The sequence below is a fragment of the Piscinibacter gummiphilus genome, from assembly GCF_032681285.1.
GTDB lineage: Bacteria > Pseudomonadota > Gammaproteobacteria > Burkholderiales > Burkholderiaceae_C > Rhizobacter > Rhizobacter gummiphilus_A.
Window position 1 is genome coordinate 115,343 of the sequence record NZ_CP136336.1, and the last position, 220,211, is coordinate 335,553.

Below are 220,211 nucleotides of genomic sequence, written 5' to 3' on the forward strand. Positions count from 1 at the left end.
CGGCCAGCCCGACGTCTGCTGGGGGCTGGTGAGCTACCGCGACCGGGGTGATGCCTACATCACGCGCACGCACGACTTCACCGACGACCTCGGTGCCTTTCAACAACAGCTCGCGGGCGTGCAGGCGCACGGGGGTGGCGACACGCCCGAGGCGCTCAACGAAGCGCTGCACGAAGTCGTGCACCGCCTGAGCTGGCGCCAGCAGGCGGCGCGCATGGTGGTGCTGGTGGCCGACGCGCCGCCGCACCTCGACTATGGCGGCCCGCAGTACGACCGCGACATGCAGGCCGCACTCGCCAAGGGCATCAAGCTCTTCGCCGTGGGGGCGAGCGGGCTCGATCCGGTCGGCGAATACATCTACCGCCAGATGGCGCAATACACCGCAGGCCGCTTCGTCTTTCTCACCTACCGCGACGCGCACAACCCGGGCAGCGGCCCAGGCACGCAGACGACGCACGACGTGAAGCAGTATTCGGTGCAGACGCTCGACCGCCTGGTCGTGCGCCTGGTGAGCGACGAACTCGCGCGCCTGAAGCGCAGTTGAAGCTCAGTTCAGGTACGGCTGCAGCACCTGCATCTGCGGCCGGTCGACACCGTTGACCGGCTGCAGGCTGAACGGGTCGTGGCTGGCCCAGGCACCGGCCAGCCAGTAGCTCCAGCCCACCCACACGTCGCTGTTGGTCTGCATGAACGCCAGCATGCCGTTGAGCGCCTGCTTGCAGGTGTCGGTGTTCGCCGCGGCGAACTCGCCCAGCAACCCGCGCTTGCCATTGGCGCGCAGCCAGTCGGTGAAGACCTGCAGGCGCTGCGCGCCGATGGTGGCGCTGACGCAGCCGGTGGTGGTGCCCGAGCTGTCGGTGTCGAGGTACTGGTGCACTTCGAACACCAGGTTGTTGCGGCTGTCGGCGATCTGCAGCATGGCTTGCGCGTTGGGCGTGCCGTAGAAGTTGGCCGTCCAGCTGTAGGCGCCCGACCAGGCGTTGCCCGGCACGGCGATGGTGTTGGTGGCGCCCGCGAGGCGGATGCGGCGAATGGCTTCGTTGGCCGCGCCGACCCAGTTCTCGGTCGTCATGCCGTAGGGCTCGTTCATCAAACCGAAGAGCACCTTGGGATTGGACTTGAACGTGGCCGCGAGGCGGTACCAGAGGTCGCCGAAGGCGGTGTGCGGCACGCCCGGGCTGCCGATGACCTGCTGGCGGTAGCGGCCGTAGTTGTGCGGGTCGATCAGCACCGTGATGCCCTTGGCAGTGGTGCTGTTCACGAAGCCGACGAGCCGCTGCAGCTCGGTCTGGTCCAGCGCACCGTAGAGCGTGGGCTGCACCCGTTCCCACAGGAATGGGAGCCGAATGAGGTTCATGCCCTTGGACTGGAAGTAGTCGACCGAGGTCTGGTTCGGATAGAAGTATTCGAAGCCGTAGCGGCCCGGCAGCAAGGTGCTGTTGTATTCGGCGCCGGAGAGGTTGACGCCTCGCCAGCGCAGGCCGGGGGTGGTGAGCTCCGCGCTTTCCGTGACGGCAGAAGCTGAAGCGGTAGGTGACGCTGCGGTGTTGTCGCTCGCGGTGGGCTCGCCCCCACCGCCGCCACCACAGGCACTGATCAAGGATGTGAAGGCGCAAAGCGCCAGGATGGAAACAAGGCTGGCGCGCATGTCGTGTACTGCTTTGGACATGAGGAAATTGTCGGAACGCGAGACCGGGACTTCAGTGAGGTCTCGTAAAGCTTTGTGCGTGATGCAGTTCTCGCCGCGGGTGGTGCGCCCCGCATTTGCGCGGGCTCGTCACGCGGTCGCTGTTGCGCGCGGTGACACCTTCAGGCGGCCGGCACGAAGGCTGCCGCTCAGAACTCGACCATCAGGTGCAGCACGTGCGACCCGATCTTCTTTTCCACGCGAGGGATGTAGGCGATGCGCGGCGTGACGCCGTACCAGGTGCCGAGTGACACCGACGGCACCAGCAACGGCTGCACCTTGTGGAAGTAGCCGCTCACGCCTGCGGTCGTGATGTCGAGGATGCCGTACTTCCACGTGTAGCCGACGTAGATGCTGTCGCGGCGGAGCGAGTTGCGGTAGAAGCCGGCAGTCCAACCGTCGGGGTGGCGGTAGTACAGGCCGGGGTTGGTGTTGTTGTAGGTCTTCTCCGGTGCGTGGTAGCTCGCCAGGTGCAGGCCGAAGGTGTGGGTCTGCGTCTGCGCGTGGGCACATGGCACCGCAGCCAGGGCAACTGCAAGCAAGGCAAGGCGGGCGGGGCAGAACATGGAGGGTCTCGCGGTGTAGCTGTGTCTCCTTGTTTTCGAACCCGCGCGTCTTCGGCTGTAGCGCCTGTTGCAACGCACACCCTTTAGAGGGGCATAAATCACGGCACTAGTTGGCGCGTTCCTACTCAGTTACGAGGGTGTCAAAAGAGACCCGATCCGTATACTTCCGCACACTTCTCAAGCAGTAGAAAGCGCCAGGTTTCAGGGATGGCTCGCAGACGCGACAAGAGTGAACAAACCCTCGCGGCGATCGTCGCGGCGGGCATGGACATCGCAGTCCACAAAGGCTTGCAGAGCGTGACGCTCAACGCGATCGCGCAGAAGCTCGACATCAGCAAGAGCGGCGTGTTTGTCCGCGTAGGCTCGCTGGAAGCGCTGCAGGTGCTGATCCTCGACGAGTACGAACGCATCTTCGCGCTCACCGTCTTCATGCCCACGCTGTCGGAGCCCGCGGGCCTGCCGCGGCTCAATGCGATCGTGCACCGCTGGGTGCACCACGGCAATGAGCTCACCGCGCTCATCGCTTCGCACTACGCCGTCAACACCTTCGACGACGACCCCGACGCGCACCCCGATGCGCTGCGCACGCGCCTGGTCAACGGCATGATGGCTTGGCGCCAGACGCTCGAGCGCACGGTGCAGCAGGCCATCGAGCGCGGCCACCTGCGCGCCGACTCCGACCCCGAGCAGATGGTGTTCGAGGTCTTCTCGCTGCTCTCGGGCTTTCTGTACGACGCGCACGTGAAGCGCGACCCGAAGTGCTTCGAGCGCGTGATGTCCGCCTACGGGCGGCTCTTGTCGACCTACCGGGCGTTCGACCAGAACACGAAAGGCTGAGCGCCCTTCGCCGGGGTCAGTCGGCCTCGATGACCAGGATCGGCACCAGCCAGATCAGATGGCGTGGCAGCGTGATGAGCCACAGCCCTCCGAGGCGCACACCGTTCGCGTTGAAGCTCACCACGCCCTGCGTGCCGATCGTGGCCGACCAGTCACCCAGCCAGCCGCTGTAGCCCATCGTGAGCGTGCCCTGGTGCGAGCTCCCGGTGACGACGCCGTTGGTCGTGGTCTGCGTGTGGATGAGATCCACCTGGGTGAGGCTCAGGCGCGTGATGCGATTGCCGTGCGTGCTCGTGATGCCGACCGAGGGTGACTGCCAACGGTCGGTCGTGACCTGCGTCGACCCGCTGGCCTGCACCGTGTGGCTCAGGGTCGAGCTACCGTCGAACTGCAGTGTGCGGTCCTGCTGGAGCACCGACAGGTGCGACTCGGTGCTGACCGACAGGTTGTCTCCGATGGCGCTGTTGACCGTCAGCGTGAGCGCGCCATTGACCACTGAGTTGTCGGTGGTGCTGCGGCAACTGCTGAACTGGATGGTGTAGGTCTCGCCGGTGTCCGGCGCGCCGTTGAACAGGTTGCCGCTGGGGCCGGCCGTGGCGATGAAGCTCACAGAGCCTCCGCCGGCACAGCTGCTGGAACCACTTGCGCCGTGGATGGCGAACACCAGGCGGGCGCTGGAAAGCACCGTGGCCTGGGCCCGCGCGCTTTCGTCGACCACCACGACGCCGCGGGTCGATTGCGCCGTCTCCTGGCTGGAGGACGAGGAAGCATCGTCACCACCGCCGCCGCACGCGGTGACCAGGGCGGCGAGCAGGGTGGCTGCGAGCGTGGGGCGTGTGAACGTCATGGCGAGGCTCCGGTTGGCCCAGTGGATGCAGTGTGCCGCGCTCGCCGCTCGGCCGCCAGCCGGGCTCTGTCAGGCCGTGTCGAGCACCCGCAGGATCTCGCGCCCATAGGCTTCGAGCTTCTTCTCGCCCACGCCGCTGATCAGCGACAGGTCGTCGAGCGACGAGGGCTGCGAGCGTGCCATCTCTGCGAGCGTCGCGTCGTGGAAGATCACGTAGGCCGGCAGGCCATGCTCCTTGGCCACCTCGGCGCGCCAGGCCTTGAGCGCGGCGAAACGCTCGGTGCCGTGCGCGTCGAGCGGCACGGGCGGCGGCTTGTCCTTCGCGGCGCGGGTGGACTTGACGCCCTTGCCGCGCTTGGGTGTGTCGCTTGGCTGGCGCAGCAGCAGCGTGACTTCGCCGCGCAGCACCGCGCGGGCGCTCGGCGTGAGTTCGAGCGTGTTGTATTCCCCTTCGGTGCGCAGGTGGCCGAGCGCGATCAGCTGGCGCAGCACGGCGCGCCATTGCGCCTCGCTCACGTCGGCGCCGATGCCAAAGGTGGAGAGCTCCTGGTGCCGGTACTGCTGCACCTTGTCGGTCGGCTTGCCACGCAGCACGTCCATCAGATGCACGGCGCCGAAGCGCTGGCCGCCCTGCTGGTGGAAGCGGTAGATGCACGAGAGCGCCTTGCGGGCGGCCTCGGTCGCGTCCCACGTGGCGGGCGGCAAAAGACAGTTGTCGCAATTGCCGCAGGGCGAGCTTTCTTCGCCGAAGTAGTTCAGCAGGCGCACGCGGCGGCAGTCGTGGGCTTCGGCGAGCGCCAGCAGCGCGTCGAGCTTGCCGAGCTGGTTGCGCTTGAACTCTTCGCCGGCCGGGCTGTCGTCGATCATGCGGCGCTGGTTCACCACGTCGGCGAGGCCGTAGGTCATCCACGCATCGGCCGGCAGCCCGTCGCGGCCGGCGCGGCCGGTCTCCTGGTAATAGCTCTCGATGTTCTTCGGCAGGTCGAGGTGGGCGACGAAGCGCACGTCGGGCTTGTCGATGCCCATGCCGAAGGCGATGGTCGCGACCATCACCACGCTTTCTTCGCGCAGGAACTTGTCTTGATGGCGGCGGCGCACGTCGGCATCGAGCCCGGCGTGGTAGGGCAAGGCGTGGATGCCTTCGGCCTTCAGCCAGTCGGCGGTCTCTTCGACCTTCTTGCGCGACTGGCAGTACACGACACCGGCGTCGCCTTCGTGCTCGTCCTGGATGAAGCGCAGGAGTTGGGCGCGTGCGTTGTCCTTCTCGACGATCTGGTAGCGGATGTTGGGCCGGTCGAAACTGCTGATGAAGACCTGCGCCTCGTGGAGCGCGAGGCGCTCGATGATGTCGGCGCGCGTGAGGTCGTCGGCCGTCGCGGTGAGGGCGATCCGCGGCACGCTCGGATAGCGCTCGTGCAGCAGGCTCAACTGCAGGTAGTCTTCGCGGAAGTCGTGGCCCCACTGGCTCACGCAGTGCGCCTCGTCGATCGCGAAGAGGCTCAGCAGGCCACGCTCGTGCAGCGAATCGAGCTGCGCCTGGAAGCGCGGCGTGGTCACGCGCTCGGGTGCGGCGTAGAGCAGCACGAGGCGGCCACTCATCATCTCGCGCTCGATCTTCTGCGTGTCTTCGAGCGTGAGCGTGGAATTGAGGAAGGCGGCGTGCACGCCGGCCTCTTCGAGCGCGCCGACCTGGTCGTGCATGAGCGCGATCAGCGGGCTCACCACCACGGTGACCCCGCGGCCGGCGCGGTGGCGTGCGATCGCCGGCACCTGGTAGCACAGGCTCTTGCCGCCGCCGGTGGGCATGAGCACCAGCGCGTCGCCGCCCTGGCCCACGTGTTCGATGATGGCCTGCTGCTGGCCGCGGAACGCGGGGTAGCCGAACACCTCTTGCAGGATGCGCAGAGGGGCGGTGGGCGAAGCGGTGGAGGAAGCGGTCGAAGACATGGCGGCAGGCGAGCCGGCATGGTACGCGAGGGGCTGGTGCGCGAGCTTCCCCCAAACGGCGTGTGGACCGGAAAGCTTGGGGGTGTGAGCGCACGAGTCTGCGTGCTAACTTCGTTCGCATGAAACACCTGCTGGCCTGTTCTGCCCTCGTCTTTGCCACCGTCGCGGCCCATGCACAGACCGCGCCGCCGCCGGCCGCGGTGCGCACGGTGAGCGACACCTTCTACGGCGTGCGGGTCGACGACCCCTACCGCTACTTCGAGAACAAGCACAACCCCGAGGTCGCGAAGTGGATGAAGGCGCAAAGCGACTATGCGTTTGCCACGCTCAGGCGCATCCCCGGCCGCGATGCCTTGCTGGAGGAGATCTCGCGCTACGACTCGGCGGCGTCGGAGCGGGTGGCGCAGATCACCCGCGTGCCGGGCGATCTGTATTTCATCGAGCGCCGTGGTGCCACCGAGAACCAGTACAAGCTCTCGTTGCGTCGCGGCGTGAAGGGCGCCGACCGGCTGCTGGTGGACCCGGAGGCCGTCGAGAAGAAGACCGGCCAGCCGCATGCCATCAACTGGTACATGCCGTCGCCCGACGGGGCGCGGCTCGCCTACGGCCTGTCGGCCCAGGGCTCCGAAGCGGCGGTGCTGCACCTGCTCGACACGCGCACGGGCAAGCCGCTCGGGCGGCCGATCACGCGCGCCGAGTTCGGCGGTGTCGACTGGTCTCCCGAGGGTTCGCATGTGGTGGTCAACCGCCTGCGTGCGCCACGCAAGGGCGCGAAGGCCACCGACAAGTACCAGCACAGCCAGGTGTGGCTGCTGCGCGCGGGCCGCCCCGTCGCCGAGGCGAAGCCCGTGTTCGGCACCGCGACGAAGGGCGTGGACATTGAGCCTGCCGAGATCCCCATCGTCAGCTTCACGCATGACGGCAAATGGGCGCTCGGCATGGTCATCAACGGCACGCAGCGCGAGCTGGGCCTCTTCGTCGCGCCCCAGGCCGGCGTGCTGGCCGGCAAGCCGGCATGGAAGCGGGTGCTCAGGCCCTCCGACGAGGTCACGGGCATCGCCTATTTCGACGACACGCTCTACCTCGTGTCCCACCAGGGTGCGCCACGCTCGAAGGTGCTGGCGATGCGCCTCGCCACGCCCGACCTGCAACAGGCCGAGCTCGTGATGCCGCCGTCGGAGCGCGTGGTGGTCAACGTGGTGGCCGCCGCCGATGCGCTCTACATCGAAGCGCGCGACGGCAACATCAAGCGCCTCTACAAACGCCCGCACGGCACGAGCGGCGCGCCGGTGGAAGTGAGGCTACCGCTCGAAGGCTCGTTCGGCCTCGTCAACGACGAAGGCGGTGGCAGCGCGGCCAACCCGCGCCTGCCGGGTCTCCTGATCGACCTGCAGAGCTGGAACGCTGCGCGCCAGGTCTACGAGGTGGCCGCCGACGGAAGCGTGCGCAACACCGGCCTGCAACCGGCCGGGCCCTTCGACCAGCCGGCCGGCATCGTGGCGACCGAGGTGAAGGTGAAGAGCCACGATGGGGCACTGGTGCCCCTGTCCATCATCCACCGCGCCGACGTGGCGCTGGACGGCCGCAACCCGACCATCCTCTACGGCTACGCGAGCTACGGCTCGACCGAAGAGCCCTTCTACAGCGTGAGCCGCCTGGCCTGGCTCGACGCGGGCGGCGTGTACGCGATCGCCAACCCGCGGGGCAGCAGCGTCTACGGCGAGGAGTGGTACCGAGCCGGCTTCCAGGCCAGCAAGCCCAACACCTGGAAGGACTTCATCGCCTGCGCCGAGTACCTCATCGCGCAGAAGTACACCTCCCCGCCCAGGCTCGGCATCCTGGGTGGCAGCGCGGGCGGCATCCTGGTGGGCATGGCGATGGTCGAGCGGCCCGACCTCTTCGCCGCGGTGATCCCGGCCGTGGGCGCGCTCGACATGGTGCGCATGGAAACCACCGCCAACGGCGTGCCCAACATCCCCGAGTTCGGGAGCGTCAAGACCGAAGCCGGCTTTAAGTCGCTGCTGGCCATGAGCACTTACGCTCACATCAAGCCCGGCACCGCCTACCCCGCCGTGCTGCTGACCCACGGTGTCAACGACCCGCGGGTGGACGTGTGGAACAGCACCAAGACCGCCGCCAGGCTCATGGCGGCCTCCACCAGCGGCAAGCCGGTGCTGCTGCGCCTGGAATACGACGCTGGGCACGGCATCGGCAGCACCAAGAAGCAGCAGCTGGAGGAGCGAGCGGACATGCTGGCGTTCTTCCTCTGGCAGATGGGGGTGGCCGGGTATCAACCCTAGGTGGGCACCTGTAGGAGGGCGAGACCCTGTCGGCGTCGCGCCCCATAATTCGCCTATCCCCGATCTACCCCTTCTTGGAGCGCCCCATGGCCTCGATCAACAAAGTCATCATCATCGGCAACCTGGGCAAGGACCCGGAAGTCCGCTACACGCCCAACGGCTCGGCGGTGTGCAACATCACCGTGGCCACCTCCCGTCAGTGGAAAGACAAGAACTCCGGCGAAAAGCAGGAAGAGACCGAATGGCACCGCATCGTGTTCTTCGACCGCATGGCCGAGATCGCGGGTGAGTACCTGAAGAAGGGCCGCCCCGTCTACGTGGAAGGCCGCCTGAAGACCCGCAAGTGGACCGACAAGGACGGCGTCGAGAAGTACACGACCGAAATCATGGCCGAGAACATGCAACTGCTGGGTGGCCGTGAAGGCGGCGGCGGTGGTGGTGGCGACGAAGGCGGCGGCGGTGGCTACAGCCGCGGCTCGCAAGGCGGTGGCGAGCGCAGCGCGCCGGCCTCGCGCCCGGCAGCCAAGCAGGCCCCGAAGTCGTCGACCGGCTTCGACGACATGGACGACGACATCCCGTTCTGATCGCATCCAACGTTTGTGACGCCCGACGCGCCGTGCTCCCGCACGGCGTTGTCGTTTCTGGCTCCAGGTGACATGACACCGCCATGACCACACCGTCTTCCACCCCCTCGCCCGTCACCCGCGCCGACGCCTTCCGCTTCTGGCTCAAGCTCGGTTTCATCAGCTTCGGCGGCCCCGCCGGGCAGATCGCGGTGATGCATGAAGAGCTGGTCGAGCGGCGCCGCTGGATTTCCGAAGGCCGCTTCTTGCACGCCCTCAACTACTGCATGCTGCTGCCCGGCCCCGAGGCGCAGCAGCTGGCCACCTACATCGGCTGGCTGATGCACCGCACCTGGGGTGGCCTCGTGGCGGGCGGCCTCTTCGTGCTGCCCTCGCTCTTCATCCTGATCGCGCTGTCATGGGTCTACATGGCCTTCGGCCATGTGCCGGTGATCGCGGGGCTCTTCTACGGCATCAAGCCGGCGGTGACGGCGCTGGTGGTGCACGCCGCCTGGCGCGTCGGCTCGCGCACGCTGAAGAACGGCTGGCTCTGGGGCATCGCCGTGGCCGCCTTCGTGGCGATCTTTGCGTTGCAGCTGCCTTTCCCGCTGATCGTGCTGGCGGCCGGACTGATCGGCTACGTGGGCGGGCGTGTGGTGCCCGCCAGGTTCAGCGCGGGCGGTGGCCACGGCAAGGCAGCGCCAAGCCACGGGCCGGCCCTCATCGGCGACGACACCCCCACGCCCGAACACGCCCGCTTCAGCTGGGCGCGCTTTCGGGCGGTGCTGGTGGTCTTTCTCGGCCTGTGGGCGCTGGCGCTCGGCGGCCTCACGGCAGCCTTCGGCTGGCAGGCCGTGCTCACGCAGATGGCCTGGTTCTTCACCAAGGCCGCGCTGCTCACGTTCGGCGGTGCCTATGCGGTGCTGCCCTACGTCTACCAGGGTGCGGTCGACCATCACCACTGGCTCACCGGCCCGCAAATGATCGACGGCCTCGCGCTCGGCGAGACCACGCCCGGCCCGCTGATCATGGTCGTGTCGTTCGTGGGCTTCGTCGGCGGCTGGACGAAGGCCCTCTTCGGCCCCGATGCGCTGGTGCTGGCCGGTGCGGCGGCGGCCACCGTCGTCACCTTCTTCACCTTCCTGCCCTCGTTCTTCTTCATCTTCCTCGGCGCGCCGTTCATCGAGACGACGCACGGCAAGCTGCAGTTCACCGCGCCGCTCACCGGCATCACGGCGGCGGTGGTGGGCGTGATCGTGAACCTGGCGGTGTTCTTCGCGTACCACGTGCTGTGGCCCAAGGGGCTCGGCGGCCCGTTCGAATGGGCCTCGGCCGCGATCGGGGTAGCGGCGGGCGTGGCGCTCTTCCGCTTCAAGCTCGGCGTGATTCCGGTGATCGCCGGCAGCGCGCTGGCGGGCCTCGCCCTCCAGATGCTGCGTTAGCCATCCTGCACAGCTTGCGCACCCCTTTCCCACCGGCGTTCCACTGTTTGCCCACAGGGTTTGCGGCAGTTGTCCACAGGCCTGGCGGCGCGAGTGCGCAGCTTGGGCAACAATTTGCCGATCCATCCCAAGACGCCCAGGAGGCCGACATGACCCAGATTCATTCCCACGAAGACGACAAGCCCGTCATCAACGTCGAAAAGACCGACCGCCTCGAAGACCAGCTCGCCTTCAAGTCGCGCTATGTGCTCGTCTTCGGCGCCATCGACGACAAGCTCGCGCATGCCACCTGCCGCCGCCTGCTGGCCCTGTCTGAAGAATCCGATGCGCCAATCACCATGCTGATCTCGTCGCCCGGCGGCCATGTGGAGTCGGGCGATGCCATCCACGACCTGATCCGTTTCGTGCGGGCGCCGGTCACGGTGGTGGGCACCGGCTGGGTGGCGAGTGCCGGCGCGCACATCTTCCTGGCCGCGCCGAAGGAGCGCCGCCTGTGCCTGCCCAACACGCGTTTCATGATCCACCAGCCGGCCGGTGGCGCGGGCGGCCAGGCGACCGACATCGCCATCCAGGCCAAGGAGATCCTGCGCACCCGCGAGCGCATCGCCCGCGTGATCTCCAAGCAGACCGGCAAGCCCTACGACACGGTGAAGACCGACATGGAGCGCGACTTCTGGCTGAGCGCCCAGGAGGCCATCGACTACGGCATCGTCTCGCGCATCGTCGAGACGCAAAACGACATCGCTTGACCGAGGTCAGGCCGGGGTGGCAAATAAAAACCCTGGCCTTCCACAAGCGTGCCGGGCACGCTAGGCTGCACGCGTCCGTCCCCTCCCGATGCAAGGAGCGACCCGATGCCGCACTACGTCGATGGCTTCCTCTTGGCCGTCCCGAAAGACAAGGTCGAGGCCTACCGCAAGCTCGCGCAGGACGCGTCGGTGGTCTGGAAGGAGCATGGCGCGGTCGCCTATTTCGAGGGCCTGGCCGACGACGTGCAGCCGGGCAAGCTCACCTCCTTTCCGCAGGCGGTGCAGCTGAAGGACGACGAGGTCGTCATCTTTTCCTGGATCGTCTACAACTCGCGCGAGCAGCGCGACGAGGTCAACGCGAAGGTGATGGCCGACCCGCGCATCGCCAATCTGGATCCGAAGACCATGCCCTTCGACGGCGAGCGAATGATCTACGGTGGCTTCAGCAGCCTCGTTGAAGCGTAACCAGCGGTTGCGCGTGTAGGACGGAACCTACAAGCGCGAAAGCCTTTGCCCGGTTGTGGCCTTGCCCGGCCGGTTTCGAGAATGGGTGTCCATCGACCCCGGCACACAGGAGCAAACGCCATGTCTCAAAGCGCACGCATCACCGGCCCCGTGGTCTACCGCGAAGGTGACGGCCCGAACATCACCATCCCCGAAGGTCCGATCGAATTCCAGGAATCGGAGTTCGACGTGACCCTCAGCTGGTCAGAGGGCAACACGCGCGGGGTGACGGCCATTCCGCTGAGCGAATTCCACCGCTACCTCGCGTCCCGCGCGATCCAGGTCGAGGGCCAGCCCGGCTGAGGCCTCTTCAGCGGCCCTTCACCGCGTACTTCACCGCGGTTCTTTACCGCATGAGGGCCCGCCGCGTGAGGAACGACAGCCCGTCCACCGCCAGCACCAGGGCCATCATGGCCAGCAGCACGGTACAGCTCTCGTGCATCTGGAAGAGGCTCAGGTGGTAGCCGAGCGTCTGGCCCAGCCCCCCTGCGCCCACCACGCCCAGCACGGCGGCGGCGCGGATGTTGTTCTCCCAGCGGTAGAGCGCATACGAGAGCAACTGCGGCAGCACCTGCGGCAGCGTGGCCCAGAGGAACACCTTCGGGCTTGAGACGCCGCGCACGCGCAGCGCCAGCGCCGGCTCGGGCGCGGCGTTTTCGATCGCCTCGGCGAAGAGCCGGCCCAGCACGCCGGTGGTGTGCAGCGCCAGCGCCAGCGTGCCCGGGAAGGGCCCCAGGCCCGCGGCCACGAGCAGCAGCGAGGCCCACACCAGCTCGGGCACCGAGCGCAGCACGTTGAGCAGAAGGCGCGCGGCGCTGCGGGCGACCACATGGCCGCGGGCACTCGCCGGCAGTGCGATCGCGAGCCCGGCCACGCCGGCGAGCAGGGTGCCAAGCAGCGACATCGCCAAGGTCTCGCCCGCGCCCTGCACGGTCTTGCGCAGGAAGTTGGCCGAGGTTTCCGGCGGGAAGAAGCTCGCACCGAACGCGCCCATCTTCTGCAGCGCATCCGGCGAAAGGAACTCGGCCCAGCGCAGATCCAGCGTCGCAAAGCTCGCGAGCACGAGCGCGGCGATGCCCAGCAGCACCAGGAGGGCGCGGCGACGGCTCGTCATGCGATCTCCCGTCGCAGCCACGCGCTGAGCCGGTCGCTCAACGCGACGAGCGCCACGAACACCAGCAGGATGGCGCCCACCTCGGCGCCGGCAAACATCTTGGTCGCGGTGTCGAGCTGCTGCCCGAGGCCACCCGCGCCCACGAAGCCCAGCACCACCGATGAGCGGATCGCACATTCCCAGCGGTAGAGCGTGTAGCTCGTGAGCTCGGGTGCGCACTGCGGCAGCGCGCCGAAGAAGAGGGCCTGCAGCCGCCCGCTGCCGTTGCGCAGCAGGGCCAGCGTGGGCGTGGCGTCGCTGCTGTCGAGGATCTCGGCGTAGACCTTGCCAAGCATGCCGCCGTAGGCGATGGCGATGGCCAGCACGCCCGCGGTGGGCCCCAGGCCGACCACGCGCACGAAGACGAGCGCCCACACGAGTTCCGGGATGGAGCGCAGCACCACCAGCAGCCAGCGTGCGGCCTGGCGCAGCGCCTGCGGGCCGCGGGCCATGGGCGTGCCGAGCGCGCTCGTCGAAAGCCGGGTGCTGGCCATGAGCGCGAGCGGCACGGCGATGAGCCAGGCCAGCGTGAGCCCGGCTGTCGCGATGGCCACCGTGCGCCAGGTCTCGCGCGCCAGCATCGCGAGGAACTCGGCGTCGTGCCGAGGCGGTGCGAAGTCGCGCACGAAGTGCCAGGTCGATGCGAGGCTGCGTGCATCGGCCAATGTCAGCGGGTTGAACTCGGTCCAGACCACGAGTGGCCACAGCAGCACCGCGCCCACGAGCAGGGCCGTCCAGCGGCGCAGCCAGGCAGGGTCGTGCGAGGGCGAGACGCTCAGCGGCACATCGCCTCGGGCAAGCCGGGGTTGTGCATCGGCGCGGGGTGCGAGCTGTCGCCAGCCTCGCGCCCGGCGTAGAGCGCCTGCAGCGCGTCGTCGCTCAGGCCGCTCGACGGGCCGTCGTACACGCACTCGCCATCACGCAGCGCCACGATGCGCGGAAAACGCTCACGCGCCACCGCCACCTGGTGCAGGCTGACCACCAGCGTGCGCTGCTCGCGCCGCGCGCGCTCGGTGAGCGTGGTGATGACCTGCTGCGCGCGCGTCGGGTCGAGGGCCGACAGCGGCTCGTCGATCAACCACAGCTCGGCCTGCGACACGAGCGCACGTGCCAGCCCGACGCGCTGTCGCTCGCCACCCGAGAGGCGGTCGACCCGCTCCCACAGCTTGTCGGCGAGGTCCAGCGTGGTCAGCGCCTCGTGGGCCAGCGAAGCATCGCGCGGGTGCCACAGCGTGCGCAGGCTCGTCCACAGGCTCATGGCCGGCAGGCGGCCGGCGAGCACCGAGGCCACCACGCGCTGGCGCGGCGGCAGCGGCGGCACCTGCGGCGCGAGAAAGAGCCGCGCGCGCAGCCGCTGGCGCTGCGCTGAACTCAGCTGCCAGGGCGATACCTCGAAGAGCTTCAGCTCGCCCAACAGCGGCTGCAGCGCACAGGCCAGTGCCATCAACAGCGTGGTCTTGCCGGCGCCCGAAGCACCGATCACCGCCACCTGCTCGCCCGGCGCGATGCGCAGGCTCACGCCCCTGAGCGCGGCACCGCGCGCGCCGGGGGCGGCCGCGACCGACAGGTGCTGCAGCTCGATCACTTACTTCAGCAGCCCGGCGTTTTCGGCCGCGGCGCGGATGCCGGCGTAGTTCTCGGCCTTGGTGGGCACGAAGCGCGTCGCACGTTGCAGCGCGAGGATCTCCTTGCCCTGCGGCGTGTTGGGGTCGAGCGTGAGGAAGGCCTGCCTGATCTTCTCGCGCAGCTCGGCCGGCATGTCGGCATGCACCGTCCAGTTGTAGTCGTAGTAGGGCGGCGTCGTGTAGAACACTCTCACCTGCGTGGTGTCGACCTTCTTGTCGGCGACGAACTTCTCCCACACCGAGATGTTGAGCGCGCCGGCGTCGACCTTGCCGCTGGCCACCGCGGCGATGGTCGCGTCGTGCGCGCCGGAGAAACTCACGCGCTTCAGGTCCACATCGGGGTTGATCTTCGAGGCCAGCAGGAAGCTGCGCGGCATCAGGTGCCCCGAGGTGCTGGAGGCCGAGCCGAAGCTCAGGGTCTTGCCCTTCAGGTCGTCGAGCTTGGCGATGCCGCTCTTCGCGTCGGTGATGAAGACCGAGCGGAAGCGCTCGTCTTCCTCGCGCTGCACCAGCGGCACCGTCTTGCCGCCCGAGCGCACGTGGGCCTGCACGAAGGTGAAGCCGCCGAACCAGGCGAGGTCGATCTTGCGGTGCACCAGCGTCTCGACCGCCGCGGCGTAGTCGGTGACCGGCGTCCACTCGACCTTCATGCCGAGCTTCGATTCGAGGTAGGCCCCGAGCGGCGCGAACTTGCGCGCGAGTTCGGTGGGCGACTCGTCGGGGATGGCCGTGACGCGCAGCACCGGCGTCTGGGCGAGGGCCCAGGGGCTGGCGGCGAGCGCGGCGAGGCTGAGCAGGTGTCGGCGGAAGGTGTTCATGAGGTGGTCAGGGAAGTGAAGCGATCTGTCGGGCCAGCGCGGCGATGCCGTCGGGTGTGAGGTCGTCGGTCTCGACGCGCCGTGCCTGCGTGAGCCGCTGCAGGTGGCGGCCCTGCGAGCGGGCGTACTGCGGGTCGTAGTGCTCGGCCATCAGCGCGGCGAACAGCGGTGGCAGCTCGCGGGCCAGCGCCCAAGCCTGCCATTGTGCGAGGGTCTCGTTGGGCAGCAGGCCCTTCAGTGCGCCGAGCTTGTCGGCCAGGGCCTGCGGCTCATCGCCGAGCCAGGCGTAGTCGCGCAGCAGATAGGCCAGGCGCGCCGCGGCCGTGGCGGCAATCTCGACGACGGGGCTCTCACGCAGGCGCAGCAGCAGTGCGTCGGGTACGGTGATGCGGCCGATGCGGCGGCTCTCGGCTTCGACCCACACGCGGCGCGTGGGGTCGAGCAGTTCCAGCGCGCTCATGAGTTGCGTCTCGAAGCCCTTCTGCGACGGCTGCTCGCGCCCCGGCACGGCGCCCAGCACCGAGCCGCGGTGCGCGGCCAGCGCTTCGAGGTCGAGCACCTGCTCGCCCTGCTCGCGCAAGGCTTGCAGCACGCGGGTCTTGGCGCTGCCCGTTGGGCCGCACAGCACGTGCAACTGCAAGCGGGGGCACAGCATCGACAGCCGCTGCATGACGTGGTGGCGGAAAGCCTTGTAGCCACCCTTCAGCTGCTGCGCGTCCCAGCCCACCAGGCGCAGCCAGGTGACGAAGCTGCCGCTTCTCATGCCGCCGCGCCAGCAGTAGACGAGCGGGCGCCAGTCGCGCGGCTTGTCGGCGAAGCGTTCGTCGAGGTGGCGGGCGATGTTGCGCGCGACCATGGCGCCGCCGATCTTGCGGGCCTCGAAGGCCGAGACCTGCACGTAGGTCGTGCCGGTGATGCGGCGCTCCTCGTCGTCGAGCACCGGGCAGTTGATGGCGCCGGGGATGTGGTCGAGCGCGTACTCCGCGGGCGAGCGGGCGTCGATGATGACGCTGAACTCGGCAAGATCGTCGACCGTGTACAGCCGGTGGCTCACTTTTGTTTCACACTCACGAGATGGACCCGATCAAACTCACTTCGTTTTCCCATGGCGGCGGCTGCGGCTGCAAGATCGCGCCGGGCGTGCTCGCCGACATCCTTTCGCGCGCGCCGCAGGGGTTGATCCCGCCGGAGCTGATGGTGGGCACCGAGACCGCCGACGATGCCGCGGTGTACCGCCTCAACGACCAGCAGGCGCTCGTGGCCACCACCGATTTCTTCACGCCGATTGTCGACGACCCGCGCGACTTCGGCCGCATCGCCGCCACCAATGCGATTTCCGACATCTACGCAATGGGCGGCACGCCGATCATGGCCCTCGCGCTCGTGGGCATGCCGCTCGACAAGCTGCCGCTCGAGGTGATCGGCGCCATCCTCGAAGGCGGCGCCAGCGTGTGCCGCGAGGCCGGCATCCCGATCGCCGGCGGCCACTCGATCGACGTGCTGGAGCCGATCTACGGCCTGGTGGCGCTCGGCCTCGTGCACCCGCAGCGCGTGCGCCGCAATGCCGATGCGCAGGCCGGTGACGTGCTGGTGCTCGGCAAGCCGCTGGGCGTCGGCATCCTCTCGGCCGCGCTGAAGAAAGGCCGGCTCGATGCGAAGGGCTATGCCGAGATGCTGCGCCACACCACGCAGCTCAACCGCGTGGGCAGCGTGCTGGCCGAGATCGATGGCGTGCATGCGATGACCGACGTCACGGGCTTCGGCCTCTTGGGCCATCTGCTGGAGGTGTGCCGCGGCTCCAAGCTGGCGGCCGAGGTCGAGATGGCGAAGGTGCCCCTCATCGGCACGGCCACCGCGTTTGCGCGCGAAGGCGTGGCCACCGGCGCGTCGGCGCGCAACTGGGCCGGCTATGGCCCGGCGGTCTCGCTCGATGGTGCGCTCGCGCCGTGGCAGCAGGCGCTGCTCACCGACCCGCAGACGAGCGGCGGCCTGCTGGTCTCGTGCGCAGCCGATGCGGCTGGCGCGGTGCTCGCGCGCTTCGAGGCCGCTGGCTTCGACGACGCGGCGGTGATCGGCCGGCTGCTGCCCGGCGAGCCGCACATCCGCGTCGCCTGAGGGTTCAGCCCGCGGGTGCGACCCGCACCATGCGCGCGATCAGTTTCTCGAGCGCAAGGTCGAGATCCTCGCAACGGCCGGTGTGCACCGGCGAGGTCTGGATCACCGTGCTGCGCGGCGCCACCAGCCAGTCGAAACGCTCGCGCGCCGACAGGTGGCGCAACGCCCCGGCCGCGTCACCACCGGCGCAGATGTCGGGGATGGCGCGCAGCGTCGCGCGCACCGGCACGAGGTCGAGCCCGGGCGCCAGCGCCAGCACCCGCGCTTCGTCGAGTTCGATCTGCGCCTTCAGGAAGTTCGCGCGCTTGCACGACACGATGGCGCCAACGTTGACGAACTCGCCGCGCTCCACGCGCGGCACCACGCGCACGATGGCGTAGTCATACGTGTGCAGCGTGGGCACGGGCGGCCTCCTCCATGAAGGCGCGCGGTGCCTGCAGCCGGCGATTGAAGTAGTCGACATAGGCGCGGCGCTGGGCGTCGGGGCCCGAGAAGAACGGGTCGGGCAGCAACCAGGGCTCGGGGATCAGCGCCACGATCTCGGCGATGCGCTCGGGTGTGAGGGCTGCCGTCATCGCGGCATCGACCTCGTGCAAGCGATTGGCGAAGGGCAGCAGCACGTGGTCCTTGATCGGCACGAAGGGCTTCACCGCGCGTTGCAGGAAGTCGTCCCAGCTGTGGTGGAAGTAGAGCGCCGCGCCGTGGTCGATGAGCCAGAGGCCGCGGTGCCACAGCAGCAGGTTGGCGTTGCGCGGCGTGCGATCGATGTTGGTGATGAGGGCATCGAACCACACGATGCGCGAGGCCAGCTCGCCATCGGGCCGCTCGGCCAGCGGGTCGAAGGTCATCGAGCCAGGCAGGTAGTCGAGCGCGAGGTTGAGACCGCCGCTCGCGCGGATCAGGTCCTGGATCTCCGGGTCGGGCTCGGTGCGGGCCAGTTCGGCATCGAGCTCCATCAGCACGATCTCGGGTACCGGCAGGCCGAGCGTGCGGGCCAGCTCGCCGGCCACGAGTTCGGCAATCAGTGCCTTCGGCCCCTGCCCCGCGCCGCGGAACTTGAGCACGTAGAGCCCGTCGTCGTCGGCCTCGACGATGGCCGGCAGCGAGCCGCCTTCGCGCAGTGGCGTGAGGTAGCGGGTGGCGTGGACGGTGCGCAATGCGGCCATGCGCGGCATTGTCCCCTGAAGGGCTGGGGCTTCGCAGCGTGCGCGGAGTCGTGGCAACCTTGCGGCATGCCCGACGCTTCCGACCTCGATTCCCTCTTCGTCAAAGTCTCCGAACTGCTGGTCGCCACCGCCGACACCGCCGATGCCGACATCGACCGCGCGGTGCCCGAGGTGCTGCACTCGCTGCGCGAGAAGCTGGGCATGGACGTGGTCTTCGTCTCCGAGTTCGTCGACGGCGAGCGGGTGATGCGCTTCGTCGACAAGGCGGCGGTGGCGCCGCCGGTGCACGTGGGCGACAGCGGCGAGCTGGAGTCGAGCTACTGCCAGCGTGTGGTCGACGGGCGCCTGCCCGAGCTGGTGCATGACGCGACCAGGTGGCCCGACCTGCCGCCCACACCCTTCCGCGTGGGTGCGCACCTGAGCACGCCCATCGTGCTGCCCGACGGCAAGACCTACGGCACGCTGTGCTGCTTCAGCAGTGCGGCCAACGAGCACCTGCGCCGCAAGGACGTCGACACCCTGCGCATGTGCGCCCAGCTCGTGGCCCGCAAGATCGACAGCGCCGACCGGCGCCGTGTGCCCGAGTGGACGCTCGCGCCGGTGGAGTCGCCGAAGAAGCGTTAAGGCGCGAGCCGCAGCAGCGCTTCTTCGCGCCAGTAGTCGACCGCGGCGTACCAGCCCTCCCACACGCAGCCGTTGCAGCCGCGCCCGCAGCAGGTGGTGGGCTCGGGCGGCGGGGCGCGCAGCACCACGCCGACGGCAAGTGCGCGTTGCTGCAAATCGCTGAACAAGGCCCTTGCGTCGGCCACGCTGGTGATCGGGGTCCACATGAAGGCCGCGAGGATAGCCGGCCCGTGACAAGATCGCAGCCCCGGAGGTGAGCACGATGGCATGGTTCGACGGATTCGAGGCGAAGCGGTACGAGGTCAACGGCCAGCAGATCTTTGCCCGCACTGGCGGCCGTGCCGACGGGCCGCCGCTGCTGCTCCTGCACGGCTTCCCGCAGACGCACGTGATCTGGCACCGCGTGGCGCTGCAGCTGCGTGAGCGCTTCTTCCTCGTGATGCCCGATCTGCGCGGCTATGGCGACTCGTCCAAGCCGCCCGGCGACCCGGAGCATCTCACCTACAGCAAGCGTGCGATGGCGGCCGACATGGTGGCGCTGATGCGCGCCTTCGGCCACGAACGCTTCGGCCTCGTTGGCCACGACCGGGGGGGCCGTGTGGCGCATCGCCTCGCACTCGACCACCGCGACGCGGTGACGAAACTGAGCGTGCTCGACATCGCCCCCACGCTCGACATGTACGACGCGACCGACATGCGCTTCGCGTCGGCGTACTACCACTGGTTCCACCTGATCCAGCCCGCGCCGCTGCCCGAACGCATGATCGGCGGCGATCCGCTCTTCTACCTGCGCTGGAAGCTCGGCGGCTGGGGCAGCGCCGGCATGGGCTACCTGGAGCCCGAGGCGATTGCTGAATACGAACGCTGCTTTGTCGTGCCCGAGAGCATCCACGCGATCTGCGAGGACTACCGCGCCTCGGCCGGCATCGACCTCGAACACGACCGCGCCTCACGCGCGGCCGGCGAGCGCATCGCCTGCGACACGCAGGTGCTGTGGGGCACGCGCGGCGTGGTGCACCGCATGTTCAAGCCCATCGAGCTGTGGCAGGCGCAGTGCAGCGGCCGCGTGAGCGGCGAGGCGCTGCCCAGCGGGCACTTCGTGCCGGAAGAAGCGCCCGCTGAGACGGCGAAGGCGCTGCTCGCGTTCTTTTAGGACCGCAAGGGTCAGGAACGAAGAATGCCGTCCGGCCCGAAGACGCCCAGCTTCACCGCCGTCGTGCCCACGTAGGGCGCGGCGTTGGTGAAGTTGATCGCCACCTCGCCCACCTCGAAATTGCGCAGCCCGGCCAGCGCATTGCGCAGCTTCTCTCGCGTCACATCGCGGCCGGCGCGGCGCAGCGCTTCGGCGATCACCTGCGCGTTGATCCAGCTCTCGAGGCCGAGGCCCGTCGTGGTGAGGCCGGCGGCCTCCATCGACGCATGGAAGTTGCGCACCACGGCGAACTTCATCACCTGCGCGCTCGGGAACACCGAGGCCATCGCCAGGCCCTGCAGGTGCTTGCCCAGCCGCTTGGTGTCGGTGAAGGTGACCGACAAGCCGATCACCGGCAGCCCGGCCGCCTTCTCGCGCAGCGAGAGGATGAGATCGGTGGTGCCGGTGCCGGTGGTGCCGAGGAACACCGCACCGGCCTTGCTGTCGACGATCTGCTGCGCCGCCTCGGCGTGGTTCTTGCCGTCCACCGCGAGGGCGATCGAGGCCACGGCCTTGAGCTTCTGCTCGGCCAGCACACGCTGCGTGTTGGCGAGCACCTCCTTGCCGAAGGGGTTGTCGAGGTAGACGACCGCGATGTCCTGCAGGCCCATCTGCACCAGCTGCTGCACCATGCGGGTGACTTCGTCGGTGTAGCTCGGGCGGATGTGGAAGGTGTTCTTGTACTCGGGCTTGCGCAGCGAGGCCGCGCCGGTGATGGGGCCCAGCACCGGGATGCCGGCCTTCTCGGTCATCGGCAGGATGGCGCCGTTGTTGGGCGTGCCGATCAGCGACATGAACGCGAGCGCGCTGCCGTCGTCGATCATCTTCTTGACGTTCTCGACCGTGCGCGGAGCCTGGTAGCCATCGTCCTTGCTGACGATCTTGAGCTCGCGGCCGTTCACGCCGCCCGCCTTGTTGATCTGCGCGAAGGCGGCCTGGATGGCCTTGATGTGGTCCTGCCCGGCGTTGCCCAGCGGGCCGCTGAGTGCCGTGGAGTTGCCGATGGTGATCGACTTCGCGGTCACGCCGTCTTCGGCGGCCCAGCTCGGCACGACCCAGCCGGCAGCGCCCAGTGCGGCGGCTCCGTGGCTGGCACGGGTTAGGAAATGGCGTCGGTTCAGACGGTTCATGAAGGCTGTCTCCTGGTATGTAGTTGTGGATCGATGTTCACAGACGCACCCAAACCGACGGTATCCGTTCAAACGTGATCAGTTCAAACGCGGAGCGTCAGGTCGGGGCCCATCACGCCCAGCTTCACCGGCAGGGTGCCCACGTAGGGCGCGGCGGCGCTGAAGTTGATGACGAGTTCGCCCACCTCGAAGCCGCGGATGCCGGCCAGCGAGGCACGCAGCTTGTCGCGGTTGAGGTCGCGCCCGGCGCGCCTCACACCTTCGATCAGCACGCGGGCGTTGATCCAGCTTTCCACGGCCGAGCCGGTGGGCGCTTCGAACTTCATCGCGTCCATGTCGGCCTGGTGTTCGCGGATGAGCGCGAATTTCTTGCTCTTGAAGCTCGGGAACACCGAGGCCATCGCCAGGCCGAGGGCGCGGTCCTTGCCGAGGCGCGGCAGGTCGGTGTAAGTGACCGACAGGCCCACGATCGGGATCGAGCCCATCGCACCGCGCAGCGCGATCACGAAATCGGTCACGCCCGCGCCGGTGGTGGCGAGGAACACGGCACCGGCACGCGAATCTTCCACGCGCTGCGCCACCTCGGCGGCGTTCTTGCCGTCGAAGGCCAGGGCGAATTCGCCCGAGGCGGTGAGCTTGGCGGCGGCGAGCGCGGCCTTGCCCTGCGCCAGCACTTCCTTGCCGAAGGGGTTGTCGAGGTAGACGAAGGCGATGTTCGACAGGCCCATCTTCACCAGCTGCTCGACCATGCGCGTCACTTCCTCGCCGTAGCTCGGCCGGATGTGGAACACGTTGCGCAGCTGCGGGTTGCGCAGCGCGCCGGAGCCGGTGATCGGGCCCACGAGCGGCAGGCCGGCCTTCTCGATGATGGGCAGCAGCGCGGCGGTGTTGGGCGTGCCCACTTGCGAGACGAGCGCCATCACCGAGTTCTCGGCCACCATCTGCTTCACGTTCTCGGCCGACTTCGCCGGCACGTAGGCATCGTCCATCGTGATCAGGCGCAGCTCGCGGCCATGCACACCGCCGGCGCGGTTGACGGCAGCGAAGGCGGCCTGGATGCCCATCACGTGCTCCTTGCCCGAAGCGCCCAGCGGGCCGGTCAGCGGCAGCGAGCTACCGAAGGTGATGTGCTTGGAAGACATGGCTTCCACCGCGGCCTGTGAATTCGGCAGCCAGGCGGCCACGCCGAGGGCGGTGGCGGTCTGGGCGGAGCGGCTGAGGAAGAGGCGGCGATTCATCGTCATGGCGTACATCGGAGAAGTTGGAAAGGAACCGGGGCGTGTGTCGGGCCGTGCTCAGACTTGAGGAGCGTTACGACCCATTACGCTTTTGCTGGTCGGCAGGCTAGTGAGCGAGGCTTCCCAAGCCCCGTCACCTGCGTGACACCGCGCGAATTCCATGGCGAGAGTGCGTCTCCGTTCACGGTCGTTTGGCACGACTTGCTAAGCACGACCGTGCGAAAACAACGCTTGGCGTGCCGAAACGGGTGCGGTGTCGTTCGCATCAGCGGGTGGGCGAAGCGAGGAAGGTGAGCTTGACCACGTCGCCCTGCAGAAGGCTCAGCTGTCGGCCTTCGATGCGGTAGCTGTCGATGCTGGCGAGCGTCTGCAGGAAGCGCGCTTCCTGTTGCATGAGCTCGGGCTCGCAGGCCATGCGGGTGGTGGCCAGGGGCTTGAGCGCGAGCGAGGTGCCGCGCTGGATGTAGCGGCCCTGCAGCGTGTTGCAGCCGGCGAAGCCGCTCAAGTGCTGCGAGGCCGCGCGCAGCGACAGCTGCACCTTGCCCCGCTTGCTGCTGACGGCGGCGGGTGTGCCGTCGATGGTCTGCAAGGCCCAGCGGGTGTCGCGCAGCGGCGTGTTGGTGGACGGGGCCGAGGCCGGCGCCGCCCACAGCAGCGGCGTGAGACAGGTGGCGCCGCACAGCAGTGCGAGGCGAGAGAGCAGGAAAGCAGGCATGCAGGTTCGCTGGTCGAGGGACCGGGCGAGCATACGGAGGCAGAAGGGCAGTGTCCATGCCGCTTTTCGCGCAACCCTGCACGCGCGGGCGCGCATACCATCGCGCGACGACGCGCCCGCCGACGAGGGCCGCGAGGGAAACGAGGGAACCATGCACGCCTGGCTGGACAAGCTCAACCTGTACTTCCCGGTCCGCTACAGCGCCTGGCTGCTGTGTGCGATGGGCCTCCTGCTCAGCGCCTTCACCTGGGTGGGCTTCGGCACCAGCGGCGTGCTGGTGCTCGTGTTCGCGCTCTTGCTGGGCCTCGGCCTGCGCGACGTGCTGCAGACACGCCACTCGGTGCTGCGCAACTACCCGGTGATCGGGCATCTGCGCTTCCTGCTGGAATTCATCCGCCCCGAGATGCGCCAGTACTTCATCGAGAGCGACAACGAGGCCGCGCCCTTCTCGCGCCAGCAGCGCTCGCTCGTCTACCAGCGCTCCAAGGGCGAGCAGGACAAGCGCCCCTTCGGCACGCAGATGGACGTGGGCGCCACCGGCTACGAGTGGATCAACCACTCCCTCGTGCCGAGCGAACTCGCCACCCACGATTTCCGCGTGACCATCGGCGCCGCGCGCGCGCAGCCGTATTCGGCCAGCGTCTTCAACATCTCGGCGATGAGCTTCGGCGCACTGTCGGCCAACGCCATCCTCGCGCTCAACGCCGGCGCGAAGCGCGGCGGTTTCGCGCACGACACCGGCGAGGGCTCGATCAGCGTGCACCACCAGCAGCATGGCGGTGACCTGATCTGGGAGATCGGCTCCGGCTACTTCGGCTGCCGCGACGCGCAGGGTCGCTTCGACCCCGAGCGCTTCCGTGCCAACGCGACGCTGCCGCAGGTGAAGATGATCGAACTCAAGCTGAGCCAGGGTGCCAAGCCCGGCCACGGCGGCGTGCTGCCGGGCCCGAAGGTCACGCTCGAGATCGCGGCCGCACGTGGCGTCACGCCGTGGGTCGATTGCATCTCGCCCGCGAAGCACAGCGCCTTCGACACGCCGATCGAGATGATGCAGTTCATCGACCAGCTGCGCGAGCTGTCGGGCGGCAAGCCCACCGGCTTCAAGCTCTGCATCGGCCACCCCTGGGAATGGTTCGGTCTCGCCAAGGCCATGCTCGAGACCGGCATCACGCCCGACTTCATCGTGATCGACGGGGCCGAGGGCGGCACCGGCGCCGCACCGCTCGAATTCACCGACCACGTGGGCGCGCCGCTGCAGGAAGGGCTCCTGCTCGTGCACAACACGCTCGTGGGCTTGAACCTGCGCGACAAGGTCAAGCTGGGTTGCGCCGGCAAGGTCATCAGCGCCTTCGACATCGCCCGCATGATGGCGCTCGGTGCCGACTGGTGCAATTCGGCGCGCGGCTTCATGTTTGCGCTCGGGTGCATTCAGGCGCAGGCCTGCCACACCGGCCAGTGCCCCACGGGCGTGAGCACGCAAGACCCGCAGCGCCAGCGTGCGCTCGTCGTGCCGCCAAAGGCGGAGCGGGTATTCCAGTACCACCAGAGCACGCTCAAGGCACTGAAGGAACTGGTGCAGGCGGCCGGCCTCGACCACCCTGGTGGCATCACGGCCTCGCACATCGTGCGCCGCTGCAGCGATCACCAGGTGAAGCTGCTCGCCAACCTGCTGTCGTTCGTGCAGCCGGACCAGCTCTTGCATGGCGAGATGCCGCACAACGTCTTCAAGCTCTACTGGCCGATGGCCAGTGCCCACAGTTTTCAAGCGTCGCCATAGGGCCGGGTTCAAGACGCAAACCACCTCCGTAGCAGCTCGCTACAACGCCCCCCCGAACACGGGGATGAACGCGGGTTTGAGGGGATGCACCATGGGTTGGCTGTCACAACAATGCCCTCCACCCTCCTCCTTGCATCCACCCGTTCATGCCGTCCGTCGTCCTGCTCCAGCGTGATCACGAAGCCAGTCCGCGGCTGCGTGCGCTGATCGATGCGACCGAGACGTTCAGGGTGCGCGACGAGGTCCACACGGTCGAGCAGGCCCGGCGTGTGATGCGCCAGGGCAGCCCCGACATCCTCGTCACCGACCTGCGCGTGCAAGACGGCGAGGTCGAGCCGCTGCTCGGTGAACTGCGCCGGCATGCCCACACGCAAGGCCCGCACGTGCTCGTGACCATGGTCTCGCACGACGACGCGCTGCTGCTCGAAGCGCTGCGCGCCGGGGCCGACGGCTACTGGGTGCACACCAAGACGCACGAGGCGCTGATCGGCGCGCTCGAGCAGCTGTGGCGCGGCGAGTCGCCCATCTCGCCGACCATCGCGCGCCAGCTGCTGTCGCACTTCCGCAGGCCCGACACGCGCCGCTACGACACGATGACCGAAGCCCTCGACCCGCTGGTGCTCACCGGTCTGGAGCAGGAGATCCTGCAATGGGTGGCGCAGGGCTATCTCGTTGACGAGATCGCGCAGCAATGGCACGCAAGCGTGCACAGCGTGGCCTGTGGCATCCGCCGCGTGTACAACAAGCTGCAGTTCGAGCAGCGCGCGAGCACCCTGTCGCTTCACGCCGCGTGATTCGCCGGCGCTGAAACGGCAAACGGGCCTCGCGGCCCGTTTCCATTGGTGCTTCCGGTTGCGCTTGCGGTTCAGCCAGCAGGGTGCTTCGTGTCGATGAAGCTCTGGCGCTGCACCAGCTTCGCGTCAAGCTTTTCCAGGTTGGGGTACTGGCTGCGCCAGTCGATGTGTGCAAAGCGGAAGTCGAGGTAGCCAAGCGCGCATCCGACCGCGATGTCGGCCAGGGAAAAATGCGTGCCGCTGCAAAACGCCTTGTCGCCCAGGCCCTGGCTCATCGCGGCCACCGAGGCGTGCACCTTGTCCATCTGCCGACTCACCCACGCGGCGCTGCGTTGCGCTTCGCTGCGGCCGGCCCAGGTCTGCTCCAGCCGGGCCAGGACGGCGGCTTCCATCACGCCGTCGGCCAGCGCTTCCCAGGTGCGCACCTCGGTGCGCTCGCGGCCACGGTCGGGGATCAGCTTGCCCACGGGTGACAGCGTGTCGACGTATTCCACGATCACGCGCGAGTCGAACACCGCTTCGCCACCCTCCATCACCAGACACGGCACCTTGCCGAGCGGGTTGGCCTTCATGATGGTGTCGCGGTTCCAGACGTCTTCGAGTTCGAACTGGTAGTCGAGCCGCTTCTCGGCCATCACGATGCGCACTTTTCGAACGAATGGGCTGTTGAGCGCGCCGATGAGTTTCATTGGTGAGACTTCCCTGTTGTCGAAGGATTCTAGGGGGAGTCTCAACGCGTCAGCGTCCAGTCCACGCTCGCTGGTCGGCCCGCCAACGAGAGGGTCGCGGTGGCGGGCGGCGTCTGCGCGATCACTTGCCCGCGCCGCACCACCGCGAGCCGAGTGGCGCGCACGCGGATGGCTTCGACGGGGCTGCGGGCTTGCAGCAGCACGAAGTCGGCGTGGCAGCCGGGTGCGAGGCCGTAGCCCTCGAGGCCCAGCATGCGTGCGGGATTCACCGTCACCGCATCGAAGCACTGCTTCATCTGCGCTTGCGAGGTCATCTGCGCCACGTGCAGGCCCATGTGTGCCACTTCGAGCATGTCGCCGCTGCCGAGCATGTACCACGGGTCCATCACGCTGTCGTGACCGAAGGCCACGTTGACACCGGCCGCAATCAGCTCGGGCACGCGCATCATTCCGCGGCGCTTGGGGTAGGTGTCATGCCGGCCCTGCAGCACGATGTTGGCGAGCGGGTTGGCGATCGCCTGGATCTGCGCTTCGGCCATCAGCGGGATCAGCTTGCTCGCGTAGTAGTTGTCCATCGAGTGCATCGACGTGAGGTGCGAGCCGGCCACGCGGCCGTGCAGACCGAGTCGCTGCGTGTGGAAGGCGAGTGTCTCGATGTGGCGCGACATCGGGTCGTCGGTCTCGTCGCAGTGCATGTCGACGCGCAGGCCCCGTTCGGCGGCGATCTCGCACAGCAGCCGCACGCTCTCGGCGCCATCGGCCATGGTGCGCTCGAAGTGCGGGATGCCACCCACCACCTCCACGCCCTTGTCGAGCGCACGCTTGAGGTTGTCGACCGCATGCTTCGCGCGCAGCACGCCGTCTTGCGGGAAGGCCACGAGCTGCAGGTCGAGGTAGGGCTTCACCCGCTCCTTCACATGCAGCAGGGCCTCCACGGCGAGCAGCCGGTCGTCGCACACGTCCACATGCGAGCGCACCGCGAGCAGGCCTTTGGCCACCGCCCAGTCGCAGTACTGCAACGCACGCTCGACCAGCGCCTCCTGCGTGAGCAGCGGCTTGAGCTCGCCCCACAACGCAATGCCTTCGAGCAGCGTGCCGCTCTGGTTGATGCGCGGCAGCCCGTGGCTGAGCGTCGCATCCATGTGGAAGTGCGCGTCGACGAAGGGTGGGCTCAGGAGAAAGCCCTGCGCATCGAGCACTTGCGTGCCGGCGGGGACGTTCAACTGCGGGCCGATGGCATCGATGCGGCCCTTGAGCGCCAGCACGTCGACTCCGGTGCGCCCGTCGGGCAGCGTGGCATTGCGAACGAGCAGATCCATGGGGTGGCTCCTGAGAGAGACGAAAACGATTCTGGCTTAGGCTCGGTTCTTCCTCATGCAAGACACGTACCCCATGATCTCGAAGCGACACCTCCTGGCCGCCGCCGCGGCCGCCGCTCTTGCAGCACTCCTCCCGCTCACCCCTGCCATGGCCCAGACCGCCGCCTGGCCGACCAAGCCGGTGCGGCTGGTGGTGGGCTTCCCCGGAGGCTCGTCGCCCGACGTGATGGCGCGCACGCTGTCCGACGCGCTGTCCAAGGCGCTCGGCCAGCCGGTGGTGGTCGACAACCGGCCCGGCGCCTCGGGCAACATCGCCGCCGACCAGGTCGCGAAGGCCACCGACGAGCACACGCTGGGCATCGTGATCAACGGCAACCTCACCGTCGCCAGGCTCATCAACCCCGCCACCCCGTTCGACCCGGCCCGCGACTTCGCGCCGATCTCGCTGCTCGGCACCGCCCCGCTGGTGCTCACCGCCGCGGGCGACGCGAAGGGCAGCACGCCGGCCGAGCTGATCGCGTGGGCCAAATCGCTCGGCGACAAGGGCAACTACGGCACGCCGGGCAACGGTACCGTGGGTCACCTCGGCATGGAGCTGCTCAAGAGCAAGACCGGCATCGGTGCGATGCACGTGCCCTTCCCCGGCAACCCGCAGGTGGTGACGGCCCTGATCGCCGGGCAGGTGCAGCTCTCGCTGCTGCCACCGGGCATCGCGATGCCGCAGGTCAAGGCCGGCAAGCTGAAGGCGGTGGCGGTGACCTCCCCCACGCGCAGCGCACTCGTGCCCGATGTGCCCACGCTGCGCGAGGCGGGCGTGAACGGTACCGACCTCGAGGTCTGGACGGCGCTCGTCGGCCCCGCCTCGCTGCCCAAGCCCGTGGTCGCGCGTGTGGCCGCGGCCGTGGCCGAGGTGATGAAGCAGCCCGACACGCAGGCCCGCCTGCTCACGGCCGGCTGGCAGGCCGTGGGCAGCGCACCCGAAGGCCTGGCCCAGCGCATGAAGGCAGACACGGCCCAGCTCTCCGACATCATCACGAGCCGGAACATCAAGTCTGACTGAAACGTGCGCAGGCCGCCATGACCTCGCAGGTCATGGACGCCACGCACCTTGCGGCGAGACCATCTCCTTGAATTCAACGACGCAAGGAGAAACGACATGGAAGGCATCAACCTCCTCCCCCTCGCCGTGGGCCACATGATCGGCCTCGGCGCCATCGGCTCGTGCCTGGGCGTGGGCGTGATGGCAAGCAAGTACCTCGAAGCCTCGGCACGCCAGCCCGAAATGATGGAGCCGCTGCAAGGCAAGGTCTTCCTGCTGGTGGGTGTGCTCGATGGCGCATTCATCATCGCGACCGGCATCGGCCTCTGGTTCGCCACGGCCAACCCGTTCAAATAAGGCGGCTTCCTACGCCGACCCACGCCATGCGCTGATGCGCCTCACCGGCGAGCCGTCCTAGGCTCGCTCGCATGGGATTGCACCGCCTCATCGGGCGCCTCGCGATGGCGCCGTTTTCCAAGGCCCTGCCCGCGATGGGCGAGACCGAACGCGCGGCCCTCGACGCCGGCACCGTCGGCTTCGAGGGGGACCTCTTTTCGGGCCGGCCCGACTTCGATGCGCTGATGCGCCGCGGCCGGCCGCGCCTCTCCGAGGTCGAGCGCCACTTCATCGAGCACGAGGTGCGCGCCCTCACCGCCATGCTCGACGACCACGCCATCGACGAGGCACGCGACCTGCCCCCCGAGGTGTGGCATTTCCTGCGCAAGCACCGCTTCTTCGGGATGATCATCCCGCGCGAGCACGGTGGCCTCGGTTTCAGCCACACCGCGCACGCCGAGGTGGTGGCAAAGATCGCCACCGTCAACGTGGCCTGCGCGGTGACGGTGATGGTGCCCAACTCGCTCGGCCCCGCCGAGCTGCTGCTGCGCTACGGCACCGACGCGCAGAAGCACCACTACCTGCCGCGCCTGGCCGATGGCCGCGAGCTGCCCTGCTTCGCGCTCACCTCGCCTTACGCGGGGTCGGACGCCGCCTCCATCCCCGACCGCGGCGTGCTCACCGAGCGCGTGATCGACGGCCGCCCGGTGCGCGGTTTCCTCGTGCGCTTCGACAAGCGCTACATCACGCTCGCGCCGGTAGCCACCGTGGTCGGCCTCGCCTTCCAGGCCGTCGACGAGACGCGGCCCGAGGGCGAGCAGGACCTCGGCATCACCTGCGCGCTGCTGCCCGTGCCCACCCCGGGCCTGCAGATTGGCCGCCGCCACCGCCCGATGGACTCGGCCTTCATGAACGGCCCGGTGCGCGGCGAAGACGTCTTCGTACCGATGGACTGGGTGATCGGAGGCGAGGCGCAGGTGGGCCAGGGCTGGCGCATGCTCATGGAGTGCCTGGCCGCAGGCCGGGCGATCTCGCTGCCGGCGCTCGGCGCGGCGATGCAGCAGACCTCGCTCTTCGTCGTCAACGGCTACGGCCAGGTGCGTGAGCAGTTCGGCCTGCCGATCGGGAAGTTCCACGCCATCGCCGGCATCACCGCGGGCATGGCCGCGCGCCTCTATGCCACCGATGCCGCGCGCCGCTACACCGCCGCCGCGCTCGACGCGGGCGAGCGCCCGAGCGTGGCCAGCGCCATCCTGAAGGTGCAGCTCACCGAGGCCGGCCGCCGCGCCGTCACCGACGGCATGGACGTGCTGGGCGGCAAGGGCATCATCGCCGGCCCGAAGAACCTGCTCGGGGTGTCGTACCGCCATGCGCCGATCGCGATCACCGTCGAAGGGGCCAACCTGCTGTCGCGTGCGCTCATCATCTTCGGCCAGGGTGCCACCCGCTGCCACCCGCAGGTGCTGCACGAGATGGCCGCCGTCGAGCGGCACGACGAGGCCGCGCTCGGCCGCGCGCTGCTCGGCCATGCGGGCCACGTGCTGCGCAACCTGTGGCGCAGCGTGGGGCGTGCCCCCTTGCAGGGGCGCGTGCCCGATGCGCTGAAGCCCGAAGCGCGCCGCATCGCGAAGCTCTCCGCGCAGTACGCGCTGAGCGCCGACCTGGCCATGGGCCTGCTCGGTGGCAAGTTGAAGCGCATGGAGCTGCTGTCGGCGCGGCTGGGCGACGTGCTCTCGCACCTCTACCTCGCCGCCGCCTGCGTCTGGCGCTTCGAGACCGAGGCCGACCCGGCGATGCTGCCGCTCGCGCGCGCGGCGATCCGCGAGCAGCTGCACGAAGCGGGCACGCTGTTGCGTGAGCTCTACGCCAACCTGCCCTCGGGCGTGCTGCGGGCGCTGTCGCCGTTGTGGCTGCGCGGCCTCGGGCAGCTCACGCCTCTGCGCGACAAGGAGGCGCTGGCCCTCGCCGAGGCCCTGCGCACGCAACGTGCATTGGTGCGGCGCCTGTGCCCCGACGTGTCGCGCCCCAAGAGCGGTGGCCTGCTCGACCTGATGGACGCGCTCGACGCCGCGCAGGCCGTGGGCGACGAGGTCGACGACCTCAACCGCGCCTTGCGCCGCACCGACTCACTGGAATCGGTCGCACGCCGCTCGAAGCGCCCGGCCGCGTCGCTGGCCTATCTGCGTGCCGCCGAGCGGGTGATCGCGGTCGACGACGTGGAAGGCACAGCGAGCGCGGCACGGCCGCGGCTGCTGCGCTGGATCCTCGGGCGCGGCGGCTGAAGCGTCGGCGCCCGGCTCAGCGCACCGGCGCGTGCCACGGGTCCACGTGCGTCATCACGTTGAGCACGCGGTGGTGCTGCTGCATCACCCGCTCGCGGGCGGCCAGCGCGATGTCGTGGCCGGCCTCCACGCTGAGCGTTGCGTCGACCTCGATGTGCGCATCGACCAGCACCATGTCGCCCATCTTGCGGGTGCGCACGTCGTGCACACCGGCCACCCCGGGCGTCGACACGAGCGTGCTGCGGATGGCGTTGACCTCTTCTTCGTCGACCGCGTGGTCCATCAGGTCATTGAGCGAGCTGAAGCCGTAGCGCCAGCCCATGCGCACGATCATCAGGCCGACGATGAGCGCGGCCACCGCATCGAGAAAGGTGTAGCCCGCGAGGCTGCCGGCGATGCCGAGTGCCACCACGAGCGAGCTGGCCGCGTCGGACCGCGCATGCCACGCATTGGCGACGAGCATGCTCGACTTCAGCCGCTCGGCCACGCGCAGCAGGTAGCGAAAGAGCAGCTCCTTGGCCGCGAGCGTGACGAGCGCCATCCACAGGGCCGCGGCCTGCACGCCGCCACCCGACGACGGCGTGGCGATCTGGTTCACTGCCGACCACAGCATGCCTGCGCCCACGCTCATCAAGAGCGCGCCCAGCAGCAGCGTGGCCGCGTTCTCGAAGCGCTGGTGGCCGTACGGGTGCTCCGCATCGGCGCCCTTGTGGCTGTGCCGGTTGACGAAGAGCACCACGAAATCGGAGACCAGGTCCGACAGCGAATGCAGCCCATCGGCCACCAGCGCCTGCGAGCGTGCGGCCAGGCCGATCGCGATCTGCGCCGCGGTGAGCACGAGGTTGACCCACACGCTGACCCAGGTGCTGCGCGAGGCGGCACGGGCCCGTTCGGCGGGGGTGGCGGTGGGGTGGTCGTCGGAAGGGGGCGGGTGCAGGATCACGGCGCCAAGCCTACGCGATGCAAACCTCCCCTAGAACAAGTGATCGCCGATCGTGCGGGCACTTTCTACGATGTCCTCCTTGCCGAAGGAGGCCGCCATGAAGACTCTCGCCACCACCTTGGCCCTGCTGCTCGCCGCCTGTGCCGCTCCGGTTCCGCCCGGGCCGCCCGTGGCGCCGCTACGCGAGCAGGCACGGGCCCTTTTCGGGGTGGTGAAGCCGGTCGACCCGGCCGAGGTGCAGGCGCCGGCCGCAACCCTCGGCCGCGCGCTCTTCTGGGACACCCGCCTCTCGCTCGACGGCAAGACCGCCTGCGCCAGCTGCCACTCGCGCGACGACCACAGCGCCGACCGCCGCCGGGTCTCGATCAACGCCAAAGGCGAGCCCACGACGTTGCACTCGCAACCGATGTTCATGGCGCAGGACCAGGCCGTGCTGCGCTGGTACGGCGACCGCCGCGACGGCGCGCACCAGGCTGAGCGGTCGATCAGCGGCTCGATGGGCTTCGCCGCGGCCGATGCCATCGGCAGCACTTTGAAGCAGCACGGCTACGAGCCGGCGTTTCGCGCCGCCTTCCCCGACGTGGCCGAGCCGGTGGGTGCGGCCACCTACGCGCGGGCCTTGCAGGCCTACCAGCGCACGCTGCGCACGCCGTCGCGCTTCGATGCCTTCCTGCAAGGCGACGACCAGGCCCTGAGCGCACGCGAACGCACCGGCCTGCAGACCTTCATCGCCACCGGCTGCGCGGGCTGCCACAACGGCGCATTGCTGGGCGGCAACGCCATGCAGAAGTTCGGCCTGGTGAAGGACTACTGGCTCGCCACCGGCTCACCCAAACCCGACCTCGGGCGTTTCAACGCCACGAAGCAGGAGGGCGACAAGTACGTCTTCCGCGTGGCCATGCTGCGCAATATCGCCAAGACCGCACCGTACTTTCACGACGGCTCGGTCGAGCGTCTCGAAGACGCGGTGCGCATCATGGGCGAGGTGCAGCTCGGCCGCACGCTCGCTGCGCAGGAGATCGACGACATCGTCGCCTTCCTGCGCTCGCTCACCGGCGAGCTGCCGGGGCATTACGGGCCGCCGGCGCGTTTCAATTGATCGATCAGATCTGCACCCGGGTGCCCAGCTCGATGACGGCGTTGTCGGGCAGGCGGAAAAACTCCGACACCCGCCCCGCATTGCGGCTCATCGCCGCGAAGAGCTTCTCGCGCCAGCGCGCCATGCCGATGCCGGCCGTCGGCACCACCGTTTCGCGGCTCAGGAAGTAGCTGGTCTCGAAGGCCGGCACCTCCAGGCCGTGGGCGGCGCAGGCGGCGAGCGCGCGCGGCACGTCGGGCGTCTGCATGAAGCCGAAGTGCAGCGTGACCTGCCAGAAGCCGTGGCCGAGATCGCGCAGCTGCAGGCGCTCGTCGTCGGCGACCCACGGCACGTCGGCGAAGGCCACCGTGAGCACCACGTTGCGCGCGTGCAGCACCTGGTTGTGCTTGAGGTTGTGCAGGAGCGCCTGCGGCACGGTGCTCGGGTCGGCCACCGGGTAGACCGCGGTGCGCGGGATGCGCGGCAACGTCTCCTGCGGCAGCCGGTCGACGAACGCCTGCAGCGCGAGCCCATCGTGGCGGATGCCCTCGACGAGCAGGCGCCGCCCGCGCGCCCAGGTGCTCATGAGCGCGAAGAGCACGAGGCCCGTGGCCAGCGTGAACCAGCCGCCCTCGAAGAACTTCACCGAGCAGCTCACCACCAGCAGCAGGTCGATCGCGAGGAAGAAGCCGGTGGCGCCAAGCGCGACCGGCAGCGGCAGCCCCCAGCCGTGGCGCACCACCACGTAGGTGAGCAGCGTGGTGATGAGCATGGTCACCGTCACCGCGATGCCGTAGGCGCCGGCCAGTGCCGCGCTGCTGCCGAAGCCGAGCACGACCGCCGCCACGCCGAGCGCGAGCGCCCAGTTCACGCCCGGCAGGTAGATCTGCCCCGCTTCGCGCGCCGAGGTGTAGTGCACCTCCATGCGGGGCAGGAAGCCGAGCCGGATGGCCTGCTGCGTCATCGAGTACGCGCCCGAGATCACCGCCTGCGAGGCGATGATGGCGGCGAGCGTGGCCAGCACGATGGCCGGCACCAGCCACGCGCCGGGGAAGAGGCGGAAGAACGGGTTCTCGATCGCCCCCGGGTCGCGCATCAGCAGCGCGCCCTGCCCGAGGTAGTTGAGCGCGAGCGAGGGCAGCACCAGGGCCGTCCACGCGAGCCGGATCGGTGCACGGCCGAAGTGGCCCATGTCCGCATAGAGCGCCTCGGCCCCGGTGACGGCGAGCACGATGGCGCCGATAGCGGCGAGCACCATCCAGCCGCGACCCTGCAGGAACTGCCACGCATGCAGCGGGTTGAGCGCCGCGAGGATGCGCGGCTCCTGTGCGATCTGCGCGAGGCCGCTCACCGCGAGCGCGGCGAACCACAGCACGATCACCGGGCCGAAGGCACGGCCGACGGTGCCGGTGCCCAGGCGCTGCATCGCAAAGAGCGCCGCCAGCACCACGAGCGAGGCCGGCACCACGTAGGGCTTGAGGGCGGGCGTGGCGACTTCCAGGCCTTCCATCGCGCCGAGCACCGAGATCGCGGGCGTGATGACGCCGTCGCCATAGAAGAGCGTGGCCCCGAAGAGCCCGACGACGAGCAGCACCCGGCGCAGGCGCGGCCGGTGGCGCGCCGCTTCGGCGGCGAGCGCGGTGAGGGCGAGTGCGCCGCCTTCGCCGCGGTTGTCGGCGCGCAGGATGAGGATCACGTACTTGAAGGTCACGATCAGCATCAGCGCCCAGAAGACCGCCGAGCAGGCGCCCAGCAGGTGCGCCGCATCGAGCGGCACGCCGGTGGCCGGCTCGAATATCGCCTTCATCGTGTAGAGCGGGCTGGTGCCGATGTCGCCGTAGACGACGCCGACGGCGCCGAGCGTGAGGGCGGCGAGGCCCTGGCGGGTGGGAGTGGGTGATGACATGCGCAGATGCGGGAAACGAGAAGGCGCCCAGCGTGCGCCCGGCCGCATCAGGAACGCATAAGCGCCGTCGTCAGTCGTCGGCGGGCTCGGCCAGCCGGTAGCCCACGCCGGGCTCGGTGAGCAGCAGCTGCGGGTCGGCCGGCTCGTGCTCGAGCTTGGCGCGCAGCTGGCCCATGTAGAGCCGCAGGTAGTGGGTGTGCTCGCTGAAGTCGGCGCCCCACACGTCGGTGAGCAGCTGCCGGTGCGTGACCACCTGGCCGGCCTGGCGCACAAGGCGCGCGAGCAGGTTGAACTCGGTGGGCGTGAGGTGCACCGCCTTGCCGTCGAGCATCACCTCGCGTGCGGCGAGGTCGACGAACAAGGCCTCGCGCCGGTAGTGCGTGATCGACGGCTGCACCTGCGTGCCGCGGTGGCGCAGCGCGACGCGCATGCGTGCAAGCAGCTCCGGCACGCCGAAGGGCTTGACGAGGTAGTCGTCGGCCCCGGCGTCGAGCAGGCGCACCTTCTGGCCTTCGCCTTCGCGTGCCGAGATCACGATGAGCGGCGTGGCCTGTCGGCGGCGCAAGGTGGCGAGCAGGGCGTCGCCGTCGCCGTCGGGCAGGCTGAGGTCGAGCAGGACGAGGTCGACCGGCGTGTGCTGCAGCAGCGCCAGCCCTTCGCTGAGGCTCGCCGCGGTGACGAGCTCATAGCCTTCGACCACGAGCGCATCGCGCAAGGTGTTGCGCAGCTCGCGGTCGTCTTCGACGAGCAGCACCTTGAGGCTCATGCAGGCGCCTCGGCGATCGACGGCGGCGTGCCCTCCGGCAGCCAGCACTCGAAGCTCGTGCCGCCATGGCCGCGCGGCCTGAGCTTCAGCTCGCCGCCGTGCGCGCGTGCGATGGCGCGGCACACGGCGAGGCCCACGCCGGCGCCGCGCCGCTGCCCGCCGTGCGGCGCGAATTCCCCGCGCTGGAACACCTCGAACACCCGCTCGCGCCAGCCCGGCGCGATGCCGGGGCCGCGGTCGCGCACCGCGAAGACGACGTGCGCGCCCTGGCGCCGCACGAGCACTTCCACCGGCGCTTCGGCGGGGCTGTACTTGAGCGCGTTGTCGACCAGGTTGTCGAGCAGCTGCGTGAGCAGGATGGCGTCGCAGCGCACCAGCGGCAACCCGGGCTCGAGCCGCGCGCGCGCGCGGCGCGTGGGGTCGTGGCGGCGCGCGCGACGCAGCACGTTGCCGACGATCTCTTCCGCCGATTCCCAGTCGAGCTGCAAGGGCACGCCGGGGGTGTCGAGCCGGGCCAGCTGCAGCGTGTTGTCGGTGAGGCGGCTCAACTGCGCGGTCTCGTCGACGATGGACTGCGCGAGGCGCTCGCGCTGGGCCGCCGACAGCCGCGCGCCCTGCTCGTGCAACGACGAGGCGGCGCCCATGATGGCCGCCAGCGGCGTGCGGTAGTCGTGCGAGATCGCGGCGAGCATCGCGTTGCGCACGCCTTGCAGCTGGGCGTGCCGTTGCGCCTCGGTGGCTTCGCGGCGCGCCTGGGCGCGCTGCAGCGCCAGGCCCATCTGGTCGCACAGGGCCTGGGCCTGCACGCGCAGGGGTTCGTCTGGCGGCGCCAGCGCCTCGAAGCCGATGCGCACCGCCCCGAAGGCCGCCTGCCGGCCGCGCAAGGGCAGGTACCACTCGGGCAGGTCGGCATGGCGGCCGGTGCCGGGGCCGAAGGCCTGCGCCTGCCGCGTGCAGTGCCACAGGCCCGACAGCACGTGCGCATCGGGCTCGCCCAGCACGAGGGTGGCCTGCACATCGTCTTGAGCCGGCAGGGCGCCGCGCAGCACCAGCAGGGCGGGTGGGGTGCCCAGCAGCTGCGTGAGCGCATCGCGCAGCGTGCCGGCCTGCGCGGCCGGGTCGTCGGCGTCGCGCAGCGCGTCGCCCAGCTGGCGCAGCTGCTCGGCCTGCAGCGCATGCGCACGCGATTGCGCCGCGACCTGCCGCTGGCGCGCCACCACCGCGGCCACCACCCAGCTCACCGCCAGCATGCCGGCGAGCAGCAGCGCGTCTTGCCGCAGGTCGATGGCGAAGGTGTGGCGCGGCGGCACGAAACACCAGTTGAAGGCGGTTACGGCCGCGGCAGTGGCGAGCAGCGAGGCGCCGATGGGCAGCCACAGCGTGGCGAGTGCGGAGGCGAGCACGAGCAGCATCGCGAGACCCGACAGCGCCACCTGGCCGTCGAGCGCCGCCATCGCGGCCCAGGCCAGCGCCCACACGCCGACGGCCGGGGCGACACGGCGCAGGGCATCGGGCATCCACAAGAAGAAGGGCCTGCTCATCGTGCCGAACACGGTAGCAGGCCCTGCATCAGGAATCCGTCAGGATGTGCCGCGCCGCCCCTGCGGGCGCGGTGGCGGGGTCAGTCGAACAGGATCACGCCGCGCGCGTTGCGGCCTTCGGCCAGGTCGGCAAACGCCTGCGGTGCCTCGTCGACCGAGTAGGTCTTGGTAATGAGCTCGTCGAGCTTCAACTGGCCGGTGCGGTACATCTTGATGAGTCGCGGGAAGTCTTCGCGCGGGCGGGCCGAGCCGAAATAGCTGCCCTTGAGCGAGCGTTCCATCGCGGTCATCGCGAGCGTGCGCACCGGGGCGCTGTCGGTGGGGGCCGACACGCCCACCGTGACCGCCATGCCGCCGCGGGCGAGCACGTTGACGGCCTGCGCGACGACCGCGCCCACGCCCACGCATTCGATCGCGTAGTCGGCGCCGCCGCCGGTCAGTTTCATGATCGCCTTGACCACGTCTTCCACGCTCTTGGCGTTGACGGTGTGCGTGGCGCCGAAATCCTTCGCCATCTGCAGCTTGAGGTCGGAGGTGTCGACCGCGACGATCATCGAGGCGCCCGCGATGCGGCAACCCTGGATCGCCGACAGGCCCACGCCGCCGCAACCGAACACGACGCAGATCGAGCCGGCCTGCACCTGCGCGGTGTTGAGCGCGGCGCCCACGCCCGTCATGACGCCGCAGCTCACGAGGCAGGCCTTGTCGAGGGGCATGTCCTTGTCGATCTTCACCACGCTGTCGACCGCCAGCGTGGCGTATTCGGCCATCACGCCACAGGCGCCGAATACGTTGAAGCCCTCGCCCTTGTCGGAGGTGAAGCGCGGCACCGCGCCGGGTGCCGCGAGGGCGGCGCGCACCGGCTGGTCGCACAGCTGCGGGCGGCCGGTCGAGCAGTAGCGGCAGCGGCCGCACATGGCGACGAAGCTGCTCAGCACCGTGTCACCCACCTTGAACTCGGTGACCGCCGAGCCGACCGCCTGCACGATGCCGGCACCCTCGTGGCCGAGCACGAGCGGCAGCGCCATCTGGATGGTGCCGTTGGCGGCCGAGAGGTCGCTGTGGCACACGCCGCAGGCGGCCATCTTCACGAGCACTTCGTTGGGGCCCGGGTCCTTGACCTGCAGCGTCTCGACGGTGATGGGGCCGTTGACTTCGCGGACGACGACGGCACGTGCGGTGGTGGGCATGGGAGTCCTTCTTTCTCGATGGAATACAGCTGAAGCGACGAGGGTACGCACTCCGCCGGCCGCCTTCAAGAGCGGCAGCCCGCACGCCCCTGTCACATGAGCGACGCCGCTGGAGTGACGTCGTGCACACAACGTTCCGCCAGATGGGGACGATGCTCAAAATCCATCGCCGAAACGGTGCGGTTCTAAGGCAGATACCTTACAGTTGAAAGCTTTCACCGAATTTGTACTGCTGATATATGAGCACCGACACCCTCGCCGCGCCGGCACCCGCACCGGCCTCGGGCCTTTCAGACGAACAGATGGCCGAACTCCAGGCCTTGCGCGAGCGTTATCGCGTCGAGCGCGACAAGCGCCTGCGGGAAGACGGCAACGAGCAATACGTCGAGATCAAGGGCGACTACGCGCGCTACGCCGTCGACCCCTACGTGCCGCCGGGCTTCACGCGGGCGCCGCTCGCCGACCAGGTCGAGATCCTCGTCATCGGCGGTGGCTTCGGCGGCCTGCAGGCCGGCGCGCACCTGCGCATGGCCGGTGAGGAGAGCATCCGCTTCATCGAGGCCGGCGGCGACTTCGGCGGCACCTGGTACTGGAACCGCTACCCCGGCGCCGCCTGCGACATGGAGGCCTCGGTCTACCTGCCCATGCTCGAAGAGCTGCGCGTGAAGCCCACGATGCGCTTTGCGATGGGCGCCGACATCCTGGCCCATGCGCAGCACATCGCCCGCCACTTCGACCTGTATCGCGATGCGCTCTTCCAGACCCGCGTGACGAAGCTCGAGTGGGTCGAGGCCGATGCGGTGTGGCTCGTGCACACCGACCGCGACGACCGCATCCGCGCCCGCTTCGTCGTGATGAGCAACGGCCCGCTCAACCGGCCCAAGCTGCCCGGCATTCCCGGCATCGAGGGCTACCGGGGCCACACCTTCCACACCAGCCGCTGGGACTACGCCTACACCGGCGGCGGCCCGCTCGGTGGGCTCGACAAGATCGGCGACAAGCGCATCGCCATCATCGGCACCGGCGCCACCGCGGTGCAGTGCGTGCCGCACCTGGCCGAGGGCGCGAAGCACCTCTACGTCTTCCAGCGCACGCCCTCGTCGGTCGACGTCCGCAACGACCGCCCGGTGCCGCCCGAGTGGTACGACGAGCAGAAGCCCGGCTGGCAGCGCGAGCGCATCGAGAACTTCACCACGCTCGTCGCCGGCGGTTATGCCGACCGCGACCTGGTGCGCGACGGCTGGACCGAAGCCGCGCGCAATTTCCGCCAGCTCGCGATGGCCGACCGCTCGGTGCTGTCGTCGATGGAAAAGATCATGCTGACGATGGAGCTGGCCGACGCGAAGAAGATGACGGCGGTGCGCGCGCGTGTCGACGAGGTGGTGAAAGATCCGAAGGTGGCCGAGTCGCTCAAGCCCTGGTACCGCCAGTTCTGCAAGCGCCCGTGTTTCCACGACGAGTACCTGCAGACCTTCAACCGCGACAACGTGACGCTGGTCGACACGCAGGGCGCGGGTGTCGAGCGCATCACCGAGAACGGCATCGTCGCCAACGGCCAGCACTTCGAGGTGGATGCGATCGTCTTCGCCACCGGCTTCGAGGTCGGCACGGGCTATACCCGCCGCGCGGGCTACGACCTCATCGGCCGCAGCGGCGAGACGCTCTCGCAGAAATGGGCCCACGGCATGCGCACGCTGCACGGCATGCTGACGAACGGCTTCCCGAACCTCTTCATCTTCGGCCCGCCGCAATCGGGCCAGACCGCCAACTACACCCACTCGCTGGGCGAGCAGGCGCGCCACGCCACCTTCCTCATCAGCCAGGCGCATGCGCGCAAGGTGCGCACGATGGAGCCCACCGTGGCCGAGGAAGACGCCTGGGTGCAGACCATCATCGACGGCCAGCGCCGCAACCAGGAGTTCCTCGCCTCGTGCACGCCGGGCTACTACAACAACGAAGGCAAGCCCGAAGCACGCGGGGTGCAGAACTCGCCCTACGGGCAAGGGCCGATTCCCTACTTCAAGATGCTGGCGCAGTGGCGCGAGAGCGATCGCTTCAGCGGGCTACAGCTGACTAGCCTTTGAACTCGCGGGCGTGCAGGAAGTCTGCGTGCTTCGGCGCGCGCTTCGTGCGGCTCCATTCTTCGAGCATGTCCCACTTCACCGCGTCCAGCTTCTGGATCGTCGCTTCTTCTTCGGGGTCGGGGCAGGCGAGTTCGACGCGGTGCCCGTTGGGGTCGAAGAAGTAGATCGAGTGGAAAGCGCCGTGGTCGGTGACGCCGAGCACGCTCACGCCCTGCGCTTCGAGGTGGGCCTTGTAGGCGAGCAGCGTCGCGCGGTCTTTCACCCGGAAGGCGATGTGCTGCACCCACTCGGGCGTGTTGGGGTCGCGGCCCATCGGCGGCTTGGTGGGCAGCTCGAAGAAGGCGAGCACGTTGCCGCCACCCGCATCCAGAAAGATGTGCATGTACGGGTCGGGCTCCTTCGTCGAGGGCACGCGGTCTTCGGCGATGGCGAGCTGGAACTTGAAGTTGAGCATCTTCTCGTACCAGAGCACCGTCTCCTTCGCATCTTTGCAGCGGTAGGCGACGTGGTGGATGCGTTCGGTTTTCAGTTCCATGGTCACACCTCCACTTTCAACGCGCCACGGCGGATCTGGTCGCGCTCCAGCGATTCGAACAGCGCCTTGAAGTTGCCCTCGCCGAAGCCTTCATCGGCCTTGCGCTGGATGAACTCGAAGAACACCGGCCCCAGCAGATTCGCCGAGAAGATCTGCAGCAGCAGCCGCTTCTCGCCGTTCGCCGTGCTGCCGTCGAGCAGGATGCCGCGAGTCTGCAGCTCCTTCACCGGCTCGCCGTGGCCGGGCAGGCGCTCGGCCAGCATCTCGTAGTAGATGTCGTTCGGGGCCGTCTGCAACTTCACGCCTGCGAGCTGCAGCGCGTCGACGCTCGCGATCAGGTCGTCGGTGAGCAGCGCGATGTGCTGGATGCCTTCGCCGTTGAACTTCATCAGGAACTCTTCGATCTGCCCCGAGCCCTTGCCCGCCTCTTCGTTGAGCGGAATGCGGATGAGGCCATCGGGCGCCGTCATCGCGCGGCTGGTGAGGCCGGTGTATTCGCCCTTGATGTCGAAGTAGCGGATCTCGCGGAAGTTGAAGAGCTTCTCGTAGAAGCCGCCCCAGAAGGCCATGCGCCCGCGGTACACGTTGTGCGTGAGGTGGTCGATGATTTTGAAGCCGTGGCCTCGCGGGTGGCGCGCCGCAGGGTCCTGATACGCGGGCAGGAACTCGAAGTCGATGTCGTAGATGCTCTTGCCGTCTTCATAGCGGTCGATCAGGTACAGCGGCGCCCCGCCAATGCCCTTGATCGCGGGCAGCTTCAGCTCCATCGGCCCGGTGGGCACGTCGACCGGCTGTGCGCCGAGCTCGATCGCGCGGTAGTAGGCCTTGTGCGAGTCCTTCACGCGGAAGGCCATCGCACACGCGCTCGGGCCGTGCTCGGCGGCGAAGTAACCGGCCAGGCTCTTGGGTTCGCGGTTGACGATGAAGTTGATGTCGCCCTGGCGGTAGAGCAGCACGTCCTTGCTGCGGTGGCGGGCGACGAGGCTGAAGCCCATCTGCTCGAAGAGCGGCTCCAGGGTGTTGGGCGTGGGCGAGGCGAATTCGACGAACTCGAACCCCATCAGTCCCATGGGGTTGTCGAAGAGATCGGGCATGGTGTGCTCCTGTGCGTGGGGGGTCGAGGGAGCGGCTCATCACAAGGAGAACCGCGTGGCGCTCAACGACCCGGCGGTGCGCAGGGCAGGCCGCGCACGGAGGCGGCCAAATGCTCTCCGAACGTCATGGCCAGCGGGGCCAGACGGGCATGTGAGGCGATGGAGGCGGTGTCCACGGGCCCCAGCATAGCGCCGGGGCCCATTCCCGGCGAGCCCGCTTGGCATTGCCGGCGTGGCGGTCTCTTCCTTGCAGACCGCCCTATGCTCTGGCCATGCTTCGCCAGCACCAGACCACCCTGCACGTCGACACCCGCGGCCGCGGCCTCGCCGAGATCACACGCCCGGTGAGCGAGTGGGTCGCACAGAGCGGCCTGCGCGAAGGCCTGCTGACGCTCTTCGTGCGCCACACCTCGGCCAGCCTCGTGATCCAGGAGAACGCCGACCCCGATGTTCGCGGTGACCTCGACCGCTTCTTCGCGCGCCTCGTGCCCGATGGCGACCCACTCTTTCGCCACCAGGACGAAGGCCCCGACGACATGCCCGCGCATGTGCGGGCGGCGCTCACCGCGGTGCAGTTGTCGATTCCGCTCACCCATGGACGGCTGGCCCTCGGCACCTGGCAAGGCATCTACCTGTGGGAGCACCGCACCCGCCCCCATCGCCGCGAGGTGGTGGCGCATCTCTTGGGCGAGCCCGGCCCCGCGTGAGCCACGATCGGCGAACATCCCGTCATGCCCAGTACCTTGAGATCCATCGATTGGAAAGTCGTCGCCTTTGCCCTCGTCGCCGCCTACCTGGTGCCGGGCATCGTGCTTGCCGGCCTGCTCGCCATGGTCAACCACAGCCTGACGCTCGACGCGCTCACGCTCATGACGGCGCTGCTCTCCATCGTGAGCTTCCTCGTGCCGCCCGTGGCCGGCGGCTACCTCGCGGCCCGCTTTGCGCGCAGCCAAGCATGGCGCCATGTCGCCGTGGTCGGTGTGCTCGGGGCCTTGCTGTCGCTGCTGGCGTTTCATGCCTCGCCGCGCGCGATGCTGCTGTACGTGCTGGCGTCGATCGCACTGGCGGCGTTCGGTGGCTACATCCGGCTGCAGGGGCGGCCGAAGGCCTGAGCGGCTCTGGTAAAACCGCGGTCTCACCGCGTCTCCCACCGAGGCGCGATTTTGTTTTCAACACCAGGAGATCCACATGAGTGCAGACAAGGACCGCGGCATCCGCCGCATCAAGCAGAAGCGTGCCAAGGACGCCAAGCGCGCCGCCAAGCAGGCCAAGTCGACGAAGCCGGCACCGGCCAAGTCCTGAGGTTCCGATGCGCGCCGCCATCGTCGTCCTGGCGATGGTCGCCGCCTGGCTTTCGCCAGCGGCGAGGGCTTTCGAGCCCGTGACCGCCGACCTCGAGCAACGCCTGAAGCGCACGGGCGTCGAGGCGGTGAACGATCACCTGAGCGCCAATGCCTTCGACCTGGCGCTGCTCCACCGCGACACCGAAGGCTGCGCCGCACGCGCGGTGGGCCTCACCGTCGAGCTGAGCCGCGGTGCCCGCTCAGGGACGACCGAGGCGCACACCGAGGCGCTGCGCACGGCGCTCGGCCGCTGCACCGGGCTCGTGCTGTCGCTCGTGTCGGTGGCCGAGGTGCCGAAGGTGTGCGCCTCGGTCCCGTCGTGGACGGTGATGCAGACGGTGCGCGAACTGCGCCGCCGCATGCGCATCATCGAGGCCGACGAGGCGCTGCGCAATAGTGCCAAGGGCAAGGCCTGCAGCGCTGCCTGCCTGCACGAACTCAAGACGACACGTGCGGGGCTGCAAGCCTCGCCGCGGGGCCAGCGGGCCCGATAGCCGCCTTATTTCGTCCCGAAGATCCGGTCCCCCGCATCGCCGAGCCCCGGCACGATGTAGCCGTGCTCGTTGAGCTCGCGGTCGACCGCCGCCACGTAGACCGGCACGTCGGGGTGCGATTCGGTGAAGTTCTTCAGGCCTTCCGGCGCGGCCAGCAGGCACACGAAGCGGATCGACTTCGGGTTCGTCTCCTTGAGCCGGTCGACCGCCGCCACCGCCGAGTTGCCGGTGGCGAGCATCGGGTCGAGCACGATGGCATCGCGCTCGTGCATGTCTTGCGGCATCTTGAAGTAGTACTCCACGGCGACGAGCGTCTTCGGGTCGCGGTACAGGCCGATGTGGCCGATGCGCGCACCGGGGATCACGTTGAGCATGCCGTCGAGAAAGCCCGCGCCGGCCCGCATGATCGAGACGAACACCGTCTTCTTGCCATCGATCACCGGGCTTTGCATCTTCTCGAGCGGCGTCTCGATGTCGATCAGCTGCGTGGGCATGTCGCGTGTGACTTCATACGCCATCAGCATGCTGATCTCGCCCAGCAGGCGGCGGAAGCTGTTGGTGCTGCGGTCTTTCTCGCGCATCAGCGTGAGCTTGTGCTGGATGAGCGGGTGGGTGATGTGATGGATCTGTGCGGTCAATCGGGTCTCCCTCAGAACACGGTGCCGTCGCTCTCGATCTTGAGCGGCGGGCTGCCACCTTCGCGCAGCGACTTGGCAATTTCGCGCCCGGCGGCCCAGGTGCCGCCTTCGAGGATGCATGCGAGCGGCATCTCCTCGGGCTTCTTATGCAGGCGCTCGCGCACGAGCGGTGCCAGCTCGTCGACCAGCGCGACGGTGAGCGCGCGCCACTCCACGATGGCCTCGTCGGCCGCGGTGTGCGTGCGCGAGGCGAAGCTCGTGTCACGCGGCACGATCACGCGCGAGTCGAGCAGCAGGCCGCCGTTGCGGTATTCGGGCAGGCCGGTCAGGCCATCGAGATCGGTGAGCGTGACACCGGCCCACTCGAAGGGCTCCAGCAGCGAATAGGTCAGCCACTGGCTGAGCTTGTGGAAGGGCACCCAGCCGGCGGTGAGGCCGCTGCCGCCGGCAAACGGGTGGGGCCAGCAGTCGCCGAGCGGCGTGCCCTGCAGCTGGCTGCCGGTGAGCCAGATCGGGCCCAGGTGGTCGAGCACGGCCTGCAGCACGGCGGGCGCGGGCAGGCGGTCGAGCTGGCCGCGCTGGGTGAGCGTGTCGTAGAGGCCGCCGGGCCGGCCGTCCGCGCCGAAGACCCCGGGTTGCGAGGCGAGCGTGTCGCCCAGGCGGCGCATCAGCGTGGCGCGGCCGGTGAGGCCGACGAGCGGGTTGTCGTCGCGCACCTGGAAGACCTGCGCGAGCAGCGCGTCGTCCACACGCTGCAGCGCGGGTGCGTCCACGCGCAGCGGGTCCAGCGGGTCGCTCGAGAAACAGCCGGCGACGAAGGCGCGGAAGGTCGCCACCCCCAGCCCTTCCGAGCGTGTGAACTCCGCGCCTTTCTCATCGAAGCGCCAGCTCGGCCCCGCGCCCGCATCGAGCAGCACGCTCATCACCGTGAGGTCGATGTGGGCCTGCGCCTGCTCGGCCGCGTCGCGCCCTTCGAGCAGCAATGCCAGCTCGCCGCGCCGGTCCACGCCGCCCGTTTCGAAATGCCGCCAGCGCGAGTGATACGGAATGCGCAGGTCGGGGTATTGCCGGCGTGTCACCTGCTCCACCCGGCGCGCCACCTCGTCGAGCTGGCTGCGGTGGATCGTGAAGTATTTGGACTGGCCGGCCTCCACGGCCGCGAGGATGTGGCGGCAGCGCTCGCGGATGGTGGCAGGAGAGCGGAGCAGGGCGGCGGGGTCAGACAAGATCCCGCCCCTTCGTGGAAGCGAGTGCCGCCGCATCGGGCACCACACCGTCGGTGAAATACCCCGCTGCGATCTTCGCCTCGATCTCGACCTTCGCATCGGCCGGCACCAGTTCATCCGGGATCTTCACGCGCTCGCCCACCTCGATGCCGCTGCCGGTGATCGCGTCGTACTTGTCGTTGCTCATGCTCACCAGGCGGTGGATCTTCTTCACGCCCAGCCAGTGCAGCACGTCGGGCATCAGCTCCTGGAAGCGCATGTCCTGCACGCCGGCCACGCACTCGGTGCGCAGGAAGTACTTGTCGGCGCTGTCGCCGCCCACCTGTCGCTTGCGCGCGTTGTAGACGAGAAACTTGGTCACCTCGCCAAGCGCGCGCCCTTCCTTGCGGCTGTAGGCGATGAGCCCCACGCCGCCCGCCTGCGCGCCCTTGATGCACTCTTCGATCGCATGCGTGAGGTAGGGCCGGCAGGTGCAGATGTCGGAGCCGAACACGTCGGAGCCGTTGCATTCGTCGTGCACCCGCGCGGTGAGCGTGACCTCGGGGTTCGCCAGGTCGCGCGGGTTGCCGAAGATGTAAAGCGTCTGCCCGCCGATGGGTGGCAGGAAGATGCCGATGTCGCTGCGCGTCACGAGCTCGGGGTACATACCGCCCGTCTCTTCGAACATCACGCGGCGCAGGTCGGCCTCGCTCACGTTGAAGCGCTTGGCGACACCCTCGATCCACCACACCGGCTCCACCGCGATCTTGGTGACGGTGGCCGAGGCGTCGTCGAGCAGGATCTTCCCGTCGATCTGCAAACGCTGGAAGGCGATCGCCTGCTTGATCTCGGGCAGGTGCACATGTGCCTGCGTCACCGCGATGGTCGGGCGGATGTCGTAGCCCTGCGCGAGTTGCTCCGCGAAGACCTCGCCCACTGCCGCGCCCCAGGGGTCGAGCGACACGATCTTGTGCGCGTCGCTCCATTGCGGGTAGGGGCCGATCGGCGTGGTGGGGGCGGTGTTGGTGAGGTCGGCGCGGTGGCCTTTCACCAGGTTGCCGGCGGCGACCGCCAGCGCGCGGTACACGCCGTAGCTCCCGCTGTGCGTGCCGACCACGTTGCGGTGCTGGCGGTGCGTGGTGGTGCCGATCACCGGCCCACGCTCGGCGGCGGTGGCCGCGCCCCAGCGGATCACGGGGGTGGCGTTGGGACCGGGGTGCGATGTGAGGCGGATGTGCTTGGAAGTACGGGCCTCGCCGACCTTGTCGCTGCTCATGGGTGCGTCGCTCCTTTGCTGGTGACGACGCGAGTGAGCATACGCCGTCAACTGGCGCGCTGGCGCGCCTTCGGAGGGTGCAGCAAGGCCTGGGCCACCCGTGTGGCCGAGCAGTGCTTCACGGTCGTGCGGCTTGTTGCACGGCGGCCGCGGGCGAGGAGGCGCCGGTGGCCCACCAGTCGTGCAGCTCGGCCACCGTCTCGTCGAGCGGGCCGCTGTTGTCGATCACGAGGTCGGCGGCGCTGTCGGGTGCGCTGCGCGAGATGCGTGCGGCCAGCTCGTGCGCCGTCTCGCGCCCTCGGCCGTGCAGGCGCTCGAGCCGCAGCGCCTCGGGCAGCACGATCTCGACCACCCGCGCCTGCGGTGCGTGCTCGCGCAAGAGCGGCAAGTGCTGTCGCGAGCCGTTGACCACCACGCAGCGGCCGTCGTCCAAGGCGCCCAGCTCCGACCAGCGCACGCCGTAGTGCAGGCCATGCGCCTGCCAGTGAAACGCGAGCTGGCGCTCGGCCACGAGCCGGTGGAAGGCGGTGACCGACACCGGCTCGTGGTCTTCGCTTGGGTGGCGCTCGCGCGTGATCACGCGGCGGGCGAGGTGCGGGCGGTGGCCGGCCGCGAAGAGGCGCAGCCAGGCAGTGATCACCGCGTCTTTGCCGACCCCGGAGCGGCCCACCACCACCAGCAAGTGCCGGCTGTGGAGCTGCAAACGGGTGGACAGGGGCAAGCGCGGAGGGGAGGTCGGAAGGTCGTCGTGCAGCATGAAATCACAAGCGGCGGATGTTGCGGCAATTCGGTGCCCGTGCCGGCAACGCGGCTACTGCGCGAGCGGGAATCGCTGCACCAGCTGGAAGGGCCGGCCCGGCGCCGGCTCCATGAAAAGGCAGACCGCATCGCACACCAGCGGCTGCGCAAGCGCGGGGGCGAAGTGCCGCTCGGTCTCGCGTTGCATGGTGGCGCGCAGGCCCATGTCGTGCGGTAACGAATCGGTGAGCGTCATGTGGAAGCGCCAGCGTGCCAGCACGTGCGGGTAGCCGTAGCGTTGCAGCAGGCCCTGCTGCTCGTCGTCGAGCCGCAGCTTCAGGCGGCGCAGGGTTTCGTCGGGCGTGGGCGGCGCGCGCCAGGGGTCGAGCTGCACCACGCAGTCGTCGGCCAGGCGGTGCAGCGGGTGGCTGCGCGAGAGCGGCTCCACCGGCCGCAGCGCCAGGAAGCCGCTCAACCATTGCACCGACAGGGCGGGCATGGTGAACGAGGGCGTGCGTTGCGCGAGCCGCGCCAGGGCGTCGTGCAGGCTGGTTTCGTCGCGCCCTTCGGCCAGGCGGATGGGCGGCTTCAGCGTGGCGTGGAAGCCGTAGCGCCAGGGTTCCCGCACGTGTTCGCGCCGCGGCGCGGGCGCGTCGGGCGCCGAGGGGTCGCGTTGCAGCCACTCGCAGCCGGCACGCCACAGCGGGTGCGTGGGCGGCGGGGCGTAATAAATGGCATGGCGCACGGTGCTCATGTCTCCAAGGCATCCGGCTCGACGGTGAGCTGTACCGCATCTGCGGCAAACAGCGTGCGACCCGCCTCCACCGGCATGCCCTGGCCGTCAACGTTCACATAACGCACCACCAGCACCGGCTGCGTGACGGGGCGGGCCAGCGCATCCGCCTCTTCCACCGTGGGCAGGCGGCACGAGACCACGCTGCGCTTGCGGGTGTAGTCGGGCACCCCCAGCGCGTGCAGGGCGGCGGTGACGCTGCGGTGCTTCGCGAGCGCCTCCACCATGCCGTCGAGCCGCGGCAGTGGGTAGGCCGAGGTGGCGAGGTTGATCGGCCGGCCGCGCACCGTGGCGCGGGTGTACAGCAACTGCACCTTGGCGGTGGCGGCCACGCCGAGGTCGCGCGCCCATTCGCCGGCGCGCACCACCTCGTGGGCCATCAGCTCGCGGTCGGCCGTCTCGCCCGCGGCGGCCAGGTTCTGCGAGAGGCGGGTGCGGCGCTGGAGCGCGTAGTCGAGCACCAGCTCTCGCACGTAGGTGCCGCTGCCGTGCGCCACCCGCACGAAGCCTTCCTGTGCCAGCGCCTGCACCGCCTGGCGCAGCGTGTGGCGGTTCACGCCGAAACGCGCGGCCAGCGTGGCCTCGTTGGGCAGCTTCTCGCCAGGGGTGAGGCGGCCTTGCACGATGTCGTGCCGCAGCTCGGCGGCGATGGCTTCCCAGCGGCGCACGGCGGTCGGTGTGTCGGGGCTGTCGGCGGGAAGGGACGAGGCGTTCAGGGTCATGTCAAAAAGCTGTCACGGGTGGAGCGCTACAGTCGGGCCATTCTAAAGTCATCTAGATGACATCGACATGACCTCAACACCTGATTCTCGACGCCAAGCCTGGCTCGCCGTGCTGGCCCTGGCCCCGCGCGATGCGCTGGCCCGGCACGCCGCGGCACGCGTCGCCGAGCACCGCTTCGAGTGGCTGCGCGAGCCCGAGACGGGCCTGGCGATGGTGCGCGGGCGCATCGCCAACCGCGGCGACCGCTTCAACGTCGGCGAAGCCACGCTCACGCGCTGCATCGCCCGCATCACGCTCGGCGGCCACACCACGGCCGGTGTCGGCCACGTGCTCGGGCGCGACGACGAGCGAGCCCGCTGGATCGCGCAGCTCGACGCGCTGCTGCAGCAGCCGTCGTTGCAAAACTCGCTGCAGCGCGACGTCATCGAGCCCTTGAGGGCAGCGCGCGAGCAGGTGCTGGCGGCAGAGCGCGCCCGGCATGCGGCAAGTCGGGTGTCTTTCTACACGCTCGCGCCGGAGGTGGCCGCACCATGAACGCCAGGGCCGAACTTCTCGCCAACATGCCGCGCGGCTTTGCCGACGCCACGCACGATGCGCAGGCCGTCTTCCGCGCCGTGCTGGACGCCCTCTCACGCCCCGGCCGCCTGCAGACGCTCGCGGCGAGCGATGGCCTGCAAGCGCCCGCGCCCTTGTCGCGTGGCCTGACCGCGTTGCTGCTCACGCTGCTCGACGCCGAGACGTCGCTGCACCTCGACGGTCCGCTCGCGAGCGATGCCGCCTGGCTCTACGCGCGTTTCCACACCGGCGTGCAGCCGGCCGCACGCGAGGTGGCCGATTTCGTCGCGGCGCGGGCGGCCGATGCGAGCCTCGAAGGTTTGCGCCTCGGCACCGACGAAGCCCCGCAGCACGGCGCCACGCTGATCGTCGATGCCCCCACGCTCGCGGGCCAGTCGCTGGTGCTGAGCGGGCCAGGCATCGAGCACACCCAGCGCATCGGCCTGTGCGGCCTGTCGGCCGAGTTCTGGCAACAGCGCATCGCGCAGGAAAAGCACTTCCCACGCGGTGTTGATCTGCTCATCGTCTGCGGCTCGCAGCTGATCGCGGTCCCGCGCTCCACCCACATCGAGATGGAGGCGCACTGATGTACATCGCCGTCAAAGGCGGTGAAGCCGCCATCGAAGCCTCGCGCAGCCTGCTCGCCGCCGCCCGCCGCGGCGACCCGGCGGTGCGTGAACTGGAAGTCGCGCAGATCCGCGAGCAGCTCGGCCTCATGGTCGACCGGGTGATGGCCGAGGCCTCGCTCTACGACCCCGAACTCGCCGCGCTCGCGCTCAAGCAGGCGCGCGGCGATGCGGTCGAAGCGATCTTCCTGCTGCGCGCCTACCGCACCACGCTGCCGCTCGTGGCCGCCACCGAGCCGGTCGACACCGCGCGGATGCAGGTGCGCCGCCGTGTCTCGGCGATCTTCAAGGACCTGCCCGGCGGCCAGCTGCTCGGCCCCACCTACGACTACACCCAGCGCCTGCTCGACTTCACGCTGCTCGACGGCAGCCGAAGCTCTCCGCTTCCGCCGACGTCGGCCACCGAGGCGCCGTCCAACATGCCGCACGCGCTCGATGCGCTGAGGGCCGAGGGCCTGGTCGAAGCCAGCGCGCCCAGCGAGGGTGACCCCCCGCCGCCCGACATCACCCGCGAGCCGCCCGTCTACCCGCTGCCGCGCAGTGCCCGCCTGCAGATGCTCGCGCGCGCCGACGAAGGCTGGGTGCTCGGCATGGCCTACGCCACGCAGCGTGGCTATGCGCACAGCCACCCCTTCGGCGGCGACATCCGGTACGGCACGGTGGCCGTGGAGATCGTGCCCGACGAGCTGGGCTTCCCGGTCGCGGTCGGCGAGATCGACGTCACCGAGTGCCAGATGATCAACCAGTTCGAAGGCTCGGCGAGCGTGCCGCCGCAGTTCACCTGCGGCTACGGCCTCGTCTACGGTCACGGCGAGCGCAAGGCGATGGCGATGTCGCTGGTCGACCGCGCCTTGCGGGCCGACGAGTTCGGCGAAGACATCACCGCGCCGGTGCAGCAACAGGAGTTCGTGCTGCCGCAGGGCGACAGCATCGAGGCCTCGGGTTTCGTGCAGCACTTGAAGCTGCCGCACTACGTGACCTTCGAGTCCGAGCTTCAACTCATTCGCAAGCTGCGTGAGGAGTTCGACCAATGATGCAGGGCTACAACTTCGCGTACCTCGACGAGCGCAGCAAGCGCATGATCCGGCGCGCGATCCTCAAGGCCGTCGCGGTTCCCGGACATCAGGTCCCCTTCGGCTCGCGCGAGATGCCGCTCGCCTACGGCTGGGGCACCGGCGGCATCCAGGTGACGGCCGCCATCCTCGGCCAGCACGACGTGCTCAAGGTCATCGACCAGGGCAGCGACGACACCACCAACGCCGTCAACATCCGCCAGTTCTTCGCCCGCACGGCCGGCGTGCAGACGACCGAGCGCACACGCGAGGCGACCGTGATCCAGACACGCCACCGCATCCCCGAAGCGCCGCTCGGCGAGCATCAGGTGCTGGTCTACCAGGTGCCCCAGCCCGAGCCGCTCTACAAGCTCGAAGCCCGCCGCAGCGAAACGCTCAAGCTTCACGCCTGCGAGGAATACGGCCTCGTCAACGTGAAGCTCTACGAAGACCTCGCGCACTGGGGCCGCGTGGAAACCACCTACGACTACCCGGTGCTGGTGAACCGGCGCTACGTGATGTCGCCCTCGCCCATCCCGAGCTTCGACAACCCGAAGATGCACCGCATGCCGGCGCTGCAGCTCTTCGGTGCCGGCCGCGAGAAGCGCATCTACGCCGTGCCGCCCTACACCGAGGTGAAGAGCCTCGACTTCGAAGACCACCCTTTCCAGGTCGAACACTCCGGCCACGCCTGCGCGCTGTGCGGCTGCACCACGAGCTACCTCGACGAAGTGCTGCAGGCCGGGGGCGAGCGCCTGTGGACCTGCTCCGACACCGACTGGTGCCGCGAACAACAAGAAGCGAAGGAGGCAGCGAATGCCCGCTGAACTCGAGGTGCGCGAAGCCAAGCGCACCGACATCCGCACCTTGATCGACCTCTACACCGCCGCCGGGCTCGACACCCGCGGCGCGCACGACGAGGCCGTGATGCGCATGAACTGGGACCGCATGCGCACCGCCGCGCCCGGCGTGCGCGTGTTCATCTTCTCGCTCGCCGGCCTGCCGGTGGGCACCTACACGCTCTTCATCCTGCCGCTGCTGGCGCACAACGGCGCGCCCGAAGCGATCGTCGAAGACGTGGCCGTGCACCCCGAGGCGCAGGGCCAGGGCATCGGCCGCCGCATGATGGAACACGCCCGCGAGCTGGCGCGCGAAGCCGGCTGCTACAAGCTCGCGCTCTCGTCGAACCAGAAGCGCGTCGAGGCGCATGCCTTTTATGAACGCCTCGGCTTCGAGCGGCACGGGTTCAGCTTCGTGGTGACGCCATGACAAGACCTCTCCTGAAGGTGCAGGGCCTGCACCACCAGTTCCCCCTCGCCCGCCGCTTCGCGGTGGAAGACGCGAGCCTCGAGCTGCACCCCGGCGAGGTGATCGCCCTCGTCGGCGAATCGGGCTCGGGCAAGAGCACGCTGCTCAACTGCATCGCCGGGCGCCTGCAACCCACGCGCGGCCAGGTGATCTACACCGCGGCCAGCGGCGAGGTGCTCGACGTGCACCGCCTCACCGAGCGCGAGCGCCGCCGGCTCGAGCGCACCGAGTGGGGCCACGTGCAGCAGGACGCGAGCCTCGGCCTGCGCATGAACGTGAGTGCCGGCGCCAACATCGGGGAGCGCCTGATGGGCCAGGGCCAGCGCCACTACGGCGAGCTGCGCAGCACCGCCACCGAGTGGATGCAACGCGTGGAGCTGCAACCCGAGCGCATCGACGACTCGCCGCGCGCCTTCTCGGGTGGCATGCGCCAGCGCCTGCAGATCGCACGCAACCTCGTCACCCGCCCGCGCCTGGTGCTGATGGACGAGCCCACCTCCGGCCTCGACGTCTCGGTGCAGGCGCGGCTGCTCGACCTCATCCGCCTGCTGGTGGCGCGCCTGCACCTCTCGGCCATCATCGTCACGCACGACCTCGGCGTGGCACGCCTGCTCGCGCACCGCACGCTCGTGATGCGCGAGGGTCGCATCGTCGAGCAGGGCCTCACCGACCGTGTGCTCGACGACCCGCAGCACGCCTATACCCAGCTGCTCGTGTCCTCGGTTGTCGCCCCATGACCATGCTGCAGATCGACTCCCTCTCCAAACACTTCACCCTGCACCTGCGCGGCGGCCTGGAGCTGCCGGTGCTCAAGCAGGTGTCGCTCGAGGTCCAGGCCGGCGAATGTGTCGCGCTGCTCGGCGCCTCGGGACAGGGCAAGAGCACGCTGATGAAGTGCCTCTACGGCAGCTATGGTGCCGACAGCGGTGCCATCTGGTTCGACGCCAGTGCCGGCCGCATCGACATCGCCCAGGCCACGCCGCAGCAGATGCTCGCGCTGCGCCGCAAGGACATCGCCTACGTGAGCCAGTTCCTGCGCGCCGTGCCGCGCGTGCCCGCGCTCGACGTGGTGGCCGAGCGCTGGTTGCAAGCCCGCCCCGAGCTCGACGCCGACGAAGCGCAGGACGAGGCGAGAGAAGAAGTGCGCCGCCTTTTCGCACGCCTTCACCTGCCCGAGAGCCTCTGGGACCTGCCGCCCGCCACCTTCTCCGGTGGTGAGCAGCAGCGCGTCAACATCGCCCGCGGTTTCATCGAGCCCGCGCGCCTGCTGCTGCTCGACGAGCCCACCGCCTCGCTCGACGCGGCCAACCGCCGTGTCGTGATCGAACTCATCCACCAGGCGCGCGCCGCCGGCACCGCGATCGTCGGCATCTTCCACGACGAGGAAGTGCGCGACGCCGTGGCGAGCCGCTGCGTTCCCGTCCACTGAAAGCACCCATGAGCACCGACCTCATCCTCAGCAACGCCCGCATCGTGCTCGCCGACGCGGTGGTGCATGGCCACGTGCGCATGCAGGGCGGCCAGATCACCGAGATCGCCGCCGGCCACACCGCGGTGCCCCACGCGCACGACCTCGATGGCGACTACCTCCTGCCCGGCTTGGTGGAAGTGCACACCGACAACCTCGAGCGCCATGTGACACCGCGCCCCAAGGTCCACTTCCCCACGCTCGGCGCCGTGCAGGCGCACGACGCCGAGGTGGCCTCGGCCGGCATCACGACCGTGCTCGACGCCATCGGCGTGGGTGACCCGTATGACGAGGGGTTCCGCTCCAAGGACCAGAGCGAGCTCCTGCACGCGCTCGACAAGCTGGATGACGCCGGCCTGCTGCGCGCCGATCACCTGATCCACGTGCGCTGCGAGCTGCCCGCGCACAACGCCCGTGCGCTCTTCGAGCCCTTCGCCCGCCACCCGCGCCTGCGCCTCCTCTCGCTGATGGACCACACGCCCGGCCAGCGACAGTGGAGCGAGATCGAGCACGCGCGGGTCTACTACACCGGCAAGAAGGGCTGGACCGACGCGCAGTTCGAGGCCGAGGTGCGCATCGCGCCCGAGCGCCAACTGAAATACGCGAAGCCCAACCGCGCCTGGTTCACCGACTTCGCGCACACCCACGGTGTGGCGCTCGCCACGCACGACGACACCACCGTCGAGCACGTCGACGAAGCGCATGCGCTGGGTGCCAGCATGAGCGAGTTCCCCACCACGCTGGCCGCCGCGCAGCGCGCCAAGGCGCTGGGCCTCAGCACGGTGATGGGCGCGCCCAACGTGATCCGCGGCGGCTCGCATTCGGGCAACGTGGCCGCGATGACGCTGGCGCGCGAGGGCGTGCTGGATGCGCTGTCGTCCGACTACGTGCCGTCGAGCCTATTGCGCGCTGCATGGCAGCTGTCGGACGACGCGGGCTTCAGCCTGCCCGATGCGGTGAAGGTCGTGACCCGCAACGCCGCCCGCGCGGTGGGCCTGCACGACCGTGGCGAGATCGCGGTCGGCCTGCGCGGCGACCTCCTGCGCGTGCGCGTGCTCGGCAGCCAGCCGCTGGTGCGCGAAACCTGGGTGCAGGGTCGTCGCGTGGCGTGACGTGAAAGGTGCGCGCCCTCAGTCCGCGGGCAGTTTGGTCGAGACCGGCGGCGTGACCTCGGCTGCTGTGGCAGCCGCCTCTTTGGCCGCCGCCTGCGCCGCCCGCTGCGCCTCACGCTCCAGCGCGGCGCGCTGCCGCCGCCGCTCGTAGCGCAACAGGGCCGAGCGGGCCCATGCGGTGAGGTCGCGGTTCGAGAACGCGAGCACCTTGAGCCGCAGCGCGATCGACATGGTCACGATGGCGGGCAACACGATGGGCCCGGCGATCACGCCCATCCACTGCCGCATGTTGTGGAAGAGCGCGCCGGCCCGCGGCGTGTAGTACTGCCACAGCCACACCCCGCCGCCGATCCAGCCGAGGGCCAGCAGGGCGTTGCTCGACAGCGTGCGCGACGAATGCGGGATGTACCCGAGAGCGAAGTTCCACGCCAGGCGCGCCATCGTGAGCAGGATCACGACCGTGATCGCCAGCATGAAGAGCGAACCCATCGTCACCATGACCGAGGCCGCCGAGCGCTTCTGCATGCCCGCGAAGAGCACGTGCTGGCCACGCTCGAGGTCGTCCATGCAGGCATCGCGCGCGTCGGCGAGGTGCTGGGCCTGGTCGCTCGGCAGCTCGGCGGGGGCGGCCTCGCTCATGGTGCGCCAGAGCGCGGTCATGTCGGGGGGGCAGCCGGTGGGGATGTCGGGGCGGCCGGTTGCGCTCTGGTGGCCCGCAAGGAAGAGCAGGTGCGCTTCGGTGGCCGCGAAGTCGTCGAGGTCGGTGCGCAGGGCGCGCAGGTGCGGCCACCAGTCGAGGCCGCTCGGCTGCGGCACCGGGTCGCGCAGCGAGATCAGGGTGCAGTTGCGGGCGCGCAGCACGTCGCCGCGGGTCTGCTCCATCATCAGGTCCATCGCGCGCATCGGCGTGGCCCAGCCGTCGATGGGCTGCATGGGCAGCACCGGCGCCGAGGCGTCGATGCAGGTGGCGTGGCCGAGCGCGAGTTCGAACTCGCGCAGGCCGTGGTTGTCGAGCACACCGCCGTCGCCCAGGTAGAGATCGCCGCAGCGGATGGGCTCGAAGACGCCGGGCACCGCGCTCGACGACGCCAGCGCACGCGGCAGCGGAATGTCTTTCATCGTGAGGTAGCTGGCGTCGGGCTGGCGCGGCAGGCCCTTGTCGCCGAGCAGCACCACGCAGCGGTTGCCGCGCGCGTAGTCGGAGCAGGCGATGCGCCACTCGGGCAGCGGCGCGGGCCACAGGCCCGTCGACGCCACCTTGTGCAACCCGCGCAGCCAGCGCCGGTTGATGCGCGCCATTGCCTGCGAGAAGCCGAACTCGTTGCGCACGAGGCCGCTGCTCAGCGCTCGCACCGAGGCCAGCGCGCGCAGGCGCGGGTTGTGCCGGCTCTTGCGAAAGAGCGCCTGCTGCGCACGCAGGGCGCACTGCGCCAGCGCGTCGTCGCTCACCGCGCCTTTGCGCGCCTCGGCCAGCCATTCCTGGAGGAAGAAGCCGGCCGCGATCGAGCCGCCGGAGATCGTGACCAGCATCTTCAACTCGCGCAGCCGGCCCTGCGTGGCCAGGGCGTGCAGCGCGCCCAGGTGGAAGAAGGCCGCGCGAAAACCGCCGCCCGAGAGCGAAAGTTGGTGGATGGGCCCGCCCGGGGAGGGGGTCAGGGGGGCGGCGTCGGCAGGCGGAACGAGCGAGGTCATGGGGCGGCGCGCAGGCGCAGGGACGGAACGGCGCTCACTGTACCGAGAACACCTGGGCGGCCCGCCCCGATGCGGCAAGATGCGCCTCCACCGCCACTCGGAGCATGACGACGATGAACCTCACGGACCTGCAGGCGGAGCTGCGCCACTTTGCCGCCGAGCGCGACTGGCAACCGTTCCACACGCCGAAGAACCTGTCGACGGCGCTGATGGTCGAGGCCGCGGAGCTGGCCGAGATCTTCCAGTGGATGACGCCGGAGCAGTCGCAGCAGGCGAGCCTCGACCCCGAGCAGCAGGCCCGCATCGCCGACGAGATGGCTGACGTGCTGCTGTACCTGCTGCAGGTGGCCGACCACTGCGAGGTGGACGTGGCGCGGGCCGTCGCGCACAAGCTCGCCGCCAACGCCCAGCGCTTCCCGCCCGTGCGGACCATCGCCCGCGCTTCGCCGGCGCACGCGGTGGTGCCGGGTGTGCACGTGCTGCTCGACTACGAGAACGTGCAGCCCTCGGAGAGTGCACTGCGCGCCCTGGTGCCCGATGCGAGCCAGGTGTGGGTCTTCCACGGCCCGCACCAGCGGCAGGTGGAGAAGCACTTCGCGGGCTTCGGCGATGCGGTGACCGCCGTGCCCATCAGCAAGGTCGGCAAGAACGCGCTCGACTTTCACCTGTCCTTCTACGTCGGCTACATCGCCTCGCGCAACCCGCTGGCCACGCTGGTGGTGATCGCCAACGACAAGGGCTACGAGCCCATGCTCGCGCACGCCCGCGACCTGGGCTTCGCGGCGCGACAGCTGGGGCACGCCAAGCCCAAGCGGACGGTGGCCGCGAAGGCGCCCGCTGCAAAGAAGACGGTGGCGAAGAAGGCGGCTGCGAAGACGACGCCTGAGAAGGCGCCGGCCGCGAAAACGACGACGGCCAAGGCGAGCGCCGTGAAGGCGACCCCCGCGCAAAAGACCGCTGCGAAGAAGGCACCCGCCAAGAAGACGGCGGCCAAGGAGGCGACGGCCAGGAAGGCGACGGCGACACCCACTCCCGCGGCGAAGAAGGCGGCACCGGCCAGGAAGGCGGCCACCACCCGGGCCAAGGCGCAGGCGCCCCAAGCTGCGGCCACGCCGCCCGCCTCGAACGACGCTGCCACCCTCAAGCACCTGAGCCAGAGCCTGCGCAAGATGGGCGATGCGCGGCCGACCAAGGTGAAGTCCCTGTGGCGCCTGCTCAAGTCGCTCATCGGCGCCGAGGCCACCGACGATGCGGTGGAGCAGGCCCTCACGCGGCTCACCAGCGAGGGTGTGGTGAGGGTCAACTCGGTGACCGGCGTGTCCTACCCACAGTTCGCGGCGCCGGAGCCGGCGTCGCGGGGCCGTTGACCGCCTCAGTCGAGATGCCGGCGGAGCCGCGTCGCCACGACAAGGGCGATGGCGGCTGACCCCGCGAACACCGCTGCCACAAACGCCCAGTCGGTCAGGTGCAGAGGCCGCAGGTTCAAGAGCCGGCTGAGGGCTGGTATCTGCACGATCGCGCCAAGCGATGCGAGCGTGCCCAACACGAGCCAGCGCGCGGTGGGCCGGCGCAGCCTCGTGAGGCCGGCCGTCACGCCGGCACTCGCCACCAGCAGCACGCCGAGCGCCATGGCGCGTGCGTGTTCGACGTCGCGGTCCGCGCCGAGCGCGTGCAGGTAGCTCCACACCACCGCCACGCTCAGCAGGCCACCGACCAGCACGATGGCCAGCCACCCGCCGGGCGAGAAGAAGCGCGCGCCCCGGTGGCGCCGCACCGGGGCGAGCGGGCCGGCGGCGGGCAGGTCCTGGAAGGCCAACATCGCGGTCGGGTGGATCACGAGTTCCAGCCACACGATGTGCACCGGCAGGAAGAGCAGCGGCAGGCCCATCAGCGGGATCGCCGCTGCGCCGATCACGAGCGGCAGGTGCACGAGCAGCAGGTACGCAAACGCGAGCCGCAGGTTCTGGAACAGCTGCCGGCCTTCGGCCACGGCGTCGACGATCGTCCTGAAGTTGTCGTCGAGCAGGACCACCGGCGCCACCTCGCGGGCGCTGCGCGTGCCGCGTTCGCCCATCGCCACGCCGATGTCGGCCATGCGCAGTGCCGGCACGTCGTTCACGCCATCGCCGGTGACCGCGACAAGCTCGCCTTGCGCCTGCAGCGCCTGCACCAACGCGAGCTTCTGCGGCGGCGTGGCGCGTGCCACCACGTGCACGCCACCCTGCGCGCCGAGAACGGCCGCCGCGTCGTCACCGGGCGCGAGCACGATGACCTGAGGCGCCGCCCCGCCAAGCCCGATCTCGCGGGCGATCGCCGCCGCGGTGGCGGGGTGGTCGCCAGTGACCATGATGACCCGCATGCCCGCGGCGAGGCAGTCGGCGACGGCCTCGCGCACGCCGTCTCGCACCGGGTCTTCCAGCGCAAGCAGGCCGGCGAACTCGAAGCCGTCCTCCGGCTCGCGGTCCACCGACGCCCCGGTGGCCAGGCTGCGCCGTGCGCAGGCGATGACCTTGTGGCCCGAGCTGGCGAAGGTTTCCACCTCGGCGAGCCAGGTGTCGCGTTCGGCCTGCGGCAAGGTGCAGGCGGCGAGCACGGTCTCGGGCGCACCTTTCATGAAGGCGGTGGCGTTCGCGTCGTCCACGCGCAAGACCACCGTCTCGCGGCGCCGCGCTTCGGTGAACGGGAAGTCGGCCAGCCGCGTGGCCGGCGGGAGCGGCGGGGCCGCGCCGCGCAGCGCCTGGTCGAGCGGGTCGCCGCTGTCGGGGCGCGAGGCGAAGGCGGCGGCCAGCAGCAGCGCGTCGTCGGTGACGCCGGCGGCGGCAGTGCGATGGGCCAGCACCAGCGAGCCGGCGGTGATGGTGCCGGTCTTGTCGGACACGATGCAGCTCACGCGGCCGATGTTCTCCACCGCCACCGCGCGGCGCACCAGCGCCTTGCGGCGCGCGAGCCGGAACACGCCGACGCCGAGGAAGAAGGTGTAGACGACCGGAAACTCCTCCGGCAACGCGGCCACGGCCAGCGTCACCGCACTGAGCAGCGCATCGATCCACCCGTGGCCGTGCCACAGCCGGATCGCCGCCAGCACGCCACACATCACGAGGGCCACGCCCAGCAGCACCGCCACCAGTTCGCCGATGGCCTTCTGCAACGGCGTGGCCGCGTGGCCGCCTTCGGTGGCGGTGCGCACAATCTCGCCGTAGCGGGTCTCACCGCCGATGAACACGACGCGCAGGTGCGCCTGGCCCGTCAGCAGGCGTGTGCCGGCCGTGCCCCAGTGCACTTCGGGCACCTCGGCCAACAGCGGCGCACCCGTGTCGACCGCGCGCTTGGCCACCGGCAGCGACTCGCCGGTGAGGGTCGATTCGTCGGCCTGCAGGCCGGAGCCGGCGACCAGCAGGCCATCGGCGGGGAAGTACTCGCCGGGCGTCACTTCGGCCAGGTCGCCGGGCACCAGCTCGCGCGACGGGATCTCCTGCCACCGGCCATCGCGCAACACGCGTGCCGTGCTGGCCAGGCGGCTGGCCAGCCCCGCCGACGAGGCCGACGTGCGCCGGTGCAGGTAGGCGTCCATGCCGAGCAGCGGCGCCAGCGCGGCCAGCAGCGTGAGCGACTCGCCGAGCTGCCCAAGCAGTGCGAAAAGCCCGGCCGTGAAGACCAGGAACCACAGCATCGGGTCGCGCACCGTGTCGCGGGCGACGGCCATCCAGCCGCTCGCGGTGGGCGCCACGATGTCGTTGAAGCCGTGGCTGCGCCGGGCTTGCACCTGCGCCGCGCTCAGGCCGTCGTGGCCGGGGACTCCGGCCATGATCGATGCGAGCAGGTCGGCGGTGGTCATCGAGGCTTCCTCGCCTCGCACGTCGTCGAGGCGACGCGGCCGAGGGTGGGTGCGATTCTGGGAGCGGGGGCAACGGGCGCGGTTGCGCTGCGTCAAGGCGTGCCGGGCCGAGGCGCCCGCTGCACACGGTTGAGCACGAGGAAAAAGGTGCTGCCGCAACCCGGTGTGCTTCGCACCCCGACCTCGCCGCCCTGCGCCTCGATCAGGCGGCGCGTGAGCGCAAGGCTCAACCCGGTGCTGCCGGCCGGTTGCGCCCCCGGGCCCTGCGGCTGCGCGAACTCGGCAAACACCATCGGCTGCGTCTCGTGGGCGATGCCGGCGCCCGGGTCTTCGACTTCCAGGCGGAAGCGGTCGGGGCCGTGCGCCTGGGCACGCACCGCGATGCGTCCGCCGTCGGGGGTGTATCTCACCGCGTTGGCAAGGTAACTCAGCAGCGCCTGCTTGAGGTGCACGGGGTCGACCACGATCTGCGCAAGGCCCGGGTCCACGTCGACATCGACGTCCAGTCCCTTGCGCACGATGCGCGTGTGCAGCAGGGCGACCACCTCGGCGATGAGCCGCGTGAGATCGACCGCCCTCGGGAAGAACTCGTACTGGCCGGCGTCGAGCTTCGACAGTTCCAGCGCGTCGTCGATCAGTTGCAGCAGGTGACGTCCGCTCGTCTCGATGTGGTCGAGAAAGTGCTGCCGCTTCGGCGAATCAGGCGGCACGAGGTCGGATGCCAGCAGGTCGGCGAAGCCGATGATGGAATTCAGGGGCGTGCGCAACTCGTGCGAAAGGTTGGCGAGGAAGAGGTTCTTCTCTCGCATCTGCTGCGCGAGCTGCCGGCTCTCGGCACGCACCTGCTCGGCCTCGGCCCGCACGCGCGCCAGCTCGTCCTGCGCGGCCTGAAGTCGCTGTTCGACGTCGGGCATCGCCCGAGCCGCCAGGGCCTGCCGCATCCGGCCCCACCACATCTCCATCTGACGCATGTGCTCCTTACGCGCAAGCGCCGGCCGCATGGCCGGCCCCACGCGGCGCCGGCAAACAGCGTGCCCCAGCGTGGTGCGCGTGCCTCTCGGGCCCTCAAGTACGCCTGAGGGCGGCCACGAAGGCCTCGCGCTCCAGCGGCTTTCGCAGCAGCAGCACTTCCGACGGCAGCTGACCGAAGTCGGCCAGCTCCCGGGGCGACTTGGCCGAGACGGCGATCATCAGCTTGGGCCGCGTCTGGGCATCGGCGAGCACGTTGCGGATCATCTCGAAGCCGTCCATGTGGGGCATGTGCACGTCGGTGACCACGATGTCGGGGGCCAGCTTGGCGATCATCACCAGGCCCTGGAACCCATTGCCGGCCACCCGCAGCTGCGCGTGGGGCAACGCGGCCTGCACCAGCGTCGACATCAGCTCGCGGTCCATCGCGTCGTCGTCGACGATCACCACCTGCAAGGGCCTGGCCTCGGCGGCTGCGCCAAGGTCTGGCGCAGCGCCCGAGCCCGTGGTCTGCTCATGGGCCTTGAAGAGCAGCTCAGCGCTGTGGGCGTCGATGCGGCGGTGGCCGCCCGGTGTCTTCCAGGCCTTGAGGCGCCCCGAGTCCACCCAGCGTTGCACCGTCTGCAGCGAGATGCCAAGCCGCTTGGCGATCTCGATGGTGGAGTAGGAGCGCACGCCCTCGTTCATGCGGGAATCTTAAGGCGCGCCTGTGCGCAGGGCCCCGGACGCGCGAGCTCAGGCTGCGGCCTGCTCGGCCTCGTCGAGCTTGAAGAGGCCCACCGCTTCGACGAGGCGCGAGGCTTGTTGGTTCAGGCTGTCGGCGGCTGCGGCACTTTCTTCCACGAGGGCGGCGTTTTGCTGCGTGACCTGGTCGAGCTGGCTCACGGCGTCGCCGATCTGGCTGATGCCTTGCGTCTGCTCGTGGGTGGCCGAACCGATCTCGCCGATCAGGTCGCTCACACGTTTGACCTGCGCGACGATCTCGTCCATGGCGCGGCCGGCCTCGCCGACCTGCTGGCTCCCGGCCTCGACCTTCTCGACGCTCTCGGTGATGAGCCCCTTGATCTCCTTGGCGGCGGCAGCCGAGCGCTGTGCGAGCGTGCGCACTTCACTCGCCACCACGGCGAAGCCGCGGCCCTGCTCGCCGGCACGTGCGGCTTCGACCGCAGCATTGAGCGCGAGGATGTTGGTCTGGAAGGCGATGCCGTCGATCACGCCGATGATGTCGGCGATCTTCTTGCTGGAGGCGGTGATGCCTTCCATGGTGCGCACCACCTGGCCGACGACCACGCCGCCCTGGCCGGCCGCTTCGGTGGCCGAGCCGGCGAGCTGCGTGGCCTGGCGGGCGGTGTCGGCGTTGGTCTTCACGGTGGCCGTCAGTTCCTCCATCGAGGCGGCGGTCTGCTGAAGGTTGCTGGCCTGCTCTTCGGTGCGCTGGCTGAGGTCGGCGTTGCCGGTCGCGATCTGCGAGGAGCCGGTGGCGATGCTGTCGCTGCTCGAGCGCACCTGGCTCACCACCTTGCGCAGCGACTGCTGCATGTGGTCCATCGCGGCGACCACGCTGCCGGGGATGGCACGGGACGTGTCGATGCGGGTCGTGAGGTTACCGGTGGCCACCGCGTTGGCCACCACGGCCACGTCGGCCGGCTCGCCACCCAGCGCGCGGGTGATGCCGCGGGTGATGAGCACGCCTACCCCGACGCCGATCAGGGCGCTGAGGGTGGTGAGCACGCCCATCACGAGGCTCACGAAGCGGAAGAGCTCGGTGCCTTCCTTCGCAGCGGCCGAGCCGTCTTCTTCCTTCACCTTGGTGAGCAGCGTGAGCTGCTCATCGACGGCCTTGTTCGACTGCCGCACGGCGATGTCGAGCTTCGACAGTTCGGGGTCGGCAGATTGCAGTGGCTTGGTGGCGGCAGCAGCAAGGTAGGACTCGGCCGTCGGCAGCCAGGTCTTGATCATGGCTTCCAGCTTGTCGAACTGCTCCTGGCCCTTCGGCGTGTAGAAGAGGGGGCGGGCCTTGTCGAGCCAGGCGCGCATGGTGGCGGCCGATTCCTTGAAGGTCGCCAGGGCGGCCTGGCGCTCGGCCTCGCTCGAGGCCAGGGAGAACTGCGCGCGCGCCCGCCCGGCGTAGATCAGGTTGATGTTGGCTTCCTTGACGTAGGAGATGCCGAGCAACTCGTTGTCGTAGAGGCTGTCGTTGACGGTGTTGAGGCGCGACAGGCCGTGGATGCCGAAGGCGGCCACCAGCGCGCCCATGACGATCAGGGTGGCGAAGGCGAGCATCAGGCGCGCGCCGAGACGAAGGTTCTTGAACATGGTCACTCCGGGTCAACAGTGCCGCAACGTGCGGACGCTGTCGGTGTTGTCGGCCGCCAGAACGCGCAGCCTGAGGGAAAATTACCGATTTGGTCATTTTGGATGTTTGCGTTGGCCCGGAGAACGGGGAAAAGGCGCCGCGCGACGCAGCTTTTTGGACGATTTGCAAGGTGCCCACCACGTGCTCTCAGGCCGCCAGCAAGCCCCCGTCGATCGGCAGCGCATGCCCGGTGATGAAGCTCGTGGCGTCCGAGAACAGCCACGCCACCGCTTCGGCCACCTCGGCCAGCGTGCCCACGCGGCCCACTGGGTAGAGCGCCTTCACCTGCGCCTCGCGCTCGGCATCGCCGCCGAAGATCACCTCGCTCATCGAGGTCTCGTCGATGATGCCGGGGCACACCGCGTTGATGCGCAGGCCCTGCGCCGCGTACTCGAGTGCCGCGGCCTTGGTGAGGCCCACCACGCCGTGCTTGCTCGCGATGTAGGCCGCGCCGACGAGGCGGTTGGCGTACAGGCCGGCCACCGACGCGTGGTTCACGATCACGCCGCCGCCCTGCGCCAGCATCAGCGGGATCTCGTGCTTCATGCAGCGCCACACGCCGGTGAGGTTGACGTCGATCACGCGCGACCACGTTATCTCGTCCTGCTCGGCCGAGGCGAGGAAGAGGCCTTCGAGCACGCCGGCGTTGTTGAAGGCACCGTCGAGCCGGCCGTGCAGGCGCACGATCTCCTGCAGCGTGGCCTGCACCTGGGTGCTGTCGCGCACGTCCATGCGGTGGAAGCTCGCGCGGCCACCGGCCTCGCAGAGGGCGAGCGCGGTGGCGATGCCGGGCGCTTCGTCGATGTCGGCGATGGCGACCACCGTACCGCGGGCGGCCAGCACCTGCGCGGTGGCGCGGCCGATGCCGGCGCTGCCGCCGGTCACGAGGATCACCTTGCCGGCCAGCGGCCGGGAGGTGCGAAGGGGATGGAGGCTCATGGTCGGGTCCTGTGAAAAGAAGGTGACGCAAGGCTAGGCACGTGGCGCTTCGCTGTCCTTCGGCCCACCTGATCGTTTGCTGATGGCGCGCCGGCCGGTGCCCCGAGATCAGCAAAGCATCAGCGCCCGCCAAGGACGGGCGCGCCCCCGCTGCCTACGCTGACCCCACTGGTTCAACGAAGGCCCTCGCGGGCCCCCACAAGGGTCATGACCACCATGCAAACCCACGTCGTCCGGCGCATCGGCATCGCCGCCAATGCCGCCGAACTCGAAGCTGCGCTGATGCGGCTGCGGTCCACCGAAGGCCGCGTGCCGCAGGCGCTGTGGCTGCACTCCTATGCGGTGTGCGAGCCCGACGGGCGCTTCGGCCTGGCCTGCGTGTTCCAGGCTGCCGATGCGGCCACCCTGCAGCGGCACGCCGATCGGTGCGGCCTGCCGGCGCACGAGGTGCTGCCGGTCGCCCACACGCTCGTCGAGCAGGCCTTTGCGCCCACCCGCGTCTACCTCGTGCGCCGCCGCCATGCCTGGCCGCGCGGCACCGACCTCGGCCGCCAGGGCGCGGTGGCGCGCCGTGTGGCCGATGCGGTGATCGGCCGCGAGGTGAGCTGGCTGCACAGCCACGTGGTGCGTGAAGCCGACGGCCGGCTCGGCACCGTCTGTCTCTATCAGGGCATCGACCCGGCGGCGCTCGCTCGCCATGCCGCGCGCGCCGGCCTGCCGGCCGACGAGATCGTGCCGGTGCTCGGGCGCGTCGTGGTTCGCGACGCGTCGCGCAACGCCGCCTGAGCGCTGCACGGATCAGGAAACGATCAGCCCGCGCAGAGGACTCTTCGGCCCCCGATTTCTACGATTTCCCCCATGGCATCACCTGCCACAACCGAACGGTCGCGACCCCGCAGCACGGCCATGAGGTTCCCACCGCTGCGGGACTCTCTCTCAATGGAAGACACCATGAAACGCTATCTGATCGAACGCCACATCCCCGCCGTCGACCGCATGAACGCCAAGGAGCTGAAGGACGCCTCGGCGACCTCCAACGCCGCGCTGGCCCAGCTTGCGGGCAAGGTGCAGTGGGTGCAGTCGTATGTCGTCGAAGACAAGACCTTCTGCATCTACCTCGCCGACAAGGAAGACCTGGTGCACGAGCACGCCCGCCTGAGCGGCTTCCCGGCCAACAAGGTGACCGAGGTGCGCACCGTCATCGAGCCGATGACCGCCATCTGACGGCACACGCCACCGCCCTGCGCATGACCCGCGCGGGGCTGTCTCTCCTTCCTCTTCTTCGGAGCTTTCGACATGGGACTGCTCATTGCGCTCTATGGCGTGGCCGCCTACGCCATCTTCCTCGCCACCTTCGTCTACGCGGCGGCGTTCACCGGCAACGTCTTCGTGGCGAAGTCCATCGACGTGGGCATTCCGCCCTCGGCCTCGGGCGAGCCGCTCGGTGTGTCCTGGCTGGTCGACGTCTTGTTGCTCGCGCTCTTTGCCGTCCAGCACAGCGTGATGGCCCGCCCGGCCTTCAAGCGCTGGTGGACGCGCCTCGTGCCCAAGCCGGCCGAGCGGGCCACCTTCGTGCTGCTGGCGAGCCTGGCGCTGATCCTGCTCTTCGCCCAGTGGCGCCCGCTGGGGGCCGTGGTGTGGAACGTCTCCAGCCACGCGGCCGGGCTGGTGCTGAGCACCGCGGTGTTTGCGCTGGGTTGGCTGCTCGTGCTCGCGAGCACCTTCCAGATCGACCACTTCGAGCTCTTCGGCCTGAAGCAGGTGTGGTGGCGGCTCACCGGCCGACGCGAGGCGGTGGTGCAATTCCGCACGCCGCTCTTCTACCGGCACGTGCGGCATCCGATCTACCTCGGCTTCATCCTCGCGTTCTGGAGCACGCCGGTGATGACGGCCGGCCACCTGCTGTTTGCGGTGATGACCACCGGCTACATCCTCGTGGGCATCTGGTTCGAAGAGCGCGACCTCGTGGCGCAGTTCGGCCAGCGCTACCGCGACTACCGCGAGCAGGTGGGCATGCTGTGGCCGCGCCTGGGCCTCAGGGTGCGGGGCTGGGTCCGGCCATGAGCGGGGCGCTGGCCCCGCCGGGAGAGTTCTGCTGGCTCGACCTCGCGGCCAGCGACCTCGCCGCTGCCAAGCGCTTCTACGCCAACGCCTTCGGCTGGAGCTTCCACGAGCGTTCGGCCAACGGCGGCAGCTTCACGCTGTGCCACGTGGGCCGGCACGCCATCGCCTCGCTCTACCCGCTGCGCAAAGTGCAGCTCGCGCAGGGCGTGCCATCGCACTGGACGCCCTATGTGCGCGTCGACAGCGTCGACGAGACCGCACACCGTGCCGCCGCGCAATCGGGGCGCGTGCTCGTGGCACCGTTCGACGTGCAGGGCATGGCGCGCATCGCACTCATCGAAGACGCGGTGGGCGCGCTCGTCGGCCTGTGGCAGGCGCTGCCCGGCGAGGCTTGAGACGCCGCCCGCCGCACCCGCTGCGGCACAATCTGCCGACCCCTGCGAAGGGTTCGGCCAGCTGCTGCGATGGTGCCCCGTGACAGACGCGACGACCTACCGTTTCGGACCCTGCGAGATCGACGAAGCCCGGCGCTCGCTCACCGCGCACGGCCAGGAGGTGAAGCTCCAGCCGCGTGTGTTCGACGTGCTGTGCTACCTGGTGCGCCACCGCGAGCGCGTGGTGCCGAAAGACGAGTTGCTCGATGCGCTGTGGCCTGGCGTGGTGGTGGTCGACAACGCCTTGCAGCGCGTGGTGAGCCTGGCCCGCGGCGCGCTGGCCGAGGTGGGCCTGGGTGATGCCGTGCGCACCTACCCGCGCCACGGCTACCGCTTCTGCTACGACGACGACTGCCCCGCCGATCCGGCCGTGAGCGAACGGCTCCTGGCCGAGGCCAGCCTGGCAGACGCGCGCGCCGCCGCGGCGCGCAGCGACTGGGCGGCGGCGTGCGAGATCTATGCCGCGCTCGATGCCCGCGAGCCGCTCTCGCCCGACGACGTGGAGGAGTGGGGCCGCGCGGCCATCTGTGCCGGCCTGGGCCCGAGCGCGGGCACCGCGCTCGAACGCGCCGTGGCGCAGCGCGATGCCCAGGGCGACGCGCTCGGTGCGGCGCGCTCCACGCTGCTGCTGGTGCAGATCCGCATCGACCACAAGGAAGGCGCGATGGCGCGCGGCCTGCTGCAGCGGGCCTCGCGCTACCTCGATGGCCAGACGCACAGCCGCGAGCGTGGCCATTTCGCCTGGATGGCCAGCCGTATGGCCATCGGCAGCGGCGACCCGGGCACGGCGCTCGCGATGGCCGACGAAGCCTGCACCCTCGGCCGCCACCTGCGCGACCCCGATGTTGAGTGCCTCGGCCTCGTGTACCGCGGCCATGCTCTGATGGCGCAGGGCGACGTGGTGGGCGGGCTGGCGCAGCACGAAGAGGCGGCAGCCGTGATCCGCCTCGGCGGCGTGCGCTCGTGGGTGGCGGGCTGGGCGCTCTGCTCCATCCTCTATGCCGCACGCCACCGCTGCGACTGGCTGCGCGCTGCGCAGTTCGCCGATGCCTTTCTCGACTGGAGCCGCGCGAGCCGCATGCCGGCCTTTCCCGGCACCTGCCGGCTGCACCGCGCGGCGGTGCTGGGCGTGCAGGGCGAGCTCGAACAGGCCGGCACCGAGGTGCGTGCCGCGGCGGCCCTGCTCGCCCACGCCGCGCCGTGGGCCGAAGGCGATGCCTACTGCGTGCTCGGCGACATCCAGACCAGCCACGGCGACTTCGCCGGCGCCGAGGCCTCGTTCCGCCAGGCCCACGCCTTGGGGTGGGACCCGCAGCCCGGCCTCGCCCGCCTGCACCTCTTGACCGGCCGCGCGGCCCTGGCCCGCAGCGGCCTCGAGCGTGCGCTCGAAGAGACCGACTGGACGCTGCGCGAGCGCCGCGCCCACCTGCTGTGCCTGCTGGTGCACGCGGCCGTGGCGATGGGCGATGCGGCGCGTGCACGCGAGGCCTTGCAGCAACTGGTGGCGGACCCCGAGATGCTGGCCACCGAAGCCCTGAAAGCCATGCACTGCTGCGCGCAGGCCGAGCTCGGCATCCACGAAGGCGAGCTCAAGCCGGCCGTGGCCCGGCTCCGCCAGGCGGTGCGCCACTGGCGCGAAGTGGGCTCGCCGGTGGGCGAGGCCGAGACCCGCCTGCGCCTGGCCGAGTGCCTGCTGCTCGACCACGACCTGCTGGGCGCCGAACTCGAGCTCTTCGCGGTGGAGTCGAACTTCGCCACGATGGTGGCCGCGCACGCGCCGCGCCTGGCCGCGTTGCGCCAGGCGGTGGGGCCCGCAGCCTGCCGGCCAGCGCTCAGTAGAAGTAGCGGTACACGCCCCCCTGGAAGTAGCTCGTCGCGATGAACGCGCCGGGCGTGCCGAAGGTGCCTGGGTCGACCACCACGCCGCTCAGTTGCGTGAGGCCGGTCCACAGCTTGTAGGTCGGGCCGAGGCCGGTCTTGTGCACGAAGGTGAGCGAGTTGAGGCCGAGGCCGTTGACGATGCCGATCTCGGCCACGACCACCCAGTCGCCCTTGACGGTCAGGTCGTCCATCGTCTGGTTGATCGTCGTCTGGTAGAGCGGCACCGGGATGCCGGCCGAGCCGTCGGACTTGATCGGAATGCGCCACAGGTTCTGCCCGCCGACGAAGTAGACGTTGCCGTTGTTGACGGTCACGCCGTTGTTCACGAGGTAGAGCGGCGAGCCGGGCAGCCACGTGGTGATGGTGTGGGCAAGCGTCAGCGTGTTGGTGATCTTGAGCTTGACGATGCCCGGCTTGGTGCCGAGCAGGGCCGAGGGTGTCATCAGCAGCGTGTTGCTGTCGAGCACCGTCATGCCGTTGTACCAAACGGGCGTGGCGAAGGCCTTGCTCACGACTTCGGCCGCAGTGCTGCCGTTGGCCGAGGGCTTCACGCGGAAGAGCGCCGCGCGCTTGGGCGGCGCCAGCAGCGGGATGGCGGCCGTCTTGTCGGCCACGGTGCAGGCGGCATACAAGTAGGTGTTGTCCGCAGTCATTCCCGAGTAGTCGCACTGGTCGGCTCCGTATACGGTGGAGACGAGCTCGCAGACCGTGAGACCCGTGCTCGCGTCGAGCCGGCAGTTGGGGCTGTTGTCGGCCGTCCGCTTGATCTCGTGGATGCCGTACTGGCCGCCCACGAAGTAGCGGCCGTTGAGCAGGACGCCGCGCTCGGTCGATTTGAGCGTGGTGGGTGACACCAGGGTGTCGGCATGGGCGGCGCCGGTGAGGCCGAGCGCGAGCGCGCACAGCAGCAGCGATTTCGACAGGAGTTTGTGCATGACGGGTCCTTTGTTTGTCTCCGAAGGGTTGCGCCTGCGGCAGCAGGGCTCGGCGTTTGTAGGCAGGCCGCCCGTTCGGCTGAATACCGAAATCGGGTTAAGCCGCGATGCGTCTTGACACGCGCGTCGACCTGCACTGGCTTGGCCTGCTCGACCAGCTCTACGCCTTGGTCGAGACCCCGGGAGCCGAGGCCGCGCTCGCCGGCACGGTTGACGAATGGCCGGCGCCGTGGCGGCCGCTCATCGCGCGCTGGGCGGCGCGCATCGGCGCCCGTTCCATACAAATCGCATCGCCCTTCGGTGCCCGCATCGCGCCGCAATCGCCCGGTCACGAGCCGGGTCTTCTGTCGCACCGCCGCATCACCGGCCAGGTGATCTCGGCGCACAGCGCATCGCCCGAGGGCTTCACCGACGCGCAGGCACGCGAGTTCAAGGCCTTCTGCTCGCACCTTCACAGCGCATGGGCGTTGCGATCGACGCTCGATGCCGCGCAGGCCAGCCTGGCCGCGCTGCACGACGTGATCGATGCATTGCCGATGGGCCTCGTGGTGCTCGACGAGCGCGCCGAGGTGGTGATGACCAACCGCCAGGGCGACAAGTGGCTCGCGCGCCTGCGCGAGATCGACACGCCACCGCCGCTGCTCGCGCAGCTCCTGCAAAGCCAATACGGCCTGACCGACAAGGAACTGCCGCTCGCCTGGAACCTCGCCCAGGGCATGCCGCTCAAGCAATACGCGGCGCTCTCGGGGCGATCGATCGAGACGCCGAGGGCACAGCTCAAGGCGGTCTTCCGCAAGCTCGGTGTGTCCGATCAGAAAGGCGTCAGCTTCGTCCTCTTCGAGGCCTTGCATGCCGTCACGCTGCAGGCGATGGGTGCGGGCGTGGCCGCGTGGGTCGCCGAGCGCCAGCTGCCCACGCCCGAATCCGCCCCGCGACTGTCATGGCGATAGCCACCCCAGGCGGCCCGGTCGAGGCCCTGCTCGAAGCGATCTACCAGTCGGCGCTGCAGCCCGATCAGTCGGGGCGCCTGCATCACCAGCTGCTCTTCCACTTCCGCGAAGACCGCAGCCGCGACGACACGCCGCTCACGCGGGTGATCCTGAGCCACATCAAGCGTGCGCTGCGCCTGGGGGCCGCGCATTCGGCGATGCAACGCGAGCGGCAGCGCCTGATGGACGTGATCAACGCGGTGGCGCCGCCCATCGTGGTGATCGATGCACAGTGCCGCATCCTCGGCATCAACGCCGATGCCGAGGCGCTGGTGCGCGACGGCGGGCTTTTCGCGAGCGAAGCGGGGCGGCTGCAATGCCGGGAGCCGGGCGTGCTGGCCGGGCTCATGGCGCAGGCCGATCGCGAGGCGCACGCCTGCGCGCGGCTCGACAGCGGCCCGCCGGGCGGCCTGCTGGCTTACCTCTACAAGAACCAGGGGCCGCGTGACGGCGGCGTGGCGCCGTCCTACGCGCTGCTGCTGGTCGACCGCCAGCGCGGACTGGTCCGCTCGATCGCTGGCCTGGGCCAGCGGGTGGGGCTCACCGCGCGCGAGGTCGAGGTGATCGAACTCTCGATCCAGGGGCTCGAGCTCCCCGCGATCTGCGCACGCATCGGCATCACGCTCCACACCCTGCGACAGCACATCAAGAACATCTACGCCAAGACCGGCGTGCACCACCAGAACGCGCTCTTCGCGCTGGTGCTGCGCAACATCGTGCTCGAGCAGGCCGGCAGCAGCCACAACCCGGAGCTCCTGCCGCACATCACCGGTCTCGCCCACAGCCGCGTCCTGCGGCTTGCCGATGGCCGGGCGCTCAGCTACGCCGAGTACGGCGCGCCCGATGGCGTGCCGGTGCTGTACTTCCACGCGTTGAACGCGTCGCGTCTCGAGCTGCTGCTCCATGCCGACCGATTGCGCGAAGGCGGCGTGCGCCTGATCGCGTTAGACCGGCCTGGCTTCGGCCGCAGCTCGTTCGCCGAGCGGCGCGACTACCGCGAGTTCACGCCGGACGTGCGCGCGCTGCTCGACGAGCTACGGCTCGATTCGGTCCACCTGCTCAGCGCCTCGGCCGGCAGCGCGCATGCGATCCACACCGCGTGGGCGATGCCCGAACGCACACGCAGCCTGCAGTGCACGGCGGTGGTGCCGCCGATCGGTTTCATCCTCGCGTCCAAGTCTCCCTCGACGCTGAACGCCATGCTGAACAGCTTCTTCCGCGTGGTGCCCAGCCTGCTGCGGCCGGCGATGGAACTCGCCCTCTTCGGCGAGACGGCCGAGTCGCTGCTGACCTCGATGTCGACCGAGCGCGGCAGCAAGGCCTTCAGCTTGGCCGAGCCCGACGTGTCCTACATCCTGCACCCCGACCGCCTGCCGTACTTCGTCGCATCGATCATGGAGTCATTGCACCAGGGGCCGCGCGCCTGGGCGCTGGAAGGCCAGCTGCTCAACCATCCCTGGTCGATCGACCTCGCCGAAGTGCGCGTGCCGGTGCACCTGTGGCACGGCACGCACGACGGCCTGGTGCCGATCGACATGGTGGAAGGCTTTCGCCAGGCGCTGCCCGAGGCCGAGCTCACCGTGCTGGAAGGCGACACGCACCTGCTCGCCTTCCGCAACATCGATCGGCTGGTGAAGGCGATCCACGACGCCGAAAGAAGACCCCGCGCCCGCGCCAGCGCCGGGTCGTGATGGGGATGCTGCAGAGCGTCGAGCCGGACGCGCTCGCACGCCGTCAGCCCGCCTTGCGCTGCACCGGCAGGTAGATCTCGACGATCGACGCCGGGTCGTCGGGCTCGAAGGCCTCGTTGTAGCGCTCGAAGAGCGGCCCGGGCAACTGCACGTAGCCGGACGCGGGCAGCAGCTTCTCGAAGATCTCGCCGAAGCCCGCGCCCAGGCCGGCGAGCGGGTAGCGGAAGAAGGCGTAGTGCGCGTTGGGCAGCACCACGCTTTCCATGCCGGCGGGCGCGCGCTCGTTCGGCGGCACCGCCACGGCGGCCCAGTAGTCGAGGCGGCTCATGTCGGCGGGGTCGCTCTTCATCACGCCGTAGGTCACCTTCGGTTCGGTGCGGCGGCCGATCTCGTGCACGCGGCCCATGAAACGGGGCCACAGCGCGGGAATGTCGGGCGACATGGGTTTCGTCTGGAGGTGCAGGCCCATCACGGTGAGGGCGGGGCGTTCGACGATGTGCAGGGTCATGGTCAAGTCCTTCCGGGTTGCAGGGGGATCGGCGGCAGGCAGGGCCGCCCCTTGCACGACGAACGAGACCGGTCGGTTTCGACATGGGGTCAGGTTCGCCGCCAAGCCCGGGAAGGACAGTAGCTCACGGCCCCGTGGGTGCGGGCGGCGGCACGGTGTAGTGAAACACCTTGGCGACGATCTGCCAGCGGCCCTCGAGCTTCACGAGCGTGAGGAAGTCGGTGAAGTGCTTCGGCGGGACCGAGCATTCCACCGTCGCCAGGGCCGTCACCGGCCCGGCGAAGGTGATGCCCAGGATGCGGTCGGTGCGCGCATGGCCCTGGCTCGCGGGCGAGGGGCGCGCCTCGACGATCGGGAAATACCGCGCCATGTCGAGCGTGAGCAGCGTGCCGTCGGTCGCGCAGTGGTAGCGGGCATCCGGATGGAAGACGCGCCGCAGCCGCGCGGTGTCGCCGTGGTGCAGGCCGTCGAAGTACTCGCCCAGCACGGCGGTGACGTCGGCGAAGGCCTCGGCGCCGTTCATGGCGTTGGCCTCGCACGCCAGGCCGGCACGCTGAGGCCGGCAACGCCCCAGTTGTCGAGCTCCACCTCGTCGATCACCACGTAGGTGGTGGCCGGGTCCTTCTGCAACACACGCTGCAGCAGCGTGGTCACGCCGGCGATCAGCTCGGCCTTCTGCTCGCGCGTCACACCTTCGCGGGTGACCTTGATATTCACGTAGGGCATCGCTGGCTCCTTCAGTTGTAGCGGCGCACGAGGTCGGCCACACGCTCGCCGAAGGCGCGCGCGGTGGCCAGGTCGCCGGCCGCCAGCTCGTCCACGCCGGCATCGGCCGGGGTCGTTGCCATCAGGCCGGCGAACGACGCGAGGTAATTGATGTCGTCCCGCGTCGAGGCCTTGACGTTCGCCGGTGGCATGCCGGTGCTCGCCCACACCATGCCGTGCTGCTGCGAGAGCGTGAACATCGCATGCAGCGCTGCGAGCTTGTCGCCATTCAGCCCGGCGCTGTTGGTGAAGCCGGCGGCGAGCTTGTCCTTCCAGCCCTGCCGGGCCCAGACGCTGGAGCTGGCGTCCGCGAACTTCTTGAACTGCCAGCTCACGTTGCCCATGTAGGTGGGCGAGCCGAAGACGATGGCGCGCGATGCGGCCAGGCGCGCCCAGGCGTCGGGCGGCAGCTCGCCCTGCGCGTCGATGGCCAGCAGCGTGCCGCCGCTGCCCTGGGCCACGGCCTGGGCGAGCTTCTCGGTGTGGCCGTAGCCGCTGTGGAAGACGATGCTGATGGGGGATGACATGGTTCCTCGAAAGGCAGTGGATGAAGGCTTGCCAGCGTATTGATGCGAGTGCGATCGATAAACTGGCTGCCATGCACTTCATTCATTACATGAGGTAATCCGATGGCGCGAGAGACCTCGGGCGTGATGCTGGGCAGCATCGAACTCTTCTGTGCGGCGGCCGAGCTGGAAAGCTTCACCGCCGCCGCGGCGCAGGCGGGCATCACGCCTGCCGCCGTGAGCCGCGCGATTGGCCGGCTGGAGGAGCGGCTGGCGGTGCGGCTCTTCGTGCGCAGCACCCGCCGCATGCGCCTCACCGACGCGGGCCGCGCCTACCACGCGCAGTGCCGGCAGGCGCTGGCCCAGATCGTCGAGGCCGAGCGCGAGCTGACGGGTCGGCAGGCCGAGGCCGCGGGGTTGATCCGCGTCAGCGCACCCACGACCTTCGGCCACTCGGTGCTGCTGCCGCTGCTGCCGGCCTTCCGCAAGCGCTACCCGAAGGTGAGCGTCGAGGTGCAGGTGAGCAACCGCAATGTCGATTTCACCGAGGATCACTTCGACCTCGCGATCCGCGCCCGCACGCAGCCCGACTCGGGCCTGGTCGCGCGCCCGCTGATCGAGGCGGAGCTGGTGGTGGCCGGGGCGCCGTCGTACCTGCGCAGGGCCGGCAAGCCGAAATCACTGGCCGACCTGGCATCGCACGAGTGCATCCAGTTCCTGCTGCCGCGCACCGGGCAGAAGGTGCTGTGGGAGTTCCGCGACGAGGGGCGTGACCTGCAGATCGAGACGAGCGGCCACTACACGGTGACCGACGACGTGCTGGCCACGCTCACCCTCGCACGCGCCGGTGCCGGGCTCGTGCAGACACACCGCTTCCTGATGGCGCAGGACCTCGCCGACGGCACGCTGGTGGAAGTGCTGCAGCGCTTCGGCGGGCGCTCGCGGCCGTTCTCGGTGCTTTACGCCGGCAGCCGCCACATGCCGCTGCGCGTGCGCCTCTTCATCGACTTCCTGGTGGAGCAGTCGCAGCGCCTGCAGGCGGCGCCACGGCAGCGCTCGACGACATCCTGACCGCCGGCCGCGACGTCAGCGGTGGCGGCCTTCGAACACCCGGTCGGGCACGATGTTGGCGACGACCAGCCGGCCCTCTTCCTTCACCACGTAGACGGTGAAGGGGCGTGCGTTCGGTGCGTCCGCATACTGCATCCACATGTAGAACGCGAAGCCCTGCTGGCCCGACGCATCGGTGGTGCCTTAGCGCGCCGTGATCGCCCGCTCGATCCACACGACGAGGTGGCCGATCACCTCGTCGCGGTTGGTCTCGTTGAGCGTCTCGTGGCGGCCGCCGCCGAAGACGTGCGTCGACACGTCGGTGAGGCCGGCGGCGCGGTAGCGTGCGGCGAGCGGGTCGAACCAGTCGAGGTTGCGGTTGATCGGGTCGTGGTCGCCGGTGAAAAGGTAGAGCGGCAGGTCTTTGGGCAGCCGCGCGAGCTCTTCCGGTTGCGTGGTGCGCATGCACGCCGCGTACATGCTCTTGCGCGACTCGGGCGTGACCGCGAAGCCACACAACGGGTCGGCGATGTAGGCATCGACCTGTGCCGCGTCGCGGCTCAGCCAGTCGAAGGGCGTGCGTGGGTTGGCGATGCCCTCGTTGGCATCCTCCAGCCGCCAGGTGGGCGGTCGGCCTTGCACCAGCAGGTCGAGCGCCGCGGTGCCCGAGAGCGAAACCGCGCTCACGAGCGCGGCGTGGTCGAGCATGTAGAGCTGCGCGGCAAACGACCCCATGCTGTGGCCGAGCAGCACCACCGGGAGGGCCGGGTGCTGCCGGTGGATGTGACGCGTGAGGTGCGCCATGTCGTCGGCCACGGCCGCGAAGCCGCGCGGGCCGAAGTCGCCCAGCGTGCCGGCTGCCTGCGCCGCGGGGCCGTGCCCGCGATGGGCGTTGGCGTAGACGGCCAGGCCTCGCGCGTTGAGCGCCTGTGCCAGGGGCCGGTAGCGCAGCGGGTGCTCGGCCATGCCGTGGGCGATCTGCACCACGCCGCGTGGCGCCGTGGCGGCCGGCCAGTGCCAGGTCTCGATGCGGTGGTCGTCGGCCGAGGGCAGGAAGAAGGTGGTGTCGTCCATGGGGGTCATTGGTTGCTGCCGAAGGGGAGTTTTTCGAGCCCGGCCTCGAAGCGCGCGGCTTGCGCCCGCATGCCGCTGGAGATGGCCTGCCAGGTGCGGGGTGGGTAGTCGGCGGGCAGGTGGTGCTCCACCGCATCGAGTGCCGGGCCCACGCGCGCCACCTGCTCCAGCATGCGCGCCCACACCGGCGTGCCACCGGCCTGCATCGCCAGGGCGTGCCAGTGGCGCGGCTGCTGGCTGTGCAGCTGGTAGTGGACGTTTTTCGCCCGCAGCGCGAAGGCCAACTCGGCCTTGCGCCAGCGGAACTGGTTGGCCGCGTCGCCCATGTAGGGAAAGATCGACAGCACGTCGTACAGCGGTGTCATCACGTAGGCATCGCCGGGGTGCAGGAAGAGCGAGTAGTTCTTCGCGTGGCCGTCGGTGGCGGCCATCAGCCAGAACGCGAGCTGCGTGAGCGCGAAGCGGGCGCGGTCTTGCGGCTCGCGGCTGCCCGCCAGCAGGCGCAGGCAATCGGCGATGCCGGGGCCGCCGTCCTTCTCGTATTTGCGGCTGGGCGCCTGGCCGAGCGCCTGGCAGAAGTCTTCCTGTGGGAGGCGGGCGATCCACTCGTGGCCGCCGGCTTCCTGTTGCCAGGCGCGGTCGAAGCGGGTGACGGCGAGCACCTTCTGGTCTTCGAAGCGCCAGATCTCCGCGGGCGCCACCGGCAGGCCGAGGTGGTGCAGGACGAGCGCGCACAGCCACTCGTTTTCCACCGAGTCGCCGAGGTCGACACGGCGCGAGCCGCCCACCAGGCCGAGCGGCAGCTTCAGGATGTGCGTGGTGGGCGTGGCGCCGAGCGGGCGGTGCCAGCGGCCGTGGTGGCGCAGCAGGGCGGTCTTCTCCTGTGCGCCCGCCAGCGATATCCGAAAGGTCTCGTCGTCCTCGGCCTGGCCGAGCACCGCCTCGGACGGCACCGCGCGCAGCGTGGCGGCCACCTGCGCTTCGCTCAAGGCCTCGCTGTCGATGCGGTCCCAGCCAGTGGGGGGTGTGCCGTCGGGCAGCAGCTGCACCGCGCCCACGCAGTCGCGGCCGATGGCTTCGAGCAGGGCGAAGGCGTCGGCCGAGCCGGTCTTGAAGCGGCGTTGCAGCCGCTGGCGGATGCGCTCGTTGTCGGGCAGCAGGTTGTCGAAGTAGTTCTGCACCGCCGGGCCGCGCAGCTCGCGGCCCGGCGTGATCGGCAGCGAGAGCGACAGTGCCCGGCACCGGGGGGAGCGCAGCCAGGCTTCGTCGTAGGTGAAGCGGTGGGTGCCGCGCTCGACCGCCCAGCGCCCGACGAGTTCGCCATTCATCCACGCAGCGAGGTGCGAACTCACCAGCTGCCTCGTGGCGGCGTGCGGGGCGGCGTGGGCTCCGAAGGCATGGGGCCCGGGTCGCGGATCACGAGCGTGGCGCCCAGCACACCCAGCACCTGCATGACCTGCTGCAGGCTCACCGCGCCCGGGTTGGCCTCGATCTCGACCACGCGGGCCTGCGTGACGCCAATGGCTGCACCGAGCTGGGCCTGCGTCATGCCGCGCTGCTTGCGCAGGGCCTGCAGCTGCGGGCGCAACTGGTCGGCCAGTTTGAGGGGGTAGTCCATGAAAAGCACATTACAAGTCGAGGCTTGTAATGTCAAGAAACAAGCCAGGACTTGTAATGACGGAATACAAGCCCTGGCTTGTTCAGTGGCGGCCGGCGCGCGGGATCCAGTAGCCCAGCACCGCGGCGCCACTGAGCGCCAGGAGCCCCGTCATCGCCACGCCAGCCCCGAGCGTCAAGGCCACGGCCACGAACGACAGCAGCACCGGCCCGCAGGTGGAGCCCAGGTCGGCCATGAGGCGCCAGACGCCCAGAAAGTGCGCCCGCCGGCCGGGCGGCGAGTGGTCGGCGCCGAGCGTCATCACCAGGCCCGAGCCGATGCCGTTGCCGAAGCCGATGGCCATGGCGGCGATGAGCAGCGTCCATGGGCCCGTCGTGAACGGCATCAGCAGCAGGGCCGTGCCCATGACGAGCATCGACGGCACCGCGACCCAGCGCCGGCCTTTCAGGTCCATCACCTTGCCGGCCGGGTAGAACACCAGCATGTCGATGCCCCCGGCCAGGCCATAGATCAGCGAGGCGACCGACGGGGCGAGCCCGAGGTGGTCGGCCCAGAGCGGGATCACCGCCTGCCGGCTCGCGCGCACCGCGGCCACCAGCATCACGCCGATGCCGAGCGTGACGAAGACGTGGCGGTGCTCGCGCAGCGTCGAGGCGAACGAGAGCCGGGCGCCCGGCAGGGTGTGCGCTTCGAGGTCGGGAATGCGGGCGGCCACCGCGGCGGCGATGAGCAGCGCGACGACGCCCGCGCCATACGCACCGACGAAACCCCAGGCATGCACCGCCGCCGCCGAGACGAAGGGGCCGATGAAGAGCCCGATGCGCATCACGCCACCGAGCGTGGAGAGCGCCCGTGCCCGCCATTCGGGCGGCACCGCTTCGCTGAGGTAGCTCTGCCGCGCCAGGTTGAACACCGCCTGCGACATGCCCACCATGACGCAGCCCGCCGCGAAGACGCCGAGGTGCTGCGTCACCGCGCACAAGACCAGCCCGAGCGCCGCCCACAGCGCGGCCGCCACGATGGCCCGGCGCTCGCCGAAGCGCATGGTGAACACCGACGCAGGCAGGTTCGACACGAGCGAGCCGATGCCCATCAGCGCCACCATCAGGGCCGCCACCGAGACCGAGCCGCCGAGGTCGCGCGCGGTGAGCGGCAGGATGGGCAGGATCGCGCCTTCGCCGATGCCGAACAGCAACGACGGGCCGAACGCCGGAACGGCGATGCGGCGAAGCGGGTGGGGGGCGGGAGACATGGGAACGCGCCCATTCTCCGGCACCTAGAATCCCCACCCCACCTTCATAGACGCACACACCGTGGACCTCAAGCTGCCCATCACCATCACCGACGAGCTGACCGACGAGGTCATCCACTCGACCGGCATGCTCGACCTGGCCAGCGGCGAGATCCGCAGCGTCGACTACAAGGATTACGACGCCGACCGCCTGGGCCTGCCGGCCGAGCGCGAGGACTACGAGTTCACCTCCGGCGCGCTGTCCAACGGCAAGAAGGAAGTCGAGTTCGGCATCCAGGTGAACCTCGCCACCGGCCAGTACTCGGTGACGCCCAACGAGCTGCTCGAACTCAAGGGCCGGGCGGCCAAGCTCTTCACCCTCGCCCCCGGCGAGACGACCCGGCCCGAGGCGGCCGGCAAGAAGGCTGCCGCCCCGGCGGCAAAGCGCAAGCCGCGCTGAAGCTCCCCGTCTGAAGCCCCCCGTCAACGCGCGACCGAAAGCCGCCAGCAGGTGAGCCCCGGGTCGTCGCACGGCACCGCGTCGAGCGTGCCGCCGTGGATCGCGGCCACGCGTCGCACAAGCTGATGGCCGAGGCCGAGGCCGGCGCTGCGGCGTGAGGGCGGCGCGCCCGACGCTCGGCCGTTGTCGAGCACTTCCACCCCCGGGGGCTCGGCCGTCACCCGTACCTGCACCGCCGTGCCGCGCGGGGTGTGCAGGATCGCGTTGTCGATCAGGTTGCGCAGCGCGAGCTCCAGCAGCGCCGGGTGGCCGGTGACGGGGCAGGGCCCATCGGCGTCGAGCGACAGCTCGTGGTCGTGGTGGTCGGCGGCCTGCGCGCAGTCGGCGGTGACTCGCCGCGCCAGCTCGGCTAGGTCGACCGGCTGCGCCGCTTCGGCCAGCTCGGTGCGGCTCGCGCGGGCCAGCGCCAGCAGATCGGCGAGCACGTCGCCGGCACGGCGGGCGTCGTCGTCGAGTCGGCGCAGCACGTCGGCCTTTTCTTCGGCCGACAAGGGTTGCTGCAGGGACGCCGCGTGAAGCTGCAGCGAGGCGAGCGGCGTGCGCAGCTCGTGCGCGATCTCGCTGGCCAGCGCCCGCTCGCGCTCGAGCGCGGCGTTGTAGCGCTCGATCAGCGTGTTGATCGCATCGACCGTGGCCTTGAACTCGTCGTGCGGTGGGGCGTGCAGGCGCTTGTCGTGGTGGATGTCGAGTGCGAGCACCTGGCGGCCCAGGTCGTTCAGCGGGCGCAGGCCGCGCCGGATGGCGAGCACGAGCCCGATCGCCACCACCGGCAGCAGCCACAGGCCCGGCTCGGCCACCTGCTCGGCGATGTCTTCGGCCAGGTCGTCGCGCTCGGCCATGCTGAGCAGCACCATGATCTTGCGCTGATGCTCGGCGCCGCTCCAGCGCGAGAAGGCGCGCCAGGCCTGCCGCCTGGGGCCGAGCTGCAATGTCTCGAAGCCTTCCTGCGCGCTGAACGCCGGGGTGGGCGCGCTGCCGCTGCGCGTGACGACGCGGCCCTCGCCGTCCCACACCACGATGCTCAGCGACTGCTGGTAGTCGTGCGCCTTCAGCTCGGGGTGGCTGCCCATCGCCTGCCCTTCGGGCGTGGGCAGGAACTCGGGGTTGCGCTGGCGCAGCAGCAGCGTGGCCACGCTCGCGAGGTGGCCGTCGGTCAGCTCGTCGGCCTCGTGCTCGCCGGTGTTGTAGCCCACCACCACGAAGAAGAGCCACACCGCGCACAGCGCGGCCAGCGCCCAGGCCAGCAGGTGCTGGAGCAGGGAGCCTCGCTGCAGGGTCAACAGGCGCTTCATCGGTCTTCGTCGGTCGGCACGAAATAGCCCACGCCGCGCAGCGTGCGGATCACCCGCTCGCCGAGCTTGCGCCGCAGGTGGTGCACATGCACCTCGATCGCGTTGCTCTCCAGCGGCGTGTCGAAGTTGTAGAGGCTCGCCTCGATCTGCTGGCGCGAGAGCACGCGGGGGCGTGCTTCCATCAGCGTCATCAGCAGGTTGAACTCGCGCGCCGAGAGTTCCACCGGCTGCCCGGCGCGGCGCACGGTGCGGCTCGCCGGGTCGATCACGAGATCGCCCCAGGTGAGCAGCACCTGGGCGCGCCCGGTGGCGCGGCGGCGCAGGGCGCGCATGCGCGCGGCCAGCTCGGCGGGGCTGAAGGGCTTGGTGACGTAGTCGTCGGCGCCCATGTCGAGGCCGGCGATGCGCGAGGCCACTTCGTCGCGCGCGGTCATGATGAGCGTGGGCGTGGCCGGGTCGGGCAGGCCGCCGGGCGGTGCGGCGCGCAGCCGGCGCAGCACCTGGGTGCCGTCGCCGTCGGCCAGGCCGAGGTCGAGCAGCACCATCTCGAAGGGCTCGGCCGTCAGCGCCGCCCACGCCGCGGCCACGCTCGGCACGATGTCGGCCACCCAGCCCTCCTGCCGCAGCGCCAGGCCCAGGCCGTGGGCGATGCCCTCGTCGTCTTCGATCACCAGAACCCGCATGCGCCGGATTCTGCACTTTGCGTTTCGTTAAGCCGTACTTAAGCCGGCGGCGAGATGCTTCCGGCATGAGATCGACGCGTGCGGCCGTGTGGGGCCTGTTCCTGTTGCCTGTCCTGCTGCTGTGGGACCGGTCCGGCTTCGACCTTGCGCTGGCCCACCTGGCCGGCACGTCGCAGGGCTTTGCCTGGCGTGACGAATGGTGGCTCACCGCGGTCCTGCATGACGGTGCACGCCACGCGGCGTGGGCGCTCGTCGTGGCCTTGTGCCTGGCCGTGGTGTGGCCGGTGGGCGCTTTCGCGCGGCTGCCGTTCCGGCGCCGCCTGCAGGTGCCGGTGGTGGCCTTGATGGCGACCGCCGCAGTGGCGCTGCTCAAGGCGGGCAACGCCACCAGCTGCCCGTGGGACATGGCCGAGTTCGGCGGTGTGGCCCACCCGGTGTGGCACTGGCAGGGCTGGCTCGTGAGCGACGGCGGTGCGGGGCATTGCTTCCCGGCCGGCCACGCGACGACGGGCTTCGCCTGGGTCGGCGGTTGGTTCGCATGGCGCGAGACCTCGCCGGTGGTCGCCTCGCGCTGGTTGTGGGCCGCCCTTGCCACAGGCCTCGCGCTCGGGCTCGCGCAGCAATGGCGCGGCGCGCATTTCGCGAGCCACACGCTGTGGTCGGGCTGGATCTGCTGGATGCTCGCGAGCGTCTCCGACCGCTGGTTCGCCGCCGAGGAGGCCCGCGCATGACCCGCCACCTGCCTGTGCTGACGCGTTCGGCGCCAATTTCGCCACTGTGGGTGCTCGCCGCCTGCAGCCTGTGGATGGCCGGGCCGGGCAACTGGGTGCTGTGGCGCAAGCTCGCGCAACTCGGCCTGCTGCAAGGTCTCGGCGGTGCGGCGTTTGCCGTCGCACTCGGCGTGATGCTCGCTGCGGCGCTGGCCGCGCTCATGGCCTTGCTGGCCTGGCGCCTCACGCTCAAGCCCGCGGCCACGCTGCTGCTCGTGGCCACCGCGGCGGGCAGCCACTTCATGGGCAGCTACGGCGTGGTCATCGACCCCGGGATGATGCGCAACGTGATCGAGACCGACCTGCACGAAGCGCGGGCCCTGGTCGACGTGCGCCTGCTGCTCGCGCTCGGGCTGCTGGCTGGCTTGCCGGCCTGGTGGTTGTGGCGGCAGCCGATTGCGCCGCGCCGCTTCGGCCGGGCGCTGTGGCAGAACGCCGCCACGGTGGGGGCCGCGTTGCTCGTGCTGGTGGCCGCGGGGCTTGCGAGCTTCCAGCCGCTGGCCTCGTCGATGCGCAACCACAAGGATCTGCGCTACCTCTTCAACCCGCTCAACAGCGTCTACGCCGTGGCGCGCGAGGTGGGGCTGCCGCGGGCGAATGCGGCCACGCCGATCGAGCCGCTGGGCGCTGATGCGCAGGTGGCCTCGGCTGCTCCGGCCTCGCGCGCGCCGATCCTGGTGCTGGTGCTCGGTGAAACCGGCCGCAGCGGCAACTTCGGCCTGAACGGCTATGCGCGCGACACCACGCCCGAGCTGGCGCGCGAGTCGGTGGTCAGCTTCCGCAACGCCTGGGCCTGCGGCACCAGCACGGCGGTGTCGGTGCCCTGCATGTTCTCCGGGCTCGGGCGCGAGCAGTTCAAGCCCGATGCCGCGCAGCGTGCCGAGGGCCTGCTCGACGTCCTGCAGCACGCGGGCCTCGCGGTGCTCTGGCTCGACAACCAGTCGGGTTGCAAGGGCGTGTGCGACCGCGTGCCGCACGCGGCCACCTGCCCGCAAGGCGATTGCCTCGACGACGTGATGCTCGCCGGCCTCGACGAGCGCCTCGCCGCACTCGACCCGGCCCGCCGCGCCCGCGGCACGGTGATCGTGATGCACCAGATCGGCAGCCACGGCCCGGCCTACCACCTGCGCTCGGGGCCGGCGCAGAAGCGCTTCATGCCGGAGTGCACGGCGGCCTCGCTCACCGCGTGCAGCCGCGAGGCGATCGTCAACGCCTATGACAACTCCATCGCCGCCACCGACCACGCGCTCGCGCTGACCATCGGCTGGCTGAAGGCGCGCGGCGATGCGCCGACGGCGATGGTCTACGTGGCCGACCACGGCGAGTCGCTGGGCGAGAACAACCTCTTCCTGCACGGCATGCCCTACGCCATCGCACCCGAGGTGCAGAAGCGCGTGCCGTGGGTGACGTGGATGTCACCCGCCTGGCAGCGCGAGTCGGGCGTCGACCTGGCCTGCCTCGCGTCGCGCCGTGACGAGGCCGTCACGCACGACAGCTACTTCCACTCGGTGCTCGGCCTGATGGGCGTGCACACGCGCGTCTACCAGCGCACGCTCGATGCCTACGCGCCTTGCCGTGCCGAGGGGGTGGCCAGCGCGCGGGCGCCGGGCTGAAGCCCTGCCAGCAGCGCGAGGTAGTAGCCGAGCGGCGGCGTGGCCTGGTCGGGGGTCTTGGCGAGGTCGTCCCAGCGGCGCAGCCGCACCGCGTCCATCGCGAAGGGTGTGGATTCGAACTCCGCCGCCTCGCAAGCCGTCATCGGCCCGCCCTGCAGCGCGAGCGAATGCACCGAGGCCTCTGACAACCCGCGGAGGTAGGTGTCGTCGGTGGCCACCAGGTAGCGCTTGGCCGCCACGTGCAGGCGGATCGGCTCCAGCACCGCCGCGCCGAAGCAGCCGGCGAGGTAGGGCAGGGCGATGGCCTCGTGGCGGTCGTCTTCGCTGTCGCCTTCGACGGGGGTGAGGAAGTGGCCGATGTCGTGCAGCAGGGCGGCGGCGACGAGCGCGTCGTCGGCATGCGCCCACTCGGCCAGCTGCGCGCACTGCAAGGCATGCTGCAAGGCGGTGACCGACTCGCGCCGGCTGCCGTCATACAGCTGCTGCCCGTGCTGCGTGAAGAGGGCTTCGATCTCGTCGAGCCTGAGGGTGCGCGGCATGACGGTCGGCCTCAGGTGGCGAGCTTGCGCAGCCGCGAGGAGGCCACGTCGATCAGCGACACCGACACCACCAGCATGATGAGCACCGCCGCCGTCTGCGCATAGGCGAAGCCGCGGATCACGTCCCACAGCACCATGCCGATGCCGCCCGCGCCCACCATGCCCACCACCGAGGCCGAGCGCACGTTGGATTCGAAGCGGTAGAGCGCATACGAGATCCACAGCGGCATCACCTGCGGGATCACGCCGTAGACGATCTCGGCCAGCGGGTGGGCGCCGGTGGCGCGGATGCCCTCCACCGGCTGCGGGTCGATCGCCTCCACCGCTTCAGAGAAGAGCTTGGCCAGCACGCCGGTCGTGTGCACCCAGAGCGCCAGCACGCCCGCGAACGGGCCGAGGCCCACCGCCACCACGAAGAGCAGCGCGAACAGCATCTCGTTGATGGCGCGGCAGCCGTCGAGCAGGCGGCGCACCGGCTGGTGCACCCACCACGGCGTGATGTTGGCCGAGGCGAGCAGTGCGAGCGGCACCGAGCACGCGATGGCCAGCGCCGTGCCCCACAGCGCGATCTGCAGCGTGACCACCAGCTCGGTGACGTAGTGGCGCCAGTCGCTGAAGTCGGGCGGAAAGAAGCCACGGGCGTACTCGCCCATGTTGCCGCCGTCGCGCAGCAGGTCGAGCGGGCGCATGTCGGCACCCTTCCAGCTGGCGGCGAGCACCGCCAGCAGCATGCCCCACACCGCGAGGGTGAGGAGCGAGGTGCGCGGCGGGGCGATGCGGTCGGCCACCGGGGCGAGGCTGAGCGAGGACACGGCTTACTTCGCGAGCGCGATCTGCTGCGCCAGCTCGGCCAGGCGCTGGTCGATGTCCTTCAGCTTCTTCGCGCGCTCGTCGGCGGGCAGCGCGGTGTCGGCCTCGACCTTGCTGCGCTCCTTGGCGAGCTCGAGCTGGCGGATCGGCGTGAGCTGCTGGTTGTCGGACTTCACGAAGGCCGACCAGGTGAGCGTCTTCATCACCTCCTTCTCGCGCGCGTCCTTGCTGCCGTAGGTGAAGAAGAAGTTGCGCAGCTTCTGCTTGGTGACCTCATCGAGATCCTTGCGGTACAGCAGCGGGTCGCTCGGGATCAACGGCGAGCGCCAGACTTCGCGCAGCTCGGCCGCCTTTTCCGGCAGCTTCGCTTTCACACGGTCGAAGGTGTCGCTCGCCACCGTGGCCACGTCGACCTGCTTGTTCGCCACCGCGAGGATGTTGCTCTCGTGGTTGGCGCGGGCGCTGCGTTTGAAGTCGCGCACCGGATCGACCTTGTTCGCCGCCCAGGCATAGAAGCCCGGCACCAGCGTGCCGCTCGTGGAGTTGGTGTCACCCATGCCGAGGGTGAGGCTCGTGCGCTGCTTCAGCACGTCGTCGAGCGACTTGAGCGGGCTGTCCTTGTGCACGATCATCAGGCTCCAGTAGCCCTGCGTGCCGTCGAGCGAGACGACCTTGCCGAACACTTCGCCGTTCGCGCGGTCGACCGCTTCCATGCCCGACTTGTTGCCCATCCACGCGAGCTGGACCTTGTTGAAGCGCATCGCCTCGATCACGCCGGCGTAGTCGGGCGCGAAGAAGGCGGTGACCTTGAGGCCGGTGGCCTTCTGCAGGTCGTCGATCAGCGGCTGCCAGGCGGTCTTGAGGTTGGCCGAGGACTCGGTGGCAATGATGCCCATCTGCAGCTCACGGGCCTGCGCATGGGCATGCTGGTGGAGCCACATCGAGGCGGTGGTGGCGAGGACGAGAAGAATGGCTCTGCGGTTCATGCGGGGCTCCAAAGGGGGTCAGGCGGCCAGGGGCACGGGGTGGAAGGGCGCCGAGGCGTCGTGCGGCCTCGGCATGAGTTCATCGGTCTGCGTGCCGTAGAGGTCACGCAGGCGTTGCGGGGTCAGGTCGCGCGTGGCGCCGTCGTGCACCACCTCGCCGGCGCGCAGCGCCACGGTGCGCGGGCAGTAGGCGAAGGCGTAGTCGATCTGGTGCAGCGAGACGATCACCGTCACGCCCAGCTCGCGGTTCACTTCGGCCAGCAGCTCCATCACACGCCGGCTCGATTCGGGGTCGAGCGAGGCGATGGGCTCGTCGGCGAGGATGATCTGCGCGCCCTGGACCAGCGCGCGCGAGATCGCGGCCCGCTGCTGCTGGCCGCCGGACAGCGTGGAGGCGCGCTGCCAGGCGCAGCGCTCGATGCCCACACGTTTGAGCGCGTCGAACGCGCGTTGCAGCTCGTGTTGCGGAAACTGCGCGAAGAGCCCGCGCCACAGCGGCTGGCGGTGCAGCGCACCGGCCAGCACGTTCTTCATCACGGAGAGGCGGTCGACCAGGTTGAACTGCTGGAAGATCGCCGCCACCTGCGCCCGTGTGGCGCGTGCATCGCGGGCCAGCCTGCCGCCGCGCTGCAGCGTGCGGCCCAGCACCTCGACGTGCGAGGTGCTGCTAGCGTCGGCCCGGTGCAGCCCGTTGAGGTGGCGCAAGAGCGTCGACTTGCCCGAGCCCGAAGCGCCGAGCAGCGCGACCATCTCGCCGCGTTGCACGCTGAGCGACACGTCGCGCAAGGCGGTGTGGGCACCGAAGGTCTTGCGCAGCTGCGTCACCTGGATCACGTTGTTCGTCATGCTTGGCGTCCTCGTCTTCAAACCTCGAAGATTGTGGGAAGCCAGCGTGACGATTGCGTGACGACTCCTCTACAGGGAGATGAAAGGTCTAGATGACTACGGCACGCTGTAGCTGGCCAGCGGCTGGCCGAAACGGATCAGCCAGAGACGCGTGTCCCGCTCGCTGTCGGCCCCGCGCGCGAGGCGGGCGCCCACCACGCCGGCCGGGCAGCCGGAGACGATGGCACCGCTCGCGTCGACCGTGCAGTCCTCGATGCTGCCGGCCACCGTGGCGCCCGCCGCGTCGAGCAGGATGGTGCGCAGGCCGAAGTCGTTGTCGTTGACGAGGGCCAGCGTGTTGGCGTCCACGAGGGTCAGGCCCTCGGCCTTCTCGGCCACCCAGCCGGCGGCGTTGAGGTCGAGCAGCTCGGTCTTGCGCAGGGTGACGACGGTCGAGTAGTCGGCGCCGTTCGAGGCGGCCTGCGTGATGCTGCTGATCTCGAGGTCATGGCCCTGCGCGGTGATGTCGGTGGCGTTGGCCGGGATCTCCACCAGGTACAGCTTGTTCATCACCCGCGCATCGCTCTTGCGAGCACCCTGCTCGATGACGATGAACTTGCCATGGCCGAGGCTCACCACGTCGCCGAGCTTGGCGTTGCCGGTGCGGTCGCGGTCGTACTGCGTGCCGTCGATCGGGTAGGCGTAGAGCTTCGAGGTTTCGGTCGTCGGGTCGAACTCGAGCCAGCGCACGAACTTCGCGATGTGGCGCACGTCGGTGTTGCTGCCGCCGGGCGGGCGCGCGCGGAGGGACGCGCCGTTCGCGTCCTTCGGGTCGATGGGGCTTTGCAGGAAGCCGTGCAGATTGCCGCTCGCGACATCGAGCGTGAGACCTTCCATGCCGCGGTTGACGCGGCGCTTGGCGAGCACGGCCGGCAGGTCGGCGGCGCCCGGCCCCGGGCCGTACTTGCGCTCGATCACGCCGGTCGTGCGGTTGATGCGCACGATGAAGGGGCCGTATTCGTCGCTCGCCCACAGCACGTTGCGCGCGGCGTCGACGACGATGGATTCGGGGTCGAGGCCGTTGGCGTCGTAGTTGGCGGTGGCCGCATCGAAGCGGTAGGCGTCGTTGAGCGGCGTCTCGCCGGTCGAGCCCGTGCCGGCCTGGGGCGGCAGGCCAGTGATGCGGGTGGTGGCGTTCGACCGGAGCGGGGTGGCGCTCTGGAGCACGGCGTTGGCGCCCACGCGGATCACGCCGAAGCTCGGCGCGAACGAAGGCGCTGGGAACACCTTGCTGATGCCGTTGCCCGTGCCGCCGGGCACGGGCGCGCTGGGGCCGTCGCCATTGGGGCCGCGGTCGGTGATGGCGTAGAACTCGAGCGTGCCGTCGGCGAGTCGCTCCTTGAAGGCGAGGCCGGAGCCGTAGGCGGGCAGGAAGCCGCTCGCGAAGTCGGCCGCGATGGCGGCGTTGCGGCCTTCGTAGGGAAGGTTGAAGGACGCGGCCGCCTGCAGCTCGTGCTTGGTGACGCTCACCGACACGTTGCCGAGCGCATTGCTCTGCGCATAGGCCTGCGGCGCCGGCGCGGTGGGGCCGGAGGTGTCATCGTCGCCACCACCGCAGGCGGTGAGCAGGAAGGTGGCCGCGGCAAATGCGGCCCAGGAGCGAGTGTGTTGTTTCATGGTCGTTGACGGACTGCGACGGTGCAGCCCCCCATTGCATGACGTCGGCATGAAACCCGTGTGACACTCCCGCGCATAAAACCGGGCACGTCGATGACCCGAAGGGAGTGTGTGATGTGGCATGGATGGGCCTTGGGTCCGATTTGGCGTGGCGCGGCGGGCCGCCTGCGCGACTGGGTGCGGCGCAGGCTGAAGATGGGTGCTCCGCCGCCCGCGGCGGCGGCCGGCGTGCAAGGCTCAGAGGCACGGGCTCGCCTGCGGCGCCTGCTGGAGCAGCGGCGCTCGGCCGATGCGCTCGCCGTCTACATCTCGACGCTCAAGGTGCATCCCTCATTCGACCCTGGCACGGTGGCGGTGGTGCCGCTCACCAAGCAGGCGCTGAAGCAGCAGCGGCCCGACCTCGCCCTGCAGCTGCTCGAAGCCTTCGGCCAACGGCGGCCAGCCGACACGCGCACAGCGCTCTATCGCTGGCTGCACGGGCAGGCGTTGATCGAAGCTGGCCGTGGGCCGGAAGGCGTGGCGCAGCTGCAGGCGCTGATGCTGCACCACCCGGGCGATCGGCACGCGCGCGAGGCGCGCAGCCTGCTGGCGCACCACCGCGACAGCGGCACCACGTCGACGGCCTGAGGCGCTGAGCGCGGCTCAGGGCAGGCGTGGCCGGTGCGCCGCGTCGGGGGTGGCGATGAAGGCCTGCAACTCCGCCGCCCGTGCGTGCTGGGGCGACAGGCCCACGAAGGTGCTGTAGGCCGCCAGCGCCTTCTTGTCGTCGCCAGCCTGCAGCTGCGCATCGCCGAGGTTGAGGTAGGCGAGCGCGCGGCTGCCGTCCATCTCGATGGCCTTTTCGAACCAGCGCGCCGCTTCGACCGGCTTGCCGCGCTTGAAGTAGACGAAGCCGAGGTTGTTCGCGGCGAGCGCGAATTTCGGTTGCAGCTTCAGCGCCTCGGTGAACGCGGCTTCGGCTTCGTCGTAGCGGCGCTCGCGGTAGAGCGCGAGGCCGCGGTCGTTGGCGCGCTGCGCGGCCACGCGGGCTGGCACGGCGGTGGCGGCGGTGGTGATGAGCTTCACGTCGGCGCCATCGAGGTTCTTCACCGTCACCTGCACCGCCGCACCGGGTTTGGCGGCTTCGGGGGCGGCGTCGTCGAGGCGCTTGGCGAGCTGGCTCGCGGCGGCGTCGAGCTGGCGGGTGTCGGCGCTCAGGCCGTCGCGCTCGATGGGCAGCTCGAACACGAACTCGCCACCTTCCGAGCCGGGCAGGTTGCCGAAGGCCGGCGTCTGCTTGGCGATCGCGCTGACCGAAGGCGCCACGTAGGCCGCGAGCTCGGTGCCGGTGATAACACCGTCGCCGTTCAGGTCGGCCTTGCCGTTAAGGGCCTGCAAGAGCGTCCAGGTGAAGACCGAGTGGCCGCCGGGGCCGTCGTCGGCCACCTGCTGGTCGGCACCGCCGGCCGTGAGCATCTGGCGGCCCACGCGACGTGCGTTGTCGGCGAGGAAGTTCTTGCTGGCACCGGCGCCGCCACGGGTGAGGCCGAGGCCGGAGTAACACGCGTCGACCATGAACATCACGTGCTTGGCGCTGATGGCTTCGGCCACCTCCTGCAGCTGCGGCATCGAGATCGCATCGCTCGCGAAGTCTTGCAGTGAGGCATCGACCGGGATCAGGTAACCCACGTCGCGCCCGCTCGTCAGCTTGCGCGTGCCGCCGTGGCCGGCGAAGAAGACGAGCACCCGGTCGTCTCGCTTGATGCGGGCGCCATCGGCGAGGCGTTCGTTGAGGGCCTTCAGGATGTTGGCGCGCGTGGCCTCGCCGTCGTAGAGCGCGGTCACGTTCTCGGGCTTGAAGCCGAAACGGGTGGTGAGGGCTTCTTGCACCGCCTTCGCGTCGCGCACCGCGTGCTGCAGGCCGGGCCACTTGCCGTACTTGTCGATGCCGATCACGAGGGCGTGGCTGTCGCGGTAGAGTGTGTCGCTCGACGCGGCCATCGCCGCATCGGGCGCGGCCTTCTTCGGCGTGCCGACGACGAACTTGCCGTCGCGCCAGGTGGCGAAGCGGTAGCCGTCGGCCACCAGCGCATCGAGCACCGCCGGCAGCGCCTGCACCGTGCGACCCTGGATGTCGTGGAAGAGGATCACGCCGCGCTGGTGCTTGTCGACTTCGCTCAGCACGCGCTCGGCGATGGAGCGCGGCACCGGGTCGGCCCAGTCCTGCGAGTCGATGTTCCACATCATCGAGTGCAGCTTCAGGCCTTCGACGGTGGCCAGCGAGACTTCGTTGCGCGCACCGTAGGGGAAGCGAAAGAGCTTCGAGGGCTGGCGGCCGGTGGCGTCGAGCAGCGCCTCGGTGTTGGCCGCCTCGACCTTCACCGCATCACCCGTCAGCTTGGCCATCACGCTGTGGCTGTAGCTGTGGTTGGCGAGCTGGTGCCCGGCGGCGAGCACGCGCTTGGCCACCGCCGCATGGGCGCCGGGCCTGGCTTTGCCCTCGGCGTCGACGCTGCCGAGGTTGCGCCCGAGGTGGAAGAAGATCGCGGGTGCGTCGTAGCGCTTGAGGATGTCGAGGATGTCGTCGGTGTAGCGTGCGTGCGGGCCGTCGTCGAAGGTCAGCACCACGGTCTTGGGTGGCAGCGACATGCCGAAGATCTCGCGCGTGTCGGCCTCTTCGGCGCCCGCCTTGCCGCTCGGTGCGGTGTACGGCACGACGGTGGCGTAGTCCTTCAGGATCTGCTCTCGGTTGTAGAGCGTCGAGAGCTTGGCGACGTAGTCGCTCCACTTCTCGCGCTTGAGCTCGATGCCGCGTTTCGCGAAGCGCCCGAAGACCTCTTTCAGCTCCTTGTCGTAGGCCTGCTCCACCTCGGCGAGCACGGCCAGGTCTTCGTTGGCGCGCTTGGCGAGCTTGAGGCCGGCGATGGAGTGCGAGCTGCTGTAATGCGCGGCCACGCGGGTCAGGAACTCCTTGAATGCGAGCCGGTCGGCATCGAACCACGAGGGCTCGCCCTCGATGCGGTCGAGCAGTGTGTTGACCGCGCCGAGCACGGCCGGGTCTTGCGCGGTGGCGGCGGTGGTCAGCGTGTCCAGGCGCTGCTGCATGTCGTGGAACAGCATCTGGCCGACGGCCGCGACCGCGCGCCGCTCGGCCGGCTTCAGGCTGCGCTCGCCGTGCATCAGCACGATCATCTGGCGGTGCGAGGCGAGCACTGCGTCGGCCATCGGCGTGAGCTGTGGGGCTGGCGCGTTCTGCGATGCAGGCGCGGCGGGGCTGGCGGCGACCGCCGCGGTCGGCGTGGCCGGAGCTTCCGGCGTCTCTTGCCGCTGGCAGGCGACCAGCATCAACAGGCAGGAAACGGCGAGGCTTCGGCGCGGCGTGAACATGGGCATGGAATGTGGGTCGGCGAAAGACGCGCGACGATAGCGCACCCGCCTAAAATCGCGGGCTGCTCTTCCCTCCAGCTTTTCCGGCGCCCGACGCCCGGCCTGTCGTCATGAACCTCAGCTCCCTCACCGCCCTCTCGCCGCTCGACGGCCGCTACGCCTCTCGCATGGGGCCGCTGCGGGGCCTCCTGTCCGAGTTCGGCCTGATGCACCGGCGGGTGCAGGTGGAAGTGGAGTGGTTCATCGCGCTGTCGGACGCCGGCTTCGCCGAGTTCAAGCCACTCACCGGCGCCGGGCGCGGCCTGCTGCGCGGGCTCGTCACCCGCTTCTCCGAGGCCGACGCGCAGGCCATCAAGGAGATCGAGAAGACCACCAACCACGACGTGAAGGCCGTGGAGTACTGGCTCAAGAGCCGCTTCGAAAACAGCGCCGAACTGAAGGCCGCGTCGGAGTTCGTGCACTTCGCCTGCACCAGCGAAGACATCAACAACACCAGCCACGGCCTGATGCTCAAGGCCGCACGGCAGGACGTGCTCTTGCCCACGCTCGACAAGATCATCGGCGCGCTCACCACGCTCGCGAAAGACCTGGCCGATGTGCCCATGCTGGCGCGCACCCACGGCCAGACCGCCAGCCCCACGACGGTGGGCAAGGAAGTCGCCAACGTGGTGGCCCGCCTGCAGCATGCGCGCGAGCGCATCGCCTCGGTCAAGCTGCTCGCCAAGATGAACGGTGCGGTGGGCAACTACAACGCCCACCTCTCGGCCTACCCCGATTTCGACTGGGAGTCATTTAGCCGCAAGGTCATCGAGAAGCAGCTGGGCCTGGAGTTCAACCCGTACACCATCCAGATCGAGCCGCACGACTACATGGCCGAACTGTTCGATGCGGTCACGCGCACCAACACCATCCTCATCGACTGGTCGCGCGACGTCTGGGGCTACATCAGCCTCGGCTACTTCAAGCAGCGCACCAAGGCGGGCGAGATCGGCTCATCGACGATGCCGCACAAGGTCAACCCGATCGACTTCGAGAACGCCGAAGGCAACTTCGGCCTCGCCAACGCCCTGCTCAGCCACCTGAGCCAGAAGCTGCCCATCAGCCGCTGGCAGCGCGACCTGACCGACAGCACGGTGCTGCGCAACATGGGCGTGGCCATCGGCTATGCGGTGCTGGGCTACGACAGCCTGTTGAAGGGCCTCGGCAAGCTCGAAGTCAACCGCGAAGCGCTCGCCGCCGACCTCGACTCGGCCTGGGAGGTGCTCGCCGAGCCCATCCAGACCGTGATGCGCCGCTACAAGCTGCCCAACCCGTACGAGCGCCTGAAGGAACTCACGCGCGGCAAGGCCATCACGCGCGAGGACATCCAGGCCTTCATCGGCACGCTCGAGATCCCCGAGAGCGAGAAGACCCGCCTAATGGCGATGACGCCCGGCAGCTACACCGGCCAGGCGGCGGCGCTCGCCGGGCGCATCGACGCCGGCAAGCCGGCGTCGAACTGACGTCCTACTTCAGCAGGCCTTCTGCCTTCAACGCCGCCTGCACCTGCGGGCGTGCGCTCACGCGCGCGAGATAGGCCTTGAGGTGCGGCACGTCCGACAGCGGCAGCCCGAGGAAGTTGGACCAGTTCACGATCGTGAACGCATAGGCGTCGGCCACGCTGAATTCACCCGCCAGGTACTCGCGCGAGGCGAGGTGGCGGTCGAGTTCGGCGAAACGTGCGGCGAGCTTCTCGCGCACGGCCTGCTTGGTGGAGTCGGCCGTCTCCTTGTGCCACAGCCAGGGGCTGAAGGCCTTGTGCAGCTCGCTCGCCACGAACGCGAGCCACTGCGTGACCTGCAGGCGGCGCTCGGTGCGGGGTGCGCCGATCAGTGCGAAGGCGGCGTCCTGGTCGGCGATGTGCGCGAGCAGCGCGGCCGCTTCGGTGTGGCGGCTGCCGTCGTCGAACTCCAGCATTGGCACGTAGCCGCGCGGCGAGATGTCGAAGTAGTTGCGGCCGTCTTCGAGCGTGTGCCGGGCGAGGTCGACCTTCACGAGCTCGAAAGGCTGGCCGGCTTCGCGCAGGGCGATGTGGACGGCAAGCGAGCAGGCACCGGGGGCGTGGTAGAGCTTCATGGTTCAAGTCCTTTCAGGGTGAGGAACGATCAGGCGCGCGAGGCGCCGGGGGTGAGGAAGGGGCTGCGCTTCAGGCTGTAGTCGCCGTCGCCGAGCAGCCAGTGCACGAGCGAGGCGACGGCGAGGAACACCGGGTACTCCCAGCCGCCGCCGGTGCTGGTGTGCACCCAGCCGTTGGGCAGGTGCACCCAGGCCGCGGCCAGCAGCACCGGCACCAGCAGCAGCGAGACCTGGCGGGCGTACACCCCCGCCAGCAGTGCGACGCCGCCCAGCAGCTCGGCGGCAAACACCGGGTAGGCGAGCGCGCCGGGCAGGCCGATGGAGTCGAAGAACTGCGCCGTGCCGGGCAGCGTGAAGACGAAGAGCTTGAGCAATGCGTGCGCGATCCACATCGTGCTGAGGGCGACGCGCAGCAAGAGCAGGCCGAGGGAGGTGGGGGTCATGGAAGGGCTCCGTTGAGTGATGACGGAGCGAAATCTATGATTGCGCCTGTGCATTTAAAATAGGCAGAACGGCAAACGATGAATGCATCCATGCAATCGACCCTCGGCGCCGCCGAGCTGGCCCTGCTGCTCGCGCTGGTGCGCGGCGGCAACCTCGCCGCAGCCGCGCAGCTGGCGGGGGTCGACGGGTCCACCGTCTTTCGCACCGTGCAGCGCGCCGAGAAGGCGCTGGGCCAGCGGCTCTTCGAGCGCTCGCGCAGCGGCTACCAGCCCACCGAGCTCGGCCAGCGCCTCGCCCACCACGCCGAGCGCATCGAGGCCGAGCTGGAAGCGGCGCGCGCCGAGGCTCGGCTCGATGCCGGCGCGGTGAGTGGCGTCGTGCGCATCGCCACCGCCGACACGCTGCTCAAGGGCCTGCTGATGCCGGTGCTCAAGCCGCTGCATGCGGCGCACCCGGGGCTGCGGCTCGACATCACCGCGCGCAACGAACTGGCCAACCTCACCCAGCGCGAGGCCGACATCGCCCTGCGCGCCACCGCCAAGCCGCCGCCGCATGTGGTGGGCCGTGAGCTGGGCACGGTGCGCAACGCGGTGTTTGCGCCCAGGCCTGCGGGCCGGCGCGCGCGGGTGCTCGACCTGAGCACCGCGCCGTGGATCAGCGTCGACGACGCGATGCCCGACCACCCCTCGGTGCGCTGGCGCCGCAAGCACTTCCCGCGGGCGGAGCCGGTGCTCTGCGTCAACAGCGTGCAGGCGGTGTTCGACGCCATCGTGGCCGGCCTCGGCGTGGGCCTGGTGCCGGTCTTCCTGGCCCGCGAGCGCCACGATGTCGTGCAGGCGAGCGAGCCCGTGCCCGAGTGCGACGTGCAGCTCTGGCTGCTCACGCACCCCGAGTCGCGCCATCTGCGGCGCATCGCCACCGTGGCTTCACACCTCGCAGAGCACATCGCTCTCTAAAATCCGGCTCTCATGAAATTCACCGACCAGCTCGCCGCCGCTCAGCGTGGCAACGACTCCCTGCTGTGCGTGGGCCTCGACCCCGAGCCGGGCAAGTTTCCGGCCAAGTGGAAGGGCGACGCCGATCGCATCTACGACTTCTGCGCCGCCATCGTCGATGCGACCAAAGACGTGGCCTGCGCCTTCAAGCCGCAGATCGCCTACTTCGCCGGCAACCGCGCCGAAGACCAGCTCGAGCGGCTGATGGCCCACATCAAGCGCGTGGCGCCCAGCGTGCCGGTCATCCTCGACGCCAAGCGCGGCGACATCGGCTCGACCGCCGAGCAGTACGCGCGCGAAGCCTTCGAACGCTACCAGGCCGATGCGGTCACGCTCTCGCCCTTCATGGGCTTCGACTCCATCGAGCCCTGGCTGCGCTACAGCGGCAAGGGCCTGATCCTGCTGTGCCGCACGTCCAACCCCGGCGGCTCCGACCTGCAGGCGCGACAACTGGCGAACGGCGACCTGCTGTACGAGCACGTCGCCAAGCTCGCGCAGGGCCCGTGGAACACCACCGGCCAGCTTGGCCTGGTGGTGGGCGCGACCTTCCCCGGCGAGATCGCGCGTGTGCGCGAACTGGCGCCCACGCTGCCGCTCTTGATCCCCGGGGTCGGCGCGCAAGGCGGCGATGCCGAAGCGACCGTGAAGGCCGGCTTCAAGCCCGGCGGCACGATCGTCGTCAATTCCTCGCGCGCGGTGCTCTACGCCTCGTCGGGTGACGACTTCGCGAGCGCCGCGCGGGCCGTGGCGGTGCAGACGCGTGCGGCGTTAAATGCCGCACGGTCATCCTACGCAGCCGGGTAAAACACGCATCGCACGCCCGTGCATGGCGCGGGACACTTGCGGCTGGCCGTGGCGCCTGAGCGTGCCGCGGCTGCCGCATGACAGAAGTACACGACACGTCCGAGGGAAGTGCCACCGCCACCAGGCGCAATGGCCTGAATGCCACCATCGCCCGCCTGTTCTTCGGGCTGGGCTGCGGCATGTCCGTGGTGGGTGCGGCCGCCTACGGGCTGCTCGACCTCCGGCTGGAGCCCGGCATGCAGGCGATGCTGGTGTCGGTGTGCTCGGCGCTGGCGCTCGTCTTCGCGCTCGCGACGGTGCTGCTGCGCCGCGCGCCCCTGTCGACGGTGATGCTGGTGGTGGGCTGGAGCGGCGTGACCGTGGTGGCGCTCACCGCGGTCGGGGTCGGCGAAGGGGTGCGCAGCCTGAGCCTCGGCTTCTTCGGCCTCATGGTGTGCCTGGTGACGGTGCTCACCAGCCTGCGCGCCGGCCTGGTGCTCGCGCTCGGCTGCGTGGCAGCGGTGCTGGGCCTCACCTGGGCCGAGTCGGCCCGGCTGCTGCCCGGTGTGCTGGCGCTGCAGCGCAACCCCACCGTGCTGCACGTGATCGCGCACATGATGCTGCTTGCGACCGCCGTGGTGGCCGGCACGCAGATGTCGCAGATGATCGACCGCGCGATGCGCGACGCCGAAGAGCGCCAGCAGCGTTTTCGCAACCTGCTCGCCATCGCCGCCGACTGGTACTGGGAGCTCGACGCCGACCTGCGCTTCAAGCGCATCGACACCCATGTGCACGCGAGCGCCGGCCCGGCCGCCGAAGCGCGCATCGGCCAGCGCCCCTGGGAGAGCCCGCAGCTCGACATGGACCCGATCGCGCTCGACCTGCACCGCCAGGACCTCGAAGCGCACCGCCCCTTCAGCGACCTGCCGGTGCGCTACCGCTCGCCCTCGGGCCGGCTGTCGCACTTCAGCGTGAGCGGGCGACCCCGCTTCGACGAGGACGGCCACTTTCGCGGCTACTGGGGCGTGGGCCGCGACATCACACCCGAGGTGCAGGCGCGCGAAGCGCACCGCGCGAGCGAGACGCGCTACCGCGAGCTCTTCGCGATGTCGCCCACGCCGCTGGTGCTGCACCGCAACGGCATCACCATGCTCGCCAACGAAGCTGCGGCCCGCCTCTTCGGCTTTGCGAGCCCCGAGGCGATGGGCGGCTTCAACCTCGAGCAGCTCTACCCCGTGCCGCAGCGTGGGCTGCTGCACGACCGCATCCGTACGCTGAACGGCTACCCCATCGGCAAGACCCTGGACCTGGCCGAGTTCCACCTGCACGCCGTCGACGGCCGGCGCCTCACGGTGCAGGCCAACAGCGCCCGCGTGAGCACCAACGACGGCACGGCGATCCTGTCGATGTACTTCGACGTGACCGAGCGGGTGAGCACCGAGATCCAGCTGCGCCGTTCGCAGGCGATGCTGTCGCACCTCTTCGCCACCAGCCCCGACTTCATCACCCTGAGCGACATGGAGACCGGCGTCTACGTGATGGTCAACGAGAGCTTCACGCGCATGTTCGGCTACAGCGCGGCCGAGGTGGTGGGCAAGAGCGCGCTGGAACTCGGAATCTGGTACCAGCCGGCCGACCGCCAGAGGATGGTGGCCGAGCTGCTGGCGCACGGCGGCGTGAACGAAGTGGAGACGCTCTTCGTGCACAAGTCGGGCGCCATCGTCACGCTGATGATGTCGGCCGGCCGCTTCACGATGGACGGGCGCAACTACCTGGTCGTCAACGGCCGCGACGTGACCGAGATCCAGCGCACGCGTCTCGAGCACGAGGCCATCCTGAAAAACGCGTCGATCGGCATCGCGCTCACGCGCAACCAGCGCTTCCTGCAGGCCAACCCGAGCTTCGAGCGCATGTTCGGCTGGGCGAGCGGCGAGCTGATCGGCAAGCCCGGCGCGGTGGTGTGGGCCACCGAAGAAGACTATGCCGAGGTGGGCCGCATCGCCGGGCCCTTGCTCTCGGTGGGCAAGCCGGTCGAGATCGAACGTCAGATGCTGCGCCACGACGGCACGCTCTTCTGGTGCCGCCTGCTCGCGCAGGTGGTCGACCCCGGCCACCCGAGCATGGGCGGCACCATCTGGATCGCCGAAGACGTGACCGAGCGGCGCCAGATCGAGCAGGCACTCGCCGCCGCGCGCGACGTGGCCGAGGCGGCGAGCCGCGCCAAGAGCGCCTTCCTCGCCAACACCAGCCACGAGATCCGCACGCCGCTCAACGGCCTGCTGGGGCTCGCAAGCCTCGCGATGCAGAAGGGTGTCGACGAGAAGCGCCGCCTGCAGTACCTGGAGCAGATCCAGGACAGCGCGCAAAGCCTCTCGGGGATCATCAGCGACATCCTCGACCTTTCGAAGATCGAAGCCGGCAAGTTCAGCATCGAGGCGGTGCCGTTCAATCTGCGGCACCTGCTGAAGGCGGTGCACCATGCGTACCAGTCGCTCGCCACGGCGCGCTCGCTGCAATTGAAGCTCGACGTGGCACCCGACGTGCCGGTCACCGTGCTCGGCGACCCCGTGCGCCTGCGGCAGATCCTCAGCAACTACATCACCAACGGCCTGAAGTTCACCGAGCGCGGCGAGGTGAGCCTGGAGGTGTCGATGTCGACCGCCCCGGCGCGCTCGGGGCAGGTGCGCTTCACCGTCAGCGACACCGGGCCGGGCATCGACACCACCACGCAGAAGCGCCTGTTCCAGCCCTTCACCCAGGCCGACGATTCGACGACGCGGCGCTTCGGCGGCACGGGCCTCGGCCTGTCGATCTGCAAGGAGCTTGCGGAGCTGATGGACGGCGCGGTGGGCGTCGACAGCACGCCGGGCATCGGCAGCCGCTTCTGGGCCGAGCTGCCCCTGCCACCGACGGACCTGCCGGTGGTCGACCCGCGCGTGGAGGCAGAGGACATCCAGCGCCTCGAAGGCCTGCGCGTGCTGCTGGTGGAAGACAACCCCGTCAACATGATGATCGGCGTGGCCATGCTCGAGCAGTGGGGCGTGGAGGTGACGCAGGCCGCCGATGGCGCCGAGGGCGTGGCGGCGGTGGAGCGGGCGCAGGCGGCGCAGCGGCCCTTCCATGTGGTGCTGATGGATGTGCAGATGCCCCGGCTTTCGGGGCATGAGGCGGCGCGGCAGCTGCGGTGCCTGTACTCCGCGGAGGAGCTGCCGATCATTGCGCTCACCGCGGCTGCGCTGGTGTCGGAGCGCGAGGAGGCGTTGGCTTCGGGGATGAACGACTTTTTGACGAAGCCGATTGATGTGCACAAGTTGAGGGTGGCGTTGGTTCGGGCGGTGGGGTGATGTCTTTCGCTGCGTGGTGGGTTGCCGGGATTTCGCCCCGGCGGGCGACCTTCTTTTCTTTGCTTGCCCAAAGAAAAGAAGGCAAAAGAAAGGGCACCCCGTTCGCCGGTCGGCCTAGGGCCGACTGCTCTGCGCTGCTCGGACTTTGTGGGTCGGGCAGAACTCACTCCGCGAGCTTCGCTCGCTGCGTTCAAACAGCTGCCCGAAGTCAGATTACGAAGCGCGCTGACGCGCGCCCCACAAAGCCCTGCGCTGCTCGACGGCACTCAAGGGCCCCGGGATACCCTCGCCCGCTGCGCGGGCCTCGTACTCTCGGCTCGCTTCGCCTCGTGCTTGAAGCGGCGTGTGCGTAGCGCCGCCCTGGAGGCGATGCGAAGCGAGCAGTCCGGCCTTCGGCCGGACCGCCACCGTCGGGTCGCCTTTTCTTGGTTACTTCTTTTGGCGAAGCAAAAGAAGTAACTCGGCCGCCGGGCCGAGACCCGGCAAGCCGCCACGCAGTGCTCACATCTTCGGCGGCACCACCGGCAACGAAGACGACAACCCGCCGTCGACAGGAATCGCCTGCCCATTCACATACGACGCGTCATCGCTCGCGAGAAACAGCGCCGCATACGCAATCTCATGCGGCAACCCCCCGCGCCGCAGCGGGTTCAGCTGCCCGATCTTGTTCTCGGTGCCCCGCTCACGCGCCCGGTCGAACACCGGCTTCGTCATCCCGGTTTCGATCAACCCCGGGCAGATCGCATTGATGCGCACCCCGGTGCCGCCAAACTGGTTCGCGCTCGTCTGCACCAGGCTGATGACCCCGGCCTTGCTCGCGCTGTACGGCGGCCCGCCCGCGCCCGAACGCAAGCCCGCGACCGACGCGGTGCAGATGATCGAGCCGTGCCCCGCCGGCACCATCACCCGCGTGGCGTACTTGATGGCGAGAAACGTGCCGACCAGGTTGATCGAGAGGACGCGGTTCCACTCCTCCACCGTCCACTCGTCGAAGGCGCCCATGCCACCGCTCACCCCGGCGTTGGCGAAACACACGTCGAGCCCGCCGTGGTGGCGTACTGCCGTTTCGATGTAGTCGGCGACGTCCTTCTCCTGCGAGGTGTCGCGCTGGAGCGCGATGGCGGTGCCGCCGGCGGCGCGGATGTCGGCGACGGTGGCCTCGACTTCGGGGGCGCGGTCGACGGCGACGACCTTGGCGCCCTGCTCGGCGAAGAGTTTGGCGGTGGCGCGGCCGATGCCGCTGGCAGCGCCGGTGACGACGGCGGACTTGCCTTCAAGACGTTTCATGGGTGGCTCCGTACCGATGTTTCCAAACCGCCAAGCATAGGCCGAGGCGCGGCCGCCCGGCCCCGGTGCGATCCCCAGGCAAGGGTGTCGTGCAGGCGACGCGGGTTTGCTTTAGTATGACGACCATCATGTAAAGGAGAAGCCAATGAGCGCCACCACCTTGACCGTCGACCCCGCCATCGAGCGCGCTGCGCTGGCCTTCCTCACGCCCTCGCCGCTCGCCAAGGCACCGTCGCTCGACTTCCTGCCCGGCGCACGCCGCCGTTTCATCGACAGCCCGAGTGGCCCGCTGGCGGCGGCCGAGTGGGGCGATGGGCCGGCGGTGCTGCTGCTGCATGGCTGGGATGGCAAGGCCAGCGACCTCGCCGCATTCGCGCCGCCGCTGCTGGCGGCTGGCCACAAGGTGATCGCCGTCAACCTGCCGGCGCACGGCGAATCGGCCGGCGAGCGCACGTCCATTCCGGGTTCGGCGCGGGCGTTCGTCGCGGCTCAGCAGGCGCTGGGCCCGCTGCACGCGGTGGTGGCGCACTCCATCGCCACGGCGGTCACCGTGGAAGCGGTGGCCCTCGGCCTGCCAGCGCAACGGCTTGCGCTGATCTCCGCGCCGGCGCGCTATGCGATGTATGCGAAGGGCTTCGCGGCGCAGGCCGGCCTGTCACCCGAGCAGACGGAGCAGATGCTGCTGCTGTTGCGCGAGATGGGCGTCGACGTGCACGCGATCTCGACACCCCGCCGCGGGGCCTCGTTGCAGCAGCCGGTGCTCTTCGCCCACTCGGCCGACGACCGCGTGGTGCCGATTGCCGATGCCGAGGCCAGCCATGCCAAGTGGGCCGGGCCGGCGCAGTTCCTGCGGCTCGAGGGCCTCGGCCACCGGCGCATCCTGCAGGCGCCCGAGGTGGTGGCGGCGGTGACGGCCTTCGTCACCGCGCCCTGAGCGACTTCAGCCTGCCAGTCGCTGGCCCGAGGTCACCGGCCAGTGGCCCCCGAGCGTGCGCGTGGCGGTCTCGGCGGCGGTGAAGAGCAGCGAGTTCATGCGCTGCACGGCCAGGTCCGAGAAGCGCTCGAGCGGCCCCGAGAGCGACAGCGCACCCAGCAGGATGCCGGCCGGGCCGAACACCGGGGCGGCGACGGCACCGCACAGCGGATCGCGCTCGCCGAAGGAGTTGTGCAGGAGCGGCGTGTCGCCCGCCACGTTGAGCCCGCCGGCAAACGCCTGCAGCACCTTGCCGGCCGCGCCGCGGTTGAGCGGCAGCACGTCGCCCGCGCGCACGCGGTCGAGCGTGGAATGGGCCGAGTCGATGCGGAAGAGGCACAGGCGCGAATCCTTGCCGTGCCGCACATGGAACGACGGGCTCTCGGTGCCCTTGCTCACCAGCCACTCCAGCACCGGCTGCACGCCTTCCTTCAACCCGTAGGTCTGCTCGAAGGAGCGGCCGAAGAGAAAGGCCAGCGGCCCGAGCGCGTAGCGCTTGTCGCTGCGGTGCACGACGAGCCCCGCACGGGCCAGCGAGGCCAGCAGGCGCAGCAGCGTGCTCTTGTACATGCCGGTGCGCCGCGCGAGTTCGGCCAGCGTGAGCGGTGCGCTGGCGCGGGCGAGCGTGGTGGCGATCGAGAGGGCGCGGTCGACCGCAGCCACCCCGTCGGCGGGCGCCGAGGGCGGGGGTGCGACGGTCGGGATGTCGTGCGGAAGCGCGGTGGGAGCGGGCGCCACGGGTGCCGCGGCGGAAGGGGGCGTCAAGACCTGGGACACGGAGACCTCCGAATACACCCGCGTGGTGAGGCACGACGTGTGTTCTGCTAAGTGGAATTTGGGTTCTCTTTGTGGCATCAGTGTGCGGCAGCAAGGGGGTCGACCGTTCCTCGGGTGATCCCTATTGACCTGCCGGCCGGCTGGTTCGGATACTGAAAAAACGGACCCAGAGTTCCATCCGACAGAACTCACGAACTTCACCGGGTCCACCGGAATTCACAGGAGGCGAACCGATGACCCCTCGCAAGGCCAGAAGAGCCCTTTGCCTCGCCGCGGCGCTGTGCGTTGCGGCGGGCGTGTCCCCGGTGCAGGCGCAGGGCTACCCGGCCAAGCCGATCCGCTTCGTGGTGGGCTTCAGCCCCGGCAGTTCGATCGATACCGTGGCGCGCATCGTGGCCGACCACCTGAAGACGAAGCTCGGCCAGCCGGTCACCGTCGACAACCGCACCGGCGCCAACGGCATGCTGGCTGCCAGCGAGCTCGCGCGTGCGCCGGCCGATGGCTACACGGTGCTCGTGAGCAACTCCAGCACCATCACCGTCAACCCGCTGCTCTACGGCAAGAAGATGGCCTACGACGTGGAGCGCGACCTGGCGCCCGTCTCGCTGGTGGTCTCGGTGCCCTTCATCCTGACCGTCAACCCCGACAAGGACACGACGGCCAAGGTGATGAACGTGCCCGACTTCGTGAAGGCCGCAAAGGCCGGCTCGTTGGCCTACGGCTCGGCCGGCGTGGGCAACCTCACGCAGCTGAGCATGGAGCTGCTCGCGCAGCAGTCGGGCATGAAGATCACGCACGTGCCCTACAAGGGCTCGGCGCCGGCGCAGCTCGCGTTGCTGGGCAAGGAGGTCGATGCGGCCTTTGACAACCCGGCCGCCATGCAGCAGATCAAGGCGGGCAAGCTGCGCGCGATCGCGGTGTCGTCGGCGCAGCGCTGGCGTGACCTGCCCGAGGTGCCGAGCATCGCCGAGCAGGGGTTCCCGGGCTACGACATCTCGTTCTGGGTCGGCGCCTTCGTGCCGGCGAACACGCCGCCTGCGGTGGTGAAGGTGCTGTCCGATGCGATGAAGGCCGCCACCGAAGACCCCGCCACGCGTGCCCTGCTCGCGCAGCAGGGAAACATCCTCGCGCTCGGGCCGAAAGACTTCGCCACCCGCATCAAGAGCGAGACCGCGCAGTACGCCGAGATCATCAAGCGCTCGAACATCGAGTTGAAGGAATGACGTCTTCCTGGCAGGCCGAACTCGACGAGCTGGCCCGGCGCCAGCAACTCGCCGCGCGCATGGGTGGCGAAGACAAGCTCAAGCGCCACCGTGACAACGGCAAGCTGCCGGTGCGCGAGCGCATCGCAGCGCTCGTCGACGAAGGTTCGTTCATCGAAGTCGGCGGCCTGGCCGGCAGCGGCCAGTACGACGAGCGCGGGCAGCTGAAAGACTTCACGCCGTCCAACGTGCTGATGGGCCGCGCGCAGGTCGAGCAGCGGCCGGTGGTGGTGGTCGGCGACGACTTCACCGTGCGCGGTGGTGCCAACGATGGCGCGGTGGGCGACAAGCTGATCGTGGCCGAACAGATGGCGCACGACCTGCGCGTGCCGCTGGTGCGCCTGGTCGACGGCACCGGGGGTGGCGGCTCGGTCAAGAACATTGAGCTCAAGGGCCACACGCTGCTCCCGAAGCTCAAGGCCTGGCCCTACATCGCGCGCAACCTCGCCACCGTGCCAGTGGTGTCGCTCGGCCTCGGCTCGGTGGCCGGCATGGGCGCGGCGCGCGTGTCGGCGGCGCACTACTCGCTGATGGTGAAAGACATCTCGCAGGTCTTCGTCGCCGGCCCGCCAGTGGTCGAGCGCACCGGCCAGAAGATCGGCAAGAACGAACTCGGCGGCAGCCACATCCACACCCGCAACGGCGTGGTCGACGACGAGGTGGCGAGCGAAGCCGAAGGCTTTGCGCGGGCGCGGCGCTTCCTCTCCTACCTGCCCTCGTCGGTGCATGGCCTGCCGCCGCGCAGCGGGGTGGGCCGCGAGCAGGCGAGCGATCCCAGCCTGCTTCGCAATGCGATCCCGAAGAACCCGCGTGCTGTCTACAAGGTGCGCAGCATCGTGGAGTCGGTGGTCGATGCCGGCAGCTTCATGGAGCTCGGCCGCCACTGGGGCCGCGCCATCGCCACCGGCCTCGCACGCCTCGATGGCTGGCCCGTTGCGGTGATCGCGAGCGACCCGTATCACTACGGCGGCGCGTTCGACCGGCTGAGTGCCGAGAAGTACACCCGCTTCATCGACTTCGCCGAGCTCTTCCACCTGCCGGTGATCAACTTCGTCGACATCCCGGGCTTCCGCATTGGCCTCGAAGCCGAGCAGGAAGGTGTGATGCGTGCCGGCGTGCGTGCGCTCACGGCCTTGTCGCAGACGACCGTGCCCTGGTGCAGCTTCATCCTGCGCAAGGCGTTCGGCGTGGCCGCGGCCTCGCACCAGCATCCGGAGCGTTTTGCCTTCCGTTATGCGTGGCCCTCGGCGCAATGGGGCTCGCTGCCCATCGAAGGTGGGCTCGAGGTCGCCTACAAGGCGGAGATCGAAGCCGCCGCCGACCCCGAAGCCAAGCGCACCGAGATCGAGGAACGTGTGCGCGGCCTGACCTCGCCCTTCCGCAGCGCCGAGGCCTTCGTCGTCGAAGACATCGTCGACCCCGCCGACACGCGCAAGCTGGCCGTCGAGTTCGCCAACCTCGCCGCACCGCTGCGCGTGGCGGGTGTCACCCGCTTCCCTTACAGACCCTGATTCCCGACGCCACCATGCCCCAGATCGAATCCCCGCTGACCGGCCGTGTGCTGTCGGTCCTCGTGTCCGAAGGTGATGCCGTCACGCCCAGCATGTCGCTGATGCTCATCGAGTCGATGAAGATGGAGATCCCGCTCGAAGCGGAAACCTCGGGCGTCGTCGCCAAGGTGCTGGTGGCCGAGGGCGACGAGATCAGCGAAGGCCAGGCGGTCATCGCACTCTCGTAAGGCTGGTCGATGCTCGACAAGACCGTTGCCACGCTGGCCGACGCCGTGCGCGGCGTACACGACGGCGCCACGCTGCTCGTGGGCGGCTTCGGTGTCTCGGGCGTGCCGCAGGAACTGCTGTGCGCGCTGCTCGACCAGGGCGCGCGTGATCTGGTGGTCGTCAACAACAACGGCGGCAACGGGCCGAAGGGCCTGAGCCAGCTGATCGAGGCCGGGCGTGTGCGCAAGGTGATCACCTCGTATGCGCGCTCGGCCAACCCGGCGCGGCCCAGCGCGCAGGCGCTGGCCGAGGCCTATCACGCCGGCCTTGTCGAACTCGAATGCGTGCCGCAGGGCACCATCGCCGAGCGGCTGCGCGCGGCCGGCGCCGGCATCGGCCCCTTTTTCACGCCGGTGTCGTATGGCACGCCGCTGGCCGAGGGCAAGGAAACACGCGTGATCGATGGACGCGGCTATGTGCTCGAACACCCGCTGCACGGCGACTTCGCCTTCGTGAAGGCACAGGCCGCCGACCGCCACGGCAACCTCGTCTTCAAGAACGCTGAGCGCAACTTCGGCCATGTGATGGCCACTGCCGCGAAGACGACGGTGGTGCAGGTGGAAGAGATCGTGCCGCTCGGCGCCATTCCGCCCGAGCAGGTGATGCTGCCGGGCATCTTCGTGCAGCGGGTGGTGCAGTGCCACCACGAGCCCTGGATATGACGCATACGCCACTGACCCGATTGCAGATGGCCCAGCGCGTGGCGCAGGACATCCCCGACGGCGCCTACGTCAACCTCGGCATCGGCATCCCCACGCTGATCGCGAAATGCCTGCCGCAGGACCGCGAGGTCATCCTGCACAGCGAGAACGGCATCCTCGGCATGGGCCCCGGGCCGGCCACGATCACCGACGTGAGCCTCATCAACGCGAGCAAGGAACAGGTGACGCTCCTGCCCGGCGCGGCACTCTTCGATCATGTGCTCTCGTTCGCGATGATGCGCGGCGGCCACCTCGACCTCACGGTGCTCGGCGGCTTCCAGGTCTCGCAACACGGCGACCTCGCGAACTGGGACACCGGGGCACCGGGCGCCATTCCCGCGGTGGGTGGTGCGATGGACCTCGCAGTCGGCGCGCGCCGCATGTTCGTCGTGATGGAGCATGTCGACAAGCAGGGCCGGCCCAAGCTCGTGCGCGAATGCAGCTACCCGCTCACCGGCCGCGCCGTGGTCGACCGGGTCTACACCGACCTCGCGGTGATCGACATCGAAGACGGCCAGTTGCTCGTGCGCGAGATCGTGCCGGGCCTGGGCTTCGATGGACTTCAGGCGCTCACGGATGCACGATTGACCCTCGCCCTTCATCCCCACCGCACGACATGAGCGACCTCCCCGCCCGTGGATTGACCGAGCCCGACCCGGCCCGCCACGTCTTCGACGAAACCCTGGGCCGAGCACCCGCCCGCGGCCGCATGCAGGGTCGCTCGGTGCTGGTGGTGGGCGCCGGCCAGCAGGTGGTGCCCGACGACCCGTCGCCGCCCACCGGCAACGGCCGCGCGATCGCGATGCTGCTCGCGCGCGAAGGCGCGCACGTCGCCTGCCTCGACCGCGACGCCGCCGCCGCGCAGGCCACCGTCGACCTCATCCAGCGCGACGGGGGCCGGGCCTTCCCCGTGATCGCCGACGTGGCCCAGCCGCCCGAGATCGAGCGCGCGGTGCAGGAAAGCCTCGCCACGATGGGCCGACTCGACGGCCTGGTGATCAACGTCGGCATCGGCGGCCCGCCGCTGCTCGCCGGCCAGACGCCCGACGCGTGGGATGCCGCGATGGCCGTCAACCTGCGTGCGCACATGCTCTTCTGCCGAGCCGGCCTGCCGGTGATGGCGCCGGGTAGCGCCATCGTCTTCATCTCGTCGACGGCGAGCCTTCGCCCCGGCACGCGCATCCCGTCGTACGACACCTCGAAGGCCGCGCTCGCTGGCCTGTGCCGCCATGTGGCGCTCGAAGGCGAAGCGCTCGGCGTGCGTGCCAACGTGCTCGCCCCCGGGCCCATCGACACCCCGCTCGGCCGCAACGCCAGCGCGCGCCGCCCGGCGCGTGCGGCGCAGCGCCTGCCCTTCGGCCGCGAAGGCACGGCGTGGGAGGTGGGCTACGCCACGCTCTTCCTGCTGTCGCACGAAGCCTCGTTCATCAACGCGCAGGTGATCGTGGCCGACGGCGGCATCACCGGCCTGCAGTTGCGCTAGGAGTCAGAGATGCCCCGCCTTCCCTACATCACCGACGAAGAGGCTGGCCCGCCGGAGCTGGTCGAAGCGATCCGCAAACGCCGCGGCGGGCGCCTCGCCGAACTCGACCGGCTGCTGCTCTACAGCACCCCGTTCGCCACCGGCTGGGGCTTGATGATGGGGCGTGTGCGCACCGAACTCTCGCTCTCGCCCCTGCTGCGCGAGATCGGCATGCTGGGCGTGGCAGTGCTCAACGGGGCGGAGTACGAGTTCCACCACCACAGCCAGCCCTTTCTCGATGCGGGCGGCACGCCCTCGCAACTGGAGGCGCTGCGCAAGCTGCCGGCGGTCGATGCGTTGCTCTTCAATGCGACTGAGCGTGCCGCGCTGCAACTCACGGTGGAGATGACGCGCGACGTGAAGGTGGCCGATGCGACCTTCGCTGCCGCCCGCGCCGCGCTCGGCAACGACACGCACCTGGTCGAGCTGATTGCCGTCATCTCGTCCTACAACATGGTGTCGCGCTTCCTCGTGGCCCTCGACCTCACACCCGAGTAGTTTTTCAACTGACCTTCAAGGGAGACAAGATGAGCGCAGAAACCCAACTGCTGGAGATGATCGCCACCAAGGCCGCCTACCCGGCCTCGATGCTGATGCCGCTCTTCGACCAGCTCAAGCCGATCAGCGCCGCCGAAATCATCGGCATGTGGCGCGGCGGCAAGTTCGACGGCGGCAAGGACCCCGACCCGATCAAGTGGTACGGCAAGCGCTTCGTCTCGCGCGAGCACGTCGACCCGCTGATGTGCCGCGCCGAAGACGGCTCGATCTATTCCTACGACAAGCTCGGCTTCGCGCAGCTGCGCGAGGTGGCGCACAACGGCGTGGTGTCGGCCTCGCTGATCTACGACAAGCAGCCGATCATGGATTACTTCCGCAAGGTCACCGACAACGTGATCGTCGGACTGGGCGACATCAAGGGCAAACCGCTGGACTTCTTCTTCCACCTCACGCGCGAAGGATGACAGCCCCTCGGGCCGGTTTGGGAGCGGCCCGCCCCGCGCGAACACCCTGCTGTGCGGTGCTCGCCCTGTGCGCCCTTGGGGCGCACGCCGCCGAGCCCCTGAAGAACTGGTTCGACGATCCGTTCTTCCAGGTGTCGTCGGCGATCGAAGGCTGCCCCACGCCGCTCGGCCCCCTGATGACCGAGGCCGAGCGGCGTGTGCAAGCGCATTCACGCGCCGAGCGGGGCACGACGTGCTGGCTCGCCGGGCAATGCGACCGGCCCAACGACTTCGCCTATTCGGCCGACATCGCCGAGGGCGTGCGCGCAATGGTGGCCGCAAACGCGAAGCGCTTCGAGCGCACGAGCTTGTGGGTCACCGTCCAGGGCCGGGTGGTGTTCATCGAAGGCTGTGTGCCCGATGCCCGGGCCGGCCCGGCCATCGAGGCACTGGCGATGAAGGTGCCGCATGTGAAGCAGGCGATCGCCAGCGTGCGCGTCGGGCGCTCGGGCCAGGTGCCGTACAAGCCGATGCCGCGCTGATGCCCGCGTTCTTTTCCTGACATTTACACGGGCGACGCATTCCATCACCGGCAGATCGTGGAGCATCGCGGTTCTCACGATCAGCACGCGTGCCACGCGTTGGAGCCACCATGAAACCCACCCCCGTCGCCGCCGCGCTTGTCTTCGCTGCCGCCACGCTCGCGCCTTGGGCCGCGCAGGCGCAATCGATGCGCTGCAAGAACGACCTCGCCAATGTCGGCGAGGGCAAGGCGTCGGTGCTGCAGAAATGCGGCGAGCCGATGCACCGCGAGTCGTTCTGCAAGCCGGTGGCGCAGACGCCGGCGCCGAGCCCCAACGCGGGCGGCACGACTGTCGTCAACGTGACGCCCTGCGAGACCGTCGACGAGTGGACCTACAACCCCGGGCGCGGCCAGTTCCTGACCATCCTGCGCTTCGAGTCGGGCCGGCTCGCGGGCATCTCCTACGGCGATCGTGTGAAGTAGGGCGGTGGCTTGAAACCGCCGGGCGCGGGCCTCACCTGAGAAGCCTCCCCGCTTCAAAAGGCCCGCGTGTGACCCTCTTCGTCGCCTTCGGTGTGATGGCGTTGCTCGTGGCCTGGTTCGCCGGACAGCCGCTGTGGGTGGCGCTGCGCCGTGCGCGCATCCGGCGTCAGCCGTTTCCGCTGGCGTGGCGCGAGATCCTGCGCCGCCGGGTGCCCTACGTGCGGCACCTGCCGGCCGACCTGCAGCTGCAGCTGAAGAAGCACATCCAGGTGTTCGTGGCCGAGAAGCCTTTCATTGGCTGCGCCGGCCTCGCCGTCACCGACGAGATGCGCATCACCATCGCCGCGCAGGCCTGCCTGCTGCTGCTCAACCGCGTGCGGCCCGGCTACTACCCGATGCTGCGCCAGGTGCTGGTCTATCCCGGCGCCTTTGCCGTCGACCGGGTGCATGCCGATGGCAGTGGCGTGCTGCAGGAGCAGCGGCTCGCGCTCTCGGGCGAGTCGTGGTCGCAGGGGCAGGTGATCCTGTCGTGGCAGGACACGCTCGATGGCGCCGCCGCACCCGGCGATGGCCAGAACGTGGTGATCCACGAGTTCGCACACCAGCTCGACCAGGAAAACGGCCCCGCCAACGGCGCTCCGCACGTGCCCGGCCGCCGTGCGCGCGAGCGCTGGGCGCAGGTCATGACGGCGGAATTCGCGCAGTTGCAGTCGGCCGTCGAGTCGGGCGAGTCCACTCTGCTCAACCCGTATGGCGCCACCAACCCGGCCGAGTTCTTCGCGGTGGCGAGCGAGGTCTTCTTCGAGCAGCCGCAGGCCCTGGCCGAACGGCACCCGGCGCTGTACGACGAACTCGCGCGCTGCTACCGGCTCAACCCGCTGTCCTGGGCGTGAGGGAAATTGCAGACGCCTGAAAGACGTGATCGTCTCTCGGGGCAAACCCATAAATGTGCAAAAAGCACATTCAGGTAGAGTAGGCCCTCCCGTGGCCCGTCCGTGCACGCCTTGTTCCTCGAAGACCACCCCTCGCCGCCTGCCGCCCCGCCCTCCGCGCCCGACGCGTCGGCGGTGCTGGCCGCCTGCCGGGCGCTGCTGAGGCCGCTGGCCGAGCTGGCCATTGCGCGGGGTCTGCATCACGCCGACGTCGACGAGCTGCTGCGAGGCGCCTTCGTCGACGCCGCCCTGGCCGCCCACCCCGATGTGACGCCGCACCGCGCGGTGAGCCGGGTCAGCACCGCCACCGGCCTGCACCGGCGCGAGGTCAATCGCCTCCTTCAACGAGAGCCTGCACTCACTGCGAAGCGCACGCCGGCGACCCAGGTGTTCACCCGCTGGTTGAGCGACCCGGCCTGGCGCGAGCAGACCTCCTTGCCACGCCAAGGGGCCGGCTCCAGCTTCGAGGCCCTGGCCCAGTCGGTCACGAAAGACGTGCACCCGCGCAGCCTGCTGGAAGAGTTGTGCCGGCTAGGGCTGGCGCGCGTCGACGAGGAAAACGACCGCGTGGAGCTCTTGCTCGAACGTTTCACCCCGGCCGGAGACGAGCCGCGCATGCTGGGCTTCGTGGCCAGCAACGTGGGCGACCACCTGCAGGCCGCGGTGGCCAACGTGCTGTCGCCGAAACCGCTGCACCTGGAGCAGGCCGTGTTTGCCGACGAACTTTCAGCCGAGTCGGTGCAACAGCTGCAGCCGCTGATCCGCGAGCAATGGCAGCGACTGCTGCGCGCGCTGGCGCCTGAGCTGCAGAAGGCCATCGACGACGACGCCGCGAGCGGCCGCACCCAGGACCATCGCCTGCGCGTGGGCCTCTACGGCTATCACGCACCGATGCAGGACGATCCCCCACCCCACGACGTGATCGAGAAGGCCCCGAGGCGCGCTGCCGCCCGCAAGGCCGCACGAAGGAGCAGCCCATGAAGCGCCTGCGGTTCGACGGGCCCGCGTCCACCACCGCCGTGCTGTCGCTGGCGGCCGTGCTGGCCCTGTTGCTGCTGGCCACGGTGCTGCCCGGTTGCGGCGGCGTCGACAGCGGCGGCACCGGCCAGACCGTGGAAGACCCCAACTCCACCTCCGGCCGCATCAGCGGCTTCGGCTCGGTGATCGTCAACGGCATCCGCTTCGACGACAGCCAGGCGGTGGTCATCGACGACGACGGCGTCATGCACCCACGCACCGACCTGCGCTTGGGCATGGTGGTCGAGGTCGAGGGCCGCTTGCGCGGCAACTCCGGCGAGGGCACGGCACGCCAGATCCAGTTCGGCCACGAGATCGCGGGGCCGGTGGAGTCGGTCGACGTGCCGGGCTCGAAGCTCGTGGTGCTCGGCCAGACGGTGCTGGTCGATGCCGACACCCTCTTCGACGGCTACGCCGCCGGCCTGGGCGATGTGCTCGCGGGCCAGCTGGTGGCGGTGCACGGCTTCTACGATCCGAGCGCGGGCCGCTACAGCGCCACGCGCATCGAGCGGCGCGCGTCGCTTTCGCAATACACGCTGCGGGGCCGCATCAGCGGGCTGCAAGGCCCGCCGGCGCGCACCTTCTCGATCGGTGCCGCGCTCATCGCCTACGGCAGCGTGTCCCCGCCTCCGCCGCCGCTGTCCAACGGGCTGTCGGTGCGGGTGAGCCTCAACACCACGCCGGTGTCGGGCCGCTGGGTGGCGAGCTCGGTACACGTCTCGCAGCGCAACTTCCCCGACAACGACGAAGCCGAGGTCGAGGGCTACGTGAGCGGCTATGCCAGCAGCGCCGATTTCCTCGTGGCGGGTCTGCGGGTGGATGCGAGCGGCCCCGGCGTGAGCGTGCGCCACGGCACGCTTGCCGACCTGGCCGATGGTGTGCGCGTGGAAGTCGAAGGTGTCATGCAGAGCGGCGTGCTGGTGGCCAGCACGGTCGACTTCAAGCGCGGCGGCCGGCAGGAATTCGAGTTGCACGGCGCGGTCGAGTCGATCGACTTCGGCGCGCAGACCCTGGTGCTGCGCGGCGTCACCGTCGCATGGGGCAGTTCCACCCGCTTCGCCGGCGGCAGGGCGGCCGACCTTGCGGTCGGCGCCCGGCTCGAGGTGCGTGGCATGCCGTCGGGTGGTGTGCGCATCCAGGCCGATTCCATCCGTTTCGAACGATGAAGACCGATCTCAACCCGTCGCCGCGCCGCACGCCGCTCTGGCAGGAGCGGCACGACGCCCCGACCTTCGTGGCCGGCAGCCGCCGACCGCATGTGCTCGTGGTGGAAGACGACCCCGTGCAGGCCCTGCTGCTCACGCTGATGCTCGACCACCACGGCGTCGACGCCACGCTCGTCACCGATGGCGCCCAGGCCGTCGAGGCGGTGAAGGCCGGCGGCTACACGCTGGTGCTGATGGACTACCTGATGCCGGTGGCCAACGGCATCGAGGCCACGCGGCAGATCCGCCAGTGGGAACATGAGCACCATCACATGCCCACGCCCATCGTCGCCGTCACGGCAAGCGTGATGGCCGCCGATTGCGCGGCCTATCGCGCGGCGGGCATGGACGACGTGATCCTCAAACCTTTCTCGGCCGGTGCCCTGGCCGACGTGCTGGCCCGCCACGGCTGCGCACGGCAACACGGGGCTTTCGTACACGGAGCACTCTCATGAAGCAGTATTCGAATCTCTTGGGCCTCGCCGCGGTGGTTGCGGCCCTGTCGTGCGGCGGCGCCGCCTCTGCGCAGACCAGCGTGGGTGTTTCGGTGCAGGTCGCGCAGCCGGGCGTCTACGGCCGCATCGACATCGGCAACATGCCGCCGCCGCCGGTGGTCTACACCCGGCCGGTGGTGATCGCGCAGCCGGCCGTCGTCGTGCCGGCGCAGCCGGTGTACCTCTACGTGCCGCCCGGCCACCAGAAAAAATGGGCCAAGCACTGCCACCGCTACAACGCGTGCGGCCAGCAGGTGTACTTCGTCAAGGAAAGCTGGGTGCGCGAGCGCTACGAGCACGAGCACGGCCACAAGCACGGCAAGAAGGACAAGTCGCACAAAGGCCACGGCAAGCACGACTGACCCAACTTCGGATCGGCGGGCGGGCCGAGCGCCGGGCCGCTCCCAAGCCGGCCCGCCATCCCCTTGGGGGATCGACCGGCGTACCCGCCGGTCGAGGGGTCAACATCTCTAGCCGACGAGGCGCCCGTAGCGGTCGATCGCGATCAGGTCGACGTACTGCGAGCCCTGCGTCACACCGGGTGCGAACTCGACGCGGTAGCCGCCGAGGTCGGTGCGCAGGCCGGCGATCGATTCCTTCAGGCGCGCGCGGCTCACCCGCTCGCCGCCGCTCACCTTGAGCGCGGCACGCGCCGCTTCGATGGCGGTGCGGCCGGCGATGTAGCCCTCGAGCGTGGTGATGCCGAGCTTGGCTTCACCACCGAACGCGGCGAAGTCCTGCTTGGCGCGGCTCACCACGTTGGCGGCCCCCGAGTTCGGGCGCGGCACCACCATGCTCATGATGCAGCTCTGCTTGCGCGCGGTGAGCGTATCCATCAGCCCCTGGCCCGCGTACGACGACGCGTAGAAGAGGCCCGGGTACTTCGCGTTCGACATGTGGTCGATGATGGTGGCCACCGGGCCGGCGTTGGCCGAGATCAGCACGATGTCGACCTTGGCGGCCATCAGCGAGGCCGCCACGTCTTCGAAGTTTGTGCCGGCGCGTTCGATCGCGATCGACACCGTCGGCGTGATCTGCACCGCGTTGAGCGCCTGCGTCATCACCGCCAGGTTGGCCGGCGAGGTGTCTTTCAGGTAGACGTAGCCGATGCGGCGCATGCCGAACTCCTTGATGTAGTTCGCCATGCGCTTGTATTCGAGGTCGTAGCCGGCGCGCACGTGGAACACGCCGCCGGACACGCCGGTGCGCAGGCCCATGTTGCCGCTGGCCGTGCCCAGGAGCGCCATCTGTTCCTTGTTGGCCAGCGGCACGCAGGCCTCGGCCGCGATGCCGTTGGTCAGGCCGACGATCGCCGACACGCCGCCCTCGACGAGCGTGTTCACGTTCTGGATGCAGCGGTCTTTCACGCCGCCGTCGTCGAGTGTCACGAGCTCGAAGCGCGGGCTGCCCGGCACCGCCGAGGCCGCGGCAAAGGCGGCGGTGATGCCGTCGCGGATGTCCTTGCCATACGCGGCCTGGCCGCCGCTCAGCGAGGCCGATTGACCGAACTTGATGACGGGGCCGTTGGCGGCACGGGTGGCCGCCCAGGGGGCCAGCATGCTGCCGGCGACGATGGCGGGGCTGCCGATCACGAGGTGTCTGCGCTTCATTTCAACTCTCCCTAGCTAGAACAGTGGACCTGAGAAAGAACTGCCTGCCGTCCGCGGAGGACGGATGGGGTGACGGGTTCTCGGCCGACTTTTTTCACGGTTGAGGGTTGTGTACAGATTGATACCGTCGCTGCATTTCGGTTGCAGCTGCGATTCGTGAAGTGACGCACAACGTCACTTCAGACGCGAACCGAGCGCGCATTTGTGCGCAATGACGACGCGCTGTATCAGCCGTTTACGAATTGACACAGCCCGCGGCGCGCCAAGACACTGGCCTCACCGCAGCACACGGAGCCTTGACGCCATGAAGACCGCACGCACTGCCACCCGCCTGATCGCGCCGTCCCTGGTCGCTTCCGTCCTCGTGCTGGCCGCGGTGGGCGCACAAGCCTTCCAGTTGCGTGGTTTCCGCGGTGTCGAGTGGGGTGCCGAAGCCGAACGCCTGGGGCCCGATGCGACGGTCGTGTCGCGCGAAGGCGAACTCACCTGCTACCAGCGCGCCAACGAGAACCTGCTCTTCGGCGACGCCGAACTCAAGGCGGTGCACTACTGCTTCGTGAACGACCGGCTCTACACCGTGCGCCTCGAAGCCGCGGTGGGCGCGAAAGCGCTGGCCGCCGAACTCGAACGCGCCTACGGCCGCCCCGATGCCCGCCGCGGCCTCAACGCCACCTGGGGCCGCAAGGCGAGCGATGCGCGCGCCGAGCTGGTCTCGCGCGGCGAGCATTCGCTGCTCACCCTGTCGCCCGACAGCTCACGCAAGACCGAGCTGGCGCTGCGCAGCACGGCCGCGCCCGCGCCCGGCTTCTGATTCAGCGCGGCGCGGCGGCCTTCTCCACCCAGTCGGCCACCGCGCTCGCCTCGGCGCCCTGGGTGCGCAGGCCACGCGCCACACCTTCGCGGTTGGCGGCCGTGTGGTTCTGGCTCATCTTCCATTTGCCACGCAGCGACGTCAGCGGGATCTCGATGCCCACGATGCCGCGCAGCATGGCCTCGAGGTAGTCGGCCGGCGCATCGCTCACCTGCCATGGCACTGCCTGCGTCGCCTCGTGGCGCTGCGTGAGCCGCGTGACCAAGCGGCGCAGCCACGCCACGTCGTCACGAACCACGAGCTTGCCGCGCGCCTGCACCACGACATAGTTCCAGGTGGGCACGGCCTTGCCGTTCTCGGCCTTGCTCGGGTACCAGTTGGGTGAGATGTAGGCCTGCGGGCCCTGGAAGGCGACGAGCACCTCGGCGTCGGCGGCTTCTTTCCAGACGGGGTTGGCGCGTGCCACATGCGCGGTCAGCACACCGGCACCACCGGGCTGCGCGTCGTACAGGAAAGGCACGGGGTTGGCGTCCAGCCCCTGCGGGCCGTGCGTGATCAAGAGGCCCAGCGGGTGCTCGTGGAGCAACTGCTGCAGCGGCTCGGGCCGGGTCTCGTCGAAGTGGCTCGGTGTGTACATGGTCAGGTCGCGATCGTCGGCTCGCAGAGGATCTCGCTCTTCACCGAGTTGGCGATGAAACATTCCTCATGGGCGCGGTGGTGCAGGTGCTCGTGCTCTTCTGGCGTGGGCTGCTTGCCGACGAAGCGCACGGCAGGCCGCAGCGTGACGCGCGTGACGGCGACGCGCCCTTCGGCGTTGGGCTCCATCACGCCCACCGCGTCGTCTCGGTAGCCGTCGACCACGAAGCCGGCGCGGCAGGCGATGTCGAGGAACCACAGCAGGTGGCAGCTGGAGATCGAGCCGATGAAGCTCTCTTCCGGGTCGACTGCGGCCGCGTCGGAGTAGGGCACCCGCACCGACAGCGGTGACGAGGAGGCCGGCAGCACGTGCCCGCCGTCGAAACGGATCTCGTGGCGGCGGCTGTATTTCTTGTCGCTGAAGGGCGCGTCACCGCGTTGCCAGACGGTGGTGGCGGTGTAGACGTGTTCGGCCATGGGATGCTCCGGGTCAGAGGGTGTAGTCGTAGCGGATGAAGCCCTGGAATTGGGCCACCTTGTCGTACAGCGCACGCGCGGTGTGGTTGTGTTCCTGCGTGAGCCAGTAGTAGCGCTGGGCGCCGGTTTCGCGTGCTGCGGCCGCCACCGCGTGGATCAGCGCCCGCGCCACGCCGCGCCCGCGCTGCGCGGGCTCGACGAAGAGGTCTTGCAGGTAGCCATAGCGGGGTGCCCATACGCCGGTATGGAAGAGGTAGTGCGCGATGCCGACCAGGCGGCCGTCGAGCGTGGCGCCCAGTCCGTAGACCTCGTCCCGCTTCAGCAGGCGTTGCCACGCCGTCTCGTACTGGTCGGGCGTGGCCTCGGTCTTGTAGAAGGTCTTGTAGCCGCGCGCGAGCCGCTCCCAGGCGGCGCGGTCGTCGGGGCGCAGTGGCGTGATTCGGAGTTCTGAATTCATTGGCTCCTGATCGTAGACACAATGCGGTGCACCAAAGGAGCCAATCCGCCATGGATGCCAGAACCAATCCGGCTGCGTCGCTGCGCCAGCAGGTCTACCTGCAGTTGCGCAGCGCCATCGAGCAGGGCACCTTCGCCCCGGGCAGCCGGCTTCCGCCCTCGCGCGAGCACGCCCAGGCGCTGGGCGTGGCGCGCAACACGGTGCTGTGGGCGCTCGACCGGCTGCGTGCCGAGGGCTACATCGTGGCGCGGGTGGGCGACGGCAGCTACGTCGCGCCCGACCTCGCCGCGCTGCACCCCGCGGTCGCGCCGGGCAAGCGCGGTGCACTGCAGCCCGAGGGCGGGCTGTCGGGCCGCGGCCGGCAGATCGCCGACACCGCCTTGCGCTGGCGCCCGCCGGTGTCGACCGTGGTGCCCTATCGCATCGGCGCCCCTTCAGTGGCCGACTTCCCGTTCGAGCTGTGGTCGCGCCTGGCGCGCCAGGTGCCGCTGGGCCTGCAGCAGCGCCTCGCGCAGTACGGTCCGCCGGCCGGCCACCCGCCGCTGCGCGAGGCGATCGCGCAGTGGTTGCTGGTGTCACGCGGCATCCGCTGCGCGCCGGAGCAGGTGGTGGTGACCTCGGGCTCGCAGCAGGCCATCGACCTCCTAGCCCGACTGCTGCTCGACGTGGGCGACGAGGTGATGGTCGAAGACCCGGGCTACCTCGGCATCCGCGCGTGCCTCGTCAGCCATGGCATCACGGTGCGGCCAGTGGAGGTCGATGCGCAGGGCTTCGCCATCGCCGAGGGCGCGGCGCGGTGGCCGCAGGCGCGCATGGCGGTGGTCACGCCCACGCACCAGTTCCCGCTGGGCGTGCACATGGGCCTGCCGCGCCGGCTGGAGCTGCTGGAATGGGCGCGCCAGCAGCGAGCGTGGATCGTGGAAGACGACTACGACGGTGAGTTCCAGTACGGCACGCACCGCATTCCGGCGCTGTGCAGCCTGCCGCACAGCGAACGCGTGCTCTACGTGGGCACCTTTTCGAAGACGCTGCACCCGGGCCTGCGGTTGGGCTTCATCGTGCTGCCGCACCACCTGGTGGAGGCCTTCGCCAGCGCGCGCTCGCTCACCGACCGCCACAGCCCGGGGGCCTCGCAGGAGGTGCTCGCGCGCTTCATCACCGACGGCCACTTGCTGCGCCACCTGCGCCGCATGCGCGAGCTCTACCAGGAGCGGCAGGCGGCGCTGGTCGATTCGCTGCGCAAGGCGACCGACGGGCGGGTGCAACTCACGCCGGCGGCGCAGGGCATGCACCTGTCGTTCGAGATCGGGGCTGGGCGGGACGACACGGCGCTGAGCCGTGCGGCGGGGGAGGCAGGTGTGTATCTGGCGCCCTTGTCGCTGTATGGCGTGGAAACGCGGCGGCGTGGGTGGGTGTTCGGGTATGCGGGGTTTTCGGAGCGCGCGCTGCGGTCGGCGGCGCGGGCGTTGGGGCCGGTGGTGGTCGGAGCGGCATCCCGGGCGTGGGGTGGGTGACTCCGTTCATGTCCCCCGACGAAGACCACTCCCGTGGTCGTCGTCTCCTCCTTCACTCCACTCCGTCACCCACCCCACGCCCGGGATGCGAGACACCGTGCCCAAGCGAGATCACGTCAGTTCGGTGCGCAGTGCTCTTGCGGCTTCCACCATGTGCCGCAGGGCACCGCGTGTCTCTTCCCATCCGCGGGTCTTCAGGCCGCAGTCGGGGTTGACCCAGAGGCGGTCGTCGGGAATCACCTCGCGGGCCTTGCGCAGCAGGGCCAGCATCTCATTCGCATCGGGCACGCGTGGCGAGTGGATGTCGTAGACGCCGGGGCCGATCTCGTTGGGGTAGGCGAAGTCGCCGAAGCCGCGCAGCAGCTCCATCTGCGAGCGCGAGGTTTCGATGGTGATGACGTCGGCGTCCATCGCGGCGATCGACGGCAGGATGTCGTTGAACTCCGAATAGCACATGTGGGTGTGGATCTGCGTGTCGTCGCGCACGCCGCTCGCGCTGATGCGGAAGGCGCGGGCGGCCCACTCGAGGTAGGTCGCCCAATCGGCGCGACGCAGCGGCAAGCCTTCGCGGAAGGCCGGCTCGTCGATCTGGATCACGGCGATGCCGGCGGCTTCGAGGTCGTTGACCTCGTCGCGCAGCGCGAGCGCGAGTTGCAGCGCCACCTGCTCGCGTGGCAGGTCGTCACGCACGAAAGACCATTGCAGCATCGTCACCGGGCCGGTGAGCATGCCCTTCATCCAGCGCTTCGTGAGGCCTTGGGCGTAGCGTGTCCACTCGACCGTCATCGGCACCGGGCGGGCCACGTCGCCGAAGAGCACCGGCGGTTTCACGCAGCGCGAGCCGTAGCTCTGCACCCAGCCGTTGTCGGTGAAGGCATAGCCCGAGAGCTGCTCGCCGAAGTACTCGACCATGTCGTTGCGCTCGGCTTCGCCGTGCACCAGCACGTCCAGGCCCAGCGCTTCCTGCTCGCGCACGGCCTGGCCGATCGCCTCCTGCATCTGCTCGCGGTACAGCGCCTCGCGCAGCTCTCCGCGCTTGAAGCGGGCGCGGGCGACGCGGATCTCGTTGGTCTGCGGGAAGGAGCCGATGGTGGTGGTGGGGAAGGCCGGCAGCTTGAGGCGCGCGCGTTGCTGCACGCGGCGCTCGGCATAGGCGTGCTGACGCTCGGCGTCGGCAGCCTGCAGCGCGGACACGCGGGCGCGCACCGCGGGCTGCTGCACCTGCGGGCTGCTGCGGCGTGAGCGCTGGGCGGCGTCGCTCTCGGCGAGCGCTGTCTCCTCTGCGGCCTCGCCGTCCTGCAATGCGCGCTTCAAGGTGCCGAGTTCGGCCAGCTTCTGCACCGAGAACGCGAGCCAGCGCCTGACCTGCGGGTCGAGCCGCGTCTCAGGGGCGAGGTCGACCGGGCAGTGCAGCAGCGAGCAGCTCGGCGCGAGCCACAAGCGCTGTCCCCAGCGGGCGTGCAGGGGTTTCAGCTGCACCAGCACGGCGCGCAGGTCGGCGCGCCAGATGTTGCGCCCGTCGATCACGCCGGCCGACAGCACCTTGTCGCGTGGCCACAGGCGCAGCGCCGCGGCCGCCTGATGTGGGGCGCGCACCAGGTCGAGGTGCAGGCCGTGGATGGGCAATGTCGCCAGCGTTGGCAGATGCGCTTCGATCGATTCGAAGTAGGTCGCGAGCAGGATGCGAAGGTGCGCCGGGGCCAGCGTGCGGTAGACGTGGGGCAGCGCGTCCACCCACGCCGGTGGTAGGTCGAGCGCGAGCACGGGCTCGTCGATCTGCACCCAGGCCACGGCGCGGGCTTCGAGTGCGGCGAGCAGTTGCTGGTAGATCGGGAGCAGTCGCGGCAGCAACGCAAGTTTGGCCTCGGCTTCATCGCTTCCCTCGGGCACGCCGTGGATCTTCGAGAGCCACAGGAAGGTCAGCGGCCCGATCAGCACCGCCTTCGGGGTGAAGCTGCGGTTCTCGACCTCGCGCACCGCGTCGAGCAGGCCTTGCGCGTGCAGGCTGAAGTCCTGGTCGGGCGACAGCTCGGGCACGAGGAAGTGGTAGTTGGTGTCGAACCACTTGGTCATCTCCATCGCGCCCTGTGCGGCATTGCCGCGGGCGAGCGCGAAGTACTCGGCCAGCCCGATCCGGCCCGGCGTGAAGCCGAAGCGTTGTGGCACCGCGCCGAACATGAGCGCGTGGTCGAGCATGGTGTCGTAGAGCGAGAAGTCGCCGGTGGTGGCGAAGTCGAGCCCCGCGTGCCGCTGCAGCAGCCAGTGGCGGGTGCGCAGCTCCTGCGCCATCTGCGGCAGCACCTCGGGTTGCGACTCGCCGCGCCAGTGGCGTTCGAGGGCGAACTTCAGTTCGCGTTGTGCGCCGATGCGCGGAAAGCCCAGGGTGTGCGTCTTCATGCCGATCTCGTGGAATCAAAGAGAGTCGGGATGCTAGGAACGCGACGCATATGATTCAAGCGAAAGAATTTCACCGATCGCTTGAAAAGCATTCATACCCCATGCCCACACTCCTCGAACTGCGCCACCTGCGCACCCTCGCCGTGCTGATGGATGCCCCCTCGCTGAGTGCAGCCGCCGAGCGCTTGCACCTCACGCAGTCGGCGCTGTCGCATCAGTTGAAACTGCTGGAGGGCGTGTACGAACTCGAACTGCTGGAGCGCCGCACGCAGCCGGTGCGGCTCACGCCGGCGGGCCTGCGCCTCGCGCAGCTGGGCCTGCAGGTGATGGATGCGGTGCAGGCCGCCGAGCGCGACCTCGCCAACATGGCCGGCGGCAGCGCCGGGCCGCTGCGCATCGCGGTGGAGTGCCACACCTGCTTCGACTGGCTGATGCCCGCGATGGACGCCTTCCGCCCGCACTGGCCCGAGGTCGAGCTCGACATCGTCTCGGGCTTCCACGCCGACCCGGTGGGCCTGGTGGTGAGCGACCGCGCCGAGCTGGCGATCACCTCCGAGGTCGACGACAGCAGCGGCATCGAGTTCGTGCCGCTCTTCCAGTACCCGATGGTCGCGGTGATGGCCAACGACCACCGGCTCACCGCCCGCACGCACCTCACGCCGAAAGACTTCGCGGGCGAGACGCTGATCCACTACCCCGTGCCCGACAGCCTGCTCGACATCATGCGGGTGCTCGCCCCCGCAGGCGTGAACCCGACACGCCGTACCTCGGAGCTCACGGTGGCCATCCTGCAACTCGTGGCCAGCCGCCGCGGCATCGCGGTGCTGCCGAGCTGGAGCGTGCAGCCCTACGTGGAGCGCGGCTACGTCAGCACACGGCCGGTGGGCAAGCGCAGCTTGATGTCGCGCCTGCATGCGGCGCACAAGGCCGGCCTGTCGCAGCGGCCCTACGTGCGCGCCTTCGTGGAGACCTTGCGCGACACCAGCTTCCAGCTGCTGCCCGGTCTCGTGCGCCTCTAGGTCGACAGAGCCAGGGCGGGCCGCCGCCCCATCTGCCGCAGGAAGCGGAAGTGCGAGCCCACCGCTTCGCGCACCGTGCCGAAGCAGCGGTAGGGCACGCCGTACTCCGCGCAGGTCTCGCGGACGATGCGGTGGAGCGCCGGGTAGTGCACATGGCTCACGTGGTGGAAGAGGTGGTGCTCCACCTGGAAGTTGAGGCCGCCCATGTAGAAGGTGGCGAGCCGGTTGCGCGGTGCGAAGTCGGCGGTGGTCTGCACCTGGTGCGTGGCCCAGTCGGTGGCCATGCGGCCGTTGGCCGGGTCGGGCTGCGGGAACTCCAGGTCTTCGACGATGTGCGCGAGCTGGAAGACGAGGCTCAATGTCAGCCCGAAGAGCGCGTGGATGCCGAAGAAGACCAGCAGCACCAGCCACGCCGGGTGGAAGAGCATCGGGATCACCAGGGCATAGGTGACGTAGAAGGCCTTGGTGGCGAGGAAGTAGGCCACGTCGGTCCACTTGCGCGGCAGCAGCGGCGTGTGGCCGATGCGGCCGGTCACGAGCTTGTGCCAGTCGGAATAGATGGCGAGGTAGAGGGTGAGCAGGCTGTACAGCAGCGGGGCGTACCAGTGCTGCACGCGGTGCCACGGGTGCCACGGCTGCTGCGGGCTCAGGCGCAGCAGGCGGCCCAGCGCCAGGTCGTCGTCCTTGCCGTCGATGTTGGTGTAGGTGTGGTGCAGCTGGTTGTGCTTCTGGCGCCACAGCAGGGCGCTGGAGCCGATGAAGTCCATCGACGCGCCGGCCAGGCGGTTGACCCAGGTGCGGCGCGAGTAGCTGCCGTGCGCGCCGTCGTGCATCACGTTGAAGGCGATCAGCACGTAGCCTTGCACCATGCCGAGGGCCGCCAGCAGGAGACCCCAGCCGCTCTGCACCCACCAGATGGCACTCACATAACTGCCTATCAAAAGGGCATAGGAGAAGACGGTCTTGGCGAAGAGGCGCCAGTCTCCGCGCTCGCTGCGGCCGGTGCTCGTGAAATACGCGGCGACGCGCGACTTGAGGGCATCGGCAAAGGGCGCACGTGGCGCGAAGCTGATGCGGGGAACACTGAGGGTGGTCATGCGGATCGGCGCGTGCGCCGAGGTGGTCGGGTCGGAGCGGGATTCTGCCCGGTCCGACCCTTACCGCCGCCACCCCCATGCGGGTTGCTTGACCCGCATCATCGGCGGGCCGTCGGGTGCGTCATTTGATCGGCGTGTAGTGCACCGGCACGAACACGTAGCCCTTGCCGTCGGCGCGCAGATGGCCGATGCCGGGGAAGGGCAGGTGCGCGCTGGCCACCCAGTAGCCGCCCTTGGCCGCATCGGCGAACGCCTTCTTGCGCTGCGCCATCGCCGCCTTGCTGTCGCTGTCGAACTGGATCGTGACCTCGGGTTTCGGGAACTGCACCGCCGCCACGTGCATCAGGTCACCCCACAGCACGAGCTTCTGGCCCTTGGACTCGACCGCGTAGACCGCGTGGCCCGGCGTGTGGCCGTGTGCGGCGATCGCCTTCATGCCCGGCACGATCTCGGTGTTGCCCTCGAAGGTCTTGAACTTGCCGGCCGCCACGTAGGGGTTGAGCGTCATCTGCGCGCCCTGGAAGAACATCTTCATCTGCTCGGGCGCCTTGGCCAGGTTCTCGGCGCTGAGCCAGAAGTCGGCGTCGTGCTGGTCGGCCATCACGGTGGCGTTGGGGAAGGCGATCTTGCCGCCCTGGATCAGGCCGCCGATGTGGTCGCCATGCATGTGCGTGATGACCACCACGTCGACCTGCTCGGGCTGGTAGCCCGAGGCCTTGAGGTTGGCGTGCAGCTGGTCGAGGCCGGGGCCGAAGAGTGCGGCCGCGCCGGCGTCGATCAGCACCAGCTTGCTGCCGGTGTTGACCAGGTAGGCGTTGACCGAGGTCGGCACCGTGTCGCTCAGGAACGACTTGGCCAGGAGCCGGCTCACGTCTTTCGGCTTGGTGTTGGTCAGGAGCTTCTGCGGCTCGAGGTTGATGACGCCGTCGAGCAGCGCGGTGACCTCGATGTCGCCGATCATCAGGCGGTACCAGCCGGGGGCCTGGGTCTTGACCTGCGGCGCCTCGGCGTGGGCGGCGGTCGAGAGCAGCAGGGCGCCGGCGAAGGCGGCCACGGCGCGGCGAAGTGATCGTGCAATCGTCATGGGAGTCCCTCTTGGTGTTGTGAGTGGGGACGCGAGCATAGGCGCGGCGCGTTAAACCGCATTCATGACAGGGAATGCTCAGACCCCTGCTTTGGCCAGCACCACCACCGACACGCCTTGCGCTGCGGCCAGGGCATCGGCGTTCTGGTACGAATGCGGCAGGTTGCCCGGGAAGGCCAGTACTTCACCCGCTGCCAGCGGGTAGCGCTCGCCGGCCACGCTGATCACCACCTGGCCGTGCAGGCAGGTGAAGAACTCCCGCGTGCCCGGCAGGTGCGGCGTGCCGGCCATCACCGCGCCCGGGGCGAAGTCCATCACCTCCATCATCTCGTCGGGCACGGGCTCGGGCACCAGCTCGCGGATGGTGACGCCGCGCCCTTTCTGCCGCTTCGCCACCTCGGCGGCCGACCAGTGCCGCACCAGCGCGCGCGGCGAGGCCAGCAGCTCGTCGATCGGCACGCCGAGCGCGCCGGCCACCTTCACCAGCACCGCGAGCGACGGGTTGCCTTCGCCGGACTCCAGGTTGGCGATCGTCGACCGCGGCACGGAGGCGGCCTTGGCCAGCTGCTCCTGCGTCAACGAGCGCGTGTGACGCAGGCCGGCGAGGTTGCGGGCGAGGTGGGCAGGAATCGAAGACGGGTCGTCGGCCGGCATGGTGGGCTGCATTGTCCATTCGAAGGCCGGCTTGCCAATCGGATGGACAAGACGCTCGTCGCGCAGGGCACGGCTGCCTATCGTGCAGCCCATCGACACCTCGAAAGCCACACCATGCACCACTCCTCTCTTCAAGACCTGCAGGATCTTCGAGTGGCCGTCACCGGCGGCACCTCGGGCCTCGGCCTCGCGCTCGTGCGCGAGCTGCACGCGGCGGGCGCCCACGTCGCCTTCGTCGCCCGCACGCCCGGGCGTGTGGCCGACGTGGCGCGCAGCCTGCCGGGCACGCACGGGCTCGTCGGCGACATCACCCGCAAGGACGACATCTACCCGCTCGCGCTGCAGATCACCGCCGCACTCGACGGGCTCGACGTGCTGGTGAACAACGCCTCGCACCTCGGCCCGGTGCCGCTGGCCTTGCTGGCCGACACCGACTGCGAAGACCTGGAGGCGGCGCTGGCCGCCAACCTGCTCGGCCCCTTCCGCCTCACCAAGGCGCTGCTGGGGTCACTGCGTGCCTCGGCGCGCGATGGCCGGCCGGCCACCGTCGTCAACATCACGAGCGACGCCGCCGCCACGCCCTACCCCGGCTGGGGCGCCTACGGCGCGAGCAAGGCTGCGCTCGCGCACCTGAGCCGCATCTGGCACGAAGAGCTGCGCGAGCACGGCGTGCGCATGCTGGCGCTCGACCCGGGCGACATGGACACACCTTTCCACGCGCTCGCCCTGCCCGACTCCGACCCCGCCGCCCTCAAGCGGCCCGTTGATGCGGCGCGCGAGATCCTGCACCACCTGATCGACAAGGAGCCTGCATGACACCCGCCACCACCCCGGTGCAACGCCCACGCGATGCGCGCCTGCTGGTCGTCGACGGCCAAGGCCGGCTGAACCACGCCGCCCGCAGCGCATTGCCGCGCTTCCTGCGCGCAGGCGACCTGCTCGTGGCCAACGACGCGGCCACGCTGCCTGCCAGCCTGCACGGCCTGCACCTGCCCACCGGCGAGGTGATCGAGGTGCGCCTCGCCGGCCGCCGCTCGCTGGCGGTCGACGACGTGCACGAGTTCACCGCCATCGTCTTCGGCGCTGGCGACCACCGCACCCGAACCGAAGACCGCCCTTTGCCGCCGCCCCTGAAACCCGGAGACCGGCTCGCGCTCGGCCCGCTGCGCGCGCAGGTGCTGCGGCTGCTCGACCACCCGCGCCTCATCGCGCTGCACTTCGAGGGCACGCCCGATGCCATCTGGGCCGGCCTCGCGCGCCACGGCAAGCCGGTGCAATACGCCCACGTGCCGCAGGCGCTGGCGCTGTGGGACGTGTGGACCCGCGTGGCCGCGCTCCCCGTCGCCTTCGAGCCGCCCTCGGCCGGTTTCCTGCTCGACTGGGGCCTGCTGCACACGCTGCGCGACCAAGGGGTGGGTTTCGCCACGCTGACACACGCGGCCGGCTTGTCGTCGACCGGCGACGACACGCTCGATGCGCGCCTGCCCTTCGACGAGCCCTATCACCTGCCCGCTGCCACCGTGCAGGCGATCCACGCCACGCGTGCAGAGGGAGGCCGCGTCATCGCGCTCGGCACCACCGTCACACGCGCGCTCGAACATGCGGCCCGCCGCGGCACCTTGCGCGCCGGCCCCGGTGTGGCCACCCAGCGCCTCGGCCCGCAGAGCTTCGGCTGGCTGCAGGTGGTCGACGCCATCGTCACCGGCACGCACGAGCCGGGCTCCAGTCACCATGGGCTGCTGCACGCGTTTGCCCCGGCGGCGCTGCTGCAGCAGGTCGACCGCAGCCTCGAGGCGGGCGGATACCGCACGCACGAGTTTGGGGACTCCGTGCTGATTGAGCGACAGCCGGTGCGCAGGGCAGAACCCGCGTCGAGTCGCGCCATATCGCACGCGGCGTGACGCGGCGCGGGGTTTCCCGGGAGCCGCGCGCTTCGGCGGGGCAGGAATAATCCGGCCATACCGACATCTCGAAATCCGGAGTTCTCATGCGTGCTGCCCTTGCCCGCCCGTTAGCCGCCTTCGTGACCAGCCTGGTGCTGACGCTGGGTGCTGCGCAGGCGCAAAACACATCCACCAAATTCGAAACGACCACGGTGGTCGCAGGCACACCGCTCATCCTCAATGGTTCCGGCACGCGCCACCGCGCGGTGTTCAAGGTCTACGACATGGCGCTCTACACCGCCAAGAAGGTGAGCAAGGTCGACGAGCTGCTCGCGCTGCCCGGGCCGAAGCGGCTCAACTTCGTGGCGCTGCGCGAGCTGCCCAGCACCGAGCTCGGCCGCCTCTTCCTCAAGGGCATGGGCGAGAACTCGTCGAAAGACCTGATGACCAAGCACGCACTGGCCTCCACGCGGCTGATCGAGGTCTTCTCGGCCAAGGCCAAGCTGATGCCGGGCGACTCGTTCGCGATGGAATTCGTGCCCGGCAAGGGCACGCAGTTCTTCATCACCGGCAAGGCCCAGGGCGAACCCGTGGGCGACGCCGAGTTCTTCTCGATGATCCTGAAGATCTGGGTCGGCCCCTCGCCCGCCGACAACCTGCTGAGAGACGCGCTGCTCGGCGGCTGAGGCCGCCCCGCTCAGTCCACCGGCGGCGCCAGCAGCGCACGCACCGCTGCCAGCGAAAACGGCTTGGGCAGCACTCCCGCCGTCTGCAGGCCCATTGCCCGCGCTTCGTCGAGCGCTTCGTCGAGCTCACCGGCGCCGAGGCCGCTCGAGACGATCACCTTCGCGCGGCATCCCGCGTCGGCCAGCCGGCGCAGCACCTCCTGGCCGGAGATGTCGGGCATCAGCAGGTCGACCGCCACATGCGTGGGGTGCCAGTCGGCGAGGGTTTGGAAGAAGGTGTGAACGTGCTCGCACCATCGTGCCTCGACGCCCGCGCTCTTGGCCGCCATCTGCAGGATCTGGCCCACCGCGGGGTCGTCGTCGAGGATCAACAGTCGTCCATCGGGCATCGGGCAAGACCTCTGTCGGATACAGCCACTGGCGCGGTCGGCGCTTATGATCCGCCGCAACTTCGCCCTCGGCGCACCCGCTGCCGCAAGGCCGAAGCAGCATAGCAGCGCACACCGCACGCACAGACAGCAGGGAGAACCATGAGCATCCGAACCCGGCTGTTGCTGCTCACGTTGTTGGCCACCGCCCTGCCCGCCCTGCTCGCGCTCGCCCGCTTCTTCCACGACCGCGACCGCGCCGTCGAAGCCGACACCGCCGTGCTCGTGGCCTTCGCGCAGCGGCGCAGCGAGACGATGGTCGACCGCATCCAGGGCACGGCCCAGCTGCTCTACGGCCTGGGCCGCGCACGCGACCTGCAGACCGACGACCGCGATGCGTGCTCGGCCTTCCTCTCCAACGTGCGCGAGACCTACCCGCAGTACACCGGCATCCTCACGATCAAGCCCGATGGCCGGCTCTTCTGCGACTCGCTGCGCACCGGCCGCGACCTCGACCTGCGTGACCGCGCCTACTTCAAGGCTGCGCTCGCATCGCGTGACGACAAGGTGCTGCTCGAGCCGACCTTCGGCCGCCTGACCGGCGTGGCCGTGCTGCAGATCGCCTACCCCGTGCGCGCGGCCGACGGGGCGCTGCAGTTCGTGCTGCTCGCCTCGCTCAACCTGCAGAAGCTCTTCGACGGCGACACGCCGCCGCTGCCCGGCGCGAGCCTGATGCTCTTCGACCGCAAGGGCGCGGTCTACGCCCGCTCGCATGGCCCCGATGCGGTGTTGCCCGAAGGGGCCTCGCTCGCCGGCACCGCGCTGCACCAGTTCGCTGCCCAGCACGCCGGGGTGGCCAGCGGCGAGCTGGCCGACACCGCCGGCCATGCGCACGTGTGGGCCCTGGCCGACAGCGCCCCCTTGCAGGGCACCGGCCTGCGCATCGCGGCCGGTGCCCCCAAGAGCAGCCTGCTGGCCAGCGCCAACCGCCGCTTTGGGCAGGACATCTCGCTGCTGGCCGGGCTCGCGCTGGTGCTGTTTCTCGTCGTGTGGTTCTTCGCCGAGATCGTGCTGCGCCGGCAGATCGTGCGCAGCACGCGCATGGCGCGCCAGCTCGCCGAGGGCGACCTGAGCGCCCGCATCGCCCCGCCGCTGCCGCGCGGCGAGCTGGGCGAGCTGATGACGCGGCTCAACCAGGCGGCCGAGTCGCTGCAGCACCAGCACGACGACATCAGCACGCTCAACGCGCGGCTGATGCAGTCGCAGCGGCTCGAAGCCGTGGGCCAGCTCACCGGCGGCGTGGCGCACGACTTCAACAACCTGCTCACCGTGGTGATGGGCAATGCCGAGCTGCTGGCCGAGCAGGCGGGCGACAACGTCGAACAACGCCAGCTCGCCGAGATGATCGTCGGCGCCGCGCAGCGCGGGGCCGCGCTCACGCAGCAGCTGCTCGCCTTCGCACGCAAGCAGGCGCTGAGCCCCAAGCCGCTCGACGTCAACCAGCTCATCGCGCAGATGGACTCGATGCTGCGCCGCACGCTCGGCGAGCACATCGAGATCGAACTCATCCGCGCGGCCGGCCTGTGGCAGGGCATGGTCGACCAGGGCCAGCTCGAGAACGCGCTGCTCAACCTGTGCCTGAACGCGCGCGACGCCATGCCCAAGGGCGGCCGCCTCACCATCGAGACGGCCAACACCGTGCTCGACCAGGCCTACGCCGACAGCCACCCCGAGGTGAAGCCGGGCCAGTACGTGATGCTGGCCGTGTCCGACACCGGCCAGGGCATCTCGCCCGAGCACCTCGAACTCGTCTTCCAGCCCTTCTTCACCACCAAGGAAAAGGGCAAGGGCACGGGCCTCGGCCTCGCGATGGTCTACGGCTTCGTCAAGCAGTCGGCCGGGCACATCAACATCTATTCCGAGCAGGGGCACGGCACCGCCGTCAAGCTCTACCTGCCGCGGGCGCTCTACACCCAGGCCGGCAGCCCCGAGACCCACGATCGCGTCATGCCCACCGGCGGCAAGGAAAGCATCCTCGTGGTCGAAGACGACGAGATGGTGCGCCGCTACGCCTGCCAGCAGCTGCGTTCGCTCGGCTACCGGGTGATCGACATGGACAACGGTGCCGATGCGCTCGCCCACATCGAGCAGCACGACAACATCGACCTGCTCTTCACCGATGTCGTCATGCCGGGCGGCATGAACGGCCGCGCCCTGGCCGACGCGGCGCGCAAGCTGCGCCCCGGCCTGCGCGTGCTCTACACCTCGGGCTACACCGAAAACGCGATCGTCCACCACGGCCGGCTCGACCCGGGCGTGCAGCTGCTGGCCAAGCCCTACCGGCTGGTCGAGCTGGCGCGGGCCGTGCGCTCGGCGCTGGGGCAGGCGACGACGGCCTAGCCTTCGTCGTCCGAGAGCGGCAGCCGCTCCAGCAGCACCGCGTAGTCGCGGTAGCCCATGCGGCGCCAGAAGGCGAGCGCGCGGGCGTTGCCGGCGAGCACATCGACGGTGAGGCGCTTGTCGGGCCAGCGCTCGAAGACGCTCAGCATCAGGTGGCGCGCCACGCCCTGGCGGCGGTGCTCGCGCTGCACGAAGATCTGGCGCAGGTAGACGCAGTCGGGCTCGTCGCGCCACAGCACGTAGGCCACCAGGTCGTCGCCGTCGAAGCCGAGCAGCGCTTCATAACCCTCGTCGGCCAGCCAGCGGCGCATGCGCTCGACCAGCTCGTCGACCCCCATCGGGTTGCGGTGGCCCTCGTCCCGGATCAGCAGGTGGTTCAGGCGCCCGAGCACCGCGGCATCGGCCACGGTGGCTGCGCGGAAGCACAGAGACTCTTCAACCATGCGGCCGATCCTAGCCAGTGAGCCCGCACTTGCGCCCTTCGGGTCTACCCCAGAAGGATATTCATGCGCCCGTCATCGGCGCTGGAACTTGAACACCGCCACGCTGGCCATGAGGTTCGGGAAGCGGCGCACCACCTCGCCGTTCTGGATGCCGAAGCCGTCGAGCACCTCGAAGCCGTCCTTGCGCAGCAGCACCTCGCAGTCGGTGTAGGTGCCGACGCGGATGTTGGGGGTGTCGTACCACTGGTAGGGCAGCGCTTTCGTCACCGGCATGCGGCCGGTGGCCACGCGCAGGCGGTTGGGCCAGTGCGCGAAGTTGGGAAAGCTCATGACCCCCACACGCCCCACGCGGGCCGTCTCGCGCAAGAGGCGCTCGGTGTGGCGCAGGTGCTGCATCGTCTCCAGCTGCAGCACCACGTCGAAGCTCTGGTCTTCGAAGATCGCGAGGCCGTCTTCCAGGTTGAGCTGGATGACGTTGACGCCGCGCTGCGTGCAGGCGAGCACGTTGGCGTCGTCGATCTCGATGCCGTAGCCGGTGCAGCCGCGCTTGTCGCGCAGGTGGGCGAGCAGCTCGCCGCTGCCGCAGCCGAGGTCGAGCACGCGCGAGCCGGGCGGCACCAGCTCGGCGATCAACTCGATGTCCTTCCTGTCGCTCATGCGCCGACCTCCTTCGCGATGCCATCGAATCGAGCCCGCATCAGTGCGTGGTAGCGCGGGTCGTCGAGCAGGAAGGCGTCGTGCCCGTGCGGTGCGTCGATCTCGGCGTAGCTCACGTCGAAGCGGTTGTGCAGCAGCGCCTTCACGATCTCGCGTGAGCGTGCCGGCGAGAAGCGCCAGTCGGTGGTGAAGCTCACCAGTTGGAACTTGCAGCGGGCGGGCGCGAATGCCGCCGCCAGGTTGCCGCCGTGCTCGCGCGCCGGGTCGAAGTAGTCGAGGGCGCGGGTGATGAGCAGGTAGGTGTTGGCGTCGAAGTACTCGCTGAACTTGTCGCCCTGGTAGCGCAAGTAGCTCTCGATCTCGAACTCGATGTCCTGCGTGCTGTAGGCCGGCTGCTCGCCCTTGAGGCTGCGGCCGAACTTGGCCTCCATCGAGTCGTCCGACAGATACGTGATGTGGCCGATCATGCGTGCCACGCGCAGGCCGCGCTTGGGCACGACGCCGTGCGCGTAGAAGTGGCCGCCGTGGAACTCGGGGTCGGTGATGATGGCGCGGCGCGCCACTTCGTTGAAGGCGATGTTCTGCGCCGAGAGGTTGGGCGCGGTGGCGACTGCGATGCAGTGGCGCACCCGCTGCGGGTGGCGCATGGCCCAGCTGAGCGCCTGCATGCCGCCGAGGCTGCCGCCCAGCACCGCGGCGAGCTGCGTGATGCCCAGGCGGTCGAGCAGACGGGCCTGCGCGTCGACCCAGTCTTCCACCGTGATCACCGGGAAGTCGGCGCCGTAGGGGCGGCCGGTGTCGGGGTTGGTGTGCATCGGGCCGGTGGAGCCGAAGCAGGAGCCGGGGTTGTTGACGCCGATCACGAAGAAGCGGTTCGTGTCGAGCGGCTTGCCGGGGCCGACGAGGTTGTCCCACCAGCCCTCGCTCTTGGCCTGGCCTTCGTAGGTGCCGGCCACGTGGTGCGACGCATTGAGCGCGTGGCACACGAGCACGGCATTGCTCTTGTCGGCATTGAGCGTGCCGTAGGTCTCGTAGGCGAGGGTGTAGTCGCGCAAGGAGGCCCCGCTGCGCAGCGGCAGCGGGTCGGCAAACTGCATTGCCTGAGGTGTCACATGACCGAGTGAAGCTGTCACGTTGTCCTTCGCACCATGAAAAGAAAAAACCCGGTGCCGCCAAAGCGGGACACCGGGTGTGCGTCCTGTCTTTAGCTGAATTTATTAAGCGCTCGCAATCCGGAACAAATCAGCGCTGGGGGCGGAGTATAGGCGCGTCGGGAACTTCAGCGTGTCAGCACGCCGGCTTTGAGGAGCTCGCGCCGGCTGGGTGTCCAGATGTCGTCGTGCGGTGTTTCGAGCACGCGACGGATGAAGGCTTGCGGCAGGCCTGCCTTGGCATACACCTCGGCGTCATGGGCTTCGCTTTCGCCCTTGGCGTTCTGGCCGGGCGCGCGCCCTCGGTGGAAGCCAAGCACCGCCCCTTCGCCCAACGTGCGGTCGATCCCTGCGAGAAATGCGACCGTGCAGGCCGAATGGCATTCGGTGTCGACACGGGTGCTGAGGCCGTAGCGCCGGATCACTGCCGCCATGCGCTCGCCTTCGCGCATCCAGCCCCCCGGGGATTCGAGGCGCACGGTGGTGACGCGGGGCGCGTCGGCAATCACCTGGTCGAGCACCCGCGAGGCGCCTTCGTTGACGCCGCCGGTGTACGAGACTACCCGGCCCTCCTCCAGCAGCACCACTTCGAAGTCCTCGGCGGGCTGCTCGCCCCGCGCAATCGCCCAGTGTTCGCGAAGGGCCGGGCGGAGCTCGATGTATTCGCGCATCGTGCCGACTGCTCCGAAGGCGAGCGAGAGCATTGCCAGGATGGCCCAGAAGCGCCCGCCCCGGCCGAAGAGGCTCTTCATCGCCGACATCCAGGCACCGGCGAGCGACCAGGCAGTGATCAGCAAGGCCACGCACAGGTAGACCAGCAGCGTCATCGACGCATGGCGCGCAGCATGATGCTCACCCACCTTCTGGATGGCGTAGATGCCCAGCCACGATGTGCCCCAACCCAGCAGCACGGTGTGCAGCCAGTACGAACGCGCGAGCGAATAGTCGCCCTTCAGGTGCTTGATGGCCAGGCCCGGCTCACGGCGGCGCCGCGCGGTGGTGTTGTTCGGCATTCGTTCTCCCCTTGCGGAGGATTATCGCGACGCCTCAGCCCAGCTCCCGGCTGGCCAGCGCCGCCGCCGCAGCGCGCGTCTCCACCCCGAGCTTCTCGAACACATGCTCCAGGTGCTTGTTGACCGTGCGCGGGCTCATGCCGAGGATGTCGGCCACGTCGCGGTTGGTCTTGCCCTTGGCCACCCACGACAGCACCTCGGCTTCGCGCGGCGTGAGCGCCGCGGTGCTCAGGCGGCTCGGCATGGCCGCTTCGGGCGAGCGCCGCTGCAGCAGCAGCATCTGCTCGCCGAGGCCGACGGCGCCGAGGTTGCGCAGCAGCAGCGCGTCGCTCGCGTGCTCGTGGGTCTGCCCTTCGGTGAGCCAACGGCGCCAGGCCGGCGGCAGACCCTCTTCGCCGGGATAGAACTCGCGCATCCACGCCGCGGCCTGCGGTGAGCGCCACGCCACGCGCTGCTGCGCGTCGATCACCAGCACGCCGTGGCCGCCCACGTCGAGCGCGTCGCGTGCGAGGCGCGCCACACGGGCGTTGCGCAGGTGCGTGGCCAGGCGCGCCAGCACCTCCTGTGCACGCACGGGCTTGACCACGTAGTCGACACCGCCGCTCTCGAAGCCCTCGACGATGTGGGGCGTCTCCGACAAGCCCGTCATGAAGATCACCGGCACATGCGCGAGCGCGGCATCGGCCTTGATGCGCCGGCACACCTCGAAGCCCGACAGGCCGGGCATCAGCGCATCGAGAAGGATGGCGTCGGGCGAGACGAGCTCCAGCCGCGCGAGCGCCGATTCGCCGTCGTGGGCCACCACCACGCTGTAGCCGTGTTCCTCGAGCGCGAGGCACACCGGTCCGAGCGACTGCGGCGCGTCGTCGACCAGCATCACGACGCCGGCGAGCCGCGTGCTGGCGCTCGCGCTCACAGCGGCACCTCTTCTTCGGTGGCGCGGCCCTGCAGGTTCTTCACCAGCTGCTGCAGCACGCCTTCGAGGTCGTAGCGGGCGACGAGTTCGGCCAGGCGCTGCAACTCCGGGGCGCACTCGGCGTGGGTCTGCAGCGCGCTCTCGACGGCGGCCTTCAGCCCCTGCACATGGCCGAGCCGCGCGAGCCGCATCAGCTCGCCCACGAGCTGCGCCGGCAGCGACGCTTCCACGTCGGACACCACCGAGCCGGTCCACGCCGGCATCGCGAGTTCGGCCAGCCATTCGAGCTGCAGGTGCCGTTGCAGGGCCGCGAGCAGCTCCGACTCGATCACCGGCTTGTCGACGAAACCCTGCACGCCGGCCTCGGCCAGCTTGTCGGGCTGGTTCTCGAAGGCGTTGGCCGAGACCATCACGATGGGCAGCTGCGCAAACCCGGCGTGGCGGATGCGGCGGGCGGTCTCCCAGCCGTCCATGTCGTCCATTGACACGTCGAGCAGCACCGCATCGGGCGGCTGCGCGAGCACGCTCTCCAGGCATTCGCTGCCGCTGGCCGCCTCGCGGATCTGGAAGCCCAGCGGCACCAGCATGCCCACCAGCATCTGCCGCTGCGTCGGCTGGTCGTCGACCACCAGCAGCGTGCGCCGCGGGCCCACGTAGCCCGTCACCGGCCGGTGTGGCAGGCGCGGCCGGGTGGGCGCGCTGACCTCGCGCAGGTACAGCCGCACGCTGAAGGTGCTGCCCTCGCCGGGCGTGCTCTTGAGCGTGAGCTCGCCGCCCATCAGCTGCGTGAGCAGGTGCGTGATCGTGAGGCCGAGGCCGGTGCCGGGGTCGCCGGTGCGACGGCCCGCGCTGCCGCGCTCGAAGGGCAGGAAGATGCGCTCCTGGTCCTGCGCGGCGATGCCGATGCCGGTGTCGATGACCTCGAAGCGCGCCACCTCGCGGCGGTGGTCGAGCCTGAGCGTCACGCTGCCGCGGTCGGTGAAGCGCACCGCGTTGCCGAGCAGGTTGATGAGGATCTGCCGCAGCCGCCGCGCGTCGGCGTTCACGTACTGCGGGATGCGCCCGCTGGTCTCGAGCTTGAACGCGAGCCCCTTGGCCTCGGCCTGCGGCGCCACCATGCGCACCAGGTCGTCGAGGAACTCGTGCATGGGCAGCGGCGCGGGGTCGAGCCGCAGGCGGCCGGCCTCGATGCGCGCGAGGTCGAGCAGGCCGTCGATCAGGCCGTGCAGGTGTTCGCCGCTGCGGTGGATGGTGGCGACCGAGGCGCGCCGCGCGCCCTGCACCTGCTCGTCCTTCAGCAGGATCTGCGCATAGCCGAGGATGCTGTTGAGCGGCGTGCGCAACTCGTGCGTCATGCCGGCCACGTAGCGTGTCTTGGCCTGGTTCGCCGCTTCGGCGAGGTCTTTCGCCTGCTGCAGCGCGGCGTCGGTGCGCTGGTGGGCCTCGATCTCGCGCGTGAGCAGCAGGTTCTGGCGGTTCGACTCGTCTTGCGCCATGTGGCGGCTCTCGCTGCCGAGCACGATCCACCATGCCCCCACCGCGGCCACCAGCGAGAGCAGCGCGAACACCTTGAGCAGCGGCGCCTGCAGCAGCACCTGCTCGCCGGCGTGCAGCACGCGGTGCTGGTCGTACACCACGCCGAGGATGACCGCCAGCAGGCCGATCAGCGAGGCGAGCACCACGAGGTAGTGCGCCACGCGCGAGTTCACGCGCGCCGCCAGGCGCTCGGGCAGCACGGTGGCGAGCGCCGCGCTCACCTGCTCGGCGGCGCGCGAGTTGGTCTTGCAGCGGTCGTGGCAGCGCGACTCGAGCGTGCAGCACAGCGAGCAGATCGGCGCGTCGTAGGCCGGGCAGTGCGCCATGTCTTCCGACTCGAAGGTGTTCTCGCACACCGAGCACTGCACGTTCTGCCCCGGCGCCCAGCGTGTGAGGTTGCGCCGCGCGAGGTAGTAGCGGCCCCGCGTGGCCCAGGCCAGCAGTGGCGAGAGCACCATCGCCGTCGCGAGCGCGATGAAAGGCGAGAAGGCTTCGGCGGTGGGCCCGAGCACGCCCGCGTAGGCCACGATCGCGACCACCGCCGCGGTGAGCATTGCGCCCAGGCCCACCGGGTTGATGTCGTACAGGTGCGCGCGCTTGAACTCGATGTGCTTCGGGCTCAGGCCGAGCGGCTTGTTGATGACGAGGTCGGCCACCAGCGCGCCCACCCAGGCGATGGCCACGTTGCTGTAGAGCCCGAGCACCCGCTCCAGCGCCTCGAAGACGCCAAGCGTCATGAGCAGCACCGCGATCAGCACGTTGAAGACCAGCCACACCACACGCCCCGGGTGGCTGTGCGTGAGGCGCGCGAAGAAGTTGCTCCACGCCAGCGAGCCGGCATATGCGTTGGTGAGGTTGATCTTCACCTGCGAGACCACGACGAAGAGCACGGTCGCCGCGAGCACCCATCGGGCATCGTCGAACACGTAGGCGAAGCCGGCGAGGTACATCTGCGTCGGCTCGATCGCCTTGCTCGTGGGCACCTGGTGCTGCAGGGCGAGGAAGGCGAGGAAGGCGCCGCCCAGCATCTTGACCATGCCAAGCACGATCCAGCCCGGGCCGGCCACGAGCACCGCCGTCCACCAGCGGCGCTGGTTGGCCGCCGTCTTCTCGGGCAGGAAACGCAAGTAGTCCACCTGCTCGCCGATCTGCACCACGAGCGAGAAGGCAACGGTGGCCGCCGCGCCGAACATCAGCCAGTCGAAGCCGCTGCTGCCCGAGGCGCGGCCCACGAGGCCGGTGAAGTCGGCATACGCCTGCGGGTTCTTCGCCAGCACCCACACGAAGGGCAGGGCGAGCAGGAAGAGCCAGAGCGGCTGCGTCCACGTCTGCAGGCGCGAGATGAGCGTGATGCCATACATCACGAGCGGCAGGATGCCCAGCGACGACAGCAGGTAGCACCACCCGAGCGGCCAGCCGAAATACATCTGCAGTGCGAGCGCGAGGATGGCCGCTTCGAGCGCGAAGAAGATGAAGGTGAAGCTCGCGTAGATCAGCGAGGTGAGCGTGGAGCCGAGGTAGCCGAAGCCGGCGCCGCGGGTGAGCAGGTCCATGTCGACGCCGTACTTCGCGGCGTAGACGCTGATCGGCAGGCCGGTGAGGAAGGTGATGAGGCCGACGACGAGGATGGCCCACAGCGCATTGGAGAAGCCGTAGTTGATGGCGATGGCGCCGCCGATGGCTTCGAGCGCAAGGAACGAGGTGGCGCCGAACGCGGTGTTGGCCACGCGGAACTCGCTCCACTTGCGGAAGTGGCGCGGCGTGTAGCGCAGCGCGTAGTCCTCCAGCGTCTCGTCGGCGACCCAGGTGTTGTAGTCGCGACGGATGCGAAAGATCTTTTGCGTGGCCCCGGACACAGCTCGTACTCCTGCTCTTGCCAGCGTCAATGCAAGAAGCGAACCCAGCGGGCCGAGCGCCGGGCCGCTCCCAAGCCGGCCCGCATCCCCTCGGGGGATCGGTCGGCGTACCCGTCGACCGAGGGGCTGTCGTCCTCTACGTTGAATGACGTATTCGCCATACGCAGGGGTTCCGGGACAGTGACATCAACGCGATCAGGCACACGCCGCACAAGGCTGGTGCCACTCGCACGATTTCTTCACCACCACTGCCCGCCAGGAGCACCGCCATGTCACGCGACCAAGACCGCACCCCCGACGCCCAACGCCGCCGCCTGCTGCAAGGCGCCGCCGCCCTGCCGCTGGCGGGGCTGGCCGCGCCGGCCTTCGCCCAGCAGTACCCGACCGCGAAGGTGAACACCACCAAACTCGCCGTCACCGACACCGAGGTCACGGTGGGCCAGCTGCACTCGGCCACCGGCACCATGGCCATCAGCGAGACCGGCTCCATCCAGGCCGAGCAACTCGCCATCGACCAGATCAACGCGATGGGCGGTGTGCTCGGCCGCAAGATCAAGGTCATCAAGGAAGACGGCGCGAGCGACTGGCCGACCTTTGCCGAGAAGAGCAAGAAGCTGCTCGTCAACGACAAGGTCGCCGCCGTCTTCGGCTGCTGGACCAGCGCCTCGCGCAAGGCGGTGCTGCCGGTCTTCGAGAAGGAGAACGGCATGCTCTATTACCCGACCTTCTACGAAGGCCTGGAGCAGAGCAAGAACGTCATCTACACCGGCCAGGAGGCCACGCAGCAGATCCTCTGGGGCCTCGACTGGGCCAACAAGGAGAAGAAGAGCAAGAGCTTCTTCCTCATCGGCAGCGACTACATCTGGCCGCGCACCAGCAACAAGATCGCGCGCAAGCACATCGAGAACCAGCTCAAGGGCAAGGTCGTCGGCGAGGAGTACTACCCGCTCGGCCACACCAACTTCAACTCGCTGATCAACAAGATCAAGGTCGCCAAGCCCGATTGCATCTACGCGGTGGTGGTGGGCGGCTCCAACGTGAGCTTCTACAAGCAGCTGAAGGCTGCGGGCATCACGTCCGACAAGCAGTTCCTGCTCACCATCTCGGTGACGGAAGACGAGCTGCTCGGCATCGGCGGCGAAAACACGGCCGGCTTCTATGCCTGCATGAAGTACTTCCAGTCGCTCGACAACCCGAACAACAAGAAGTTCGTCTCGGCCTTCAAGGCCAAGTACGGCGACAAGGCGGTGATCGGCGACGTGACGCAGGCCGCCTACCTCGGCCCGTGGCTGTGGAAGGCGACGGTCGAGAAGGCCGGCAGCTTCGACGTCGACAAGATCGCCGTCGCCTCGACCGGCGTGGAGTTCAAGGAGGCCCCCGAGGGCTACGTGAAGATCCACGAGAACCACCACCTGTGGAGCAAGGCACGCATCGGCCAGATGACGGCCGACGGGCAGTTCAAGCTGGTGGCCGAGTCACCGAACCTGATCGAGCCCAACCCCTTCCCCAAGGGATATCAATAGGCCACCCCCTACGGCCTGACGGCCGCCCCCTCCAGGGGGCAACACCAGTGGACCGGCAAAGCCGGCTCCACGGTGTTCGCCCCATGTGGCCCGGCCCTCCGGGCGGGCATTCGGTAGCGCAGGACTCATGCGATGACGTTCTCTGAATTCATGAACATCGGGCTCATGCAGGGCTTTGCCGGCCTGAGCCTCTTCTCGGTGCTGCTGCTGATGGGCCTGGGCCTGGCCATCATCTTCGGGCAGATGGGCGTGATCAACATGGCGCATGGCGAGTTCATGACCATCGGCGCGTACACCATCTTCCTCGGCAGCACGCTCACCGAGAAGTTCGCGCCGGGCTTCACGCCCTACTACTTCCCGGTCGCCATCCTCGTCGCCTTCGTGTTCGCGTTCATTGCGGGCTGGCTCGTCGAGTGGGCGCTGATCCGCCACCTCTACAAGCGCCCGCTCGACACGCTGCTGGCCACGTGGGGCGTGAGCCTTGCGCTGCAGCAGTGCTTTCGCACCGGCATCGGCCCGAAGGAAGTGAGCCCCACGCTGCCCGAGTGGCTGATGGGCTCGTGGGCACCGAAGGAAGGGCTCGACATCCCGATCAACGGCCTCTTCGTGCTCGCGCTCACCGCCGTCGTCACGGGCGGTGTGATGCTCGCGCTCTACAAGAGCCGCTGGGGCCTGCGCGTGCGCGCCACGGTGAGCAACCGCCAGATGGCCAACGCCATCGGCATCAACACGAAGAAGACCGACCGGCTCACGTTCGCCATTGGCTGCGGCATCGCCGGTGTGGCCGGCGCGGCCTTCACCACCATCGGCTCGACCGGGCCCACGAGCGGCTCGCTCTACATCGTCGACGCCTTCCTCGTCGTCACCTTCGGCGGCGCCGCCAGCCTGCTCGGCACCGTGGCCTCGGCCTTCGGCATCGCACAGACGCAGTCCATCAGCGAGTTCTTCATGACCGGATCGATGGCCAAGGTGCTCACGCTCTCGCTGATCGTGCTGATCCTGATGGCGCGGCCACAGGGGCTGTTCGCGGTGAAGGTGCGGCGCTGACCTGCAGTTCTCTGGAGTACCCGAATGATTCCCTTGAAGAAGTGGTTGTTGAAGCCCGGCACGGGCAGCACGCTGATCCTCGCGGTCTTCCTGCTCGCCGTGCTGCCGCTCACGCTCGACGTGTTCCGCCTCAACCTCGTCGGCAAGTACCTCACCTATGCCTTCGTCGCCATCGGCCTGGTGATGGTGTGGGGCTACGGCGGCGTGCTGAGCCTCGGGCAAGGTGTGTTCTTCGGGCTCGGCGGTTATGCGATGGCGATGTTCCTGAAGCTCGAAGCCAGCGACCCGGTGAGCACCAAGATCCAGAGCACGCCGGGCATCCCCGACTTCATGGACTGGAACCAGCTCACCGAGCTGCCCACCTTCTGGATCCCGTTCAAGAGCCTGCCCTTCACGCTCGTCGCGGTGATCGCCGTCCCGACGCTGCTCGCCTTCATCATCAGCTACGCGATGTTCAAGCGCCGCGTGGGCGGGGTGTACTTCGCGATCATCACGCAGGCGGTGGCGCTGATCCTGTCGGTGCTCATCATCGGCCGGCAGGGCTACACCGGCGGCGTCAACGGCATGACCGACCTGAAGACGCTCGTCGGCTGGGACATCCGCACCGACAGCGCCAAGGTCATCCTCTACTACGTGTGCTGTGCGCTGCTGCTCGCGAGCATCGTGCTCTGCGCCTGGGTTCAGAAGAGCAAGCTCGGCACGCTGCTGCTCGCGATGCGCGACAAGGAAGACCGGGTGCGCTTCTCCGGCTACGACGTGGCGATGTTCAAGGTCGCCGTGTTTTGCCTCGGCGCGGCGCTCTCGGGCATCGGTGGTGCGCTCTTCGCGCTGCAGGTGGGCTTCATGTCGCCGAGCTTCGTGGGCATCGTGCCGTCGATCGAGATGGTGATCTACGCGGCGGTGGGCGGGCGCATGAGCCTCGTCGGCGCGGTGTACGGCGCGCTGCTGGTGAACGCGGGCAAGACGCTCTTCTCCGAGACCTTCCCCGACCTGTGGCTCTTTCTGATGGCCGCGCTTTTCATCGGCGTGACGATGGCCTTCCCGAACGGCTTGGCCGGCCTGGTCGAGAGCCACCTGAAGCCGTGGTGGCAGAAGCGCCAGGCCGAGCGCCGCTCGATCCGCGAGCGGGTGGCGGCGGCGCAGGCCTCCTACCCCGAGCCGCCGGCGCCGCGCCCCGCACCCAAGCCCCTGAACCCCACGCTGAGCGGCCAGCAGGCCTGAGGAGGACCGCCCCATGAGCAATACCGACTTCGCATTGGCAGTCGAAGACCTCACCGTCAGCTTCGACGGCTTCAAGGCCATCGACGCCCTCACGCTCTACATCGACAAGAACGAGCTGCGCGTGATCATCGGCCCCAACGGCGCCGGCAAGACCACGCTGCTCGACCTGATCTGCGGCAAGACCAAGGCCAGCGCCGGCAGCATCAAGTTCAAGAACGAAGAACTCACCAAGCTCGCCGAGCACACCCGCGTGCGGCGCGGCATCGGCCGCAAGTTCCAGACACCCTCGATCTACGAGAACCTCACCGTCTTCCAGAACCTCGAGGTCTCGTTCCCGAAAGGCCGCTCGGTGCTGGGCGCGCTCTTCTTCAAGTGCAGCGACGAGGTGAAGGCGCGTGTGCAGGTGGTGGCCGAGGAAGTGGGCCTCGCCGAGATGCTCGCGATGGAAGCGGGCCTCCTGAGCCACGGCCAGAAGCAGTGGCTGGAGATCGGGATGCTGCTGATGCAGGAGCCCGAGCTGCTCATGCTCGACGAGCCCATCGCCGGCATGAGCGCGCGTGAACGCGAGCTCACAGCCGAGCTGCTCAAGCGCATCTGCGCCAACCGTGCGGTGATCGTGATCGAGCACGACATGGATTTCGTCAAGCAGATCGCGCACAAGGTCACCGTGATGCACCAGGGAAAGATCCTCGCCGAGGGGTCGATGGAGAAGGTGCAGAACGACCCCAAGGTCATCGACGTCTACCTCGGCCATTGAACAGGACCCTCACATGCTGAACGTCAAGGACCTCTACGTCGCCTATGGCCAGAGCGAGGCGCTGCACGGCATCTCGTTCGAAGCGAACAGCAAGGAGACCGTGGCCATCATGGGCCGCAACGGGATGGGCAAGACCACGCTCTTCAAGTCGCTGATGGGCGTGCTGCCCACCAAGAGCGGCAGCGTGCAGGTGGCGGGCAGCGAGATCAGCCACGACGAGAGCTACCGCCGTGTCGCGAAAGGCATCGCCTACGTGCCCCAGGGCCGCATGATCTTCCCGACGCTCTCGGTGGAAGAGAACATCCAGACCGGTCTCGAGAACGCGAAGCACAAGCGCATCCCCGACGAGATCTACGCGCTCTTCCCGGTGCTGTGGGACATGCGACGCCGCAAAGGCGGCAACCTCTCGGGTGGGCAACAGCAGCAGCTCGCCATCGCCCGCGCGCTCGTCACCGACCCCAAGGTGCTGCTGCTCGACGAGCCGACCGAGGGCATCCAGCCGTCCATCATCAAAGACATCGCAAAGGCGCTCAACGAGATCCGCAAGCTGCGCGAGATCACCATCGTCGTGAGCGAGCAGGTGCTGAGCTTCGCGATGGACGTGGCCGACCGGCTCTTCGTCATCGAAGGCGGCCGCCTGGTGCACGAAACCAAGCGTGCCGACACCGACGTCGCGCACATCAAGCAATACCTCTCCGTCTGACCCATCCACCCTGCGAGGAGCCCCACCATGCCCGAGACACTCATCAAGGTCGACCTGTCCAAGCCCGCCCCCACCAACGAAGGCGTGCACAACCGCTGGCACCCCGACATTCCGATGGCCTGCTGGGTCAAGCCCGGCGACGACTTCGTGCTCGAGACCTACGACTGGACGGGCGGCTTCATCAAGAACAACGATTCCGCCGACGACGTGCGCGACATCGACCTCACCACCGTGCACTACCTGAGCGGCCCGGTGGGCGTGAAAGGCGCCGAGCCCGGCGACCTGCTGGTGGTGGACCTGCTCGACATCGGCGCCAAGGACGACAGCCTCTGGGGCTTCAACGGCTTCTTCTCGAAGAAGAACGGCGGCGGTTTCCTCACCGAACATTTCCCGCAGGCGCAGAAGTCGATCTGGGACTTCCACGGCATGTTCACCACCTCGCGCCATGTGCCGGGCGTGAAGTACGCCGGCCTCATCCACCCCGGCCTCATCGGCTGCCTGCCCGACCCGAAGATGCTGGAGATGTGGAACACGCGCGAGCAGGCGCTCATCGACTCCGACCCCGCGACCAGCGGCCTGGCCAACCCACCCTTCGCCGGCACGGCGCACATGGGCAAGCTGAAGGGCGATGCGCTGACGAAGGCCGCCGCCACAGGCGCGCGCACCGTGCCGCCGCGCGAGCACGGCGGCAACTGCGACATCAAGGATCTGTCGCGCGGCTCGAAGATCTTCTTCCCGGTCTACGTCGACGGCGCGGGCCTGTCGGTGGGCGACCTGCACTTCAGCCAGGGCGACGGCGAGATCACCTTCTGCGGCGCGATCGAAATGGCCGGCTGGGTGCACATGAAGGTCAACCTGATCAAGGGCGGCATGGCCAAGTACGGCATCAAGAACCCGATCTTCAAGCCGAGCCCCATCACCCCCACCTACAACGACTACGTGATCTTCGAAGGCATCAGCGTCGACGAATCGGGAAAGCAGTACTACCTCGACGTCAACGTGGCCTACCGCCAGGCCTGCCTGAACGCGATCGAGTACCTGAAGAAGTTCGGCTACTCGGGCGCGCAGGCCTACAGCATCCTCGGCACGGCGCCGGTGCAGGGCCACATCAGCGGCGTGGTCGACGTGCCGAATGCGTGTGCGACGCTGTGGCTGCCGACGCAGATCTTCGACTTCGACATCAACCCGAACGCCGCGGGCCCACAGAAGTTCATCGACGGCTCGATCCAGATGCCGCTCTCGCCCGACCTCGTCTAGGAGCGACGCGCATGCCGACCTACGACTACGCCTGCGCCGATTGCGGCGGCTTCGATGCGTTCCGCACGCTGGCGATGCGCAACGAGGCGGCGGCCTGCCCCGACTGCGGCGCGCCCTCGCCGCGGGTCTTCGCCACCGCACCGCGTCTCGGCCTGATGGAAGGCAGCACGCGCCGCGCGATGGAGACCAACGAGCGCGCCCGTCACGAGCCCAAACGTTCGAGCGACTACGCGCGGCTCAAGCACCCGGCCGGCTGCGGTTGCTGCTCGACGGGCGCCTCGCGCAAGGCCACCGTCACCGCGCCCAACGGCGCCAAGGCCTTCCCGAGCAAGCGGCCCTGGATGATCAGCCACTGATCAGCGCAGCGCTGCGTTGAGGAAGGCCGTGATGCGCGGGCCGGCGGCGGCCTGCCATGCGGCGCGGTCGAAACCGTCCGGGTCGGCGGCCGGGTCGAGCCCGGGCGGGCCGAGGCGGCCGGTGCCGGTCTGGAAGATCGCGTGGTGGCCGGCACGCTCGTCGCGGTAGCAGGTGGCCTTGGGCAGCGCGGCACACAGCGCCTCGGCGTGGATGCGCGGCACGAGGTTGTCGTCGAGCGCGCCGTATTGCACAAGCAGCGGCACGCTGATGCCGGCGAGCGACTCGGCCGCCAGGCCCATCTCGAGCGGCGAGTCGGCCACCACGGCGCGGATGCGCGGGTCGCGCCGGTCGACCGGCTGGCCGGGCTCTTGCGGCGCCGGCGCGGGCTGGGCTTTCGTGAAGCCTCCTTGCAGGCACATGGTCACGTCGTCGTCCAGGCCCCGACCTTGCACGCTGCAGTGACGCGCGGGACGCGTCGGGTCGGGCCGGGCACCGGCCAGCGCCAGCACGGTGTGCCCACCGGCCGAGGTGCCGACGGCGGCGATGCGCGTGGCGTCGATCAGCGGCGCCCAGCGCTCGCTGGCGAGCAGCTGGTCGAGCACCTTCGTGAGGTGGCGTGGCCGCTCGGTGAAATAGATGGGCCGGCCCTTGGCGCTCATGTCCTGGTAGTTGGAGCCGGGGTGGCGGATCGCCACCACCAGGTAGCCGGCCGAGACCAGCGTCTCAGCCAGCCAGGCGTGGCCGATCTCGGTGCCGCCGTTGCCGTGCGAGAACAGCACCAGTGGGTGGCGGCCCGGGGTGGGCGGGGCGCCGAGCGCGGCCTGGACCTGGAACGGGCCGAAGCGATGGGCCTCGCTTGATGCGGCGGTCGGGTACCAGACCATGCCGGGCACCGTGTCGGCAGCGCCGTCAGCCTTCTGGACGGTCCAGCTCTCGCGCTGCAGGCCGACCTGGGCCGAGGTCTGCGAGGCACACAGGGCGGCCAGCGCCAGCCCGGCGAGTGTCGAAGCGAAGCGGAATGTCATGCGGTTCTCCTGGGGCGTCGGGTGGGAATGAAGCCATTCTTTCCACCCCAGGAGGGGGCCGCGAGGTGCGTGCGACGAGGCGCTGCGGGCCGGCGCGAAACGCCGGCCCGTGGGCGCGAGCCGAGCGCTCAGCGCGCGTTGGCGCGCGGCTGGGCTTGCGGTGCCTGCGGCACGGCGCGCCCGCCCACCCCCATCCACCAGCGCAGCTTGGGCGCGGCGGCGGTGCTGCTCATGCGCCGCTCGGTGGCGGCGGCGGCCGTGGGCGTGCCGCGGTTGTAGAGCACCGACACGCCGGCCTGGGCGATGTCGACGCGGCCGTCGCCGTTGAGGTCGCCCACCGCCAGGCCGTGCGGGTTGGCGCTGCCGTCGGTGCCGTCGAAGCGTTGCTCGGCCTGCAGCGTGCCGTTGGCGGCCTGCAGGTAGACGCCGACGCTGCCCCAGCCGTCGTGCGCGACCACGGCGTCGAGGCGGCCGTCTTGGTTGAGGTCGGCGATCTCGATGGCGCCCGGGTAGTCGAGGCTTGCCAGCGTGACCGGCGGTGCGAGCGTGCCGTCGGTGCGCTGGTAGAAGACCGAGAGCGCAGCCGGCGCCGCGCCGCCCCAGGTGACGGCGAGGTCGCGGCGGCCGTCGCCGTTCAGGTCGCCGATGGCCACGCCGCGTGCGGCCCAGGTGCTGTCGACCGACAGCGTGAGCGGTGTGCCGTAGCGGCCATCGGCCTGCTGGTACAGCACGGCGATGGAGCGGGCCGCATCGCCGTTGGGCGCGCTCACCACGATGTCGGGGCGGCCATCGCCGTTGAGGTCGCCCACGTCGAGGTCGCCGGCGGTGAAGACGTCGCCGCCCCCTGCCGTTGCCGGGTAGAAGGTCGGCAGCGAGATGCGGCCGCCGACCTGGTACCACACCGCCATCTGGCCGGTCTGTGCGCTCGTGCCCACCAGATCCGCCAGGCCGTCGCCGTTGAGGTCGGCGGCACGGATGCGGTGTGACTCGGAGTAAGGCAGCCAGTTGCCGCTCGCGAGCGTGCCGTCGGGGCGCTGCAGGAAGATCTCGACCCCGCAGCCGCCTTGGGCGATGGCCACGTCCTTGCGGCCGTCGCCGTCGAGGTCGGCAATCGCGAGCGAGCTGGCTTTGCACTCGCTGTAGCTGGCGTTCGAATAGCGCACCGGCGCGGCCAGCGTGCCGTCGGGTTGCTGCAGGTAGACCACGAGCTTGAAGTCGTTGGCGGGGTCGAACGACAGATAGGTGGTCATCACCACGTCGTCGAGGCCGTCGCCGTTCACGTCGCCGATGGCCACCGCTTCCGGCGCGAAGAGCGGCTGCACGAGCGTCGGGTAGCCGAAGAGGCCGGGGTCGGTGCCGAAGCTCCAGGGCTGGCTCATCATCACCGGGTTGCCGTGCAGGTCGGTGATCGCCGGGTCGAACTGCACCTGGTAGCGCGTGGCCCGCTGCAGCGGGGCCTGCGGGCGGATGGTGAGGGTGCGCGGGTTGACGAGCGTCACGGTGGCCGCGACCTCGGTGCCGGTGGCGGTGTCGAAGAGGTGCACGTGGCCGGGCACGGTGTTCGCGGCCAGCGCTTCGCTGAACTCGGCGCGCAGCACGGCGTCGAGTGCCACGTCGCCCGCGTCGCGGGCCGGCGACAGCCGCACCGCGGTGGGTGCTTCGGCCTCGACGGTGAAGCTCCAGCTGCGCGGGCGCAGCGCGTTGCCGGCCAGGTCGACCAGCCCGGCGCCCAGGCGGATGGTGTACACGCCGCTCGGCCACGGCTCGTAGGGCACGAAGGTGAGGCGGTTGCCGTTGAGCGAGAGGTTGCCGAAGACCGCGCGGCCGTTCGCGTCGGTGACGGCCACGCTCGTGGGCACGAGCGCATCGGCATCGAGCGGCTCGCTGAAGTCGACGTTCACGACCGTGCGGCTGCCGTTGAGGCTGCGCGGGGCCGGGTCGAGCGCGGTGACGGTCGGCGCGACCGCATCGCTGCGCCGGCCGCCCACGCGGTAGGCGAGCAGGCTCTGGCTGGTGTTCTGCACGGCATCGCCGTCGCGGAAGACGCCGCGGCTGCGCACGAGGCCCACGTTGGGCGCGTACCAGTCGTCGATGGTGGCGGTGATGGTGGAGCGTGTGGCGGTGGCCGATGCAACGAGCGTCTGCTCGATGCGGGTGCGCAGGTGCGCGGTGCGGGCGAAGCGGCCGGCCTCGGTTTGCGTGAGCAGTTCGAAGCCGACCATGGTCACGTCGGAGCGCACGCTGAGCTGGTCGTTGCGGCCATCGCCGTCGATGTCGACGCCGGAGTCGACCGTGCGGTCGACCTGCACGAAGCGCTCGCCCGGGGTGAGCGGGAAGCGCATCACGTCGAGCGGGCCGAGCGCCTGCAGCACCGGGCCGGCGTTCGGGCCGGGGACCTGGCGCACCGCGTGGCCATTGACGGCGAAGTTGACCTGCTCGAAGGGCGCGAAGCCCGGCACGTTGTGGCTGATGACGCTGGTGTCGATCTCGCCCACGCGCTCGCGGCCCGTCACCTTGAACTTGAGCTGCCCGCCGTCGCCGGTGCGGTAGACCCACTGGTCGTGGCTGCCGAGCGGGAAGTATTCGCTGCCTCGGCCGAGCAGGCCATCGAGCCCGAGGCCTTCGGGGTCGTCGATCCCGGGGGCGGTCTGGTCGGTGCCGCCGGGCGCGGCCGTGCCGTCGTCACCGCCGCCGCCGCAGCCTGCCAGGAGGCCCGCGACCACCAGAGAACTCATCAGAAAACGCTGCACACGCCATGTGCCAGCCAAGCTTGACAACACCATCGACCACCTCGGAAGGCAACAGGTGATGAAAATTTTGGCAGTCGCTTCTCCCCCGTGCGGAAGACCCTACCACCCGACTCTAGGGATGGCGGGCGGGGCCGAGCAGTGCGTCCCCGGCAAGTGCAACGATTCGTATCGTTTCGCCGAGGGTTTACGCGGCCACTTGGGCGGTGCGCGCGCCTTGCAGCATGGCGGCGAACACGGGCTGGCGTGAAGCCACGGCTTCGGCGCTGCCGTGGTCGACCACGCGTCCCTCCGCCATGAAGACCACGCGGTCGAAGTGATGCAGCAGGCCCATGCGGTGCACGGCCGCGATGATGCAGGCCTGCGGGAAGGCCTCGCTCAGCCGCTCGTGCACCATCTGTTCGGTGAGGGCATCGAGCGCACTCGTGGGCTCGTCGAGCAGCAGCACGCTGCTGCCGGCCGCCGCCAGCGCACCGCGCGCCAGCGCCACACGCTGCCGCTGGCCGCCTGAGAAATTGCTGCCGCGTTCCGACATCGGCGTGTCGAGCCGCTGCGGCAGCGTGGTCAGCACCATGTCGAGCGCACTCACGTGCAGCGCGCGTTGCAGGTCGGTGTCGGGCGTGTCGGCGCCGAGGGTGATGTTGTCGCGCAGGCTCAGCTCGAAGACCTCGGCCTCCTGCGGGATCAGCGTCGCGAGGTCGGCCAGGTGGCGCCGGCCGAGCTGCGGCACGCCGTCGACCGACACATGGCCCTGCTCGGCGCCGTAGAGCCCGGCCAGCACCCGCAGCAACGTGCTCTTGCCGCAGCCGCTTGCGCCCACGAGCGCGATGCGCTCGCCGCGGTGCAGGCTCAGGTGCACGTCGTGCAGGCCGCCGCGCTCGTGGCCGGAATGGCGGTAGGCGAGGCCCTGCAGGTCGATGCGCTGCCAGGCGGCGCCGGTGGCGCGCTCCACCACAGGCACCTGCGGCGCCTGCCAGATCGGCGCGGCGCTCGCGAAGTCGGTCTGCGTGCGCGCGAGCGTCTGGTAGTTCGACGCCATCGCGCCCAGCACGTTGGCCGCCTGCTGCGCGTACTGGTAGATCATGAAGAGGCTGCCGATCAGGAGCGGCGCGCCGCTCGCCGCACCGTGCGCCGACCAGGCATAGACCACCACCAGCCCCCAGCTCAGCGAGACGGTGAGCACGTCCACCGCGCACCACTTCCACTCGTTGAGCACGATGCTGCGCCGGAGCGGCTCGAAGACCGCGAGCAGCCGGCTGTCGAGCAGCGTGCGCGTGGCCTGCTGCAGCCGCAGGCTCGCGATCGAGCCGATGTTGCCGACGAAGTCGAGCAGGCGCGCGGAGTAGCCGCGCTGCGCCTGGTTCTCGCGCGCGGCGAGCGCCATCAGCGCGCCATCGAAACGCACGATGGCCACCGCGATGGCCACGAAGCCCACCAGCGCCAGCCCGCCGGTGAGCGGCGACAGCAGCGCGAGCGCCGTGAGTGGGCCCGCCACGTTGATGAAGTTCTGCAGGTAGATGAACTGGCTCTCGGTGAAGTTCGACAAGGCCGAGCTGGCCTGCCCCACGCGGTGCTGCAGGTCGCCCGAGTGGTGGCGCTCATGCCAGGTGAGCGGCGCGGCCGTGAGGCGCCGGTACAGCGCATCGGCCACGCTGCGGCGCACGCGCAGCGCCACCGAGCGCTCCATCACCCGCGCCGGGCCGTGGAAGCACCACACCGCGGCCTGCAGGCCGAGAATGGCCGCGATCCACAAGCCTGCCCGCGAGAGACCGGCCGCACCGGCGACCTGGATGCTGTTGATCGCCTGCGCCGCCATCCACGGCATCGCGAGCTTGAGCAGCTGCGAGCCGCCCAGCATGGCGAGTGCTCCCACCATGCGCGCCCTGACCCCGGCCGCATGCGCCCAGGCATGGCGGTACAGCTGCACGAGCGGGGTGGGTGAAACGACGGTGGACGACATGGGCGCAAGCGGTGTGAAAGGGCCAAAACGGCCAGCCTGCCACTGTAGGACGGCGGGCCGAGCGTGCGCAGTCGGGCGGGCGCCACGCGGCCTGTCCGAAGTTCCCTTACACACCGGGCCGCTTCGCGGCGGTGCCATCATCGACGCATGCTCAAGACGCTGAAAGACCTCTTCGACAGCCTGTGCCCGCCCGCGCCGGCCGCCGACCCCGCCACCGCCGAACACGCGCTGCAGCTCGCCACCGCGGTGATGCTGGTCGAGGTCATGCGCGCCGACCCCGGCTTCCACGCGGGCGAGCGCGAGGCAGTGCTGGCCGGCTTGCGCGACAAGTTCTCGCTCTCCGACGACGAAGCGCAACGCCTCACCGAGCTCGCCGAAGACGCGGCCCAGCGCGCCACCGATCTCTTCAGCTTCACCTCGCGCATCAACGAGCGTTTCGAGATGCCGCAGAAGCTGCGCATGATCGAGCACATGTGGCGCGTGGCCTACGCCGACGGCCACCTGAGCGCCCACGAGCGCCACGTGCTGTGGCGCATCGCCGACCTGCTGCACGTGCCGCAGGGGGCGTATGTAAATGCGCGGATGCGGGCGGAGAAAGAGGCCGGCGTCGGGTGACACGCCGCCACAGGCTCAGCGCATGGTGTTGAGCGCCAGCAGCCGGCGCTGCATGCCTTCGCAACTGAGGTCGAAGCCCTGCGCGGAGTGCACCACGGCCACGCCGTGCGACGCCGACCACACCGCCTCTGCGCTCAGGCCGGCACTGAGCGCGAGCGTGCGTTGCAGCGCCGTCATCTCCGGGCCGAGGGCCTTGTCGACCAGGTGCGGCAGCCGCCCCACATGCACGTCGGAGCGTGCCGCGAGCGCGGCCAGTTGGAGCGCTTCGTCTTCGGCCTGAGGCTCGTCGCGCGCGCGGGCTTCGGCGGCGAGGGCCTGCCAGGGCACGGCGTTGTCGGGGTCGAGGCGCACCCATTGCGCCGTGCTGAGGAGGTTGCACGAGCCGCCGCCGGGCCCGTGCCGGCCGGTGCAGGCTTCGAGCGCGATGGCGTAGACGAAGGGGTCGCGGGACGCGGCAGCGAGGCGGGCGATCTGCTCGATGCGGCTCGTCACCTCGCGCCCGCGCAGGCGGGCGCCCATCCAGAGCGCCGCGGCACGCACCTGGTCGTCGTCACTGGCCAGCATGAGCGCGTCCATCGCCTCCAGCGCCGAGCGGCGCACGTCGAGCGGAATGCGCTGCACAGGGTCGGGGTCGTCGGGCGGCAGTTGCACCTCGCCGTAGCCGCAGACCTCGGCCGTGCCGAGCGGGCGGCGCTGCGGTTTCGCAGGCGGGACTTTGAGCACCGGCGGGCGGGTGTAGGGCGCGGCGGGTGTCGAGGGGGTGACGGCCATCGCCACGGGCTTGGGGGTGGCTGCGGGCTCCACAGGTGCATCGGGGCCTGCGGCTTGCGCCAGCCACAGCATCACCCCCACCGCACCGGCCGCGACCGGCACGGCCCATCGTGGGGTGCCGTGTTGTCTCCGTTCTTGCATGGCCTGACCTCATGGGGCGAGCCTGCGTGCAGGGTGGCACAGCGGCTCGCCGGAGGCAACTCCCCCGCAGATCAGCAGACTCGGCCGAGCCTCGGCAGAATCGTCGGGTTCCCACCCTGTCACACCACCATGCGCACAGCCGACGATTTCAACCAGCGCGCCGCGCACAACCTGCCCGGCCACCTGGGCATCACCATCACCCACGGCGGGCCGGACGTGATCCACGCCGAGATGCCGGTGCAGCCGTTCCTGATGGCGCCCAACGGCTTCCTGCACGCTGGCAGCGTGGTCACCCTGGCCGACACCGCCGCCGGCTTCGGCTGCCTGGCCAACCTGCCGGACGGCGCGGTGGGCTTCACCACCATCGAGCTCAAGTCCAACCACCTCGGCACGGCGCGCGACGGCACGGTCGAGGTGACCGCCACGCCCGTGCACAAAGGCCGCAACACGCAGGTGTGGGACTCTGTCGTGAAGCACCGCGAGACCGGCAAGACGGTCGCGCTCTTTCGTTGCACGCAGATGGTTCTGTATGGCAAGGGATGAGTGCGCCGGCATGAGCGCCGCGCTCGCCACCATCTACAACCACCGCGCCATCGACGAGCGCCTCGGCAGCTCGGGCCAGCCGAGCGTGAAGCAGCTGGGCGACATCGCCGAAGCCGGCTACACCACCGTCATCAACCTCGCGCTGCACGACGACCCACGCTATTCGCTGCCCGACGAAGCCGGCACGGTGGCGTCGCTGGGCATGCGCTACGTGCACATCCCGGTGCAGTTCGGCGCGCCGATGCGCGAGGACCTCAAGGCCTTCTTCGATGCGATGGACGGCTGCCGCGGCGAGAAGGTCTGGGTGCACTGCGCCGCCAACCTGCGCGTCACTGCGTTCCTCGGCCTCTACTGGGCACTGCGCGAGCAACGGCCTCGCGAGCAGGCCTTTGCACTGATGCGCGAGGTCTGGCGCCAGCCCGACCCGGTGTGGGATGCCTTCATCGACGACGCGCTCGCGTCGCCGCCCTGAGGCCATGCGGCGAATGCTGACCAGCCTTGTCGTCGTTGCCCTGCTGGCCTACGGGGCGGCCTGCGCGGCACTCTTTTTCTTCCAGCGCTCGCTGCTCTACTTCCCGCAGCCGGCGCATGTCGACACGCCGCACGTGCCGGTCGACGGCCGGCCGGGGGTGGTGGCCAGCCACCGTGCGCTCGCGGGCGCGCAGGCGGTGCTGTATTTCGGCGGCAACGGCGAAGACGTGACCCAGAACTTCGCGCCGCTCGCGCAGGCCTTCCCGCAGCATTCGCTCTACCTGCTGCACTACCGCGGGTACGGCCGCAGCAGCGGCAAGCCCACCGAGGCCGACATCGCCGACGATGCGCTCGCGCTCTTCGACCAGGTGCACCGGCAGCACCCGCAGGTCACGGTGATCGGCCGCAGCCTGGGCAGCGGCGTGGCCACGCGGCTCGCGAGCCAGCGGCCGGCGGCGCGGCTGGTGCTCGTGACGCCCTACGACAGCATCGAAGACATCGCCGCGGCGCGCTTTCGCGTCTTCCCGGTGCGCTGGCTGCTGCTCGACAAGTACGCCTCGTGGCGCTACGCCGCGCAGGTGCAGGCGCCGACCACGGTGCTGATGGCCGAGCACGACGAGGTGATCCCGCGCGACAGCACCGAGATGCTGATGACCCGCTTCGCTGCCGGCCGCGCCACGTTGCACGTGCTGCCGGGTGCCGGCCACAACGACATCTCGCTGGCCGCGGACTATGTGCGCCTGCTCGGCGGCGCGCGCTGAGCGTCAGGCGTCCAGCCGCTCGTAGCCGGCGTCACCCGGCGACACCACCGAGATGAAGCGCAGCGGCTGTCGGCCGTGGTTGTACACGCCGTGCACACAACCACGCGGCGCCACCACCACGTCGCCTGCGTACACCTCGCGCGCCGTGCCCGCATGGTCGAGCCGGTACTGGCCGGTGCCGCTGAGGATGGTCCAGGTGTCCTGCCCGGCCGGGTGCACATGCGCCGGGATGCACTGGCCCGGTGCGACGTGCCACGCCACGATCACCGCATCGGCGTTCTCGACCACCACGCTGCGCAGCGGCTCGCCTTCGGCGGTGGGCTGGAAGAACTCGGCGCTGGGATAGATGCGGTCGGTGTGCATGTGCGGCGCGCTCGCAAGAAGCAGGCCGCGCTCCGGCTCCTGTCAGCCCAGCGTGTCGGCCCAGATGTTGCGCGCCCAGCCCGCCGCGAACGCCGCCTCGGCTTCGTTGCGCTGCACCGAGACGCCGCCCGAGCCGGGCACCGGCTTGAAGGTGGCTTCCGCCGCCACGTACTCGTGCACGCTCGCCACGTGGATCGCGCTCGTGTCGCCCACGTGGCTGTAGCAGGTGTTGGTAAGCATCGGGTGCGGGTTCACCGGCTCGCCGCGCAGGCGCGCGACGATGGCCGCCGCCGCCACCTTGGCGTGCGCGTTGGCCATGTGGGCGCTCTTGGGCATGCCGCCCGCGGCGAGCACCGCGTCGCCGAGCACGTGCACGTCTTTGGCGGCGGTCGACTCGAAGGTGAGCCAGTCGACCTTGCACCAGCGGCCGGCGTTCATCAGCCCGCTCTCGGCGGCGATGGAGTTGGCGCGCATCGGCGGCAGCAGGTTGAGCACGTCGGCGCGCACGTCGTCCTGCACTTCGATGCGGATGCGCTGGCCCTCCACGGCAACCACCTTGTGCAAGGGCCGGTACTCCACCATGCCCGGATACAGCTCGGCCCAGGCCTTCTTGAAGAGCGCCGGCTTGGAGGTGACGTCGGGGTTGGCGTCGAGGATCAGCACCTTCGACTTCGGCTTGGCGCGCTGGAAGTAGGCGGCGATCACGCTCGCCCGCTCGTAGGGCCCGGGTGGGCAGCGGTAGGGCGACTCGGGCACCGAGATCGCATACACGCCGCCGTCGGGCATGGCTTCGAGCTGGCGTCGCAGCGCCGCCGTCTCGGGCCCGGCCTTCCACGCCTGCAGCACCTGGCCGCTGGCGTGCGCGGCGCGCAGGCCGGCGATCTCGTCGAACAGCAGCTCCACGCCGGGCGAGACCACCAGCGTGTCGTAACGGAGGCTCGAACCACCGGCGAGCGTGACCGTCTTGGCCGCGGTGTCGAGGCGCGAGGCGCTGTCGCGCACCCAGGTCACGCCGTGGCGCGAGACGAGCGTGTCATACGGGCTCGTGATGTCGGACAGCTGGCGCAGGCCGCTCAGCACCAGGTTCGACACCGGGCACGAGACGAATCTCGGCTGCGGCTCGACGAGCACCACGTCGACCTTCCCCTCGGACAGCAGCCGCACATATCGCGCCGCGGTCGCGCCGCCGTAGCCACCGCCGATCACCACCACCTGCGCACGAGACGGCACGCGCTGGCCCGTGGTGCCGCAGGCCGCCAGCGTGACGGCCGCACCGCTGCCCAGCAAGAGATTGCGGCGCCTCATGGCGACACCCTCGGCAGCGCCGCGAAATAGGCGGCGAGCTGCTCGATCTGCTCGGGCGTGTAGCCCTTGGCGATCTGGTGCATCACGGTGGCGGGGCGGCTGCCGTCGCGAAACGCGTTGAGCTGCGCTTGCAGGTACTGCCGGTCCAGCCCGCGCAGGCTCGCCATGCCGGCGCCGCCGACGGCCTGGCCATCGGTGCCGTGGCAGGCGGCGCAGGTGGCGGCGAGCGAGCGTGTCGCCAGCGGGGCGGTCGTCTGCGCCTGGGTGCCGGAAGCCGCCAGGAGGCCGGCCAGAAGAATGCCCGCGTGTCGTCGTCTCGCCATGCGTTGGTCTCCGCGTCGTGAGGCGCCGCATCTTGCGCCGTACCGGGCCCGCCCCCTGTCACGTCAGGGTTTTAACCTTGCCGCATGCTCGCCAGCCTCGACCGCCCAGAGGAGACGTTTCGATGGCCACCCTTCACGTCAACGGCACGACCCGCACGGTGACTGCCGACCCCGAGACCCCGCTGCTGTGGGTGCTGCGCGAGCAACTCGGGCTGACCGGCACCAAGTACGGCTGCGGCATCGCGCAATGCGGCGCCTGCACGGTGCACATCGACGGCCAGCCCACCCGCAGCTGCGTGCGGCCGGTGTCCTCGGTGAGCGCGAAGGAGAAGATCGTCACCATCGAAGGGCTGTCGGCGAAAGGCGACCACCCGGTGCAGAAGGCCTGGCAGGCGATGGACGTGCCGCAGTGCGGCTACTGCCAGTCCGGAATGATCATGGCCGCGGCGGCGCTGCTGAAGCAGAAGCCCGACCCGACCGATGCCGACATCGATGCGGCCATGACCAACATCTGCCGCTGCGGCACCTACAACCGCGTGCGCGCCGCGATCAAGGCGGCGGCGAAGGGCGGCGACATGAAGAAGCTGGCGGTCGACATCCAGCACATCGTGGCGGAAGGGGGCCAGGCATGAGCACCGTCACCCTCTCGCGTCGCTCGTTCATCGGCGCTTCGGCCGGCCTGGTGGTCGGCTTTCACATCCCCTTCGCCGGTGCGGCGGCGCACACGGAGACGCCCGAGATCAACGCCTGGGTCGTGGTGAAACCCGACGACACCGTGGTGATCCGCATTGCCCGCTCCGAGATGGGCCAGGGCACGCTCACCGGCCTCGCGCAACTCGTGGCCGAGGAACTCGACTGCGACTGGGCGAAGGTCACGACCGAGTACCCGACGCCGGGCCAGAACCTTGCGCGCAAACGTGCCTGGGGCAACTTCTCGACCGGCGGCAGCCGCGGCATCCGCGAGTCGCACGAGTACGTGCGCAAGGGCGGCGCCACCGCGCGGCTGATGCTGGTGCAGGCCGCGGCCGACCAGTGGAAGGTGCCGGCGAGCGAATGCCGCGCCGCCAACAGCGTGATCACGCACACGCCGAGCGGCCGCACGGTGAGCTACGGCAAGGTCGCCCTCGCCGCCGCGAAGCTCACCCCGCCCACCGACGTCGCGCTCAAGGACCCGAAAGACTGGAAGCTCGTCGGCAAGCCGCTCGCCCGCCTCGACACGGTCGACAAGACCACCGGCGCGCAGGTCTACGGCAGCGATCTCAAGCTCCCCGGCATGCTCAACGCCGCCATCAAGGACTGCCCGGTCTTCGGCGGCAAGGTGAAGCGCATCGACGAAGCCGCCATCGCCAAGCGCCCCGGCGTGAAGAAGATCGTGCGCGTGGGCGACAGCGCCGTGGCGGTCGTGGCCGACACCTGGTGGCACGCGAAGAGCGCGCTCGACGCCTTGCCCATCGAGTGGGACGAAGGCCCGAACGCGAAGGTGTCGAGCGCGAGCATCGCGGCTCTGCTGAAGGAAGGCCTCGACGCGCCGCAGGCGGTGGTGGGCAACAGCAACGGCGATGCGAAGGCGGCGCTTGCGAGCAGCGCGCGTGTGATCGAGGCGGTGTATTCGTACCCGTTCCAGAACCACGCGACGATGGAGACGATGAACGCGACGGTGAAGTACACGCCCGAGCGTTGCGAAGTGTGGACCCCGACGCAGAACGGCGAGGCCGCACTCGCCGCGGCCAGCGAGGCCTCGGGCCTGCCGGCCGAGAAGTGCGAGGTCTACAAGCTGCTGCTCGGGGGCGGCTTCGGACGGCGCGGCGCGGTGCACGACTGGGTGCACCAGGCGGTGGCCATCGCCAAGCAACTGCCCGGCACGCCGGTCAAGCTGATCTGGTCGCGCGAGGAAGACATGACGCACGGCCGCTACCACCCGGTCACGCAATGCAAGCTGCGCGCGGGGCTCGATGCCGATGGCAAGCTCAACGCACTGCACATGCGCCTCTCGGGGCAGTCGATCCTTGCGGGTGTGTTCCCGCAGATGATCCGCGACGGCAAGGACCCGGTGGTCTTCCAGGGCCTCAACCCGCCCGGGCCCGAAGCGTCGATCGGCTACAGCGTGCCGCACCTGCTCGTCGACCACGCGATGCGCAACCCGCATGTGCCGCCCGGCTTCTGGCGCGGGGTCAACCTGAACCAGAACACCATCTACCTCGAGTGTTTCATCGACGAAATCGCGCACGCCACCAAGACCGACCCGCTGGCCTTCCGGCGCGCGCTGATGGCCAACCACCCCAAGCACCTCGCGGTGCTCAACGCCGCCGCCGAGCGCGCCGGCTGGGGCACACCGGCGCCGGCCGGCGTGTACCGCGGCCTCGCGCAGACGATGGGTTTCGGCAGCTACGTGGCCGCGTGTGCCGAGGTGTCGGTGAGCGACGAGGGCCAGCTCAAGGTGCACCGCATCGTGGCCGCCACCGACCCCGGCCATGCGGTCAACCCGCAGCAGATCGCGGCGCAGGTCGAAGGCTCGTTCGTCTACGGCCTCTCGGCTGCGCTCTTCGGCGAGTGCACGGTGAAAGACGGCCGCATCGAGCAGGACAACTTCAGCACCTACCCGGTGCTGCAGATGGAGCACATGCCCAAGGTCGAAACCATCGTCATGCCCTCGGGCGGCTTCTGGGGCGGGGTGGGCGAGCCCACCATCGCGGTGGCTGCACCGGCCGTGCTCAACGCAATCTTCGCGGCCACCGGCAAGCGCATCCGCGAACTGCCGTTGCGGCACCACAGCCTGAAGAAGGCTTGATGCGCGGCTGGATCGCGCTGCTGTCGCTGGCCTTGACCGCCTGCGCCACGCCACCGGGCGACACCCTGGCGCCGCTCACCGCCACCCCCGGCGATGCGGTGCGGGGCCGCGCCCTCGCGGCGAGCCGCGAGAAGGGGCTGTGCCTGCTCTGCCACACCGCACCCATTCCCGAAGACCGCTTCCAGGGCACCCTCGCGCCCGACCTCGCGGGCGTGGGCAGCCGCTACAGCGCCGGCGAGCTGCGCGCACGTGTGGTCGACGCCCGCCGCTTCAACCCCGAGACCATCATGCCGGCCTACCATCGGAGCGAAGGCCTCACGCGGGTGGCGCCCGCGCTACGTGGCAAGACCTTGCTCACCGCGCAGGAGGTGGAAGACGTGGTCGCCTGGCTGGGCACACTGAAGTAGGGGCTGGGCATGAATCGACGCGACGCGCTTTTCTCCCTCGGTGCCGTGGTGGTGCTGCCCGCGCATGCCACCTCCTCGGAGATGGAGGCCGCGATCCGCGGCTATGCCGACGGCCGGCCGGTGACTCGCGGCAAGGTGAAGCTCGACGTGCCGCCACTGGTGGAGAACGGCAACGCGGTGCCCATCACCGTCACCGTCGACAGCCCCATGAGCGCCGCCGCGCACGTGACCGGCATCGCCGTCTTCAACGACCGCAACCCGCAGCGCGACGTGGTGCGCTTCACGCTCACGCCGCGCTCTGGCCGCGCGCAGGTGTCGACGCGCATCCGCCTGGCCACCTCGCAGCAGCTCGTCGCCGTGGCACGCCTCAGCGATGGCACGTATTGGTCGGACGCGGTCGACGTGCTGGTCACGCTCGCCGCCTGCCTGGAGTGAGCGCACGATGGCCCGCACGCTGATCACCGCGCCCACCACCGCCCGAAAAGGCGAGGTGATCGAGCTGCGCACGCTCATCGCACATGTGATGGAAACCGGCTTTCGCCCCGACGCCAACGGCAGCACCAAGCCGCGCGACCTCATCACCCACTTCAGCTGCCGCTACAACGGCGAACTCGTCTTCAGCGCCGAGCTGTACCCGGCCGTGGCCGCCAACCCCTACATCGTCTTCACCACCGTGGCCACCGACAGCGGCACGCTCAGCTTCGAATGGAGCGGCGACAACGGCTTCCAGCAGAGCGAGAGCGTGAAGATCGAGGTCACATGAAGCTCGCGGCGCTCCTGCTCCTCGTCATGGCGCCGGCCGTGTTCGCGCAGGACCTGCGCCGCTCCGGCTTCGACGACATGAGCCGCGAGACCCAGGCCATGCAGCGCGACGACCTGCAGAACCCCGGCATGCTGTGGGTGCAGGAGGGCGCGGCACTGTGGGCCCAGCCACCCGCAGCCGAGGGCAAGGCCTGCAGCGGCTGCCACACCGCGGCCTCGATGCGTGGCGTGGCCACGCGCTACCCGGCGTTCGACGCGGTGCTGCAGCGGCCGGTGAACCTGTCCCAGCGCATCAACCTCTGCCGCGAGCGCCGGCAGAAGAGCGCGCCCCTCGCGCACGAGAGCCCCGACCTGCTGGCGCTTGAAAGTTACGTCGCGCACCAGTCGCGCGGCCTGCCCATCGCGCCGCCCGACGATGCGCGCCTGCAGCCCTACCGCACGCGCGGCGAGGCGATGTACCGGCAGCGCCTGGGCCAGCTCGACCTCTCGTGCGCCCAGTGCCACGACCAACGTGCCGGCCTGCGCCTGGGCGGCAGCCGCATCCCGCAGGGCCATGCGAACGGCTACCCGCTCTACCGGCTGGAGTGGCAATCGCTCGGCTCGCTGCAGCGGCGCTTGCGCAACTGCCTCACCGGCGTGCGCGCCGAGCCCTACCCGTTCGGCGACATGGCCCTCATCGAACTGGAGTTGTACCTTGCCAGTCGCGACGAGGGCATGACACTCGAAGCCCCCGCCGTCAGGCCATGACCTTGAAGGAGCCCCCATGATCGACCATATCGGTTTCGGCGCCAGCGACTACGACGCCAGCATGAAGTTCTTCCAAGCCGCCCTCGCTCCGCTTGGCTACAAGGTGGTGATGGAGGGCCCGCCCGGCGCCGGTGCGGGCCTCGGCAACGCCCACGCGCCCGAGCTGTGGATCAGCCCGTCGGCCCAGAAGCCGGCACCGCTGCACCTCGCCCTGCGCGCCGAGACACGTGCCGACGTCGACGCGTTCTACAAGGCCGCGATGGCGGCCGGCGGCAAGGACAACGGCGGCCCCGGCCTGCGCACGCACTACCACCCGAACTACTACGGCGCCTTCGTCATCGGCCCCGATGGGCACAACGTGGAAGCGGTGTGCCACAAGCCGGCGTGACCTGTCTCCTGCAGGGGCGCGCGGGCTCTGCCACACTCGCCGCTCCTTCGTCACCCGCACCGCCATGCCCGCGATCTGGAAACAACCCGCCTCCATCGAACTGCTGACCCGGTTCAGCGTCAACACCGCGTCCGAACACGTCGGCATCGAGTTCACCGAAGTCGGCGACGACCACCTGACGGCCCGGATGCCGGTCGATCAGCGCACCAAGCAGCCGGCCGGCATCCTGCACGGCGGCATGTCGGTGGTGCTGGCCGAGACGCTCGGCTCGTGTGCTGCCGCCTTCGCCGCGCCGAAAGGCCACCGCGTGGTGGGGCTCGACATCAACGCCAACCACATTCGCCCGGTCACGGGTGGGTGGGTCACGGGCACCGCGCGGCCGGTGCACGTCGGCCGCACCACGCAGGTGTGGCAGATCGAGATCAAGAACGAAGACGGCAAGCTCACCTGCCTGTCGCGCATCACGATGGCGGTGCTGATTCCCGATGATGCAAAAGGAGCCACGCCATGAGCGCTTCGACCCTGCTGCATTCGCTCTTTCGCGAGAAGGCCTGGATCAACGAGCAGTTCTTCGCGCAGCTCGGCCAGCTCGACGAGGCCAACCGCCACACCGCGCTGCGCACGCTGAACCACATCCACACGGTCGACCGCATCTTCCGCGGCCACCTGAGCGGTGAAGCCCACGGCTTGAGCAGCACCAACACGCCCGAGACGCCCACCGTCGCGCAGCTCGGCGAGGCGGTGGCCGAGGTCGACCGCTGGTACGTCGACTACACGCGCACCGTCACGCCGCAGCAGCTCGACGAGCGCCTGGCGTTCACCTTCACCGATGGCGACAAGGGGCTGATGTCGCGCGAGGAGATCCTCGCGCACGTCATCACGCATGGCGCGTATCACCGCGGCGAAGTCGGCCGCCTGATGAAGAGCGCCTCGCTCACCCCGCCGCGCGATCTCTTCACCCGTTTCCTCCACCAGGCCGAGCCGGCACGGCGCGGCTGACCTCCAGCGCACGACGACGACATGACCCTGAACGACTTCCCCATCACGAAGAAGTGGCCCGCCCAGCACCCCGACCGCCTGCAGCTCTACTCGCTGCCCACGCCCAACGGCGTGAAGGTCTCGATTGCGCTCGAAGAGACGGGCTTGCCGTATGAGCCGCATCTGGTCGACTTCAACACCAACGACCAGCTCTCGCCCGAGTTCATCTCGCTGAACCCGAACAACAAGATCCCGGCCATCATCGACCCGCATGGCCCGAACGGCGCGCCGCTGGCGCTTTTCGAGTCGGGCGCGATCCTCGTCTACCTCGCGGCCAAGACCGGCCAGCTGATGCCCACCGACGTGGCCGCGCGCTACGAGACGCTGCAGTGGCTGATGTTCCAGATGGGCGGTATCGGGCCGATGTTTGGCCAGCTCGGCTTCTTCCACAAGTTCGCCGGCAAGGACTTCGAAGACAAGCGCCCGCGCGACCGCTACGTGGCCGAGAGCAAGCGGCTCTTGGGCGTGCTCGACAAGCACCTCGCCGGCCGCACCTGGATCATCGGCGACGACTACACCATCGCCGACATCGCGACCTTCCCCTGGGTCAACAACCTCGTGGGGTTCTACGGCGCGGGCGAGCTGGTCGGCTTTGCCGACTTCAAGAACGTGCAGCGCGTGCTCGAGGCCTTCAAGGCCCGGCCGGCGGTGCAGCGCGGGCTGCAGATCCCGAAGCGGCCGGGCTGACGCGGCGCCCGGAGCCCGCCTCGCGCGGGCTCAGGCGGGCAGCAGCGCCGACCAGCTGGTGCGCGGCTCGCCGAGCACGAAGCCCTGCGCGTAGTCGACACCGGCGCTGCGCAGGCGCTGCAGCACGGTCGTGTCTTCGATCAGCGGGGCGATCACCACCGCTTTCATCGCATGGGCGAGGTCGGTCATGGCGCGCACCATCAGCACGCCGACCTCGTCGCCCGCCAGGCCCTGCACCAGGCTGCCGTCGAGCTTGACGGCCGACAGCGGCAGGCCGCGCAGGTGGCCCAGGCCGCCGAGGCCTCGGCCGTATTCGTCGAGCAGCAGGCGCACGCCGAGCTGGTGCAGCTCGCCCAGCACCGGCAGCAGCGCCGGCAGTTGTCCGGCGAGTTCGCTTTCCTTGATCTCCAGGCACAGCTGGCCGGGCGCGAAGGCGCCTTCGCGCAGCAGCGTGGTGAGGCGGGCGAGGTAGCCGGCGTCGAGCAGCGAGGCGGTGGCCACGTTGAGGTGGAAACGCGAGGCGACGGGCCGGGCCTCGCGCGCGAGCATGAGCGCGATGCGGTCCATCACCCAGCCGTCGAGCGCGGGCATCAGCTCGAAGCGCTCGGCCTGCGAGAGGAAGGCGCGCGGCGCGAGCAGCGTGTCGACGTCGTCGAGCCGCACGAACACCTCATGCCCGTACAGGGCGTTGGCGGGCAGCTCGTCGGCCATCTCTTCGGTCGTGGCTTCGGGCAGGCGGCGCAGGTCGAAGATGGGCTGGAACTGCAGGGCGAAGCTGCCCGCGGCGAGGGCGATCTTGAGCCGCTCCGACCACGACTGCTGCAGCGTGGCCAGCGCGCCGGCATCGCCGCCGAGGTCGAACATGTGGATGCGGTTGCGGCCCTCGCGCTTGGCGATGTGGCAGGCCGCGTCGGCGCAGTTCATCGCGTAGGCCGGCGAGAGCGTGTGGCGGCTCAGGCGCGCGATGCCCACGCTGCCCGAGACCTCGAACTCGCGCCCGCCGTGGCTGAAGTTGCCGTCGTCGAGGATGGCGCGGAATTTCTCGGCCAGGGCGAGCACGCTGCCGTCGTCGACGTTGCGCAGCAGCACGGCGAACTCGTCTCCGCCCAGGCGTGCCACCAGGTCGGACTGGCGCGAGCGCGACTTGAGCTTGCGCCCGATGCTCGACAGCAGCGCATCGCCCGCCGCGTGGCCGGCGGAGTCGTTGATGTGCTTGAAGCGGTCGAGGTCGATGAAGAGCAGCGCGCTCTGCTCGGCGCTGCGGCGCAGGCGGAAGATCTCCTGCTCCAGCATGTATTCGAAGTGCCGGCGGTTGTGCAGCTTGGTGAGGTGGTCGTGGCGCAGCTGCCATTGCGTCTCGGCCTCGTGGCGCTTGCGCTCGGCGATGTCGCGGAAGGCGACCACCACGCCGACGCAGTCTTCGCCCTGATGCTGCGGACGCACCGTGCACTCGACGTTGAGCATCTCGCCATCGGCGCGCCAGAACACCGTCTCCCAGTTGCTGAGTGAATCGCCCAGCTCGTAGGCCTGTTGCAGGAAGCAGGTCTCGGCGGGCACCGGGCGGCCGCGCTCGTCGCGGTGGTGCAACCGCTCGTGGGCCGAGAGCCCGACGAGTTCGTCTTCGTGCGTGCACTGCAGGAGCCGCAGCGCCGCCGGGTTGACGAAGGTGATGCGGCCGTGGCGGTCGACGCCGTAGACGCCGTCGCCCACCGACGAGAGGATGAGTTCGAGCCGCTGGCCTTCTTCCTTCAGGCGGCGCTCGCGCTCGCACAGCCGGGCCATGCTGTCGACACGCGCGACCACGAGTTCGTCGGACTCGTTCTTGAACATGCACTCGCTCGCGCCCGCCGCAAGGCAGTCGCTGATGAGGCCTTCTTCATACGAGCCGGTGAGCACGGCGAGCGTCATGTCGCGCGTGGCTGGCAGCTCGCGCAGGGCGCGGCACAGCATGGCGCCGTTCATGCCGGGCATGAAGTAGTCGATGACCGCGAGGTCGAAGTGCTCGGTCTTCACGCGCTCGAGCGCGGCTTCCGCGTCTTCGCAGGCCACCACCGCATAACCGTGGTTGCGCAGCAGCCGCTGGTACTTGGTGCGGCTGGTGCGCGAGTCGTCGACCAGCAGCACCTTCAGCGCCGTGGGCGACTCGGCATCGGGCCGCAGCTCGCTGGCCACTTGCGCGAGCAGGCCGCGCACCAGGCGCGGCACTTCGGACGGCCGCTGCAGGCGCTGCACGCGGGTGTAGGCACGGCCCGACGACAGGCTTGCATCGACGTGCGACGGGTCGGCGGCCAGCACCACCAGCGCGAGCTGCCGGCAGTCGGGCTTCTGCAGGCGTTGCACGAAGGCCTCGCAGATGGCCGCCGGCGTGTTCGACCAGCCGAGGATCAGCGTGGCCAAGCCGCGCGACAGCTCCTGGTCGAAGGCCGCCAGCGCCTGGGCATCGGCCGGCAGCGACACCACGGCGAAGCCGTGGCGCAGCAGCAGCTTCTCCAACCCGCAGCGCAGGGTGGGCGACGACTCGACGAGCAGCAATCGGTGCATGGCAGCGATGTTAGGAGGGGCTTCCTCACGGCACGCCGCGCATTCCGTGAGCAATTTGCACAAAGCAGCCGATGCCCTGCGCAGCGTCGGTTAGGCTGTGGCAAACACCACGATCGGACCGTCGCCGTGCGCCCTTACGTGAAAGTCCCCAGCCTGCTGTTGCTGCCCTTGTTGTTGTCGGCCTGCATCGTGGTGCCGCGCACGGAAATCGTGTTCGACGACGACTGCAAGATCCAGAAGCGCCAGATGGTGCTCGACGTGCAGCAGATCGGCTGGTTCGGCGGCTGCGCCAACGAGGGCTGCGTGGCCCTGCTGGTGGGCGCAGGGGCCGTGGCCACGGCAAGCGCCGTGATCTCGGGCAGCATCGCGGTGATCGGCAACGTCGTCTACTGGCTGGAGCGGCGCGGCCAGTGCTTCAAGTAGGCCGGGGCCGCTGCACCGCGACGCGCCCGCGCGTGGCCACCTGCACCGCAAGCGAGGCCGCGACGGCCGCGGCGAAGGCCCTGCCGGTGCCCCAGCCGGGCAGTGCCAGGGCGAGCACGAAGCAGAAGGCGACGAAGGCATAGAGCCCGGTCGCCATCGCGCGCAGCAAGGCGGCGGCGAAGCCACCGCCCTGGCTGCGGTGCGAGAACACCGCCAGCACGATGCCCAGCACCGGGAACACCGCCAGCAGGCCGCTCCAGGCCGGCCCGAGCGCCGCGGCCGCGGCGGTCACGCCCACCGTGAGCCCGGCGCCGGTGGCCATGCGCAGCAGCAGCTCGCCGCGGCCCGTCGTGCGCGCCGAGGGCTGGAGGGCCTCCGCGGGGAAGAGCCTCGCCGCCATCCACAAGGTGCCGAGCGCGAGCGCCAGCGCCCACCCCAGCGGCAGCGGCCAGCGCGCCAGCAGCGTGGCCATCACGGCCCAGGACACCAGCCCCGCGAGCAAGGCCGGCCACCACCGCCCGCGCAGGCCGGCGTGCGCGAAAGCGAGGCTGAAGCTCACCGAGGCCAGCACCGCCGACAGCGACAGCGTGGCCGCCGAGGACGCGAAGCCGGTGCCGCGCTCGACCGCCAGGAAGAAGAGGATGGGGCCGGTCACCACCGGCAGGCCGGCGAGCCAGCCGGCCACCTGCGGCCCCCATCGGCGCCCCGCCAGCGAAAGCATCAGCAGGAAGGTGGGGACGAGCAGCAGCTTGAGGGCGAGCAAGGTGTCGGGGGCGGAAGGTGGGCCCCCGATTGTGGCGGCGAGCGTCAGCCCACCGCGTGCCGGTACAGGTGCCAGCTCGCATGCCCGAGCCACGGGCCGACCACGAGCAGGCCCGCGAAACCCGGCAGCAGCGCCAGCACCACGAGCACGGTGACGATGGCACCCCACACCAGCAGCACCGGTGTCTGCGTGAGCACCAGCCGCAGGCTGGTGAGCGCCGCGGTGATTGCATCGGTCTGCCGGTCGAGGATCATCGGGATGGCGACCACGCTCACCGCGTAGATGAGCCCGGCGAACACCGCGCCCACCGCGAGGTAGGCGACGATGAAGCCGAGGTTGTCGAGGTCGAGCAGGGCGAGCAACGAGCCCTTGAAGTCGGGCATGCCGTCGAAGCTCACCGCAAACACCACCAGTGCCGCGCGCCCCCACAGCATCTCGAGCACCAGCAGCGCAAAGCCGAAGATGGCCAGCGTGCCGAGCCGGGTGCGCCACGCGAAGAGCGAGTCGGCGAAGTGCGGCGCGCCACCCGCTTCGAGCTGCTGGCTCACGCGGTACAGGCCCATGCAGAGGAATGGCCCCATCAGCAGGAAGCCGGCCGACAGCGCGAGCACGTACACCGGCGCATGCCGGAACACCGCCAGCAGCGCCCAGCCCATCGCCACGAAGCAGGCGCCGTAGAAGAGGCCGATCCACGGCGCGCGCTTGAAGTCGCGCAGGCCCAAGCGCAGGCATTGCACGAGCGTGCGCCAGCTCAGCGGCCGCAGGGGAATGTCGAAGGCCGTCGCGGGGCGCGAGCTGTCGTCGCGTGTGGCGTCATGCGCGGAGTCATGCGAGGCGTCATGGGAGGAGTGGGGGGTCGTCATCGCCATGGTTCGTGCGGTGTTGCGCGGCAGGTCGCAACACCGCATCTTGAGCCGATCGCGCGGCCGTGTGCCCCTCGTTCTCCCCGATACACAAGTGCCGGCCCAGGGATAGCGTGGGCCGCATGAGTGAGGACCCGTTCAGGGAAGGTGTCGCCTATCACGTGCGCCGCCTGGTCGACCACGTGCCGTCGATGCTCGGCTACTGGGACGGCGACCTGCGCTGCCGCTTCGCCAACCGGGCCTACGAGCGCTGGTTCGGCGCGGCCCCCGGCAGCCTCGTCGGCACGCGCCTGCAGGACCTGCTGGAGCCCAAGGTCTTCGCGATGAACGAGCCCTATGCGCGCGCAGCCCTCGGCGGGCAGGAGCAGATGTTCGAGCGGCATGTGCGCTCGCCCGGTGGCGACATGCGCCACATCGTGGCCCACTACCTGCCCGACATGGTCGACGGCCGCGCGGTCGGCTTCATGGTCGAGGTCACCGACGTCACGCGGCTCAAGGAGATCGAAGCCGCCTTGCGTGCCGAAGTGGCCGAGCACCAGCGTGCGCTCGACCTGCTGCGGCGCAGCGAGGCGGCCATGCGCGAGGCGCAGCGCCTGGGCCAGATCGGCAGCTGGGAATGGGACATGGCCAGCGGCCGCACCCGCTGGTCGGAGCAGCTCTACACCATCTTCGGCTACGACCCGGGCGAGCCGCCGCCGCCGGCCGATGCGGACCGCACCCAGACCTATCCGCCGCACAGCATGGCCCTGGTGCAGGCGGCCGTCGTGCGCACGATGAAGACCGGCGAGCCCTTCGCGCTCGAAGTGGAATACCGGCGCCGTGGCGGTGGGGGAGGCTGGATCGAAGCCCGCGGCGAAGCCGTGCGCGACGAGACCGGTTGCATCACCGGCCTGCGCGGCACGGTGGCCGAGATCACCGTGCGCCGCCAGATGCAGGACGTCCGGCTCGCGCGCGACGTGGCCGAAGCGGCCAGCCTCAACAAGACGCAGTTCCTCTCGCGTGTGAGCCATGAGTTGCGCACGCCGCTCAACGCGATCCTCGGCTTCGCGCAGCTCTTCGAGATCGACCTGTCGCTCACCGAGAAGCACCGCGCCTGGGGCGGCCTCATCCGCAGCAGCGGGCAGCACATGCTCGACCTGATCGACGAGATCCTCGACCTGTCGAGTGCCGAGCTGGGCCAGTTGCGCATGGCCACTGCCCGCATGGACCTGGCCGAGATCGTGCGTGGCTGCCTGGTGCAGCTGTCGCAGGTGGCCGAGGCGGCGCGCATCCAGCTCGTCGACGCGCTGCCGGCGCAGGCGCTGCCGGTCCACGCCGACCCGCGGCGCGTGCGCCAGGTGGTGCACAACCTGCTGTCCAACGCGATCAAGTACGGCCGCGCGGGCGGGCGCGTGACGGTGTCGGCGCGCCTCGGCAGCAGCGAGGTCGCGCTGCGCGTGCAGGACGACGGCATCGGCATGGACGCCACCCAGCTGCAGCGCCTCTTCACGCCCTTCGACCGCCTCGGCGCCGAAGCGACGGCCGTGCCCGGCAGCGGCCTCGGCCTGGCCCTGAGCCGCCACCTGGTCGAGCTGATGGGTGGTCGGATCGACGCCCAGAGCCGGCCGGGCGAGGGGTCGCTCTTCACCGTCACGCTGCCAGCGGCCGCCACGCCGGACGACACGAGCGCGCGCCCACAATCGGGTGCATGAGTGTTCCAGGGCCCGCGCACGCCACGCCTTCTTCCTTCCGCTTCCGCCCCCGCCTCACGCTGCAGACCCTGAACCGCGGCCACGGCCTGCTGGGCCTGCGCCCAAGCGGCCCGTTCGGCCCGCGTGGCCCCGAGGTCACGGTGGCGCGCATCGGCTGGCTCTACCGCCACGAAGACGGCCGCGAGACCGAGCTGCCCGCGCCGACCTCGGTGCTCAACAGCCGCGGCCCGGCCGTCGTGCAGGTCGACGATGCCGAAGGCGGCCCGTGGTCGATCACACGCGAGCGCGCCGCCGAGGCCGACGCGCTCGATGCCGTGTGGGCGGCCGGCCTGCACCCGCTGCCCGACGATGCCCTGCAATGGCGCTCTGCCGACCTGCCGCGGCCCGCCGGCCCGCTGTGGACGCTGTTGCGCGAAGAGCAGTTCGGCGACTTCTGGGCCGAGCGTGTGCCCGAATGGCAGGCGGCGGGCTGGAGCGTGGTGGTGCTGCCCGGCTTCGCGCACGAGACGCTGCAGGTGCAGGGCTGGAAGCTCGTCGTCGAGCCGGCTACCGGCGAAGTGCTGGGCCGCGAAATCGCCGTGCCGCTGCGTGCCGACGACGTGCCCATCGAGGCGCTGCGCCAGCCCTGGCGCGAGGGCAGCTGGATGCTCTCGCTCGGCGTCGAGATCGCCGGCGAGACCTGGGACCTGGTGCCGCTGCTCGCCGACCTGCTCAAGCGCGACAGCCGCTGGCTTTCAGTCGCGCACATCGAAAGCATCGACGACCGCGCCACGGTGCGCCTGCGCGCGCCCGGGGGGCGGCGCATCGACGCGCCCGCCGCGCCCATCAAAGCCATCGTGCGGGCGATGGTGGACCTTCTCACCGACCCGGCGCGCCAGCACGGCCCACTGCCGCTCGGCGGCTGGGACGCGCACCGCCTCGAGCTGCTGCGCAGCGCGTTGCACGACACGCAGGCGCAGCGCGCCGGTCCACATGGCACCTGGCAACTTCAAGGCGAGGGCGGCCTGCGGCTGCTCGCCGAGCGGCTGCGCCACGCGGGCACGCCGCAACCCGTTGCACCCCCGCAAGGGCTCCAGCTCAGCTTGCGCACCTACCAGCGGCAGGGCCTCGACTGGCTGCAGTACCTGCGCGAGCACCGGCTCGGCGGCATCCTGGCCGACGACATGGGCCTGGGCAAGACCGCGCAGGCGCTGGCGCACCTGCTGGTGGAAAAGGAAGCCGGCCGCCTCGACCGGCCGGCGCTCGTGGTGCTGCCCACTTCGCTGCTCTTCAACTGGTGCGCCGAAGCACAGCGCATGGCGCCCGGCCTGCGCCTGCTGGTGCTGCAGGGGCCCGAGCGCGCGAAAGACTTCTCCCGCATCGACGAACACGACGTCGTGCTCACCACCTACCCGCTCCTGTGGCGCGACATTGAAGCGCTGGTGGCGCACCCCTTCCACATCGTCATGCTCGACGAAGCGCAGGCGGTGAAGAACGCCACCGGCCGCAGCGCGGGCGCCTTGCGCCGCCTGCAGGCCCGGCATCGGCTGTGCCTCACCGGCACGCCGCTCGAGAACAACCTCGGCGAGCTGTGGGCGCAGTTCGACTTCCTGATGCCCGGCTTCCTGGGCGACAGCCGCGGCTTCGCCCGCCAGTGGCGCAAGCCCATCGAGGAGAACGGCGAAACACTCAAGGCCGAGCGGCTCGCGCAGCGGGTGCGCCCCTTCATCCTGCGCCGCCGCAAGCAGGACGTGGCCACCGAGCTGCCGCCGCTCACCGAGGTGATCGAGCGGGTGCAGCTGCAGGGCAGGCAACGCGAGCTGTACGAGAGCGTGCGTGTCGCCTCCGACGAGATCGTGCGGCGCATGCTCACGCGGCGCGGTTTCGCCGGGGCGCAGATCACCATCCTCGATGCGCTGCTCAAGCTGCGCCAGGTGTGCTGCGACCCGCGCCTGCTCAAGAGCCACAAGACGCCGCGCGGCATGGAGCGCGCGAAGCTCGATTGGCTGTGCGACCAACTGCCCGCGCTGGTGGCCGAAGGCCGGCGCGTGCTGGTGTTCTCGCAGTTCACGCAACTGCTCTCGCTGATCGAGCTGGCGCTCGACGCGCTGCAGCTGCCCTGGCTCGCCTTGACCGGCCGCACGCCGGTCGCGACCCGCGGCGAGGTGGTGCAGCGCTTCCAGTCGGGCGAGGCGGCGGTGCTGCTGGTGAGCTTGAAGGCCGGCGGCCAGGGCCTCAACCTCACCGCCGCCGACACCGTGATCCACATGGACCCGTGGTGGAACCCCGCCGTCGAAGCCCAGGCCACCGCCCGCGCCCACCGCATCGGCCAGACGCAGCCCGTCTTCGTCTACAAGCTCATCGCCGAAGGCAGCATCGAGGAGCGCATGCTGGCGCTGCAGTCGCGCAAGCGCACGCTGGCCGAGGGGGTGCTGGGGCACGACGACGAGTCGGCGGCGAAGTTCAGCGAACAGGACCTCGCCGACCTGCTCGCACCGCTGCGCTAGCGCGGCTCAGAAGGGCAGCGCCGTCGTGTCCTTCACCTCTTCCATCACCGCGTAGGTGTGCGTCTCGCGCACGCCGGGCAGCGTCCAGATCACCGAGCCCACGAGCTGGCGGTACGCCTCCATGTCGGCCACGCGGGTCTTGATGAGGTAGTCGAAGCCGCCGGCCACCATGTGGCATTCGAGGATCTCGGGGCGCACCTGCACCGCGGCCTTGAAATGGTCGAACACGTCGGGCGTGGTGCGGTCGAGCACCACCTGGATGAAGACCATCATGCCGGCGCCGAGCTTCTTCGGGTTGAGCCGCGCTTCGTAGCCGAGGATGTAGCCATCGCGGGTGAGCCGCTTCACCCGCTCGAGCACGGCCGTGGGCGACAGGTGCACCGCTTCGGCGAGCTTCAGGTTGCTGATGCGCCCATCGGCCTGCAAGAGGCGCAGGATGCGGGCGTCGATCTTGTCCAGCCCCTCGGGCAACGGGTCGGCGGAGGCGGCGTTTTTCTTCATGCGTGGGTTATAAACCGAGCACCCAAGAACACCCACCCCCGGAGGACTCCTTATGCGTGCGACCCGTTGGCTGATCGCGCTTCTCGTCGTCGTGCTGCTCGGTGCCGCGTACGTCGCGGTGGTGCTGAACTGGAGTTACTCGGACGGCGAGCGGGCGGGCTGGGTGCAGAAGCTCTCGCGCAAGGGGTGGCTCTGCAAGACCTGGGAAGGCGAGCTCTCGCTGGTCTCGATGCCGGGCTCGGCGCCCGAGAAGTTTCTCTTCACCGTGCACGACGACGCGGTGGCCGCGGAGATCAACAAGGTCATGGGCAAGCGCGTGGCGCTGCACTACGAAGAGAAAGTGGGGCTGCCCACCAGCTGCTTCGGCGAAACGCGCGCCTTCGTGACCGGCGTGCGCGTGCAGGACGAGATCTCGCTGATGCCCGGTGTCATCGTGCCCGTGCCGCCGGGGGCTTCGGCACCCGCCGCCTCGGCCGCGTCTCGCTGAGCTGCCCGGCATGTTGCGGGCCGCGCGCCGTGCCACCGTCGCGGTGGCCCTGCTTTCGCTGCTGACCGCACACGCACAGACCGCCCCACCCGCTGCGCCCGCTGCAGCCTCGCCCGCTGCCCGCCCCAAGGTCGGCCTCGTGCTCTCGGGCGGCGGGGCCCGCGGCGGCGCACACATCGGCGTGCTCAAGGTGCTCGAAGAGCTGCGCGTGCCGGTCGACCTGATCGTGGGCACGAGCGCCGGCTCCATCGTCGGCTCGGCTTACGCGAGCGGTCTGCCGCTGGCCGAGATCGAGGAGGAGATGAAGGGCCTGTCGACCTCCACGCTCTTTCGCGACGTGTCGCGCATCGACGCGCCCTACCGCCGCAAGGTCGACGACGGCGTCAACTACCTCGGCCCCGAGATGGGCCTGAACGCAAAAGGCATCGCGCTGCCCAAGGGTGCGGTGGCCGGTGTTTCGCTCGAAGCGGTGCTGCGCCGCCTGACACGCCTGCAGAACACCAGCAACTTCGACAAGCTGCCCATCCCCTTCCGCGCGGTGGCGACCGACCTCGCCAGCTCGGAGATGGTGGTCATCGGCCACGGCCAGCTGGCGCTGGCTGCGCGCGCGAGCATGGCGGTGCCGGGTGCGGTGAACCCGGTCGAGATCGACGGCCGGCTGCTGGTCGACGGGGGGCTCAAGCGCAACTTGCCGGTCGACGTGGCGCGCCAGCTCGGGGCCGAGGTGGTGATCGCCATCAACATCGGCACGCCGCTGCTCAAGCGCGGCGACATCCACTCGCTGGTCGACGTGACCGACCAGGTGCTGCGCATCCTGACCGAGGCCAACGTCACGCAGTCGCTGAAGGAGATGACCGAGCGCGACGTGCTGATCGCCCCCGACCTGAAAGACATCGGCTCCACCGCCTTCGATCGCCTGGGCGAAGCCGCAGCCGCAGGCGAGGCGGCCGCGCGCGCCGTGACCGAGAAGCTCGCGCGCCTGAGCCTGCCCGAGGCCGCCTGGGCCGCATTGCGCCGTGCGCAGGCCAACGCGCCGGGCGACCAGGCGCTGAAGATCGACGAGGTGCGCGTGGTGGGCGCACGGGTCGTCAACCCCGACGTGGTGCTCGCCGCGATGGACACGCAGGCCGGCGACGCGCTCGACACCGAGCGCCTCGACCGCGACCTGAAGCGCATCTACAGCCGCGGCGATTTCGAGAGCGTCAACTACAGCGTCTTCGAAGAAGCCGGCATCGGCCGCGTGCTGCAGGTCGAGGCCAACGAGAAGTCGTGGGGGCCGAACTACCTGCGGCTCGGGCTCTCGCTCTCGTCGACGCTGGAGGGCAACGCCTTCTTCAACCTGCAGGCAAGCCACCGCGCCACCTGGCTCAACGCGCTCGGCGCCGAGTGGCGCAACGACATCCAGCTCGGCCATGCGAGCGTGCTGCAGACCGAGTGGTACCAGCCGCTCACCACCGCGCAGCGGGTGTTCGTCGCACCGCGCCTGGAAGCCATCGACGAGCCTTTCGACATCTACGACGAGGACACGAAGAAGCGCCTGGCGCGCTTTCGCCGCCGTGCCTACGAGTTCGGGCTCGACGTGGGCGTGCCGATCGGCACCGCCGGTGAGGGACGTCTCGGTTTTGTGCGGGGCCGGGTCGAGCTGGCCGACGACACGAGCTTCGTGCCGGCGAGCTTTCTCGCCATCGACCGCCAGCTGGCCGGCGTGCTCGGCCGCTTGCGCATCGACCACCTCGACAACCTGCGCTTCCCGCGCGAAGGCTATGCCGGCGAGCTGCGCATCTTCATGTCGCACACCGCGCTCGGCGCAAGCGACACCTACACCAAGGCGCAGTTCAACCTGCAAGGGGCTGCGCACAGCGGGCCGCACACGCTGAGGGCCGCCACGCGGCTGGGCGGCAACCTGCGCTCGAGTCCGCTGCCCGACCACGAGATCCTCCAACTCGGCGGGTTCCTGAACCTGTCGGGCTACCAGACGGGGCAGCTGCTCGGCAAGGAGCTGCGCTTCGCGCGCCTCGTCTACAACTACCGGCTGGCACGCCCGGGCTTCCTCGATGGCATGTACCTCGGAGGGTCTCTCGAATTCGGCCGCATCGGCGACACGGTCTTCGGCCCCGAGCGCGCCCGGCTGCGCCGCGGCAACGCCCTCTACTTCGCGCTCGACACTCCCATCGGCCCCTTCTACCTGGCCTATGGCCTGGGCGACCGCGGCAACCGTTCGGCCTACCTCTTCCTCGGCCAGCCCTGACAGCCGGCGTCGAAAGCGCGGCGAGCGTGTCGGATGCCACGCTCCGCGGGGAGAACCGTCACGATTTGATGCGCCTGCGTGGCCGCATGCGTGCCACGATGCCGCTCACCATGAAGCGCTCTGCCCTCACCCACACCCTCACCCGTCACCCGCAATCGATGGCCCTGATGCTGGGGCTGTTTCTCGGCCAGGTCGTGGCGCTGATGGCGCAGCGCAATGCGGCCGGCTGGGCCGGCTTCGGCATCTCGACGGTGTTCGTCGCTGCGGCCTCGGCGGCCTTCGTGATGGGCGTGCTCGGCCTGCGCCAGGCGCGCCAGCCGGTGCCGGCGCCGATGCTCACACGCCAGGCCCGCGGCCTCGCGATCGCCATCGGCCTCGGGCTCGTGGCGTCGCTCCAGCTGCTCGGCTGAACAAGCCCGCTCAGAAGTAAAGGGCGATCACCTCGCCCACCCCGTCGTTCGTCATCACCGGCACGGCCACCAGGGCGCTCAGGCCCGCATCGCGTGCCGCGTCGCCCACCATGCCGGGCTCGGTCTCGGCGTGTTCGTTGATCACCGGCACGCCGCTCGCAAACGCCTTGCCGATGGAGCCGGCGAGCACGGTGCCGCCCTCCGAGGCGCGCAGCGCCCCCATGCGTTCGCAGAAGCCGAAGACGCGCTGCAGCCCCAGGTGCCCGTCGTCGGGCGCCCAGCATTCCACGCGCAAGGCGATGGGCGTGTCGGCGGTCGACAGCAGCGTCAGCACGTAGGCGTCGTCGCTCGGGGTGGCGCAGGGGATGGCCAGGCCCCGGTTGATGCCGAGTTCGGCGGCGGAGTCGGCCCGCACGAACTTGCCGGCCTGGCCGAGGTCGTCGATCAGCACCGCTGCGCCTTTCTGCCAGGCGAGGCCGGGCAGGCCGGTGCCGCGTGGCAGGTAGGTGTCGCGGCTGATGGCGGCAAAGCTGCCAGCGACACGGCTGCCGAAGTAGCCGTCGACGAGCGTCATGTCGGACGACACCCGTGCGTTGTGGCGCCACAGCTCGACCGCGCCGTCTTCGCCATCGCCGTCTTCGTGCCGGTTGGGGCCGCAGAAGAGCACCACCACGCCCGAGAGCGCGTCGCCGTGGAAGAGCGGCAGGCCGATGGCGCAGGTGTAGCCGGCATCGCGTGCCACGTCGGCGCGGCGGAAGTAGGAGCCGTCGAGTTCCTTCAGCACGATGGGCTGGCCGTCGTACCAGGCGCGGCCCGGCAGGCCTTCGCCACGGCCGAAGCACAGGCTGCGGCTGATCGCACCAAAAGCGGTCGCACGGCCGTACAGGCCGCCGCCGAATTCGAGCAGGCTGCCATCGGGTGTGGGCAACCAGGTTTCGACGGCCTTGATGAGGGTGTTCATGGGAGGAAGAGGGTCTGCATCGGATGCGGGCTTCCAGCAGGTTTCGAGCCAGCCTGTGGATGTGCTGCAGGGGACAGCAGGGGCAACACGCCCTGGCTACGATGACCGCTTCCCCACTCTTGCACAAGCCCCGCCATGAGCCAGAAAAAAGTCGCCGTCGTCACCGGGTCATCGTCGGGCATCGGGGCCGCCACCGCGCGCCTGTATGCCACCCGCGGCTGGAACGTGGTGGTCAACTATTCGCGCGACCCGGCCCCGGCGCAGGCCGTGGCCGAGGCCTGCAAGGCGCTCGGCGCCGAGGTGCTGGTCGTGAAGGCCGACGTCTCGCAAGACGCCGACTGCCGCCGCCTCGCCGCCGAGACGGAGGCCCGCTTCGGCCGTGCCGACGTGCTGGTCAACAACGCCGGCACCACCAAGTTCGTCGACATCAAGGACCTCGACGGCCTGGAGGCCGACGACTTCCACAAGATCTACAGCGTGAACGTGATCGGCGCCTACCAGATGGTGCGTGCCTTCGCGCCGCTGATGCGCCAGCACCCGGTGGCCGGCATCGTGAACGTGTCGTCAGTGGCGTCGATCATGGGGCGCGGCTCGTCGCTCGCCTACATGGCCTCGAAGGGCGCGCTCAACGCGATGACGGTGGGCCTGGCGCGCGCGCTCGCGCCGCACATCCGCGTCAACGCCATCGCGCCAGGGCTGGTCGAGACGCCGTGGCTGCAGGAAGGGCTGGGCGCCGAGAAGTACCAGGCCGGGGTCGACTGGTACAAGGGCCGCGCGGCGCTCGAGGAGGTGATCTCGGCGGACGACGTGGCCGAGACGGCGTGGTACCTCGGCGCGAGTGCGGCCAAGACGACGGGTGAGTTGCTGCTCGTCGACGCGGGGTTGCGCATCACCAAGGCGTGACCGCGGCCGGCGGGCGCTGCCGGGTGTGACTTTGGTCGGCCATGACGCGAGGGGGAATCCGCTACAAACCCGGCTGACACAGCTTCTTCCCTCGTCATGGATCACGGCGCATACGTTTTCTGCAGGCCTGTCGACGGCCTCGTCGGCCAGCACCAGTTCCTGGTGCTCGCCCCCAGCAACCCCACCCTGCTCACCGGCTTCACGCGCCCGATTGCCGGCCAGGCGCTGTGCGTGATCGGGGCGTACAACATCGCGGGCTATCTGCGCGCGAGGCTCTTCGCACCGTCGGACGTCAGCTTCCTCACACGCAAGCTCGCGACGCCGGGCGACCCCGAGGTGCAGACGTCCAAGGTCGAGCTCCAGATCTGCCTGCCCGGCTCGGAAGACCCCTTCCTGCAATGCATCACGCGTTGCTTCTCGCAGTACCGCACGTTCGAAGGGTCGAGCGGCGAGCTGCGCTACCCCGACATCACCGAGCAGCTCGACGGCTCGAGGTTCAACAGCAACTCGTGGGCGCAGAGCCTGCTCTACTGGTCGCAGCGGCTTTTCGCCCCGGCCAAGAACACCATCGACTTCAACGGGCTGGACATCGGCAACGACCGCCGCATCCCTCAGCGGTACTTCTTCCCCTGACCGGCGCCTTCAGGCGACCAGCGGCAGCGATCGCGCCCGCTTCCCCGTCAGCACGAAAAGCGCATTCGCCACCGCCGGTGCGATCGGCGGCGTGCCGGGCTCGCCCACGCCGCCGGGCGGGTTCGCGCTCTGCACCAGGTGCGTCTCGATCACGGGTGGCGCGTCGGCCATCTTGAGCAGCGGCAGGTTGGGGAAGTTGGTCTGCTTCACCGCGCCGCCTTCGATGTCGATGCGGCCGTGGAGTGCGGCAGTCAGGCCGAAGATCACCGCGCCTTCCATCTGCTGCGCCACGATGCCGGGGTTGACCACCGTGCCGATGTCTGCGGCGCACACCACGCGGTGCACACGCGGCTTGCCGTCCACCAGCGACACCTCGGCCACCTCGGCCACGATGCTGCCGAAGCTCTCGTGCAGCGCCACGCCGCGCGCCCGGCCAGCCGCGAGCGGCTTGCCCCAGCCGGCCTTGTCGGCCGCGAGCTTCAGCACCGCCGCGTGTCGCGGCATGTCGCGCAGCATCGAGAGGCGGAAGGCCACCGGGTCCTGCTTGAGCTCGTGCGCCAGCTCGTCGATGAAGCATTCGGAGAAGAAGGCGTTGTGCGAGTGGCCCACCGAGCGCCAGAAGCCGATGGGCACGCCGCTCTTCGTCGCCACGTGCGCGATGCGCTGGTTGGCGATGGCATAGGGCAGGTCGAAGAGGCCTTCGCTCGCCGTCTTGTCGGGCGCATCGACGGGCCCGGCGAGTGCGGGCAGGCCTCGCTCGATCCAGCGCGGCGTGATGAGGTCACCGGCGCTCGTGATCGCGAGGCTGCTTACTGCGCCCTTGTCGTCGAGGCTCGCTTGCATCACCGCCGCACCGGCCGGGCGGTAGAAGTCGTGCGTGGTGTCTTCCTCGCGTGTCCAGGTGAGCTGCACCGGGCGGCCGTTGGTCTCCATGGCGATGCGCACCGCCTGGCCGACCACGTCGACCTCCAGCCGGCGCCCGAAACCGCCGCCGAGGTAGGTGACGTGCAGCACCACGCTGCGCACATCGACGCCGGCCACACGCGCAGCCATCGCTCGCGCCATGTCGGGCACCTGCGTGGGCGCCCAGACCTCGACGCGGCCGTCTTTCACCTGCGCCGTGCAGTTCATCGGCTCCATCGCCGCATGCGCGAGGTAGGGCGCGTGGTACACGGCTTCGATGCGGCGCGAGGCCGCGGCGCTCGCGGCCTGCACGTCGCCTTGCTTGTGGAAGGCAAAGCCGCCTTGCTGCGTGGCGGCCTCGCGTGCCGCCGCTTCGAGCGAGGCCGCGATGCGGGTCGTGTCGACCGTGCCGGCGGGCGGCGCACGCCATTCGATGTCGAGCGCCTGCGCGCCCTGCTTGGCGTGCCAGGTGCTGCGGCCCACCACGGCCACGGCGGCGGTGGAGCCTCCCAGCGGGTTCAGGCGCACCACCCGCTCGACGCCGGGGAGCTTCATCGCCGCCTCGACGTCGATGCGGCCCGGGCTGCCACCGAGCACGGGGCTGTGGCGCACCGAGGCGAAGAGCTGCCCGGGCTGGCGCACGTCGATGCCGAACCTCGCGCGGCCGTTGACCTTGTCGGCAAGGTCGGTGCGCGGCGCGCGCGTGCCGACCAGTCGCCAGGCCTTCGAGTCTTTCGGCTGCACGGTGCTCACCGGCGTGGCGGCAGCTTCCTTCGCGAGCACGCCGAAATGCGCGCTCTGTTTGGCCCCAGCATGGCTGATCACGCCATCGACGATCTGCAGTTCCTCGCGCGGCAGCTTCCATTGCAGCGAGGCGGCGCCCAGCAGCTGCGCCCGCGCGGTGGCGGCGGCCATGCGCAGCACGTCCCACGCATCGGCCACGCTCGACGAGCCGCCCGTCACGCTGATGCCGAGTTCGCGTGCGACCTTGCTGACGATCCAGCGGCCGGCCTTCACGCCGCCCGTCTCGCGGCCGGGCTCGCTGTCTTTCGGGTGCAGCGGCAGGCTGCCGACGAACATCGCCACGTTGCCGTAGATCTTGCTCGGGCCGGCCTCGACCAGCTCCACCTTGCCGAGCGAGAGGTCGAGCTCTTCGGCGACCAGCATGGCCAGTGCGGTGTGCACACCCTGGCCCATCTCGCTGCGGTTCATGGCGAGCAGCACGTGGCCGTCGGGTGCGATCTTGAGCCAGCCGTTGAGCATGACGGGCCCGTCGGCGGCCGGCGGGCGCTGTGCGCTGCCCAGGCGGCTGCGCGGTGGCATCAGCCCCCAGCCGACCACGAGCGCGCCAGTCGCGCCCGCGCCCAGCAGGAGCAGGCTGCGGCGCCTCATGCCGCCACCCCGCCGCTGCGCAGTAGTTTCGCGGCCGTCTTGATGGCCTCGCGGATGCGCGGGTACGTGCCGCAGCGGCAGAGGTTGGTGATGGCCGCGTCGATGTCGGCGTCGGAGGGGTTGCGGTTCTTCGCCAGCAGGTCGGCCGCGGCCATCAACATGCCGCTCTGGCAGTAGCCGCACTGCGGCACCTGGTGGTCGACCCAGGCCTTCTGCAGCGCATGTGGCTGCGTGGCCGTGCCCAGGGCTTCGATGGTGCGCACCGGCTTGCCCTGGACCGTGCCGACCGGCGTCACGCACGAGCGCACGGCCAGGCCGTCGACGTGCACCGTGCAGGCACCGCAGGCGGCAACGCCGCACCCAAACTTGGTGCCGGTGAGGTTCAGCACGTCGCGCAGCACCCACAGCAGGGGCATGTCGGGCGGCACGTCGGCTTCGGGCAGGCGGTGGGTCTGGCCGTTGACACTCAGGTCCATACAGGTCTTTCCGCGGTCAGGGTGGCGCATTCTCAGCCAAGAGATATAGGCCGATCACCCCACACAATGCGCTGGCACCAAATGTTGCAGGTACGGCGCTTGCATACAAGTTGCGCGTCTCACACGACACACTCTTCCCTCAAACCAAACGACCGTTGGAGCCTCTCGCCATGCTTCGCCCGCTCATGCCCCTGCATCTTTCCCCTCTCGCCAAAGCCGTCGCGCTCGCCAGTGCAGCGCTGTGCCTGTCTTCCGCCCCGGCCCATGCCCAATCGTCGGTGTCGCTCTACGGCCTGATCGACATGTCGGCCGGCCAGTTCCAGGACGCCGGCACGAGCAAGGTGAAGAAGGTGCAAAGCGGCAACATGGCCACCAGCTATTTCGGCTTCGGCGGCAAGGAACAGCTGAGCAACACGCTCAAGGCCAAGTTCGCGATCGAAGGCTTCCTGCTGGCCGACACCGGCAACTCCGGCCGTTTCACCGGCGACGCCTTCTGGGCGCGCGCCGCCTGGGTGGGCCTCGAAGGCGACTTCGGCTCCACCACGCTCGGCCGCACCACCAACCAGTACTTCGTCTCCACCCTGATCTTCAATGCCTTCGGCGACTCGTTCGGCTACTCGCCGTCGATCCGCCAGGTGCTGATCCCGAAGTCGCAGATGCTGCCCTTCCTGGGCGACACCGGCTGGAGCAACTCGCTGCTCTATTCGAGCCCGAGCGCGGGGGGGTTCAGCTTCAACCTGCAGGGCGCGCTCGGCGAAGGCAGCACGAGCGCCGTCGGCAACAGCGTGGGCGCCAACGTGCTGTATTTCGGCGGGCCGCTGTCGGCGACGGTCGCCTACCAGCGCGTCAAGCACGGCCTGTCGGGCTTCACGCCGGCGATCGTGTCGACCGGCTTCAAGTACCAGGACGCGGCGACGGTGGGCGTCGCCTACGACGCGAAGGTGGTGAAGGTATTCGGCCAGTACGCCCTGGTGAAGACGGAGGCGGCCACCGGCACCGAGACCAACTACTTCGGCCTCGGCGCCTCGGTGCCGGTGGGCCCGGGCAAGGTGCTCGCGCAGTACGGCCAGGCCACGGCCGAGTTCCCGACGGCCGACGTGAAGAACAAGACGCTCACCGTGGGCTACGACTACTGGCTGTCGAAGAACACCGACGTGTACGCCGTCTACATGAACGACAAGCTCACCGGCACCAACACCGGCAACACCTTCGCGCTGGGCCTGCGGGTGAAGTTCTGACGCGGGCGGGTTGATCAGAGCCGCACGAGCAGCAGCTCGGCGGCGCGCGCCGGGTCGTCGGCGTCGGTGACGAGGCACACGTCGAGCCCGCGCGCGTGGGCTCGCACCGCGATGCCTTCGGGCTTGTGCGGCGTGGCCAGCCGGTGCAGCGCGGCCAGCTCGCCGGCGGCGTCGACCACGCCAATGGCGCCACCGGCGCAGGCCCCGTCGGCATAGCTGCTGGCCGTGGCTTCGGCGGCCGCGCAGAAGACCCAGCCGCCACCGGGCAGCGCCGCGCCGTCGGTGAAGCCGAGCGGCACACCGTCGAACGTGCCCAAGGGCAGGGGCACGATGCGCGGCGCGGGCCCGATGCCGCCGCGCCCATCGATCGCGGCCACGAGTTGCGAGCGTTGCAGGTGCAGCACCGCGTTGTCGGCGCCACCCTGGCCGCCGCGGTGCAGGAGCACCAGCTCGTCGCCGTGCATGAAGGCGCCCTCGATGTTGATCTCGCCGAGCGCGCTGCGCAGGGGCTGGTAGAGCGCGGCCAGCGTGAAGCGCCGCAGGCCTCTCGTCATCCGGCCGTTCGCGTCCAGCACGAGGGCGATGCCGGTGTCGCGCTGCGCCGTCGAGCCCGAGCCGAGCGCCACCAGGGTGTGGGCGTGCCGCGTCGGGTAATCGTCGAGCAGCACCAGCGTTTCGAAATCGGCCTTGCGCCGTTTGCGCTCGGTGGCATCGGCCGGCAGGTCGCCCGGCAGCAGCCGGTGCAGGTGGCCCGGGCGATGGGCGTCATGGAAGACGGCGAGGTGCTGCTCGTCGTCGCACACCACGTAAGCGCGGCCGAACGCGCACACGAGGCCGCTCGCGGCCGACACGTGGGCCAGCCCGCGCGGGTGCTGGCGCGGGTCGACGCTCAGGGGGCGCAGGGTCTGCGCCGGCAGGGCGGACGGTGCCGCCCCGGCAGCGACACCGATCAGGCGCTCACCGGCTTGAAGTAGCGCGCTTCCAGCGTCTTGGCATTGGTGAGGTGCAGCCTCACCATCAGGCGCTCCATCCAGGTCAGCGGCTGGATGCGCCCATCGGGCATGGCCAGCACGGGGCCGAGGATGGGTTCGTCTTCAATCCGGGACTCCTGGTACTCGCGGGCTTGGATCGCGTCGCTCATGAGACCTCCTCTGTGACGGACAGGTGGAATGCGGCACGCGCAGTGCCTGTAACCACTTGTAGTCTACGTGCGGCATTTCACGGCTGGAAGGGGGCGCGTCCCCTGGGTAACCCTGGCCTTCGTGTTGATACAAACTCCGGGCATGACCGCTTCCGCACTTGCCCACCTGCCGCCCAGCGGCCCGACCGAACTGCTGTTCCTGCTCTTTCACGGCGTGGGTCAGGACGCCTCGACGATGACGCCCCTGGCGCAGCGCCTGGCCGCCGAGTACCCGCAGGCCGCGGTCGTGTGCCTCAACGCGCCCGATGCCTTCGAAGGCAAGGGTGGCGGCTGGCAGTGGTTTTCGCCGGTCGGGCTGACCGAGGCGCGGCGCGTGGAGCGTGTGGCGGCGGCGCTGCCACGCTTCATCGGCATCGTGCGCGCGGTGCAGCAGCAGTTCCACATGGGCTGGGAGCGCACCGCGCTGGCCGGCTTCTCGCAAGGCGCGGTGATGTCGCTCGAAGCGGTGCAGGCCGAGCCGCAGCTGGCCGGGCGTGTGCTCGCGTTTGCCGGCCGCCACGCCACGCCGCCCGCGCACGCGCCGCACGACACCACGGTGCACCTCTTCCACGGCATGGTCGACACGGTGATCCCGCCCGGCCCGGCCATCGACTCGGCCGAGCGGCTGGTCGCGCTCGGCGGCGACGTGACGGCCGACGTGCTGCCGCACATCGGCCACGAGCTGCACCCGGCGCTGATGGACAAGGCCATCGAGCAGCTGCGCACCTTCCTGCCCAAGAAGGTGTGGCGCGAGGCGATGAGCGATGCGCCGGTGCTGTCGAAGCCGGCCTCGAGTCGCGACCTGGATTGAGTCAGTCCAGTGAGACTTCGGCCCGCACCGCGCCAGCGCGGTCGGCCCGCGCGCTGAGCGCGAGGCGCGTGCCCTTGGGTGCGCGCACCACCCACTCGCCCACGGCGCGGTCGCCGGTGACCTCGCGCTGCGGCAGGAAGGCCTGCAGCGAGTTCTGCGGCGCATGGCCTTCGAGCTGCGGGCCTTCGGTGCGCTCCTGGCCGCTCACGAGCGACACCGTCGGGTCGCCCGCCGGCAGGTGGATCTCGAACACCACGCCGCGCACCGCCTTGCGCTCGAGCGCCCGCTTGGTCACGTAGGCCGGCAGCCAGCCGCTGTTGCCCACCGCGAAGCGCACGCGCCAGGTGTCAGGGCCGAGCGCGCGCACTTCGGTGCGCAGCACTTCGAGTTTCGGCAGCGAGAGCGTGATCTGCGTCATCCACTTCGGGAAGCGCGCGGCCTCGCGTTCGCGCAGGTGCGGCGGCGGGTTGCGCCAGTAGTTCATCTTGTCCCAGCCGCCGATCTCGACCGCCCCGAGCTGCGGGTGGTGGAAAGGCTTCCAGTCGACGTGCGCGAGGCCGCCGCACTGCTCGTCGCTCCACTTGAGCAGCTTCAGGTCGTCTTCCACCGGGTGCTCGCGGTACCAGTCGATCCACTTGTAGTCGGTGATGCCGGCTTCGCGGTTGGGCGCCCACATCTCCACCACCCAGAAGAGCGCGCCCAGGTGCTCGTAGAGCCAGTCCTGCGTGCCGGTGATGACTTCCTTGGGGTGGTATTTGAAGTCGTGCCAGATGCTGATGGCGGGGTAGCCGGTGAGCTTCTCGCCCAAGGCGCTGAAGCGCTTGTAGGCCCACAGGTCTTCGGGCGTCATGTCGTCGTCGCCGTGCGTGCCCGGTGGCCGCAGGATCACGCCGCTGTGCGTGTGGTAGCTGATGCCGGCGCCGATGTTGGGGTGCGCCAAGATGAAGTCGACCATCGCCCGCACCTCGGGCTCGCTGGTCGGGTAGGGGCCGGCGCCCACCTGCTCGTGCTCCTGCCGCCAGCCGGCGGGGAAGTTGCGGTTGAGGTCGAGGCCTTCGAGGTCCTTGTTGACCTTGATCGTGAGGCCGTCGTAGTTCTTCACGAAGCCTTCGGGCATCAGCCGGTAGTACTCGCCTCCGAACTCGCCCGGCTCGCGCGGCACCATGAGGCGCGGGTCTTGCGCGCACTTCTTGTAGGCGCCGTGCGGGTCGCGCTGGCGCATGAAGAGGATGCGGCCGTCACCGTCGACGTCTTCCATCGTGAGGCCGTCGACCGGCTCGTCGTCGAAGGGGTAGCGGCGTGTGGATGAGCGGATGTGCCGCGGCCGCTCGGCGAGCGCGAGCTCGGCGCCGTCGGGGTTGAGGCGCGGGCAGAGGTAGACCACGCGGGTGTCGAGCAGGTGCGCGATCTCGCGGTCGGTCTCGAAGCCCTGCACCAGCTGCTGCAGGTAGTACAGCACCGCGGTGCTGGCGGTGAGTTCGGCCGCATGGATGTTGCCGTCGACCCAGAAGCCGGGCTTGTCGGCGGCCTCGCCGGTGTGGGTGTTGGTCACGGTCACCACCCAGATGTCGCGCCCTTCGTGGCTCTTGCCGATGCTGTCCACCCGCACCAGGGCCGGGTAGGCGGTGGCGTAGTCGAAGAGCAGCTGGGTCAGCGCGTCGTAGGGGTAGAACGTGTCGAAGCGTTGGGCGGGTGGCTGGGGCATGGTGCGCGAGGGTAGCGACGAGGAAACCCCCATCTTGCCGCAGGGCCTTGACATAGAGTGCACTCTAGATCGCCCAATGCCGAGCTCCCTCTCACCTCACCAGGAGCTGACCATGAGCACCACCTCTCTTGCTGCCGAAAACACCCGTGTCGCGCGCCGCTTCATCGAGTGTTTCAACGACAACGACATTCCAGGCGTACTCGACCTCTTCGCCGACGACATCTGCTACCGGCTGATGGGCAAGCCCGACCGGCTGCCGAGTTCCGGCCCGAAAGACAAGGCGCAGATCGCCGCCGTCTTCGAGCGCATGAATTCGCGGCTGAACGGCGGCCTGCGCATGTGGGTCAAGAACACCATCGCCGAGCGCGACCAGGTCGCGATGGAAGTGGAATCGCGCGGCGAGCTGAAGAACGGCCGCGTCTACAACAACGAGTACCACATGCTTATCACGCTGCGTGACGGCAAGATCGTCGACCTGAAGGAGTACTACGACACCTTCCACGTGTGGGACACCTGGTTTCGCCCCGACGAACCGGCCACGACCAAGAGCGCCTGATGCCCCGCAAGCCCGGCACGATCAAGATCGGCGAGCTGTCTCGCCGCACCCTGCGCAGCGTGCACACCATCCGCTGGTACGAGACGCAGGGCCTGATGCCGGGCGTGCAGCGCGACCCTGCCGGCCGCCGCCTCTACCAGGAAGAGCACGTGGCCTGGCTCGACCTGATGGAGCGGCTGCGCCTCACGGGCATGACGATCGGCGAGATGCGGCGCTACGCCACGCTCGTGAAGCAGGGCAAGGCGACGATCGCCGACCGGCATGCGCTCTTCGCCGCGCACCGCGAGCGGGTGCTTGCGACCATCGAAGACTGGAAGCTCGGCCTCCAGCTGCTCGACCGCAAGCTCGACTATTACGGCGAGTGGCTCGCCAGCGGCAAGCGGCCGGTGGTGGGGCCTTACGAGGTCACACCACCGCCGACCCGTCCACGAACACCTTCAGCTCGCCCGGCTGCAGCGCGACCCAAGGCTCGTCGGCCGTGAGCGGCTCCGTCACCACGACGGCCACCCGGTCGTGGGGCGTGGTGACCTGGGCGAAGTCGACGCTCATGTCCTCGTCTTGCAGCCGCGCCGCGCGAAACGGGTGCTGGCGCACGATGTAGTGCAGCTTGGTCGAGCAGTGGGCCCACAAGGCCTGGCCGTTGCTCAGCATGAAGTTGAAGGTGCCGTGCGCGGCGATGCGCGGCACGAGTTCGCCGAGCGTGCGCGTGAGTTCGGCGATGGTGGGCACGCCGGCGTGCGCCTTGGCGAGCTCCTGCATGAGCCAGCAGAAGGCGCGCTCGCTGTCGGTGTCGCCCACCGGGTGGAAGGCGCTGTGCAGCGTGGGTGCGTAGCCCTTCAGGTCGCCGTTGTGCGCAAACGCCCAGTAGCGGCCCCACAGCTCGCGTTGGAAAGGGTGCGTGTTCTGAAGCGCCACGCGCCCCTGCGTGGCCTTGCGGATGTGCGCGATGACGTTGGCGCTGTGGATGGGGTAGCGCCGCACCATCTCGGCCACCGGCGAGACGGCGGCGCTCTGCGCATCGACGAAGAGGCGCACGCCGGCGTCTTCGAAGAAGGCGATGCCGAAGCCGTCCTTGTGCTCCTCGGCGCGTTTCGAGAAGCCGGTGAAGCTGAACACGAGGTCGGTCGGTGTGTTGGCATTCATGCCCAGGAGCTGGCACATGGTGGCTACTCCGTGAACAAGCGGAAGACACCCTTCGCGCTGAGCAGCTGCGCCGGGTTGCCGTTCTCTTCGAGCACGCCGGCCATGCGCCGGATGAGGCGCTCGCTCTTGCGCGCACGCCAGATCAGCAGGTCGACCAGCCACGGGTGCGCGTTGACGCGGTTGGCGCGCTCGTAGAGCTGGAAGCGCGGCTTGAGTGCGAGCAGGCTCTGCTCGTAGCCCTGGCGCACGTCGGCATCCGAGCGCTTGCCGGCAAGCGCCTCGGCGGCGAGCAGGCCGGTCTCGAGCGCCTTGCCGATGCCTTCGCCGGTGAAGGCGTAGGTGCTGCCCGCGGCCTCGCCCGTCACCAGCAGGCCCGGGCGGCTGTAGCGCGCGCCATCGAGCGTGCAGCGCAGCGGCGCACCCTTCAGCGGGCCGAGCAGCTCGCCGCCGGCCATCAGCTCGCGTGCCGGGGCGTAGAACTCGCAGAAGCTTTCGAAGAGCCGCTTCAGGTTCACGTCTTCCTTCGCGTGGCCGAAGACGCCGACGCCGATGTTGAACACGCCGTCGGCGCACGGGAAGATCCAGCCGTACCCCGGCCGCAGCTGGCGGTGCCACACCACTTCGAGCGCGCGGATCTGGCCGATCTGCGACGCGTTCTTCACATAACCGCGCAGCGCCACGGCCGACGGCCCCTGCCTGTCGCAAAGCCCCGCGGCCAGCAGCGCCTGCGGCACGGCGCCGGTGGCCAGCACCACCCAGTCGGCATGGAGCTCGCGCGCCTCGCCGCCCTGCGAGAGCCGCGCGCCGCACACGCGGCCGGCGGTGTCGGTGAGCGGCGCGTCGAAGTGCACTGGCGCAAACATGCGTGCGCCGGCGCGCACCGCGTTGCGGCAGACGATGTCGTCGAGCTCGCGCCGCGGCAGCACCGCCAGGCGGCCCGGCACGTCGACACGCCCACCGCGCGGCGCGATGCAGCCCACGTGCGTGGCGCGCTGCGCACGCGCCATCACCTCGTCGAGCACACCCAGGCGCGCGAGCGCCGTGTGCGCATCGGGGATGAGCCCGTCGCCGCACACCTTCTCGCGCGGGAAGCTGCGCTGGTCGACCAGCACCACGTCTTTGCCGGCCCGCGCGAGCGCGGTGGCGGCAGCGCTGCCGGCGGGGCCGGCGCCCACCACCAGCACCTCGCAGCGCTCGGGGAGTTGGGCCAGGGTCAGGTTCATCCGGCAAGCATAGCGGCCCGCTTTCACCCACCCGTGTGACAGGCTGGCGCAAGGTGCGCGCGAGCACTGCAGCAAGAGGCTGCAAGTTTGCGGGAAAACACCTTGTTGTGATCGATCCGCGATCTCACTGATGATCCTTCGGCACCCTGCCGACTCGATGCAGGGACGGATGGCGGCGCCCAGCCGGCCAGCCTCGAATCACACAGGAGACCTCCCGCATGAAGAAGCATTGGATCGCCGCGCTGGCCGTGGCGTTGGGTGCCGGCGTGCAGCTCGCCGCGCTCGCACAGGCGCCCGCCAAGGGCTCGGAAGAGCACATCCGCGCCGTCACCTCACGCATCGATGGCCGCGCCATCGCCAACAACACCACCACGCGCGACTGGCCAAGCTACGGCCTCGACTACGCCGAGACCCGCTTCAGCCGCCTCGACCAGATCAACGAGAAGAACGTCAAGGAGCTTGGCCTCGTCTGGAGCTACAACCTCGAATCCACTCGTGGCGTGGAGTCGACCCCGCTGGTGGTCGACGGGATCATGTACGTCACCGCCTCGTGGAGCGTGGTGCACGCGGTCGACGTGCGCACCGGCAAGCGCATCTGGACGTATGACCCCAAGGTGCCGCGCGAAGTCGGCGTGAAGGGCTGCTGCGACGTGGTCAACCGCGGCGTGGCGCTCCACAAGGGCAAGGTCTACGTCGGCTCGTTCGACGCGCGCTTGATCGCGCTGGATGCGGCCACCGGCAAGCTGGTGTGGGAGAAAGACACCTCCATCGACCGCAAGCGCCCCTACACGATCACCGGCGCGCCCAGAGTGTTCAAGGGCATGGTGATCATCGGCAACGGCGGCGCCGAGTACGGCGTGCGCGGCTACATCACGGCGTATGACGCCGAGACCGGCGCCGAGAAGTGGCGTTTCTTCACCGTGCCGGGCGACCCGGCCAAGCCTTATGAGAACGAGGCCCTCGCCCGCGCCGCCAAGACTTGGGACCCGAGCAACAAGTACTGGGAAGCCGGCGGTGGCGGCACCGTGTGGGACAGCATCACCTTCGACCCCAAGCTCAACCTGCTCTACATCGGCACCGGCAACGGCTCGCCGTGGTCGCGTGCCAAGCGCAGCCCGGGCGGCGGCGACAACCTCTTCCTCGCCTCCATCGTCGCGATCAACCCCGACACCGGCAAGTACGTGTGGCACTACCAGGAAACGCCGGGCGACAACTGGGACTACACCTCGACGCAGCCGATGATCCTGGCCGACATCAAGCTCGGCGGCAAGACGCGCAAGGTGATCCTGCATGCGCCGAAGAACGGCTTCTTCTTCGTCATCGACCGCACCAACGGCAAGTTCATCAGCGCGAAGAACTTCGTCGACGTGAACTGGGCGACGGGCTACGACGAGAAAGGCTTCCCCATCGAGACCGCGATCGCCCGCAGCGCCGACAAGGGCTACGACAGCATCCCCGGCCCGCTGGGCGCGCACAACTGGCACCCGATGTCGTTCAGCCCGAAGACGGGCCTCGTCTACCTGCCGGCGCAGAACATCCCGCTGACGCTGATGGACAACAAGAACTACAAGTTCAACGAGATGACGCTCGGCGTGCCCGGCTCCAACCAGGGCTGGAACACCGCGATGTTCATCGGCGCGGTACCCGCCACCAGCAAACCCTTCGGCCGCCTGCTGGCGTGGGACCCGGTCCGGCAGAAGGAAGCCTGGCGCCATGAGCATGTGTCGCCGTGGAACGGCGGCACCCTCGCGACCGCCGGCAACGTCGTGTTCCAGGGCACGGCGGAGGGCCGCTTCATGGCCTTCAACGCCAGCACCGGCGAGAAGCTCTGGGAAACACCCACCGGCACCGGCGTGATCGCCGCGCCCAGCACCTACATGGTCGACGGCAAGCAGTACGTGTCGATCGCGGTCGGTTGGGGCGGCTCGTACGGCGTCTCGCAGCGCGCCAGCGACAAGGTCGGCCCGGGCACGGTCTACACCTTCGCGGTGGGGGCGAAGAACCCGATGCCCGAGATGGCGCAGGTGAAGATGAACGCGTTGCTGCAAGGCGTGGCCTACGACCCCAAGCAGGTGCCCGAAGGCCAGGGCCTGTACGTGGCGAGCTGCGTGCTCTGCCACGGCGTGCCGGGCGTCGACCGCGGCGGCAACATCCCCAACCTCGGCTACTCGCACCCCGACGTGATCAACAACCTCGAGGCTTATGTGCTGGGTGGCGCGGCCAAGGAGCGCGGCATGCCCGACTTCACCGGCCGGCTGAAGCCCGAAGACATCCCGAAGCTGAAGGCCTTCATCCAGGGCGTGCCGGATTCGATCCGGCCGAAGAAGTAGGCGGCGCTCGATCTCCACGACCAGAGGCCGGGTCACGCCCGGCCTTTTTCATGCGAGCGCCCCTGAAATGACGCAGGCGCTCCCACCGAAGTGTGGAGCGCCTGCGGGTCCGGCAATGACGCCGAAGACTATGTTCGGGGAGTCACCCCGGACCGTGTGGATGTAGACACTGACCACCTCCTTTCGCAGTTGAAGGAAGCGCCAGGGTAGACCATATGGGTTGGCCATGTGTCGGTATGTGGATTGCCGGAGTACCCCCATGAAGACACTCCCCGCACGCACCTTGCTCGCTGGCGCGATCCTCCTCGTCAGCGCATCGACCTGGGCCCAGGCAGGGCCGTCCCCGGGCTGCCAGCCGCTGGAGACCCGCGAGGCCAATGCGACCTCGCAACAACCGGCGTTCGCCGGCCAGACCCGCGCCTGTGCCGCGCCGCGCAGCGCGCCGGTCACGGTGACCGTGCTGGCCACCGGCCTCGTGAAGCCGTGGGCGGTGGAGCCGCTGCCCGACGGCCACCTGCTCGTGACGGAGAAGCCGGGGCGCATGCGCATCGTTTCGCCCTCCGGCCAACTGGGCGCACCGCTTGCTGGCTTGCCGGCCGTCGACGCCCGCGGGCAAGGCGGCCTGCTCGACGTGGCGCTCAGCCCCGGGTTCGCCACCGACCGCACCGTCTACTGGAGCTACTCCGAGCCACGCCAGGGCGGCAATGGCACGAGCGTGGCGAAAGGCGTGCTCTCGGCCGACCGCACGAAGCTCGAGCAGGTGCGCGTGATCCTGCGCACCTCGCCCACCTACGACGGCGACAAGCACTTCGGCTCGCGCCTCGCCTTCGGCCCCGACGGCATGCTCTACGTGACGATGGGCGAGCGTTCCGACAGGGCGACGCGCCCGCAGGCCCAGGCGATGAACAGCCACCTCGGCAAGATCCTGCGCCTCCAGCCCGACGGCAGCGTGCCGCCCGACAACCCCTTCGTCGGCCGTGCCGGCGCCCTGCCCGAGATCTGGACCGTCGGCCACCGAAACGTGCAGGCGGCCGCCTTCGACCCGCAGGGCACGCTCTGGGTGGTGGAGATGGGCACGCGTGGCGGCGACGAGCTCAACCTCGTCGAGAAGGGCCGCAACTACGGCTGGCCGCTCATCGCTTACGGCGAGGAATATTCGGGCCAGCCCATCGGCCCCGGAGCCACCGCACGCGAGGGCCTCGTCCAGCCGGCGTATTACTGGGACCCGGTCATCGCGCCTTCGGGGGCGCAGTGGTACACAGGCGATGCCTTCCCGGCGTGGAAAGGCAACCTTTTCATCGGCGGGCTGAAGGACCGGAAACTCGTGCGGCTCGTGCTCGACGGGCACCGTGTGGTCGGCGAGGAATGGCTGCTGGCGGAGCGCGGCAAGCGGATTCGCGACGTGCGGCAGGACGCAGCCGGCGCGCTCTTCGTCGTGACCGACGAGAACGAGGGCGAGCTCTGGAAGATCACGCCGGGGCCGTGACGGCCTCGACCCCTGGCGCCTCATGCCAGGAGGCCGGCTCGAGCGCACTGGCCGCTGCGAGGTAGCACATCCGTCAGGGCCGGGCTTGTATGAATGCGGGGCACACAAGCACCAATCGCAGCGCCAAGCCGCTTCAAGGAGGATCGCGTCCCCGGTTGGGCCGTCCGGCCCGTTTCAGCCCTTCAAAAGGAACGCGCCCATGATCACCTCCCACCTCCTCAAGGCGCTGCGCAGCGCTGCCGTCTGCACCGGCGCCCTCGCCCTGCTCGGCGCGGCCGGCCTGGCCCAGGCTCAGCTCGCCACCGGCAAGCCCAAGTTCCTCGGCAACATCATCGCGGGCAGCGTGCCCTCGAACTTCAGTGCCTACTGGAACCAGGTCACGCCCGAGAACGCCGGCAAGTGGGGCTCGGTGGAGGCCACGCGCAACCAGATGAACTGGGGCCCGCTCGACACCGCCTACAACTACGCACGCTCCAACGGCTTCCCGTTCAAGCAGCACACCTTCGTGTGGGGCGCGCAGGAGCCGGGGTGGATCGGCTCGGTCAGCGCCTCCCAGCAGGCCTATGAGGTGGAAGAGTTCATGCGCCTGTACTGCGCGCGCTATCCGCAGACGCAGTACATCGACGTCGTCAACGAGCCCATCAGCCAGCCCGCCAGCTACCGCAACGCCCTCGGCGGCTCGGGCTCCACCGGCTGGGACTGGATCGTCTGGTCGTTCCAGAAGGCCCGCCAGCACTGCCCCACCGCGAAGCTGCTGATCAACGAGTACGGGATCATCAACGACGCCACCAAGCTCAACCGCTACAAGGGCATCGTCAACATCCTGAAGGCGCGCGGGCTGGTCGACGGCGTGGGCATCCAGGCGCACCACTTCAGCATGGACAACCTGAGCGCCGCCACGATGAAGGCCAACCTCGACTCGCTGGCGCAGACGGGCGTGCCCATCTTCGTCTCGGAGCTCGACATGACCGGCGACGACTCGACCCAGCTCGCGCGTTACCAGCGCCTCTTCCCCGGCCTGTGGACGCACCCCGGCGTGGCCCACGTGACGCTCTGGGGCTACATCGAAGGCCAGACCTGGGTCAACAACACCCACCTCGTGCGCCGCGACGGCAGCGAGCGCCCGGCGATGGCCTGGCTCAAGAACTACGTGCGCACCACCACCATCGGCGGGGGCGGCAGTGGCGGCACCAGCAAGAACATCGTCGTGCGCGCTCGCGGCACCACGGGCCAGGAAAGCGTGACGCTGCGCATCGGCGGCACGGCGGTGCGCACCTGGACGCTGAGCACCACGATGACCAACTACACGATCACCACCACGCTGTCGGGCGGCTCGACCGTGGAGTTCACCAACGACGCGACCGGCCGCGACGTGCAGGTCGACTACCTCAGCGTCAACGGCAGCGTGCGCCAGGCAGAAGCCCAGAGCTACAACACCGGCGTCTACCAGAACGGCGCCTGCGGCGGCGGCAATGGCTTGAGCGAGTGGCTGCACTGCAACGGCGCCATCGGCTTCGGCGACCTGTGAACCCGCCGGCTGCGAAAGGACACCCGATGAACCTCATCACCACCCGCGCGCGCCGCACGATCTCGGCGCTCGTCTTCGCGGCTGGCGCGGCGTTGCTGCTGGGCCCCCGCTCGGCCGATGCCGCCATCACCATCGACACCAACGCCTGGTACGTGCTCGTCAACGCCAACAGCGGCAAGGCGCTCGACCTCTACAACTGGGTCACCGCCGACGGCGCCGAATTCCGCCAGTGGACGCGCGCCGACGGCAACAACCAGCAGTTCCAGTTCGTGAGCTCCGGCAACGGCTACTACCGGCTTCGCAACCGCCACTCCGGCAAGGTGGTGGGCGTGGCCGGCGCGTCGACGGCCAACGGCGCGGCCATCAACCAGTACACCGACCAGAACGCCGCCAGCCAGCAGTTCCGCCTGGCCGGCAGCGACAACAGCGCGGTGCGCTTCGTCAACGCCAATTCGGGCAAGGCGCTCGACGTGGTCGGTGGGTCCACCGCCGACGGTGGCGACATCCAGCAGTACACCGACTGGGCGGGCAGCAACCAGACCTGGGCGCTGGTGCCCGTCACCACGACCACGCCGCCACCCACCGGCGGCGTGAAGCTGCCGACGAGCTTCCGCTGGACGTCGAGCGCGGCGCTCATGGTGGCCAAGCCCTCGTCGCAGTACCCCGAGGTAGCGATCAAGGACCCGACCGTCGTCTACTACGGTGGCCGCTGGCATGTGTTCTCCACGCAGGCCAAGGGCAACGGCTGGGGGCTCGAATACCGCTCGTTCACCGACTGGTCGAACGCCGGCTCGGCCAACCCATATTTCCTCGACTCCACCGCCATCGGTGCGGGCTACCGCGCAGCGCCCTTCGTGTTCTATCACTCACCGTCTCGGCTCTGGTACCTCGTGTTCCAGAACGGCAACGCCGCCTACTCCACCAACCCCGACATCAACAACCCGGGCGGCTGGAGCGCGGTCAAGACCTTCTACAGCAGCGTGCCGAGCAACATCCAGGCTGACATTCGCGCCGGGGCCAACTGGCTCGATTTCGCGGTGGCTTGCGACACGGTCAACTGCCACCTCTTCTCGGCGGGCGACAACGGCAAGATCTACCGCTCGCAGACGACGCTGGCGAACTTCCCCAACGGCTTCGGCAGCACGGTGGTCACCTTGCAGGACTCGAACCGCAACAACCTCTTCGAGGCGCCGCAGGTCTACAAAGTGCGCGAGACGGGGCAGTACCTGATGATCGTCGAGGCCATCGGCAGCAGCGGGCGCTACTTCCGCTCGTTCACCTCACCGAGCCTGAGCGGCCCGTGGACGACGCTTGCCGCCACCGAGAGCAACCCCTTCGCCGGCGACGCCAACGTGAGTTTCCCCGCCGGCAAGTGGAGCCAGGGCATCAGCCACGGCGAGATCCTGCGCACCGGCTACGACCAGAACCTGGAGATCAGCGCCTGCAACATGCGCATGCTCTACCAGGGTCTCGCGCCGGGCGCGAGCGGCAGCTACGACCGGCTGCCGTACCGCCTGGGCCTGCTCACGCAGACCAATTCGCCCTGCTGAGGGGCTGAGCGGGCCACGTGCGGCCCGCTCGTGTCTTCACGACGCCGCGGGCGTCGGCGTCTTGAAGAGCGGCCCCAGTGCGGGCTGGGTGCCGTCGGACTTGCGGCGCTTGCGCCCGCTGGCCGTCTTGCGGACCTGGGCGGCCGAGATGGTTCGCTTGCCTACGCGCTTCTTTTTTGCCAGTGCCATGTCGATCCTTTCGAGTGAATGAGCCCGTCAGGATACAGGCGGCCCGGCGATCGAATTCCCCAGCCGTAAAAAAGGCCACCCGAAGGTGGCCTGGTCCCGCCATCAACAACCCCCATCCATTCGTTGGGGCTAGGCCGATTGGATCTTCTCCGGCGTGAAGGGCATCGAGCGCAGGCGCTTGCCCGTCGCCGCGAACACCGCGTTGCCCACTGCCGGCCCGATGAGCGCGGTGCCGGGCTCGCCCACGCCGCCAGGCTTCTCGGTGCTCGGCACGAGCACGGTCACCATCTCGGGCGACTCGTTCATGCGCAGCAGCCTGTACTGGTGGAAATTGGTCTGCTGCACCCGACCCTTGTCGAGATTGATCTCGCCATAGAGCGCGGCCGTGAGGCCGAAGACGATGCTCGACTGGATCTGCGCCTCCACCGTGTCGGGGTTGACCATGCGGCCGAGGTCGGCCACGGTCGTCACCTTGTGCACGGTGATCGCGCCGTTGTTGAGCGAGATCTCGGCCACCATCGCCATGTAGGTGTCGTAGCCCTCCATCAGCGCGATGCCGCGTGAGCGGCCGGCCGGTGCCGCCGTGCCCCAGCCCGACTTCTCGGCCACCTGCTTGAGCACGTTGGCAAAGCGCGGCTTGCTGGTCAGCAGCGACATGCGGTACTGATACGGGTCCTGCTTGGCATTGGCCGCCAGCTCGTCGATGAAGGTCTCGTTGGCGAAGGCGTTGAGCGCGTGGCTCACGCTGCGCCAGTAGCCCACGCGCAGGCCGGCGTCGTGTTTCAGGATCTCGTGCTTGGTGGCCGGGATCTCGTACGCCGCCATCGCGGCCTCGGTCATCAGCGGGTCCTGCACCGGGGCGGGCAGGCCGAAGACACGGCCGGTGACCGACTGCGATGTCATGCGGAAGGTCATCGCGGTCGGCTTGCCGTCGTCGCCGATGGCGGCGGCCAGGTGGTGCACCGACTGCGGCCGGTAGAAGTCGTGCGTCATGTCGTCTTCACGCGTCCACACGAGCTTGACCGGCTTGCCCACGGCCTTGCTGATCTGCGCGGCCTGGATGATGAAGTCGATGTCGATGCGCCGGCCGAAACCGCCGCCGAGGAAGGTGGTGCGCAGCGTGACGTTCTCGATCGGCACGCCGCAGACCTTGGCCACGGTGCCGGCGGCGGCGTCCTGCCACTGCGTCGGGCCGATGAGGTCGACCTTGTTGTCGTGGTACCAGGCGGTGAAGTTCATCGGCTCCAGCGGCGAGTGCGACAGGAGCGGCATCACGTACTCGGCCTTGAAGACCTTGGCGCCCGCCGCCTTGATCACCGCATCGGCATCGCCGGCCTTGGGCAATGGCAGGGGCTTGGCGCCCTCGGCCACCGCGGCGGCCTTGATGCTCTCGAGCATGCTCTTGTCGGTGAGCGAAGCGCCCGCGCCTTCGTCCCACTCGATCTTCACGCCCGTGCGGGCCTTGTTGGCGTGCCACCAGGTGTCGGCGACGACGGCCACGCCGTCGGGGATCTGCACCACGTCGATCACGCCGGGCATCTTCTTCGCTGCGCTGGCGTCGAAGCTCTTCACCTTGCCGCCGATCACCGGGCACTGGTCGAGCGCGGCGTAGACCATGCCGGGCAGCTTGACGTCGATGCCGAACTCGGCGGTGCCGTTGGTCTTGGCAGGGGTGTCGAGCCGCTTGGTGGGCTTGCCGACGATGCGGAAGTCCTTCGGGTCCTTAAGCTTCGGGGTCTGCGGCACCGGCAGGCGGGCGGCGTCGGCCGCGAGCTGGCCGTAGGTGGCCTTCTTGCCCTTGGGGCCGAGCACCATGCCGTTCTCGGCACGGAGCTGGTCTTCCGGAATGTTCCATTTCAGCGCAGCGGCGCTCACGAGCATCATGCGCACCTGGGCGCCGGCCACGCGGAGCTTGTCCCAGCCGTCGCGCACGGAGGTGGAGCCGCCGGTGAGCTGCGGGCCGCCGAGCAGGGCGTTGCCGTAGATCTTGCCGTTGGGCGGCGCCATCGCGACGCGGATGTTCTTGATGTCGACGTTGAGCTCTTCGGCAATGAGCATGGGCATGGAGGTGTAGACCCCCTGGCCCATCTCGGAGCGGGCCGAGATCAGCGTGATGGTGTTGTCGTCGCTGATGTGCACCCAGGCATTGGGCGTGTGCACGGTGCCGGCAGCCAGCGCCTTGCCGAGGCCGCCGACGTCGACGCCCAGCAGGAGGCCGCCCGAGGCGGCGAGGGTGGAGGCTTGCAGGAAGCCGCGGCGCGAGGTGGTGATGGTGGTCATGGCGTCCGCTCCTTCAGGCCTTGTTCATCTCGGCCGCAGCGGTCTTGATCGCGGCCTTGATGCGGGAGTAGGTGCCACAGCGGCAGATGTTGCCGCTCATCGCGGCGTCGATGTCGGCATCGCTCGGGTTCTTGTTGGCCTTGAGCAGCGCGGCGGCGCTCATCAGCTGGCCGCTCTGGCAGTAGCCGCACTGCGGCACGTCGTGCGCGATCCAGGCCTTCTGCAGCGGGTGGGTGTTGTTGCGCGACAGGCTCTCGATGGTGTTGACCGACTTGCCGGCCGCGGCCGACAGCGGGGTCTGGCACGAGCGCACGGGCTGGCCGTCGAGGTGCACGGTGCAGGCGCCGCACAAGGCCATGCCGCAACCGAACTTGGTGCCGGTCAGGCCGACTTCATCGCGGATCACCCACAACAGCGGGGTGTCGGGTTCGGCCTTGACGGTCATCGTCTTGCCGTTGATCTTCAGGCTGGTGCTCACGGTGGGGTCTCCTTGTTGTGGGACGTGCGATCACCGGGTGCTGCTGCTGTCGCACGGCTCGATCAAGCATCGGCCAAGCAAAGCGCGAAGTCCAACCTGGGCAAACCCCAAGGCGGGGCTGGGATCAGGTGATGTCGGTCGGCTGGTGTTCGCTGGCGGGCGGCTCGGCATCACGCCGCACCACGCCTGCGCCGGGCGGCTGCATGCGCCAGCCTGCCACGATCGCCAGTGCGCAGATCGCACCGAGCAGCACGAACGTCTGATGAAACGCCCGCATGGGGTCGTCGACGTGCACCTTGAGCCGCCACTCGAGGAAGATGCCGGCCATCGCCACGCCCACCGCACCGCCGAGCTGGCGCAGGAAGTTGATGGTGCTCGAGCCGTGCGAGATGTTCTCCATCGGCAGGCGGCGGATGGCGCCCAGGTTGAGCGAGGGCAGCACGGTGCCGAGGCCGATGCGCCCGACGATGGCAAACGCCGTGATGACCCACAGCGAGGTCTGCAGGCCCACGAGCGCCATCAGCCAGAACGACAGCGTGAGCAGCGTGATGCCGATGGCGACCAGCTTGTTGAAGGGGTAATGGTCGGCCAGCCGCCCGCCCAGCGGCAGCATGAACGCGAGCACGATGCCCGCCGGCAGCAGCACCGCACCCGCCTGCGAGGGCGGCAGCTTCAAGCCGATCTGCATGAACACCGGCACGAGATACGTCGAGCCGAAGAGCGCCATGCCGTAGATGAAGGCCACACAGGCGCCCATGCGGAAGGAGCGGATGTCGAAGAGCTTGAACTCCATCAGCGGGTGCTCGGCATGGCGTTGCCGCCAGATGAAGACCCCCGCCGTCACCGCCGAGACCACCAGCAGCACGTAGGCATGCGGCGTGGGGCTGTGCAGTTCCACCAGGCCGTTCATGCCGGTGACCACCGCGATGGCCAGCAGCACGAGCCCCGGCAGGTCGAAACGCCGCTCGCTCTGGTTCACCGACTCGGCACCGGGCGAGGTGTGCGGCAGGTAGACACGCCCCATCGCAAACGCTGCCAGGCAGAACGGCACCACCACGAAGAAGATCGAACGCCAGCCCCAGGCCTCGACCAGGATGCCGCCGATCGACGGCCCGAGCGCCGGTGCCAGCACCACGCCGAAGCCGAAGAGCCCCATCGCGCGGCCCTGCTCCTGGCGCCCGAACACGTGCAGCACGATCACCGGCGGGATGGGCTGCATGATGCCGGCCGCGAGGCCCTCGATGACACGCATCGCGAGCACCATCTCGAAGCTGGAACTCAGGCCGCCCGCGATGCCGCCCACGAGCAGCATCCACACGCCGGCGAAGTAGGTGTGCCGGTAGCCGAAACGGCCGAGCAGCCAGGGCGTGGTCAGCATCGCCACCGTCACGGCCGCCATGAAGCCGGCCGACAGCCACTGCGCCCGTTCCTGGCCCAGCGTGAAGACATGGCTCATGTCGGGCAGGGCCACATTGACGATGGTCGACGCCATGATCGACGCCATCGTGCCCAGCATCACCGTGATCAGCACCCGCCAGCGGTAGGCGGGGCCATGGCGCTCTTGCATCAGCGCAAGGCTGTGGGGATGGGAGGGGCCGGACACCCCGGCATCCTAAGCGGTGGTTCGTGCCCTGCCTGTCATGAAGGCGGCAGGCCGGCGTGTCCCCAAGCCTTGCGACATGCCGGCCCCTGGTGCACAAGTGCTGGGTGCAGACAGGCCCCGGGGTGAAACGAATACTTCGTTCGCCTTCTTCACCTGCTTTCGGAGTTCCTGCCATGCAGCCCCAGACCCCTTCTTCACCTTCGTCTCATCCCCTCAACGGCCACGCCGTGGCCGCCGCCTACCCGCGCGCTGGCGTGCCGGTGCAGCCCCCCAAGCGCCGCCCGCGCGTGGCCCTGGTGCTGGGCAGCGGCGGCGTGCGCAGCATCGCGGCCGTCGGCATCGTCGAGCGCCTGCGCCACGAAGGCATCTGGCCCGACCTGGTGGTGGGTTGCAGCTCGGGCGCGCTCTTCGGCGCCACCATCGCGATGGAGATGTCGCCGAAGGACGCGCTGCACGCCGCCACCACGCTGTGGTCGGCCGAGCTCACGCAGCAGCCGCGCTGGCGCGCCTACCCGCAGATGGTGGCGCCCAAGCTGATGGGCTTCGATGCCGACTTCGGGCTGCGCGACAACAGCCTCATCGCCCTGCGCCTGGAGGCGGCCTTCGGTGGCCGCAAGATCGAATCGCTGCCCACGCAGCTGCGGGTGGCGGCCACCGATGCCACCACGGGCAAGCCGGTCGTGCTGGCGGAAGGGTTGCTCACGCAGGCGCTGCTGGCGAGCATGGCCGTGCCCTTCATCTTCCCGAGCGTCGAGGTCGACGGGCGGCGCCTGGTGGACGGCGTGGTGTCGGACCCCTTGCCGCTCGATGCGGCCCGCGATGCCGAAGTCATCCTCGCGCTGGGCTTCGAAGGGGCAATGCCGCGGCGTGTCGACCGCGCCTCGCGCCTGGTCGCCCAGGCCACCACCTCGCTCATCAACAACCTGATGCAGGCGCGGCTCGAAGCCGCCGTGGCGCGGGGCCAGCGCATCGTCAGCATCGAACTGGGCCTGGAGCGCAAGGTGGGCCTGTGGGAGACCGGCGCGCTGCCCTACCTCTATGAAGCCGGCCGCCGCGCGGCGACGCACCATCTGCCGCGCATCCTCGACCAACTCGAAGGCCGGGCGCAGCGCGAGGTGGCGTGAGCGCGGCTTCGACGGCGCGGCACTGGATTGACGCCCGCCAGTCGAAGCCCTAGCGTCGCGCCATCGAGAGGGCCGATCCATGAACGCTGACACCGCCACCGCACCGCCGAGCGCGCTGCCGATCGCCGTGGCGATCGTCGAAGACGAACGCGAGGTGCGGCAGCGCTTCGAGGACGCGGTGCGCGCCCATCCGCGCCTGTCGTGGCAGTTCTCGGCGGGCAGCGTGTCGGAGGCGATGGCCCTGGTGGCGCAGCGCCAGGCCGATGTGTACCTGGTGGACCTTGGCCTGCCCGACCGCGACGGGCGCGACTTCATCCGCTGGCTGGTGCGGCAATGCCCCGACGCGCTGCCGATGGTGGTCACCGTCTTCGGCGACGACGAACACGTGCTCACGAGCCTGGAGGCCGGCGCAATGGGCTACCTGCTGAAAGACTCGCCGAGCAGCGAGATCGCGGGCCGCATCGTCGAGCTCTTCGAAGGCGGCTCGCCGATCAGCCCGTCAGTGGCGCGCTCGGTGATCCGGCGCTTCGTGAAGCCGGCCGCCGGCGCGCAGGAGCCGCCGGAAGACAACCCGCTGAGCCAGCGCGAGCTGGAGGTGCTGCGCCTCATCGAGAAAGGCATGACCTACGACGAGGTGGCGCAGGTGCTCGCGCTGTCATGGCACACCGTCACCGCCTACCTGCGGCGCGTCTACCGCAAGCTGCAGGTGCACTCGCGCGGCGAGGCGGTCTTCGAGGCACGCCAGCGCGGAATTCTCTAGATGTGGCGCGGTGCGGCGCTGTGCCTCGCGCTCGTGATGGGCGCGCTGCCCTGCGCGCCGGCCCGGGCGGCGTCGCCCGAGGCGCTGGCCCTGCGCATCGACCACGCCACCCTGCATGAGTTGGGCGACGCCGGCTCGACGCTGGAGCTGACCACGCTGCCGGCACGGCTCACGCGAGCGCCGCGTGTCTTCCGCCACTACCGGCTCGAAGCAGGGTTCGATCTGCCCGACAAGACGGCCGCGCCGCTGTGGGCGATCTACCACCACCAGCTCAGCGACGGCGCCCGTGTGCGGGTGAACGGCGTGGTGGTCGGCGACGTGGCCACCTCCACGCCCACGACCGCCGTGCTCAACGTGCGGCCCTACATGTTCGTGCTGCCGGTGGAGCTGCTGCGCAACGGGCCCAACCGGATCGAGATGGAATGGGCCACGCACGACTCGATGGTCCACGTGGCCGGCATGGTGGTGGGGCCTTTCGACTTGGTGCGCGCCCATTACGAGCGCCGCTTCTTCTGGCAGAACACGATGGCCCAGGTGGGCCTCGACTTCGCGCTCGTCAACGCGGCGATGCTGATGGGCATCTTCGCGTTGCGCCGCAGCGAGGTGCGCTACCTGCTGATGGGCCTGACGGCGCTGAGCTGGGCCAACGTGTGCTTCGCCTACCTGCTGCCACCGATGCCGGCCGCGCTGTACCCGTACTGGCTCTTCGTGCGCATCCTCGGCATCTCGGGCGTGGCCGCCTGCTGCTGGCTGGTGCTGTGGCTCGAGACCGCGCCCGAGCGCCAGGGCTTCGGGCGCTTGTGCGTCGCGTGGGCGATGGTGGGGCCGCTGTGGTACCTGGGTGATCTCTGGCTTCACAACAGCACGGACTCGAGCCGCCTGGAGGCGGTGTGGGGCAGCGCGCTGCTCGCGCTCGGCCTGTACCCGCTCTTCCGGCTGGCGCGGGCGCTGCTGCGCCGGTGGGACTGGCGGCGCGGCGTGTACCTGATCGCCGCCGTGGCCGGCATCCTCACCGGCGGCGCCGACCTGCTCATGTCGGCCACCGGCCAGAGTGTGTTCGGCGCCATCGGCTATTCGGCGCAGGCCACCTCGCCCTTGTGGTTCACGGCGATGGTGGCGGTGCTGGTGAAGGACTTCGCCACCTTCCTCGTCGCCCAGCGCCAGCAGAACGAGCTGATGGCCCGCAAGCTCGAAGAGCAGCAGCTCACCCTGCAACGCCTGCACGAGCAGAGCCAGCAGCGCGAGCGGGAGCGCGCGGCGCTGGAAGAGCGCCAGCGCATCATGCAAGACATCCACGACGGCCTCGGCTCGCAGCTCGTGAGCTCGCTGGCCCTCAGCGAGCGGGGCGAGCTCGATGCGCAGCAGACGAGTGCACTGCTGCGCGAGTGCATCGACGACCTGCGCCTGGCCATCGACAGCCTGTCGGGCGACGAAGATGCGTTTGCCGTGATGGCCGGCAACCTGCGCTTCCGCATGGCGCCGCGCCTGCGTGCCGCCGGCATCACGCTCACCTGGCACAGCGCCGGCCTGCAGGACTCGGCCGTGATCCCGGCCGCGCATGCGCTGCCGCTGCTGCGCATCCTGCAGGAGAGTCTCAGCAACGCGCTCAAGCACTCGCAGGCCACCCGCATCGCGGTGACGCTCACGAGCGACGCCGACCACCTTCACATCACGGTGCAGGACAACGGACGTGGCCTGTCGGAGCAGCCGGCCTCGCGCGGCAAGGGCGTGGGCATCATGGAAAAGCGTGCCCGCAGCATCGGCGCGCGCTTGCGCATCGAGAGTTCGGAGGGCACCACCGTGCAGGTGTTCCTGCCGCTCGCGCCGCATCGCAGCGCGCCCACCGGCGTCGACGGTCACGCGGCGGGTGGTGTCAGCGCTCTCTGAGCAGCAGGGCCCGTGCGCGCTGCAGCTCGGGCCCTTTGAAGCGGTGCGCGAGTTCGGCCTCTTGCGCCGCGGCCGGCAAGGGCTGCAAGGCGGCCCGGGCCTCGTCGAGCCGGCGCGTCCAGTCCCAGCGGGCAAGGTCCTGGGCGCGCAGCCGCTCCGCCGCGGCGGCTCCGAACTGGCTGGCACGCTGGGTGTGCAATGCCTGGGCGTCGGCCTCGGTGGCGGGCGGGTCGGGGATGAGCAGCGCGCGGGGAGCGGCGGTGGGCCGCTTCGGCGTGGGCGGTGTGGCCTCGGGCGCCGGGTTGTTCGGCAGCTGCGCCTGCGGCTCGCCGCGCAGCACGGCGAGGTGGGCGTCCCACGCGGCCAGCGTTTCCGTGGCGACGGTGGCGCCACGCTCGCGCGTCACCTCACGTTCGATGAAACGGCGCAGCTCGGGCAGGCTGGTCTCGCCGAGCGCGGTGAGCAGGTGGTCGAAGCGGCGCAGCAGCAGCGATTCGGCCTCGCGGCGCTGGCCGGGTGCGGCCCAGGCGCCGTCGAGGTCGGTGCCGCGCAGCGAGCCGCGGGCGCGCACGTCATCCACGCTGCGCGGGGCATGGGCGGGCGGCGCGGCACACGCGGCGAGGCCGGTGGTGAGCAGGCACAGCATCAGCACGCGCTTCATCGTCACAGCCCCAGCTTGCGCAAGCGGTTGGCGTGCAGCCGGTAGACCGCCAGCGGGTCGGGCGACAGTGGCGCGCGCAGGCCCAGCGCCTGGTTCACCTCGTCGAGGTGGTTCCACTCGTAGTCGTCGCGCAGCACCGTGCCCCAGTGGCTGGAGCAGCGGCCGACGAGCCCGTCGTTGGGTTCGTCACCGAAGTCGCGGCTGGTGATGGCCAGCACGGCGTCGCTGGCGTCGAGCGCGTTGGTGGTGACGCGCGTGCCACTCATCGAAAAGTAGTGCACGCCGTTGACTACCGCCGCCCCTTCGCCGCAGGGCGTGAACGGCATGGCCTGCGGGAAGCGGCGGTTGAACACGGCGGCGCCGGCACTGTCGAGTGAGGCCAGCGCGCCCAGCGCGTCTTGCGGCAGGCTCGGCTGCCCCGCGAGCCACGACAGGGCGCCCGACAAGGTGTTGGCCAGCCATGCCGGCACGCTGCTGCTGCGCGAGAGGTCCTTCATCGCATCGGCGGTCTTGCTGCCGGTGTGCGGCGAGCCGATGGTGGTCACCGAGGCCACGAGCTCGGGCGCCACAGCGGCGACATAGCGCGCGGTGGGGCCGCCGTGGCTGTGGCCGATCAGGTGGAATTTCTCGTGGCCGTAGGCGGCCTTCAGCGCGAGCAGTTCCTGCAGCAACTGCTCGCCGCGCACTTCGGACAGGTTCGCTGCCGACACCGCCGGCGCGTAAACCGTGGCGCCGCCCTCGCGCAACGCATCGGCGATGCCGTGAAAGTAGTCGAGCGGCCCGATGGTGTGGAAGCCGAAGAGGCCATGCACCAGCACGATCGGGTAGCGCGTGGCGGTGTAGCCGTCGGCAGCGTGGGCGTGGGTCGCGCACGCCAGCATCACGGTCAGCAGCAGGCGCAGCAGGCGGGCGGTGAGAGTCGTCACGCCCGCGATTGTGGCGTCAGCGTTCTTTCAGCAACAAGGCGCGCGCGCGTTGCAGCTCCGAGCCGCTGAAGTGTTGGGCGAGGTGGTCTTCCTGCGCCTGCTGGCGTTGCGGGGCCGACAAGTTCGGGGCCGCGGCGAGTGTGTTCAGCGTCTGCTGTGCGGCGGCGAGGCGGCGCTCCCAATCGGCCCAGGCCTGGTCTTCGTTGCGCAGGCGCTCGGCAGCGTCGGCCCCCAGTTGTTGCACACGTTGGGCATGCAGCTGGTCGGCGTTCGTGTTGGCGTTGGCGACGAGCAAGGCGGTGTGCTCGGGTTCGACGCTCACACCGGCCTTGCGTTGTTCGATGTGCTGCGCGAAGGCGGCTTCTTCGTCGGCGTAGAACGCCTGCGCCCAGTCGCGGCCCAGCAGCTGTTGGCGCACCTGGCTGCGCTCGGCCAGCGCAGCGGCCCAGGTCGTCGGGTCGGCCACGTTCGGTGCGTGGCGGAAGCGGTGTTGCTGCAGGGCGATGTAGCGGTCCCATACGGCCAGCACCTGGCGTGCGGCGGCAGCGCTTTTCTGTGCGGTGACTTCCTGCTCGATCCAGTGGCGCAGTTGCGCGGGGTCGGCTTCGCCGAGCGAGGTGAGCAGGTAGTCGAAGCGCTGGCGGAGCGTTCGGCTCGGCTGCAGTTGCCCATCGACCCAGCGGCCCCAGTCGCCATCGAGCTCCGACTCGCGCAGCGAGCCGCGCTCGAGGACGGTTTGCACGTGGGCGCGTGCGGCATCGGCGGCGCGCGCCGCATCGGCGTTGTGCTGCACGGCTGGCAGCGGCTCGCCGCGTGCGTAGGGGCTGAAGTTCCAGTCGGTGAAGACCGGCGCAGCCGCTTGTGGCCGCTGGCCGTCTTCGGATGAGAGCCACCCGTAGGCGGCCCACACCAATGCAAGTGCGAGCGGCACCGCGCCGTAGAGCCAACGGTGCCGCGCGAGCATCACAGGCCGGCCGACTTGATGCGGTTGGCCTGGGCGCGATAGAACGCCACCGGGTCCTGCGAGAAGAGGCCCCGCAGGCCGAAGGCCTGGTTCACCTCGTCGAGGTGGTTCCATGCGTAGTTGTCTTTAAGCACCGTGCCCCAGTGGCTGGAGCACTGGCCCACGAGACCATCGTTCTGCTCGAAGCCGAAGACCACGCTGCTGCCCACCAGCAGCGCGTCGCTCACGTCGAGCACGTTGGTCGCGACGCTCGTGCCGCCGACCGACCAGTAGCGGATGTTGTTCACCGAGGCCGGGCCCTGGCCGCACGACGAGGTGGGCTTGCCTTGCGGAAAGCGCCGGTTGAAGTCGGCCGCACCCCGCGTGCTGAGCGACTTGAGCGAGCCCAGCGCATCCTGCGGCAGCGTCGGCGAGCCGGAGAGGAAGGCGATGGTGGCGGCAAGGCCGTTGGCGAGCGTGGCGGCGAAGCCGGTGGTGCCAGTCCACGAGGTCACGGTCTCGATCGCATCGGCCACCTTGCTGCCGGCGTGCGGCGAGCCGACCGTCGTCACCGAGGCGATGAGTTCAGGTGCAACTGCCGCGACGTAGCGTGCGGTGGGCCCGCCGTGGCTGTGGCCGATGAGGTTGAACTTCTGGTGGCCGTAGGCGGCCTTGTACGAGCGCAATGCGCGCAGCAGTTGTTCACCGCGCGCTTCGGACGTTTCCGCCCCCGACACGCTCGGTGTGTAGACGGTGGCGCCGCCACTGCGGAGCGCGCTCACGATGCCGTACCAGTAGCTCACCGGCCCGATGGCATCGAAGCCGAAGGCGCCGTGCACGAGCACGACGGGGTACTTGGTCTGGGTGTAGGTGTCGGCGGCAACGGCGTGCGTGGCGGCGCCGAACGAAAGGCCTGCAGCGAGCGCGGCACTGCACAGGCCGCGCATCAGGCGATGGCGAAAGGTCATGGATTTGTCTCCTGTTTGGGGTGAGCTGCGTCACGCTCTCCCGGCGATGACGATCACCGCTCGGCCACTGACGGGTCGATACGTTGATGGAGAAATTCTTGAACTGCGGCGTGGTTGGCGTAAGTGGCAATCCGCGCCAAAGGCTGGCGTGCTGTGCCAACCGGGGAGGGAGTTTCCCTGCTTCGTTGTTCGGAGCGGCGCCAAGGGGCTGGGGTGAGTGAATCCCTCCGTGTCCCCCGCGTTTGATCGCTCCCGCGATCAAACGCTCCTCCTTTACCTGCGGGATTCACTCACCCCAGCCCCTTGGCGCGACGCACCGTGCCCGCTCGAAAACTAACGCAGGGCACCGTGTGTCGCGAGAAGGGTTTGGGGACGCGGATTCCGTAAGTAAAGGAGGAGGGCTGGGCTGCAAGCCCAGCCCGGGGGACATGGAGGAATCCGCGTCCCCAAACCCTTCTCGTCGCGCCAATCCACGCACACAAAGAAAAACGGCGCCCCAATGGACGCCGCTTTCAATCAACGAAGAAGAATCAGCGCGAAGCCGCCTTCAACTTCAAGCGCCACGCATGCAGCAACGGCTCGGTGTAGCCGCTCGGCTGTTCCTTGCCCTTGAAGACGAGGTCGAGCGCCGCTTGGTAGGCCATCGAAGTCTTCGCGTTGCCCGCGAGCTTCTTGTAGAGCGGGTCACCGGCGTTCTGCTTGTCGACCACCGTCGCCATGCGTTCAAAGGTGTCGCGCACCTGCTTCTCGGTCACGACCTTGTGCTCCAGCCAGTTGGCGATGTGCTGGCTGCTGATGCGCAGCGTGGCACGGTCTTCCATCAGGCCGACGTTGTGGATGTCGGGCACCTTGGAGCAGCCCACGCCCTGGTCGATCCAGCGCACCACGTAGCCGAGGATGCCCTGCACGTTGTTGTCGAGCTCTTGTTGACGCTCGGCGGCCGACCAAGTCGCTTCCTTCACCACCGGAACTTGCAGCAGGCCCTTGAGCAGCTCGTCGCGCATCTCGTCGGCGTCGGTCTTTTCCAGTTGCTTCTGCACGTCGCTCACCTTCACCTGGTGATAGTGCAGGGCGTGCAGCGTGGCGGCCGTCGGCGAAGGCACCCAGGCGGTGTTGGCGCCGGCCTTGGGGTGCACGATCTTCTGCTCCAGCATGCCGGCCATCAGGTCGGGCATGGCCCACATGCCCTTGCCGATCTGTGCGCGGCCACGCAGGCCCATGCCGAGGCCGACGAGCACGTTGCTCTTCTCGTAGGCCTGGATCCAGGCGCTGGTCTTCATGTCGCCCTTGCGCATCATCGGACCGGCCAGCATCGCGGTGTGCATCTCGTCGCCGGTGCGGTCGAGGAAGCCGGTGTTGATGAAGGCGACGCGGCTGGCAGCCGCGGCGATGCAGGCCTTGAGGTTGACGCTGGTGCGGCGCTCCTCGTCCATGATGCCGAGCTTCACGGTGCTGTCGGCAAGGCCCAGCAGTTGCTCAACGCGGCTGAAGAGTTCGGCGGCGAAGGCCACTTCATCGGGGCCGTGCATCTTCGGCTTCACGATGTAGACGCTGCCGGTGCGCGAGTTGCGGATTTTCTTGTTGCCGGTGCGCTTCAAGTCGTGCAGCGCGATCGTGGTCGTGACGACCGCGTCCATGATGCCTTCCGGAATTTCCTTTCCGTCACCGTAGAGGATCGCCGGGTTGGTCATCAGGTGGCCCACGTTGCGCACGAAGAGCAGTGAGCGGCCATGCAGCACCACTTCGCCCTTGCCCTTCGGTGCGGTGTACACGCGGTCTTCGTTCAGGCCGCGGGTGAAGGTCTTGCCGCCCTTGCTCACCTCTTCGGTCAGCGTGCCCTTCAGGATGCCGAGCCAGTTGCTGTAGGCCAGCAGCTTGTCTTCGGCGTCCACCGCGGCGACGGAGTCCTCGAGGTCGAGGATGGTCGAGAGCGCGGCTTCGAGCACCAGGTCGCTCACGCCGGCAGGGTCGGTCTTGCCGATGGGGGTGTTGCGGTCGATGCGGATGTCGAGGTGCAGGCCGTTGTGCGCGAGCAGCACCGACGTGGGCGACTTTGCGTCACCCTGGTAGCCGACGAACTGGTCCTTCTCTTCGAGGCCGGTGGTCTTGCCGTTCTTGAGTGTGACGACGAGCTTGCCGTCTCCGACGGCGTAGCCCACGGAGTCGATGTGCGAGCCCTTCTTCAGCGGCGCGGTGCGATCGAGCACGTAGCGGGCGTACTCGATGACCTTGGCGCCGCGCACCGGGTTGTAGGCCCCGGCACGCTCGGCGCCATCCTTTTCGCTGATGGCGTCGGTGCCGTAGAGCGCGTCGTACAGCGAACCCCAGCGGGCGTTGGCGGCGTTGAGCGCATAACGCGCATTGAGGATGGGCACCACCAGCTGCGGGCCGGCCTGCGTCGCCAGTTCTGCGTCGACGTTCTTGGTCGTGGCCTTGGCCTTCTTGGGCGGGGGCACGAGGTAGCCGATCTTCTCGAGGTGGGCGCGGTAGGCCTTCATGTTGGAGATCGGGCCGGGGTTGGCGGTGTGCCACTGGTCCATCTCGGTCTGCAGGCGGTCGCGCTCGGCCAGCAGGGCGATGTTCTTCGGCGCGAGGTCGCGCACGATGGCGTCGAAGCCCTTCCAGAAATCGGCAGCGGCGACGCCCGTGCCGGGCAGCACCTCGGTTTCGATGAAGCGGTGCAGGTTGGAATCGACCTGCAGGCCGTGGACGGTGGTGCGTGCGGACATGAGCCCTCTCCTTTTATGTGCGGTGCAAAAAGACGAAAGGCGCCAATCTATTCGATCTCGCTGGAGAGAGTAAGTGGGCTCGAAGTTCGGGATTCATGACTTGGAAGGGGGTAATCTCCGCCTTCCATGGACAAGCTCAAACAACTCGAATCCTTCGTCGCGGTGGCCGCCAAGGGCAGCCTGACCGCTGCCGCCGCCGCCGAGGGCATCGCCCCGGCGGTGGTGGGCCGGCGCATCGATGCGCTGGAAGAGCGGCTCGGCGTGAAGCTGCTCGTGCGCACCACCCGGCGCATCACGCTCACCCACGAGGGCAGCGCCTTCCTCGAAGACTGCCAGCGCCTGCTGGCCGACCTGGCCACGGCCGAGGCGAGCGTCAGCGCCGGTGGCGTGAAAGCCAGTGGCTACTTGCGTATCACCGCGCCGGCCGGTTTCGGGCGCCGCCACGTGGCGCCGCTGGTGCCCGGCTTCGTGGCCCAGCACCCGGACGTGAACGTGTCGCTCAACCTGTCGGACCGGCTGGTGGACATCGTGAACGAGGGCTACGACTGCGCCGTGCGCGTGGGCGACCTGCCCGAGAGCAGCCTCGTCAGCGTGCGCCTGGCCGACAACCGGCGGCTGTGCGTGGCGTCACCGAGCTACCTGGCCCGCGCCGGCACGCCGAAGCACCCGAACGACCTTGCCCAACACGACTGCCTCACCTTGAGCACCGAGGCCAGCCAGACCCGCGGCTGGGCCTTCACGCTCGATGGCGAGGTGAACCACCTGCGCCTGACCGGGCGACTCTCGTGCAACGACGGGCAGGTGCTGCACGACTGGTGTCTCGCTGGCCTCGGCTTGGCGTGGCGTTCGACCTGGGAGGTGGAAAGCCACCTCGCGAGCGGCGACCTGGTGAGCGTGCTCGACGAGTACGCTGCGCCACCCAACGGCATCTACGCCGTGTTCGCGCAGCGCAAGCACCTGCCGCTGCGCGTGCGCTTGTGGGTCGACCACCTGAAGCAGACCTATGGCGACGCGGCGTACTGGAAGACGGTGAGCACGCCATGAAAAACGCCCGGCGATGCCGGGCGTTGGATCGAGGGCCGTCGGCTTACTTCGAGAGGCACTCTTTCATGAAGGCCTGGCGCTCGCTGCCGGGCTTCTTGGTCGCCTTGAAGTCGGCGCTGCAGGTCTTCATCTTGTTCTGCTGCGCGGTCTTTGCGTCTTTCTCTTTCTTCAGACAGTCGGACATGAACGCCTTGCGCTCGTCGCCCTTCTTGTCGCCGGCTTCCTTGTTGCAGGAAACCATCTTGTTCTGCTGCTTGGTGGGGCCCGAGGCCGCATCGGCGGCGTGTGCGGAGCCTGCGAAGCCGGCCACGGCCAGGGCGATCGCGCTGAGAAGTGTCTTCATGGAGTAGTCCTTCCTTCCCGGTGGGGTGTTGACGAGGGTTTCGCCGGGTCGGATTGAAGCACTGCCCCAGAGGCCCAGCAAGGGCTACAACGCAACAGCGCGTTGTGCGGCTGACGCAGATCAGAGGATGCGGCGGGGGTGGGCGAGCGCCTCATGCGCGACGTGAAGGCGACGCACCAGCACACGGATGAACGCCTCGTCGAACAGGTGCCGGCAATTCGGGCTGACCTGCGCAAGCGTGTCGGGCGTGAAGGAGATCGTGGTGGCCGGGTCGGTGACGATCACGTTGGTGCTGTGGCGGCGCAGCTCCGGGCTGGGCGCCAGGTACGCCATCTCGCCCACCGAGGTGCCCGCACCGAGCTGGGCCACCTTGTCGCCGTCGCGGTACACCTCCACCTCGCCCTGGGCAATGATGTGGAAGGTGTTGCCCTCCTCGCCCTTGGTGTAGAGCGCATGGCCGAAAGGGAAGCGCTGCCACTTCGCGCGGTGCACCACTTCCCACAGCTCCACGTCGCCGAAGTTGGAGAAGAAGTCGAGGCTGCGCAAGAGGTTGAAGCGCTCGGAGTCGAGCACGCCCTGCAGGTGGCCCCGCGGCACCTGCTGCGTGGTGATGAGGCCGGAGAGCGCCTGGGCGAAGTCGTCCCAGCTCGCGTAGCGGTCTTCGGGGCGCTTGGCCACGGCCGACAGGATCACGCCGTCGACACCCGGCCCCACGCCTGAGCGCAGGCTGCTCAACAGCGTGGGCTCGGCGCTGTAGATCTGGTTCATCATGGCCGACTGCGAGGTCGAGTCGAAGAGCGGCCGGCCAGCGATCAGGTGGTAGAGCACGGCGCCGAGCGAGTACATGTCGGCGCGGCAATCGAGCTGGCTGCCGTCGAGCTGCTCGGGCGACATGTAGGCGAGCGACCCCACGCGGTAGACCTGCGTCGTCTCGCTCGCCATGTTGAGCGCGCTGCCGAAGTCGCTGATCTTCACGTCGGTGATGTGGCCGTTGGTGATGACGGCCAGCAGGTTGGCCGGCTTCACATCGCGGTGGATCAAACCCTGGCGGTACACGTAGCCGAGTGCCATCGCGCACTTGAAGCCGATTTCGACGATGAGCTCCAGCGGCAGCAGCTGGTCGGCGCGGCAGTAGGGGCGCAGCGTCGTACCGTTCACGTACTCCATCACGAGGTAGGAGTCGGCGGGGTCGACGACCGCGTCGTAGATCTGCACCACGTTCGGGTGCTTCAAGCGGCCCACGAGTGCGGCCTCGGCGGCGAAGAAGCGCTCGAAGTAGCGGCCGTCGCCGGGGTCGTTGGTGGCACCGGCGCGCACGCGCTTGATGGCGACGTCGCGCTGGTGGAAGTCGTCACGCGCGAGGAAGACCTCGCTGGTCGCACCTTCGCCGAGCCGGCGCAGCACCGGGTACTTGCCGATCTGCGTGGGCAACGGCAAGCCGCCGAACCCGCTGGGCGAGGTGCTGGGAACGGGGGTGAACGAGGGCGAGAACGACGACATGGGAGCTGCCATCTTGGCACCGGCGCCAAGGCCCTGCTTGCCAAATTGAGCACAAAACGTAGCCCATTTTCCCTGGGTCAAACACCGCGCGAGGTCGCTCTTGTGCAGTGCGGGAGGCCGGGTGTGCCCACTTAGAATCCGCCGATGATCCAAGCCAAACAGGAGCTGCTCGCCGCGCTGGCCGAAGCGCTCGCCGAACTTGCGCCCGGCACCGCGGTGCCCGCGGCGTTCGAGTCGCCCAAACAAGCCGCCCATGGCGACCTGGCCTGCACGGCTGCGATGCAGCTGGCCAAGCCGCTCAAGAAGAACCCGCGCGAATTCGCGCAGGCGCTGATCGCCGCACTGCAGCAACGCGCCGCGGTGCAGCAGTGGGTCGACGCGATGGAGATCGCCGGCCCCGGCTTCATCAACCTGCGCCTGAAAGCCGCTGCCAAGCAGGCCATCGTGCCGCAGGTGCTGCGCGAGGCCGAAGACTTCGGCCGCAAGAGTGCCAACGGGCAGAAGCTGATGGTCGAGTTCGTCTCGGCCAACCCGACCGGCCCGCTGCACGTGGGCCACGCGCGCCAGGGCGCCCTCGGTGACTCGATCTGCCACCTCTTCGAGACACAAGGTTGGAAGGTCCAGCGCGAGTTCTACTACAACGACGCCGGCGTGCAGATCGCCACGCTGGCGATGTCGACACAGGCACGCATCAAGGGCCTGAAGCCCGGCGACGCCGAGTGGCCCGAGAACGCCTACAACGGCGACTACATCGCCGACGTGGCGGCCGACTACCTCGCGAAGAAGACCATCAAGGCCGACGACCGCGAGTTCACCGCCTCGGGCGACCCCGACGACCTCGACAACATCCGCCAGTTCGCCGTGGCCTATCTGCGCCACGAGCAGGACCTCGACCTGCAGGCCTTCGGCGTGAAGTTCGACCACTACTTCCTCGAGTCGAGCCTGTACACCGACGGCAAGGTCGAGGCCACGGTGCAGAAGCTCATCGCCGCCGGCAAGACCTACGAGCATGAAGGCGCGCTGTGGCTCAAGACCACCGACGACGGTGACGACAAGGACCGCGTGATGCGCAAGTCCGACGGCACCTACACCTACTTCGTGCCCGACGTGGCCTACCACGTGAGCAAATGGGAGCGTGGCTTCACCAAGGTGATCAACTGCCAGGGCACCGACCACTACGGCACCATCGCGCGCGTGCGCGCCGGCCTGCAAGGCATGGGTGTGGGAATTCCCAAGGGCTACCCCGACTACGTGCTCAACACCATGGTGCGCGTGGTGCGCGACGGCGCCGAGGTGAAGATCAGCAAGCGAGCGGGCAGCTACGTGACGCTGCGCGACCTCATCGAGTGGACGAGCCGCGACGCGGTGCGCTTCTTCCTCATCAGCCGCAAGGCCGACACCGAGTTCACCTTCGACGTGGACCTCGCGCTCAAGCAGAACGACGAGAACCCGGTGTTCTACGTGCAGTACGCGCATGCGCGCATCTGCTCGGTGCTGGCGCAGCGTGCCGACGAAGACCTGGCGCAAGCCGACTTCGCGCTGCTCGGCGCGCCGACCGAGGTGGCGCTGATGCAAAAGCTCGCCGAATACCCCGAGATGCTGGAGCGTGCCGCCAACGACCTCGCGCCGCACGATGTGGCCTTCTATTTGCGCGACGTGTCGGCCAGCTTCCACAGCTACTATGCCGCCGAGCGTTTCCTGCTGGACGACAACGCCGCGCTCACCCGGGCCCGGCTGGCGCTGCTGGCTGCGACACGCCAGGTGCTGCGCAACGGCCTCACGCTCCTCGGCGTGAGCCACCCCGACAAGATGTGACGGAGACCGAATGAAAAAGCTTGTTCGTAGCACCCCTGGCCGCCAGCGCGGCAGCTTCGTGCTGGGCCTGATCGTCGGCCTGCTGGTCGGTCTGGCGCTGGCGCTCGGCGTCGCGCTCTACATCGCCAAGGTGCCGGTGCCCTTCGTCAACAAGGTGCCGCAGCGCACCGCCGAGCAGGACGCCGCCGAAGCCGAGAAAAACAAGAATTGGGATCCGAACAGCTCGCTCTACAACAAGGTGCCGGTGGCGCGCCCCGGCGCCACCTCCAGCGGCGTGGTGAGCCCGCCGCCGGCCGGGTCGGCCGTGCTGCCGCCCGGTGGCGCACCCAATGCGGCCGCGAGCGCAACCAAGCCCGACCCGGCGGCCATCCTGGCGGGCAAGTTGCCGCCCGACGCGTCCACCAAACCCGGCAGCGATGCGTTGAGCTATTTCATCCAGGCCGGCGCCTTCGGGCGCATCGAAGATGCGGAGGCCCAGCGCGCGAAGCTGGCGATGTCGGGCTACCAGGCCAAGGTCACCGAGCGCGAGCAGTCCGGCCGCACGGTGTACCGCGTGCGGCTCGGGCCCTTCGACAAGAAGGAAGAAGCCGCACAAGTGAAGGAAAAGCTCGAAAGCACCGGCGTGGAGTCGGCGCTGGTGCAGGTCCAGAAATGATCCAGACATGAAGGTTTGAACCAATCGAGGCCAGCTGTACTCCACACCCCGTCCAATCACCCCAACTCACACACCACATGAACCGTCGCGACTTCTCTGCACACCTGATGGGCCTGGGGCTCGGTGCCACCGCCCTGTCGGCCAGCCTGCCCGCGCTGGCGCAGGAAAAGCCTGTCGAAGGCAAGCAATACGTGAAGCTGGGGTCGCCGGCGCCCGTGAGCGCCCCGGCCGGCAAGATCGAGGTCATCGAGTTCTTTTGGTACAACTGCCCGCACTGCGCCGCCTTCGAGCCCAACCTCGACGCCTGGCAGAAGAAGCTGCCCGCCGACGTGGCCTTCCGCCGCGTGCCGGTGGCCTTCCGCGAGATGTATGCGCCGCAGCAGCAGTTCTTCTACGCGATCGAAGCGCTGGGCAAGGTCGAGGCGCTGCACCGCAAGGTCTTCTATTCCATCCACAACGAGCGCGCCCCGCTGGAGAAGCCCGACCAGATGGTCGCCTTCATGGAAAAGAACGGCGTGCCCAAGGCGCAATTCCTCGAGGTCTTCAACTCCTTCGCGGTGCAGACCAAGGCCAAACAGGCGACCCGCCTGGCCGACGCCTACAAGATCGACGGCGTGCCCGCCATGGGCATCCACGGCAAGTTCTTCACCTCGGGCACCATCGCCGGCACGCCGGAGAAGGCCTTGCAGGTCACCGAATACCTGGTGCAGACGCTGCGCAAGGGCTGATCGGTTCTGCGTGAAAAGGCCGCTGGGAAGCGGCCTTTTTTCCCTGCGATCCGGGCGTGTTCCGCGGATCTGTGGCTAGAATGGCCTGCAAGTTTCATGCCGCCATGAGCCATCTTTCATCCCCCATTTTGGTCAGTTCGAAAGCCCGCCACTGGCTGGTCACGGGCTTGTTGCTGTGCAGCATCGTGCTGCCCGCCCAGGCCGAGAAGGCCGATCGCTTCCAGAAGATGGAGGTCGAGTCCGACCAGCCGGGCAAGGTCGACCTGCAGAACCAGATCGTCGTCTTCAACGGCAATGTGGTGGTGAGCAAGGGCACGATGAGCATCCGCGCCGGCCGCATCGAGGTGCGCGAGACGCCCGATGGCTACCACCACGCCACGGCCCTCGGGGCACCCGGCGCGCTTGCCACCTTCCGCCAGAAGCGCGAGGGGGTCGACGAGTACATCGAAGGCGAGGCCGAGAAGCTGGAATACGACAGCAAGGCCGACACCATCCGCTTCACCGGCAAGGCGTCGGTGAAACGCCTGCGCGGCAAGACGGTGGCCGACGAGGTGAGCGGCGCGCAGATCACCTACGACAACACCGCCGAACTCTTCACCGTGGCCGGCGGCGCGTCCGCCGTGACCCCCGGCAACCCGACCGGCCGCGTGCGCGCCGTGCTCTCGCCGCGCCAGGACAGCCCGGCGGCGGCCGAGGCCGCCTCAGCCGTGCCCCCGGGAGCACGCCGTTGAACGCCGCCGCCGCGGCGCCCGAGCGAGGCGCGAGCACCAGCCAGCTGGAGGCGGCGGGCCTGCAGAAGACCTACGGTGCCCGCAAGGTGGTGAAAGACGTGCGCCTGGGCGTGCGCAGCGGCGAGGTGGTGGGCCTGCTCGGCCCCAACGGCGCCGGCAAGACCACGAGCTTCTACATGATCGTGGGCCTGGTACGGGCCGACGCCGGCCAGATCACCATCGACGGTGAGCGCATCGAGCGCTTGCCGATCCACCAGCGCTCGCGCATGGGGCTGTCGTACCTGCCGCAAGAGGCGTCGATCTTCCGCAAGCTCACGGTGGAAGAGAACATCCGCGCCGTGCTTGAGTTGCAGCACGGGCCCGACGGCAAGCCGCTGCCCAAGGCGACCATCGAGCAGCTGCTCAACGGCCTGCTCAACGACCTCAGCATCGAGAAGCTCCGCGCAAGTCCGGCCCCGGCGCTGTCGGGCGGCGAGCGCCGCCGTGTCGAGATCGCCCGCGCGCTGGCCACGCAGCCGCGCTTCATCCTGCTCGACGAGCCGTTCGCCGGTGTCGACCCGATCGCCGTGCTGGAGATCCAGCGCATCATCGGTTTCCTGAAGGCGCGTGGCATCGGCGTGCTGATCACCGACCACAACGTGCGCGAGACGCTGGGCATCTGCGACCGCGCCTACATCATCAGCGAAGGCCGGGTGTTGGCCGAGGGAACACCAACGGAGATCGTCGAGAACGCCGACGTCCGCAAGGTCTACCTCGGAGAACATTTCCGCATGTAGGGGTCGAGCATGAAGCCGTCCCTGCAGGTCCGCCTTTCCCAGCATCTCGCGCTCACGCCGCAACTGCAGCAGTCCATCCGGCTGCTGCAACTCTCGACGCTCGAGCTGCACCAGGAAGTCGAGCAGATGCTCGAGGCCAACCCCTTCCTTGAAGTGGAAGAGGACAGCGGCCCCGCGTTCGAGCCGATGACCGAGCGCCTGAGTGCGTCCGAGCAGGCCGGCGAGCGCGAGACCGAGCGCGCCAGCGAAGTCGACTCCGGCGGCAGCGACGACACCCCCGGCGTCGACAACGTCGAACTCGGTGCCACCGAGCGCGACGACTGGGAGAACGGCACCGAGCGCGACGATTTCGACGGCATCCGCGAGCAGCCGAGCAGCAGCTCGTCGAGCAACAACGACAACGACGACTTCGACCCCCACGAGCGCAACAACGTCGGCGAGAGCCTGCAGGACCACCTGCATCGCCAGCTGCTGGGCATGCGCCTGTCCGGCGAAGACACCGCCGCGGTGAAGGTGCTGATCGAGTCGCTCAACGACGACGGCTACCTCGACGATCCTCTGGAAGACATCGCCGCGAGCCTCGCCGAAGGCGAAGAGGAACGCGAAGAGCTGCTCGAGCGCCTGCGCTGCGCCCTCAAGTGGCTGCAGAACATGGAGCCGCTCGGCGTGGGCGCACGCGACCTCTCCGAATGCCTGTCGCTTCAGCTGCGCGCCACGCCGCGCTGCGAGGCGCAGATGATCGCCATCATGATCTGCAAGCAGCACCTGGAGCTGCTCGCCCGGCGCGACCTGAAGAAGCTCATGGCCGCCACCGGCGCCGACGAAGACCTCATCAAGGAAGCGCAGGCGCTGATCGTGACCTGCGAGCCCAAGCCCGGCCGCCAGTTCGCGCGTGCCGAGGCCAACATCATCGTGCCCGACGTGATCGTGCAGAAGGCGGGTCGCAACTGGAAGGTGGTGCTCAACCCGGAGGTGATGCCCAAGCTGCGCATCAACGACCTCTACGCACAGGCCATCCGCGGCAACCGCGGCGCGGGCGGTGCCAACGGGGCTTTGAGCTCGCGTCTGCAGGAAGCGCGCTGGTTCATGAAGAACATCCAGCAGCGCTTCGACACCATCCAGCGTGTGAGCCAGGCCATCGTCGAGCGCCAG

General features: G+C 69.4%; 219 protein-coding genes (2 of these 219 running past the window's edge). 116 read left to right on the forward strand and 103 right to left on the reverse strand.

The genetic code is table 11. The features are described from left to right. Positions 1–544: the end of a vWA domain-containing protein gene (locus tag RXV79_RS00510; protein ID WP_316701323.1), read on the forward strand. 965 nt of this gene lie to the left of the window's left edge; the window shows 544 of its 1,509 coding nt (coding positions 966–1,509); its start codon lies off the left edge, out of view; the stop codon is at positions 542–544. Between the two features lie 3 nt (positions 545–547). On the opposite strand, the gene RXV79_RS00515 is transcribed toward RXV79_RS00510, so the two are convergent. Both RXV79_RS00515 and RXV79_RS00520 read right to left on the reverse strand, forming a co-directional pair. After that, entirely contained in the window at positions 548–1,669 is a 1,122-nt protein-coding gene (locus RXV79_RS00515) for a glycoside hydrolase family 5 protein (RefSeq protein ID WP_316701325.1), read from the reverse strand. Between the two features lie 167 nt (positions 1,670–1,836). Beyond that, complete coding sequence (locus RXV79_RS00520; protein WP_316701326.1) at positions 1,837–2,229, reverse strand: hypothetical protein; 393 nt, start codon at positions 2,227–2,229, stop codon at positions 1,837–1,839. A 231-nt stretch (positions 2,230–2,460) separates the two neighbouring features. Between RXV79_RS00520 and RXV79_RS00525 the strand changes: the two genes are divergently transcribed. After that, complete coding sequence (locus tag RXV79_RS00525) at positions 2,461–3,090, forward strand: TetR/AcrR family transcriptional regulator (RefSeq protein ID WP_296724588.1); 630 nt, start codon at positions 2,461–2,463, stop codon at positions 3,088–3,090. A 16-nt stretch (positions 3,091–3,106) separates the two neighbouring features. Here the strand turns inward: RXV79_RS00525 and RXV79_RS00530 are convergent, their stop codons facing one another. Continuing rightward, complete coding sequence (locus tag RXV79_RS00530; protein WP_316701327.1) at positions 3,107–3,937, reverse strand: hypothetical protein; 831 nt, start codon at positions 3,935–3,937, stop codon at positions 3,107–3,109. Between the two features lie 69 nt (positions 3,938–4,006). After that, positions 4,007–5,884, reverse strand: a complete 1,878-nt coding sequence (gene recQ / locus RXV79_RS00535; RefSeq protein WP_316701328.1) for a DNA helicase RecQ — start codon at positions 5,882–5,884, stop codon at positions 4,007–4,009. A 119-nt stretch (positions 5,885–6,003) separates the two neighbouring features. Here recQ and RXV79_RS00540 point away from each other — a divergent pair, with 119 nt between their 5' ends. The 6 genes from RXV79_RS00540 (at position 6,004) to RXV79_RS00565 (ending at position 11,745) form a co-directional block, all read left to right on the forward strand. After that, positions 6,004–8,184 (forward strand): prolyl oligopeptidase family serine peptidase, encoded by a 2,181-nt coding sequence (locus tag RXV79_RS00540; protein WP_316701329.1) that lies wholly within the window; start codon positions 6,004–6,006, stop codon positions 8,182–8,184. An 86-nt stretch (positions 8,185–8,270) separates the two neighbouring features. Continuing rightward, positions 8,271–8,768, forward strand: coding sequence for a single-stranded DNA-binding protein (ssb, locus tag RXV79_RS00545; RefSeq protein WP_316701330.1), 498 nt, complete (start codon positions 8,271–8,273; stop codon positions 8,766–8,768). An 83-nt stretch (positions 8,769–8,851) separates the two neighbouring features. Next, positions 8,852–10,189 (forward strand): chromate efflux transporter, encoded by a 1,338-nt coding sequence (gene chrA, locus RXV79_RS00550; protein WP_316701331.1) that lies wholly within the window; start codon positions 8,852–8,854, stop codon positions 10,187–10,189. A 149-nt stretch (positions 10,190–10,338) separates the two neighbouring features. Next, positions 10,339–10,938 carry an ATP-dependent Clp protease proteolytic subunit gene (locus tag RXV79_RS00555; RefSeq protein WP_316701332.1) on the forward strand — a complete coding sequence of 200 codons (600 nt, stop codon included), beginning with the start codon at positions 10,339–10,341 and terminating at the stop codon, positions 10,936–10,938. Between the two features lie 105 nt (positions 10,939–11,043). Continuing rightward, positions 11,044–11,403: a DUF1428 domain-containing protein gene (locus RXV79_RS00560; protein ID WP_316701333.1), complete on the forward strand. Its 360-nt coding sequence runs from the start codon at positions 11,044–11,046 to the stop codon at positions 11,401–11,403. Positions 11,404–11,523: 120 nt separating this feature from the next. Beyond that, the gene (locus tag RXV79_RS00565; protein ID WP_316701335.1) at positions 11,524–11,745 is read left to right on the forward strand and encodes a hypothetical protein; all 222 of its coding nucleotides are present in this window, start codon (positions 11,524–11,526) and stop codon (positions 11,743–11,745) included. Positions 11,746–11,788: 43 nt separating this feature from the next. On the opposite strand, the gene phnE (RXV79_RS00570) is transcribed toward RXV79_RS00565, so the two are convergent. The 5 genes from phnE (RXV79_RS00570) to mnmH are packed head-to-tail and all read right to left on the reverse strand — an operon-like array spanning position 11,789 to position 16,092. Then, the gene (gene phnE, locus RXV79_RS00570) at positions 11,789–12,556 is read right to left on the reverse strand and encodes a phosphonate ABC transporter, permease protein PhnE (protein ID WP_316701337.1); all 768 of its coding nucleotides are present in this window, start codon (positions 12,554–12,556) and stop codon (positions 11,789–11,791) included. Then, on the reverse strand, positions 12,553–13,380 hold the full coding sequence (gene phnE / locus RXV79_RS00575; RefSeq protein ID WP_316701339.1) for a phosphonate ABC transporter, permease protein PhnE: 828 nt from the start codon (positions 13,378–13,380) through the stop codon (positions 12,553–12,555). The genes phnE (RXV79_RS00570) and phnE (RXV79_RS00575) overlap by 4 nt, the downstream gene beginning before the upstream one ends. Then, positions 13,371–14,180, reverse strand: coding sequence for a phosphonate ABC transporter ATP-binding protein (locus RXV79_RS00580; RefSeq protein WP_316701340.1), 810 nt, complete (start codon positions 14,178–14,180; stop codon positions 13,371–13,373). Before RXV79_RS00580 ends, phnE (RXV79_RS00575) begins: the two co-directional genes overlap by 10 nt. After that, the gene (locus tag RXV79_RS00585; RefSeq protein WP_316701341.1) at positions 14,181–15,038 is read right to left on the reverse strand and encodes a putative selenate ABC transporter substrate-binding protein; all 858 of its coding nucleotides are present in this window, start codon (positions 15,036–15,038) and stop codon (positions 14,181–14,183) included. A 7-nt stretch (positions 15,039–15,045) separates the two neighbouring features. Continuing rightward, positions 15,046–16,092, reverse strand: coding sequence for a tRNA 2-selenouridine(34) synthase MnmH (gene mnmH, locus RXV79_RS00590; protein WP_316701342.1), 1,047 nt, complete (start codon positions 16,090–16,092; stop codon positions 15,046–15,048). A 20-nt stretch (positions 16,093–16,112) separates the two neighbouring features. On the opposite strand from mnmH, the gene selD reads away from it, so the two are divergent. Further along, positions 16,113–17,153 (forward strand): selenide, water dikinase SelD, encoded by a 1,041-nt coding sequence (selD, locus tag RXV79_RS00595; RefSeq protein WP_316701343.1) that lies wholly within the window; start codon positions 16,113–16,115, stop codon positions 17,151–17,153. Between the two features lie 4 nt (positions 17,154–17,157). On the opposite strand, the gene RXV79_RS00600 is transcribed toward selD, so the two are convergent. Both RXV79_RS00600 and RXV79_RS00605 read right to left on the reverse strand, forming a co-directional pair. Continuing rightward, positions 17,158–17,556: a DUF3037 domain-containing protein gene (locus RXV79_RS00600; protein ID WP_316701345.1), complete on the reverse strand. Its 399-nt coding sequence runs from the start codon at positions 17,554–17,556 to the stop codon at positions 17,158–17,160. After that, on the reverse strand, positions 17,534–18,319 hold the full coding sequence (locus RXV79_RS00605; RefSeq protein WP_316701347.1) for a HipA family kinase: 786 nt from the start codon (positions 18,317–18,319) through the stop codon (positions 17,534–17,536). The genes RXV79_RS00600 and RXV79_RS00605 overlap by 23 nt, the downstream gene beginning before the upstream one ends. Before the next feature lie 66 nt (positions 18,320–18,385). Here RXV79_RS00605 and RXV79_RS00610 point away from each other — a divergent pair, with 66 nt between their 5' ends. Continuing rightward, entirely contained in the window at positions 18,386–18,943 is a 558-nt protein-coding gene (locus RXV79_RS00610) for a GAF domain-containing protein (protein ID WP_316701349.1), read from the forward strand. On the opposite strand, the gene RXV79_RS00615 is transcribed toward RXV79_RS00610, so the two are convergent. Then, entirely contained in the window at positions 18,940–19,149 is a 210-nt protein-coding gene (locus tag RXV79_RS00615) for an oxidoreductase-like domain-containing protein (protein WP_316701350.1), read from the reverse strand. The genes RXV79_RS00610 and RXV79_RS00615 overlap by 4 nt on opposite strands. Positions 19,150–19,205: 56 nt before the next feature. On the opposite strand from RXV79_RS00615, the gene RXV79_RS00620 reads away from it, so the two are divergent. Beyond that, entirely contained in the window at positions 19,206–20,096 is an 891-nt protein-coding gene (locus RXV79_RS00620) for an alpha/beta fold hydrolase (protein WP_316701351.1), read from the forward strand. A gap of 11 nt (positions 20,097–20,107) precedes the next feature. Here the strand turns inward: RXV79_RS00620 and RXV79_RS00625 are convergent, their stop codons facing one another. From RXV79_RS00625 to RXV79_RS00635, 3 genes are all read right to left on the reverse strand, one after another. Further along, entirely contained in the window at positions 20,108–21,265 is a 1,158-nt protein-coding gene (locus RXV79_RS00625; RefSeq protein WP_316701352.1) for an ABC transporter substrate-binding protein, read from the reverse strand. An 83-nt stretch (positions 21,266–21,348) separates the two neighbouring features. Next, on the reverse strand, positions 21,349–22,509 hold the full coding sequence (locus RXV79_RS00630; RefSeq protein WP_316701354.1) for an ABC transporter substrate-binding protein: 1,161 nt from the start codon (positions 22,507–22,509) through the stop codon (positions 21,349–21,351). Positions 22,510–22,768: 259 nt separating this feature from the next. After that, positions 22,769–23,218 (reverse strand): META domain-containing protein, encoded by a 450-nt coding sequence (locus RXV79_RS00635; protein WP_316701355.1) that lies wholly within the window; start codon positions 23,216–23,218, stop codon positions 22,769–22,771. A 151-nt stretch (positions 23,219–23,369) separates the two neighbouring features. On the opposite strand from RXV79_RS00635, the gene RXV79_RS00640 reads away from it, so the two are divergent. Next, complete coding sequence (locus RXV79_RS00640; RefSeq protein ID WP_316701356.1) at positions 23,370–24,995, forward strand: FMN-binding glutamate synthase family protein; 1,626 nt, start codon at positions 23,370–23,372, stop codon at positions 24,993–24,995. A gap of 146 nt (positions 24,996–25,141) precedes the next feature. Next, a complete protein-coding gene (locus RXV79_RS00645; RefSeq protein WP_316701357.1) occupies positions 25,142–25,789 on the forward strand; it encodes a LuxR C-terminal-related transcriptional regulator in 648 nt (215 codons plus the stop codon). Positions 25,790–25,860: 71 nt separating this feature from the next. Here RXV79_RS00645 and RXV79_RS00650 read toward each other — a convergent pair whose 3' ends face one another. Then, positions 25,861–26,478 carry a glutathione S-transferase C-terminal domain-containing protein gene (locus RXV79_RS00650; protein ID WP_316701358.1) on the reverse strand — a complete coding sequence of 206 codons (618 nt, stop codon included), beginning with the start codon at positions 26,476–26,478 and terminating at the stop codon, positions 25,861–25,863. A gap of 41 nt (positions 26,479–26,519) precedes the next feature. Beyond that, positions 26,520–27,797 (reverse strand): amidohydrolase family protein, encoded by a 1,278-nt coding sequence (locus tag RXV79_RS00655; protein ID WP_316701359.1) that lies wholly within the window; start codon positions 27,795–27,797, stop codon positions 26,520–26,522. A gap of 73 nt (positions 27,798–27,870) precedes the next feature. Between RXV79_RS00655 and RXV79_RS00660 the strand changes: the two genes are divergently transcribed. From RXV79_RS00660 to RXV79_RS00670, 3 genes are all read left to right on the forward strand, one after another. Next, positions 27,871–28,857, forward strand: a complete 987-nt coding sequence (locus RXV79_RS00660; protein WP_316701361.1) for a Bug family tripartite tricarboxylate transporter substrate binding protein — start codon at positions 27,871–27,873, stop codon at positions 28,855–28,857. A 96-nt stretch (positions 28,858–28,953) separates the two neighbouring features. Next, a complete protein-coding gene (gene atpE, locus RXV79_RS00665) occupies positions 28,954–29,193 on the forward strand; it encodes a F0F1 ATP synthase subunit C (RefSeq protein WP_201808033.1) in 240 nt (79 codons plus the stop codon). Between the two features lie 71 nt (positions 29,194–29,264). Continuing rightward, entirely contained in the window at positions 29,265–31,454 is a 2,190-nt protein-coding gene (locus RXV79_RS00670) for an acyl-CoA dehydrogenase (RefSeq protein ID WP_316701363.1), read from the forward strand. Between the two features lie 16 nt (positions 31,455–31,470). On the opposite strand, the gene RXV79_RS00675 is transcribed toward RXV79_RS00670, so the two are convergent. Next, entirely contained in the window at positions 31,471–32,397 is a 927-nt protein-coding gene (locus RXV79_RS00675; protein ID WP_316701364.1) for a cation diffusion facilitator family transporter, read from the reverse strand. A 97-nt stretch (positions 32,398–32,494) separates the two neighbouring features. Between RXV79_RS00675 and RXV79_RS00680 the strand changes: the two genes are divergently transcribed. Then, on the forward strand, positions 32,495–33,496 hold the full coding sequence (locus RXV79_RS00680) for a cytochrome-c peroxidase (protein WP_316701366.1): 1,002 nt from the start codon (positions 32,495–32,497) through the stop codon (positions 33,494–33,496). 4 nt (positions 33,497–33,500) lie between these two features. Here the strand turns inward: RXV79_RS00680 and RXV79_RS00685 are convergent, their stop codons facing one another. The 4 genes from RXV79_RS00685 to RXV79_RS00700 form a co-directional block, all read right to left on the reverse strand. Further along, the gene (locus tag RXV79_RS00685; RefSeq protein WP_316701367.1) at positions 33,501–35,381 is read right to left on the reverse strand and encodes a potassium transporter Kup; all 1,881 of its coding nucleotides are present in this window, start codon (positions 35,379–35,381) and stop codon (positions 33,501–33,503) included. Between the two features lie 70 nt (positions 35,382–35,451). Continuing rightward, complete coding sequence (locus tag RXV79_RS00690) at positions 35,452–36,147, reverse strand: response regulator (RefSeq protein ID WP_316701368.1); 696 nt, start codon at positions 36,145–36,147, stop codon at positions 35,452–35,454. Continuing rightward, on the reverse strand, positions 36,144–37,688 hold the full coding sequence (locus tag RXV79_RS00695; RefSeq protein ID WP_316701369.1) for a sensor histidine kinase: 1,545 nt from the start codon (positions 37,686–37,688) through the stop codon (positions 36,144–36,146). Before RXV79_RS00695 ends, RXV79_RS00690 begins: the two co-directional genes overlap by 4 nt. Before the next feature lie 80 nt (positions 37,689–37,768). Further along, entirely contained in the window at positions 37,769–38,878 is a 1,110-nt protein-coding gene (locus RXV79_RS00700) for a zinc-binding dehydrogenase (protein ID WP_316701371.1), read from the reverse strand. Between the two features lie 239 nt (positions 38,879–39,117). Between RXV79_RS00700 and RXV79_RS00705 the strand changes: the two genes are divergently transcribed. Then, positions 39,118–40,962, forward strand: coding sequence for a flavin-containing monooxygenase (locus tag RXV79_RS00705; protein ID WP_316701372.1), 1,845 nt, complete (start codon positions 39,118–39,120; stop codon positions 40,960–40,962). Here RXV79_RS00705 and RXV79_RS00710 read toward each other — a convergent pair. Together RXV79_RS00710 and hppD are read right to left on the reverse strand one after the other, a co-directional pair. After that, complete coding sequence (locus RXV79_RS00710; protein WP_316704218.1) at positions 40,952–41,491, reverse strand: VOC family protein; 540 nt, start codon at positions 41,489–41,491, stop codon at positions 40,952–40,954. The genes RXV79_RS00705 and RXV79_RS00710 overlap by 11 nt on opposite strands. 8 nt (positions 41,492–41,499) lie before the next feature. Next, on the reverse strand, positions 41,500–42,591 hold the full coding sequence (hppD, locus tag RXV79_RS00715; RefSeq protein ID WP_316701374.1) for a 4-hydroxyphenylpyruvate dioxygenase: 1,092 nt from the start codon (positions 42,589–42,591) through the stop codon (positions 41,500–41,502). 272 nt (positions 42,592–42,863) lie between these two features. On the opposite strand from hppD, the gene RXV79_RS00720 reads away from it, so the two are divergent. The 3 genes from RXV79_RS00720 (at position 42,864) to RXV79_RS00730 (ending at position 44,428) form a co-directional block, all read left to right on the forward strand. After that, positions 42,864–43,298 (forward strand): secondary thiamine-phosphate synthase enzyme YjbQ, encoded by a 435-nt coding sequence (locus RXV79_RS00720; protein WP_316701376.1) that lies wholly within the window; start codon positions 42,864–42,866, stop codon positions 43,296–43,298. Positions 43,299–43,322: 24 nt separating this feature from the next. Continuing rightward, positions 43,323–43,703: a hypothetical protein gene (locus RXV79_RS00725; protein WP_316701377.1), complete on the forward strand. Its 381-nt coding sequence runs from the start codon at positions 43,323–43,325 to the stop codon at positions 43,701–43,703. A 197-nt stretch (positions 43,704–43,900) separates the two neighbouring features. After that, entirely contained in the window at positions 43,901–44,428 is a 528-nt protein-coding gene (locus RXV79_RS00730) for a hypothetical protein (RefSeq protein ID WP_316701378.1), read from the forward strand. A gap of 5 nt (positions 44,429–44,433) precedes the next feature. Here the strand turns inward: RXV79_RS00730 and upp are convergent, their stop codons facing one another. The 6 genes from upp to phnF form a co-directional block, all read right to left on the reverse strand. After that, entirely contained in the window at positions 44,434–45,066 is a 633-nt protein-coding gene (upp, locus tag RXV79_RS00735; RefSeq protein ID WP_316701380.1) for a uracil phosphoribosyltransferase, read from the reverse strand. An 11-nt stretch (positions 45,067–45,077) separates the two neighbouring features. Further along, positions 45,078–46,292 carry a URC4/urg3 family protein gene (locus RXV79_RS00740; protein ID WP_316701382.1) on the reverse strand — a complete coding sequence of 405 codons (1,215 nt, stop codon included), beginning with the start codon at positions 46,290–46,292 and terminating at the stop codon, positions 45,078–45,080. Next, positions 46,285–47,547 (reverse strand): GTP cyclohydrolase II, encoded by a 1,263-nt coding sequence (locus RXV79_RS00745; RefSeq protein WP_316701383.1) that lies wholly within the window; start codon positions 47,545–47,547, stop codon positions 46,285–46,287. Before RXV79_RS00745 ends, RXV79_RS00740 begins: the two co-directional genes overlap by 8 nt. A gap of 118 nt (positions 47,548–47,665) precedes the next feature. Continuing rightward, positions 47,666–48,268, reverse strand: coding sequence for a ribose 1,5-bisphosphate phosphokinase PhnN (locus RXV79_RS00750; protein WP_316701384.1), 603 nt, complete (start codon positions 48,266–48,268; stop codon positions 47,666–47,668). A 90-nt stretch (positions 48,269–48,358) separates the two neighbouring features. Then, entirely contained in the window at positions 48,359–49,039 is a 681-nt protein-coding gene (locus tag RXV79_RS00755) for a DUF1045 domain-containing protein (RefSeq protein ID WP_316701385.1), read from the reverse strand. Beyond that, positions 49,036–49,800: a phosphonate metabolism transcriptional regulator PhnF gene (gene phnF, locus RXV79_RS00760; RefSeq protein ID WP_316701386.1), complete on the reverse strand. Its 765-nt coding sequence runs from the start codon at positions 49,798–49,800 to the stop codon at positions 49,036–49,038. Before phnF ends, RXV79_RS00755 begins: the two co-directional genes overlap by 4 nt. A gap of 67 nt (positions 49,801–49,867) precedes the next feature. Here phnF and phnG point away from each other — a divergent pair, with 67 nt between their 5' ends. Genes phnG through RXV79_RS00800 form a run of 8 tightly spaced genes read left to right on the forward strand, consistent with a single transcriptional unit; the run spans position 49,868 to position 55,922 of the window. Further along, positions 49,868–50,335: a phosphonate C-P lyase system protein PhnG gene (gene phnG / locus RXV79_RS00765; RefSeq protein ID WP_316701387.1), complete on the forward strand. Its 468-nt coding sequence runs from the start codon at positions 49,868–49,870 to the stop codon at positions 50,333–50,335. Continuing rightward, a complete protein-coding gene (phnH, locus tag RXV79_RS00770) occupies positions 50,332–50,943 on the forward strand; it encodes a phosphonate C-P lyase system protein PhnH (protein ID WP_316701388.1) in 612 nt (203 codons plus the stop codon). The genes phnG and phnH overlap by 4 nt, the downstream gene beginning before the upstream one ends. Further along, positions 50,943–52,016, forward strand: a complete 1,074-nt coding sequence (locus tag RXV79_RS00775) for a carbon-phosphorus lyase complex subunit (protein ID WP_316701389.1) — start codon at positions 50,943–50,945, stop codon at positions 52,014–52,016. The genes phnH and RXV79_RS00775 overlap by 1 nt, the downstream gene beginning before the upstream one ends. Continuing rightward, a complete protein-coding gene (locus RXV79_RS00780; RefSeq protein ID WP_316701390.1) occupies positions 52,013–52,861 on the forward strand; it encodes an alpha-D-ribose 1-methylphosphonate 5-phosphate C-P-lyase PhnJ in 849 nt (282 codons plus the stop codon). Before RXV79_RS00775 ends, RXV79_RS00780 begins: the two co-directional genes overlap by 4 nt. Beyond that, on the forward strand, positions 52,851–53,303 hold the full coding sequence (locus RXV79_RS00785) for a GNAT family N-acetyltransferase (RefSeq protein WP_316701391.1): 453 nt from the start codon (positions 52,851–52,853) through the stop codon (positions 53,301–53,303). Before RXV79_RS00780 ends, RXV79_RS00785 begins: the two co-directional genes overlap by 11 nt. Beyond that, positions 53,300–54,079, forward strand: a complete 780-nt coding sequence (phnK, locus tag RXV79_RS00790; RefSeq protein ID WP_316701392.1) for a phosphonate C-P lyase system protein PhnK — start codon at positions 53,300–53,302, stop codon at positions 54,077–54,079. Before RXV79_RS00785 ends, phnK begins: the two co-directional genes overlap by 4 nt. A gap of 2 nt (positions 54,080–54,081) precedes the next feature. Beyond that, complete coding sequence (gene phnL / locus RXV79_RS00795; protein WP_413816716.1) at positions 54,082–54,771, forward strand: phosphonate C-P lyase system protein PhnL; 690 nt, start codon at positions 54,082–54,084, stop codon at positions 54,769–54,771. Between the two features lie 8 nt (positions 54,772–54,779). Continuing rightward, the gene (locus tag RXV79_RS00800; protein ID WP_316701396.1) at positions 54,780–55,922 is read left to right on the forward strand and encodes an alpha-D-ribose 1-methylphosphonate 5-triphosphate diphosphatase; all 1,143 of its coding nucleotides are present in this window, start codon (positions 54,780–54,782) and stop codon (positions 55,920–55,922) included. A gap of 18 nt (positions 55,923–55,940) precedes the next feature. Here the strand turns inward: RXV79_RS00800 and RXV79_RS00805 are convergent, their stop codons facing one another. Further along, positions 55,941–57,614 carry a patatin-like phospholipase family protein gene (locus tag RXV79_RS00805; RefSeq protein WP_316701398.1) on the reverse strand — a complete coding sequence of 558 codons (1,674 nt, stop codon included), beginning with the start codon at positions 57,612–57,614 and terminating at the stop codon, positions 55,941–55,943. Positions 57,615–57,718: 104 nt separating this feature from the next. On the opposite strand from RXV79_RS00805, the gene RXV79_RS00810 reads away from it, so the two are divergent. Next, positions 57,719–58,981, forward strand: coding sequence for a nucleotide pyrophosphohydrolase (locus tag RXV79_RS00810; protein WP_316701400.1), 1,263 nt, complete (start codon positions 57,719–57,721; stop codon positions 58,979–58,981). Positions 58,982–58,986: 5 nt separating this feature from the next. On the opposite strand, the gene RXV79_RS00815 is transcribed toward RXV79_RS00810, so the two are convergent. The 5 genes from RXV79_RS00815 to RXV79_RS00835 form a co-directional block, all read right to left on the reverse strand. Next, the gene (locus RXV79_RS00815) at positions 58,987–61,449 is read right to left on the reverse strand and encodes a cation-translocating P-type ATPase (RefSeq protein WP_316701402.1); all 2,463 of its coding nucleotides are present in this window, start codon (positions 61,447–61,449) and stop codon (positions 58,987–58,989) included. Between the two features lie 92 nt (positions 61,450–61,541). Continuing rightward, positions 61,542–62,420: an ATP-binding protein gene (locus RXV79_RS00820; protein WP_316701403.1), complete on the reverse strand. Its 879-nt coding sequence runs from the start codon at positions 62,418–62,420 to the stop codon at positions 61,542–61,544. Positions 62,421–62,514: 94 nt separating this feature from the next. Continuing rightward, positions 62,515–63,105, reverse strand: a complete 591-nt coding sequence (locus tag RXV79_RS00825; protein WP_316701404.1) for a response regulator — start codon at positions 63,103–63,105, stop codon at positions 62,515–62,517. 48 nt (positions 63,106–63,153) lie between these two features. Beyond that, a complete protein-coding gene (locus RXV79_RS00830; protein ID WP_316701405.1) occupies positions 63,154–64,734 on the reverse strand; it encodes a methyl-accepting chemotaxis protein in 1,581 nt (526 codons plus the stop codon). A gap of 187 nt (positions 64,735–64,921) precedes the next feature. Beyond that, positions 64,922–65,713, reverse strand: coding sequence for an SDR family oxidoreductase (locus RXV79_RS00835; RefSeq protein WP_316701407.1), 792 nt, complete (start codon positions 65,711–65,713; stop codon positions 64,922–64,924). A gap of 207 nt (positions 65,714–65,920) precedes the next feature. Here RXV79_RS00835 and RXV79_RS00840 point away from each other — a divergent pair, with 207 nt between their 5' ends. From RXV79_RS00840 to RXV79_RS00860, 5 genes are all read left to right on the forward strand, one after another. After that, positions 65,921–66,499 (forward strand): nickel-binding protein, encoded by a 579-nt coding sequence (locus RXV79_RS00840; protein WP_316701409.1) that lies wholly within the window; start codon positions 65,921–65,923, stop codon positions 66,497–66,499. A gap of 165 nt (positions 66,500–66,664) precedes the next feature. Then, positions 66,665–66,937 carry a DUF4242 domain-containing protein gene (locus RXV79_RS00845; protein ID WP_316701410.1) on the forward strand — a complete coding sequence of 91 codons (273 nt, stop codon included), beginning with the start codon at positions 66,665–66,667 and terminating at the stop codon, positions 66,935–66,937. A 72-nt stretch (positions 66,938–67,009) separates the two neighbouring features. Next, positions 67,010–67,777, forward strand: a complete 768-nt coding sequence (mddA, locus tag RXV79_RS00850) for a methanethiol S-methyltransferase (protein ID WP_316701412.1) — start codon at positions 67,010–67,012, stop codon at positions 67,775–67,777. Then, positions 67,774–68,172, forward strand: a complete 399-nt coding sequence (locus RXV79_RS00855) for a VOC family protein (RefSeq protein WP_316701413.1) — start codon at positions 67,774–67,776, stop codon at positions 68,170–68,172. The genes mddA and RXV79_RS00855 overlap by 4 nt, the downstream gene beginning before the upstream one ends. Positions 68,173–68,251: 79 nt before the next feature. Continuing rightward, positions 68,252–70,093 (forward strand): winged helix-turn-helix domain-containing protein, encoded by a 1,842-nt coding sequence (locus RXV79_RS00860; protein ID WP_316701414.1) that lies wholly within the window; start codon positions 68,252–68,254, stop codon positions 70,091–70,093. Here RXV79_RS00860 and RXV79_RS00865 read toward each other — a convergent pair. Beyond that, positions 70,044–71,027: a hypothetical protein gene (locus RXV79_RS00865; RefSeq protein ID WP_316701416.1), complete on the reverse strand. Its 984-nt coding sequence runs from the start codon at positions 71,025–71,027 to the stop codon at positions 70,044–70,046. The two genes, RXV79_RS00860 and RXV79_RS00865, sit on opposite strands and share 50 nt — an antisense overlap. Before the next feature lie 107 nt (positions 71,028–71,134). Here RXV79_RS00865 and RXV79_RS00870 point away from each other — a divergent pair, with 107 nt between their 5' ends. Together RXV79_RS00870 and RXV79_RS00875 are read left to right on the forward strand one after the other, a co-directional pair. Beyond that, positions 71,135–71,977, forward strand: a complete 843-nt coding sequence (locus tag RXV79_RS00870; RefSeq protein ID WP_316701417.1) for a helix-turn-helix transcriptional regulator — start codon at positions 71,135–71,137, stop codon at positions 71,975–71,977. Beyond that, complete coding sequence (locus RXV79_RS00875; RefSeq protein WP_316701418.1) at positions 71,968–73,707, forward strand: bifunctional helix-turn-helix transcriptional regulator/alpha/beta hydrolase; 1,740 nt, start codon at positions 71,968–71,970, stop codon at positions 73,705–73,707. The genes RXV79_RS00870 and RXV79_RS00875 overlap by 10 nt, the downstream gene beginning before the upstream one ends. A gap of 43 nt (positions 73,708–73,750) precedes the next feature. On the opposite strand, the gene RXV79_RS00880 is transcribed toward RXV79_RS00875, so the two are convergent. The 4 genes from RXV79_RS00880 to RXV79_RS00895 all read right to left on the reverse strand — a co-directional run bounded on the left by RXV79_RS00880 (position 73,751) and on the right by RXV79_RS00895 (position 75,507). After that, a complete protein-coding gene (locus RXV79_RS00880) occupies positions 73,751–74,215 on the reverse strand; it encodes a GyrI-like domain-containing protein (RefSeq protein WP_316701419.1) in 465 nt (154 codons plus the stop codon). 124 nt (positions 74,216–74,339) lie between these two features. Then, complete coding sequence (locus tag RXV79_RS00885; protein WP_316701420.1) at positions 74,340–74,738, reverse strand: nuclear transport factor 2 family protein; 399 nt, start codon at positions 74,736–74,738, stop codon at positions 74,340–74,342. Then, on the reverse strand, positions 74,735–74,941 hold the full coding sequence (locus RXV79_RS00890; protein ID WP_316701421.1) for a tautomerase family protein: 207 nt from the start codon (positions 74,939–74,941) through the stop codon (positions 74,735–74,737). The genes RXV79_RS00885 and RXV79_RS00890 overlap by 4 nt, the downstream gene beginning before the upstream one ends. An 11-nt stretch (positions 74,942–74,952) precedes the next feature. Beyond that, entirely contained in the window at positions 74,953–75,507 is a 555-nt protein-coding gene (locus tag RXV79_RS00895) for a flavodoxin family protein (protein WP_316701422.1), read from the reverse strand. Between the two features lie 102 nt (positions 75,508–75,609). On the opposite strand from RXV79_RS00895, the gene RXV79_RS00900 reads away from it, so the two are divergent. Then, positions 75,610–76,557 (forward strand): LysR family transcriptional regulator, encoded by a 948-nt coding sequence (locus tag RXV79_RS00900; protein WP_316701423.1) that lies wholly within the window; start codon positions 75,610–75,612, stop codon positions 76,555–76,557. A 15-nt stretch (positions 76,558–76,572) separates the two neighbouring features. Here the strand turns inward: RXV79_RS00900 and RXV79_RS00905 are convergent, their stop codons facing one another. The 5 genes from RXV79_RS00905 to RXV79_RS00925 all read right to left on the reverse strand — a co-directional run bounded on the left by RXV79_RS00905 (position 76,573) and on the right by RXV79_RS00925 (position 80,480). After that, on the reverse strand, positions 76,573–76,698 hold the full coding sequence (locus RXV79_RS00905) for a hypothetical protein (RefSeq protein ID WP_316701424.1): 126 nt from the start codon (positions 76,696–76,698) through the stop codon (positions 76,573–76,575). A gap of 42 nt (positions 76,699–76,740) precedes the next feature. Then, complete coding sequence (locus RXV79_RS00910) at positions 76,741–77,610, reverse strand: alpha/beta fold hydrolase (RefSeq protein WP_316701425.1); 870 nt, start codon at positions 77,608–77,610, stop codon at positions 76,741–76,743. A 5-nt stretch (positions 77,611–77,615) separates the two neighbouring features. Next, positions 77,616–78,965 (reverse strand): type II toxin-antitoxin system HipA family toxin, encoded by a 1,350-nt coding sequence (locus tag RXV79_RS00915; RefSeq protein ID WP_413816717.1) that lies wholly within the window; start codon positions 78,963–78,965, stop codon positions 77,616–77,618. Next, positions 78,959–79,228 carry a helix-turn-helix domain-containing protein gene (locus RXV79_RS00920; protein ID WP_316701428.1) on the reverse strand — a complete coding sequence of 90 codons (270 nt, stop codon included), beginning with the start codon at positions 79,226–79,228 and terminating at the stop codon, positions 78,959–78,961. Before RXV79_RS00920 ends, RXV79_RS00915 begins: the two co-directional genes overlap by 7 nt. Positions 79,229–79,310: 82 nt before the next feature. After that, positions 79,311–80,480 (reverse strand): MFS transporter, encoded by a 1,170-nt coding sequence (locus RXV79_RS00925; RefSeq protein WP_316701430.1) that lies wholly within the window; start codon positions 80,478–80,480, stop codon positions 79,311–79,313. A gap of 61 nt (positions 80,481–80,541) precedes the next feature. Between RXV79_RS00925 and RXV79_RS00930 the strand changes: the two genes are divergently transcribed. Beyond that, positions 80,542–80,919 carry a hypothetical protein gene (locus RXV79_RS00930; RefSeq protein ID WP_316701432.1) on the forward strand — a complete coding sequence of 126 codons (378 nt, stop codon included), beginning with the start codon at positions 80,542–80,544 and terminating at the stop codon, positions 80,917–80,919. A gap of 23 nt (positions 80,920–80,942) precedes the next feature. Here RXV79_RS00930 and RXV79_RS00935 read toward each other — a convergent pair whose 3' ends face one another. Then, entirely contained in the window at positions 80,943–82,271 is a 1,329-nt protein-coding gene (locus tag RXV79_RS00935; RefSeq protein ID WP_316701434.1) for a histidine kinase dimerization/phospho-acceptor domain-containing protein, read from the reverse strand. Further along, positions 82,268–82,954, reverse strand: a complete 687-nt coding sequence (locus tag RXV79_RS00940; protein ID WP_316701436.1) for a response regulator — start codon at positions 82,952–82,954, stop codon at positions 82,268–82,270. Before RXV79_RS00940 ends, RXV79_RS00935 begins: the two co-directional genes overlap by 4 nt. Positions 82,955–83,019: 65 nt before the next feature. Here RXV79_RS00940 and RXV79_RS00945 point away from each other — a divergent pair, with 65 nt between their 5' ends. Both RXV79_RS00945 and RXV79_RS00950 read left to right on the forward strand, forming a co-directional pair. Continuing rightward, on the forward strand, positions 83,020–83,685 hold the full coding sequence (locus RXV79_RS00945) for a phosphatase PAP2 family protein (protein ID WP_316701438.1): 666 nt from the start codon (positions 83,020–83,022) through the stop codon (positions 83,683–83,685). Then, positions 83,682–85,337 (forward strand): phosphoethanolamine transferase, encoded by a 1,656-nt coding sequence (locus tag RXV79_RS00950; protein ID WP_316701439.1) that lies wholly within the window; start codon positions 83,682–83,684, stop codon positions 85,335–85,337. The genes RXV79_RS00945 and RXV79_RS00950 overlap by 4 nt, the downstream gene beginning before the upstream one ends. Here RXV79_RS00950 and RXV79_RS00955 read toward each other — a convergent pair. From RXV79_RS00955 to RXV79_RS00975, 5 genes are all read right to left on the reverse strand, one after another. After that, entirely contained in the window at positions 85,286–85,876 is a 591-nt protein-coding gene (locus tag RXV79_RS00955) for an HD domain-containing protein (RefSeq protein WP_316701441.1), read from the reverse strand. The genes RXV79_RS00950 and RXV79_RS00955 overlap by 52 nt on opposite strands. 11 nt (positions 85,877–85,887) lie before the next feature. Further along, complete coding sequence (phnE, locus tag RXV79_RS00960; RefSeq protein ID WP_316701443.1) at positions 85,888–86,688, reverse strand: phosphonate ABC transporter, permease protein PhnE; 801 nt, start codon at positions 86,686–86,688, stop codon at positions 85,888–85,890. A gap of 3 nt (positions 86,689–86,691) precedes the next feature. After that, the gene (gene phnD, locus RXV79_RS00965) at positions 86,692–87,672 is read right to left on the reverse strand and encodes a phosphonate ABC transporter substrate-binding protein (protein WP_316701444.1); all 981 of its coding nucleotides are present in this window, start codon (positions 87,670–87,672) and stop codon (positions 86,692–86,694) included. 18 nt (positions 87,673–87,690) lie between these two features. Further along, positions 87,691–88,518, reverse strand: a complete 828-nt coding sequence (gene phnC / locus RXV79_RS00970) for a phosphonate ABC transporter ATP-binding protein (protein WP_316701445.1) — start codon at positions 88,516–88,518, stop codon at positions 87,691–87,693. A 96-nt stretch (positions 88,519–88,614) separates the two neighbouring features. Next, a complete protein-coding gene (locus RXV79_RS00975) occupies positions 88,615–90,174 on the reverse strand; it encodes an esterase-like activity of phytase family protein (protein ID WP_316701446.1) in 1,560 nt (519 codons plus the stop codon). 132 nt (positions 90,175–90,306) lie between these two features. Between RXV79_RS00975 and RXV79_RS00980 the strand changes: the two genes are divergently transcribed. Continuing rightward, complete coding sequence (locus RXV79_RS00980) at positions 90,307–90,801, forward strand: tetratricopeptide repeat protein (protein WP_316701447.1); 495 nt, start codon at positions 90,307–90,309, stop codon at positions 90,799–90,801. A 15-nt stretch (positions 90,802–90,816) separates the two neighbouring features. Here the strand turns inward: RXV79_RS00980 and RXV79_RS00985 are convergent, their stop codons facing one another. After that, positions 90,817–93,546: a polysaccharide deacetylase family protein gene (locus RXV79_RS00985; protein ID WP_316701448.1), complete on the reverse strand. Its 2,730-nt coding sequence runs from the start codon at positions 93,544–93,546 to the stop codon at positions 90,817–90,819. A gap of 104 nt (positions 93,547–93,650) precedes the next feature. Between RXV79_RS00985 and purB the strand changes: the two genes are divergently transcribed. Beyond that, complete coding sequence (gene purB, locus RXV79_RS00990; protein ID WP_316701449.1) at positions 93,651–95,042, forward strand: adenylosuccinate lyase; 1,392 nt, start codon at positions 93,651–93,653, stop codon at positions 95,040–95,042. A gap of 4 nt (positions 95,043–95,046) precedes the next feature. Here purB and gstA read toward each other — a convergent pair whose 3' ends face one another. Continuing rightward, a complete protein-coding gene (gstA, locus tag RXV79_RS00995) occupies positions 95,047–95,655 on the reverse strand; it encodes a glutathione transferase GstA (protein WP_316701451.1) in 609 nt (202 codons plus the stop codon). 29 nt (positions 95,656–95,684) lie between these two features. Beyond that, positions 95,685–96,098, reverse strand: coding sequence for a DoxX family protein (locus RXV79_RS01000; RefSeq protein ID WP_316701453.1), 414 nt, complete (start codon positions 96,096–96,098; stop codon positions 95,685–95,687). A 78-nt stretch (positions 96,099–96,176) separates the two neighbouring features. Between RXV79_RS01000 and RXV79_RS01005 the strand changes: the two genes are divergently transcribed. From RXV79_RS01005 to RXV79_RS01015, 3 genes are all read left to right on the forward strand, one after another. Then, the gene (locus RXV79_RS01005) at positions 96,177–97,055 is read left to right on the forward strand and encodes a LysR family transcriptional regulator (RefSeq protein ID WP_316701455.1); all 879 of its coding nucleotides are present in this window, start codon (positions 96,177–96,179) and stop codon (positions 97,053–97,055) included. A 12-nt stretch (positions 97,056–97,067) separates the two neighbouring features. Further along, entirely contained in the window at positions 97,068–97,898 is an 831-nt protein-coding gene (pyrF, locus tag RXV79_RS01010; RefSeq protein ID WP_316701456.1) for an orotidine-5'-phosphate decarboxylase, read from the forward strand. Between the two features lie 77 nt (positions 97,899–97,975). Then, positions 97,976–101,221: a PAS domain S-box protein gene (locus RXV79_RS01015; protein ID WP_316701457.1), complete on the forward strand. Its 3,246-nt coding sequence runs from the start codon at positions 97,976–97,978 to the stop codon at positions 101,219–101,221. Positions 101,222–101,722: 501 nt separating this feature from the next. Here the strand turns inward: RXV79_RS01015 and RXV79_RS01020 are convergent. Next, positions 101,723–102,508 carry an SDR family NAD(P)-dependent oxidoreductase gene (locus tag RXV79_RS01020; RefSeq protein ID WP_316701458.1) on the reverse strand — a complete coding sequence of 262 codons (786 nt, stop codon included), beginning with the start codon at positions 102,506–102,508 and terminating at the stop codon, positions 101,723–101,725. A gap of 145 nt (positions 102,509–102,653) precedes the next feature. On the opposite strand from RXV79_RS01020, the gene RXV79_RS01025 reads away from it, so the two are divergent. Then, the gene (locus RXV79_RS01025; protein WP_316701459.1) at positions 102,654–103,442 is read left to right on the forward strand and encodes an alpha/beta fold hydrolase; all 789 of its coding nucleotides are present in this window, start codon (positions 102,654–102,656) and stop codon (positions 103,440–103,442) included. Positions 103,443–103,448: 6 nt separating this feature from the next. Here RXV79_RS01025 and RXV79_RS01030 read toward each other — a convergent pair whose 3' ends face one another. Next, positions 103,449–104,258, reverse strand: a complete 810-nt coding sequence (locus tag RXV79_RS01030; protein ID WP_316701460.1) for an IclR family transcriptional regulator — start codon at positions 104,256–104,258, stop codon at positions 103,449–103,451. 233 nt (positions 104,259–104,491) lie between these two features. On the opposite strand from RXV79_RS01030, the gene RXV79_RS01035 reads away from it, so the two are divergent. The 15 genes from RXV79_RS01035 (at position 104,492) to RXV79_RS01105 (ending at position 115,478) form a co-directional block, all read left to right on the forward strand. Beyond that, the gene (locus RXV79_RS01035) at positions 104,492–105,481 is read left to right on the forward strand and encodes a Bug family tripartite tricarboxylate transporter substrate binding protein (protein WP_316701461.1); all 990 of its coding nucleotides are present in this window, start codon (positions 104,492–104,494) and stop codon (positions 105,479–105,481) included. Continuing rightward, the gene (locus tag RXV79_RS01040; RefSeq protein ID WP_316701463.1) at positions 105,478–107,031 is read left to right on the forward strand and encodes an acyl-CoA carboxylase subunit beta; all 1,554 of its coding nucleotides are present in this window, start codon (positions 105,478–105,480) and stop codon (positions 107,029–107,031) included. Before RXV79_RS01035 ends, RXV79_RS01040 begins: the two co-directional genes overlap by 4 nt. Positions 107,032–107,045: 14 nt before the next feature. Beyond that, entirely contained in the window at positions 107,046–107,258 is a 213-nt protein-coding gene (locus tag RXV79_RS01045; protein WP_316701465.1) for an acyl-CoA carboxylase biotin carboxyl carrier protein subunit, read from the forward strand. A gap of 9 nt (positions 107,259–107,267) precedes the next feature. After that, positions 107,268–107,960 carry a 3-oxoacid CoA-transferase subunit A gene (locus RXV79_RS01050; protein WP_316701468.1) on the forward strand — a complete coding sequence of 231 codons (693 nt, stop codon included), beginning with the start codon at positions 107,268–107,270 and terminating at the stop codon, positions 107,958–107,960. Next, positions 107,957–108,619 carry a 3-oxoacid CoA-transferase subunit B gene (locus tag RXV79_RS01055; protein ID WP_316701470.1) on the forward strand — a complete coding sequence of 221 codons (663 nt, stop codon included), beginning with the start codon at positions 107,957–107,959 and terminating at the stop codon, positions 108,617–108,619. The genes RXV79_RS01050 and RXV79_RS01055 overlap by 4 nt, the downstream gene beginning before the upstream one ends. Beyond that, on the forward strand, positions 108,616–109,482 hold the full coding sequence (locus RXV79_RS01060) for an SDR family NAD(P)-dependent oxidoreductase (protein WP_316701471.1): 867 nt from the start codon (positions 108,616–108,618) through the stop codon (positions 109,480–109,482). Before RXV79_RS01055 ends, RXV79_RS01060 begins: the two co-directional genes overlap by 4 nt. A gap of 9 nt (positions 109,483–109,491) precedes the next feature. Next, positions 109,492–110,019, forward strand: a complete 528-nt coding sequence (locus RXV79_RS01065; protein WP_316701473.1) for a carboxymuconolactone decarboxylase family protein — start codon at positions 109,492–109,494, stop codon at positions 110,017–110,019. Between the two features lie 29 nt (positions 110,020–110,048). After that, positions 110,049–110,483 carry a DUF4334 domain-containing protein gene (locus RXV79_RS01070; protein ID WP_316701474.1) on the forward strand — a complete coding sequence of 145 codons (435 nt, stop codon included), beginning with the start codon at positions 110,049–110,051 and terminating at the stop codon, positions 110,481–110,483. Between the two features lie 56 nt (positions 110,484–110,539). Further along, positions 110,540–111,004 (forward strand): BON domain-containing protein, encoded by a 465-nt coding sequence (locus RXV79_RS01075; RefSeq protein ID WP_316701475.1) that lies wholly within the window; start codon positions 110,540–110,542, stop codon positions 111,002–111,004. 110 nt (positions 111,005–111,114) lie between these two features. Further along, complete coding sequence (locus RXV79_RS01080; RefSeq protein WP_316701476.1) at positions 111,115–111,468, forward strand: DUF2845 domain-containing protein; 354 nt, start codon at positions 111,115–111,117, stop codon at positions 111,466–111,468. Between the two features lie 68 nt (positions 111,469–111,536). Next, on the forward strand, positions 111,537–112,361 hold the full coding sequence (locus RXV79_RS01085) for a M90 family metallopeptidase (protein WP_316701477.1): 825 nt from the start codon (positions 111,537–111,539) through the stop codon (positions 112,359–112,361). Between the two features lie 102 nt (positions 112,362–112,463). Further along, the gene (locus tag RXV79_RS01090) at positions 112,464–113,381 is read left to right on the forward strand and encodes a DUF6502 family protein (protein WP_316701478.1); all 918 of its coding nucleotides are present in this window, start codon (positions 112,464–112,466) and stop codon (positions 113,379–113,381) included. Continuing rightward, on the forward strand, positions 113,378–114,583 hold the full coding sequence (locus RXV79_RS01095) for a DUF5666 domain-containing protein (RefSeq protein WP_316701479.1): 1,206 nt from the start codon (positions 113,378–113,380) through the stop codon (positions 114,581–114,583). The genes RXV79_RS01090 and RXV79_RS01095 overlap by 4 nt, the downstream gene beginning before the upstream one ends. Further along, complete coding sequence (locus tag RXV79_RS01100) at positions 114,580–115,077, forward strand: response regulator (protein ID WP_316701481.1); 498 nt, start codon at positions 114,580–114,582, stop codon at positions 115,075–115,077. Before RXV79_RS01095 ends, RXV79_RS01100 begins: the two co-directional genes overlap by 4 nt. Next, complete coding sequence (locus tag RXV79_RS01105) at positions 115,074–115,478, forward strand: hypothetical protein (RefSeq protein ID WP_316701482.1); 405 nt, start codon at positions 115,074–115,076, stop codon at positions 115,476–115,478. Before RXV79_RS01100 ends, RXV79_RS01105 begins: the two co-directional genes overlap by 4 nt. Before the next feature lie 108 nt (positions 115,479–115,586). On the opposite strand, the gene RXV79_RS01110 is transcribed toward RXV79_RS01105, so the two are convergent. Continuing rightward, the gene (locus RXV79_RS01110) at positions 115,587–116,726 is read right to left on the reverse strand and encodes an ABC transporter substrate-binding protein (RefSeq protein WP_316701483.1); all 1,140 of its coding nucleotides are present in this window, start codon (positions 116,724–116,726) and stop codon (positions 115,587–115,589) included. A 304-nt stretch (positions 116,727–117,030) separates the two neighbouring features. Here RXV79_RS01110 and RXV79_RS01115 point away from each other — a divergent pair, with 304 nt between their 5' ends. Continuing rightward, positions 117,031–117,537 (forward strand): hypothetical protein, encoded by a 507-nt coding sequence (locus RXV79_RS01115; protein WP_316701484.1) that lies wholly within the window; start codon positions 117,031–117,033, stop codon positions 117,535–117,537. A gap of 1 nt (position 117,538) precedes the next feature. Here RXV79_RS01115 and RXV79_RS01120 read toward each other — a convergent pair whose 3' ends face one another. Genes RXV79_RS01120 through RXV79_RS01130 form a run of 3 tightly spaced genes read right to left on the reverse strand, consistent with a single transcriptional unit; the run spans position 117,539 to position 119,107 of the window. Further along, positions 117,539–118,174 carry an FMN-binding negative transcriptional regulator gene (locus RXV79_RS01120; protein WP_316701485.1) on the reverse strand — a complete coding sequence of 212 codons (636 nt, stop codon included), beginning with the start codon at positions 118,172–118,174 and terminating at the stop codon, positions 117,539–117,541. A 2-nt stretch (positions 118,175–118,176) separates the two neighbouring features. Beyond that, on the reverse strand, positions 118,177–118,650 hold the full coding sequence (locus RXV79_RS01125; RefSeq protein ID WP_316701486.1) for an OsmC family protein: 474 nt from the start codon (positions 118,648–118,650) through the stop codon (positions 118,177–118,179). Positions 118,651–118,663: 13 nt separating this feature from the next. Further along, on the reverse strand, positions 118,664–119,107 hold the full coding sequence (locus RXV79_RS01130; RefSeq protein WP_316701488.1) for a GNAT family N-acetyltransferase: 444 nt from the start codon (positions 119,105–119,107) through the stop codon (positions 118,664–118,666). A 50-nt stretch (positions 119,108–119,157) separates the two neighbouring features. Here RXV79_RS01130 and RXV79_RS01135 point away from each other — a divergent pair, with 50 nt between their 5' ends. Next, a complete protein-coding gene (locus tag RXV79_RS01135; protein WP_316701490.1) occupies positions 119,158–120,621 on the forward strand; it encodes a MocR-like pyridoxine biosynthesis transcription factor PdxR in 1,464 nt (487 codons plus the stop codon). Positions 120,622–120,732: 111 nt separating this feature from the next. Here the strand turns inward: RXV79_RS01135 and metE are convergent, their stop codons facing one another. Further along, positions 120,733–123,018, reverse strand: a complete 2,286-nt coding sequence (metE, locus tag RXV79_RS01140; RefSeq protein ID WP_316701492.1) for a 5-methyltetrahydropteroyltriglutamate--homocysteine S-methyltransferase — start codon at positions 123,016–123,018, stop codon at positions 120,733–120,735. 101 nt (positions 123,019–123,119) lie between these two features. On the opposite strand from metE, the gene RXV79_RS01145 reads away from it, so the two are divergent. Continuing rightward, positions 123,120–124,037, forward strand: a complete 918-nt coding sequence (locus tag RXV79_RS01145; RefSeq protein WP_316701494.1) for a LysR family transcriptional regulator — start codon at positions 123,120–123,122, stop codon at positions 124,035–124,037. On the opposite strand, the gene RXV79_RS01150 is transcribed toward RXV79_RS01145, so the two are convergent. The 3 genes from RXV79_RS01150 to RXV79_RS01160 all read right to left on the reverse strand — a co-directional run bounded on the left by RXV79_RS01150 (position 124,034) and on the right by RXV79_RS01160 (position 126,872). Next, a complete protein-coding gene (locus tag RXV79_RS01150) occupies positions 124,034–125,134 on the reverse strand; it encodes a fatty acid desaturase family protein (RefSeq protein ID WP_316701496.1) in 1,101 nt (366 codons plus the stop codon). The genes RXV79_RS01145 and RXV79_RS01150 overlap by 4 nt on opposite strands. Before the next feature lie 121 nt (positions 125,135–125,255). Continuing rightward, positions 125,256–126,218 (reverse strand): MBL fold metallo-hydrolase, encoded by a 963-nt coding sequence (locus tag RXV79_RS01155; RefSeq protein ID WP_316701497.1) that lies wholly within the window; start codon positions 126,216–126,218, stop codon positions 125,256–125,258. 78 nt (positions 126,219–126,296) lie between these two features. After that, positions 126,297–126,872 (reverse strand): helix-turn-helix domain-containing protein, encoded by a 576-nt coding sequence (locus RXV79_RS01160; RefSeq protein WP_316701498.1) that lies wholly within the window; start codon positions 126,870–126,872, stop codon positions 126,297–126,299. Positions 126,873–126,986: 114 nt separating this feature from the next. On the opposite strand from RXV79_RS01160, the gene RXV79_RS01165 reads away from it, so the two are divergent. The 3 genes from RXV79_RS01165 (at position 126,987) to RXV79_RS01175 (ending at position 129,441) form a co-directional block, all read left to right on the forward strand. Continuing rightward, positions 126,987–127,688, forward strand: a complete 702-nt coding sequence (locus RXV79_RS01165) for an SDR family NAD(P)-dependent oxidoreductase (protein WP_316701499.1) — start codon at positions 126,987–126,989, stop codon at positions 127,686–127,688. Next, positions 127,685–128,773 carry an S-adenosylmethionine:tRNA ribosyltransferase-isomerase gene (locus tag RXV79_RS01170; protein ID WP_316701501.1) on the forward strand — a complete coding sequence of 363 codons (1,089 nt, stop codon included), beginning with the start codon at positions 127,685–127,687 and terminating at the stop codon, positions 128,771–128,773. Before RXV79_RS01165 ends, RXV79_RS01170 begins: the two co-directional genes overlap by 4 nt. An 86-nt stretch (positions 128,774–128,859) precedes the next feature. After that, complete coding sequence (locus RXV79_RS01175; protein ID WP_316701502.1) at positions 128,860–129,441, forward strand: chalcone isomerase family protein; 582 nt, start codon at positions 128,860–128,862, stop codon at positions 129,439–129,441. Between the two features lie 11 nt (positions 129,442–129,452). Here the strand turns inward: RXV79_RS01175 and RXV79_RS01180 are convergent, their stop codons facing one another. Then, entirely contained in the window at positions 129,453–129,830 is a 378-nt protein-coding gene (locus RXV79_RS01180) for a response regulator (protein WP_316701504.1), read from the reverse strand. A 141-nt stretch (positions 129,831–129,971) separates the two neighbouring features. Here RXV79_RS01180 and RXV79_RS01185 point away from each other — a divergent pair, with 141 nt between their 5' ends. After that, positions 129,972–132,209: an ATP-binding protein gene (locus RXV79_RS01185; RefSeq protein ID WP_316701505.1), complete on the forward strand. Its 2,238-nt coding sequence runs from the start codon at positions 129,972–129,974 to the stop codon at positions 132,207–132,209. Here RXV79_RS01185 and RXV79_RS01190 read toward each other — a convergent pair. From RXV79_RS01190 to RXV79_RS01215, 6 genes are all read right to left on the reverse strand, one after another. Then, a complete protein-coding gene (locus RXV79_RS01190; protein ID WP_316701507.1) occupies positions 132,206–132,652 on the reverse strand; it encodes a GNAT family N-acetyltransferase in 447 nt (148 codons plus the stop codon). The genes RXV79_RS01185 and RXV79_RS01190 overlap by 4 nt on opposite strands. A gap of 72 nt (positions 132,653–132,724) precedes the next feature. Continuing rightward, entirely contained in the window at positions 132,725–133,309 is a 585-nt protein-coding gene (gene metW / locus RXV79_RS01195) for a methionine biosynthesis protein MetW (RefSeq protein WP_296724229.1), read from the reverse strand. Next, a complete protein-coding gene (metX, locus tag RXV79_RS01200) occupies positions 133,306–134,442 on the reverse strand; it encodes a homoserine O-succinyltransferase MetX (RefSeq protein ID WP_316701512.1) in 1,137 nt (378 codons plus the stop codon). The genes metW and metX overlap by 4 nt, the downstream gene beginning before the upstream one ends. A 146-nt stretch (positions 134,443–134,588) precedes the next feature. Further along, a complete protein-coding gene (locus RXV79_RS01205) occupies positions 134,589–135,473 on the reverse strand; it encodes a COG3904 family protein (RefSeq protein ID WP_316701513.1) in 885 nt (294 codons plus the stop codon). Between the two features lie 34 nt (positions 135,474–135,507). Beyond that, positions 135,508–136,350: a response regulator gene (locus RXV79_RS01210; RefSeq protein ID WP_316704219.1), complete on the reverse strand. Its 843-nt coding sequence runs from the start codon at positions 136,348–136,350 to the stop codon at positions 135,508–135,510. Positions 136,351–136,385: 35 nt separating this feature from the next. After that, the gene (locus RXV79_RS01215; RefSeq protein WP_316701514.1) at positions 136,386–139,781 is read right to left on the reverse strand and encodes a hybrid sensor histidine kinase/response regulator; all 3,396 of its coding nucleotides are present in this window, start codon (positions 139,779–139,781) and stop codon (positions 136,386–136,388) included. A gap of 269 nt (positions 139,782–140,050) precedes the next feature. Between RXV79_RS01215 and urtA the strand changes: the two genes are divergently transcribed. The 7 genes from urtA to RXV79_RS01250 all read left to right on the forward strand — a co-directional run bounded on the left by urtA (position 140,051) and on the right by RXV79_RS01250 (position 146,645). Next, on the forward strand, positions 140,051–141,304 hold the full coding sequence (gene urtA / locus RXV79_RS01220; RefSeq protein ID WP_316701515.1) for an urea ABC transporter substrate-binding protein: 1,254 nt from the start codon (positions 140,051–140,053) through the stop codon (positions 141,302–141,304). 132 nt (positions 141,305–141,436) lie between these two features. Continuing rightward, positions 141,437–142,351 (forward strand): urea ABC transporter permease subunit UrtB, encoded by a 915-nt coding sequence (gene urtB, locus RXV79_RS01225; protein ID WP_316701516.1) that lies wholly within the window; start codon positions 141,437–141,439, stop codon positions 142,349–142,351. Between the two features lie 24 nt (positions 142,352–142,375). After that, positions 142,376–143,572 carry an urea ABC transporter permease subunit UrtC gene (urtC, locus tag RXV79_RS01230; RefSeq protein ID WP_316701518.1) on the forward strand — a complete coding sequence of 399 codons (1,197 nt, stop codon included), beginning with the start codon at positions 142,376–142,378 and terminating at the stop codon, positions 143,570–143,572. A 13-nt stretch (positions 143,573–143,585) separates the two neighbouring features. Then, the gene (gene urtD / locus RXV79_RS01235; RefSeq protein WP_316701520.1) at positions 143,586–144,329 is read left to right on the forward strand and encodes an urea ABC transporter ATP-binding protein UrtD; all 744 of its coding nucleotides are present in this window, start codon (positions 143,586–143,588) and stop codon (positions 144,327–144,329) included. A gap of 13 nt (positions 144,330–144,342) precedes the next feature. Beyond that, positions 144,343–145,032: an urea ABC transporter ATP-binding subunit UrtE gene (gene urtE, locus RXV79_RS01240; RefSeq protein ID WP_316701522.1), complete on the forward strand. Its 690-nt coding sequence runs from the start codon at positions 144,343–144,345 to the stop codon at positions 145,030–145,032. Positions 145,033–145,059: 27 nt separating this feature from the next. Next, positions 145,060–146,289 carry a formamidase gene (gene fmdA / locus RXV79_RS01245; protein WP_316701523.1) on the forward strand — a complete coding sequence of 410 codons (1,230 nt, stop codon included), beginning with the start codon at positions 145,060–145,062 and terminating at the stop codon, positions 146,287–146,289. Positions 146,290–146,300: 11 nt separating this feature from the next. Further along, positions 146,301–146,645, forward strand: coding sequence for a zinc ribbon domain-containing protein (locus tag RXV79_RS01250; RefSeq protein WP_316701524.1), 345 nt, complete (start codon positions 146,301–146,303; stop codon positions 146,643–146,645). Here RXV79_RS01250 and RXV79_RS01255 read toward each other — a convergent pair whose 3' ends face one another. The 3 genes from RXV79_RS01255 to RXV79_RS01265 all read right to left on the reverse strand — a co-directional run bounded on the left by RXV79_RS01255 (position 146,646) and on the right by RXV79_RS01265 (position 152,378). Then, the gene (locus tag RXV79_RS01255) at positions 146,646–147,671 is read right to left on the reverse strand and encodes an alpha/beta hydrolase family protein (protein WP_316701525.1); all 1,026 of its coding nucleotides are present in this window, start codon (positions 147,669–147,671) and stop codon (positions 146,646–146,648) included. Between the two features lie 128 nt (positions 147,672–147,799). Then, a complete protein-coding gene (locus RXV79_RS01260; protein ID WP_316701526.1) occupies positions 147,800–150,406 on the reverse strand; it encodes an FG-GAP-like repeat-containing protein in 2,607 nt (868 codons plus the stop codon). Positions 150,407–150,605: 199 nt separating this feature from the next. Continuing rightward, the gene (locus RXV79_RS01265) at positions 150,606–152,378 is read right to left on the reverse strand and encodes an ATP-binding cassette domain-containing protein (RefSeq protein ID WP_316701527.1); all 1,773 of its coding nucleotides are present in this window, start codon (positions 152,376–152,378) and stop codon (positions 150,606–150,608) included. 147 nt (positions 152,379–152,525) lie between these two features. Between RXV79_RS01265 and RXV79_RS01270 the strand changes: the two genes are divergently transcribed. Beyond that, on the forward strand, positions 152,526–152,993 hold the full coding sequence (locus RXV79_RS01270; RefSeq protein ID WP_316701529.1) for a tellurite resistance TerB family protein: 468 nt from the start codon (positions 152,526–152,528) through the stop codon (positions 152,991–152,993). A 15-nt stretch (positions 152,994–153,008) separates the two neighbouring features. On the opposite strand, the gene RXV79_RS01275 is transcribed toward RXV79_RS01270, so the two are convergent. Then, positions 153,009–153,905, reverse strand: a complete 897-nt coding sequence (locus RXV79_RS01275; protein ID WP_316701530.1) for a hypothetical protein — start codon at positions 153,903–153,905, stop codon at positions 153,009–153,011. 129 nt (positions 153,906–154,034) lie between these two features. On the opposite strand from RXV79_RS01275, the gene RXV79_RS01280 reads away from it, so the two are divergent. The 3 genes from RXV79_RS01280 to RXV79_RS01290 are packed head-to-tail and all read left to right on the forward strand — an operon-like array spanning position 154,035 to position 155,680. Further along, positions 154,035–154,448: a PaaI family thioesterase gene (locus RXV79_RS01280; RefSeq protein WP_316701531.1), complete on the forward strand. Its 414-nt coding sequence runs from the start codon at positions 154,035–154,037 to the stop codon at positions 154,446–154,448. A 10-nt stretch (positions 154,449–154,458) separates the two neighbouring features. Continuing rightward, complete coding sequence (locus RXV79_RS01285) at positions 154,459–154,920, forward strand: protein tyrosine phosphatase family protein (RefSeq protein WP_316701532.1); 462 nt, start codon at positions 154,459–154,461, stop codon at positions 154,918–154,920. Positions 154,921–154,933: 13 nt separating this feature from the next. Further along, positions 154,934–155,680, forward strand: a complete 747-nt coding sequence (locus RXV79_RS01290; protein ID WP_316701533.1) for an alpha/beta hydrolase — start codon at positions 154,934–154,936, stop codon at positions 155,678–155,680. Between the two features lie 3 nt (positions 155,681–155,683). On the opposite strand, the gene RXV79_RS01295 is transcribed toward RXV79_RS01290, so the two are convergent. From RXV79_RS01295 to RXV79_RS01305, 3 genes are read right to left on the reverse strand one after another with little or no spacing between them, the layout of a single operon-like run. Next, entirely contained in the window at positions 155,684–156,043 is a 360-nt protein-coding gene (locus RXV79_RS01295) for a cupin domain-containing protein (RefSeq protein WP_316701534.1), read from the reverse strand. Between the two features lie 42 nt (positions 156,044–156,085). Further along, a complete protein-coding gene (locus RXV79_RS01300; protein ID WP_316701535.1) occupies positions 156,086–157,348 on the reverse strand; it encodes an FCSD flavin-binding domain-containing protein in 1,263 nt (420 codons plus the stop codon). Next, entirely contained in the window at positions 157,345–157,671 is a 327-nt protein-coding gene (locus RXV79_RS01305) for a c-type cytochrome (RefSeq protein WP_316701536.1), read from the reverse strand. The genes RXV79_RS01300 and RXV79_RS01305 overlap by 4 nt, the downstream gene beginning before the upstream one ends. A 122-nt stretch (positions 157,672–157,793) precedes the next feature. Between RXV79_RS01305 and RXV79_RS01310 the strand changes: the two genes are divergently transcribed. The 10 genes from RXV79_RS01310 to RXV79_RS01355 all read left to right on the forward strand — a co-directional run bounded on the left by RXV79_RS01310 (position 157,794) and on the right by RXV79_RS01355 (position 164,488). Next, complete coding sequence (locus RXV79_RS01310) at positions 157,794–158,303, forward strand: (2Fe-2S)-binding protein (protein WP_316701538.1); 510 nt, start codon at positions 157,794–157,796, stop codon at positions 158,301–158,303. Beyond that, positions 158,300–160,459, forward strand: coding sequence for a xanthine dehydrogenase family protein molybdopterin-binding subunit (locus tag RXV79_RS01315; RefSeq protein WP_316701540.1), 2,160 nt, complete (start codon positions 158,300–158,302; stop codon positions 160,457–160,459). The genes RXV79_RS01310 and RXV79_RS01315 overlap by 4 nt, the downstream gene beginning before the upstream one ends. Beyond that, on the forward strand, positions 160,459–160,866 hold the full coding sequence (soxX, locus tag RXV79_RS01320) for a sulfur oxidation c-type cytochrome SoxX (protein WP_316701542.1): 408 nt from the start codon (positions 160,459–160,461) through the stop codon (positions 160,864–160,866). Before RXV79_RS01315 ends, soxX begins: the two co-directional genes overlap by 1 nt. A gap of 9 nt (positions 160,867–160,875) precedes the next feature. Continuing rightward, positions 160,876–161,301 carry a SoxY-related AACIE arm protein gene (locus tag RXV79_RS01325; RefSeq protein ID WP_316701543.1) on the forward strand — a complete coding sequence of 142 codons (426 nt, stop codon included), beginning with the start codon at positions 160,876–160,878 and terminating at the stop codon, positions 161,299–161,301. A gap of 7 nt (positions 161,302–161,308) precedes the next feature. Continuing rightward, on the forward strand, positions 161,309–161,629 hold the full coding sequence (gene soxZ / locus RXV79_RS01330; RefSeq protein ID WP_316701545.1) for a thiosulfate oxidation carrier complex protein SoxZ: 321 nt from the start codon (positions 161,309–161,311) through the stop codon (positions 161,627–161,629). Beyond that, positions 161,626–162,375 (forward strand): sulfur oxidation c-type cytochrome SoxA, encoded by a 750-nt coding sequence (gene soxA, locus RXV79_RS01335; RefSeq protein ID WP_316701546.1) that lies wholly within the window; start codon positions 161,626–161,628, stop codon positions 162,373–162,375. The genes soxZ and soxA overlap by 4 nt, the downstream gene beginning before the upstream one ends. A 16-nt stretch (positions 162,376–162,391) precedes the next feature. Then, positions 162,392–162,763 carry a VOC family protein gene (locus tag RXV79_RS01340; RefSeq protein WP_316701547.1) on the forward strand — a complete coding sequence of 124 codons (372 nt, stop codon included), beginning with the start codon at positions 162,392–162,394 and terminating at the stop codon, positions 162,761–162,763. Between the two features lie 64 nt (positions 162,764–162,827). Then, positions 162,828–163,274, forward strand: coding sequence for a hotdog fold thioesterase (locus tag RXV79_RS01345; protein ID WP_316701548.1), 447 nt, complete (start codon positions 162,828–162,830; stop codon positions 163,272–163,274). After that, a complete protein-coding gene (locus tag RXV79_RS01350; protein ID WP_316701549.1) occupies positions 163,271–163,762 on the forward strand; it encodes a DinB family protein in 492 nt (163 codons plus the stop codon). The genes RXV79_RS01345 and RXV79_RS01350 overlap by 4 nt, the downstream gene beginning before the upstream one ends. Before the next feature lie 21 nt (positions 163,763–163,783). Further along, complete coding sequence (locus tag RXV79_RS01355) at positions 163,784–164,488, forward strand: glutathione S-transferase N-terminal domain-containing protein (RefSeq protein ID WP_316701550.1); 705 nt, start codon at positions 163,784–163,786, stop codon at positions 164,486–164,488. A gap of 30 nt (positions 164,489–164,518) precedes the next feature. Here RXV79_RS01355 and RXV79_RS01360 read toward each other — a convergent pair whose 3' ends face one another. Further along, positions 164,519–167,029 carry an EAL domain-containing protein gene (locus RXV79_RS01360; protein ID WP_316701551.1) on the reverse strand — a complete coding sequence of 837 codons (2,511 nt, stop codon included), beginning with the start codon at positions 167,027–167,029 and terminating at the stop codon, positions 164,519–164,521. Positions 167,030–167,167: 138 nt separating this feature from the next. Between RXV79_RS01360 and RXV79_RS01365 the strand changes: the two genes are divergently transcribed. Continuing rightward, positions 167,168–167,452, forward strand: coding sequence for a hypothetical protein (locus RXV79_RS01365; protein WP_316701552.1), 285 nt, complete (start codon positions 167,168–167,170; stop codon positions 167,450–167,452). Here the strand turns inward: RXV79_RS01365 and RXV79_RS01370 are convergent. Further along, positions 167,445–168,215 carry a hypothetical protein gene (locus RXV79_RS01370; RefSeq protein ID WP_316701553.1) on the reverse strand — a complete coding sequence of 257 codons (771 nt, stop codon included), beginning with the start codon at positions 168,213–168,215 and terminating at the stop codon, positions 167,445–167,447. The two genes, RXV79_RS01365 and RXV79_RS01370, sit on opposite strands and share 8 nt — an antisense overlap. Positions 168,216–168,259: 44 nt before the next feature. Then, positions 168,260–169,078: a DUF2189 domain-containing protein gene (locus RXV79_RS01375; RefSeq protein WP_316701554.1), complete on the reverse strand. Its 819-nt coding sequence runs from the start codon at positions 169,076–169,078 to the stop codon at positions 168,260–168,262. Positions 169,079–169,200: 122 nt separating this feature from the next. Between RXV79_RS01375 and RXV79_RS01380 the strand changes: the two genes are divergently transcribed. Together RXV79_RS01380 and RXV79_RS01385 are read left to right on the forward strand one after the other, a co-directional pair. Then, complete coding sequence (locus RXV79_RS01380; protein ID WP_316701555.1) at positions 169,201–170,769, forward strand: sensor histidine kinase; 1,569 nt, start codon at positions 169,201–169,203, stop codon at positions 170,767–170,769. Beyond that, positions 170,766–173,255: a DEAD/DEAH box helicase gene (locus RXV79_RS01385; protein WP_316701556.1), complete on the forward strand. Its 2,490-nt coding sequence runs from the start codon at positions 170,766–170,768 to the stop codon at positions 173,253–173,255. Before RXV79_RS01380 ends, RXV79_RS01385 begins: the two co-directional genes overlap by 4 nt. 6 nt (positions 173,256–173,261) lie before the next feature. On the opposite strand, the gene RXV79_RS01390 is transcribed toward RXV79_RS01385, so the two are convergent. After that, complete coding sequence (locus tag RXV79_RS01390; RefSeq protein WP_316701558.1) at positions 173,262–173,756, reverse strand: Lrp/AsnC ligand binding domain-containing protein; 495 nt, start codon at positions 173,754–173,756, stop codon at positions 173,262–173,264. Positions 173,757–173,808: 52 nt separating this feature from the next. Between RXV79_RS01390 and RXV79_RS01395 the strand changes: the two genes are divergently transcribed. The 3 genes from RXV79_RS01395 (at position 173,809) to RXV79_RS01405 (ending at position 176,901) form a co-directional block, all read left to right on the forward strand. Then, on the forward strand, positions 173,809–174,243 hold the full coding sequence (locus RXV79_RS01395) for a hypothetical protein (RefSeq protein ID WP_316701560.1): 435 nt from the start codon (positions 173,809–173,811) through the stop codon (positions 174,241–174,243). A gap of 10 nt (positions 174,244–174,253) precedes the next feature. Beyond that, positions 174,254–176,491, forward strand: a complete 2,238-nt coding sequence (locus RXV79_RS01400) for a patatin-like phospholipase family protein (protein ID WP_316701561.1) — start codon at positions 174,254–174,256, stop codon at positions 176,489–176,491. A 110-nt stretch (positions 176,492–176,601) separates the two neighbouring features. Beyond that, positions 176,602–176,901 (forward strand): hypothetical protein, encoded by a 300-nt coding sequence (locus RXV79_RS01405; RefSeq protein WP_316701562.1) that lies wholly within the window; start codon positions 176,602–176,604, stop codon positions 176,899–176,901. Positions 176,902–176,911: 10 nt separating this feature from the next. Here RXV79_RS01405 and RXV79_RS01410 read toward each other — a convergent pair whose 3' ends face one another. Continuing rightward, entirely contained in the window at positions 176,912–177,862 is a 951-nt protein-coding gene (locus RXV79_RS01410; protein WP_316701563.1) for a GAF domain-containing protein, read from the reverse strand. A gap of 135 nt (positions 177,863–177,997) precedes the next feature. Between RXV79_RS01410 and RXV79_RS01415 the strand changes: the two genes are divergently transcribed. Continuing rightward, a complete protein-coding gene (locus RXV79_RS01415) occupies positions 177,998–178,765 on the forward strand; it encodes an SDR family NAD(P)-dependent oxidoreductase (RefSeq protein ID WP_316701564.1) in 768 nt (255 codons plus the stop codon). A gap of 96 nt (positions 178,766–178,861) precedes the next feature. Beyond that, on the forward strand, positions 178,862–179,398 hold the full coding sequence (locus tag RXV79_RS01420; RefSeq protein WP_316701566.1) for a hypothetical protein: 537 nt from the start codon (positions 178,862–178,864) through the stop codon (positions 179,396–179,398). A 9-nt stretch (positions 179,399–179,407) separates the two neighbouring features. Here RXV79_RS01420 and RXV79_RS01425 read toward each other — a convergent pair whose 3' ends face one another. Together RXV79_RS01425 and RXV79_RS01430 are read right to left on the reverse strand one after the other, a co-directional pair. Beyond that, positions 179,408–181,693: a xanthine dehydrogenase family protein molybdopterin-binding subunit gene (locus RXV79_RS01425; protein WP_316701567.1), complete on the reverse strand. Its 2,286-nt coding sequence runs from the start codon at positions 181,691–181,693 to the stop codon at positions 179,408–179,410. Next, on the reverse strand, positions 181,690–182,169 hold the full coding sequence (locus RXV79_RS01430; RefSeq protein ID WP_316701568.1) for a (2Fe-2S)-binding protein: 480 nt from the start codon (positions 182,167–182,169) through the stop codon (positions 181,690–181,692). The genes RXV79_RS01425 and RXV79_RS01430 overlap by 4 nt, the downstream gene beginning before the upstream one ends. A 170-nt stretch (positions 182,170–182,339) precedes the next feature. On the opposite strand from RXV79_RS01430, the gene RXV79_RS01435 reads away from it, so the two are divergent. Then, complete coding sequence (locus tag RXV79_RS01435) at positions 182,340–183,407, forward strand: porin (RefSeq protein ID WP_316701569.1); 1,068 nt, start codon at positions 182,340–182,342, stop codon at positions 183,405–183,407. Positions 183,408–183,421: 14 nt separating this feature from the next. On the opposite strand, the gene RXV79_RS01440 is transcribed toward RXV79_RS01435, so the two are convergent. Both RXV79_RS01440 and RXV79_RS01445 read right to left on the reverse strand, forming a co-directional pair. Continuing rightward, positions 183,422–184,258 carry a DUF6929 family protein gene (locus RXV79_RS01440; RefSeq protein ID WP_316701570.1) on the reverse strand — a complete coding sequence of 279 codons (837 nt, stop codon included), beginning with the start codon at positions 184,256–184,258 and terminating at the stop codon, positions 183,422–183,424. A 98-nt stretch (positions 184,259–184,356) separates the two neighbouring features. Beyond that, a complete protein-coding gene (locus RXV79_RS01445; protein ID WP_316701572.1) occupies positions 184,357–184,548 on the reverse strand; it encodes a hypothetical protein in 192 nt (63 codons plus the stop codon). A 142-nt stretch (positions 184,549–184,690) separates the two neighbouring features. On the opposite strand from RXV79_RS01445, the gene ypfH reads away from it, so the two are divergent. Further along, on the forward strand, positions 184,691–185,398 hold the full coding sequence (gene ypfH / locus RXV79_RS01450) for an esterase (RefSeq protein WP_316701573.1): 708 nt from the start codon (positions 184,691–184,693) through the stop codon (positions 185,396–185,398). Position 185,399: 1 nt separating this feature from the next. Here ypfH and RXV79_RS01455 read toward each other — a convergent pair whose 3' ends face one another. Further along, positions 185,400–187,103: a M14 family metallopeptidase gene (locus RXV79_RS01455; RefSeq protein ID WP_316701574.1), complete on the reverse strand. Its 1,704-nt coding sequence runs from the start codon at positions 187,101–187,103 to the stop codon at positions 185,400–185,402. Positions 187,104–187,215: 112 nt separating this feature from the next. Here RXV79_RS01455 and RXV79_RS01460 point away from each other — a divergent pair, with 112 nt between their 5' ends. Both RXV79_RS01460 and RXV79_RS01465 read left to right on the forward strand, forming a co-directional pair. Continuing rightward, on the forward strand, positions 187,216–187,659 hold the full coding sequence (locus RXV79_RS01460; RefSeq protein WP_316701575.1) for a nuclear transport factor 2 family protein: 444 nt from the start codon (positions 187,216–187,218) through the stop codon (positions 187,657–187,659). Further along, positions 187,659–188,141 (forward strand): MerR family transcriptional regulator, encoded by a 483-nt coding sequence (locus RXV79_RS01465; RefSeq protein ID WP_316701578.1) that lies wholly within the window; start codon positions 187,659–187,661, stop codon positions 188,139–188,141. Before RXV79_RS01460 ends, RXV79_RS01465 begins: the two co-directional genes overlap by 1 nt. On the opposite strand, the gene RXV79_RS01470 is transcribed toward RXV79_RS01465, so the two are convergent. Together RXV79_RS01470 and RXV79_RS01475 are read right to left on the reverse strand one after the other, a co-directional pair. Further along, on the reverse strand, positions 188,065–188,820 hold the full coding sequence (locus RXV79_RS01470; protein ID WP_316701580.1) for a class II glutamine amidotransferase: 756 nt from the start codon (positions 188,818–188,820) through the stop codon (positions 188,065–188,067). The genes RXV79_RS01465 and RXV79_RS01470 overlap by 77 nt on opposite strands. A 5-nt stretch (positions 188,821–188,825) precedes the next feature. Then, positions 188,826–190,025 carry an NAD(P)/FAD-dependent oxidoreductase gene (locus RXV79_RS01475; RefSeq protein WP_316701581.1) on the reverse strand — a complete coding sequence of 400 codons (1,200 nt, stop codon included), beginning with the start codon at positions 190,023–190,025 and terminating at the stop codon, positions 188,826–188,828. 218 nt (positions 190,026–190,243) lie between these two features. Between RXV79_RS01475 and RXV79_RS01480 the strand changes: the two genes are divergently transcribed. From RXV79_RS01480 to RXV79_RS01495, 4 genes are all read left to right on the forward strand, one after another. Further along, positions 190,244–192,355 (forward strand): PQQ-dependent dehydrogenase, methanol/ethanol family, encoded by a 2,112-nt coding sequence (locus RXV79_RS01480; RefSeq protein WP_316701582.1) that lies wholly within the window; start codon positions 190,244–190,246, stop codon positions 192,353–192,355. Positions 192,356–192,614: 259 nt separating this feature from the next. Further along, on the forward strand, positions 192,615–193,841 hold the full coding sequence (locus RXV79_RS01485) for a PQQ-dependent sugar dehydrogenase (RefSeq protein ID WP_316701584.1): 1,227 nt from the start codon (positions 192,615–192,617) through the stop codon (positions 193,839–193,841). Between the two features lie 199 nt (positions 193,842–194,040). Then, entirely contained in the window at positions 194,041–195,369 is a 1,329-nt protein-coding gene (locus RXV79_RS01490; protein ID WP_316701585.1) for an endo-1,4-beta-xylanase, read from the forward strand. 26 nt (positions 195,370–195,395) lie between these two features. After that, positions 195,396–196,919 (forward strand): non-reducing end alpha-L-arabinofuranosidase family hydrolase, encoded by a 1,524-nt coding sequence (locus RXV79_RS01495; RefSeq protein WP_316701586.1) that lies wholly within the window; start codon positions 195,396–195,398, stop codon positions 196,917–196,919. 36 nt (positions 196,920–196,955) lie between these two features. Here the strand turns inward: RXV79_RS01495 and RXV79_RS01500 are convergent, their stop codons facing one another. The 4 genes from RXV79_RS01500 to RXV79_RS01515 all read right to left on the reverse strand — a co-directional run bounded on the left by RXV79_RS01500 (position 196,956) and on the right by RXV79_RS01515 (position 201,433). After that, the gene (locus RXV79_RS01500) at positions 196,956–197,108 is read right to left on the reverse strand and encodes a hypothetical protein (protein ID WP_316701587.1); all 153 of its coding nucleotides are present in this window, start codon (positions 197,106–197,108) and stop codon (positions 196,956–196,958) included. A 129-nt stretch (positions 197,109–197,237) separates the two neighbouring features. Then, the gene (locus RXV79_RS01505; protein ID WP_316701588.1) at positions 197,238–199,388 is read right to left on the reverse strand and encodes a xanthine dehydrogenase family protein molybdopterin-binding subunit; all 2,151 of its coding nucleotides are present in this window, start codon (positions 199,386–199,388) and stop codon (positions 197,238–197,240) included. Positions 199,389–199,401: 13 nt separating this feature from the next. Beyond that, the gene (locus tag RXV79_RS01510) at positions 199,402–199,866 is read right to left on the reverse strand and encodes a (2Fe-2S)-binding protein (protein WP_316701589.1); all 465 of its coding nucleotides are present in this window, start codon (positions 199,864–199,866) and stop codon (positions 199,402–199,404) included. A 124-nt stretch (positions 199,867–199,990) separates the two neighbouring features. After that, positions 199,991–201,433 carry a DHA2 family efflux MFS transporter permease subunit gene (locus tag RXV79_RS01515; RefSeq protein WP_316701590.1) on the reverse strand — a complete coding sequence of 481 codons (1,443 nt, stop codon included), beginning with the start codon at positions 201,431–201,433 and terminating at the stop codon, positions 199,991–199,993. A 209-nt stretch (positions 201,434–201,642) separates the two neighbouring features. On the opposite strand from RXV79_RS01515, the gene RXV79_RS01520 reads away from it, so the two are divergent. The 3 genes from RXV79_RS01520 to RXV79_RS01530 all read left to right on the forward strand — a co-directional run bounded on the left by RXV79_RS01520 (position 201,643) and on the right by RXV79_RS01530 (position 205,240). Beyond that, positions 201,643–202,593: a patatin-like phospholipase family protein gene (locus RXV79_RS01520; protein WP_316701592.1), complete on the forward strand. Its 951-nt coding sequence runs from the start codon at positions 201,643–201,645 to the stop codon at positions 202,591–202,593. A 79-nt stretch (positions 202,594–202,672) separates the two neighbouring features. Beyond that, a complete protein-coding gene (locus RXV79_RS01525) occupies positions 202,673–203,353 on the forward strand; it encodes a LuxR C-terminal-related transcriptional regulator (protein ID WP_316701593.1) in 681 nt (226 codons plus the stop codon). Further along, a complete protein-coding gene (locus RXV79_RS01530) occupies positions 203,354–205,240 on the forward strand; it encodes a sensor histidine kinase (RefSeq protein WP_316701594.1) in 1,887 nt (628 codons plus the stop codon). It abuts the gene before it with no gap. On the opposite strand, the gene RXV79_RS01535 is transcribed toward RXV79_RS01530, so the two are convergent. The 5 genes from RXV79_RS01535 to RXV79_RS01555 all read right to left on the reverse strand — a co-directional run bounded on the left by RXV79_RS01535 (position 205,227) and on the right by RXV79_RS01555 (position 211,467). Continuing rightward, positions 205,227–205,907 carry a hypothetical protein gene (locus RXV79_RS01535; RefSeq protein ID WP_316701595.1) on the reverse strand — a complete coding sequence of 227 codons (681 nt, stop codon included), beginning with the start codon at positions 205,905–205,907 and terminating at the stop codon, positions 205,227–205,229. The two genes, RXV79_RS01530 and RXV79_RS01535, sit on opposite strands and share 14 nt — an antisense overlap. Continuing rightward, a complete protein-coding gene (locus RXV79_RS01540; protein WP_316701596.1) occupies positions 205,904–206,827 on the reverse strand; it encodes an esterase/lipase family protein in 924 nt (307 codons plus the stop codon). The genes RXV79_RS01535 and RXV79_RS01540 overlap by 4 nt, the downstream gene beginning before the upstream one ends. A gap of 16 nt (positions 206,828–206,843) precedes the next feature. After that, on the reverse strand, positions 206,844–207,791 hold the full coding sequence (locus RXV79_RS01545) for a lipase secretion chaperone (protein WP_316701597.1): 948 nt from the start codon (positions 207,789–207,791) through the stop codon (positions 206,844–206,846). Then, positions 207,791–208,738, reverse strand: a complete 948-nt coding sequence (locus RXV79_RS01550) for an esterase/lipase family protein (protein ID WP_316701598.1) — start codon at positions 208,736–208,738, stop codon at positions 207,791–207,793. The genes RXV79_RS01545 and RXV79_RS01550 overlap by 1 nt, the downstream gene beginning before the upstream one ends. Before the next feature lie 530 nt (positions 208,739–209,268). Continuing rightward, positions 209,269–211,467, reverse strand: coding sequence for a malate synthase G (locus RXV79_RS01555; protein WP_316701600.1), 2,199 nt, complete (start codon positions 211,465–211,467; stop codon positions 209,269–209,271). 126 nt (positions 211,468–211,593) lie between these two features. Between RXV79_RS01555 and RXV79_RS01560 the strand changes: the two genes are divergently transcribed. Continuing rightward, entirely contained in the window at positions 211,594–212,511 is a 918-nt protein-coding gene (locus RXV79_RS01560) for a LysR family transcriptional regulator (RefSeq protein WP_316701602.1), read from the forward strand. Between the two features lie 43 nt (positions 212,512–212,554). On the opposite strand, the gene RXV79_RS01565 is transcribed toward RXV79_RS01560, so the two are convergent. After that, positions 212,555–212,854, reverse strand: coding sequence for a PsiF family protein (locus tag RXV79_RS01565; protein WP_316701604.1), 300 nt, complete (start codon positions 212,852–212,854; stop codon positions 212,555–212,557). 120 nt (positions 212,855–212,974) lie between these two features. Next, entirely contained in the window at positions 212,975–214,366 is a 1,392-nt protein-coding gene (locus RXV79_RS01570; RefSeq protein WP_316701606.1) for a serine/threonine-protein kinase, read from the reverse strand. Between the two features lie 132 nt (positions 214,367–214,498). Between RXV79_RS01570 and argS the strand changes: the two genes are divergently transcribed. The 6 genes from argS to RXV79_RS01600 all read left to right on the forward strand — a co-directional run. Beyond that, positions 214,499–216,169 (forward strand): arginine--tRNA ligase, encoded by a 1,671-nt coding sequence (gene argS, locus RXV79_RS01575; RefSeq protein ID WP_316701608.1) that lies wholly within the window; start codon positions 214,499–214,501, stop codon positions 216,167–216,169. Positions 216,170–216,179: 10 nt separating this feature from the next. Continuing rightward, a complete protein-coding gene (locus RXV79_RS01580) occupies positions 216,180–216,824 on the forward strand; it encodes an SPOR domain-containing protein (RefSeq protein ID WP_316701609.1) in 645 nt (214 codons plus the stop codon). A 77-nt stretch (positions 216,825–216,901) separates the two neighbouring features. Further along, positions 216,902–217,552 (forward strand): thiol:disulfide interchange protein DsbA/DsbL, encoded by a 651-nt coding sequence (locus tag RXV79_RS01585; RefSeq protein WP_316701610.1) that lies wholly within the window; start codon positions 216,902–216,904, stop codon positions 217,550–217,552. Between the two features lie 128 nt (positions 217,553–217,680). After that, the gene (lptA, locus tag RXV79_RS01590) at positions 217,681–218,283 is read left to right on the forward strand and encodes a lipopolysaccharide transport periplasmic protein LptA (protein WP_316701611.1); all 603 of its coding nucleotides are present in this window, start codon (positions 217,681–217,683) and stop codon (positions 218,281–218,283) included. Continuing rightward, the gene (gene lptB, locus RXV79_RS01595) at positions 218,280–219,059 is read left to right on the forward strand and encodes an LPS export ABC transporter ATP-binding protein (protein ID WP_316701612.1); all 780 of its coding nucleotides are present in this window, start codon (positions 218,280–218,282) and stop codon (positions 219,057–219,059) included. The genes lptA and lptB overlap by 4 nt, the downstream gene beginning before the upstream one ends. Before the next feature lie 9 nt (positions 219,060–219,068). Continuing rightward, a protein-coding gene (locus RXV79_RS01600; protein WP_316701613.1) for an RNA polymerase factor sigma-54 crosses the window boundary here: on the forward strand, positions 219,069–220,211 show its 5' portion. The gene runs 378 nt beyond the window's last position; the window shows 1,143 of its 1,521 coding nt (coding positions 1–1,143); it begins with the start codon at positions 219,069–219,071; its stop codon lies off the right edge, out of view.

What these genes read in the sequence shown, in the direction of transcription:
- RXV79_RS00515 (WP_316701325.1), bottom strand. Translation starts at nt 1,669, where the DNA reads ATGTCCAAAGCAGTACACGACATGCGCGCCAGCCTTGTTTCCATCCTG.
- RXV79_RS00525 (WP_296724588.1), top strand. Translation starts at nt 2,461, where the DNA reads ATGGCTCGCAGACGCGACAAGAGTGAACAAACCCTCGCGGCGATCGTC.
- RXV79_RS00530 (WP_316701327.1), bottom strand. Translation starts at nt 3,937, where the DNA reads ATGACGTTCACACGCCCCACGCTCGCAGCCACCCTGCTCGCCGCCCTG.
- recQ (WP_316701328.1), bottom strand. Translation starts at nt 5,884, where the DNA reads ATGTCTTCGACCGCTTCCTCCACCGCTTCGCCCACCGCCCCTCTGCGC.
- RXV79_RS00540 (WP_316701329.1), top strand. Translation starts at nt 6,004, where the DNA reads ATGAAACACCTGCTGGCCTGTTCTGCCCTCGTCTTTGCCACCGTCGCG.
- ssb (WP_316701330.1), top strand. Translation starts at nt 8,271, where the DNA reads ATGGCCTCGATCAACAAAGTCATCATCATCGGCAACCTGGGCAAGGAC.
- chrA (WP_316701331.1), top strand. Translation starts at nt 8,852, where the DNA reads ATGACCACACCGTCTTCCACCCCCTCGCCCGTCACCCGCGCCGACGCC.
- RXV79_RS00555 (WP_316701332.1), top strand. Translation starts at nt 10,339, where the DNA reads ATGACCCAGATTCATTCCCACGAAGACGACAAGCCCGTCATCAACGTC.
- RXV79_RS00560 (WP_316701333.1), top strand. Translation starts at nt 11,044, where the DNA reads ATGCCGCACTACGTCGATGGCTTCCTCTTGGCCGTCCCGAAAGACAAG.
- RXV79_RS00565 (WP_316701335.1), top strand. Translation starts at nt 11,524, where the DNA reads ATGTCTCAAAGCGCACGCATCACCGGCCCCGTGGTCTACCGCGAAGGT.
- phnE (WP_316701337.1), bottom strand. Translation starts at nt 12,556, where the DNA reads ATGACGAGCCGTCGCCGCGCCCTCCTGGTGCTGCTGGGCATCGCCGCG.
- RXV79_RS00585 (WP_316701341.1), bottom strand. Translation starts at nt 15,038, where the DNA reads ATGAACACCTTCCGCCGACACCTGCTCAGCCTCGCCGCGCTCGCCGCC.
- selD (WP_316701343.1), top strand. Translation starts at nt 16,113, where the DNA reads ATGGACCCGATCAAACTCACTTCGTTTTCCCATGGCGGCGGCTGCGGC.
- RXV79_RS00605 (WP_316701347.1), bottom strand. Translation starts at nt 18,319, where the DNA reads ATGGCCGCATTGCGCACCGTCCACGCCACCCGCTACCTCACGCCACTG.
- RXV79_RS00610 (WP_316701349.1), top strand. Translation starts at nt 18,386, where the DNA reads ATGCCCGACGCTTCCGACCTCGATTCCCTCTTCGTCAAAGTCTCCGAA.
- RXV79_RS00615 (WP_316701350.1), bottom strand. Translation starts at nt 19,149, where the DNA reads ATGTGGACCCCGATCACCAGCGTGGCCGACGCAAGGGCCTTGTTCAGC.
- RXV79_RS00620 (WP_316701351.1), top strand. Translation starts at nt 19,206, where the DNA reads ATGGCATGGTTCGACGGATTCGAGGCGAAGCGGTACGAGGTCAACGGC.
- RXV79_RS00625 (WP_316701352.1), bottom strand. Translation starts at nt 21,265, where the DNA reads ATGAACCGTCTGAACCGACGCCATTTCCTAACCCGTGCCAGCCACGGA.
- RXV79_RS00630 (WP_316701354.1), bottom strand. Translation starts at nt 22,509, where the DNA reads ATGACGATGAATCGCCGCCTCTTCCTCAGCCGCTCCGCCCAGACCGCC.
- RXV79_RS00635 (WP_316701355.1), bottom strand. Translation starts at nt 23,218, where the DNA reads ATGCCTGCTTTCCTGCTCTCTCGCCTCGCACTGCTGTGCGGCGCCACC.
- RXV79_RS00640 (WP_316701356.1), top strand. Translation starts at nt 23,370, where the DNA reads ATGCACGCCTGGCTGGACAAGCTCAACCTGTACTTCCCGGTCCGCTAC.
- RXV79_RS00645 (WP_316701357.1), top strand. Translation starts at nt 25,142, where the DNA reads ATGCCGTCCGTCGTCCTGCTCCAGCGTGATCACGAAGCCAGTCCGCGG.
- RXV79_RS00650 (WP_316701358.1), bottom strand. Translation starts at nt 26,478, where the DNA reads ATGAAACTCATCGGCGCGCTCAACAGCCCATTCGTTCGAAAAGTGCGC.
- RXV79_RS00655 (WP_316701359.1), bottom strand. Translation starts at nt 27,797, where the DNA reads ATGGATCTGCTCGTTCGCAATGCCACGCTGCCCGACGGGCGCACCGGA.
- RXV79_RS00660 (WP_316701361.1), top strand. Translation starts at nt 27,871, where the DNA reads ATGATCTCGAAGCGACACCTCCTGGCCGCCGCCGCGGCCGCCGCTCTT.
- atpE (WP_201808033.1), top strand. Translation starts at nt 28,954, where the DNA reads ATGGAAGGCATCAACCTCCTCCCCCTCGCCGTGGGCCACATGATCGGC.
- RXV79_RS00670 (WP_316701363.1), top strand. Translation starts at nt 29,265, where the DNA reads ATGGGATTGCACCGCCTCATCGGGCGCCTCGCGATGGCGCCGTTTTCC.
- RXV79_RS00680 (WP_316701366.1), top strand. Translation starts at nt 32,495, where the DNA reads ATGAAGACTCTCGCCACCACCTTGGCCCTGCTGCTCGCCGCCTGTGCC.
- RXV79_RS00685 (WP_316701367.1), bottom strand. Translation starts at nt 35,381, where the DNA reads ATGTCATCACCCACTCCCACCCGCCAGGGCCTCGCCGCCCTCACGCTC.
- RXV79_RS00690 (WP_316701368.1), bottom strand. Translation starts at nt 36,147, where the DNA reads ATGAGCCTCAAGGTGCTGCTCGTCGAAGACGACCGCGAGCTGCGCAAC.
- RXV79_RS00695 (WP_316701369.1), bottom strand. Translation starts at nt 37,688, where the DNA reads ATGAGCAGGCCCTTCTTCTTGTGGATGCCCGATGCCCTGCGCCGTGTC.
- RXV79_RS00700 (WP_316701371.1), bottom strand. Translation starts at nt 38,878, where the DNA reads ATGCCCACCACCGCACGTGCCGTCGTCGTCCGCGAAGTCAACGGCCCC.
- RXV79_RS00705 (WP_316701372.1), top strand. Translation starts at nt 39,118, where the DNA reads ATGAGCACCGACACCCTCGCCGCGCCGGCACCCGCACCGGCCTCGGGC.
- hppD (WP_316701374.1), bottom strand. Translation starts at nt 42,591, where the DNA reads ATGCCCGATCTCTTCGACAACCCCATGGGACTGATGGGGTTCGAGTTC.
- RXV79_RS00720 (WP_316701376.1), top strand. Translation starts at nt 42,864, where the DNA reads ATGCTTCGCCAGCACCAGACCACCCTGCACGTCGACACCCGCGGCCGC.
- RXV79_RS00725 (WP_316701377.1), top strand. Translation starts at nt 43,323, where the DNA reads ATGCCCAGTACCTTGAGATCCATCGATTGGAAAGTCGTCGCCTTTGCC.
- RXV79_RS00730 (WP_316701378.1), top strand. Translation starts at nt 43,901, where the DNA reads ATGCGCGCCGCCATCGTCGTCCTGGCGATGGTCGCCGCCTGGCTTTCG.
- RXV79_RS00745 (WP_316701383.1), bottom strand. Translation starts at nt 47,547, where the DNA reads ATGAGCAGCGACAAGGTCGGCGAGGCCCGTACTTCCAAGCACATCCGC.
- RXV79_RS00755 (WP_316701385.1), bottom strand. Translation starts at nt 49,039, where the DNA reads ATGAGCACCGTGCGCCATGCCATTTATTACGCCCCGCCGCCCACGCAC.
- phnF (WP_316701386.1), bottom strand. Translation starts at nt 49,800, where the DNA reads ATGACCCTGAACGCCTCGTCCCTTCCCGCCGACAGCCCCGACACACCG.
- phnG (WP_316701387.1), top strand. Translation starts at nt 49,868, where the DNA reads ATGACCTCAACACCTGATTCTCGACGCCAAGCCTGGCTCGCCGTGCTG.
- phnH (WP_316701388.1), top strand. Translation starts at nt 50,332, where the DNA reads ATGAACGCCAGGGCCGAACTTCTCGCCAACATGCCGCGCGGCTTTGCC.
- RXV79_RS00775 (WP_316701389.1), top strand. Translation starts at nt 50,943, where the DNA reads ATGTACATCGCCGTCAAAGGCGGTGAAGCCGCCATCGAAGCCTCGCGC.
- RXV79_RS00780 (WP_316701390.1), top strand. Translation starts at nt 52,013, where the DNA reads ATGATGCAGGGCTACAACTTCGCGTACCTCGACGAGCGCAGCAAGCGC.
- RXV79_RS00785 (WP_316701391.1), top strand. Translation starts at nt 52,851, where the DNA reads ATGCCCGCTGAACTCGAGGTGCGCGAAGCCAAGCGCACCGACATCCGC.
- phnK (WP_316701392.1), top strand. Translation starts at nt 53,300, where the DNA reads ATGACAAGACCTCTCCTGAAGGTGCAGGGCCTGCACCACCAGTTCCCC.
- phnL (WP_413816716.1), top strand. Translation starts at nt 54,082, where the DNA reads ATGCTGCAGATCGACTCCCTCTCCAAACACTTCACCCTGCACCTGCGC.
- RXV79_RS00800 (WP_316701396.1), top strand. Translation starts at nt 54,780, where the DNA reads ATGAGCACCGACCTCATCCTCAGCAACGCCCGCATCGTGCTCGCCGAC.
- RXV79_RS00805 (WP_316701398.1), bottom strand. Translation starts at nt 57,614, where the DNA reads ATGACCTCGCTCGTTCCGCCTGCCGACGCCGCCCCCCTGACCCCCTCC.
- RXV79_RS00810 (WP_316701400.1), top strand. Translation starts at nt 57,719, where the DNA reads ATGACGACGATGAACCTCACGGACCTGCAGGCGGAGCTGCGCCACTTT.
- RXV79_RS00815 (WP_316701402.1), bottom strand. Translation starts at nt 61,449, where the DNA reads ATGACCACCGCCGACCTGCTCGCATCGATCATGGCCGGAGTCCCCGGC.
- RXV79_RS00820 (WP_316701403.1), bottom strand. Translation starts at nt 62,420, where the DNA reads ATGCGTCAGATGGAGATGTGGTGGGGCCGGATGCGGCAGGCCCTGGCG.
- RXV79_RS00825 (WP_316701404.1), bottom strand. Translation starts at nt 63,105, where the DNA reads ATGAACGAGGGCGTGCGCTCCTACTCCACCATCGAGATCGCCAAGCGG.
- RXV79_RS00830 (WP_316701405.1), bottom strand. Translation starts at nt 64,734, where the DNA reads ATGTTCAAGAACCTTCGTCTCGGCGCGCGCCTGATGCTCGCCTTCGCC.
- RXV79_RS00835 (WP_316701407.1), bottom strand. Translation starts at nt 65,713, where the DNA reads ATGAGCCTCCATCCCCTTCGCACCTCCCGGCCGCTGGCCGGCAAGGTG.
- RXV79_RS00840 (WP_316701409.1), top strand. Translation starts at nt 65,921, where the DNA reads ATGACCACCATGCAAACCCACGTCGTCCGGCGCATCGGCATCGCCGCC.
- RXV79_RS00845 (WP_316701410.1), top strand. Translation starts at nt 66,665, where the DNA reads ATGAAACGCTATCTGATCGAACGCCACATCCCCGCCGTCGACCGCATG.
- mddA (WP_316701412.1), top strand. Translation starts at nt 67,010, where the DNA reads ATGGGACTGCTCATTGCGCTCTATGGCGTGGCCGCCTACGCCATCTTC.
- RXV79_RS00855 (WP_316701413.1), top strand. Translation starts at nt 67,774, where the DNA reads ATGAGCGGGGCGCTGGCCCCGCCGGGAGAGTTCTGCTGGCTCGACCTC.
- RXV79_RS00865 (WP_316701416.1), bottom strand. Translation starts at nt 71,027, where the DNA reads ATGCACAAACTCCTGTCGAAATCGCTGCTGCTGTGCGCGCTCGCGCTC.
- RXV79_RS00870 (WP_316701417.1), top strand. Translation starts at nt 71,135, where the DNA reads ATGCGTCTTGACACGCGCGTCGACCTGCACTGGCTTGGCCTGCTCGAC.
- RXV79_RS00875 (WP_316701418.1), top strand. Translation starts at nt 71,968, where the DNA reads ATGGCGATAGCCACCCCAGGCGGCCCGGTCGAGGCCCTGCTCGAAGCG.
- RXV79_RS00880 (WP_316701419.1), bottom strand. Translation starts at nt 74,215, where the DNA reads ATGACCCTGCACATCGTCGAACGCCCCGCCCTCACCGTGATGGGCCTG.
- RXV79_RS00885 (WP_316701420.1), bottom strand. Translation starts at nt 74,738, where the DNA reads ATGAACGGCGCCGAGGCCTTCGCCGACGTCACCGCCGTGCTGGGCGAG.
- RXV79_RS00890 (WP_316701421.1), bottom strand. Translation starts at nt 74,941, where the DNA reads ATGCCCTACGTGAATATCAAGGTCACCCGCGAAGGTGTGACGCGCGAG.
- RXV79_RS00895 (WP_316701422.1), bottom strand. Translation starts at nt 75,507, where the DNA reads ATGTCATCCCCCATCAGCATCGTCTTCCACAGCGGCTACGGCCACACC.
- RXV79_RS00900 (WP_316701423.1), top strand. Translation starts at nt 75,610, where the DNA reads ATGGCGCGAGAGACCTCGGGCGTGATGCTGGGCAGCATCGAACTCTTC.
- RXV79_RS00905 (WP_316701424.1), bottom strand. Translation starts at nt 76,698, where the DNA reads ATGTGGATGCAGTATGCGGACGCACCGAACGCACGCCCCTTCACCGTC.
- RXV79_RS00910 (WP_316701425.1), bottom strand. Translation starts at nt 77,610, where the DNA reads ATGGACGACACCACCTTCTTCCTGCCCTCGGCCGACGACCACCGCATC.
- RXV79_RS00920 (WP_316701428.1), bottom strand. Translation starts at nt 79,228, where the DNA reads ATGGACTACCCCCTCAAACTGGCCGACCAGTTGCGCCCGCAGCTGCAG.
- RXV79_RS00925 (WP_316701430.1), bottom strand. Translation starts at nt 80,480, where the DNA reads ATGTCTCCCGCCCCCCACCCGCTTCGCCGCATCGCCGTTCCGGCGTTC.
- RXV79_RS00935 (WP_316701434.1), bottom strand. Translation starts at nt 82,271, where the DNA reads ATGAAGCGCCTGTTGACCCTGCAGCGAGGCTCCCTGCTCCAGCACCTG.
- RXV79_RS00940 (WP_316701436.1), bottom strand. Translation starts at nt 82,954, where the DNA reads ATGCGGGTTCTGGTGATCGAAGACGACGAGGGCATCGCCCACGGCCTG.
- RXV79_RS00945 (WP_316701438.1), top strand. Translation starts at nt 83,020, where the DNA reads ATGAGATCGACGCGTGCGGCCGTGTGGGGCCTGTTCCTGTTGCCTGTC.
- RXV79_RS00950 (WP_316701439.1), top strand. Translation starts at nt 83,682, where the DNA reads ATGACCCGCCACCTGCCTGTGCTGACGCGTTCGGCGCCAATTTCGCCA.
- RXV79_RS00955 (WP_316701441.1), bottom strand. Translation starts at nt 85,876, where the DNA reads ATGCCGCGCACCCTCAGGCTCGACGAGATCGAAGCCCTCTTCACGCAG.
- phnD (WP_316701444.1), bottom strand. Translation starts at nt 87,672, where the DNA reads ATGAACCGCAGAGCCATTCTTCTCGTCCTCGCCACCACCGCCTCGATG.
- phnC (WP_316701445.1), bottom strand. Translation starts at nt 88,518, where the DNA reads ATGACGAACAACGTGATCCAGGTGACGCAGCTGCGCAAGACCTTCGGT.
- RXV79_RS00975 (WP_316701446.1), bottom strand. Translation starts at nt 90,174, where the DNA reads ATGAAACAACACACTCGCTCCTGGGCCGCATTTGCCGCGGCCACCTTC.
- RXV79_RS00985 (WP_316701448.1), bottom strand. Translation starts at nt 93,546, where the DNA reads ATGCCCATGTTCACGCCGCGCCGAAGCCTCGCCGTTTCCTGCCTGTTG.
- purB (WP_316701449.1), top strand. Translation starts at nt 93,651, where the DNA reads ATGAACCTCAGCTCCCTCACCGCCCTCTCGCCGCTCGACGGCCGCTAC.
- gstA (WP_316701451.1), bottom strand. Translation starts at nt 95,655, where the DNA reads ATGAAGCTCTACCACGCCCCCGGTGCCTGCTCGCTTGCCGTCCACATC.
- RXV79_RS01000 (WP_316701453.1), bottom strand. Translation starts at nt 96,098, where the DNA reads ATGACCCCCACCTCCCTCGGCCTGCTCTTGCTGCGCGTCGCCCTCAGC.
- RXV79_RS01005 (WP_316701455.1), top strand. Translation starts at nt 96,177, where the DNA reads ATGAATGCATCCATGCAATCGACCCTCGGCGCCGCCGAGCTGGCCCTG.
- pyrF (WP_316701456.1), top strand. Translation starts at nt 97,068, where the DNA reads ATGAAATTCACCGACCAGCTCGCCGCCGCTCAGCGTGGCAACGACTCC.
- RXV79_RS01015 (WP_316701457.1), top strand. Translation starts at nt 97,976, where the DNA reads ATGACAGAAGTACACGACACGTCCGAGGGAAGTGCCACCGCCACCAGG.
- RXV79_RS01020 (WP_316701458.1), bottom strand. Translation starts at nt 102,508, where the DNA reads ATGAAACGTCTTGAAGGCAAGTCCGCCGTCGTCACCGGCGCTGCCAGC.
- RXV79_RS01025 (WP_316701459.1), top strand. Translation starts at nt 102,654, where the DNA reads ATGAGCGCCACCACCTTGACCGTCGACCCCGCCATCGAGCGCGCTGCG.
- RXV79_RS01035 (WP_316701461.1), top strand. Translation starts at nt 104,492, where the DNA reads ATGACCCCTCGCAAGGCCAGAAGAGCCCTTTGCCTCGCCGCGGCGCTG.
- RXV79_RS01040 (WP_316701463.1), top strand. Translation starts at nt 105,478, where the DNA reads ATGACGTCTTCCTGGCAGGCCGAACTCGACGAGCTGGCCCGGCGCCAG.
- RXV79_RS01045 (WP_316701465.1), top strand. Translation starts at nt 107,046, where the DNA reads ATGCCCCAGATCGAATCCCCGCTGACCGGCCGTGTGCTGTCGGTCCTC.
- RXV79_RS01050 (WP_316701468.1), top strand. Translation starts at nt 107,268, where the DNA reads ATGCTCGACAAGACCGTTGCCACGCTGGCCGACGCCGTGCGCGGCGTA.
- RXV79_RS01055 (WP_316701470.1), top strand. Translation starts at nt 107,957, where the DNA reads ATGACGCATACGCCACTGACCCGATTGCAGATGGCCCAGCGCGTGGCG.
- RXV79_RS01060 (WP_316701471.1), top strand. Translation starts at nt 108,616, where the DNA reads ATGAGCGACCTCCCCGCCCGTGGATTGACCGAGCCCGACCCGGCCCGC.
- RXV79_RS01065 (WP_316701473.1), top strand. Translation starts at nt 109,492, where the DNA reads ATGCCCCGCCTTCCCTACATCACCGACGAAGAGGCTGGCCCGCCGGAG.
- RXV79_RS01070 (WP_316701474.1), top strand. Translation starts at nt 110,049, where the DNA reads ATGAGCGCAGAAACCCAACTGCTGGAGATGATCGCCACCAAGGCCGCC.
- RXV79_RS01080 (WP_316701476.1), top strand. Translation starts at nt 111,115, where the DNA reads ATGAAACCCACCCCCGTCGCCGCCGCGCTTGTCTTCGCTGCCGCCACG.
- RXV79_RS01095 (WP_316701479.1), top strand. Translation starts at nt 113,378, where the DNA reads ATGAAGCGCCTGCGGTTCGACGGGCCCGCGTCCACCACCGCCGTGCTG.
- RXV79_RS01100 (WP_316701481.1), top strand. Translation starts at nt 114,580, where the DNA reads ATGAAGACCGATCTCAACCCGTCGCCGCGCCGCACGCCGCTCTGGCAG.
- RXV79_RS01105 (WP_316701482.1), top strand. Translation starts at nt 115,074, where the DNA reads ATGAAGCAGTATTCGAATCTCTTGGGCCTCGCCGCGGTGGTTGCGGCC.
- RXV79_RS01110 (WP_316701483.1), bottom strand. Translation starts at nt 116,726, where the DNA reads ATGAAGCGCAGACACCTCGTGATCGGCAGCCCCGCCATCGTCGCCGGC.
- RXV79_RS01115 (WP_316701484.1), top strand. Translation starts at nt 117,031, where the DNA reads ATGAAGACCGCACGCACTGCCACCCGCCTGATCGCGCCGTCCCTGGTC.
- RXV79_RS01120 (WP_316701485.1), bottom strand. Translation starts at nt 118,174, where the DNA reads ATGTACACACCGAGCCACTTCGACGAGACCCGGCCCGAGCCGCTGCAG.
- RXV79_RS01125 (WP_316701486.1), bottom strand. Translation starts at nt 118,650, where the DNA reads ATGGCCGAACACGTCTACACCGCCACCACCGTCTGGCAACGCGGTGAC.
- RXV79_RS01130 (WP_316701488.1), bottom strand. Translation starts at nt 119,107, where the DNA reads ATGAATTCAGAACTCCGAATCACGCCACTGCGCCCCGACGACCGCGCC.
- RXV79_RS01135 (WP_316701490.1), top strand. Translation starts at nt 119,158, where the DNA reads ATGGATGCCAGAACCAATCCGGCTGCGTCGCTGCGCCAGCAGGTCTAC.
- metE (WP_316701492.1), bottom strand. Translation starts at nt 123,018, where the DNA reads ATGAAGACGCACACCCTGGGCTTTCCGCGCATCGGCGCACAACGCGAA.
- RXV79_RS01145 (WP_316701494.1), top strand. Translation starts at nt 123,120, where the DNA reads ATGCCCACACTCCTCGAACTGCGCCACCTGCGCACCCTCGCCGTGCTG.
- RXV79_RS01150 (WP_316701496.1), bottom strand. Translation starts at nt 125,134, where the DNA reads ATGACCACCCTCAGTGTTCCCCGCATCAGCTTCGCGCCACGTGCGCCC.
- RXV79_RS01155 (WP_316701497.1), bottom strand. Translation starts at nt 126,218, where the DNA reads ATGACGATTGCACGATCACTTCGCCGCGCCGTGGCCGCCTTCGCCGGC.
- RXV79_RS01160 (WP_316701498.1), bottom strand. Translation starts at nt 126,872, where the DNA reads ATGCCGGCCGACGACCCGTCTTCGATTCCTGCCCACCTCGCCCGCAAC.
- RXV79_RS01165 (WP_316701499.1), top strand. Translation starts at nt 126,987, where the DNA reads ATGCACCACTCCTCTCTTCAAGACCTGCAGGATCTTCGAGTGGCCGTC.
- RXV79_RS01170 (WP_316701501.1), top strand. Translation starts at nt 127,685, where the DNA reads ATGACACCCGCCACCACCCCGGTGCAACGCCCACGCGATGCGCGCCTG.
- RXV79_RS01175 (WP_316701502.1), top strand. Translation starts at nt 128,860, where the DNA reads ATGCGTGCTGCCCTTGCCCGCCCGTTAGCCGCCTTCGTGACCAGCCTG.
- RXV79_RS01180 (WP_316701504.1), bottom strand. Translation starts at nt 129,830, where the DNA reads ATGCCCGATGGACGACTGTTGATCCTCGACGACGACCCCGCGGTGGGC.
- RXV79_RS01185 (WP_316701505.1), top strand. Translation starts at nt 129,972, where the DNA reads ATGAGCATCCGAACCCGGCTGTTGCTGCTCACGTTGTTGGCCACCGCC.
- RXV79_RS01190 (WP_316701507.1), bottom strand. Translation starts at nt 132,652, where the DNA reads ATGGTTGAAGAGTCTCTGTGCTTCCGCGCAGCCACCGTGGCCGATGCC.
- metW (WP_296724229.1), bottom strand. Translation starts at nt 133,309, where the DNA reads ATGAGCGACAGGAAGGACATCGAGTTGATCGCCGAGCTGGTGCCGCCC.
- RXV79_RS01205 (WP_316701513.1), bottom strand. Translation starts at nt 135,473, where the DNA reads ATGCCGAACAACACCACCGCGCGGCGCCGCCGTGAGCCGGGCCTGGCC.
- RXV79_RS01210 (WP_316704219.1), bottom strand. Translation starts at nt 136,350, where the DNA reads ATGCTGGTCGACGACGCGCCGCAGTCGCTCGGACCGGTGTGCCTCGCG.
- urtA (WP_316701515.1), top strand. Translation starts at nt 140,051, where the DNA reads ATGTCACGCGACCAAGACCGCACCCCCGACGCCCAACGCCGCCGCCTG.
- urtB (WP_316701516.1), top strand. Translation starts at nt 141,437, where the DNA reads ATGACGTTCTCTGAATTCATGAACATCGGGCTCATGCAGGGCTTTGCC.
- urtC (WP_316701518.1), top strand. Translation starts at nt 142,376, where the DNA reads ATGATTCCCTTGAAGAAGTGGTTGTTGAAGCCCGGCACGGGCAGCACG.
- urtD (WP_316701520.1), top strand. Translation starts at nt 143,586, where the DNA reads ATGAGCAATACCGACTTCGCATTGGCAGTCGAAGACCTCACCGTCAGC.
- urtE (WP_316701522.1), top strand. Translation starts at nt 144,343, where the DNA reads ATGCTGAACGTCAAGGACCTCTACGTCGCCTATGGCCAGAGCGAGGCG.
- fmdA (WP_316701523.1), top strand. Translation starts at nt 145,060, where the DNA reads ATGCCCGAGACACTCATCAAGGTCGACCTGTCCAAGCCCGCCCCCACC.
- RXV79_RS01250 (WP_316701524.1), top strand. Translation starts at nt 146,301, where the DNA reads ATGCCGACCTACGACTACGCCTGCGCCGATTGCGGCGGCTTCGATGCG.
- RXV79_RS01255 (WP_316701525.1), bottom strand. Translation starts at nt 147,671, where the DNA reads ATGACATTCCGCTTCGCTTCGACACTCGCCGGGCTGGCGCTGGCCGCC.
- RXV79_RS01260 (WP_316701526.1), bottom strand. Translation starts at nt 150,406, where the DNA reads ATGAGTTCTCTGGTGGTCGCGGGCCTCCTGGCAGGCTGCGGCGGCGGC.
- RXV79_RS01265 (WP_316701527.1), bottom strand. Translation starts at nt 152,378, where the DNA reads ATGTCGTCCACCGTCGTTTCACCCACCCCGCTCGTGCAGCTGTACCGC.
- RXV79_RS01270 (WP_316701529.1), top strand. Translation starts at nt 152,526, where the DNA reads ATGCTCAAGACGCTGAAAGACCTCTTCGACAGCCTGTGCCCGCCCGCG.
- RXV79_RS01275 (WP_316701530.1), bottom strand. Translation starts at nt 153,905, where the DNA reads ATGCAAGAACGGAGACAACACGGCACCCCACGATGGGCCGTGCCGGTC.
- RXV79_RS01280 (WP_316701531.1), top strand. Translation starts at nt 154,035, where the DNA reads ATGCGCACAGCCGACGATTTCAACCAGCGCGCCGCGCACAACCTGCCC.
- RXV79_RS01285 (WP_316701532.1), top strand. Translation starts at nt 154,459, where the DNA reads ATGAGCGCCGCGCTCGCCACCATCTACAACCACCGCGCCATCGACGAG.
- RXV79_RS01290 (WP_316701533.1), top strand. Translation starts at nt 154,934, where the DNA reads ATGCTGACCAGCCTTGTCGTCGTTGCCCTGCTGGCCTACGGGGCGGCC.
- RXV79_RS01295 (WP_316701534.1), bottom strand. Translation starts at nt 156,043, where the DNA reads ATGCACACCGACCGCATCTATCCCAGCGCCGAGTTCTTCCAGCCCACC.
- RXV79_RS01300 (WP_316701535.1), bottom strand. Translation starts at nt 157,348, where the DNA reads ATGAGGCGCCGCAATCTCTTGCTGGGCAGCGGTGCGGCCGTCACGCTG.
- RXV79_RS01305 (WP_316701536.1), bottom strand. Translation starts at nt 157,671, where the DNA reads ATGGCGAGACGACGACACGCGGGCATTCTTCTGGCCGGCCTCCTGGCG.
- RXV79_RS01310 (WP_316701538.1), top strand. Translation starts at nt 157,794, where the DNA reads ATGGCCACCCTTCACGTCAACGGCACGACCCGCACGGTGACTGCCGAC.
- RXV79_RS01315 (WP_316701540.1), top strand. Translation starts at nt 158,300, where the DNA reads ATGAGCACCGTCACCCTCTCGCGTCGCTCGTTCATCGGCGCTTCGGCC.
- soxX (WP_316701542.1), top strand. Translation starts at nt 160,459, where the DNA reads ATGCGCGGCTGGATCGCGCTGCTGTCGCTGGCCTTGACCGCCTGCGCC.
- RXV79_RS01325 (WP_316701543.1), top strand. Translation starts at nt 160,876, where the DNA reads ATGAATCGACGCGACGCGCTTTTCTCCCTCGGTGCCGTGGTGGTGCTG.
- soxZ (WP_316701545.1), top strand. Translation starts at nt 161,309, where the DNA reads ATGGCCCGCACGCTGATCACCGCGCCCACCACCGCCCGAAAAGGCGAG.
- soxA (WP_316701546.1), top strand. Translation starts at nt 161,626, where the DNA reads ATGAAGCTCGCGGCGCTCCTGCTCCTCGTCATGGCGCCGGCCGTGTTC.
- RXV79_RS01340 (WP_316701547.1), top strand. Translation starts at nt 162,392, where the DNA reads ATGATCGACCATATCGGTTTCGGCGCCAGCGACTACGACGCCAGCATG.
- RXV79_RS01345 (WP_316701548.1), top strand. Translation starts at nt 162,828, where the DNA reads ATGCCCGCGATCTGGAAACAACCCGCCTCCATCGAACTGCTGACCCGG.
- RXV79_RS01350 (WP_316701549.1), top strand. Translation starts at nt 163,271, where the DNA reads ATGAGCGCTTCGACCCTGCTGCATTCGCTCTTTCGCGAGAAGGCCTGG.
- RXV79_RS01355 (WP_316701550.1), top strand. Translation starts at nt 163,784, where the DNA reads ATGACCCTGAACGACTTCCCCATCACGAAGAAGTGGCCCGCCCAGCAC.
- RXV79_RS01360 (WP_316701551.1), bottom strand. Translation starts at nt 167,029, where the DNA reads ATGCACCGATTGCTGCTCGTCGAGTCGTCGCCCACCCTGCGCTGCGGG.
- RXV79_RS01375 (WP_316701554.1), bottom strand. Translation starts at nt 169,078, where the DNA reads ATGACGACCCCCCACTCCTCCCATGACGCCTCGCATGACTCCGCGCAT.
- RXV79_RS01380 (WP_316701555.1), top strand. Translation starts at nt 169,201, where the DNA reads ATGAGTGAGGACCCGTTCAGGGAAGGTGTCGCCTATCACGTGCGCCGC.
- RXV79_RS01385 (WP_316701556.1), top strand. Translation starts at nt 170,766, where the DNA reads ATGAGTGTTCCAGGGCCCGCGCACGCCACGCCTTCTTCCTTCCGCTTC.
- RXV79_RS01390 (WP_316701558.1), bottom strand. Translation starts at nt 173,756, where the DNA reads ATGAAGAAAAACGCCGCCTCCGCCGACCCGTTGCCCGAGGGGCTGGAC.
- RXV79_RS01395 (WP_316701560.1), top strand. Translation starts at nt 173,809, where the DNA reads ATGCGTGCGACCCGTTGGCTGATCGCGCTTCTCGTCGTCGTGCTGCTC.
- RXV79_RS01400 (WP_316701561.1), top strand. Translation starts at nt 174,254, where the DNA reads ATGTTGCGGGCCGCGCGCCGTGCCACCGTCGCGGTGGCCCTGCTTTCG.
- RXV79_RS01405 (WP_316701562.1), top strand. Translation starts at nt 176,602, where the DNA reads ATGAAGCGCTCTGCCCTCACCCACACCCTCACCCGTCACCCGCAATCG.
- RXV79_RS01410 (WP_316701563.1), bottom strand. Translation starts at nt 177,862, where the DNA reads ATGAACACCCTCATCAAGGCCGTCGAAACCTGGTTGCCCACACCCGAT.
- RXV79_RS01415 (WP_316701564.1), top strand. Translation starts at nt 177,998, where the DNA reads ATGAGCCAGAAAAAAGTCGCCGTCGTCACCGGGTCATCGTCGGGCATC.
- RXV79_RS01420 (WP_316701566.1), top strand. Translation starts at nt 178,862, where the DNA reads ATGGATCACGGCGCATACGTTTTCTGCAGGCCTGTCGACGGCCTCGTC.
- RXV79_RS01425 (WP_316701567.1), bottom strand. Translation starts at nt 181,693, where the DNA reads ATGAGGCGCCGCAGCCTGCTCCTGCTGGGCGCGGGCGCGACTGGCGCG.
- RXV79_RS01430 (WP_316701568.1), bottom strand. Translation starts at nt 182,169, where the DNA reads ATGGACCTGAGTGTCAACGGCCAGACCCACCGCCTGCCCGAAGCCGAC.
- RXV79_RS01435 (WP_316701569.1), top strand. Translation starts at nt 182,340, where the DNA reads ATGCTTCGCCCGCTCATGCCCCTGCATCTTTCCCCTCTCGCCAAAGCC.
- RXV79_RS01445 (WP_316701572.1), bottom strand. Translation starts at nt 184,548, where the DNA reads ATGAGCGACGCGATCCAAGCCCGCGAGTACCAGGAGTCCCGGATTGAA.
- ypfH (WP_316701573.1), top strand. Translation starts at nt 184,691, where the DNA reads ATGACCGCTTCCGCACTTGCCCACCTGCCGCCCAGCGGCCCGACCGAA.
- RXV79_RS01455 (WP_316701574.1), bottom strand. Translation starts at nt 187,103, where the DNA reads ATGCCCCAGCCACCCGCCCAACGCTTCGACACGTTCTACCCCTACGAC.
- RXV79_RS01460 (WP_316701575.1), top strand. Translation starts at nt 187,216, where the DNA reads ATGAGCACCACCTCTCTTGCTGCCGAAAACACCCGTGTCGCGCGCCGC.
- RXV79_RS01465 (WP_316701578.1), top strand. Translation starts at nt 187,659, where the DNA reads ATGCCCCGCAAGCCCGGCACGATCAAGATCGGCGAGCTGTCTCGCCGC.
- RXV79_RS01470 (WP_316701580.1), bottom strand. Translation starts at nt 188,820, where the DNA reads ATGTGCCAGCTCCTGGGCATGAATGCCAACACACCGACCGACCTCGTG.
- RXV79_RS01475 (WP_316701581.1), bottom strand. Translation starts at nt 190,025, where the DNA reads ATGAACCTGACCCTGGCCCAACTCCCCGAGCGCTGCGAGGTGCTGGTG.
- RXV79_RS01480 (WP_316701582.1), top strand. Translation starts at nt 190,244, where the DNA reads ATGAAGAAGCATTGGATCGCCGCGCTGGCCGTGGCGTTGGGTGCCGGC.
- RXV79_RS01485 (WP_316701584.1), top strand. Translation starts at nt 192,615, where the DNA reads ATGAAGACACTCCCCGCACGCACCTTGCTCGCTGGCGCGATCCTCCTC.
- RXV79_RS01490 (WP_316701585.1), top strand. Translation starts at nt 194,041, where the DNA reads ATGATCACCTCCCACCTCCTCAAGGCGCTGCGCAGCGCTGCCGTCTGC.
- RXV79_RS01495 (WP_316701586.1), top strand. Translation starts at nt 195,396, where the DNA reads ATGAACCTCATCACCACCCGCGCGCGCCGCACGATCTCGGCGCTCGTC.
- RXV79_RS01500 (WP_316701587.1), bottom strand. Translation starts at nt 197,108, where the DNA reads ATGGCACTGGCAAAAAAGAAGCGCGTAGGCAAGCGAACCATCTCGGCC.
- RXV79_RS01505 (WP_316701588.1), bottom strand. Translation starts at nt 199,388, where the DNA reads ATGACCACCATCACCACCTCGCGCCGCGGCTTCCTGCAAGCCTCCACC.
- RXV79_RS01515 (WP_316701590.1), bottom strand. Translation starts at nt 201,433, where the DNA reads ATGCAAGAGCGCCATGGCCCCGCCTACCGCTGGCGGGTGCTGATCACG.
- RXV79_RS01520 (WP_316701592.1), top strand. Translation starts at nt 201,643, where the DNA reads ATGCAGCCCCAGACCCCTTCTTCACCTTCGTCTCATCCCCTCAACGGC.
- RXV79_RS01525 (WP_316701593.1), top strand. Translation starts at nt 202,673, where the DNA reads ATGAACGCTGACACCGCCACCGCACCGCCGAGCGCGCTGCCGATCGCC.
- RXV79_RS01530 (WP_316701594.1), top strand. Translation starts at nt 203,354, where the DNA reads ATGTGGCGCGGTGCGGCGCTGTGCCTCGCGCTCGTGATGGGCGCGCTG.
- RXV79_RS01545 (WP_316701597.1), bottom strand. Translation starts at nt 207,791, where the DNA reads ATGCTCGCGCGGCACCGTTGGCTCTACGGCGCGGTGCCGCTCGCACTT.
- RXV79_RS01550 (WP_316701598.1), bottom strand. Translation starts at nt 208,738, where the DNA reads ATGACCTTTCGCCATCGCCTGATGCGCGGCCTGTGCAGTGCCGCGCTC.
- RXV79_RS01555 (WP_316701600.1), bottom strand. Translation starts at nt 211,467, where the DNA reads ATGTCCGCACGCACCACCGTCCACGGCCTGCAGGTCGATTCCAACCTG.
- RXV79_RS01560 (WP_316701602.1), top strand. Translation starts at nt 211,594, where the DNA reads ATGGACAAGCTCAAACAACTCGAATCCTTCGTCGCGGTGGCCGCCAAG.
- RXV79_RS01565 (WP_316701604.1), bottom strand. Translation starts at nt 212,854, where the DNA reads ATGAAGACACTTCTCAGCGCGATCGCCCTGGCCGTGGCCGGCTTCGCA.
- RXV79_RS01570 (WP_316701606.1), bottom strand. Translation starts at nt 214,366, where the DNA reads ATGGCAGCTCCCATGTCGTCGTTCTCGCCCTCGTTCACCCCCGTTCCC.
- argS (WP_316701608.1), top strand. Translation starts at nt 214,499, where the DNA reads ATGATCCAAGCCAAACAGGAGCTGCTCGCCGCGCTGGCCGAAGCGCTC.
- RXV79_RS01580 (WP_316701609.1), top strand. Translation starts at nt 216,180, where the DNA reads ATGAAAAAGCTTGTTCGTAGCACCCCTGGCCGCCAGCGCGGCAGCTTC.
- RXV79_RS01585 (WP_316701610.1), top strand. Translation starts at nt 216,902, where the DNA reads ATGAACCGTCGCGACTTCTCTGCACACCTGATGGGCCTGGGGCTCGGT.